The organism is Niabella terrae, assembly GCF_054783135.1.
The window spans coordinates 345763-576448 of the sequence record NZ_BAAGRD010000008.1 but is presented as its reverse complement, the minus strand read 5'-3'; the positions used below and the strand labels follow the sequence as shown (position 1 = coordinate 576448).

Sequence of the window (230686 nt, the reverse complement as noted above, 5' to 3'; positions counted from 1 at the left end):
GTGCCAAGATCAATTTCTATAATATTACCGGTCTGGTTGAAGAAGGCCTCAAGGAGATTGACCGGATTGAAGAAAAGCTGGAAGAATATGAACTCTTCCTGGATCGCCACCGGGTAATGGTGATCACCTATAAAATTGCACTGCTCTATTATCTGGCCGGGGATTACAGTACCTGTATCGATTACCTGCAAAAAATCATTAACGACGCTTCTTCGGAACTGCGTACCGACCTGCAGTGTTATTCGCGACTGATGCATTTACTGGCGCACTACGAACTGGGCAATCATGAGCTCATGGATTCCCTGACCCGTTCTGTATTCCGATATATGTCACGGATGAAGAACCTGACAGTGATCGAACAGGAGATGTTCCGGTTTTTGAGAAACTCCTTCAAATTTACCAGCAGGCAATTGCGTCCGGAATTTGAACATTTTCTGGAAAAAGTGCAGCACCTGGAAGGCAACCGATTTGAAACACGTTCGCTGGCCTATCTGGATATCATTTCCTGGCTGGAAAGTAAAGTGGCTGGCAAGCCCATGCAGGAAATTGTCCACAACAAGTACCTCCAAAGTAAGAGAAGGCTGGAAAAAAGTGATCATCTGGGCATCTAACGCCATTTACAGGCAAACAGGCTGTAATCCTCAGGCAGCCTTTAGCAGCCCGTTCCCTGCCACCCCGACAAAGTCCCCTTTTCGGTAAAGAAATTTAGAGTACAATTACTTTCTGCTCCTGGTTGCTGCGCAAAGCGGCATCGATAATGCGCATGGTCAGTACGCCCTGGGAAGCCGGCACCGGATTGGGGTCGCCATGAACCAGGGACTGGTACACGTCCTCATAGAAGTCCATATAGTTGCCCATTTCCGAGCGGGTGGTCTTTCGGACCGGCGCATCGTTAATGGTGGTATGCAGGACACCGTCATGACCTTCAGGTGTAGGAATCCAGCTTTTTATTGAAGGCAGTTCATCGGCCAGGAGCCGCGCTTCCTGTAAATCGGACCTTTGCTGCATAAAACTGCCATTCTCACCCTGGATAATAAAAGCATAATAAGGCTCGCGGGCAAATACGGTTCCTTTCAGCCGCACCCGGAAAGGCCGCGGATAATACAAAAGGACCTCGAAATAATCATTGGCGATCATATCATTGCGCATGGCAAATACATCAGCGAAGACGGCCTCCGGAAAACCAAAAAGCTGTATGGCCTGATCGATCAGGTGGGCTCCCAGATCATGCAGGTTGCCGGCCCCTGGCTTATTGCCTTCTTTATGATCCTTGCCGCTATGGCCCGGACGATAACGGTCATACCGCAGTTCCGCTTCTTTGAGGGTACCCAGCAGGTTCTCACCTACCACATCCCGGATAGCCTTGAAATCGCCGTCGTAGCGGCGGTTCTGGTATACGCATAAGAACAGTTTCTTTTCTTTGGCCAGCTCATCCAGGGCCTGGGCTTCCTGCGCATTAACAGTGAAGGGCTTTTCCACCACCACTGATTTTCCTGCCTCAAGTGCGGCCTTTGCATAGTTAAAATGTGTCTGCACCGGCGTATTCACCACGACCAGCTCAATGTCCGGATCTGCAATCAGCTCCTCAAAAGAACGATAGAGCTTCGATCCGGGATATTTTACCCGGGATTCCTCTTTATGTCTTTCGACAATCGCGGACAATTCAAAATGCGGATTGGCCTGAATGAAGGGCGCATGAAATAATTTACCACTCATGCCGTAGGAGCAGATACCTGTCTTTATTATTCGGGGTTGATTCATTGCTTAAAAATTTAAAGGTCCTGGAATTAACGTTGCTGTGCCCGGAACCAGCGTTCGGGGATTTCATTTTTTCCGGCTGTCAGGTAGTCTTTGTAGCTGCAGGGTATATATTGCCCGTCGGGTAGCTGCATCCACCACCGGCCGGTTTTCTTACTCTGAAGGAAAGCAGTCTCTATTTCTGAAAAGGCCATCTGGTACTCGTTGAAATGATCCGTGTCGGTTAACGCGGCCTCACGTGACCGACGGTACCGGCCGTCGATCACATACCAGAGCATATGACTGATCTGCCTGGCCGTCAGTTCTTCCTGATCCTTTTCCGGGCGGTAGCCATAGATACCGATGGTCTGGACATGGGTGCTGAGGCCGGCATACTGCATCAGGGTGCAGGCTTCCTCACCATTAAAGCCGTTTGGACTCAGCAGATTGGCCGGTGCATAAGCCTGAGCGATGGCATTGATGTCGAAAGCAAATAGATGGCTGTTACGGATGGCCGGTTCCATTTCCTCAATATCATCTTTCACATGACCTACCCGATAGAAATCGAACTTTAATTTGTCCAGTGTCTGCAAGATACCAGGATGTACCAGGTAGCTCTGAAAACCGATATGGTTGTAATGTCGCAGGTGATTGGGTTCCTGGGTAAACATTTCCATCAGAAAATTATCCGACCGGAAAGGCGATTCCATATTCAGGTCGATCATGGCATCCACCATGGATGCTTCAATTAACTGACCCGCATTGGCACCGGCATGGTATTGCGCCAGACTCAGGTCATGTGAACCGCCCAGGATGATGGTGGTCTTTCCCAGCGCATTTAATTCTTTAAGCACTTCCTGGAGGGCAGCCAGGCTGTCTTTATAAGTAGCCCCCTGACGGATATTCCCGATATCGGCCACCCGCACCGAGTCGTGCCAGTAATACAGGCTGTAAAACTGCCGCCGGATCAGATCCGGTGCCGGATTATCGCCGTTCAGTATACCGCTGCCCCTGAGTTCGCCGCAACCTACCAACAGGATATCTGCCAGTTCGATATCGGGGAACTGCTCATCATAAAAATCTATCGTCGCGCCTATCTGGCCCTGTTGATAGGATTCATCACCGGTAATTTCCGGCAAATTAACGGGCAAAAGAAAATCGGTTAAAGACATAGGCGCAATATAGGCCTATTTTGAAAACGCTATAAAAATTTTTAGCGGTGCGACTCAGGAGTACCGTCGGACAGGGATTTACCGCCCGGCAGTATTCAGCCATCTGTCGGGATCACTTATCTTTGCAGCCTTATGCAGGAATTGTTAGACAAGATCGCCGGCTATAAAGCTGAAATCGAAGCCTTCCGGCCGGAAAATGTGGAAGCGACGGAAGCCTTCCGGATCAAATGGCTGGGCTCCAAGGGAATTGTAAAATCCATAATGGGTGAAATGCGACATGTAGCGCCGGAAAACAAAAAGGAAGCCGGGCAGCTGCTGAATGAATTCAAACAATTTACCGAGGCCAAATATGCCGCCCTGCAATCCGGTCAGGATGAACAGGGACCGCAGACCGCCGGCATTGATATTACCCTGCCTGGCGATGAAACCCTGCTGGGCAGCCGCCATCCGATTTCACTGATGCGCAACCAGATTATCGACATTTTTAAACAACTGGGCTTCGCAGTCGCTGAAGGACCTGAGATCGAGGATGACTGGCATAATTTCACCGCCCTGAATATGCCTGCGCATCATCCGGCCCGGGACATGCAGGATACTTTCTATATTGATGCAGGCGCTAATGCCGCTGTGGACTGGCTGCTGCGTACCCATACCAGCAATACACAGATCCGGGAAATGGAAAAAGGCAAACTGCCCATCCGGGTGATCTGTCCGGGACGGGTCTACCGGAATGAAACCATCAGTGCCAGAAGCCACTGTTTTTTTCACCAGGTAGAAGGTTTGTATATCGACGAGCAGGTTTCATTTGCTGATCTGAAACAGACCCTGTATTTTTTTGTACGGGAAATGTATGGCCCGGATGTAAAAGTCCGGTTCCGTCCTTCCTATTTTCCTTTCACCGAGCCCAGTGCGGAAATGGACGTCACCTGTTTTATCTGTGGCGGCAAAGGCTGTAATATCTGTAAAAAGACCGGATGGGTAGAAATCCTGGGCTGCGGTATGGTACACCCCAATGTATTGGAGAATTGTGGTATCAATTCCGAAAAATATTCCGGCTTTGCGTTTGGCATGGGTGTGGAACGTCCGGCGATGCTTAAATACGGCATCAATGATATCCGGCTTTTCAGTGAAAACGACCTGCGCTTCCTCCGACAGTTTACCAGCGCCTGATCCAGTTAACGCTTCTTGATCAGCGCTGTCATCGGATTACGCAGGTTCTGGAACTTGGTCATATCGATCCTTACTTTCCCAACGATAATCGGACTTTCAATCCTGACCGGCATATGGTTCATATCGTCGGTTACCCATACCGTCATTTGCTCCCCACCGTCAAAAATGGTACCCTTGATCGTCAGGGGACGGAACTTGATGGTTTTAAATTTCCCGTATTTCGTGGTAATGGTTTCTTTCCCCATATAACGCACATACATTTCATGAACCTCATTGTCCAGAAAAACATTGAAGGGAACACGGTCATTGGGTTTTAATTTCCCGAAATCGATATTGCGGGCATAGAAGACGGCACTGACGACATCATGTACACAGGCAGGCACTTTATAGACGCCATCACTGATGGCTGTATTGGCACTTTTATTGAAACTGACGTTCTGGTATTTTTTATGGCCGCCTTCATTGACATTCCGTACGAATTTCAAAGGTTGCAGGGTCTGTACATCCATATAGGTTTCATAAGTATCATGTGCTTTATAAAACCATTCATAACTGGACAGGGTGCGGCCTTCGCCTACTACATGATAGACGGGTTTGCCGTTCAGTTTCTCGAGTGTCGTTGTAAAGGAACCCACCCCGGCATTGACATTGACCAGTTTTCCGGCAGTATAATAAACACTGAAACTCACTTTCTCCCCTTCCTTAAATGCCGAATTGGCAATACCACAGGAAGGTGCCTGCACTGTGCCAGGGTAATTCTCTGTTGTCCTTCCGCTTACCAGCAGCATGACCGTACCCAAAAATAATGTCAGTATTCTAATTGTTTTCATGTTTTCCCTTCAGTATGTTTTTAATACTCAATATTAGCAAACTTCCGATTAATGCCGGTATGACCAGATTCACCAGCCAGATCGTCAGCGATGTGAGTCCGATACCCAGGTGATTACTGCTGAACAGACCGATTACTTTAATACTGATTTCATTTTTCAGGCCTAAATCGGTAAACAAGGCGATCGTCGGAATGACTGCCAAAGCCAGAAACATTACACTAATCCCTGACCAGGCCTGTACAAAACCGATTTCCACGCCAAAGAACCTGAACAAGATATAGTATTGCAGTGTAAAAACCAGAAATCTTGTCACAGATAAAGACAAAAATCGAACCAGCAAAGTTGCATTCACCTGTTCCAGCGCCTCGATGGTCCAGGACAAGCGCTTCATTTGAGGCAGTTTATCGACCACTTTTACCAGCCAGGACAACTTGAAATAAAATAACAACATAATAACAAGCCCGATCGCTGTAGCAAAAAAAGCCGCCCGGACCCATACCGGGCTAATCATCCCGGAATTAACCAGTTCCGGCTTGAGGAAAAACAGTGCCAGCAGCCCCATAAATACCGTTACGATCAGCTGGCTCATACTGCCCAATATCGTCAATGCTACGGCCTTGATACGGTTACCTTCCTTCATGTACAGTACCCGGCCGAGGTATTCGCCCACCCGGTTGGGCGTACTGATGGAAAACGACAGGCCTGAGAGCACGGCTTTAAAAGCTGTCGGAAAACGAATTTTCTGAATATGCCCCACGGCGATCTTCCATTTATAGGCCTCCAGTCCCAGGTTCAGTACCATCAGTGCCACCACGGCTACGAGATAGAGACATTTGGGTGAAGAAAAGGATTGTTTGATTTCCCGCCAGGAAGCATGCAGGTCGGGCTGGTGGCGGACCTGATTATAGATCGACCAGCTAAGCCATGCAAATAACAACGGCCCTAAAAAATACTTGATGAATAATTTGATATTTTTGTTTGCAGTCATTAACCACCGTAAAAGTAAACCCTGTTTGCAACCCGCTAAAATAATATTAGGTATCGATCCAGGCACCCTGATCATGGGGTACAGTGTGATCAAAACGCAATCGGGTAAAATCCGATTACTGGAGATGCACGCATTAAAACTTCCTGCAAAGAAAGACAATTATGAACGACTATTACTGATCCATCAGAAAATTACCGAACTGATCGGTTTACACCGACCACAGGAATTTGCGATTGAAGCGCCTTTTTTTGGAAAAAATGTGCAAAGTATGCTCAAACTGGGTCGGGCTCAGGGTGTCGCCATTGCGGCTGCCATGCATGCAGGATTGGCCATAACCGAATATTCACCCCGAAAAATAAAACAGGCCATTACCGGAAATGGCAATGCAGGCAAGGAACAGGTCTGGAAAATGTTGCAGCAGATCATGCAATTAGGGGAAGCGCCCCGTTTCCTGGATGCTTCCGATGCCCTGGCAGTCGCCCTATGTCACCATTATCAGCTCAGTGATCCGCTGCCTAAAACCAATAACAGCAAGGGCTGGGAAGACTTTATACGGAAAAACCCCGACAGGGTACGATAGCCCCCATCAAAAACCACTTACAACTGATCCGTAATCATCCGCTGAACTTCCTTCATTTCAGCATCCGATAGTTGCAGTTTGGGTTGAACAAAGTTGAGGTCATTGGCTTCATTAAGTGGTATCAGGTGCAGGTGTACATGGGGGACTTCAATGCCTACAACACTGAGTCCGCATCGGTTGCAATCAAATGCCTTTTCGATGGCATGGGCAATCGGCTTGGCGAAAAGCAGGATCTTGGACAGGTATTTGTCCGGCAAATCGAATAGCTTATCTGTCTCGTCCCTGGGCACGACCAGCACATGGCCTCTGCGCAGGGGCATGATATCCAGAAACGCATAGAAATTTTCGTCTTCAGCAATTTTATAGGAAGGAATTTCTCCTGCGATAATTTTTGAAAAAATTGTCATCTGAAAAATTTATGCTAAAGTTATCGAAACCAAAAGACCCCGCCAAGCGGGGTCCTGATTCGATTATCGTCCGCCGCCTCAAATACTGATTTCTTCTACCCGAAACTGTATTAGTCCGGCAGGAGCCTGTACATCTGCCACCTGGCCCGGTTCCTTACCCAGAATACCCTGCCCGATGGGAGAACTAATGGAAATTTTACCAGCTTTTAAATCGGCTTCCTGCTCACTGACCAACTGGTAGGTTACCTGCTTGCTGGTCTTTAGATTGGTTAATTTCACCTTGGTCAGAATGGATACCTTACTGGTGTCTATCGCCGTTTCATCTACTACCCTTGCATTGGCGAGCGCACCTTCCAATGCTGCAATTTTAGCTTCCAGCAAACCCTGCGCCTCCTTGGCAGCGTCATATTCTGCATTTTCCTTTAAATCACCTTTTTCGCGGGCTTCCGCGATCGCTTTACTTGCCGCCGGGCGCTCCACGCCTTTCATGCGCTGGAGCTCTTCTTTCATTTGTTCCAGCGTCTCTTTCGTTACATACTGAATAGCGTTCATAATAAAATCGTTTTATATTGAACAGAAAAAAATAACAACGCCCTGGCTGCTACCCAGAGCGTTGCTATCTATATATACAAATATAATAAAACTAACAGGATTTTAGCTACCCTTATTTGTTAAACAATTTAACAAATATCAGGACGATTTCTCCGTGCTAAGTCCCAGTTTTTCAAGGACAACGGTGGTCATTTTCAGGAAGGCTTCATGGCTGTAACCGGCAATATGTGGCGTGATGATCACCTGGGAAAAGGCAAGCAGTTCGTCCAGTTGTGCCCTTTCTGCCGGTGTATAAGTGTCCAGCTTTTCATTCTCCAGCACATCCAGACAGGCTCCGGAAATCCGGCCGGCATGCAGCCCCCGAATCAGCGCGGCGGTATCAATGACCTTGCCACGGCAGGCACTGATGATAATGGGTTGCTGCTGCATAAGGTCTACCAGCGCATCATTGAGCATATGAAAGGTCTCCTGGGTCAGGGGCAGGTTAAAGCTGATCACTTCTGCATATTTGCAAACCTGTTCCAGCGAGGCTTCCTTGATATAACCGGAAGCAAAATCTGATTTATACTTATCATAAGCCAGCACCGTTACGCCAAAGGGTTCCAGCAATCTGGCAAAACTGCTGCCGGTATTACCGTAGCCTATGATGCCCACCGTACGGCCGTGCAGTTCATGGCCCCGGTTGGCATTACGTTCCCAAATACCTTCTTTCACCTGAGGAATGGCAATATTCATTTTGTTGAGCAACATCAGCAGCAGGCCCAGGTTATGTTCGGCGACCGCATTACGGTTGCCTTCAGGACTGCTCACACAAAGTATCCCTTTGGAAGCAGCATAGTCCAGATCTACGAGTTCCATACCGCTGCCCAGACGACCGATCCATTGCAAACGGGGCATGGCATCGATCAGCGATCGGTCCACACGGATGCGGGTGGTCAGGATGAGACCTGTGACTTCCGCACCACCGGCTTTGAGGGCTTCGTACGAAATCTGGGGTGCATAATCTACATCAAAACCCTTTTCAGTTAATTGCGCTGCCAGTGCCGGGTGTGCATTGCCCGTAATCACAACTTTGTCCATGAAATTCTTTCTCTGTTTTTATTCAGGCCTTCCCGCCGGAAATAGTAAAAAATATTAATTCATTTTAAAGGTCAGGGCGGCAAAATCTGCCACGGTCAGCCGCTCTGCCCTCAGATCAAACACGGGATCCGAAAGTTGCTCGGCGCTAAAGAGACTCCGGGTGGCATTTCGCAGGGTCTTGCGCCGTTGATTAAAAGCTGTCTTCACCAGTGTAAAAAAAGCTCTTTCGGATTTCATGTGGGGTACATCGGAACGACGGTGCATTTTGATGACCCCGCTTTTTACTTTGGGCGGTGGATTAAATGCCTGCTCCGGTACATCAAAAAGATAGCTGACCCGATAAAATGCCTGGACCAGCACACTGGTCACCCCGTATACCTTATTGCCCGATGCTGCCGCAATGCGCTGGGCTACTTCCTTTTGAAACATCCCGATGACCAGTGGTACCTGTTCGCGCCATTCCAGCAACTTAAAAAGTATCTGGGTGGAAATATTGTAAGGAAAATTACCGATAACAGTGAATGCCCCTTCAAAAGGCGGCCGGCTGTCCAGAAAACTTTCATGCAGGAGCTTGCCGGCCAGATCCGGATAATGGGTCAGGAGATAGTCCACTTTCTCGCGGTCGATCTCAATAGCCTTAAAATCCAGGTCCGGCAGTTTTCGGAGGTATTGGGTCAGGGCACCCCCGCCGGGGCCAATTTCCAGCAGTTGGGAAAAAGTCTCCGCTTCGAGGGTCTCCACGATTTTACGACAGATATTGTCATCCGTTAAAAAATGCTGACCCAGCGATTTTCGAAGCTCATACATCCGGCAAAAATATCATTTTGTTTCGAACCATCGCGCTCATCGGGCCGTAGAAAGCATTTAGCGGAGCCGTATTTTGTACACCCAGGCATAAGGACTGGGATTATTCCCCGGATTCAGCGGAGGTGTTTCAATCACGATTCCGCCGCCTTTCTGAATACGGTTGACCTTGCCGGAATAGCCCAGCATTGATATGGGGCCTGCAGTTTTTACCGGCACCGGAATCTGCGGTTGCCAACGGGTAACAATTACGTAGAGATCATCCCCCTTGCGGGTATAGTAGATTCCTTTCCCGGATGTTTTTGGTCCCTCTATCCAGGGTTTGGTACCATAGATCGCTTCTCCATTGATCTTCAGCCAGTCACCCACATCTTTCAGGCGCTGCTGCATGATCACCGGAATCCTTCCGTCTGCAGTGGGTCCGATATTAAGCAGTAAATTACCGCCCCGGGAAACGACATCGATCAAAGTGCCAATCAGCTCCCGGCTGCTGAGGTACTGCTCCAGGTTTTCATTGCGGTTATAGCCGAAAGATTCTCCTATACCACGACATTCTTCCCAGGGATGGGTCATGCTGGAATTGCCCTTACCATATTCGGTTGTCGTAAATCCACCGTTTTTGCGACCCCCACCCCAGCGGTCATTGACTACGACAGTATTTTTAACCGGCGATTCATTATAGAGCCAGCTTAGAAATTCGCGGCTCCGCCAGACTGTGTCACTGTGGTCCCATTCCCCATCCGGCCAGACGATATCCGGATGGTACCGGTTGACCAGGTCCCGCATCTGGGGTAGCATATGTTGTTCCACATATTTGGTCACATCCTGGCGGTAGAGCGGATTATACCATTCGTAAAGCGAATAGTAAAAACCCATATGGAGGCCGGCCTTTTTCACCGCCGCCGACAGATCGCCTGCCAGGTCCCGATGCGGACCCGCATCATAAGCATTCCAGTTCCAGGACTCCCGGCTGGGCCAGAGAGCAAAGCCATCATGGTGCTTGCTGGTCAGTACCACATATTTGGCCCCAGCAGCTTTGATAATCGAAGCCCAGGCCGCGGGATCAAATAATTCCGCTTTAAACATGCCCGCGAAATCCTGATATTTAAAGTTCGGACCATAGTTTTTTCTGTGAAAATCTTCGAATTCCTGATGAATCTTCAGCTTGGTATTGTTCAATCGCTCCCAGTACCATTCGGAATAATTACTGCCGAATCCGTCGGCGTTGGAATTGGTAGCCCATGCCGGTACACTGTAAAGGCCCCAATGAATAAATATGCCGAATTTGGCATCGGTATACCAGGATGGGATGGGTCTTGAGCTCAAGGATTCCCAGGTGGGCTGGTATTGTTGGGTATTGCCGCAAAAGTTCAGCATAAACAAACTCAGGGCAAGCAGGAATTTTCGCATGACGTCGTTTTTGGCCAAACCTACATAAAAAATGGGTTCAGTCAGGTCCGGTTCCGGGCCGGGACTGGATTTACTTAAAAAAAGGCCGTGAATTCCTGATTTTTTAAAAAGTGGGTAACCCGGAACAGGCTTTCTGTTACTTTTTTGCGTTTCGACACGTCCAACTATTGATACCTCAATTTGACCTATGGATCCTTCAGCGGATCCGATGGTTGATGGAATGGGATTCATTGCCATTCCTAAACGATAATTGAATACAGATGAAAAGAATGTTGATGATTATTTCGTTATTGCCCCTGCTTTACAGCTCAGAGCGGCTGAGCATTGACCATATCTTGTAACAGGTGGTGTAAATTATGCTGCTGACAACTAATTTTTGGGGATTCAGTTGAGCCAGCCGTTTGCCAGTTGCCGGCCAATCCGGCGACCTGCTTCTTTCAGATTACTGCGGGTATTTTTCATGGCTTCTGTCAGGGAAGCCCCTGGTGGGTTAATGGCTATCAGTCGGTCAAAATACGCATCCAGCCTGTCTCCCGGATCCCTGAGAATTTGACCTGCCACACCAATTACCGGCACACCGAGCCCTTTGGCTATAGCAGCCACACAGAAAGGTGCTTTGCCTTCCAGGGTTTGAACATCTATACGACCTTCTCCTGTAATAACGACAGCGGCATCTTTGATTTTATTTTTTAGATCCAGTAATTCGAGCATATAGTCTGCCCCATTCACTGCGCTGGCACCGGCATAAGCACTGAGTGCAGCCGCCACACCACCTGCCGCACCACTGAAAGGAAGCTGGTTCATATCCACCTGTCTGAACTCCCGGGTAACCGCCCGGAACCGATCCAGGCCCTGGGTCAGGACTTCCAAGGCTGCTGTATCTGCCCCTTTCTGCGGTCCGAATACCTGAATGGCGCCGGAAGGACCGCCCAGCAAAGGGTTCTTGACATCACAGAGAACGGTAATGTTTCGCTCCGGAAGCCGGTGATCCAGTCCTGTATCGTCAATACGCGCCAACTGCGTCAATTCCGCCGGAAGTCGGGTCAGCCTACGGCCAGCTCCGTCACGGAACACCATACCTAATGCCTGCAGCAGGCCGGTGCCGCCGTCAATAGTGGCGCTACCGCCGATTCCAAGCAATATACTGCGGGCCCCTTTATCCAGTGCGAAGCCGATCAGTTGGCCCAATCCCCGGGTATTTGCGATAATCGGGTTATAATCCTGTGGCGACAGATGACGGAGTCCCGAACAATCCGCCAGTTCAATAATCGCCGTTGCAGATGCCGCTACCCATCCCATGGCAGCTTTTAGCGGTTGGCCTAGGGGTCCGGCTACTTCAAAATACAAAGTCTCCGCCTGTAGAAAGCTCCGTAGCAGTTGGCCTGTACCGTCACCCCCATCGCCCACTGGTACCAGCTGTATGTCCGCCGGCAATTCCGAAGACAGTAGCCCCTCCCGTAGGGTTTCTGCAACATCGCCCGCCCAAAGGCTCCCTTTGAATGCATTGGGTGCTACTAAAATTTTCATTTGTTGATATACGGCTGTGACCTGCTGGATCAGAGATTTACCTACTCAATCATCACTACTATCCGGTGGTTTAGTAGCAACTAATAATATGCGAACATTTTTATTTACAAATTTCGCGATTTTAAAAAGATCCTGAATAGATGGCTGATTGGTATTTGTACACCAGTTGGAAACGGTGGTTTCATGCACCTTCATATATTTAGCCAGATCGGAATTTTTTTTGTCTACTTCCGCTAGCACAGTTTTAATTCTATTGTATTTTACTTTTGCCATTCAGCAATTGTTTTCTCAAATGTAAAACATCATAATTTATTGATTTTTAATCAATTATTACATTTCATTGCTAATTAATTAGTCTTTGTGAATAATTATTTTGTCTTTACTACTTATTTTCCTACCTTCATATTGAACTTGTCATATTTTTTTAACGATTGAACCGATCTGGGAAAAACTGTAGTGACGTTATTATTGCTTTTGGCGTCTCAGCTAGATTGCGGCCGACTCTTACAGTATCAGAATAATGGAATATGTTATTATCCCTAACACAAAAAATCCGGGGTTTTAACTTACCTGTGAATTCTAGACCTGCCTTTCGGGCATTGATGAATTGCAAGAGCCAGGCCACCGGTTGATCGAAAATCCAAATTTTTTGTCTTGCCACAATTAAGTTGCATACCACTTTAAAAAAGATGAGTGCCGCCACATCATATTATTTCATTCTGGCAAATGCAGTAGCATATAGGATGCTCTATGCCTGTAAGCCCAAAATGCCTGTCTAACAGCCGCAGCCGTGGTTTAAAACGGCAGCAATTTTCTCATGGTTGTTGCCGTCCCGGCTGTCGGGGCGGGTTAAAACAAATCTCACCTGCTTAAGGACTTCGTTCCCCTTTACCATCCGGGGTTTTGTCACGAGCTTATTCTAACGTGTAAATAAGGTACGGTATGAAAAAAATAATGTTGCTGGGCTTAATGGCGAGCGTATGCCTTTCCGTAACAGTTCAGGATGACACTTATATCTCTACACAAAAACCGGATAGCTGCTACCTCGTCGTTGGCGAATCTAAAATAGCCTAAACATGCTCAGGTAAAAATCAGGTAGTTTGATTTGGTTAATAAGGCGTTTGCCCGGGACAATAGTCTTTTATTTGCTTCTTGTACTATCGGCTCTATGACTAGGTAAAATTTAGCTCACGTGTTAATTTGACAAGATAATTGGCTAAAAACAAGTGTTATAGTTCGATATGTGCGGAAAACTTTCTGGTTCTTTCTCAAAAATCCTTAGGTCATCTGCTTTCACTTTTATATGTAGAATTGGCAATACCCCCCATCTGTCGTAAATTTGCGGCCCGATAAGATGGAGGCAATAAGGAATTTTTATTTGGATGATCCCCGCTGTTTACAGATAGCGAACAGAATTTCTATGCTCCAAAGTGAAGCAGCTTCCTCTTTTTCGCCTGCCGCTATCGCAGTTACCGGACTCTTTGGCAGCGCCGACAGTTTTGTCTTTGCCGCTTGTGCCGCAGCTACCAAACCGTACAACCACCTGGTGGTTTTAAACGAAGCGGAGGATGCAGCCTATTTCCACAATACCCTGGAACAGATCACGGGTGCCCTGGATCTTTTTTATTTTCCATCTTCGTTTAAGACCAGAAAGAATTACCGGCAGTTGAACGCCTCTCATGTCATGCTGCGCACTGAAGCACTGACCCGAATATCTGCCGGCGGTGAAAATGCCAAAGGCAGGGTACTGGTAACTTACCCGGAAGCCCTGTTCGAAAAGGTAGTTTTAGCGGAAACCCTTTCCAAAAATATCATACATATCAAGACCGCCGAAACCCTGGACCTGGGTAAGCTGCTCCTGCAACTGGATGCATTTGGTTTTGAGCGCAGCGATTTTGTTTATGAACCGGGCCAATACGCCCTTAGGGGTGGCATTTTTGATATTTATTCCTTCGGGAATGACAAACCCTACCGTTTTGAGCTATTTGGTGATGAAGTGGACTCTATTCGGATTATCGATCCGGAAACCCAGCTTAGTGAGCGCAAGCTGCTGTCGGTGTCCATCATTCCCAATATCGATACCCAGTTCCGCGAAGAGAGACGGGTCTCAATTTTTGAATTCCTGCCCGCCAATACCGTTATCTGGCTGCAGGACAAAGCGCTCTGTACAGAGCGGTTGAAAGACCAGGCCGAGGAACTGAACTATTTCCTGGAACTCTATCCGACGCCGGTCGCGACCCAGGAGGAAACGGGTGTTGCTATGATCAAGGATCTGTCAACGGAAGATTTTATCGATGCCGATGACTTTGAAGCGGATCTGGGCAAAAGGCAGCTGGTTCATTTTGGTGGCGAACCCTATGAGGCGACAGAAATCTTTGAATTCCAGACCCGCTCCCAGCCCGCCTTCAACCGACAATTTGAGCTCCTGATCAGGGACCTTAAGGAAAGGGAAAAAAAAGGATTCGGCATTTATATCTATTCCGAGAACAGCCGGCAACTGCAACGGCTGCAGACAATCTTCGATGACCTGAAAGCTGACCTGGTATTCAATCCGGTCAGCCGGTCAATCTATCGGGGCTTTGTAGACGAGGAACTTAAAATCGTCTGTTATACCGATCACGAGATTTTTCAGCGCTACCATAAATACCGGATCAAGCAGGCTTACAATAAGAATAAGGCCATTACCCTGCGCACCTTAAGGGAACTACAGCCGGGCGACTACGTAACCCATATCGACCATGGGGTCGGGGTTTACAGTGGCCTGCAGAAAATGGAGGTCCAGGGCAAATTACAGGAAGCGGTCCGTATTATCTACCGTGACAAGGATGTGCTCTACGTCAATATTAACTCCCTGCATAAAATAGCCAAATACACGGGTAAGGATGGTAGTGTGCCGAAGATCAACAAACTGGGAAGTGATGTCTGGAACCGGTTGAAAGAAAAAACTAAGGCAAAAGTCAAGGAAGTAGCTTTTGACCTGATCAAGCTCTATGCGAAGCGAAAAGCCCAGCAGGGCTTTGCCCACTCGGTGGACAATTATATGCAAACCGAACTGGAAGCTTCCTTTATTTATGAAGATACGCCGGATCAAAGCAGGGCGGCTGCCGATGTCAAAAAAGATATGGAATCGGCTTCTCCCATGGACCGATTGATATGCGGCGACGTAGGCTTTGGTAAGACGGAGATTGCTATCCGGGCGGCATTTAAAACCTGTATAGATGGCAAGCAGGCCGCTATACTGGTGCCGACCACGATCCTGGCCTTCCAGCATTTTAAGACCTTTAGTGACAGATTGAAGGAATTTCCGGTAACAGTGGATTTTATCAATCGCTTCAAAACATCTAAAGAGAAAAAAGAAACCCTGGAGAAACTCAAAACGGGCAAAATCGATATCCTGATTGGCACTCATGGCATTATCGGCAAGGATGTGAAGTTCAACGATCTGGGATTGCTGATCGTCGATGAGGAACAGAAATTCGGAGTGGCCCACAAAGAAAAAATCAAAACCCTGCGTACGACTGTGGACTGTCTGACCCTGACAGCGACACCGATTCCCCGCACCCTTCAATTTTCACTAATGGGGGCCCGGGACCTGAGTATTATCAATACCCCGCCACCCAACCGGCAGCCCATCCAGACAGAAGTGCAGGTCTTTAATGAAGACCGGATCCGGGAATTCATTTATTTTGAAACCGAACGGGGAGGGCAGGTCTTCTTTATCCACAACAGGGTAGCGGGTCCGGCAGAAATGGCAACAACCATCCAGGGCCTCTGCCCGGACCTCTCGATCGGCTATGCCCATGGGCAGATGGAAGGCCACCAACTGGAAGGCCGCATCCTGGATTTTGTGGACCGGAAATACGATGTGCTGGTTTGCACCAATATCGTGGAAAGCGGTGTCGATATCCCCAATGTCAACACCATCATCATCAATAATGCCCATCATTTCGGATTAAGTGATCTTCACCAATTGCGGGGCCGGGTGGGCCGGAGTAATAAAAAAGCGTTCTGCTACCTGCTGGCACCACCAATGAGTCTGTTGCCTGCAGATTCCCGGAAAAGACTCCAGACCCTGGAACAGCACAGTGAGCTGGGCAGCGGTTTTCAGATTGCGATGCGCGATCTGGATATCCGGGGGGCCGGAAACCTGCTGGGTGGCGAACAAAGTGGCTTTATGGCGGAAATCGGTTTTGAAATGTACCAGAAAATCCTGGACGAAGCGATCCGGGAACTTAAACGCACCGAATTCAAGGACCTGTTCAAAGAGGAAATCAGCAAACAGGATGATTTTGTACAGGACTGTACCATTGATACCGATCTGGAAATACTCATCCCCGACCGCTATGTTGAAAATATTGCAGAACGGCTCTCGCTCTACCAGCGGCTGGACAATTGCGAAAACGAAGCAGAACTCAAAGACATGGCCAGGGAACTGGAAGACAGGTTCGGCTCAATACCTGCAGAAGTCAGTGATTTATTTGAAACCGTCCGCTGCCGTAAACTGGCCATAGACCTGGGCTTTGAGAAAATGAGTCTGAAATCGGAGACCCTGCGTTGTTACTTTATCAACCGGCCCGATTCGCCTTATTTTGAAGCGCCGGTATTCCAGAAAATCATCGAATACCTGCAGACCCGCACCAATAAGGGCAAACTGAAGCAGACCGGAAAACTATTCTTACTGACAGCAGCACCGATTACCGGCATGCAGGAACTACGGGAATTTCTGGCCGATATGCATGCTTTCTGTGTTGGAAATTAGTCCGGCTTGTTAATTCAGGCTCACAAATGCGGCCCTCCTGTTGAAATCTTCTTACTTTTGAACCTGCCTGTTGAACCCCCGGGATGCGATCGGTCGCCATAACCGAGCGTGAAAATTACATCTCCCCGGAAAAAAATATAAACGACACGCCCCATGAAACCTGTATTTTCCCATTGGATATGCATTTTCCAGTTGTCCTTGTTGATGGCCTGCAACCGACAGGAAACCCGCACTTTTTTTATACCCACCATTCACCAGTTACACCGGCAAAATCCAAATTATAGCTATCAGGACCTGCGACAATTCATTGACGACCTTAGTCCTGATATTATTGCTGTGGAAATCCGTCAGACGGATATCAATGGCGACAGTAATTACCTTAAACAAAACTATCCCTATGAAATGTGGATGATGCGTTACTGGTTCCCTGAGACAAAAATCCTGGGTTTTGACTGGCTGGGGGAAGCCATCGAAGGCCGGCCTATCCCTGATCATTACTGGGAACAGGCCGCTCCGGTTACGCAGTATAAAAATGCCCTGGAGGAAGATACTGCCGTAGCTGCGCCTACCGAAATATGTAACCGGCTGCTGGACGATCGCATGCAGATACTGCAATCTGCATCCCTGTCAAATATATTAGCCAGTGAGGATGCCGCACTCACCCGCCAATACTACGATTGCCTGAAGGATCACCTTCAGGGTACAATACACCTGCGTATCCTGGATTTTTACGAGCAGCGAAACCAGAAAATCTACGCCAATATCCGACGCATTCAGGCCGGCCACCCGGGAAAAACGGTGGTATTGGTCACCGGGGACGATCATTATATTGAGCTCAAAGACCGGATTCCTTCTGAGCCTTTATTCTGAACAGGCCCACAGGTTCGATCCGAAAAGGGCAGGCATACTTCTTTGGATAGTCCCCTGAATAAGCGATTGAGCCGGCGGCTATAGTTTGTAACTTTAGCAGCCTCCTTTCGACAGGAAATCCCGTACCTGTCGACAGGTCCTCAAAATGCTGATGCACCAAAAACTGTTGATATGAAAGATCACCCCCTTTTCGCTGTGGCGTCGATAAAGATACTTTTGTTGGTATTGCTGGTGACCTTGCTGCATGCCTGTCGACAAAGGCAACAGCCACCTTCAGCAGCCCAGATTGCCAGTCTGGAGCTCAGGCAGGGCCCCCCGATTCTATGCGGACCGCCCCGCGCCACTTACGGAACCGTCTTTTTTCGAATTACCGGCGATAGTAGTACACAAGAAGCTTTCAATCAAGCCCTGTCCCTGCTGCATTCCTTTGAATATGAGGAAGCGGAAAAGCGCTTTGCCCGGATCATTGAAAAAACGCCCAACTGCGCCATGGCTTACTGGGGTGTGGCGATGTGCAATTTTCACGCGCTCTGGACGCCTCCCCGCCGCGAAGAACTGCTGAAAGGTAGCAGGGCGCTTCGGCTGGCGCTTTCGATTCGGGGCGTCTCAGCCAGAGAAATTGCCTATTTACATGGCCTGGAAGTCTTTTATACAAACTGGGAACACGAGGATCACCACCGACGTTGCCAGCGATTTGAAAAGGCCATGGCCGGGATTTACCAGGATTATCCCGATGATAAGGAAGCCGCCATCTTTTATGCCCTGGCGCTAAATGCGGCAGCTTTACCGGAGGACAAGACCTATAGCCGTCAGCGACAGGCGGGCAGGATCCTGGAAGGACTGTACCGGGATATGCCAGATCACCCGGGCGTGATTCATTATATCATTCATAGCTATGATTATCCTGAACTGGCATCCCGGGCCCTGAACGCTGCCCGACGTTATGCATCCGTTGCTCCCTCCTCGGCTCATGCCCTGCATATGCCGTCCCATATCTTTACCCGATTGGGGCACTGGCAGGAAGACATTGCGACCAATCTGAAATCGGTGGATGCGGCCCGATGTTATGCGCAGCAAGGAGCGCTCGCGGGACATTGGGATGAGGAATTACACGGTCTGGACTACCTGGTGTATGCTTACTTGCAGCAGGGTAATTACCAAGCGGCAGAAAATATCCGGGTCTATGTTGACAGCCTGCAAAAAATAGAACCCCTCAGTTCCAAAGCGGTCTATGCCATGGCCGCAATCCCTGCACGGGTGGTGCTTGAAGCAAAAAACTGGCCGGCGGCAGCTGTCCTGGAACCTCCATCTTTGGGATTCAACTGGCAGGATTATCCCTGGCAGGCGGCCATGACCCATCTGACCCGCCTGCTGGGCCAGGTCCATCTTCATCATAATGCGGAAGCGCAGCAGCAGCTCGCAGAACTTCGGCAACTCAAGGCAGGATTAGTCAGCGCGCGCGATGACTATGCCGCCCGACAGGTCGAAATCCAGATCCAAACGGGGCAGGCCTGGATTGACTGGGCCTTCGCGGATACTTCGGGTGCACTACAGACCATGGAGCAGGCGGCTGATCTGGAAGACCGCACCGGCAAACATCCGGTCACCCCGGGCGCCCTGCGCCCTGCAAGGGAACTACTGGCGGATATGCAGATGGAAGCGCATCGTTACCCCGAGGCTTTACAGACCTATGAAGCGAGTCTGGTACAATGTCCCAACCGGCTGAACAGCTTGCTGGGAGCAGCGCTGGCAGCGGCCCGGTCCAGGCTGCCGGGAAAGGCAAGGTATTATTACGATAAAATCCTTTCGGTCCGCCACCCGGCGTCCGCACAAAAAGAAATGATCCAGGAAATACAAAATTATCTGGCGGCACAATCCTGAAGTGGGGCCCCGGCCTGTGGTACTAAAACTCCAGCTCGCCGCTTTTGGCCCGGCCATAGCCCGGATTTCGGCCCAGGTGTTCATAGGCTTTAACGGTTACTTCGCGACCCCGCGGCGTACGTTGCAGAAACCCTTCCTGAATCAGGAAAGGTTCATAGACTTCCTCAATGGTACCGGCTTCTTCACCTACCGCCGTGGCGATGGTAGTGATGCCGACCGGGCCACCTTTGAATTTCTCAATAATCGCCAGCAGGATCCGGTTGTCCATATCATCCAGGCCGAACTCATCCACCTGCAAGGCCTTGAGTGCATGGCGGGTAATGCCCAGATCAATCTGACCATCATTGAGTACCTGCGCAAAATCACGCACCCTTCGCAGCAGACCGTTGGCAATCCGGGGAGTGGCCCTGCTGCGGACAGCAATTTCAGCGGCTGCTTCATCCGTAATCTGTACCCCGAGTATCTGGGCGGAACGCAGAACGATTTTCTGCAGGGTCGCAGCATTATAATATTCCAGCCGGGATTTGATCGCAAACCTGGACAGCAGCGGCGCCGTCAACAGGCCACTGCGGGTAGTTGCGCCAATCAGGGTAAAGGGGTTTAACGACAACTGAATGCTTCGGGCGTTGGGACCGGTATCCAGTAAGATATCCAGCCGGTAATCTTCCATAGCCGCGTAGAGGTATTCTTCCACCACCGTACTCAACCGGTGGATCTCGTCAATAAATAAAACGTCATTGGGTTCCAGCGAAGTCAGCAGTCCTGCGAGATCGCCCGGCTTTTCGATGACCGGACCACTGGTTTCCTTGATCTGCACGCCCAGTTCATTGGCTACGATCCGGGACAGGGTAGTTTTACCCAGGCCGGGCGGCCCATGGAACAGGATATGGTCCAGGGCTTCCCCCCGAATCTTGGCCGCCTTGATAAATATGGTCAGGTTTTCGATCAGCTGGGGCTGCCCGGCAAATTCCTTAATCTGCGCCGGCCGGATGGTATTTTCAAACTCCCGGTCAGCGGTATTCAACGAATCTTTGTCCTTATTCAAATTGGGATTGCTCATCAAAAAGTTCAACCGGTTTTAAAAGCTCTTTTGGCCTCTTCCATCGCCGCCTGAACTACAAATTAACAACAAAAAAAGGTCGGTTCCTAAAACTTATCCTTCGTCCCGCGGTGTTTTGTTAACCGTTCATTTGATGGCAGGGAAGCCCCTAAGGGTCCCAACGAACAACAAGATCAACCACCCCTTTCCAGCTCATCAAAAAAAATGCTTTCAAAATCTGCCCTCCGCTTTCAGTAAGCCGGGGGTGACCACGCAGCTACCTGGAATGCAGGACAAATTTTGAAAGCAAGTAAAAATCATCTGTTAAGTTGCAGCTTCCCTACTTTTTTAACAACCTTCAAAAAGCAGGTTGCCAAAACAACTAATCGTAATGCAGCTGCATATCGGTTCTGCGGTTGAGCTGTCGCCCCTTGGCAGTTCCGTTATCGGCTACCGGCTGGGTTTCGCCGAATCCGGCGGCACGCAGACGGGCGCTGTCAATTCCTTTTTCGACCAGCCAGTTGTATACCGCATTCGCCCTTCTTTCGCTCAGTCCCTGGTTGTATTCATCCTTGCCAACATTATCAGTATGTCCGGCAATATCCAGTTTCAGATCCTTATCGGCTTCCAGCTCACCAAGAATGGTATTCAGCGCGGGGAAGGAACGTTTTTCCAGTTGGTCTCCATTGGTCACAAAATAAATAGCCTTGGCAGCTTCCGCTACTTTTTTCTTTACTTCTTCTTTCACTTCCGGACAACCATTATTGCTGGCGGGTCCCGGAACGGTGGGACATCTGTCATCCTTATCGGCTACGCCATCTCCATCCTTATCCGGCCAGGGACAGCCTTTGTTTTCGACGGGACCGGCTTTATCAGGACAGTTGTCATCCTTATCCAGCACCCCATCACCATCTGTATCCGGCCAGGGACAGCCTTTGTTTTCAACGGGACCGGCAACGGTGGGACAATTGTCCTGGCTGTCCAGCAAACCGTCGTTATCGGTGTCTTTTTCCACCGGCACCGGCGGTGGTGCAACTGCTGCTTGCCGGCGTACCAGCGGCTGGGCCACACCCAGCGAAAAGAAAGTGTTTTTGTCCAGTTTATCATTATTGAAAGGCAGGCGGTAATTTCCCTGGAGATAAACATATCCCTCACTGAATAAATTCAGTTGCAGCCCCAGTCCGAGTGGTGCATAGGGCACCAGTTCTTTGCGGGCATAGTTACCGACGCCGACACCGGCCGTCAAAAATGGATTCAGCAGGTGGTCATCACTCAATGCTTTCAGGTGAAAGGCCAGTTCGGCTTCATTTTTATAATCTGTGTATCGATCCAGCGCTGTGCCGGCTTTCTGATAACTCGAAAACAGACCATTGTAACGAAGCGAATAATCCAGATGGGAGGTCAGTCCGTTCCAGAAAAAAACAGAAAATCCCGGTTCGACTTTGCCTATTTTTGGTAAGGAAGCCGAGAAATCAGTCAGGTTGCCGCTGAAGCCGATCTGAGGTGCTTTTTTCGGTCCGTCAAAATCGGATTGTGCCCAGGTGGTTGCTGTAAACAGCAACAGCAGGACGGTCAGTTGGAATGGTTTCATTATCATACATTATAATTTTATAATACGAAATTATATATACTTTTTAAAAGAATATATATTCCGCACAAATTTAGCACATTACAAATAAATGTTAAAAAAATATTAATATGGATGGCGTTGATATTCTTGGGTATGGTGCCGGTGTGCTGACCACCCTGACCTTTTTGCCTCAGGTCCTGAAAACCTGGAAAGAAAAATCGGCAAGAGATGTGTCCTTAAACATGTTCCTGATCGCCGCAGCCAATCAGGTCCTTTGGATCTTCTATGGCTTTATGCGGAACGACTGGGTGATCATCCTGACCAATATGGCGATCCTGGTGCTGTCGGTTACCATGATTGTGCTGAAACTGCGCTACGGAAAGGCAGCAAGCGCAGCTAATCAGCCCTGACAAAGGAATTGTGCTGTTTCTCGTAGCCGATACTGGTGCCAGGACCATGACCGGGATAGACTTTTACCTGATCGGGCAGGGTATAGAACTTCGTACGGATGGATCGCTCCAGGGTGTCATAATCACCACCCGGCAGGTCGGTACGGCCGATACTGCCGGCGAACAGTACATCACCGGCAATCAGGTAGCCGTCGGCCGCATTATAGCAACTGATACTGGCCGGAGAATGTCCGGGCGTCAGCAGGATATCCAATCGGTTGTCACCGATATGCAGCGCATCGCCTTCCGTTAAAAAATGCTTTTGCCCCGTATAACCATCTAAAGTCAGGCCATACATGGCGGCTGATTGTGATGCAAAAGCCAGCACAGCTTGTTCACCCTCATGCAGGTACAGGGGTAGTTGCCAGGTCTCACTGACAAAACGGTTGCCGAAAACATGATCCAGGTGACAATGTGTATTGATCAGGTAGACCGGTCGCAAGTCCTTATCAGCGATATAGGACTGCAGGGCCTGGCGCTCGGTGTCGGTATAGCAGCCGGGATCAATAATAATGCAGTCGCCATTTTCAGCATACAGCACATAGGTGTTTTCCTCAAATGGATTAAATGTAAATTTCTTAACCGATAACATATAAAAAATTTCAACCACAAAGGTACAGTCTCCATACCAAGGGAGGCTTCCTTTTGATCGTTGATCGCCCCTGTTTTTTGGCGGAAAGAAAATTAAATCCCGGCAACCCGTAGATTTGCCGAGATGAACCGTAAACCTGTCCTGCTCCTACTGGTGGGGTTGCTGATCTGCTGTACGGCAGTGCTGGCTCAGAAAACACTGACCGGACAGGTAGTGGATGCCCATAGCGAGGAGCCTGTACCCTTTGCCTCCCTGAGTTTTCAGCGGACAGGAACGGGCGTCATTGCCGATTCTGCGGGTCGGTTTCATTTTTCGGCGCCTGATTGGCCTTCAGATACTTTGATCGTTACCAATGTAGGTTATCAGCCTTTTTTTCTTACCCTGAATAATGAGCGCGACAGTTTTGCCATTACCATTCCACTGGAACGGGGACCGCTGGATGATGTAGTGGTTGTCCGATCCAGGATCGACAAGGGCTTATGGCTATGGAAAAAAATTGTCGCCCACAAACCGGAAAACAACCGGTACAAGTTCGATAATTTTTCCTACGAACTCTACAACAAGCTGGAGCTGGATATTAAGAATTTCAAGAGCCTGCAACGCATTGCCCGTCTGAAGCCTTTACGACCGATCAATGACCTGATCAATGAACATATCGACAGTTCGGAAGGCATCAAAATCCTGCCGGCCTACCTGACCGAAGCGATTACCCATTATTACTTCCAGAAAAAACCGCTGCGACGCCGGGAAGAAATCATCGCCGCCAATACCAACGGAATCAAGAATGAGAGTATGGTCAAATTCCTGGGTGGTATGGACCAGGTAATTAATGTCTACAATAATTTTATCACAGTTTTCAATAAGGAATTTGTAAGTCCGGTCAGCGACAACGGTGATTTCTATTATAAATACACCATCCCCGATACCCAGTATGTGGCAGGCGAACGCTATTTTCACCTGCTGTTTACGCCACGGCGCAAGGGTATGAACACTTTTAATGGTGACTGCTGGGTCCATGCTGAAAGTTTTGCACTGCAGAAAATGAGCCTGAGCCTGGATAAGACCGCTGATGTGAACTTTATGGAGCGCTACAGCTATATCCAGGAATTCCGGCGGCTGGCAGACAGCAACTGGTTCGTGAGCCGGGAGAAGCTGGTGGTAGACATCGCACCCGTCGGTGACAAAACACCTGGGCTGATCGGCCGTAAGACCAGCACCTATCGTAATATTATCGTTAACGACAGTACTGTGACCCGCAAGCTTCAGGAAAACAAAACCCAGGAAGAAATCATCACCCTGCCCGGTGCAGCTTCCAAGACCAGTGATTACTGGGACAGTGCCCGTCATGAAGAACTGTCTCAAACCGAAAAAGGTATTGCCCGGATGATCGATACCCTGATCAATGCCCCTACTTATAAAAAGATTACCCGGCAGGTGGCTTTTCTGGCTACCGGCTATTTTGATGTTGGCAATGTTCAGCTGGGCTCTGCATATAATTGGTTCAGCGGAAACAGCTGGGAAGGATTCAGGATGCGTTTTGATGTTGCCAGCAATAAACATTTTAATACCAAATTCCGCTACCACAGTTACCTGGCCTATGGTTTTTCCGACAGGAAACTCAAGGGACTGGGCGAACTCTTCTATCTGCCACAGAAAAATCCGAGGCGCTACTGGTACCTGGGTTACAAGAATGACCTGGATTTCGGACAGAAATACTACGGGGAGATTTCCGCGGATAATATCTTTTCTTTTGCGGTCCGCAAGCCGAATATCCCGCTCAAATTTATTAACCTGGAAGAAGGCAGTTTTGAATTCTTCAATGAGTTCCTGAATGGATTTTCCATACGGGCCACAGCAGCCAATAAAGCCTATACGCCGCTCAAAAACCTGCCATCGGCCGAAGGCTTCAGCCCGGGACTGAAGCGGCTGATTTCAACGGAATTCACCCTGCGTTTCCGGTTTGCTTTTCAGGAAAAATTCATTGAATCGGCTTTTTACCGTACCAGTCTGGGCAGCCCCTATCCCATCGCCGAAGCCGTCTTCACCCATGCCGTCCCGGGCATCCTGCGCAGCAGGTATCAGTACAGCAAGCTGCTGTTTTCGGTATCGGACTTTGTCAAGACCCCGCCTTTCGGCGTGATCAATTACCAGGTCTATGCCGGCAGCACCTTTGGTACCGTGCCATATACCTTCCTGGATGTGGCACCGGGTAATGAGTTTTACTACTATAACAAATACGCATTCAATACCATGATCCGCTACCAGTACCTGCACGACCGGTTTGCAGGGCTTACCTATGAACACAATATCGGCAATGGGATATTCAAGCTGGTGCCGCGGCTGAAATTCAGACAGTTCTATACGGTCAAAGCACTCTGGGGTTCGCTTTCCGACGCCAACAAGGCCTTGAACAATACCGACGGCTATCATTTCCATTCACTGGACGGCAAGACTTATCTGGAACTGGGTACCGGTATCGATAATATCCTTCGGGTATTAAGGGTGGATTTTATCTGGCGGGTATTACCGCAGGATATCCCTGATGGAAATAAGCGTTTTGGCATTTTTGGCAGCGTTCGGTTCAATCTCTGATTTATTCGAGACTCTCGCCCCTGTCATCCGGCGCTGAGGGCGCTGTTTCGGCTGACCGCTGTCCACCAAAATATTTGCCGACTACCGGCAGGCTGCGTAGTTCGCGGGCTTCGACCTTCATGATAAAAAGCAGGTAAAGCAATAAAAGCAGGGTACCGGTGGTATAATTGATCCAGTCCGCAGGTAGTATTTCCCGGATCCAGGCATGCAGCCAGTACACACCGACAGCAATTAGTATAAAAGCACAAAGCTTTTTCCAGGCATAAGGTATCCGGTAATTCTTCTGTCCCCAGACATAGGAGATTACCATCATGAAACCATAGCAGGAAAAGGTAGCCCAGGCACAGGCCATATAACCGTAGGTTGGAATAAACAGGTAATTCACCACAATCGTGATCACAGCACCGATCAGCGTGATATAGGCACCCGCGATCGTTTTATTACCCAGTTTGTACCAGATGCTGATATTGTAATAAATGCCCAGAAACATATTGGCCAGTAAGAGGATCGGCACGACTTTGAGCCCTACCCATAGTTCGGGATTCTGGATAAAATACTTCCAGAAATCAATATAAAGCATCACAAACAAAAACATCAGACAGATCGTGATCACAAAAAACTTCATCACTCTTGCATAAATCCGTGGTGCGTTTTCTGAAGTGGACTGATTAAAGAAAAAAGGTTCGGCCCCCATCCGGAAAGCCTGTACCGAAAGTGTGATCAGTATCGAGAGTTTGTAACAGGCGGAATAAATCCCCACCTGGGCTTCGGCAAAACCTTCGCTGTTTGTGGGCAGCCACCATTTAAGCATGAGCCGGTCCATGGTCTCATTGACCATCCCGCCAAAGCCCACAATCAGCATTGGCATACTGTAGAGGAGAAGCTCCCGCCAGAGTTTTTTATCGAAATGGAATTTAAAGCCCAGAAATTCACGGGAAAGTAACAGCAACACCACGACGTTCTGGATCAGGTTGGCCAACAAGACATAACCGACGGCCCAATCCTCTTTGTAAATCATGCTCAAAGGATGGCCCGGCTGATTTTTGCTGATATCGGGACAGATACTCAGAAAAAAGTAGACCGATCCGATATTGACCAGTACCCCTACCAGCTTAACCAGGGCGAATTTCCGGGGTTTGCTATCCTGGCGCAGTTTCGCAAAAGGAATGGTGGTAAAAGCATCCAGGGAGATGATAGCGGCTGCCAGCATAATGTATTCCGGCCGGTTGACAAAGCCCAGCAATTCTGAAAGCGGCTTATTAAAGCCGATCATCAACAGACCCAGCACAATAGTGGAAAACAGCAGTGAGATGCTCGTGGTATTGTAAACCCGTCCACGGTCTGTGCTTTGGGAAAACCGGAAAAAAGCAGTTTCCATGCCATAGGTAAACAATACATTCATGAAGGGGATAAATGCATATAGGATGCTCATTTCCCCGTATTGTTCCGCTGAAAACTTAAAGGTAAGATAGGGCGTAAGCAGGTAGTTAATAAACCTTGCTGCAATAGAGCTTACGCCATACCAAATCGTTTGTCCTGCCAGTTTCTTAATGCCGCTCAATGGATCTTAAATTCTTACAAATGTACAATAGTTCCTCTCCTGGTGATTTATTGGGGCCCCCGGATTTCGGAAAAAAGGGTTAAAATCACGTTTCTGGTCCGCCTCACAAAATAACAACAAAAAAATAAGAAGCTGCATTTTACAGGTGGTTAATATACCTTTGCCCCTAATTATTGGAACCTCAAAACGGAAATTATGTTACAAAAACTGGCGCTACTATCAACAGGCATTACACTTTCCTTATTCGCATCGGCACAGGCATTTGAGGGTAAAGTCCGGTACGGCAAGACCGACGAACCCGCCATTGTCATGGTCTATAATTATCCCCCGGAAGTGGTGGAAAGCGCTTTAAATGCTAAACTCACCGATAAAAGGCTAAAAGGCAACCGCAGCCGCGGCTTCGATGTGTATACCAATGCCGTTATTGATGATATCAGCCAAAATGCACTGGATTATTCTTTCAAGCTCGAATCCGCCGGGAACCGCAGCGCGGAAAAAACCACCCTTTATATGGTCATGCAGGCCAGTGGGCCCGTCAGTAATCCGGCCGACCTCGCGAAAAACGGCAAAGCCTTTTTGGAGGAGCTGGCACCCTGGGTGAAAAAAAGCCATAAAATCATCGAAATCAAAAAACAGGAGACCATCCTGGTGGATGAGGAAACCAAACTCCTGGAATTGCAGAAAGCAGCAAAGGAACTGGAGCAGCAACTCGAAAAAAACCGGCAACAACAGCAGACCCAACAGCGGATCATCAGTTCCCAGCAGGCCATGTTGGATGACCTGAAATCAAATTCCTGATTTTCTCAGACGGCCAGCCTTATTTCACACTGGTGACGGCGCCGTTCTGGTATTTTACAAAATAGAGCTTTTTGTTCTCGTAATAGGCCAGCTTGTTCTCGCTATAGGCCGGTTTGATATCAAAATCAAATAATGTCCGGTATTCTTTGGAATCCAGGTGCCTGACCAGGTCTTTCCCATAACGACTGAGCAGCCGGCCAAAACGGTAGGTAAAAGCATAGCCCCGGAATACCAGGTCAGAAGGCCGGGCATACATTTTCTTACTGTAATAAGTTTGTATCTGCCGGCTGGCTGCATCGCTGCGGGCATTGTAAAAAGGCGTACTGTAAACAATTTCCGGGCCTTTATAGGCTGTTTTGGACAGATTGATATTTTCCCAGGTAGGCATCCCGATAATCGTCAGTTTTGAATAATCTTTATTCACCGAAGCCAGCCGGGTCAGCACCTTATCGCCAAATTCGGTATCCAGGGAACCTACAATATAGACCGCTGTCGGGAGGGGCTGATTGGCTACCGTTACCGGCGGCGCATAGCCCAGCGCATTCAGGGCCACATCATCATTGACTTCTTTAATATTCAGGTGGAGGGCATTTTTATGGTACTTATTCAGGGTCTCAAACATGGACCGGATGTACTTTTCCGATGACTGGTTTCGGGTAATCAGGTTAATGGGCTTGCCGGTATAATATTTTACGAGGTGATCATAGAGCCCTTCTACCTGGGTCTGGAGGGTGCTGTTCAATACCACAAAATAAGGGTTGTTCTTGGCGTTGCCGTCATTGGGAACATTGGCATTGATGACCATAATTTTTTTGTCAGCTCCCAGCCGGGCCAGTTTCGCCAGTTCCGCGGCTGAACAGTTAGCGATCACCAGTTCCACCCCGTCGGCAGCACATTTACTGAACTGTTGCTCCAGGGATTCCCGGGCCGATTTGGAATCATAGATATAAATGTCCAGCGGGAGGTTCAGACTGTTGAGTGAATCGGTGGCCACAGACACACCGTGATAAAATTCCAGACCACTAATGGATTGCCGGGGAAAGTTTTTGCCGGAATAAAGGTAGTTACCACTACCGGCATCAAAAGCCTGATCCAGGTACAAAGGGGTAAATACCGCCATTTTATGCCGGTTGCCGGCGGGCAACTGCGCTATCGATATACAAGAAATAAAAGAGGTGAACAATAGGAAAAATAACTTCATACCCGTGTGTTTTTGTACTTGACCCGAGTCGAGACGCAAATATCATTCCTGATTTCACCAGGACGGCGCTAACTGTCCGACCGGATCGATCGGTGCATCTATTCCCACTCGATGGTTGCCGGAGGTTTACTGCTGATATCGTAAACAACGCGATTGATCCCGCGTACATTATTGATGATTTCGTTACTGACATCTGCCAGAAAATCATAGGGCAGATGTGCCCAGTCAGCGGTCATGCCATCCACACTGGTAACCGCCCGCAAGGCAATAGTAAACTCATACGTACGCTCATCGCCCATGACTCCAACGCTTTTTACCGGAAGTAAGATCGTTCCGGCCTGCCAAACAGTTGCATAGAGTCCCGTCTCTTTCAGCGCGTTCATATAAATATGATCGGCTTCCTGTAACATATGTACCTTTTCTTCAGTTACTTCACCCAGGATACGGATGGCAAGACCCGGCCCCGGAAAGGGATGGCGGTCAATCAGATGATCGGGAATGCCGAGCTCCCGGCCTACTTTCCGCACTTCGTCTTTAAACAGGAACCGCAGGGGTTCTACCAGGTCCATTTTCATACTGGCCGGCAGACCGCCTACATTATGGTGGGATTTAATGGTAACAGAAGGTCCGTGAACCGATACGCTTTCAATGACATCGGGATAAATGGTTCCCTGACCCAGCAGCTCGATGTTCTTAAGCTGGGCGGCTTCCTGTTGAAAGGTTTCGATAAACAGGCGGCCGATAATCTTCCTTTTTTCCTCCGGTTCCGGATGACCGCTGAGTTCGCGGTAAAAATGGGAACTGGCATCCACTCCCTTAACATTGAGTCCCAGCTGATTATAGATATCTAGTACTTCGGAAAACTCGTTTTTACGCAATACTCCGTTGTCCACAAAAATGCCGTGCAGGCGGTCGCCCACGGCTCTATGGATCAGGGTGGCCGCCACCGTACTGTCCACACCCCCGCTGAGGGCCATGATGACCTGCCGGTCACCGATCTGCTCTTTCAGGGCAGCGACGGTATCAGTGATAAAATGGGCCGGCGTCCAGTCCTGGGCGCAACCACAGACATGTACCAGAAAATTCCGCAGAATTTGTTTGCCTTCGGTACTATGATAGACTTCCGGGTGGAACTGCAGTCCGTACAGGGGATGTTCCGCTTCATATTTAAACGCCGCCACGGGAATGCTCTCTGTGGTAGCCAATACTTCAAATCCGGTGGGTAGATCCAGGATGCTGTCTCCATGACTCATCCAGACCTGGCTCTGGGGGCTGACGCCTTCCAGCAGGGTATCTTTTTTGTTCTTTACCTGCATGGAGGCCCGGCCGTATTCCCTTTTACTGCTTTTTTCGACCCGGCCGCCATAGGTTTTAGCCGTTAACTGGGCGCCATAACAGATTCCCAGCACCGGCAGGCTGTTGACAATGCCCTTAATGCCAATAACGGGGGCATTCGGGTCGTTTACCGAAAAGGGTGATCCCGAAAGAATAATTCCTTTTAAATTGCCATCGATTTCAAAAGGTTTGGAGTAAGGGACGATTTCACAGTAAACATTGGCTTCCCTTACCGCCCGGGCGATCAGCTGTGTATACTGGGATCCAAAATCGAGAATAAGTATTCTTTCGGTCATAATGCGGCGAAGGTAATATTAAATTTAAGATTTCAGACCCCGGATTTTCCAGGCAAATTTCTCGGGCAGGGACTTAAAAAACGATGCCGCTAAAAGGCTATTTATAAAGGAAATCACTTAATTTGGTCAGGCTGCACTTCAAGAGCAGCAGGACTTATTTCTAACAAGCAAAAATAATGATGATGAAAAAAGTCGGACTGGTCATGATCCTGTCAATGCTGATCGTTTTTTCCGCCTGTGAATATGTGGACCGGGAACGGATTAACGGCAATGGCAAACAGGTAACCCAAAACTATGATTTCAAACAGTTCGCGGATGTGGATATTTCGGGCGCCGTGAATGTCATCCTGCAACAGGGCCCGGGGTATGAAGTAAAGCTGGAAACGGATGAGAACCTGGTCAACTACCTCGAAGTCGCCGTGCGGGACGGTGATGAGCTCTATGTTAAAACAAAAAAAGGGGTCAACCTGCAACCTTCTTCCGGCATCGATTTGTATATCACCGCCCCCTATCTGAATAAGATCAGTGCATCCGGAGCCTCCAGTCTGAAAACGACCGGAAAATATACCCAGGACCAGAAAATAGAATTTGAACTGCACGGGGCTTCAGAGGGTGAGCTGGCCGTACGGGCACCCAGGGTGGAAATGGAAGCCACGGGCGCCAGTACATGTACCATCGAAGGCGAGAGCCGCGATATCAAAGCCGATGCGCAGGGTGCTTCTACCATCAATGCCTTTAATCTGAAAACAGAAAATGCGGAAGCTGATGCTTCTGGCGCCAGTACCATCCGGATCTTTTCCAGCGTCAATCTGCAGGCCGAAGCTTCGGGTGCAAGTACGATCAAGTACAAGGGCAATCCCACCACGAATATACAGTCCAGCGGCGCCAGCAGCGTCGGTAAGGAAAATTAATTATAGCAGTTGCTAATGCCCCTTTCAGTTAGGCTTTCCGGTCACTGTGCCCCAGGTCTTTATCGGGTGCAATCCGGTCCCGGACCTGCTGTTTTAAGTTTTTGATTTCCGGAAAACCGCCATCCGTTTTCCGGTCGAAAAGAAGGGTTTCCCCAACATAAATCCTAAAAACGCCTGCCACTGTAGCGGGCTTCAGCTTCAGGGTTTCAATCTCCTCGGTGAAACTGGTCAGGAGTTCCTGGGCCATCCAGGCTGCCCGCAGCAACCAGCCGCATTTGGGGCAGTATTCTATGGTAATATTTGCTTTCTTCATTGCCGTGTTAAAGATACTTATCCTGCTGTAATTCTCCTTTGGCCCGGTTCATCCAAAACAGTCTGGTTTCCTCTTGTCTTTGCTATCTGAATAGCCAGTATCTTTGCCGCATGGGCAAGGGGCAAAATATCAGACATTTGAGTGCTGCAGAACTGGAAGCGTATTTTTTATCCATCGGAGAAAAGAAATTCCGGGCCAAACAGGTTTATGAATGGATCTGGCAACAACCCGTGCAGGATTTTGATGATATGACCAACCTGAGCAAGGCCCTGCGGGAACGTTTGAAAACCGATTTCAGCCTGCCGGCCCTGCAGCTGGATATGGCCCAGCATTCCGAGGATGGCACCATTAAGTCCCGGTTTAAAACGATAGAAGGGCACCTGACAGAAGGGGTACTGATACCCACCGATGAAAGAAAGACCGCCTGCGTCAGCTCCCAGATCGGCTGTAGTCTGAGTTGTAAGTTCTGTGCGACCGGCTACCTGGAACGCAAGCGCAACCTGCATTTTGACGAGATATTTGATGAAGTGGCGCTGCTGAACCGCCAATCACTGGAAACCCATGGCCGCAAGCTCACCAATATCGTATTTATGGGCATGGGGGAGCCCCTGCTGAACTATAAGAATGTCCTGAAAGCCATTGAAAGGATTACGGATCCGGAAGCCCTGGCAATGAGTCCCCGGCGGATTACCGTCTCCACTGCGGGGGTGGCCAAGATGATCCGCCAGTTGGGCGATGATAAAGTACGCTTCAAGCTGGCCCTGTCCCTGCATGCTGCCAACGACAGAAAAAGGCATGAAATCATGCCCATCAATGATACCAATAATATCAAATCCCTGATCGACGCGCTGAACTATTTCTACCAGCAGACCAAGAACGAAATTACCCTGGAGTATATTCTCTTTAATAATTTTAACGACAGCCTGGAAGATGCCGAAGAACTGGTAAAGGTTTTCCGCCAGATACCGGCGGATCTGGTGAACCTGATCGAGTACAATCCCATTGAGTTTGCCAGTTTCACCAAGCCCTCTGTCGCCAAAGTGAATGCTTTTATGAATTACCTGGAAAAAAACAGGGTAAATGCCCGTCTGCGACGCAGCCGGGGTAAAGACATTGATGCCGCCTGCGGTCAACTGGCAAATAAAGGCTAGACCGCCGACCTCATAGAAGTCGCCTGGCGCTCCTAAAATACCTCATCAACTTTAATAGGCTCTGGCAAAAAGTACCCTCCTTTTGGAAGCTTTGCCGCTCAGCAGGTCCACTCCTTCTTCCTGTCCCAGCTCATCCAAAGGGATGCAACGGATGGTCGCCTTGGTTTTCTCTTTGATCGCCGCCTCAGTTTCTGCCGTGCCATCCCAATGGGCCAGTACAAATCCGCCTTTCTGGTCCAGTAGTTCGTTAAATTCTTCCCAGCTGTCGGCCTTGGTAATATGGCTGTTGCGATAGGCCAGTGCTTTCTGGTACATCTGGTGCTGGATTTCCAGCAGGAGGCCGTCAATATATTGAGAAACGCCATCTGCATGGATGGTTTCTTTGGTCTTTGTATCCCGGCGGGCAATTTCAATCTGGTTATTGGCCAGGTCACGGGCTCCCAGGGTCACCCGAACCGGCACCCCTTTGAGTTCGTACTCGGCAAATTTCCAGCCGGGGCGGCTGTTATCACTGTCGTCGTATTTGGCACGGATGCCCATCTTTTTCAGGTTGTCCAGGATATCGGTGGCTTTGGCATCGATGAGGGCCTTCTGCTCCTCGCCCTTATAAATCGGAACAATGACCACCTGCAGCGGCGCAATTTTAGGCGGCAGGATAAGGCCGTCATCATCACTATGGGCCATGACCAGGGCGCCTACCAGGCGGGTACTCACCCCCCAGCTGCTGGCCCATACATATTCCTGCTGGTTGTCCTTATTGAGGAATTGCACGTCAAAGGCCCGGGCAAAATTCTGTCCCAGGAAATGAGAGGTGCCGGCCTGCAAAGCTTTACCGTCCTGCATCAGGGCTTCAATACAATAAGTATCCACCGCGCCTGCAAATCTTTCGCTTTCTGATTTGACCCCTTTGATGACCGGGACCGCCATAAATTCTTCGAGGAAAGTGGCATAGACATCCAACATCCTGCGGGCTTCCTCTTCAGCTTCCAGGCGGGTCGCATGGGCCGTATGACCTTCCTGCCAGAGAAATTCCGCGGTGCGCAGAAACAACCGGGTGCGCATTTCCCAGCGAACGACATTGGCCCATTGGTTGACCAGGATAGGCAGGTCCCGATAGGACTGGATCCAGTCCTTATAGGTATTCCAGATAATGGTTTCACTGGTGGGCCGCACAATCAGTTCTTCCTCGAGTTTCGCCTCGGGATCAACCACCACCCCCTTACCATCGGGGTCGTTCTTGAGCCGATAATGGGTCACCACAGCACATTCCTTGGCAAAACCTTCCACATGGTCGGCTTCCCGGCTCAGAAAGCTCTTGGGAATAAACAGGGGAAAATAGGCATTCACATGACCGGTATCCTTGAACATTTTGTCCAGGGCATCCCGCATATTCTCCCAAAGTGTAAATCCGTAGGGCTTGATAACCATACAGCCACGAACCGCCGAATAATCTGCCAGTCCACCCTTCAAAACCAGGTCATTATACCATTGGGAATAATCCTCTTGCCGCGATGTGATTGCTTTGCTCATATGCTTTAGGGCTTCGCCCTATTTTAAAAATTTAACAACTGTGTCCCGCCAGTCTTCCGGATCCCGGTCGAAAAATGCCCCGAAAATGCCCGTTTAAACCGATTTTGCCGACCCCGGCCGGCCTATGGACTTTTTTTAACGAAAATCCTTGTGAATTAACGTCCTATAATGCATCCTTTTCTATGTAACTTGCGTCACAACATTTAGGGGGCATACCCGGATACGCCAATGCTGCAAAAGTATAGGGAACGCAGATGAAAAAAAATTATTTTGATCCGTTGTAAGCCAGTATCTTCCGGTTTAGTCCTGGAAAGAGAAAATGTATAAAATCGCTAAAATTGACACAGGCCGTACTGCTTCCATAAAGCTTACTGTGGCAGTCCGGGCCATTAAAACATATTAAAAGTCATCGAGATGAATATTAAAACTACAGGCTCTTTGCTGCTGCTCGCTTGCATCTTTGCCCTGGGCAGCTGTTCTACCGCCTACCGCACGGGGCAGACCCCGGATGATGTATACAGCTCTCCGGCGCCTCCGGAAGACGAGTATGCACAGACTAAGAAGACTGACGAGCGCCGTTACCGGAACTATGAGGATGAAGGAGACTACGAGGATTATGACGACCGTTATCTGCGCATGAAAGTGCGTAACCGGGGCCGCTGGAGCCAGCTTGACGACTGGTATTATTATGGTGACCGGTATAATTTCAGCTATTATAATAACTGGGCTTACTGGAATGACCCCTGGTACTGGGACAATCCCTGGTCTCCGGTCAGTTACTGGAACCGCTGGTATAATCCCTGGTATAGTGGTTGGTATGGTGGTTACGCCGGCATGTATGGCGGATGGGGCTATAATCCCTGGTACAGCAGCTGGTATGGCGGATGGGGTGGCTGGTACGATCCCTGGTATTCCGGTTGGGGCTGGGGTTCCGGCTGGGGCTGGGGTGGCTGGTACGGCTACGGACCCGGCATTATTGTGGGCCGCAATGCGGACTACGGACCCCGCAGGACAAATCTGGCCGCCTATGGCCGGACCAGCAGCAATGGCACCCGCAGCAGCGGTACTGCTTCGGCTTCGTCCAATCGTGGCAATTTCAGAAATACTTACGGGGTAAGAACCAACGCCAGCGTGAGTACCAATTCCCGGACTTCTTCGGCCAATTACCGGTCTTCAGCCAGTTCGCGCTCCTATAGTAATAACCGGAGCTATTCCGATCGGTCTACCCGCTCGTATAACAATAATGACAGTTATTCTCAGCCATCGCGTAATTATTCCACGCCTTCCAATTCTTCCGGCAGCCGTTCTTCCGCCGGCAGCAGTAGCGGTAGTAGTGGTGGAAGCCGTGGCGGTGGGGGAGGCAGCGGCCGGAGATTCTGATCCGGCGCCAGCTACCCGAGGCAGCAATGAACCGGAATAGCGGACAAGTCCTGGCCTAGTACCGCTCAACAATCAGATTGATCGGATACCTGAATAAATGGCTGCAATACAGCGGTCATCAATAAAAAAAGATGAAATGGCTTTACCCGGTGGAGGATCCTAAAGCATAAATACCATGATCAGTTCCATCACCTCAAAAATTGTAAAAACCTCCAGATGAAAAAAATTATACTGGCCGCCACCCTGGTGACGGCATACAGTCTGCTAAATGCCCAAACCCCTGAGGATGCCCTCCGTTATTCTTGGCTCCAGGCTTCGGGAACGGCGAGATCTCAGGCCATCGGTAATGCCAATGGGGCGATAGGCGGTGAGATTTCCACCATATTTTCCAACCCCGCCAATATCGGCTTCTACAAAACCGGTGATTTTGTGATTTCCGGCGGGATCAATCTCATGAACAATAAGGCCGACTATCTGGGTACCAATAGTTCCGATAAGGAGTCTGCTGGTTTTCTGGGTACGACCGGATTTGTGCTGGGTAAACCTTCTTATCGCAATGGCTCCCTGAAAAGTTCCGCTTTTGGTATTGCGATCAACCGCACCGCCGACTTTAACAACCGGATTACCTATACCAATAAAGGCGGCCAGCTGAGCCATAGTTCCATGGCCGATTATTTTATTGAAGATGTGGTCAACTCTGGCAGCTATAATGATTATGGTTCCGGACTGGCTTATGATGCGGGCTGGATCCGCGAAGGCACGCCGGATCCCGATGGAACGGTCCCTTTGGAATCCCCCGCAGTTGACCTGGCGATTGACCAGGGTCTGGAACAAAAACAGGTAATTACTACCAGTGGTGGTATTACTGAACTGGCAATTGCCGGTGCCGCGAATATTAATGAAAAAGTTTATATCGGTGGTAGCATTGGTCTGCCGATGCTTCGGTTTGGTTCCCACCGGATGTATACCGAACAGGATCCTACAACGGATGATAATGGATTTGATGCCGCCTGGTTCGATGACGACCTGGTGACCAAGGGTGTAGGTATCAATGTCAAGGCCGGTGCCGTCTTCAAGCTGACTGATAATTTCCGGCTGGGTATAGCTGCGCATTCGCCCACTTTCTATTCTATGAGTGACAGTTATTTTGCTACCGCAGGTGCCAACCTGGACGAAGGTGCCAATGATCACAGCGCTTCCAGCAATGAGCTGGTCTACGATTATAACCTGCAGACGCCTTATAAGCTCATGGGAAGCTTCTCGCTGCTATTCGGTAATGTCTACGATGTGAATTCCCAGAAAGGTTTTCTGTCCGGGGACCTGGAATATGTCAACTATATGGCTTCCACTTTTAAAACCAGTTCCGATGATGGCGGTAGCAATAACGGGTATTTCCGGGACCTGAACAATACCATCGATGATGAGTATAAAGGTGCTATTAATGCCCGTCTGGGTGCTGAACTGAAATTCAATCCGATCTCGGTAAGACTGGGTGGTGCTTATTATGGCAATCCCTACCGCAACGATGACGGGCAGCTGGTACAAGCTACCGGTGGACTGGGTTACCGCAACCGTGGTTTTTTCATTGACCTCGGCTATGTGCACAGTTTTGGCCAGGATATGATTTATCCTTACCGGACAATCGATGCACCTTACAGCGGTGCTTCCATCAAAAGCAGCAATGCCCGGATCCTGCTGACACTGGGCTTCAAGATCTAAAGAACTAAAAAATATTGTGCAAAGAAAATCCCCGCTTGGCGGGGATTTTTTAATGCATTTAACTGCGTCTTTCTTAGGCCACCAGACTGGCAGTTGAAGTAATTTTTGTATTAAGCACTTTACTGATCGGACAATTCTCTTCGGCATTTTTTACCGCCTGCTGAAAGGCCGCATCTTCAATTCCCGGTACTTTGGCACTGACTTCGAGATGACTTTCCACCAGGGCACCATCCTGAAAATCAATCGTGCAACGGGTATCAATCTGATCGGCCGTAAAACCCAGTTCATTTAACACAAAACTCAGTTTCATACTGAAACAGCCGGCATGAGCTGCGGCAATCAGTTCTTCAGGATTGGTGCCGGGATTGCCTTCTTCAAAACGGGTCTTAAAGGAATAGGGGGTATCTTTTAATACGCCGGATTGGGTGGTATTGGTACCTGTACCTTCTTTTCCGGAACCCTTCCATTGGGCACTTGCATAACGTTTCATAACTTATATTTTAAAGTGATTCAAATCCGTTTTTTACTGCCTGGCATCCGGCCATCGGGCAGTTTGTGGTAACGATCCATAATCCGCCCCGGGGCTGCGGGCAGAATGTCCGGGGCTGCTGTTAATCCCCGAAAGATGAGGGGGTCGTAATTTCAATATCCTGATCCCGGTCCTCCGGCTCAATATATTCCAGAATAAAATTATTCTTGCCTTCACCAATCATGATTTTGAGAAAATCCTGTTGCACCAGCTCCAGAATGGACAGAAACATAAATATGGCGTGTACCCGGCTTTCGGCGACTTCAAATAATTTTTCAAAAGACAGATGCTTTTCCCGACTGGCCACATCCACTACATAGATCCGGCTGGTTTCCATGGTGTAGCTGTACTGTACGACGGTGTGCACGGGCTGGTTGATCTTATCGCTGTAACGCTGCATGGCTTTTTCGAAGGCCTTCATCAGCTTGAACAGGGTGATCGCCTGGATTTCTGTGCCCTCGCCGGCTTCCTCTCCTACCATCGATAGCTCCTTCTGGATATTGCCCCGCTTGATCATCAGCATACGCAGGGCTTCCATTTCCGCCATCTCGGCAGAAGCTTCCTTAAATCTTTTATATTCCAGCAGCTTGGTGACCAGTTCTTCCCGCGGATCAATTTCATTGCCCTGCGCATCCAGTTCCTTTCGGGGGATCAGCATTTTAGCCTTGATACGCATCAGTGTGGAGATAAACAGGATGAACTCACTGGACAACTCAATATTCAGTGATTCCTGCTGGTGGATAAAATCCAGGAAATCATTGGTGATGCGCGTGATAGGAATATTGTAGATATCCAGCTCGTCCCGCTCAATAAAAAAGAGCAGCAGGTCAAAGGGTCCTTCGAACTGCGCCAGTTTTATCTGATAACTTATATTGGTCACTTACTGCGTTGATTTGATAAAAATAAAGCCCTGAACCATTACCAGGACTTTACAAATGTATTGAATTCAGTCTGCTCCCTGAAAAGGAATTGCCCTTAGGGTTTCTTTTTCAGTTCCTCCAGGATCTCTGCAAGTAATTTATCGGTGGAAGATGGTCCGGCCGGAGCTTCTTCGGCTTTTTTCATCAGGGAATTGGCACCCTTAATCAGCCAGAAAAGCACGAGCGCAATACAGAGAAAACTGATGATAGCCGAAAGGAAACTACCATATTTGACGCCATTCCAGGTGAGTTCAGCGATGTTCTCGGCACCCACGGCTTTTAGTGCCGGGTTCAGTAATAAGGGCGTAATGACATCGTCCACCAGTGACTTCACGATGGCACTGAAGGCCGCACCGATGATCACACCGACTGCCAGGTCCATTACATTACCCTTAAAGGCAAATTCTTTGAATTCTTTAATCATTCCCATATGAATAGTTTTTTAGATGTGTAACAAAAATAAAGCCATGAAATTTAAATATACTCAATTTGTCCGGGTTTTCGGATGGTACAGGCTCCTGAATTTTTGACATCCCATCCCAACAGTGTCCGGAAGCGGCCAATAAAAAAGGGACATCCGTCCCCTTATATTCTTTGCTGGTAAACAGCGGATTGTGATTTAAATCGCCATTATTTCCTTTTCCTTGGCAGCGAGGTATTTCTCTACCAGCGCAATATACTGATCGGTTAATTGCTGGACCCGGGCTTCCGCATCCTTTGCAGCATCCTCACTCAGGCCGTCTTTCTGCAGTTTTTTAATTGCTTCGATCGCATCACGGCGGCCACCGCGAACACCTACTTTGGAATTTTCACCTTCAGCCTGGCTTTTCTTTACCAGTTCCTTCCGGCGTTCTTCAGTGAGAGGTGGCAGAAACAGGCGGATATTTACACCGTCATTCTGGGGGTTGATGCCGATATTGGCAGCGATGATGGCTTTTTCGATGGGCTGCAGCATGTTCTTTTCCCAGGGCTGGATATTCAGGGTCCGGGCATCCATAACCGTAATATTACCCACCTGGTTCACCGGTACCTGGCTTCCGTAATAGTCTACCATGATACCATCCACGATCTGTGGGGTTGCTTTACCGGCTCGGATCTTGGCCAGTTCCGACTCCAGGTGACTGATGGCCCGCTTCATACTTTCTTCACTGGTATTGATAATCTTATTGATCTGATCTTCCATTTGAAAAATTTTAGGAGCAGCAAATCTAATGAAAAAGACGTAGTAAAAACAATAAGGAAGGATTAGCCTTTAGACTTATCGGCTACCTGGACCGTTTCCTTGGTATTCAGGTTGATAACTTTGGAAACATGGTTGTTTCGCTGTTGAATCGATGCCACAATCTGACGCTGAATGACTTTGCGGCGTTTGGGCAGGGTTAGGTAGAGGACACCCATAATGGAGAAGGCGGTTCCAAAAAGTACCGCAATCAAAAGGGTATTGCCCAAGCCTCTGGCCAGATAGGAAGCAACCACTACCAGTACATTGGCTGTAACACAGATCAGGGTCACCGCAGAGTGATTAAAGCCGCGGTCCAGCAGGAGGTGATGCACATGGTTGCGGTCCGGTGTAAAAGGCGAACGACCTTTCAGAATCCGGATGGTAAAAACCCTTAAAGTATCCACCAGCGGTATGATCAGCAGCGAGATGCCAATCGCCACCGCAGACTCAATATACAGCGGCGAAGCCAGGCCGGAAGCCAGGTTGATAAATTTCAATACCAGGATCGAAGCCACCAGGCCAATCATCAGCGAACCCGAGTCTCCCATGAAAATCTTGGCAGGATTATAATTAAATATCAGAAAGGCGGCCAGGCTGCCCGCCAGGGCAAAAGAAAATATTGAATATGCAGAATAGCCGGAAAGGTAAAAATAGGTACCGGAAAGTGTCGTGACCAGTAATCCCAGACTGCCCGCCAGTCCATCTACACCGTCAATCAGATTATAGGCATTGATCACCAGGATGATGGTGATATAAGAGAGCGGTACGCCATACATTGGCGAAATTTCATAGATCCCGGCGATGCCATACATGCTTTCGATACGGATATCTGCCAGATGAATGATGATCGCAGCGGCAATAATCTGGGTCACCAGCTTTTTAAACGCCGACAGGGCGATGATATCATCTTTCAGGCCGGTAAAAAATACCAGAAAGGCGGCCGCAAAAATATATTGGAATTCAGGAAATTGCTGAAAATTGATGAACAGCAAAGAAGCAAACACAAAGCCCAGGAAGATTCCCACGCCACCCAGTGACGCTATGGTGTGTGTATGAAGCTTACGTTCGTCGGGTAAATCAAACAGCTTCTTGCGTTCAGCTATTAGAATAACCACAGGAATTGCCAGAAAAGCAACTATAAATGAAATTACAGTTGTTAATGTTACTTCAAGCATTCAATAAGGTTTACGGCCACAAAAGTAGGCATTAGAATTTAAAAAACGGGGTAAAAATCATTATTTTCTAAATTATCCCGGTTTCAATTCCGGCAAATTGGTAAATAAATTGCACTTTTGTAGCTACTTAAAAAATTATCTAAATGGCAAGTTTACCCGAAATAGCTTCACAGGTTAGAAGAGATATTCTCAGAATGGTCCACGGGGCCCAGAGCGGTCACCCCGGTGGCTCGCTCGGATGTGCGGATTTTTTGACCGCATTGTACTTTAAAGAGCTGGAACACAACCCCGAATTCCAAATGGACGGCATCGGAGAAGACCTGTTTTTCCTGTCCAACGGCCATATTTCTCCGGTATTTTACTCGGTGTTGGCCCGGTCCGGCTATTTTGACGTAAAAGAACTGGCCAGCTTCCGTAAAATCAACAGCCGGCTGCAGGGTCACCCCGCCACCCATGAGCACCTGCCGGGTATCCGGATCGCCAGTGGCTCCCTGGGTCAGGGTCTGAGTGCCGCCATTGGTGCAGCGCTGGCTAAAAAGTTAAATAATGACAAGCATCTGGTATTCTCACTCCATGGTGACGGAGAACTGAATGAGGGGCAGATCTGGGAAGCGGTGATGTTTGCCGACCATCATAAAGTAGACAATCTGATCAGTACCATTGACTGGAATGGTCAGCAAATCGACGGACCCACAGAACAGGTTATGAACCTGGGCAATATCCATGATAAGTTCAAAGCTTTTGGATGGGAAGTAATGGACATGAATGGTAATGATATGGACGAAGTCCTCAGCACCCTGGACAAAGCGAAAGCCGCCACGGGTAAGGGCCAGCCGATTGCTATTATGATGCATACCATCATGGGTAAAGGCGTGGATTTTATGGAAAACGACCATAAATGGCATGGTATCGCTCCCAGCGATGAGCAACTGGCTGCCGCATTGGCCCAGCTCCCCGAAACCCTGGGTGATTATTAAGAGACAAAGCCCCTGTAATTCAGGTCCCCGGATCTGGATAAAAGGGAATAATAATAACAAAGGCCCTGGCTGATCCTTTCGATTGGTCAGGGCCATTTTCATGTCCCTGAATTTACTCCGATCTCAGGGAAAAAGACTGGCGGGAAGCCTTCATCGCCGGTATCCAGGAAGCCAGAAAGGCAATGATGGTCACCGTCCCGCCTACCAACAGAAAATCTGATAAACGAAGCGACACCGGGAAATAATTGATCAGAAAGGAGCCGCCCTGCAGGGGTATAAGATGGAAATGTAGTTGCAGCAGGGCCAGTACCAGGGCCAGCAGCATGCCGATGCCACCGCCGATCAGGGCCAGCAGGAAGCCTTCACTCAGAAAGATACGCCGTACAAAACGCTGGTCCGCCCCCAGGGCATTGAGCACACTGATATCCTTTTGCTTTTCCAGCACCAGCATGGTCAGGGCACCCACCATATTAAAGGCCGCCACGACCAGGATCAGGCTGAGAACAGCATAAAACATCCAGCGCTCCAGGTTCATGACTGCGTAGAGGCTTTCATTCTGCTGGTAACGGTTTTGTACTTTATATTCCTTACCAAACTGCTGTCGCAGTACAGCCGCCACCCGATCCGCCGCCGCAGGATCACTGACAGCAATCTGCACTGAACTGTACTGATCCTCCGGAAGCGACATGGCTTTTCTCAGAAAACTGATCGGAGTAATCGCGTATTTATTATCAAAATCCTGCTGTATCAGAAAGGAACCGGCTGCCCGTATTGTATCACTACCGATATCTTCCAGTCCATTTAATTGTTCACCGGCGGTCTTGCGGGGCATATAGATCAGCAGGGGGTCGGTCTGGGCACCACTGCGTACTCCCAGGGCTGCTTCGATCCCTGCACCCAGCACCAACCGGGGCGCCTGTGCATCGCCCAGGTCAAATTTGCCTGAGAATATCTGATGTTTGATGGTATTGACGGTGGAAAAGTTTTCATCAACGCCCATTAACTGGACCAGGGACTGATTGCCTCCATTTTGAATCAGGGCTTTTTCTTCCACGACCAGCGAAAAATTGCGGATCCCTGCCATACCGCGGAGCTGCTTTAGTTGTTCAGCTGTCAACCGCATGAACTTGCCTTGGGCGGCACTGAGTTTCAGGTCGGGATAAAAAGAGGCGTAGAGGGATTTAACCAGTCCTTCAAAGCCATTGAAGACACTGAGCACCAGGATCAGTGCAGCGGTACCGACGACTATGGCCGTGATACAGACCCACGAAATAATATTGATGACATTCGTGGATTTTTTCGCTTTAAAATACCGCCAGGCAAACAGAAAATACAAAACGCTCCGGGTTTGATTGATGGATTCGGGTTACTGTTGCTTGCGTTCTTCCTCGATCTTTTTGAAGATTTCCTCCATTTTGAAGACATGATCCAGGGTATCGTCGGCGAAAAATTTCAGCACAGGTATATTGCGCAGCTGGTGTCTGACCGCTCCGGCCAGTTCCTTCTTAATCTCGTGATGACGGTCCTCGATTTTTTTGAGGGCGAGCTCCTGGTCTTTTACCTGAAAAAAGCTGAGGTAGAACCGGGCTTCCAGCAGGTCGGGGGTCACTTTGACTGCCGAAATCGATACCATCCCGCCATCTATCATGTTTAAGCCCAATTTCTGAAATATCAGATTCAGCTCCTGATTGAGCAGACCGGCTACCTGCTTCTGTCGTTTACTCTCCTGCATAGACCTGAATTTAGTTTAAACTGTAAAATTAGCCTTTGTTATCTAAATCGGTCTGAATATCCTGAGATTCCTGCCTCAAGCAGCAGCAGCTTAGCTGGCGGCTTTGAGGCTTTTGACTTTGAATCCGGCTGCAACTGATCGCATACGTTGCAACACCGAAGAAAGCTCTGTCCGCCGGTCGGCAGAAAGAAAACGATCCAGATTAATCTCATCGGTAAAATAAAGATTGGAGTTGACAATCTCATGAGGCGTTCTGCCGGAAAAAACCCTGAGGTATAACTGTAGCAGGCTTTTCATGATATGGCTGTCGCTGTCAGCGGTAAAATACACTTTGCCGTCGATGAACTCCGCATCCAGCCAGACCTTGGTCCGGGTCAGCTGGATCAGCTTTTCATTTGTCCGTTTAAAAGCAGCCTGTGTGGGCAGCAGGGCGGCCACATTAACCAGGTGACGAAAATAACGGTACTGACTTTTTACCTGATCCACCATGAACTCAAATTCCTCAATGATTTTATCCTGTACTTTATCTAGGTGCATATTATATTATTAATATTGGTAGTTAAGAATATAGATGTTTAGTTCTGTCTGATTTGTTTAATGTTCTGTTGTTTCATTGTTTGGACCCTATTCCTGCCCCCGACTGTTCGTTCTGTTCCTATGACCGGCTTCCTGCTTTCCTTTCTTAACCGTGGGCGGCTGCTGCCTCAATAGCCCCGCTCACCTGTCAACCGTCGTCATTGCCCCCCTGTCATCCATCGTTGACCCGATCTGCTTTTCAGCACCGCACTGACAGCGCTGTTCCTTGAATTGTAGAATGAGGTTTACCTGACTTACCCAGTTACCGGTTCCGGAGATGGCAGCATGTTCAGTGGGACTTTTTCTCCAGATGCGCTTCGCGCACCGGTGGACACTGACGGTATCAATCGTTGTTAAGTAATTGACAGTGAACTACCCATTTGCTAAAGACAAATGTGCTTCGTGCTTCACAGCGATTTGCTTACTGCTCCGAGGAGTTAGAAGTCTTACTATCACTCCACACGTGTACTCGCAAGTCCCTTACGAGGTTTTTACATCTTATACTGATGTTGCAAATATACTATATTTTACAAAAAACAATCTTGTGCCTTACATCCCAAAAGCTAAAGACTTTTGGGTTTTACGGCACGGTTTATAAAAATCAAACGAAAAAACAACCGAAAAATTGTATGGCGTCCCTGAGAATTTAATGAGAGGCCGGATTGATCAGGACAAGCGCAATACCTGTATCATCGCTATAAATGCAGAGCTGGGGTCTTGGTTCCGATCTCCGCGGGAACCAAGAATTTGACTGATTAATAATTCCTGCCTGAATCGAAGCGCCACTGTGATTCAGGTCTTTCATTGGGTGATCCCTTCCAGTTTCAACAGAAAGGCATAGCGCAATGCTTCCTCTTTCAGGTAATCGAAACGACCCGAAGCACCACCATGACCAAACTCCATATTGGTGTGCAGGAGCACAACATGATCATTGGTCTTATAATCCCTTAATTTGGCCACCCATTTGGCGGGTTCAAAGTACTGGACCTGGCTGTCATGTAATCCGGTGGTGGCCAGGATATTGGGATAAGGTTTGCGCTCAATATTCTCATAGGGGCTATAGGATTTCATATAGAAATAAGCCGCTTTGCTGGTTTCCGGATTGCCCCACTGGTCGTATTCATTGGTTGTCAGCGGAATCGTCGGATCCAACATGGTATTGACCACGTCCACAAAAGGCACATCGGCTATAATGCCATTGAACAGGGTATTGGCCTGATTGGCAACCGCGCCCATGAGTAGCCCCCCGGCACTGCCCCCATTGGCATAGAGATGCTCAGGACTGGTATATTTTTGAGCGACCAGTGCTTTGGCGCAGTCCACAAAATCATTAAAAGTATTCTTCTTATGCATTAGCCTTCCGGACTCATACCATTGCCGGCCCATTTCCTGACCACCTCTAACATGTGCCACGGCCACTGCAAACCCGCGGTCGTATAAGCTGATCAGATTACTGCGGAAATTTACCGGAAAGGAATACCCATAACTACCATAACCGATCAGGTAGAGCGGGTGTTTACCGTCTTTGGGGAACCCTTTTTTACAAGCGATGGAAACCGGCACTTTACTGCCGTCCCTTACCGTGACAAAAATGCGTTCCGTCGTATAATCTTCTTTATTGTAGCCGCTGGGAATCTCCTGCTGCTTCAGTAGGGTTCGCTCTCCGGTTACCAAATCAAAATCATATATGCTGTATGGCGTTACCGGAGAATTATAGGCGTAACGGATTTTAGTGGTCGCATAATTGGTATTGGAACTGGTAGAGGCTCCGTATACAGCGTCTTCAAAGGAAATCAACCGGCCATTGGCCCCTTGCTTATTCATATACTCCAACTGATCCAGGCCATTGCGGCGTTCCTTGACTACCACGAAGTCCTTCATCAAGATGATGTCTTCAACCAGGACTTCGGCCCGATGGGGCACAAAATCCTTCCAGTGCTCCCTGGTTGTGGACGAAAACGGCGCCACCGAGATCTTAAAATTCAACGCCCCGTCATTGTTCAGGATATAAAATTGCCGATCGTCTGCGTCTACCTCATAGAGCACACTGTCCATCCGCGGCTGGAAGACCTTGAATGCCTCTTCCGGCCGGTCAGCGGGTAAATAAAGAACTTCGGCATTTGTGAAATTGGAGGAAGACAGCAGGATATAATTGTCGGCCTTGGTTTTACCAATGCTCAGATAATTAATGGTATTTTTCTCCTGGTAAACCAATGTATCGCCGGAGGTGGGCTGATCTACGACATGCCGCCATACTTTTTCTGATAAAAGTGTTTTTGGATTATTGGAAATATAAAACAGATGCCTGCTGTCAGCGGCCCAGACGTAATCGGCACTGGTATGGCCGATGCCCTGAGACCGGACTTCGCCGGTTTCCAGATCTTTCACCATCAGGTCGTACTGCCTGCGGCTGACGGTATCCTGACCAAAGGCCACCATTCGGTTGTCCGGGCTGACGACCACACCACCAATCGCATAGTAGGCATGACCCGCAGCCATAGCATCAACATCCAGCATAATTTCTTCGGGTGCTTCCAGCGAGCCTTTCTTACGGCATAATTTATAATACTGCTGGCCGTTTTCTGTCCGGGTATAATAATAATACCCATTCTTAAAATAAGGTGGTGCCTGATCCGCCTCCTTAATACGACCCTTCATTTCGGTAAACAGAGAGTCCTGCAAGGCTTTGGTGTCTGCCATCATGTGAGACTGGTAGGCATTTTCTGCTTTCAAATAGTCCACAACTTTAGTGCTGTCCGGTCCTTTTTTAAAAAAGTCGATCATCCAGTAATAGTCGTCATTGACCTTATCGCCATGGATATCCCGCAAATGCGGTTGCTTATCTGCTACCGGCGCTTTAATATCCGGCCATTCTACCTTATTCATCTGTGCATTCAGGATTTTAAAGCCCGAAACTAAAAAGAAAAAACCTAATAAATAAAAGCGTTGTCTCATCAGTTGATTTTTAGCAAATCATGCGGCTAAGTCCCCGGATATAAGTTATTATTGGCATGTCTAACTACTGAAGCGCGGCCGCCCATCACCCTGCCGACTATCGCACCTGAGTATGATTATTAAAGATATTCTATTTGATGGAATGTCCCCTTCACCTATTCAGGTGAGTTTTGACAAGACGTTGACCCGTACGACAGGCGCTTTTGACCTATTGATGAAATAGGCAGGACGGAATCAACCATCGGCCCTGTTGCCCCGGAATGCCCGGTGGGGACATCATGGTCCAGTCGATCGCCTTAGCGGGCGCTTCCTTTCAGGGCATTCTCGAACTGCCCGAGATCCCATGCCTGTTCCACACTGAATTCTCCGATCCGTGTTCTTCTGAGGCTGCTTAAGTAGGCACCGCAACCCAGTGCGGCGCCCAGATCATGGGCCAGGCTGCGAATATAAGTACCGGTGGAACACACCACCCGGAAATGTACCTGTGGCATCGCCGAAGCATCGGTTTCAAAGGCTTTGATGGTAATCGTTCTTGGATCCAGCTTCACTTCAATCCCTTTTCGGGCCAGTTCATACACCCGCTTGCCGTCTTTCTTTATCGCAGAATGAGCGGGCGGTACCTGTTGGATGGCTCCCAGAAATCTATTGGCAGCATCCTGAACGGACGCAGCGGTTAAACCTTCAATAGATCTAGGATTTTCTGGCTCACTTTCCAGGTCATAAGTAGGTGTGGTGGCGCCCAGCGTAAAAGTCCCGGTATATTCCTTTTCCTGAGCCATATACTCATTGATCTTCTTGGTAAATTTTCCGGTACAGATAATCAGCAGACCAGTCGCCAGCGGATCCAGCGTGCCTGCATGACCCACTTTCTTTATCCCGATCAGATAACGCAATTTGCGTACGGCGTCAAAGGAAGTCCAGCCGATGGGTTTATCAATCAGCAGTGTGGCGCCTGCTTCAAAATCCATTTCTTGTATTGCTGATTTGGTCATTGGTACTAAATATGAGTAGAAATCTTAAGAATTACCGGCCAAATTTTGAGGGTCTTCACTTTTTTCCGCCAATTCTGCCTGTATGGATGCGAAACGCTGATTCAATGTTTCCAGCGGCGTAAAACCTTCAGCGACCAGATAAAATTTGGTATCGCTGACCTGCAGCAGCAGTTTGGGAAAACCTGTGACCTGCAGCTGGCTGCATAAGGTGAATTCATACCTGGCTTTTTCTTCGTAAGCCGGCATTTTCAATTTCTCAAAAAACTCCTTTTCCGGCACGCCGTATTGCTCCAGCAGATGCCGATAAGCTTCAGGGTCACTCAGGTCCCGGCCTTCTTCAAACAGCGCCCGCTGAAAGTCAGCCGCGATTTGTACCTGCCGGTCCGCCGCATATTCTTTAAAAATACAAAGGGCTATCGCCGGCGTTAGGGATTCCGGAAACCAATCACTGAGATCCGGATGCTGTATATGCCAGAGATAATCCGTCCCGAACCGGGCACCACTCAGTTCTTCCACCCTCTTATAGGCTTCATTGATATACCCAGCCATGGCTTTTACCGGGCGGACATTTTCTTTCGGGATCATACCGCCGCTCAGCACTTCGAAATGATAGTCCTGCTGATGGGTTGCGGCAAAAGCCCGTATCACTTTACTGAATCCAAAACACCAGCCACAATGGGCGTCATAACAATAATAAAAGGTCATGAGGCAAAAATACTCACCGTCGAGGGATTTGCCCGATTTAATATGCCCATCCAATAGAGGATAGGACTGGAACTACCGCCTGCAATTCCGAAAATCTCTAATTTTACCGGATGAACCGGCTTTCCAATTTAAAGGATACTATTGTGGCTTTGGCGACTCCTCCCGGAGTGGGGGCGATTGGGCTAATTCGCTTGAGCGGGCCGGAAGCACTCTCTATTGCTGACAAGATCTTCAAAGGCAAAAAACTCCAGCATCAGACCAGCCATACAGTGCATTTTGGTCATATTATCTCACCGGATGAAGATCCAGGTGAACTGATAGACGAAGTAGTTGTCACGCTTTTTAAAGGGCCTAAAAGTTATACCGGTGAAGATACGGTAGAAATAAGTGCCCATGGCTCTCCCTATATTCTCCAAAAGATCCTGGAAGTTGCGGTACAGGCTGGCGCCCGCACCGCGTTACCAGGGGAGTTTACCCAGCGGGCCTTTTTGAATAGTAAACTGGACCTCGCCCAGGCGGAGGCAGTGGCAGATCTGATTGCCGCCAATACCAGGGCCGCCCAGCAAACGGCTTTAAACCAGCTTCGGGGCGGATTCTCTCAGGATCTGATGCTGCTCCGCAGTGAGCTGATCAACTTTACTGCCTTAATAGAGCTGGAACTGGATTTCAGTGATGAGGATGTGGAATTTGCTGATAAAAGCAAACTCAAAGACCTGGTCTCGGTACTCTCGGGACAGGTAAACACATTAATTGATTCATTCCGGCTCGGCAATGCTATTAAAAACGGAATTAGTGTAGCCATTATCGGAGCGCCGAATGCCGGCAAGAGTACCCTGCTCAACGCCCTGCTCAATGAGGAACGAGCTATTGTTAGTGATATCGCCGGCACTACCCGGGATACCATTGAAGAAACCTTGAATATCAATGGTGTTCTTTTCCGACTGATTGATACTGCAGGTATCCGCACCCACGCTACCGATATTATCGAAAATAAAGGCATTGAAAGAAGCCGCACTAATGCCGAAAAAGCAGATATTATTGTTCATCTCGTTGATCTACTCAATAATAACAGCCAGTCTACCGAATTGGAAAATTGGTTGCGGCCGTATCAGGAAAAGACCATAACCGTTTACAATAAATACAAAGCATGGAAAATGCTTCATTCCGGAAACGAGGAAGCTATATTTGAGCTCACAATAGATGCCAAAAATGGATATGGAATCGATGAATTAAAGAATCGGCTCTATCAAAGATCTATCGGCCCCGCCTCCAATACCGAGGGAACTATCGTGACCAACGCCCGCCATCACGCAGTTCTTCTAAAAATCAAAGAAAGTCTCGAGGCAATCAGCAGCGGGCTGGAACAACAACTCAGTGGGGATCTCCTTACCATCGATATAAGAAGGGCGCTCCATTACCTAGGCGAGATCACCGGACAGGTGGAGGTAGATCGTGACATCCTGGGAACGATATTTGGGAAATTCTGTATCGGAAAGTAACGGGATTATTTCAGTTGACGGAGCTTTACTTCATTTTACAAACTATTTGAAACTGAAATCCGGCAAGTACAGTGTGTTTATTGACTACTACCCGCCGGTCTGGAACCCAGGAAAGCATATCTACACGCGGCGCGAGTTCCTGCATTTGTATTTACATAAAGAAGCCTTTACTTCATGATTTTATTACACCTGATACCGGAATCGTAAACAAATACGTAAAGAAGGTTGATTATATTCTGGTTCATCACACACATGCTGACCATGTGCTTGATGTTCCATATATAGCATTGAAAACCGGGGCTAATGTTCTAGGTAATGAAAGTACTGCTAATTTAATGGTGGCGTCTGGATTACCAGAAAAACAAATAATTACAGTGAAGGGCGGAGAGGATTATGATTTTGGCACATTCTCAATAAAAGTCATTCCAAGTCTTCATTCTCCATTAATGGAAAAGAGATATTTTGATTCACGCATCATCCCGAAAAACACAAAAATTCCTCTAAAATTGGACGACTATGTGGAAGGAGTGAGGAAGTCTTGCTTTTTTAATTAGACTTGGAGGATACGAAATCCTTACTTCTGGATCAATGAATTATACCGAAAGAGAGCTACAAGGACTGCGCCCTGACGTCGCAATTGTAGGCGCAGCGCCTTCAAGAAAGGAAATATACGACTATGCCGGGCGATTGATGCGTGTGCTTAATGATCCCGCAATTGTAATTCCGACACATTGGGACGACTTTAATATTCCGCTTGAGGCTTCTCAGAGCGAAAGACGTCAGCAATTGCAATCCTTTGAACAGGAGATAATAAATGCGTCTCCTAAAACGGAAGTGATTATTCCCCAATATTTCAGGCCAGTCATTTTGCCTTCAAAAGAACCGGCTCATTAATTTTTTTGTAGCACTACGATAAAACTTCTTTCCATCTTTAGCACCATCCCAAACGCCAGTTACACCTTGAATTTTACATGGAGTCTCTTATCTATACGAATTAGTTTTTTACAAACTTTTCTAAAAGTTCAATTCCATCGCCTTTGTCTTGTTTTTCTGTTTGAGCTGTAGAGATTCCGAATATTCTAGTTTTTCTTTACTGATCGAGACATCGTTGATTTATAAGTATTGATTTACTCAAATGTGTGAATGCGCAGATAAGTATGCTTGACAAATATTCAAATTTCATTAAAATATTTAAATGCAAATATAATTTTTTCTGTAACAAATATTTACTAAATTTGTTACAGAATAAGGAATTTATAAATGCCGGAAATAGCTAAAAATAAGATAGAAAGCAAAATTTTAAAATCGTCTCGTGGTGAATTGTTTTTCGCTGACGACTTTAAGAATTTTGCTACACCGGAAAATATCCGGGTGACGCTTTTCCGTTTGGAGAATGATGGTCTTATTGAAAGAATGGCTCATGGTATCTATATCAAACCAAAGGAAGATCCTTTGCTGGGTACGATATATCCTAATATCGGAGAGGTTGCAAAGGAAATTGCCAAAAGAGATAAAGCTCGAATTGCTCCAACAGGTGTGATGGCATTGTATTTACTGGGGCTTACGACACAAGTGCCATTAAAGGCGGTGTACTTAACAGATGGCTCCCAACGTGAAGTGAAAATAGGAAATCGAACCATCAAATTTAAACGAACTGTTCCCAAAAGCTTTGCCATCAAGGATGAGTTATTGCAGCTTATCGTACAGGCTTTTAAGGAAAAAGGACAACAGGATATTACTGCAGAATTTTTAGAGACGATCAGGCATGCTGTGAAAAAGTTAGATGAGAAAATGATACAGAACCAAGTCATTCATGCGCCTGTATGGATTCAGAAGCAAATCAATAATCTTTACCAATCTTAACCCATGTGGATAAATCTGGCCGATGAACAAAAGCTTCAGGTATTGGAGCAAGTTGAAAATGCAATTGGAATTCCAGCGTTTGTGGTGGAAAAGGATTGGTGGGTATGTATTATCTTAAAGGCAGTTTTTCAGTCCAAATATGCAGACTCCATAACCTTTAAAGGTGGTACGTCGCTGAGTAAGGCATATAATCTGATAGATCGTTTCTCGGAAGATATAGACCTGATCATTGATCGGCATCTGCTGGGATTTGATCAATTGGAATCCAAAACTCAAATAAAAAAATTGAGGAGAGCTTCTGGTAATTTTATTAATAATGAATTTCGAATGGAGCTTGTCAATCAAATGGATCAGCTTGGTATTGATCTTAAACAATATGAAATAAGGTATAACGATTATATAGATGACACGAGTGATCCAAATACATTGGAGATACATTACCAATCCATTGTTCCAACCGACAATGCTTACATTCAGCAGCGCGTTCTATTGGAAATGGGGGCTAGATCATTAAGCGAGCCTTTTGAGACAAAATCCATAATATCATTTATTGACCATCATTATAAAGATCTTGGTTTTACCAAACCATCCTTTGATGTTCAGGTGGTTGTTCCAACGCGTACGTTTATAGAGAAGGTGCTATTACTGCATGAAGAATTTTCAAAACCAGCCGACAAGATTAGGACGGATCGATTAACCAGGCATCTATATGACCTGGATAGAATTATGAGAGCTGAATATGGTGAGATGGCAATTGTTGACGATGAATTGTTTGAAACGATTGTTCAACACCGTAAAACAGTCACACCATTACGAGGAATGGATTATTCGAATCACGCCAGAGGGAAATTGAGTATCATACCACCAGATGCTATAGTGGAAAAATGGGAAGTTGATTATAAAACGATGCAGGAAAACATGATTATGGGAAAGAGTTTGAAATGGGAAGAGCTCTTGGATAAAATAAGGGAGATTGAGGAGAGGTTTAATGGTAGGTTATGAGGGACAGCACAAAACGTCAACTCAATAAAAATTATGATCTAATTTTAGATGAATTAAAATGGCATTTAATGAAAACTCAAGAGTGAAAATTTCTGCCCAACTTCATTTATTGAACAGAAAAAGTTTTAATGCCCTGAAGAACTACTATCAGTGTATGCTCATCGGTTATATGATCAATCAGTTTTTAGAGAAAAGTCAGTGGTGGGAAGATCTCAAAACCGATCATAAAAAACTCACCATAAAGCATCTGTGGCAGCAACTACTTACCCAGCTGCGCATCCTGCCGCTTTGCCGGCCCATTCTAATACAAATCAATGAAAGCAGGCACCAGATCCGGTTGCGATCCGGCTAACCTGGACGATCTGCCGGAAGCTTCAATGCTCCGGAGGTGAGCAGCCTGCGCCTTTAAAAACAGGATATTACCAAACAATCCCCCTTAAAATCATCGCAAAACTCAAAAATCAACTTTCCTAAAAACGCTTCCTGCCGCAAAATCCTCCCTGCAGCAGTCACCGCCCCCTTGTTCCTGGCATTCTGCCTTTGGGTGCCAGATAAAAAAACCTTACTTTCGGAATCGCTGGGATCATGAGACCCAAAATCTGATTTTTTTTATTAATTTCATGATGATAATTTTTTTCATTCAGCTATGCTCAGACTGCAGCTGACAGATGAAAGGATCAGGAATATCCGCATCACTATTTTTGGTTTAAAGATATATTCCATAATGAGAAAAACCCAGCCACTTCTTATAGTTATTGGGCTCCTTTGCTGCGGTTGCTGTACCGCGCAATCTTCACTTTCCCTGGAGGACTGTATTCAAAAAGCTTTGGAGAACAATACCCTCACCAAGCTGGCGCGACAATCGCTGGAAACCCGGCAACAGCAGTACGAGGCCGCCAAACTGAATTTGTTGCCCAAAGCCGATCTGTTAGCGGGCTACAATCACCTAAGCAGGCCCCTCACCCTGGACCTGCAGGGACTGGAATCCGGCATTACAGAAGGCGCTGCGAATCAAAGTGTCAATACGGCCAATACCATTTATAACCAGATTACCGGCAATGAACTGCCTCAGGGGGTACAGGATCAGATTTACAGCACCACAGAAAGCATTATCCATGCCTTTTATCCCCGCAGCAACCCGGAAATCAGCAAGCAGGACTTTGTGACCGCGGGGATCTTTTTCCGGCAGCCCATTTATCTGGGCGGCAAACTCAAAGCCCTGCAGGAGTTGGCCCGGCAACAGGTAGCATCCGGAAAAGTGAACCTGGATGTCATTCATGATCAGCTCCGCTTCAATATTACCTCTCAATACCTTCAGATCCAGTACCTGAATTCCATGCTGCACAAACAGGCCCAACTGGTCAGTGCTTTTGATAAAACCCGGCAGTCTGCCGAAGATCTGCTGAAAGCAGAGATCATCCCGCCCTATCAGAAAAAATGGGCCGAAGTGATCCAGACCCAGGGACGGACCTCCTATGAAAACCTGAAACTGGAAAAAGAAAATGCCCTGTTGCAAATGAAACAACTGATGGGCATGGCCCTGGATGACTCACTGGTTATTGCCGACAGTTTAACCAGGGGCAGTGAACTGCCTCCGGAATTTCTGGATCCGAAGATCGAACAGAACCCGGACCTGCGGCTGCTCCACAGCAAAAGAGAAGAAGCCGGTATCGCGGTAAAAACTACGAAAACTGCCAACCTTCCCAATGTCTTTGGTATTGCCAATTACCAGTTTCTGCAAAAAAACCTGCCCGCCATCATGCCGCCCTGGATGGTAGGCATAGAAATGCAATGGAGCCTGCTGGACTGGGTGCAGAATGCCAAAAAAGTAAAGGCCGCCAAATCTTTATCCTCCGAATCTGAACTCCTCATCCAGCAGAAAAAAGAATCCCTGCAGCTGGGCATCCGGGTGGCGCAAAATAAGATCCTGTCACTACGCAATCAGATGCTCAGTTTACAAATGGCCAGCGAGGAAGCCGCCCGTACCGCCGCCATTGTACAGACAAGAATGGAGAACAGTCTGGCCTCCGTTAAAGACGTCAACGACGCCCAACAGCTCCAGTTTGAATCCGAAAAAATCTATTATACTTCCCTGCTGGCTTATAAGATGGCAATCGCTACTTATTTCTATATACTGGGATCGCCGGATGCCGCCAGGCCCTTCCTTCATTAAAAACAGGTAAACCGAACCCGATAATGGCAAATAAAAAAAAGACTCCTTCCAAAAGCCGGTCACCGGTACTCAAAAACTACTGGGCACTGCTGATCCCGGTGGTCATATTACTGATCGCCCTTTTCTTCCTGTTCAGAAAAGACAACAAAACAGAAGCTGTAAAAATCACCGGCATGGTAGATGCCGCTTCCATCGATGTCAGCGCCGGCATGCCGGGACGGCTGGAAGAACTGAACATACAGGTGGGAGATACGGTGACGGAAGGCCAGCTGCTGGGCAGGCTGAAAGGAGAAAGTTTTGATATTGTCCGGTCACAGGCCACAGACGCGGTAAATATTGCGCAGCAAAATCTGGATCTGTTACAAAGAGGTACAGCGCCGGAAGTACTGCAATCCGCGGTTAATATTCAGGAGATCGCCGAACAACAACTGGACCTGGTCACCAAAACCTACAACCGCATGGTCAAACTCTATGATCAGGGAGTGATTTCCGGACAGGAGAAAGACCTGATCAGTTTTAAATATGAAGCGGCGAAAAAAGAACTGGAAACTGCCCGGCTGAATGTACAATTACTCCGCAAAGGCAGTAACGAGCAAATGCTGGGTTCCGCCAAATCGGTACTCAGTCAGGCCAAAGGGGCGGAGCAACTGGCCCATCATTTAAAAGAAGGTACCGAGATCAAAGCACCCGCGTCGGGGATTGTGGTTTCACTGATTTCCAAACAGGGAGAAATGATCAATGCCGGTTATCCCATTATGACAATTCAGCTGGCGAATTCCTTTTTTGTCAGTTTTAATATAAGGCAGGATCAGATGTCCCAAATCACCAAAGGCGTGGTGGTGGATCTGAAAATTCCGGGATGCGAACCCGAGCAGACCAAGGGGACCGTCACCGAGCTGGCGCCGGCCCTGGGTTATGCCAACTGGGTGCCTGCCGATCAATCGGGTCAGATGGAACTCCGCAGTTTCAGCATTAAAGTAAGCCCGCAAAATCCTGCGGCCATCCGGGGCCTGCGTTCCGGCATGACCGCCCAACTGATCCTGCCCTGATGACCACATTACTGCATATCATCCTGCGGGAATGGAAACGGATCCTGTCTCTGCCGGCTCATTATGTGGTGCTGCTGGTCATACCGCCCATCGTATTCCTGTTCTTTGGATTTATCTATAACAGGAAATTTGCCGAAGACATACCGGTGATGGTCTGGGACGAAGACCATTCGGCATTAAGTACCCAGCTGACCCGGCTGCTGGATGCCACCAAAAGCATTCATATCACTGGTACGGCCACTAATGAAAGCCAGGTTCGTGCTGCCATTAAAAGCGGAGAGGTTTCCGGTGCGATACATTTTCCGCGGCGTCTGGAAGCCGACCTGAAAAGCAATCATCCGACTTCGGTAACCGTATTTACCAATGCCGCGGCCATTGTACCTGCCAAACTGATCTATAAGGATGCTGCCGGTGTAATTATCAAAGGCGGTCTGGCGGTGGTATTACAGAAATTCACCAGGCAGGGCATGCCCGCCGATCAGGCCATGGCCCTGTTACAACCCATAGAATTGCATACCGTGACCCTGTACAATCCGGATTACAATTACCAGCAGTACCTGACCCCGGGGCTGATAACGGTGGGGTTCCAGATGGCCCTGATACTGGTGGGGGTACTGCTGATCAATTATGAAGCGAAAACAAAGACCTGGGAAGCACTGCTACAAACCGCTAAAGGTTCGGCCTCCGTCATTATTATGGGAAAGACGATCGCTCATCTGAGCGTGGCCTGGGTGAATTTTCTCCTGATTGCGGGCATTATCTTTCCGGTTTACGGCCTGTCAAAACCCGGCAGTCTGGGCGCTTTCTTTGTCTTGTTTACCCTCCTATCACTGGCTTGCATCGGCATCGGCCTGCTGGTGTCCACCCTGATTGGTGACATCATCACCGCGACGGATGTGGCCCTTTTTTATACATCGCCGGCTTTTGTATTCAGCGGTTTTACTTTTCCCCGCTGGGCCATGCCCTGGTACGATCAGTTTTATGCCAACCTGATGCCCTATACCCCCTTTCTGGACGGATTCATAAAGATATATTTCATGGAATTACCCTTACGCTATGCGCTAAAGGAATCGGGCATCCTCCTGCTGTTTACCGCGCTGAGTCTGGCGGCTTCGGTCTTGTTACTGCAACGAAAAATTAATCAAACAAAAATAGCCTGGGCTTGAAATCGGTAGGCTCCATATTACTAAGAGAAATCCGGCTGGTATCTTCCCAGAAGGCCCTGGTGCTGATTTTTCTGATCGCACCGATTGCCTATGCCTTTATGTATGGCAGCATCTATGTCAATAAACTGGAAGAAAAAGTAAAAATCGCGGTCGTGGATATGGACGGCAGTGAATTATCCAGAATGATCACCACCCAGCTCAATGCCACCCAAATCGCCGAGGTGGTGTCCGCGGGCAGTCTGGATGAGGCCGAGCAGGAACTTTATTATGGCAGGGTCCAGGGGTATTTGTTTATGGAAAAAGGATTGCAGGCAACCGTTCTCAGTCTTCAAAAAACTACGATAACCCTGGCCGTCAACGCCGGTCGTTTCCTGCCTTCCAGCGATCTGACGGCGGCGCTTTCGAAAATCAGTCTGACCCTGGGTGCCGGCATTCGGATGAAATACATCAGTAAACAGGGTACCGGCAGCGAAGCCGCCCTGGCCGAGGCCAATCCCCTCAGCCTGGATTACCGGCCCCTGTACAACGAAAATTCCAGTTACGGGGCTTTCCTGTTACCGGGTCTGCTGGCCATCATCCTGCAGCAAACCCTGCTGATCGGTCTGGTCGCCAGCATGGGTATCGAAAGAGAGCAGCGGTTTCCCGGCCTGTTTCAGATGGGCAGCGGGTCCGCTATTCTTATAGGCAAGGGCAGTTTCTACCTGCTCAGCTTCCTGATGATCGGATTGTTCTTCGTGACCATCAACTTTTCGGTTTTAAGCGTTCCCATGCGGGGCAGTGGAATGAACCTGTTGCTGCTGACGGCTGTCTTTCTTGCAGCATTGATTCCGATTGGGCTGCTGATCGGCTCCTTCTTCCGATCGCCGCTGATGGGCATGCAGGTCATGGCATTTTCTTCCTACCCGTTTTTTCTGATTACCGGCTATTCAATGCCCTATCATTCCTTACCCCGGTTGGTTCAGTGGATCGCGGCCCTCTTGCCCACCACCCCCTTTTTAAAGAGCTACCAATCGATTGTTCAGGCAGGAGGCTCCTTATTCGACAACAAAGAAGCCTTCCTGCATCTCCTGCTGCTCTGGCTGCTCTTCAGCCTGCTGTTTCTGGTCCGTATTCATTATATGAGAAAAAAAGCGGCTCCTGCCGCTTAGGATTGGCAAAATACCCGATGCCAGCGGGAGGTCAAAAAACGGTGCTACAGGCACAGCCTCATTAAAATCAAATAAAGCCAAACTGGTTGTAAAGAGTCAGGAATCATTCAGGTTTGTGGCTGCAAATTGCCTTTTCTGCGCATACCAACAATATGAATATTGCAGGATTCCATCGTTAATAGTTTTTTTTCATAATCAGCCTTTTGTTTTAGTCATTAGTCAAATGTAAAATATTATACTTAATTAAACCAGGCTCCAAATGAGGGGTATTCGCAAAACCGCATCAACCAATGCTCCGCTACCCGCTATAAAATGTCTACCCTCATGAACCGGTTTCCGGCCCGTCAGAACAGATGATCCCTGCCGGCCGATTTGGTAATAGTTTTCCCATTGCAAACTAAGGTCGTAACTTTGCCCCCTTAATCCCGATCGGAATGAATAAAACAAGCTTTTTCTTTATGCGGCTGCCCCTGGCGATTTCCCTGCTGGGACACGGACTGGTGCGGCTGCCCAAACTGCAGGCATTCAGTGAATGGATGCAGACAACCATGGAAAAATCTTTTTTACCTACCTCGCTGGTGGGCATCTGGGGCTATCTGTTGCCTTTTGTGGAGCTGATGCTGGGTTTACAGCTAATCATCGGCTATCAAACGAAAAATTGTCTCTATGCCTGCCTCACCCTCATGTCTGTTTTGATCCTGGGCAGCGCCTCGATAGAAAACTGGACTGCCATAGGAGCCCAGCTGATTCACGGCATTTATCTTTTGGGGCTGTTATGGTATCTGGAAAAATATCAGGGAGCCCTCCCGGAGGATCAGAAAAAAATAGTTAATAAATGAACCGTTGTAAGATACCGCATACCCATCTGGAAATCAGCCGACTGGCCTTCGGTGGCAATGTGCTGGGCTGGACCCTGGACGAAAAAGCATCCTTTGAGATTTTGGATGCCTTTGCAGCCGGTGGAGGCAATTTCATCGATACGGCAGATACTTATGCCTGGTGGGTAAACGGGACCGGTGGTCAATCCGAGACCATTATCGGCAACTGGATGAAACTAAGGGGCAACAGAAAGGAGATGATCATCGCCACCAAAACAGGTTCCGAAACCAGGGAACATGGTTTTGACATCAGCAAAAAACATATCCTGCAATCCGTCGAAGAAAGTCTCCGGCGCCTGCAGACCGACTATATCGATTTGTATTATACCCATTTTGACGACCTTACCACCCCGGAAGCCGAAACCCTATCCGCCTATCAGGAAATGATACAGGCCGGAAAAGTCCGGTATATCGCCGCCTCCAATCTCTCGCCTGAAAGACTGGAGCAATCATTTGCCGTGGCCCAAAAACAGGGCCTGCCTGAATACGTGGCCCTGCAACCCCATTACAACCTGGTGGAAAGGGAAAAATACGAGCAGGCCTATTTACCTCTGGTGGAAAAATACCAGCTGACGGTATTTCCTTACTGGGCGCTGGCCGCCGGCTTTCTTACCGGAAAATACCGCAGTGAGGCCGATTTCAGTAAAAGTATCCGGGGAAAAAATGCTGAAAAATACCTCAATCAACAGGGTCTGGCGATTCTGGACGCCCTGGATCAGGTAGCAGAAAAACATCATACCCGGCCGGCTACGGTTTCCCTGGCCTGGCTGCTGGCCCAACCGCATATTGGCGCGCCCATCGCGAGTGCTACGAATACGCATCAGTTGGAAACATTGCTTGCCGCGCCGGCATTACAGCTGGACGCAGAAGATTTGGAATTTTTAGACCGTGTAAGTAAATAAGCAATGGACAAAAGAATTATTCCGCTGGCAATGGGCGGATTGGGTATTGGCACCACAGAGTTCGCCATCATGGGCATATTGCCTGATATCGCCCACTCGATGCAAATCAGTATACCCCAGGCAGGGCATTTTATTTCCGCCTATGCGTTGGGCGTCGTCATTGGCGCTCCACTGATTATATCCCAGGCAGCGCGGTTTCCGCCCAAGAAGGCGTTGATCTGGCTCATGGTCATTTTCACCCTGTTTAATGCTTTGTCCGCCCTGGCTCCCAACTATACGGTCATGATGGCTACCCGGTTTTTATCAGGTCTGCCCCATGGCGCTTTCTTTGGTGTCAGCACGGTAGTAGCCAAGAGACTGGCAATAAAAGGCAGGGAAGCGCGGTATATTTCCCTGGTATTTACCGGACTGACCGTCGCCAACCTGGCTGTGGTTCCGCTGGTTACCTATTTAGGCCATAATTTTCACTGGAGCTGGTGTTTTATTGTGGTAAGCAGTATCGGAATGATTACCATGCTGCTCATCAAATGGTGGGTACCCGAAATGGAAGTGAAGGGTCATACCGATTTAAAAAAACAATTGCGGTTTCTGAAAAATCCCCAAAGCTGGTATGTGCTAATGATAACTGCCATCGGCATGGGCGGTTTATTTGCCTGGCTGAGTTATATTTCTCCGCTGATGACCCGGGTATCGGGTATTGCCGAGCAAAATATATCCTATATCATGGTATTGGCGGGCGGGGGGATGGTCATCGGTAATTTACTCGGGGGCTATCTCACCGATAAAATCAGCGCCTTCAGGGCCAGCAATCTGTTGTTGTTTTCAATGATGATCCTGCTATTGGCGGTATTCTTCCTTTCCGGCAGCCCCTCCACCTCCCTGGTACTGGTATTCCTCTGCGGGACACTCTCCATGTCCATGTCCGCCCCCATTAATATCATGATGCTCAAAGCCGCTCCCCATTCAGAAATGATGTCAGCCGCTTTTATGCAATCGGCCTTTAATGTGGCCAATGCGCTGGGGGCTTTTCTGGGCGGTCTGCCCCTGACCATGGGATTATCTTATGCGTATCCCTCCCTGGTCGGTGCGGCCATGACCCTGACCGGACTGCTGATCTGTCTCCGGTATACTTTTAAATTCAGTCCCCGGCTGGCCAGATAGCAGCGTCCCTGTCCGGTTCATTCAAAAAAAACACGCCAAGTCATACGCCGGTCGCATGCATCCAGGGGGGCGGTTTTCTCATAACAGGAAGGCTTCGCTAACCCTGTTTTCCGTCCGATCCGGTAACCCCGATGCCGTATTGAATGGCTTCGATCAATACTTCACGGTTCAGATCCTGAAGAGATTTAAAGCGGATGCAATAACCGGTTACGGTGGCCTTTCCGATCCTGTCCGCGAAATTTGCCTTCAGGTATTTACGGTCGCTGAGCCCCATGAGGTAAAGGGAGATGCCCGACGCCGGCGCACTCATCCCAATCTGATACCGTTCTTCACGGGTGCCATCGGCAAAATCCTGCACATAGACCCCATAGCCGATACTGGGATGGGAAACCAGTTTTCCGGTGGCATCCCGCCCATCCAGAAACCACAACCGGCCCCGGGGAAGCAGCCGGATCAGCTCCTGATGTAGCAACAGCATGTCTGCCTTTTTGGATTCCGGCTGGCTTTGGAGGTACCGATCGATCTGTTCGACAATGGTCATCTGTTAGGCTTGTAAGGTTTTGAGCAATTGAATCAGATTTTCCAGTGAAGCGGTAAAGCCCAGCTTGAAGCCTTCCAGCAACCGTTCCATGCGTTCAAAGGATTCATTATAGACCGTAATCACGACCTGGGTAATGCCCGCCTCCTCACTGAAATTATAATCCCATTCGGATCCCGGCAGCTCCGGATTCTCATCCTTGTCAGCAAAAGCATTATGTAGCTTGAAATTGGTTTTGGGACTGATGGAGCGGTACTCCTGAATGGCCCAGCCTTCTTTTCCGTCCGGGCCCACCATGGCATAGAATCTTTTGCCCCCCACTTCAAAGTTCATATACTTGGTCCGGGCGGTAAAAGGTGCTGGCGCCACCCACTGATCCAGTAGTTCTGCCTGGGTGAAGGCATCCCAGACCAGATCCAGGGGTGCATCAAATTCACGTTCAATACGAATGGTTTTGTTGGCTTTATCAACCGTAAAGTCAAACGCTAAGTCTTGCTTCATTTTTTCTATTTTTTAATAGTGGCTAATAAATTGTCCAATTGTTGGAACCGGCTTTCCCAGATTCTGCGGAATTGTTCGAGCCAGTTATCGATCTCTTTCATTCTGTCTATTTCAAGTTGATAATAAATTTCCCGGCCTTTTTGCTCCTGCCGGACAAGATCACATTCAGTCAGAATCCGCAGGTGTTTCGAAATCGCCTGCCTGCTGCTGTCAAAATGGGCGGCTATGCTGTTCGGTGTCATGGCTTGTAAGGCTATCAATGTTAAAATGGCCCTTCTGGTTGGATCGGCGATTGCCTGAAAAATGTCTCTGCGCATGGTCTATTTTCTTCTTTTATGAAACTAATCAGTTGCAAATATAATGCGCAACCATTCGGCTTCCAAATATTTTTTTCTTTTTTTGGGAAAAAGCTGAACGGTGGCCTGATTTTACCGCCGGTTTTGTTCTCCGACAGGAAAATCCCTGCCACTGGCCGGTATAGGCCTGGACCGTCGACCGCTAACCGGTAATTTTATAAGGTACCGATTCCACCAACTCCGGAAAAAAACTTAAAAAGATGTACCGGCTCTTCGTCGCGCTATGCTCATCACTGGCCGTAACCACTATACAGGCCCAAACGGATCGGCCTCAAATTCAGGCGGCCCGGACAGCCGACAGTCTGTTCTGGCAGGCTTATAATATCTGCGACCTGACTGCGATGATGGCACTCACTGCTCATGACATCGAGTTTTTTCACGACAAAGGCGGGATTACGCGTGGGGATTCGGCATTTGAAGCCTCTATCAGAAATGGCTTATGCGGTAATCCGGGAGCTTTTCAACTGCGCCGGCAAAAAGTTTCAGGAACAGAAGGCGTCTATCCCATGCACAATGAGGGGAAGCTCTATGGAGTATTGTTTACCGGAAAGCATCTTTTTTACATCAGTCAGCAGGGTAAGGCGCCCTATGCCGATGGCCTGGCGCAATATGCCGATCTCTGGCTCATGGAAAACGGAAACTGGAAACTGGCCCGCGTATTCAGTTATGACCACGGACCGGCACCTTATGTAAACAATAGAAAAGCGATCGGTTTACCCTATCAGATATTAAAGTCCTTTGAAGGTGTTTACAAAGGTCCGGAAAATGAGATACGGGTAATCGCCAGCTCCACCTATCTGGAACTCCGATTAACCGGCGGTCGTCAGATGAAAATATATCCCTTAAACAACCACAGCTTCTTTGCCAAAGAGCGAGACCTGGTGTTCAGTTTTCCCGCTGCGCCCGGTCAGCGGCCGGTAATGATTGTCGCAGAACGGGGCAGGGAGGTGGAACAACTTTTGAAAACAAAGAAATAGTCTGCGGGCTTCGCCATGCTCCCTTCCGCTGGCATCTTCAATTTTTCTGATTATTCCAAATATGACTGTAATTTCAGCTTAGTCGTCGAAGTTAATCCCCCTTTGTGCAGTAAGACGGAGATGGCCTTCATCTTCATATAAGCTATACTAAGATACATATAACCCGCTCGGCCCGCCTGCGGGCCCCAGGAATTTTTGCATTTAAAATACAAATGACCTTCCTGATCTTTGACCAGACCTACAATATGCATCAGATGATCGTCCGTTGTCTTGAAACTTTCAAAAGCTTCCTGCCGCAGCTGCTGGGTAACCCGTTTTTCCAGCCGGTACTGGCTAAGAATAAGTCGGTTATTCAGGGTATCTGCCGGCAGCGATACAATGCCCTGCTCTGGCGAGAAAGTAGGTTCGGTACCATCTACGTCCAGGGCCAGAGAATAACCGGTATGTAAGGCATGGGTGATATTCTCCATCCATTCTTCCAATGGCAGATTCAAGTAGGACTGGTTTGCCCAATTGGCGGGAATACTAAGTATAAAGGGTTGGTAAAACGGAACATGAGAAAATGAACTCAGGGTGATATAATCATCCGGATTCAAGGTGGTATACTTCAGAAAACTTTTGGCAGTATAGGTTTTCCCCTGATACCGAAAACGATCGGGCACCGTCCCCATATACTTATCCAGTATCAGCGGCACTGTCTGTTTCCAGGCAACCCCCTTTTCGTTTTCCGGATGCGCATAGAGGTCTACGGAATCTTTCAGTTCCGCAAACATTGCAGCATGATCATGTCGGGTCTGTGCATTGATCAAACCCGTATAGGCTGATTCCGGCAGCAAACCAAACAGTCTGGCCGTGATAACAGGGTCGTGATTTAACCCGCCTTCCGTAAAACGCGCCGTAGCCTGACGGAGTATATAATTCCGGGCCTTCAACAGATAGGCGCCCCGGACAAAATACATTTCTGAAAGTTTTATTCTTTCTCCTTTAAGGCGCATGATTTCGGTTTCCAGAAACGAAGCAGTCGAAAAACTCCAGCATGTACCTGAACCACCCTGGTCTGTAACCGGCAAAGCGGGCAGCTCCACAACAGTGGTAAAGACATATTTATTTTCGGGTAATTTTTGGAAATCCGGCTGTCGCTGCTGCTGATGGCAGGCGCAAAAAACAGTCGAAACTAAGAGACAAACGAATCCTTTTTGCATTTGGCAGAGGTGGTTGGTTATCAGTACCACCGAATTCAAAGAAAGCCAAAGGCAGCGTCTTGGCAAATAGCAAATCGGCAAACAGCGGTTCGCAACAGGTAAAACCGGGATTTTGGGACTGGGCCGGGGAAAACTGCCGGACCTCGCTGCTGCAGGATTGGGAAACCCTGATCAATCAGGCAAAAACAGACTTCACCGGTATCAACGATTCACCGGCTTCAATAATTGCGCGCCCTGTCGGAATAAAACTGGTCGGATAAACTAAACGACCTGCTCTACAACAAAGTACTGATCCAGCGCTTCGACCAGTTCGGTCTTGGTAATCGGTACGCCTTTTATCTTATTATAGCCCTTGGCATCGATGAGGTATTGATCGCGGATAATTTTGATCAGCTGCCCATTGTTGATTTCCGGAATGATAACGGTGTCGAAGCTATGCAGGATGGCTTCCAGATTGGAAGGAAAGGGTCTCAGATGACGCAGGTGTGCATGGCTGATGCTTTTACCCTGTAATTGCAATTCAGCGACGGCAGATTTGATGGCGCCATAAGTGGAACCCCAGCCGAGTACCAGCACTTTGCCTTTCTCGGGTCCACTGTCGATTTTCTGCAACGGAATATGCTCGGCGATCTTATCTACTTTTTCCTGTCGGATTTTGACCATCAACTGATGGTTGTCGGGATCATAACTGATATTTCCGGTGATATTCTGTTTTTCAATACCGCCGATCCGGTGCTCCAGGTCCTTGGTGCCCGGAATGGCCCAGGGCCGTACCAGGTTCTCGTCCCGGAGGTAGGGCTGGAATTTATCTTCATGATCCCAGAGTTCGGTCTTAAATTTCACATGGATAGGGGGCAGGGTTTCTTCCGAGGGAAACCGCCAGGGTTCAGCGCCATTGGCAATATAGCCGTCACTGAGAAAAATGACCGGTGTCATATGCTGAATACTGATTTTCACCGCTTCATAGACAGCGTCAAAACAGTCCGCGGGTGAACTGGCGGCAATGACCGGCATCGGGCATTCCCCATTACGGCCATAATATGCCTGCAACAGATCACTCTGTTCGGTCTTGGTGGGCAGGCCGGTGGAAGGACCGCCTCTTTGTACATTGATAATGACCAGCGGGATTTCCAGCATCACCGCCAACCCCATGGCCTCCGTCTTCAGCGCCATACCCGGACCAGAAGTGGTGGTCACGCCCAGCGAGCCGCCATAGGATGCACCAATCGCCGCGGTAATAGCGGCAATCTCATCTTCTGCCTGGAAAGTCCGCACCCCGAAATTCTTATGCCGGCTGAGCTCATGCAGGATATCACTGGCCGGCGTGATGGGATAGCTGCCCAGGAACATCGGCAAACCGCTTTTTACAGAGGCCGCTACCAACCCCATCGACAGGGATTGATTGCCCATCACTGAACGGTAAGTACCTGGTTCAATCCGGGCTTTCTCCACTTTATAAGTGGTAGTAAAAGTCTCGGTTGTATCGCCATAATTATATCCGGCTTTGAGGGCCTTGATATTGCTTTGGAGAATATCCGGTTTCTTACCAAATTTCTCTTCCAAAAACCGGATGGTATTGTCCATACTGCGATCGTACATCCAGTACAGGAATCCCAGGATAAACATATTCTTGGCCCGGTCCTTCTCCTTGGTGCCCAGCTGAAACTCCTTCAATGCTTCCCGGGTCAGCTTGGTCACATCGATTTTGATCAGATCAAAACCGTCGAGGCTATTGTCTTCCAAAGGATTGACGCCTTCGGGGTAATTGGCGAGCCGGAGGTTCTTGGCATCAAAACCATCCGAATTCGCAATGATCCTGCCGCCTTTTTTCAGGCTGCCCAGATTGGCTTTCAAGGCCGCAGCATTCATGGCTACCAGCACATCACAGGCATCCCCGGGCGTATAAATATTATCAGAGGAAAATCGCAGCTGGAATCCACTCACACCGGGAATAGTTCCCTGCGGGGCACGGATCTCGGCGGGATAATCCGGAAAAGTAGAAAGATCAGCTCCTAAAAGTGCCGTATTATTGGTAAACTGGGTTCCCGTCAACTGCATACCGTCACCGCTGTCCCCAGCAAATTTGATAACTACATCCTGTAAAACTTCCTGAATTCTTTCCATGCCTCTGAAATTGGGGCACAAAGGTACGGAACTTACCGATTGGTTAAGAACCTCCCGGTCCCCGCCAACCGTCAGCGTATTGTAAAATTATTGATAGGGCCCGGCAGCGGTGCGTTATTAACGGACCGCAACCATGCTGATCTCCACATTGACCTGTTTGGGCAGGGCCGCCACCTGAACCGTTTCCCGGGCCGGATAATTATCGGAAAAATACTGACCATACACGGCATTAATCTCGGCAAAACGGCCCATATCGGTAATAAAAATGGTTGATTTCACCACATGTGAAAAATCCAGGCCTGCGGCTTCCAACACAGCCTGGATATTTTTCATACATTGATGGGTTTCAGCGTCCAGACTCCCGTTATTCAACGCGCCGGTACCGGGGTCGAGGGCAATCTGCCCGGAAATATACAGGGTATCACCGGCATAAACTGCCTGGTTATAGGGACCAATGGGAGCCGGCGCATTTGTCGTCTTGATGATATTTTTTTGCATAACGTTGATATTAAATATTTTAAATATATATGAGATTTGGACTTGGAACCGCTAAATTAAAAAGGAATAGGAAATATTGAGATAATTTAGTTGTTTTGTAGGATGGTCTTACTGAACATTGACACAGCTGTTGACAAAGGGTCATTTTGTTTGGTGAAGGATAATGAAATTCTGGCTTTTGAAGCATCTGAAAACCGAAACGGACTGGCGGGATGGCTCCATGATGGCATCGATCGGTTGATGCGTCAGACCGGAATACAGACCGCCGACCTGAGTGCTGTTGCTGTGAGCAATGGGCCCGGCTCATATACGGGACTCCGGGTTGGATTGGCCGCAGCAAAAGGATTATGTTATGCATTGGAAATTCCGCTGATTTGCCTGAGTACCCTTCAGGTAATGGCCGCAGCGGTTGCAGCAGAGGCCGAAGACCTGATTTGTCCGATGATCGATGCACGGCGGATGGAAGTTTTTACAGCCCTTTATGAAAAGGACCTGGGCCTGTATCGGGCACCTTTTGCAACTTTGTTGGACGCAGAAAGTTTTTCTACGGATTTGCAACGGCGTCATATTACGTTTACGGGTAACGGATCGCAGAAATTCAAGCCCCTGATTTCCGATAACCCCCGGGCTGCATTCCGGCAGGCCGAAACGGATGCGAGGGATATGACCCGGCTGGCGATGGCTGCGTTTGACCAGGGCGCATTTGCCGATGTTGCGTATGGTGAACCTTTTTACGTCAAGGAAGTATATATCAGAAAAAATCCTGTATGAAAGCAGATCCGTAAAAAATTATTAAAGATAAAAAAGCCCTGAAGGTCAAAACCCCTAAACAATTCTTAATAATGAGCAATTATTTAATTTCATTTGCACCAAAAGACGATACATCTGAAGAACTTACTATTGATATTTTAACGGTTAAGAAAGCGGCGCTGGTGCTGCGCGCTTTTAATCATAAGCTGCGCCAGCAAATCCTGAAACTGATCGATGCCCAGGAGAAAGTCACGGTAACAGAGATTTATGTGAAACTCCGTATCGAACAGTCCGTGGCCTCCCAGCACCTGTCTATTTTGAGAAAGGCCGATTTTGTCAAAACCGAACGGGAAGGAAAATATATTTACTATACCGTCAATACCGACCGGATGAAAGAATTGAAAAAATTTGTAAAAGCATTATTGAACCAAAAACAACCCGCCTAAACAATCCGCATGGTATCATTATCTATCGATGAATGTATAACACAGATCAGTCAGGGCGCCATCGTCCTGGACCTGCGCACCGGGGAACAGCAACGGGAAGGTTTTATAAAAGGCAGTCTGCTGGTAGCCCCTGCAAGGTTGGCTGACTATCTGAATATCCTGTCGACTTATATTAAATTATCCGCGCCGGTACTGCTGATTACCGGAAAGACACCAGCAGAGAGTAGCGCCCTGCTGGATCCGTTCCGGAATTCCGGCATTCGTTTGCTGGGCGATCTGGATGGGGGCTTCGCGGCCTGGAAGGCGGCGGGCCGGGAAACAGATCTGCTGATTGAGGTACTGCCGGACGAACTGATGATGGACATCCCCTTTGATGAAAACCTGGTATTGCTGGATCTCAGGCCTGCTGTAGCTTTTGCCGAAAGTCATCTGCGCGATGCCGTCAATATCCCGCTGAGCCAGATTGCCGATCCCTTGCGCATGGCTGCCATCGAGGACAAGGACAACCTTTATCTGATCGGTTCCGGGGAAGCCGATGCCTATTTTGCCGCATCGGTGTTGAAAAGAAACGATATTCACAACCTGCGGGTGGTTACCGGCAGCTGGGAAGCCGTACGCCAGGAGGAGAAGGCCGACCTGGTGAAAGATCCGGAATTGCTGAATTAACTTGTTGCGAAGTCTGTATCCGTCACAATTTTTCAGCCCCTCAACAAAATTTTAATTAAATTTGTGCCCCGCTTCCGGCGGGGTTATTTTTTATCTTTTTTCCCAAATCTTTAAAATGAATCTTTTCGACGTTTACCCTCTCAATGATGTCACTATCGCCAAGGCCAAAGGCTCTTATGTATGGGATAGTGAAGGCAACCAGTATTTAGACCTTTATGGCGGACATGCGGTCATCAGCATCGGCCATACACATCCGTACTGGGTACGACGCATTGAAGATCAACTGGAAAAAATCGCTTTTTATTCCAATTCCATTAAAAATCCCCTGCAGGAAGAACTGGCCGAAAAACTGGGGCAGGTCTGTGGAAAAGCCGATTATCAGCTGTTTTTATGCAATTCCGGGGCAGAAGCCAACGAAAATGCCCTGAAAATGGCTTCTTTTCATACGGGCAGAAAGCAGATTGTGGCTTTCAGCAAAGCATTTCATGGCCGTACCTCACTGGCGGTAGCAGTCACTGATAATAAAAATTACAGCGCCCCGGTCAACGAAACAGAAAATGTGAGTTTCCTGCCCTTCAATGATGAAAACGCCCTTCAGGAACATTTTGATAAAAACGGCGATCAGATTGCCGCCGTAATCATCGAAGGCATCCAGGGGGTGGGCGGCATCAATATTGCCAGTGAAGGGTTTTTAAAACTGATCCGCTCACTTTGCGACCAGTACGGGGCCGTCTATATCGCCGATGCGGTGCAATGCGGCTACGGCAGAACCGGAAAATTCTTCAGTCATGATTTCGCCGGTGTAAATGCGGATATCTATTCAATGGCCAAGGGTATGGGTAATGGTTTTCCGATCGGTGGCATTATCATTGCGCCCCATATCCGACCGCAACATTTCCGACTGGGTACCACATTCGGCGGCAACCACCTGGCTTGTGCCGCTGCACTGGCGGTGCTGGAAGTCATGAAAGAAGAAAAGTTGCTGGGCAATGCCACCATGATCGGCAAATACCTGCGTGAAGAGCTTTCCAGAATTCCCGAACTGGAACAGGTGCGGGGCCGTGGTCTGATGATCGGGTTCAATGTACCCGGAGAGTTGGCTGCCCTGCGAAAAAATCTCCTGCAGCACCATAAGATATTCACCGGCGAAGCCAAACCCAATGTCATCCGGCTTCTGCCATCACTGGCGCTGAAGAAAAAAGATGCCGAACAGTTTATTGAATCCATCAAGGAAGAAATTGCGGCAATGACCGTAGTGGCGGAATAAACCGGAGATGGCCAAACGGCGTCGCTGCAGCTGCCACCGACGGGATCCCTATATTCGCTGTTCCAAATCCCGATTCGGGTTCGATGTTTCCGGCCTCAAACAAACAGGAACAGCTGGAATTATTTATATTTTTGAATATTAATAGCTGAATCTTACCATGTCTTTACTTCCGAACAACCGATTTATCAGTGCCGCAGATGTTGCCGATATCAATGCCCTGGCGGATAACGCACTGGGCTATAAGGCGGCACCTTTAAAGGATCAGCAACTGGGTCGCGGAAAACGTATCGGTTGTTTATTCCTCAACCCCAGCATGCGGACCCGACTGAGCACCCAGATCGCCGCCCAGCAACTGGGTATGGATGCCATTGTCTTCAATGTGGGCAGTGAAGGCTGGCAGCTGGAATTCGAGGATGGTGCCGTCATGGATGGGAAAACCGCTGAACATGTCAAAGACGCCGCACCCATTTTCGGTAAATATTTTGATATCCTGGCCATCCGTACTTTTCCTTCCCTGCAAAGTCGGGAGGAAGATTACAGTGAACGCTATATTCATCAGTTTATCAAATACTCGGGGTTGCCGGTAGTGAGCCTGGAAAGTGCCACCCTGCACCCTTTGCAAAGCCTGACCGATGTAGTTACCATCAAAGAGACTTTTCAGCTACAGCGACGCCCCAAAGTCGTACTCAGCTGGGCGCCCCATGTAAAACCACTGCCCCAATGCGTGGCCAATAGTTTTGCACAGTGGATGACCGCCTGGGGCCAGGCAGATTTTGTGGTAACCCATCCCGAAGGATACGAACTGGACAAGCAGTTTACCGGTTCCGCACCGGTCCTCCATGATCAGGACGCGGCACTCCGGGATGCAGATTATGTCTATGTAAAAAACTGGAGCAGTTACCAGGATTATGGAAAAATATTGAGCCAGGATCAGCAGTGGATGCTGACGCCGGAAAAACTGGAGCAAACCCACCAGGCTAAAGTAATGCATTGCCTGCCGGTACGTCGCAATGTGGAGCTTAGTGATGCCATCCTGGATGGCCCCAACAGCATCATCACGCAGGAAGCCGGCAACCGGGTATGGGCAGCCCAGGCCGTACTCAGCGAACTCCTGAAAGGCTGATGACGAATCAGTCAGATCCTGGTTTCACCGGAATTGCTCCGGCAGCTATTGATCACCGCAGGGAACAAACCGTTCCGGCGCTTTAAAATATAGTCTTATTGAACAATCAGCAAACCCATAAGCCCCTCCTTTTTGTGATAAAAGTCGGTGGCAATGTGATTGACCACCCGGATGCCCTGACAGCTTTCCTGAAAGATTTTGCCGCCGTAGACGGCTATAAATTGCTGGTGCATGGCGGTGGTAAAATTGCCACCATGATCGGCGAGAAAATGGGCCTTCCCTCCCGCTATATCCATGGCCGCCGGATAACCGATGATGATACCATAGATATCGTCACCATGGTATATGGTGGATTGGTGAATAAAAGGTTGGTAGCCCGCTTGCAGGCGATCGGAACCAGGGCCATCGGTCTGACCGGAGCCGATGCCAATATCATCCCTGCCCGCAAAAGACCGCTGAAAACCATTGACGGCCAGTCCGTAGATTTTGGCTGGGTCGGCGATATCGATGCGGATGGGGTAGATACAACACCGCTCCAGGCGATGCTGCAAGCCGGCATGACCCCGGTTTTCGCCCCGCTGACCCATGATGGTGCCGGGCATATGCTGAATACAAATGCGGATACGATTGCTTCGGCACTGGCTGTGGGGCTCTCCGAAAACTACGATGTCCGGCTGATCTACTGTTTTGAAAAAAAGGGGGTGCTGGAAGATGTCAACGATAACCAATCGGTAATCCACCGTATCCATAAAGAAAAATACCGGCAACTGCTGGCCGAAAAAAAGCTTTTTGAAGGCATCCTGCCCAAGATCGATAATGCCTTTGCTGCTATCGACGCGGGCGTTCACCAGGTGCTGATCGGGGATGCAGCCGATTTGCTTGAAAATACCGGTCCGCATACCGCCGGGACCCTAATAACAGCTTCATGAATCAATCCTTATTATACAGCGCTGCCATTGATCTGCTCAAAGCACTGATTGCCACACCCAGTTTCAGTAAACAGGAAGCGCAGACTGCTGACCTGATCAAGGCACACCTGCAGGAAGCCGGTATTCCGGCTGAACAGCAGGGTAATAACATTATGGCCCGCAACCGCCATTTCGACGCCCAAAAACCCACCCTGCTGTTGAATTCGCATCATGATACCGTAAAACCCAATCCGAATTACAGCCTGGACCCCTTCACCCCCATCGAAAAAGATGGTAAACTCTACGGACTGGGCAGTAATGATGCCGGTGGCTGTCTGGTAGCCCTGATTGCTGCTTTTATTTATTTTTATAACCGCACCGACCTCGGCTATAATCTGATGCTGGTCGCCAGCGCTGAGGAAGAAATTTCCGGATATAACGGCATTGAAGCCGTTGTGAAACTGTTGCCTCCCATTGATGTCGCCATTGTGGGCGAACCCACCCTGATGCAGATGGCAGTGGCTGAAAGAGGCCTGATGGTCCTTGATGTCAAAACCCGGGGAAAAGCCGGCCATGCCGCCCGTAATGAAGGCGAAAACGCCATCTACAAAGCCCTGCAGGAAATCCGGTGGTTTGAAAGTTATCAATTTGAAAAAGTATCCGCCTTACTGGGACCTAATAAAATGTCGGTTACCGTAATCGAAACTGAAAATAAGGCCCATAACGTCGTTCCGGCCCTCTGCAGTTACGTGGTAGATATCCGGATCAATGAGTGCTACAGTTTTGAGGAAGTGCTCACCGAAATCGGTCGTCATATCTCCAGTGAATTTCAGCCCCGGTCTACCCGGCTGCGGTCCACATCGATATCGCCGGAACATCCGCTCATACAGGCGGGCCAGGCCATGGGCAAGACCCGTTACGGCTCCCCTACTACTTCAGACAAGGCCCTGATGCCTTTTGCAGCCCTGAAAATGGGTCCGGGTGACAGTGCGCGTAGTCATACCGCTGATGAATTCATCTACCTGGCCGAAATTGAGGAAGGCATCCGGGACTATATCGAAATTATCTCGCGGTTGGTTATGTAATTTATTGGCGGCTGCATCATTGTTGAAACAGATAACGAATGATGAGACAAGCCATATCCGTCCTGCTACTTTGCTGGTTGACTTTTCCTACCGCTGCCCAGCAGTCTTTTAAATTTACTATCGAAAATCTGAAAGCACCCGATTTCCTGTTACCGGAGTATACCGGTAATGAAATCTTCAACAGCCTGATGGCCATTGACGCGGGTTATACTACCCGTAAACAGCCCCCGGCAGATTTCAACCCCCTGCCAGACCTGGTAGCCCGTTCCAGTACCGACCACAGCCTGGTACATTATGGATACCACAGTTTTTTTGATGGCATGTACCATGCATATGCGGAGCACCGGCCTTTTACCCTGTCACCGGATATGATCTGGTTACTGATCCTGCAGGGGTTTTCTCAGCACGTGAACGCCCATGCGGAAACCCTGCGCCCCCGACTGGTCAGCCATAAGGGAAAAATTACGCTGGTCGTCCGTAATGATAAGATCCGTCTGGATGATCCTGCCAGTCCCTGGGAGGAAGTCTTTCCGGAATTTACCCGACAGATAAACGACAATACGGTAGGGCAACAACTGGGTCCACTGGTTGCCGATTTCTCCACCACCACACCGGCAACCCGGATGGCTGCCGAGATTACCCTGATGGATGCCATGAAAAAATATTTTGAATACCTGGTACTGATCGTGGGTTGCGGGATTCCCTCGATTACCCTGGAAGGCAGTCCGGCCGACTGGAAATCGGTACTGGCAAGGACCCAAAGCCTGAAAAAATACGATCTCGGATGGTGGACCGATGAACTGGAACCCATTCTTCAGGAATTTATTAATGCGGCTGAAAAAAAAGTCAATATCCATTTCTGGCAGCAGATGTTTAAATACCATGAAGCAGGAGGTTTCTACAAATCCAAATCTATTGATGGCTGGATTGTCAAATTCTTCCCCTATGACCGGGATGGCCGTTGCAATAACCTGGACAGCCTGTCGGGCAGCTGGAACCTGCCGCCTGAAATCTGCAAAGTGGATCTGAAACACCAAAAATTGAACCCGGATGGAAGTATTGTTACCACGCCGCTGGAACTCTGGGCCGGATTCATGGGCCTGCACCAGGACCGGAAGGATTATACCCTGCGACCCCGGATCGGATGGATCATCAGAAAAGCCGATCCGGTCAACGCCCGCGTGGTAAAGGAGCTGGCCTCAATGGATGCCATCCAGCTCCGGGTCGCTGAAGTCCCGCCGGAAATCCTGGCCCTGAAAAAAATTAAAAAACTGGTCCTGTATTTTACCGGTGAGGTCCGGATCCCGGATGGCCTGCGGGATATCCAGATCGAAGAATTACAGATCAGGGGGTCGATCAAAGACGCGGAAGCCCTCCGCATTACCCGGATGCTGCCCGATACCCAGGTGATCATCAATTTAAAAAATTACCGTAACGGGCAGACGCCGATCTCAGCAGGCTGGTAGTCAGAATATCAGGATATATTGCGCCCGATTTGCCCGTTTAAAGCTAAATTGCGCCCGGTATGGCAGGAACCACCGGTTCTGTTGCCCTCCAAGCTGCGGGAACCCGCTCCCGCAATTATAAACTACAAAATACAAACGGATGAAACTCTGGCAGAAGGATACCCAGGCCCTGAAGGAAGTTGAATTATTTACCGTCGGTAAGGACCGCGAAATGGATCAGTACCTGGCCGCTTTTGACGTGCTGGGTTCCCTGGCACATATACAGATGCTGGAATCCGTCGGCCTGCTGGACAAGGCCGACCTGGCACAGCTCCAGCAAGCCTTAAAGGAAATTTACCAAACGATTGAAGCCGGTCAATTTACCCTTCAGGACGACGTGGAAGACATTCATTCCCAGGTGGAACTACTGCTGACCCAAAAACTGGGGGATGCCGGCAAGAAAATCCATAGTGCCCGCAGCCGCAATGACCAGGTACTGGTAGACATCAAACTCTACCTCCGTCATGAAATTGAACAATTGGTAAATGCCGTTCAGCCCTTTTTCGAACTACTGCAAAGCCAGAGTGAACAATACAAGGACCATCTTTATCCCGGCTATACCCACCTGCAACTGGCCATGCCTTCTTCTTTCGGTCTCTGGTTTGGCGCATATGCCGAAAGCCTGGTGGATGACCTGACTGTTTTAAAAGCAGCCTATGAGGTGGTTAATAAAAACCCCCTGGGTTCGGCGGCAGGTTATGGCTCCTCCTTTCCGATAAACCGCCAGATGACGACCGACCTACTGGGTTTTGCCAGCCTGAACTACAATGTGGTTTACGCGCAGATGGGCAGGGGTAAGGCTGAACGGGTAGTGGCCCAGGCCATGGCGGGGATCGCCGATACCCTGAGCCGCTTAAGTATGGACATGACCCTTTACCTGAACCAGAATTTCGGTTTTGTAAGCTTCCCGGCGGAATTGACCACCGGCAGCAGCATCATGCCCCATAAAAAAAATCCGGATGTGTTTGAACTGATCCGCTCCCATGCCAACCGGATCAAGGCCCTGCCCAACGAGATCCTGATGATGACCTCCAATCTTCCCTCGGGCTATCACCGGGACCTGCAATTGCTGAAGGAACACCTGTTCCCGGCATTTCTTTCACTGCGGAATTGTCTGGAAATGGCGGGGCTGATGCTCAGCCATATTGAAGTGAAACCCGACTTACTGAAGGATGAAAAATATAAATATCTGTTTACGGTGGACCTGGTCAACCAGCGGGTGATGGAAGGCCTGCCCTTCCGGGATGCCTACCTGGAAGTAGGCCGCTCGGTGGAAGACGGCACCTATCAGGTGCCTGAATCCCGGCCGGTTCAAAATCCACATGAAGGCAGCATCCATAATCTCTGTAATGCAGCCATCCGGGAATTAATGAACGAAACGGTCGCCGGTTTTCAGTTTGAAAAAACCCATCAGGCCATCAAAAAACTTCTTCAATAACCTAGCGACCCGCATCACCTCCTTTTCACCTGATAGGTACCGACCTTTGCGCCGTCATCACGGATCATTTGCAGGTCGATCTGACGCTGATTGGCTTTGAGTTTAATCAGGGTACGGGTACCTTCTTTGGGGCCGCCGCCAATGATTATTGGAAATTCATGGTTGCCGGCTTCGGGCGGGAAAACGCCATATTTATGGGTATGGCCCGCCAGCAACAGGTCCACTTTATACTTGTTGAACAGGGGCGCAAACAATTCCCGGCAATGCAGGGTACCATGCCAGTCACCGGAATGAAAATGCGGAATATGCATCATGACCACCCGAAACGGGGCATTCCTGCATTCGGATGATTGCAACAGCTGCTCCAGCCAGCGGGCCTGCTCGCGACGGTAGCCGTCAAAATCCACGATGCCCGCATAGACCGGATGATCATCGTGCTTATCTTCGCCGGTGTCCAGCACGATATGATAGACCGGTCCCCAGCGGTAAGCATAATAATAATGACCAGAGGGAGAACTAAAGTAATCGGCAATGCCCCGGGCAAATTTACCGCGGGTTTCATGATTACCGCGCACAAATAGAAAGGGGGTCCGGCTGGCAAAAACCGCTGTGCAGGGTTGTAGCAGGTGGTCGATCAGCTGCTGTTCGCCGGTCTGGTAATCAAACATATCACCGTTCAAAAACACATAATCATAGGGATCGCTCCCATTGAGCTGCAACAGGTCACCAAATGAGTGCGGGCGGTCATGAATATCATTCAGCACCAGCCAGCGAAGTTCTGGGGCCTCCGGGTCCATGGTCTGAAAGCTATGGACCTCACTGGTGATGCGCTCCCCATAAGTGAGTTGATAGGGCTTAAATGAAATAATCTCCCGGGACACCACCCGGTAACTGTATTTTGTTCCCGGCTGCAAACCGGTGAGCTGTACCCGGTTGATCCGATTATTGGCATCCACCATCCCGTTATGAATCGTATGGGCCCGCTGGTCCAGTTTTCCGGCGATGCCGAATTCCACCCAGCTGTAGCAAAGCTGGTTGGTGATCCAGGAAATACAGATCCCGTCCGGACCGGTGGCCTGCAGGTAGGGCGGGGTCAGGAAAATATGGCCGGCTTCCGGATCGGCGCTTCCTGTCTGAATTGCTGGCAACAGGGCGGCACCGCCCGGTATGCCCAGGGCACCCGCCAGACCGGCCTTGGAAAGCCTTCCTAAAAAATCACGTCGTTTTATACTCATATTCTGGAATTAAAAGATGGGCAATCTTTCCTGCCGGCAATCGATAGCAATGGCGGCAGCATCGATAAAATGCTAACATACAAAATCACAGGGATTCAGAAAGCTTTTGCGCGCGGGAACTGCAACATTTTTTGACCGGGGCCCCTAGCCCTTACGGATCCGCTTATATATCCGGATGGCCAGCATCAAAACGATTACCAGCAGCAGGGTACCCAAAAGTCCCCAGAGCAGACTCAACCCCTGCTTGACCACCACGAGCATCACAATACAAATCAGCAATACCGTAGCGATTTCATTGAAGAGGCGTAATTGCTGGGAGCTGTAGACGAAGCGGCCCTGCAACTGTTGTTTGAAAATCCGGTGGGTGGCATAATGATAACCATAAAGAAATACCACCAGGATCAGCTTCAGCAGGAGCCAGCGGCCTTCTGGATGGCCCAGGACATTCAGCCAGCCTCCCTTGATGAGGACCGTCAGTCCGAGAATCAGGGTCAGGATGGCCGAAGGCCAGGTGATGCCAAACCAGAGTCGCTTCATCATGACAGCGAACTGCGCCTGCAGGGATTCGCGGATCGGAGCGGGTCGCTCATTGGCCTCCACATTATAGATCAGCAGCCGGGGCATATAAAATAATCCGGCAAACCAGGTCACTACAAATATGATGTGCAGGGCCTTGACATATAAATAAGCATGACTCATTCGTTATTCAGCATAATTTTCGGCCGATGGTTTACGGTAAAGTTCAGTGAATTTGCTATAAAACAATACTTATTGGCTTGCTCATGCAATTGCATGGCTTTATCTACCATGGAGGGATCGGTTACCCGAACCACCGGATAGAGGATCACTTCGGTAAATTTGCCGCTGCCCGCCGCGGTTTCCGCCATGGTGGCGTTTGCCTGATCCTCATAGTCCGTTACGACCACACCATTCACGGCACAGAAATGCAGGTACCATAACATATGACAGCTGGCAATGGCGCTCAGCAGGAGCTCTTCAGGGTTGTAACGCTGCGGATTTCCCCGGAAGGAAGGATCTGAGGAACCGGGCAGGTCAGGTTTGCCTGTAACCGCAATAGAAAAATCCCGCTGGTAGGCCTGATAACTGCGCGTGCCCTCCCCGGATTGCCAGCGGATGGTAGTTTGATAATGATGTGTCTTTTCCATATTCCTAATTATGATCCCTTCTGCCAGGATCACTGGCAGGTTTTCAGGCACCCCGGGGCTACAGCGTATGGCCGGCGGCTTCTTCCATCAACCGGATCAGGGTATACTGCCAGAGGGGATCGGTATTGAGGCATCCAATATATTCAAAGCTTTCACCTCCGTTGGCCAGAAAATCTTCCCGCCCCCGGATATCAATTTCTTCCAGCGTTTCCAGACAGTCACTGACAAAAGAAGGGCAAACTACCTTGATTTTTTTAACGCCTTCCCCCGGAAGATTCGGAAGCCTCTCCTGGGTGCTGGGCAGCAGCCAGGGATCCCGGCCCAGCCGGCTTTGAAAGGCAATGGCCCATTGATGGCGTTCCAGTCCCAGCGCTTCTGCGGTGCGCCGGGTGGCCTCAATGACCTGATGCCGGTAACAGGTTTGTTGTAACTGCGGGTCCTCGCAGCAATGATCTGGCGCCACCAGGTCATGGGCGCGACTGGGTGTCCCGGTTTTATAGATATGAGATTCCGGAATGCCATGATAGCTGAACAATAACTGATCAAAATCCCCGGCCAGGTGGGGCCGGATACTTTCTGCCAGGGCCTGAATATAGGCGGGATGGTCGTAGAAAGCAGGCATAACCGTCAATTTGAAACCATAACCCTGCTTTCGGTATACTTCCCGGGCATACTCAGCTGCCGTTTCCCAACTACTCATCGCATAATGGGGATAGAGCGGTACCAGGATCACTTCTTCCAGATCGGGTGCACGTTCAAGCAGCCGGTCGTAAGCTTCTTTGGGATGGGGATTGCCATACCGCATGGCTACTTCCACGGGAGCGTCTACCCGTGGTTCCAATACCTGTTTCAGTCGATCCGTCAATACCACCAGCGGAGAACCCTCCGGCCACCAGATCGTCTGGTAGGCTTCGGCAGATTTTGCCGCCCTAAAAGGAGTGATGATCCCTTTTACCAGCAGGAGCCGGAGCCAATATGGTTTGTCAATGACCCGTTCGTCCATCAGAAACTCATCGAGATAGACTTTTACATCTTTTCTGCTTGTTGAATCCGGCGAGCCGAGATTCATCAGTACTATACCAGTTTTACCCATTTGAGAACGATAAAGGACTCCCGCTGCCGGTTCCGGGCCTGCTTGGGATCGGAGGATCTATAAGCAACAACCCACTCCATTTCCGCTGAGGGATGGGTGGCTGATACCGGCCGGGAGCTCCCGTTAAAATTTTTGCAAAGGTAGCAATAAGCCCGCTGATAACCGACAAACGCACCATCCCAATTACGCCGTTCCGCGAGCTGCAGCCCAAAGGGTATCGATTAAAATGACAATAGTATGACGACTGCCGCCTACTTGGGTCCGTCGGCCTACAACGAACCGAAGCTTATCCGAATAATGCCCCTTATACCTCTGATAATGAAGCGGAAATACAATTGTGTTGATGTATTACCGGAAGCCTGCAAGGTTTTTAGCGGGAACGCCTGACCTCTAAAGCTCATTATTCAGCTGACTATGATCTGTTTAAGAACAGTACCGGCCCCCAATACGCATTTCCGGTGCGGTGGTTATTAACAGCGAAGCCGGGATAAAGCCTGCAAATATGTGTATAGTCCTCTGACAGAATGTGCATAAACCTGTTCACAACAAGTGCGTATCAATAGGGCAAAAAATTTGGAAAAGGGTGTTTTCAAATCGTATTTTCATGGTGCACTTCTGAAACGACAACATATTTTTCAAACGAATTTTAAGCTGAAATTCCAGAGTGTATTTACAGTAGATTCTTTGACATGACGTTCGCTGATAGCAGGAAACCTGGTGGTTTAGCAATAAACCCGGGTATAGTAATATATACAAGAATACTGCCGGACAGCGTGCCAATTAGCAATGTATGAAGCTGTATCTCGTGCTTTATTGCGGAGCCGTCCTGACAAGGCCGAAACGATTGAAATGTAGTAAAATACGTGAAAATGTTCCCGCTGAGAAATGACGTGAGCCGCAGACAATAAAGTGCATTTTAGCGGAAGTTTTGCCAAATTGTTCTGTAGGTTGATGGCATGCTGACTTTGTGTAGCAATATACAGACTCAGTACACCAAGAGCTACACCACATGACAATGCTTCAAGCTATTAAAGGCATCGGGTTTTCGTGAATGGCCAGGGCAACCTGCCGGACGCAAAAGCACGATGCTTTTTTTTTGCCTATAAGACAAGCCTTTTCTTATAATTCTTACCCGAAGCCCTAAATTCAGGAATAGCTTCCCTATTTGAAGCGTTAGACTCGCCGTAAGCGGGCGACATTACCTTGACAACCTGAAGTAAACAGACTTTGCAGATCCGGCTCCTTTTTCTGATCTTCTCGTCGAAATGCCTAAAACCTGTTTAAGTTTGCAGCATGAACGAACTTCTGTCGATTTCTTTTGAATCCAGCGAAAAAATTAAACAGCATCAGGAATTGAAGCTGGTAGCGCTGCTGGAATACCTGCACTTGCATTCTCCATTTTATCAGCAGCATTTCAGCGAGCATGGCGTCGATATCAAATCCATCAGGACCATCGAAGACCTGGTTCGGATGCCCCTGACAAATAAGGAACACCTGCAGCAAAACAATGGCATGTTTCTCTGCACGCCCGCCCATAAAATTATTGAATATACCGCCACTTCCGGCACCGTGGGCAGCCCGGTTACCATCGCCCTGACAGAAAACGATCTGCAAAGACTGGCTTACAATGAATACAGCTCTTTTGTATGTGCCGATGGCAGTGCAGCTGATATTTATCAGCTGATGCTGACCCTGGACCGTCAGTTTATGGCTGGTATGGCCTATTATATGGGCATCCGTAAGCTGGGTGCCGGGGTGGTCCGGGTCGGACCCGGTGTACCCTCCCTGCAGTGGGAAGTCATCGAAAGGCTGCAACCCACCGCCCTGGTCGCCGTTCCCTCTTTTCTGGTTAAACTGATACAGTACGCAGCGGAAAACGGTATCGATCCCAATAGCAGTTCGGTCAAAAAAGCCATCTGTATCGGCGAGAATATCCGCGATGAACAGTTGGAACTCAATATTCTGGGCAAAAAAATCCTGGATGCCTGGGATATCCGGCTTTATTCCACCTATGCCTCCACAGAAATGCAAACCGCTTTTACCGAATGTGGTTATGGCCGTGGCGGCCACCTGAACCCGGAGCTCCTGATCGTGGAGCTGCTGGATGAACAGGGTTTTCCGGTACCGGACGGCCAGCCGGGTGAAGTCACTATTACGACCCTGGGCGTGGAAGGTATGCCGCTACTACGTTACCAGACCGGCGATATCTGCCTTGGCTACCAGGAAGCCTGCGCCTGCGGCCGGCATACCCTGCGACTTTCTCCTGTAATCGGTCGTAAAAAACAGATGATCAAGTTCAAGGGCACGACACTTTTTGCCCCGGCCCTCTTTGAAATCATCCATCGGATGGATGTGATCCGGGAATATGTGGTGGAAGTCTACAGCAATGAAATCGGCACGGATGAAGTGCGATTGCACCTGCTGGCAGCCGATACACGCCCTGAAACCCAGAATCAGATCAAGGCCTATCTGCAGGCCAAACTCCGGGTTACCCCCCATATTCAGTACCTGGATCCGGCCGCCATGCAACAATTGCAGTTTCCCGAAGGAGCCAGAAAACCGGTAAAATTCGTGGATAAAAGAAAAACCACAACCGGCCCGGTGATTTCCTGATCGGGATGACCGGGACAGCTTTTTTTGGCAGCGACCCATATATTTTGTTCTTTTGCTACCTAATTTTTAATTAATATATTATAATTGAAATGATTAATATAGGCGGTAATCCACTGTCTTTAAGTGATTTTGAAGAAATTCTGCTACGCCAAAAAACAATCTCAATTGATCAGGTTGCGATTGATAAAGTAAATGCCTCTTTCGATTTTTTACAGCGTTTTTCCGATCATAAACTTATTTACGGGATCAATACGGGTTTCGGCCCAATGGCACAATACAAAATCAGTAAGGAAAACATCCTGGAACTCCAGTACAACCTGATTCGCAGTCATGCCAGCGGCGGCGGAACGGTCCTAAATCCTTTACTGGGCCGAGCGGTAATGATTGCCCGGCTGAACAATCTCCTGCAAGGCTTCTCCGGGGTGCACCAGGAACTCATTACCCTGCTGGCGGACATGATCAATGCAGATCTGGTACCCTGTATTTATGAGCACGGCGGCGTGGGGGCCAGCGGCGACCTGGTGCAACTGGCGCATCTGGCACTAGGCGTCATCGGCGAAGGCGAAGTCTGGTATAAGGGTCAGTTGATGCCTGCAGCCGCGGGTTTTCAACAGGCTGGACTGCAACCCCTGCGGGTGCATATCCGCGAAGGGATTTCCCTGATGAACGGCACTTCCGCGATGACCGGTGTGGGTTTGCTCAATATCATCCGGGCCAAAAAACTGCTGAACTGGTCGGTAATGTTATCGGCTTTCACCAATGAACTGATGGAAGTTTATGATGACCATTTTTCCAAGGAGCTGAATATCGTAAAACAACATAAGGGACAAAATGCGATCGCAGCGGCATTCCGGGATATGCTGGAAGGCAGCCGTATGGTACGCAGCCGCTCCGAACATCTTTACAATCCGGAAAATATCCAGCATGATGTTTTCGAGGACAAAGTGCAGGAATATTATTCGCTGCGTTGTGTGACCCAGGTACTTGGTCCGATCTATGACGCATTGGACAATGCGCAAACGGTACTCACCAATGAGCTCAACTCGGTCAACGACAACCCCGTCGTCGATGCAGCCCACCAGAATATTTTCCATGGTGGTAATTTCCACGGCGATTATGTTTCCTTCGAAATGGACAAGGTCAAGATCGCTATTACCAAACTTTCCATGCTGAGTGAGCGACAACTCAATTACCTGCTCAATGCCAAGCTGAACCAGAAATTCCCGCCCTTTGTCAACCTGGGCGTACTGGGATTAAATTTCGGCATGCAGGGTATCCAGTTTACGGCAACATCCACCACAGCGGAAAACCAGACCCTGTCCTTCCCGATGTATGTGCACAGCATCCCCAACAACAACGATAATCAGGATATTGTCTCGATGGGTTATAATAGCGCACAGCTGGCCAAGAAAGTAATTGATAATTCCTACGAAATTCTTTCGATTCAGGCCATGACACTCCTGCAGGCAGTGGACTATCTGGGCTGCCAGGAAAATATGGCACCGCGTACCCAGGCAGTCTATCAGGCGCTCCGTAATATATTTCCGAAATTTATTGAAGACGGTCCCCTGTACAAAAGCCTGGCTAAAGTACGCAGCTGGCTGGAAGCCAACGAACCACTGGGTCTTTAATGATACCCCCGAATTCCTGACCTTTTATCGGGCGACGGTCCGACGAAAATCGTTTGGGCTGCCGACAAGGTTCGGATCAATCACTTATCTTTAAAAAAATTTGCAAGATTTTTATGAACTATGCCCTGGTTACCGGAGGTTCCCGCGGAATTGGAAAAGCCATCTGTATCCGCTTGGCTGCCATGGGATACCCTGTCCTGATCAACTACAAATCGAACCGGCAGAAAGCCGAAGAGACCCTGGAAGCGGTAGTAGCCGCCGGTAGTCAGGGCAGCCTGCTGCCCTTTGATGTCGCGGATCGTCAGGCCACCGAACAGGCACTCCGGGAATGGTCTGAAGTCCATCCTGAGGACACCATCGAAGTACTGGTCAATAATGCGGGGATCAAGGATGATGTGCTGATGATGTGGATGAAGGATGAACAATGGGATCAGGTTCTGGGAACCAGTCTGGGTGGTTTTTTTAATGTAACCCGCATTGTGGTAGGCAGCATGTTGCGCCAGCGATATGGTCGTATCGTGAATGTCGTCTCATTAAGTGGCCTGAAAGGCATGGCCGGACAGACCAATTATTCCGCTGCCAAGGGGGGGATTATTGCCGCCACCAAGGCCCTGGCACAGGAAGTCGGTAAAAGAAATATTACGGTAAATGCCGTGGCCCCGGGTTTTATCAGTACCGATATGACGGCTGATATTGATGAATCGCAAATGAAACAACTGATTCCCGCAGGCCGGTTCGGCAGCCCGGAAGAAGTAGCCTATGCCGTCGGTACTTTTATACCCCGGGAAGCTGCTTATATAACCGGCCAGGTACTGTCCGTCAATGGCGGTCTCTATACCTGAACTACCATTGAATCAGCGCACTACCCCAGGTAAAGCCACTGCCAAAAGCTGCCAGACAGACCAGATCGCCTTTCTGGATTCTGCCCGCTTCAAATGCCTCACAAAGGGCAATGGGAACCGAAGCCGCAGTCGTATTGCCATAATGCTGGATATTATTAAAGACCTGTTGGTCACTCAGCTGTAATTTCTGTTGCATGAACTGTGATATCCGCAGGTTCGCCTGATGGGTGATCAGCAAATCAATATCCTGCTGACGGAATCCATTGGCCTGAAGCGCTTCATCAATCACTTCCGGCATTTTAATCACTGCCCTCTTGAATACGGCCTGCCCATCCATAAAAGGATAAATGGTCTGGCTCTCCAGCAATGGCTGATTGATAAATAGATTGGCATAAGGATCACCCTCATCCACCTGGGGCTTGAGTTTCGGATCATGCGCACCGGCATGAAAACCCGGATTGGGCATGCTCAGCATTTCCGCATTGGCACCATCACTATGGAGGTGGGTACTGAGAATCCCGCGGCCTTCCTCTCCGGCGGGTTGCAGCACGACGGCACCGGCTCCATCACCAAAGATCACCGATACGTTGCGGCCCCGGGTACTGAAGTCCAGGGCATAGGAATGAATTTCCGCACCAATCAACAGGATATTGCGGTACATACCGGTTTTAATGAACTGGTCGGCCACACTCAAGCCGTAAATAAAACCACTACACTGATTGCGTATGTCCAGGGCGCCCACTTCTCCCAGACCCAGCATCCGCTGTACCAGCACGCCACAGCCCGGAAAATAATAATCCGGACTTAAAGTGGCAAATATGATAAAATCGATATCCTCCTTGGCAATACCGGCCTGTTCTATGGCCCTGGTGGCTGCTTTGGCACCAATGCTCGCGGTAGTTTCTTCGAAACGCTTGGCATAGTGTCGTTCCCTGATACCGGTACGTTCCTGGATCCATTCATCGGAGGTATCCATGACCCGGGTCAGGTCCTGATTGGTAACGGTTTTTTCAGGAATGTATTTGCCCAATCCGGCAATAATCGTTTTATGCATGCTAACAACTGTTATTTACCCGAAAGATAGTAAATACCCCCAAATTGAAACCCTGGATTTTTCAACCTTAACGGTTCTCTGCATGCGGAGCGGCCGCTTCGGCCGCCTGCAGGGCCCTGGCGGCCTGTTGCAGGTGTCGTTCGTTGTGATAAATCACAACCTGAAGTGTATCACCCAATTTTAACCGGAGTAATTTACTGATGCTGATGGCGGTTTTTACCCGATTGAGATCAGTCCCTGCCGCGCGGTCCAGGAGCTGGAGCATTTGACGTAGCTGGGTTTCAAATTCATCCAGGACCTTACGGTCCAGCCCGCTGGCTGCGGGATCCATGGGCCGGAAGGTCTTCATTTTTTTGGTTTGCGGGCCAGGCAACATGGCTTTGGCAAAATAATTCCCGAGCCAGCCGCTTTTAAATTTTGCTGCGGCCGGATACGCGGCTTTAGAAAGTTGCCGGTCAATTTCCGGCAGGTAAAACCGGCCGTAACGGTTCAGGTGTTCAATACATTGCAATACATTCCAGCTGCCGGGGGCTGCGCTGTAGGCCAGGGCCGCATCAGATTGTATTTGGATTTGCGTCAGGGCCTCAAGATGGGCTTCGGTCATTTTTTGGAGGCTGTCCAGTAATGTCGCACTGTTGGTTGACATTCTTTGATACTTTTTATTGGTTCACCCAGTATTTATTCTCGAGATCGGGTTGCTGGAATGCAAAGTTCTGTAATTGCTTTTGCGTGATTCTTGACTGATCTCAAGATTTTTGCAGTCGGGACAGGGTTTCCGGGCTCATTCTCAGGTAGGAGGCGATATACTTATGCGGAATCTCCTGAAAAAGCCGCGGACTGCGTTTAAGAACCCGCTGGTAGCGCGTCAGGGGGGATTGAATCAGCAGGTCCTTCTCTCTTTCGATCTGCTGGAGCACCAGGTCTTCCAGCAGGGAAATCCAAAGCAGTTGAAATTCCGGCTCCTGCCGGAGTAAATTTTTAAACGCCGCATAGGGTACCCGGCGGATCCGGGTCTTCTTCAACGCCTGTATGGTAAAGCCGGTAGGTTGGCCACTCAGCAGACTGTCCAGGGCCACGATAATATCGCCGGGATAGCCGAATCGCAGGATGCGTGGTTCGTCCTCATCCAGTATATAAACCGAGACGGTGCCGGATTCTATATAATAGATATGGTTATCGCTACTGCCGGCCTTGAGCAAATACGCCCCTCTTGCCAGCTGCAGCTGCCGGTCGAACAGGCCGTTTTCCTGTAGCAAGCTGAGGATGTTGATGAGCGCCATATGCTTTAAAGATAGTTTTGATTTTAAATATTTGCGCCTAAAATTATAGCTGCCAGTTCCTGCTCCGTTTCAGATTTGCGGAGAATTGACTTATATTGCAGCGATCCAAAAAAAAGCATATGAATGAAAATCTGATACTGGTCTCCGAGGCCACCGAACTGGAACGCGCAACATTTTACAAAAAAACCTACCTGCATGTCGCTATTTCTATTATGGCTTTCATGGTGGTGGAAGGATTTTTATTGCGGACCGTACCCCAGGAATTTATCATGTCTATGATGGGCGGCAGAACTTTCTGGCTCCTGATACTCGGGTTGTTCTGGCTGGGTAGTTTTCTGAGTAATAAACTGGCTTTTTCAATGAGCCGCAACCAGCAATACCTGGGACTGGGACTCTTTATTCTGATCGAAGCCATTATCTTTCTTCCCATGCTCTATTTTGCATTGGTCATGACCGAAGGTGCCGCAGTAGTACAGCAGGCAGCCATCATTACCCTGTTCATGTTTGCCGGACTGACTGCCGTGGTATTTTTAACCAAAAAAGATTTTTCTTTTCTCAGAACTGCTATCATTGTCGGTGGATTTGTCGCCCTGGGCCTGATCGTCGCCGGTGCCCTTTTTGGCTTTGACCTGGGACTCTGGTTCTCGGTGGGTATGGTCGTTCTGGCTTCCGCCAGCATCCTGTATCAAACCAGTCAGATTAAAGACCAATACCTGACCACGCAATATGTGGGCGCGGCCCTGCAATTATTTGCTTCAATCATGCTCTTGTTCTGGTATGTATTGAGAATCTTAATGGGACGCAGAAGTTAGAGATAGCAAATTGATACCGAACCCCTCCTCTTCTGTTTCTAACGAAATTTATGTTTACATTTGGGATCCGATTGATTTTTTCCGGTTAATTCACAAAAAATGAGGGGACGCCTGTAACAGCGCCCCCTTCTTTATGTATGTATGACCCGAAAGTTTTTTATCGCTTACTTGGAAAGCATCAACTCGGATAGGTCGGTTATTTTACCCGGCGCTACCACAATATTGCTGACTACCGTATCCTTATATCCCACAGAATCAACCGCGTCAAAAGACAAACTATAAGTTCCGGCATTCAGATTGATAAACTTGTAATATCCTTCGCCCAGATCTGAGCCGGGTGCTTCAGGCAGGCTACTGCCAATTGTATCGGCACCTTGTAACAGATAGAGCAGGCTTCCCGCTTCGCTGGGCAATACCGTTCCCCGGATGGCACCAAAATCAACAGATTCCATTTTTGCATACAGGACGGGTTTTAAATTGTACCTGCCGCTGTTGCCCGCTTTGACAACTGATCTTGCCGCATCAAAATCCAGCCATATGGTATAAATCCCGTCGGGCTCCAAAGTCTGGTTGAATTTTATCTTCAAACCGCTCTGTTGAGCAGAAGGCGTAGAAAGGTCATGAGTTTGGCCATCAATTACGACGGTATTGCCATCACCCAGCACCAGACGGATCTGACTGATCGTACCGGCCGGTAATGCATAGGGATCGCCCATATACATAGAGGCGCCGTTTTTCAAATCCAGCAGATTTACAGGTTCGGCCAACTCAGGATTCAGGGGATAGCTCACCCAGTTTTCCGCTTCATTTTCATGGCCCATGTTCAACTGCACTTCCCTGATATTGACCATCACAGCGTCATAGGCTGCAGGTGCATCGGTTAGTACAAATTGCACATTGGCTTTTCCCTGATTGTCGGGACCCGACCGATCAGATTTGGAACAGGCACTGAGTGCCACCATAAATACCGCACTGGTAAGCAACAAATAAGATTTCATAATAATAAAGCTTTAATGATTATAACAACAGCAAAGCTATCAGTCAAAGATGAAGAGAAAATGAAGGAATCGGGCCACTTTACAACGGTATTGGAACACATCCGGTTCATTTGTCTGGATCCAGATGTTTCAACGCAAAAGTAATGCGGAATGAGCTACCCTGATCCAAAGAGGAACTCAGGCTGATTTGTAAATCATGGTATTGTGCGATGGATTTTACAATTGAAAGGCCCAGGCCATTGCTCTGATCCGACTTAACGCCGGATTTTTTGAACCGGTCAAAAATAGAGAGTTGCTGGTCGGCTGCGATACCGATGCCGGTGTCCCGAACGGTAATATAATATTGACCGCCGCTGGTTCGGCCATCTGTTATTTCGATCATACCGTTAAACCTGTTGTACCGGATCGCATTGGCGATGATATTATAGAAAAGCTGAAATAGCAGTTCCTTGTTAATCTGGGTCAGCTTCGTGGATGATTTCATCTTCATTTGTAACTGCAGATCATTCTCTTTGAGACGGTGTTCCAGTTCTTCGGTGATTTCGTTTATAAAATCAATCGAAAAAATCGTATCATTTCTAACATACTGTTCGTTCTCGACCCTTGCAATGAGTAAAAGCGAATTGACGATTTTCTTAACCCGGTACAGGGTTCTCATCAGCCCTTCCAATTCCATGGCCTGGGCAGTAGTTATGGTCTCATCGTTCAGCAGGTTTTCAATTTTACTTTGAATGATACTGAGTGGCGTTAAAAGTTCATGCGAAGCGTTGGCGGTAAATTCCCTTTCCTTTTCGAAAGCAGTACGAATCTGCTGCATTAAATCATTGATAGACCTGTCCAGGTAACGAAAATCAGTCGTTGTTGTCTTCAATGGCTGATGGCGTTGTTTAAAGGGAAACCGGGCATCCAGTAACCGGGATTTTATGATTAGGTTCAGCGGTTTTAATAAATACCGGTTGTACAACAGATGCACCAGCAATAGTAATAAGATCAGTGGCAATAAAACATAAATTGCTACCCGTTGCAGTGCCCTTCCTTCTTCGTTAATAGATGCCATCTTTTTACCGATTTCCAGCAGGTAGATCGCATTGCTTTCCTGAAAAGAATGTGTCAGTATCCGGTAAGTGATGGTATCCCGTTCGATCAATCGCTGGTCTGTAACCATCAAAGCCGCTATCGGCCGGTCGATACGTTCTAATGAGATATATTCATCTTTCAACATAGAGTAGCTGCCATAGGCGGTATCTCCGTTGAGGTAATAATCAACGCCATTGCGCCTGATTTCATCCATTACTTTTGCCTCCTGTTTGCGGAGTGCCTTATTGGTGTTATTGAAAGCAATACGTTGCATCAGTTCCGGCAGCAAGAGCACGAATAACGCAATGATGACCAGGGTGCTGGCAGAACTGAACAACGCCTGTTTGGTATAAAGTCGTGTCATTGCACCCTGATTTTATAACCGATCCCGCGGACAGTTTCCAACCAATCAGCCGGGGCCACCGCCGTTAGCTTTTTTCTTATATTCTTAATGTGCACATCGATATAATTTGAATCATAGCGATCGTCCATAAACTCACCCCAGAGATGATCACTTAATTGCACCCGGCTTACTGGCCGGTTTTTGTGTAAGATAAGATAACTCAGCAGATCAAATTCCTTTTTTGACAATTCAATATAATGTTCCTTATAACAGACGGTTCGGTTTCTGATGTCTATCTGGAACCCCTCCAGCTCGGTAATATGGTCCTCCAGCTTGAACCTGCGACGCAGCACTGCTTGCATACGGGCATGTAATTCCAATAAAGAAAATGGTTTGGCGATATAGTCGTCAGCACCCATATCCAATCCCTTGATTTTGTCTTCGACCAGTCTGCGGGCGGTAATGATAATAATGGCCATGGTCGGATAATCTTTACGGATTTCCCGCAGCAGACTTAAACCGTCTTTATCCGGCAGACCGATGTCCAGAAGAATGAAATCGTAGGACCCCTGATCCAGCTTATTAAGTGCCACTGCTGCAGAGTCGGCGATAATACTCTCAAAATGATGCTGCCTCAAAAAGACCCGAATTTCACCAGCCAGCTCCTGTTCGTCTTCAATTAAAAGTACACGCATGGGTCAGAGATTAAAACTGATAGTAAGCACTCAAAGTTATAAAGGCATTCACCTTTCCCGGATCAATCGTATTGTTGCCCAAAACTGCACAGGCCGGAGAAAGCTCCACCAGGTAAGAGGACCGGCTATAGCTGAGGGCGGCCTTAAAATTATAAGATAATAGCCCGAATGAATTAAAGGACTGGCTTACCTCCGTCGTTTTGGGTGGTGGCTGTCCCTGGCCTTGCCCCTGGTTGTTACGCTGAACTGTTTCCAGATAACTGCGGTAAAATTGCTGGGTACCGGCGATAACGGTCAGCTGGGGGACGATATTTAGCTCATAATGGCCGGCCTTTGGACTTAAGGACAGCGTCCGGCCAATGCAGCCACTGGTAAAGACGTCCCGTTGCGCTTTACCAAAAGAATAGTCCAGGCCCAGACTGGCCATCCAGACTTGAGTCCATTTGAATTCAAGACTGGCAGTATGGGGACTGGAAGCCTGCAAAAAAGGAGATTGTTCCGGAAACCGGGTATAGGTATAACTTATATCCGCTGTCAGCGCAGTGCATAAAGATCTTTCATAGCCCGCAGTCAGGCCTGTGGCGGAAACCAGCATGCTGTCTCCCCAAAGATGAAATCCGGTGAGTCCCAGGTATATTCCCGGTTTAAAAAATAGGGTACTATTGAGTGCCAGATAAGGCAACCGCTTCTCAGTAGTCTGACCATAATAGTCAATACCGCTGGCCAGGATGGTCGCCAGAATTAGTTTGGTATCGTTATTACCCGTCGTCGCGTCGGTACTGTCCGCGATAGCCAGGGTACTGTCAACTGTCTGTGCCTCCAGTGCCTGTAGGCTGACCACCGTCAGCAGCAAACAAATAAGCCAAGACCGTTTTACTGATAAATATACCATACCGGATAGAACTTATAATCGGGCTTTTACCTTGGGCTTTATAATTTTAGGACCCTTGATTTTCGGCGTTTTTACAACGACCCTGGGTTTGGGTCGGGCCTTTGCTTTCGGAACCGATTTGATGGACCTGCTTTGGGCGGTCCGGGGAGGGCGGACATCCTTCTTCTTTTCCGCCTTGGATTTCGGTCTTTTTGCCGGAATCGTATCTAAAATAGCGGGGGACGCATGCCGGTCACCGGCCAGCAAGGTACTCCCGCACCCTACTGACAAGATGAAAAAAACACATAAAAAAAATTCTCGCATCACTGAGGCAGTATTAAACGATTCAGGGATAAATACCAGTATTTGCCCGCTGAAAATATCCATTCTTGGTCTTGTGGAAAAAAGCGGTCGTTGGCGCTACTGTCAATAAACAAAATTAGCCGACTTTTATGAAAAACAGATGAAACCTGATATCGGCTTTGCAACGGCTGTGAATCAGGGACTTGTAAGAAAGCTTCGCCCCCCGGTTCCTGCAAGGGCTGAAGGCTTTATGCTCTAAATTCAGCCCGTTACAAGGGTTTATTTTGCGCTTTTGCGAGTAACTGCCGCGAATCCGCTCCTGTTTTCCATGACAGTTCCTGTAAAACCCGTACCTTTGCGCCCTTAAAAAAACATAAAGTGGAAGGTTGAATCGTCAATCCCGCTTCCTGCAATTTCAGTACAAAAACCAATTAAGGAATGAATTTACGCAATATAGCCATCATCGCACACGTAGACCATGGTAAGACCACTCTGGTGGACAAGATCCTGCATGCCACCAAGGTATTCAGGGACAATCAGGAAACCGGTGATCTGATCATGGACAGCAATGACCTGGAACGGGAACGCGGCATCACCATTTTCAGCAAGAACGCAGCGGTTACCTACAAGGATATAAAGATCAATGTGATTGATACCCCTGGTCACGCCGATTTCGGTGGCGAAGTGGAGCGGGTACTCAAAATGGCCGATGGGGTGATCCTGCTGGTAGATGCTTTTGAAGGCCCGATGCCTCAGACCCGTTTTGTTTTGCAGAAAGCATTGGCCCTGGGACTGAAACCCATTGTGGTCATCAACAAAGTTGATAAACCCAACTGCCGCCCTGAAGAAGTGCATGATGCGGTCTTCGATTTGTTCTTCCATCTGGATGCCACCGAAGAACAACTGGATTTCCCAACCTATTATGGTTCCGGTAAAAACGGCTGGTTCAATGATTCCCTGACTGAAATTGATAATATCAACCCTTTGCTGGATGGTATACTCCAGCATGTTCCGCCACCCCATGTACACCAGGGCAGTCTGCAGCTGCAGATCACTTCCCTGGATTACTCCTCCTTCCTGGGCCGTATCGCCATTGGTAAAGTCAGCCGGGGCACGATCAAGGAGAGCCAGCAGGTGGCCCTGGTACAGGCCGACGGTTCGGTCCGCAAAACCCGGGTCAAAGAACTTTATGTATTTGAAGGCATGGGTAAGAAAAAAGTATCTGAAGTCGTGGCGGGTGATCTTTGCGCCGTTGTAGGTATTGAAGATTTTAATATCGGTGATACCATTGCCGATATTGAAAATCCAGAGCCCTTACCCGTAATCAGTGTGGATGAACCCACCATGAACATGCTCTTCGGTATCAATAATTCCCCCTTCTATGGCAAGGATGGCAAATTCGTAACCAGCCGTCACCTGAGAGATCGGCTGATCAAGGAAACTGAAAAAAATCTGGCACTGCGCGTAGAAGAAAGTGATGGAGGAGAAAGTTTCCTGGTATATGGTCGCGGGATCCTGCACCTGGGTGTGCTGATTGAAACCATGCGCCGTGAAGGTTATGAACTGACAGTGGGACAACCACAGGTACTGGTAAAAGTAATTGAAGGCAAAAAATACGAACCCTATGAAACCCTGGTTGTAGACGTACCGGAAGAATTTGCCAGCAAAGTCATCGATCTGGTGACCCGCCGTAAAGGAGAAATGCTGGTAATGGAAACCAAGGGGGAAATGCAACACCTGGAATTTGATATTCCCTCCCGTGGATTGATCGGCCTGCGGACACAGATGCTGACCGCTACCACCGGGGAAGCTGTTATGGCCCACCGCTTCAATGATTATCAGCCCTGGAAAGGTGCCATTCCCGGCAGAAACAATGGGGTGTTGATTTCGAAGAATCAGGGCCGGACTACCGGTTATTCAATCGACAAATTACAGGACCGTGGTACTTTCTTTGTCGATCCGGGCGAGGAAGTTTATACCGGTCAGATCCTGGCGGAAAATATCAAACCCGGTGACCTGGTTGTCAATGCAACGGAAGAGAAAAAGCTGACCAACCACCGGGCCAGTGGCAGTGACGATGCGACCCGTATCGCACCCAAAACCCTGCTGAGTCTGGAAGAATGCATGGAATACATCCAGCAGGATGAATGCATTGAGGTTACACCGAATTTTATCCGGATGCGTAAAGTGATCCTGGACGAAATTGAAAGGAACCGTCAGGCAAAAAAACTGGCCGCTGAAATTTAATCCATCTTCCAAAAGATTTTTCATACATCCCGGGGCCTCCCCGGGATTTTTCGTGTCCGGGGCTTGAGATTAAAGTAGTACCTTTGCCGCATGTTAAAAAGAATCATCGCAATATGGCTGCTTGTTTTAACAGGCTTCAGTGCTATGGCGCAGTGTTCTATTTGCACCAAAACTGCCCAACAACTGGGTGATGACGCCGCCAAAGGCCTCAATACCGGCATTATCTACCTGGCATTCATTCCTTTATCGGCTATCGGCTATATCGGCTATCGCTGGTGGAAAAATGAGAAAAAACACAACGGCGTATAAACGTAAGCACTGTACTCCCTGATGTTACTTACTAAAGTACCGGTTCCCATCTTTCGTCCGGCTCCCCGGCTCCATACCCTGACTAAAATATGGCCCCGCTTGTCGAATTTATAACCGCAATTCATCCAAATGTTGTAATATTATCAGCTGAGTTTCTTCTTTTAACTTTTTAAAAAAACAAAAGGTAATGATTGATCAGATTTTAGACCTCGTCAAACAATTCGGGCAGCAATCGGTGGTTGCCAATAAGGAAGTACCCGATAATTACAATAATGCTGTCATGGCGGAAGCCGCCAGTACCATCACCGGTGGGTTTCAGAACATGTTGGGCGGCGGTGGCCTGGAGAGTATTATCTCCATGTTTACCGGCAGACAATCACAGAGTCAGAGTGGCCTTTTGGGCAATCCCATAGTGAGCATGATGGTCGGCCATCTTACCAATAAGCTGATTTCCAAAATGAACCTGAATCCCGCTGTTGCCAATGGCATCGCCAATAATATTATACCAGGCGTCCTGAATTCCATCGTCAGCAAAACCAATAGCAATGACCCTTCCAATGATAGCTTTGATCTGAATGATCTGGTAGCTGCTTTCACCGGTGGGAACCCCGCAGCCAATAATACCCAGACCAACGGCATTGATTTACAGGATATCCTGAGTCAGTTCACTGGCGGCGGGAATGGTCAGCAACCCGATCTCACCAATATTATCGGAAATATCACCCAGAAAGCACAACAACCTCGAACCAGCGGTGGCGGCGGCCTGACCGATATTATAGGGGGCTTTTTTAAGTAATTCGGGCGGTAGATTTTCGTCCAACCCGTCTCCTCCGGCATAATAAACTCAGTCTCAGATTATTGAACAAAATAGGAAACAAAATATCCCCGGACACAGGAAAACGGTTATAAATTCTTTTAGAAAAATATGGCTTATTTGGCCACATTTTTTTTGCTTTTAGGGCAAAATCCCCGTTTTGGCATGATTTATGGTATATATAAGATGAAGTTCTTAGAAAATAAAAATCTCACAATTTCGGTTTGAATACTTTAGAATTCTTTAACACCGATCATAAAATAAGAAGTTCGAAAAAACGTTTTTAATATAAATAACTTAAGATAGTCAATTTTCTCATAAGCAGTTAGTTTTGGTTGCGACCCTTGTTTCTACAGGGGTCTATTTTTTTACCCTATCTTCTCAAAAACTTAAACCTGCTGTAGATCAGTCCGATCAGTGCGCCCGCAGCGTCCGCAACGACATCCCATAAATCATAATCCCGGTTGGGCACCCAATATTTCTGCACCAGTTCCATCAGATAGCCAAATAAAATGGAGCAGATGCAAATCCAGAGAAATGTTTTCATAAGACGCCCGGAAGGATAACGGTTATAAATACCCCAGCACCAGGTAAGGACCAGCAGGGCAAACAGGCCCAGATGGACCAGCTTATCAAAATAAATTTTCGAAAGAAAGCTTTCTTCCTGTTGGAAAGCATCGCCCGGCAACGCCAACAGTACCAAAACAATGGCCGACCAAATGATGGCCGGCCAGTAACTCTTAATCAATCTAGACAAAATATTTGCTGTTTTAATGATAGGTATGCCTATAACAAACGGGATTATCCCACCAGCTGCTCATAGCCGGCTGCATCCAGCAGGCCTTCCACATCACCCGGGTTATTGACAGTCATTTTAATCATCCAGCCTTCGCCATAAGGATCGGTATTGACCAGTTCCGGCGCATCCGCCATGGCTGGGTTCAGTTCCGTTACAGTACCATCTACCGGCAGATAGAGATCAGATACCGTCTTCACCGCTTCCACCGTACCAAAAACTTCATTGGCCGATAGTTGCTTACCTACCGTTTCCACTTCCACAAAAACAATATCTCCCAGTTCCCTCTGGGCAAAGTCGGTAATTCCGATAGTGGCAGTATTCCCTTCCAGCCTGACCCATTCGTGGTCCTTGGTATAACGAAGCGTATCCGGATAACTCATAGCATTAAAAATTTTATTGTATTACAAATATGGGTAAAACCTGCTAATATTTTCTGAATTCCTTCCGAAAAATTTTAAGGCGCTTATCCGTCCAATTGTAACATTCGGGGTAGTTTCAGCGAATTATACATAGCAGCCCAAACCCTTTAGAAGCCGTTTCGTCAGTTTCACGGGGCATTTTATACCATTTACCGTTTCCGGGTTTCCCGGCGGGCGGTACCTGAATAATTTTGGCGGGTAATTAAAAACAAACCTTCTATGCGATTACTTCTGATACTCCCGCTACTGGCCGCCGCTCCTGTTGTCCAAGCTCAAACTGCGCCTGGCGCCATCCAGGGAACCGTAACCGATATTGCCAGAAATCCTTTAGGCAAAACCTCTGTTTCGCTCCTCAACGCCACAGATTCATCCCTGCAACAGCTAAATGCCGCAGATGAAAAAGGCTATTACCAGTTCACCCAACTGCCGGTGGGAAGCTACCTGCTAAAAGCCAGCAGTGTCGGCTATCGGGATGTTTATTCGGATATCATCCAGCTGGACCGGACAGACACCATTGTAAACCTACAGCTGGAAAAATCCAGTGCGGCCCTGGCTACTGTAACCGTAACCGCTAAAAGGCCTCCCCTGGAAATTAAAGCAGGAAAGACCGTCGTGAATGTTGACGCTTCGCCCACCAATGCCGGCCTGAACGTACTGGAGATCCTGGAAAAATCACCAGGTATTACCGTGGACACGGACGGCAATATCAGTCTGAAAGGCAAGGGCGGTGTGCTGATCCTGATCGATGGCAAGCCCACTTATCTGAGTGGTACCCAGCTGGCGGCATTTCTAAAAAGCCTGCAGGCGGCGGGCCTGGATCAGATTGAAATCATGAGCAACCCGCCAGCCAAATACGAAGCTGCGGGAACCGCCGGGGTCATCAATATCAAAACCAAAAAAGGCGCCGTTAAAGGACTCAACGGGTCAGTGAATGCCAATTACAACCAGGGCTATTATCCCAAGTATTCGGGTGGTATGAATTTTAATTACCGAACCGCCAAAACCAACCTCTTTGGCAGCTATGACGGGGGTCACTGGGAAAGCCTGGGGGTACTGTCGATCAAAAGAAATTTTTACAAAGACGGCCTGCTTTCCGGTTCCAGTGATCAGGAAACCGGCCGGCATAATAACAGCAGCTGGCATAATATGAAACTGGGATTTGACTATAATTTCTCAGAGAAGGATGTGGCCGGCATCGTAGTGACCGGTAATATCAATCCCTGGGAACAGTCCCAACACAGCAATTCCCGATTGCGGGATGCTTCTGGTAATATCAATACTTTGCTGATCTCGGAAGCCATCAATGGCAACCGGAACCGAAACTTTACCACCAATCTGAACTACAAACACAGTTTTGATTCCACCGGCCGGGAACTGAACCTGGACCTGGATCAGGGTTATTACCGCAGCGAAGGGCATAATTTTCTCAGTACCCGGGTGGAGAACGCCGACCACAGCCAGCGGGGCAACCTGGTCCTGCTGGATGGCAACTTCCCTTCTGAAATAAAGATCTATTCAGGTAAGCTGGATTATGTGCATCCTTTCTCCAAACAACTGAAGCTGGAGACCGGCCTGAAAAGCAGCCTTGTTCATACCGATAATAATGCCATGTACCAGCGGGATACCAGTACCGGCTGGTATGCAGATGAGCAGCGCAGTAATCATTTCGTTTACCAGGAACAGATCAGCGCCGCCTATGCCATTCTCACGGCCCCTGTGGGCAAATGGGAGATTTCGGCAGGTCTGAGAGCGGAAAACACCCGCTCCAAGGGACAGCAACTGAAAAACGATTCTACTTTCCGGAAAAGTTATACCAACCTCTTTCCCAATGCCAGTGTATTATACAATATCAATGAACGCCAACAACTCAGCCTCTCCTACAGCCGCCGGATCAAACGTCCCGACTACGACGACCTGAACCCTTTTATTTATTTTCTGGATTCGCTCACTTATGGTCAGGGCAATCCTTATCTCCAGCCCCAGTTTACCCATAACCTGGAACTGAGTCACAGTTTCAACCGGTTTCTTACCACGACGCTGAACTATACCCGTACCAGTGATATCATCACCCAGATACTGAAGCAGGATACCGAAAAAAAGACCACTTTTCAAACCAGTGAAAATTTCAGCAGCATGCGGCAATGGGGGCTAACCATAACGGCAAATAAACAAATCTTCAAGTGGTGGCAGTTCAATGTCTACCTGAATGGTTTCAATAATAAATTTCAAGGGCTTTACACCGATGGTAATACCAGCACACCGGTGACCGTGGAAGTCAATAGTTTCATGAGCAATATGTCACAAAGTTTCACTTTCGCCAAATTATGGACAGCAGAACTCAGTGGCTGGTACACCAGCGGCTTTTCTGAAGGCTTGCTGATCGGCAACTCCATGGGTGGGCTGAATGCGGCGCTGGCCAGACAGCTGTTCCAGAAAAAAGCCACCCTTAAGATCGGCGTTCGTGACCTACTGCGCACCAACAATTTCAGCGCCACTTCCCGCTATGCCGATGTGGATATCTGGCTGCGCAATGACCGTAAGTTAGACAGCCGCCAGTTCAATATATCCTTCACCTATAAATTTGGCAAAAACAACAATGGTCCGGCCCGCCGTCGTACCGGCAGTGCAGCGGAAGAACAGAACCGGGTGAAGAGCGGCGGCAATTAAAGGTTGTCTTTCTCCGAAGCAGCTTCGCAAACTTTTACCGGTGCCGGATACCATTTAACCGGCTTTTCCTGCCATTTATCGGCATTTCCTTTCCCGGCATCCGGAGGATTAATAGGTTTGCCGGACAAAATTTTAAATCAACAAATATATGAGAACACTCTGCTTTGGACTCGCTTTCATTTTACTTCATACCGGGCTTCATGCCCAGCAAATAACCGGATCAGTAAAGGACGAAGCGGGTCAGGTCATGCCGGCTGCTTCGGTTTCCCTGCTGCAGCAGTCTGACTCCTCTATCGTCAAATTAAACGCAACGGATCAACAGGGCCGGTACAATTTTGAAAAAATAGCCGCAGGCAATTATATCATCATGGCCACCAATGTGGGCTATAGTAAACAATATTCCGCCGCCTTTTCCTATGACGGTACCGATCACCAGGTGGAAGACCTGCAACTCCAGAAATCCGCGGTGGAACTCTCTACGGTTGTGGTTACCAGCCGTAAACCACTGGTGGAAGTAAAGGCTGATAAAATGATTGTCAATGTGGAAGGAACGATCAATGCCACCGGCAATGACGGCCTGGAACTACTGCGCCGTTCACCAGGCGTGCTCGTGGACAAGGATGACAATATCAGCATGGCCGGCAAGTCGGGTGTGGAAGTGTATATCGATGGAAGACCCAGTCCACTGAAAGGATCCGACCTGGGCAACTACCTGCGTTCCCTGCAGGCTTCCAGCATCGAAAGTATCGAACTGATCACCAACCCGTCTGCCAAGTATGAGGCTTCCGGCAATGCGGGCATCATCAATATCAAACTCAAGAAGAACAAGGCACTGGGCACCAATGGCACCATCAATGCAGGTTATAATATCGGTGTTTACAGTAAATACAATGCAGGCATTTCCCTGAACCACCGCAGTGAGAAAGCCAATTTTTACGGCAACTATAATTACAGTGATGGTTTGCATCATAATACCATTGATATCTACCGGGAGTTGCAGGACACTATTTTTGATCAGCATTCCGTTTCGAAATCCGGCAGGCGGGCCCATGGATTCAAAGCAGGCGTGGACTATTATGTCAACAGTCGTAATACCCTGGGCTTTATGGTAAGCGGCAACCTGTCCGATATGGACAACAAGACCACCGGCCCGATGACCATTACACCGCGGGGTGCCAGTCAGCCCGACCGCATTCTGGCCGCCAATCCGGAAATGAAGGCTTCCAGAAATAATTACAACGGAAACCTGAACTATAAATATGCCGATACCTCCGGAAGGGAGTTCAATATCGACCTCGATTACGGCCGGTATGAAAACAGTACCGACCAGTATGTACCCAATATTTATTATACCGGTGACGGCCAGACAGAGATTTCCAGAAATATCTATCGCATGATTGCGCCTACGGACATAGACATTTATTCTTTTAAAGCCGACTATGAACACAATTTCATGAAAGGCAAACTGAGTTATGGGACCAAGATCGGTTTTGTGAAGACCCGGAACAATTTTGACCGGTATGATGCCAATGGCAGCACCGAGATCCGGGACAGGGACAATTCCAATGTTTTCAACTATACTGAAAACGTAAATGCCGCTTACCTGAACTATAACCGTCAGTTCAACGGGTTTATGATTCAGGCCGGGCTACGGGCAGAAAATACGAACTCCAAGGGTATTTCCACCGGTGAGCAGCAACAGGGAACTGGCTATGAAAGCTATGATTCCACGGTAAAAAGAAATTATACCGATCTGTTTCCCAGCGCCGCATTTACCATCAATAAAAACCCGATGAGTCAGTGGAGCTTTACTTATAGTCGCCGTATCGACCGGCCCAATTACAGCAACCTGAATCCATTCCGGTTTGCGCTCAATGACTATACTTATCAACAGGGTAATCCCTATCTGACACCGCAGTATACCAATAGTTTCGGGGTCACGCATACCTACAAATATAAACTGAATACCACCCTCAACTATAGCCATATCAGGGACCTGTTCGCACAGATTATGGATACCACGGAAGAGAGCAAATCCTTTCAGACCACCCGCAACCTGGCCACCCAGGATATCATCAGTCTGAATATCAGTTATCCCTTCAGCTATAAGGCCTATAGCCTGTTTGCGAATTTAAACTCCAACTATTCGATATATAAGGGCAATTTTGGCGGCGGCGGCCGGGATATCGATGCCAAAAACTTCAGCCTTACCCTATATACCCAGAGCACTTATAAGTTTGGTAAAACCTGGACGGCTGAATTGAGCACATTGTATATCTCCCCTTTTATCTGGCAGGGATTGTTTAAGGGCAAAGCCATGGGATTTGTGGATGCCGGCCTGCAGAAAAGTATTTTCGGAGGCCGGGGTACCCTCAAGGGCAGTGTGAGTGATATATTCAATACCATGCATTTCGATGGCAAGGCGGATTATGTGGGCACCCTGACCCGGGTGAATGTATTCTGGGAAGCCCAGCAGTTTAAACTCAATTTTACCTACCGCCTGGGCAGCTCCCAGGTCAAGGCCGCCAGACAACGTAAAACAGGCCTGGAAGACGAAAATAAACGTATCGGCACGGGTGGCAATGCCCCTGGCCAGCAACAATAGCTTGGTTTTTTGTTGGTTTTAAAAAGTTGCTGACAACAGTTGGCAACTTTTTTGCAGTTAAAGGGGTAGTATCTGGTACCTCGTTGTTCCTCACCGGCAGGTAGTTACCGGCAGACAGGTTGAGGCAGTAGGTATTGATTAAAAACCCGTAATATGCGCCAATCTTTCATAGGGGCCGGTCTGGTATTGCTCGTATTGCTTTTCAGTTGTAACAGCACACCGCCGGCACAGAAAACGAGCCCGACGCCGGAGGGCACAACAACACAGCCGGCGGCAGATACCCTGGTCATACTTGATAGTCTGTATGCGCCAGACAGTACGGCTGCCGTTTTGCCGGAGGCGGCCATCATTAACGAAACCGTCTCGGCCCAGCTCCTACCCGTCATAAAACTGCGCAAAACGATTACCAGCCCGACCCAGGCCATTCATTTTACCATTACCGACCTGGAACCCGGCTGGATTCATATCAGCATTGAACCGACCCAGCCGCATACCAATATCCGGATCAGCCAGATCCTGATGCCTGATAACAGTACCGACGGCCCTTTTGGACAGGAACTCGATTATGAAATCCGACAGCGGGGCGACTATACTTTTATTATCAGCCGTAGCAATATGGCCTCCGGCAGTCCGGAAGGGGATTTGTATATCACTGCAGAACGTTAAAGCGAAATTGATTTGACCAGAATTTCGTAAATTGAGGTATCAAAAAGAGAAAATTATCGCATATGGAACAGGATAAAAACAAAGCCAAAAAAAGCAATCCTTCTGACGAAGAACTGAAAAAGCCGGATCCTGAAACCCTGGGTACAACGGATCCGCAGGAGGAGATGGAAGGCCCGGTTTCTTCCTTGGTTCATAAATCAGGAAAGATCATGGAAAGCAAGATCAGCAAAGAAGAAGCTGACAAAAGGCATAAAGACAACCTTTAAGGATCGCACCGAAATGGGAAAACCGGCCGAGGCCGGTTTTTTTATTTTTTTATTTTTTTCCCTCTAGAATTTATAAGCCAGGGTAGCGGAAAAATTGCGCGGCTTCTGGGGATTAATTGACCAGTAACCGATATAGTAACGGGCATCGGTAAGATTATTGCCATTCAGGCTGACCCTGAATTTATCGCCATTATAAAAAAGGGAACCGCTTAACAGGCTGTAAGCAGGCAGGTCAAACACTCCGGTTGCGCTATTGTCCACGACCCGGTAAACGCCTGCATAGTTGCCACCCAGCCCGATACCAAAATGTTTCAGGGGACCCTGGTTAAAGGTATAACTGCCCCAGAAATTCGCCAGGGTCTGTGGACCCTGTCCGCCGGGAGACCGGCCCACTTCATTGTAAAAGTCCTGCGGCGTTGCCTCGTTGCCTTCAATTACTTCTATTTTTCCGTGACTGAATCCGGCGATCAGGCTGAGTTGGGGGATCGGCCGGGCATTCAGTTCCAGTTCGAGGCCCCGGCTCCGGGTCTTGCCACCCTGAACAGCGCTGAACGGCGTATAGTATACTCGATTGGCCACTTTCGTATCATAGAAGGAAAGGGTGGCATAAAACCTGTCCCGGGCAAGGCTCAGTTTGGTACCCAGTTCGAACTGGTTGGCCCTTTCCGGTTCAAAAGCCTTGATGCCCTGACTATTGCCTTCCTCGTCAAAAATTTCTGAAGGTGCTACATTATAAAAGGTATTCATGTAGCTGGCAAAAAACGAAAGCTGATCGATGATGGGCTGATAGACGACACCCAATTTCGGAGAAAAAGTAAGTTGGTCATAATTCTGGATCTCCTCGTTGGCCTTATTCTCGAAATAATCCAACCGCAGGCCGAGCATCAGTGACAGCTTGGGTGTAAAATTGATCAAATCAGACGCGTAAGCACTATAAGCACTGCTGGTAATTTTTGAATCGGCATATTCAGTGGCCTTCAGGGCCTCTGTAATCTGACGGGCATCCAGACCGTCGCCGTCAAACCCGTCTTCGGTAATATATTCCCCCTGGGGATTCACCCTGCGGGTAGTGACCCAGCCTGAACTTCTGTCTTTTACCGTTCTGGTAAAGTAATCCAGTCCCAGTAAGACCCTGTTTCGGATATTGCCTAATTTAAAATCACCGTTGAAGTTCTGTTGTATATCGAAGGTATTGGTATTATAGCCCTGGATATTGAAATCCTGGTAATAATAACTGGGCTGATCGGCTTCATAGCCCCAGAGATAGGTATAGATCCCGTCTGATTTAATATTGGATCCCGATACCGCGGTTTGGGAATTCCAATGCTCGGATAATTTATAAAGCCCCTGCAACTGAAAATTCTTTCTGGGATTGCGGATGGTCAGGTCATTATTGGTAAAAGATAGTTCATCGTTCAGATTCAGCGCTTCTACGGTTTTGAAAGCCAGGGGTGTCTCACGATCTGTCATAAACAGGATGGGCGGTGCGGCCCGTTCTTCCTCCAGTATTTCCGCCAGCAGGCTGAGTTTGAGCCGGTCACTGACTTCGTAGGAAAGCGTGGGCGCGATATAAAAAGATTTCTTAAAGCCCGCATCCTGAAAACTATTTTCTGTATGCAAAGCCGTATTGACCCTCAGGGCCAGCTTCCGGGAACCATCCAGCGGGGCATTGATATCGGCGGTAAGACGGTGCTGGTCAAAGCTACCGATGGTATAGGAAAGTTCACCGCCAAAATCAGGGTAGGGCTTTTTGGTAATCGTATTAATAATACCCCCATAGCCGTAAAAACTGGCGCCAAACAAGGTACCTGACGGCCCCTTGATTACCTGAACTTCTTCGATACCGGCAGGATCTAGGTTCCCGCTGTCCAGGCCTGGTAAGCCATTGACCAGTCCGGGCTGTGCCTCAAAACCCCGAAGTGCAAAATAAGTACCACCGTCTCCACCCCTTCCGGTGGAACCCCAGGTCCGGGCGATGCCGGGGACATTTCTAAGCGCATCATCGAAATGGGTGATCCCCTGCTCTTTCAGCAATGCGGCAGGCACCGAACTGTAGACCTGGGGATTCTCCAGATTTTTAATCGGCATCTTGGCAACCGTGCTGGTCAGTGCATTTTTATTGCGGCGGGCGGCAATAATGACTTCCTCCAGTTGCCGGCTGTCTTCGAGAAGCACGAAATTTACAACCAGTGTCTGACCCGGTTCCAGACTGATCTGGCGGGACTGGTTCTCCAGACCGGAAAAGGAGGTTGAAAGTTGATAAGTACCTGCCGGAATATTTTTGATTTCATAGCGGCCATCAGTACCGGCAACAACGCCACGGGTACGACCCTCCAGGAATACCGACACGCCCGCCGCCGGCTGTCCGTCGGAGCTGGTCACCCGGCCGCTTACTGATGCTGTTGACTGTGCATGGGCCTGGAGACTAAAAATAAGAAAGAAACAGAAGATTGAAAATCGAATAGAGGGTTGCGTTTTTTGCATGTCCGGGAATTTATTTGGGGCACGAAATTATCCCAACCCGGAACAGTTTTGTTTACGAAATGCGGAAAACCTGAAAATTATATTCTTTTCACCAACCTGGCTTTTTTCACCCGGACATCTTTTAGCGGCCGGTCCCGGTCCTTCCCCTTACTGGTTGGGACGGCGGCGATACGGTCCAGGACTTCCAGGCCACTGACCAGTTCCCCGAAGATGGTGTACTGCTGGTCCAGATGCGGACTGCCGCCCAGCCGGATATATACTGCTCTTTGTTCTGCGGGAATTTTACGACCCTTCAACCGACCCTGCTCCAGACTGTCCAGCCCTTCGGAGGTCCATTTTCTGCCCTGTACGATATAGAACTGGCTGGCACTACTGGCTTTTTGCGGGTTCTGGTCATCGCCCTCCCGGGCAGCAGCAATAACACCTTTCTTATGAAACAGCGCTGCGCGAAATTCCGCAGGTACTGTATATGCAGGTCCCCCATCTCCCAGGGGCAACCCGGCGGCCGCATGGCGGCTGTCGGGATCTCCGGATTGAATCATGAAATGGTGAATCACCCGGTGAAACAGGAGGCCATCATAATAACCCTTTTTGACCAGCCGGAGGAAATTGTCCCGGTGCAGGGGTGTCGCATCACTCAGCCTGATACGCATATCACCCATACTGGTCTCCAGCAGGACGTCTTTTCTGCGGTCCTTCTGGTATACCCGACTGGTGGCGCAACCCATCATCATCCATAAGAGAAAGCAGAGTCCGATGCTATCGAAGCGTATTTTCATTAAAATTCATTTTCAGAAAAATACAGCAACACATGGTCTTTGAGAAAATTCTCCTGTTCGATCGGATTGAGGTCCGGCATGGGTTTAAGTTGCCGGTAATGCGGCCAGCCCTCTTCGTCCACCTGCTCCAGTTCATAAAAGCCGCTGGGACTGAGCAAACGGCAAATGGCTATATGCATCAGGTCCTGTTTCTGTTCCTTCGTAAATTTTTTGCCGATCTGCCCCAGTTCCTGAATACCGATCAGAAACAGAATCGTTTCCATATCCGGCTTTTTCCCGAATCGCTCCACCAGGCGGGCTTCCAGATCCCACCATCTCAATTGCAAATCATCCTTGTTTATCATGGCTGCAAAATTAACAGATTGGCACCAGCAGCGGATTCTCAATTTTCAGGCACCGGGCCCTACAATAATCCCACGCAGCGGTCCAAATTGCATGGAAACCTCCCAGGTTCGTAGCTATACCCTGAATTTTCATGAAATATTGATACACACCATCCTGAAAACTTTATTGAAGGGGCGGGCCTGAACCGAAAGGCCTGCCCTACGTCATCAGTTGCCGGCTGGATCCTGATCCAGTACCGGGATTTCAAAACGACTGACTTGCGGTCTTTGGTGTTCGCGGCGCATCAATGTTGTTGCCTGGCGAACAATTTCAGGATACCGGTCGGCCAGGTTCTGCTGCTCCGTGGAATCCACAGAAAGGTCATAGAGCTCTGTGCGGATCACCCCTTTCATTAACTCCCGGCGCAGCGCTTTCCATTTGCCCATGATCAGGGCCTGCTGGCCACCATACTCCGGGTATTCAAAATACAGGTAGGGATGTTCCTTTTGTTGACCGGAACGGCCCAGAAGCTCCGGTAAAATCGAGATTCCATCGATCCGTGTCGGTAGGGGCTGACCCAGCAATTCGCAGAAACTGGGCATCATATCGATGGTAGCACAGCGTAGCGCTGATACCGTTCCGGGCTGGACCCGGCCCGGCCACTGTACAATAAAAGGCGCCCGGATACCGCCTTCCCGCAAATAGCCCTTGCCCCAGCCACGGGTCCCTTTAAATGGGCCGGCACTGTTGAAAAAAGCCGGGGCAACACCCCCATTACTGGCCGGACCATTGTCACTGCAGAACATGATAATGGTCTCATCATATAAACCCGCCTGTTTCAGCTTGGCGACGATCTGGCCAACCTGCTCATCCAGCAGGCTGATCATCGCAGCATAAGTGGCCCGGGGGTAGCGGCAGGGAAAATAGGAACCGCCCAAAAAAGGGGTCTCATCACCAAATTTGCGATGATAATAATCCACCCAACGTTGGGGCGCCTGCAGCGAAACATGGGGTAGCGGGCTGGGATAATACAGGAAAAAGGTTTCCTCCTTATGCTTCTCTATAAAACCCAGGGCGGCCCGGATGAGATAATCCGGTGCATAATAGCGTTGTTGATAGCGTTCATAATTTTTAGGATCCATCCGGTCCAGGCTGTCCGGAAAACGTACATTGGGCGCCTGGATGCGGTTGTCCAATGCGACCCGGTCCTGGTTTTCCCAGAGATGGCCGTTATAGTAGGTATGATCCTGTCGCTGGCAGATATAGCCGTAGAAATAATCAAATCCCTGGCGATTGGGATGGCCCGAGCTGAACGGTGCGCCCAGGCCCCATTTACCTACCATTCCCGTAACATAGCCAGCCTGTTTCAATAATTCGGCAATGGTAAAAGTCGAATCGGGTATCGGGAACTGGCCTTCCAGAAAAGGATTCGCTTCCATCGCTTCAAAATCCCATACGGGCCCGCGTTGGCCCCATTCATGATTGCCCCGGATAAAGGCATGGCCGGAATGCCTGCCTGTCATCAGCAGGTACCTGGAAGGTGCGCAGACGGCAAAAGCATAGTGCCTGGTAAACATCTTCCCATTTCGGGCCAGGGCGTCGATATGCGGCGTTTCAATCTTCTCCTGTCCATAGCAACCCAGATCACCGTAGCCCAGATCATCGGCAAGGATATAGACAATATTCGGTGGTCGCTCAGCCGCCTGAGCGGTACCGCAGAAAGCCGGCAGCAGCGCCCAGCATAAAAGAATGCTGCTAATAAGGTGCATATCGTTGATTTAGAACCGTAAATATAACCCTTATTCATAGATGGCAGGATGCCGAAAAAACCGTACCGCCATCCACCCCTCAAGGCGCTTCGCTGGCTTCCAGGGTATACAGCCCCCCGGCCCTGGTATTCAGATCGTATTGCCGGACGGGGTATGCTACCAGCGGAGAAAGTGTCGCTCCCGCTGCAATCAATGGTTGTTTAATCTCCGGTACCTGGTAAAAAGGATTGTCATTAACGCCACTGGCTTCCCGAAGACCAGGTCCTTTTAGTGGGGTGGTACTGCGCAGACGCAGCCGGCCACCCAGCGTTGACTCCAGGGTTACTTTGACCAGGCGCCCACCCTCCCACCGGAGGTCCCGGACGATAAAACCGCCCCGGGCCCGCAATCCCTGAACCCGCCCGGCCGACCACTGGTCCGGCAGGGCCGGCAGTAGATGCAGGGCGCCATCATGAGACTGCAGCAGCATTTCGGCGATGCCGGAACTGCAACCGAAATTACCGTCGATCTGAAAAGGCGGATGTGCGTCCAGCAGGTTGGGATAAGTTCCTCCGTTCTGACCGCTGGTTTCCGGGGGCGCCGGACTCAGCTGATCGGAAATAAGTTGATAGGCCCGGTTCCCGTCCAGCAGGCGGGCCCAGAGATTGACTTTCCAGCCCATCGACCAGCCGGTGGACTTATCGCCCCGCAGGGTCAGGGACTGACGGGCTGCAGCGAAGAGTTTCGGATGCTTAAAAGGTGAAATCTGCGCCGCCGGAAACAATCCGTACAAATGCGAAACATGGCGGTGCTTATCGTCCTTTCGGTCCCAGTCCTGTAACCATTCCTGGAGTTGACCGAAACGGCCAATCTGCATTGGCGCCAGCCGCTGGCGCATAGCGGCTACCGTATCAGCGAGATCCGGGTCCCGTCCCAGGATACGGGAAGCCGCCAGTTGATTGGAAAATACATCGAATACCAGCTGGTTGTCCATTGTAGTCCCGGCAGTAATGCCCACACCTGACTGGTATTTGTTCTCGGGTGACATCGAAGGGCTGACCACCAGCCAGCCATGACGGGGGTCCGTTTGCAGGACATCGACATAAAACAAGGTAACGCCTTTGAGAATCGGGTAAACTTCAGCTAAAAATTTTCGGTCGCCGGTATACAGATAATGCTGCCATAAATGCTGGCTCAACCAGGCGCCGCCCATCGGCCACATACCGTAAAATCCGCCATCCACCGGCCCGGTGATCCGCCATAGATCGGTATTATGATGCATGGCCCAGCCCCGGGCATGGTACATGCCGGCAGCCGCTGCCTGGCCGGTCTCGGCCAGTTCGGCGAGCATCTGAAATAAGGGCTGGTGCATCTCCGGCAGCCCGGTGACTTCCGCCGGCCAGTAATTCATTTCGGTGTTGATATTGACCGTGTATTTACTGTCCCAGGGAGGTGATAATTTATTGTTCCATTTTCCCTGCAGGTTGGCAGGCTGACTTCCGGGAGGTGAACTGGAAATCAACAGGTAACGGCCAAACTGAAAGTACAGTGCCACCAGGGCGGGATCCGATACCCGGTGGAAATCCCGGACCCGTTGGTCAGTGGGTTGCCGGGCCGCCGGTGTCTGACCCAGATCCAGGGATACCCGCTCAAAATATTTTTTATACGCAGTTACATGGCGCTGGCGGAGTTGATCAAAACGCCGGGACCTGGCCGCTTCCAGCAACTGAAGGCTCCGGGTCAGGGGATCGCCGCTCAGGTCATGATAGTTCACGAAATTGCTCGCAATCGAAATATAAACCGTGAGCGCATCCGCCCCCCTGACTTCCAGCAGGCTGTCCTGACGGATCAGTTGACCGCCCTCCAAAACCGGTTGCACCCGTATCTGGTAACGGATCCGTCCGATCTTATTATCTACCGAACCACTGTTTGCTTCCAGGGTTAGCTGGTTGGCTGTGACCCCCAGTACTGAAGCCGGAAAAGCAGGCCGGAGCCGGAGCTTGCAATGGATGGCCTTTTTTTTATCTGCCGTCAGCCGCATGACAATCACTTTGTCGGAAAGGGCGGCAAAATACTGGCGCTGGTACCGCACACCCCCCTGCCGGTAACTGACGCCTGCAATCGCCTTGCTGATATCCAGATACCGTCTGTAGTCATTGACGGCACCCTGGGCCTGTATATCTACCAGCAGGTCGCCAGCCGTCTGATAAGGCATGCCGTAATTATTATCCGCAGTTGCATGACGGGGAAAACTGGCATCGGACTTATCCTGGGCCTGCCGGTACTTTCCTTCCCGCAGCAGCCGGCGGATTTCCTGAATGGAATCATACACATTCGGGATAATATTGTTACCGGGCTCGCCCGCCCAGATGGTTTCTTCATTCAATTGCAACTGCTCCCGGGCGGGGTCGCCGAAAATCATCGCCGCCAGTTTGCCATTGCCGATGGGCAGGGCTTCATTCCAATTCGCTGCCGGCTGGCGGTACCAGAGTTCAAGGGGCTGCTGCGCTCCCGCTGTCATTGCGCCACAAAACAGGATCACGGTCCATACATACTGCTTCATCAATCAATCATTAATTTTTTGAGTCCTTTTCGAATAATAATTTCGGTTCCTGGATTTCCAGGCCGTTTAGGGAGTAATTCTGAACCAATCCACATCCATAAATCCGGCGTCATTGATTTTCACGCTGCTGGTGATGAACAAGCCTACTTTGGCGCCGATCCATTTTCCCGGGGTGGCTTTGATCCGACCGGCTTCCGTAAACTTTTTGCCATCGAGACTATAACTGAAAATACAGGTTGTATCCCGGTTAAACTGCATTCGCAGAAAGAGTTCTTCCTGCCGGAGCTGCGCCAGCTCCTTTTCGGTCTCCAGGCCGCCACGATCTGCTTTTTCACAGCTGGTAAAAACGATATAATTGCCCTGGGGTTTTCTTTTCACCGCAATGCTGCCATAACTCATGGCCATTGTAGTTAGTCCGGCTTTTTCGCCGGTAAATTTTTCACTGGGCCTGAACCGGATTTTTGTCGTAGCCGTAAATGCATCATTTGGAAATTTCTGCAGCAGCACCTGTGGGGTATTCCATAATCCGGTGCCGCTATCAACAGGATGGGCAAAAAGTCGCAGGCTGCCTTCCGCGGTATTCATAAAGCTCCAGGTGGCCTGAGGGTTGGCCTGCCACTGCCACTGCAATCCAAGTGCTGTTCCATTAAATTCATCAGATTCCTGCGGGTTCTCGATGGGATAATCTTTGCCCAGATTCGGCTTCTTATGTTCCAGCACCGGATATCCAATACCATCACCATCTTTATCCAGGCCTATGACAGGCCAGTCATTGAGCCATTTCATGGGCTGCAAATGTACCACCCTGCCGATGGCTTCCTTATCCTGAAAATGAAGGAACCAGTCCTCGCCTCCCGGCGTATCCACCCAGGCACCCTGATGGGGGCCATTGACTGACGTAGTTCCCTGTTCCATCACCACCCGGCGTTCATAAGGTCCATAGATATTTTTACTGCGCAGTACCAGCTGCCATCCCGTCGCTACACCACCGGCCGGTGCAAACAGGTAATAATAGCCATGGCGCTTGTAGACCTTTGGCCCTTCTACCGTGGGATCGGTCTGATGACCGTCAAAAACCATTACCCCCTTGCTGATGGTTTTTGTACCCTCCGCATTCATTTCTTTAATCACCAGTACACTTTTGATTCCGGCACGACTGCCGGCATATGCATGGGAGAGGTATACCTTTCCATCTTCATCCCAGAAGGGACAGGGATCGATCAGACCGGCACCGCCTTCCACCAGTACCGGTTCGGACCAGGGTCCGGTAATTTGGCTGGCCTGCGTCATATAAATTCCGAAGTCGGGATCAGGATAATAGATATAAAACTGTTTATTATGGTAACGGATCGCCGGAGCCCATACGCCGTTGCCGTGCTGGTTGCGGTTAAATACTTCCAGGGGAATCTGCCTGGACAGTGCATGGCCAATCAGTCGCCAGTTAACCAGGTCCCTGGAATGCAGGATGGGCAGGCCCGGCACCTGATCGAAACTGGAAGCGACCATATAGAAATCTTCGCCTACCCGGATGGCATCGGGATCAGAATAATCGGCATTGATTACCGGATTCTTATAAGTACCGTCGCCCTGATCGGGGCTCCATACGGGAGATACATAAGGTTGCTGGGCCATCAGATAACTACTCATCACCACTAAAATCGATGTCAGTACAATTTGCTTCATGCTTGTTATTTTATTATAGATACTTTTTGTCATTCTGATGCATCAAGCCGGATCCCAGCCATGAAATATGCGGGTCAGCTGATAAGCTGCGGCTGTGGATAACTGATGCGACCAGCCCACCCTGCGGGCAGGTGCAGCTCCGGCGCCCCGGCTTTTATATTCGGCATAGAAACTGCTTTTTTCAGCTTCGGGCTTGCCCCAGTTATGCCAACCTTCGGGTTTTACAATGGCACTCATTTCACAGGAAATAAACACCGTTTTAGCAAATGGCCGCCAGGGCCGGCCCAGGTAAAAGGAGGCAGCCGGGCCATTCCCATCCAGGCGGCAATGACGGAAAACATAGCCATTCGCGGCCGAATCCGGCGTGCTGGCGGCCGTAAAATAGCCAGCCTTCTTACCGAAAATATGGCAACTGTCAAATACGGCGGTAGAAGAACCGAAGATAAAATCCACGGTTCCCTCGATATAACAGTTCTTATAGTACTGGCGGCTGCCGCCACCATAACCCCAGGTATAGAGTGTATCCTGAAAGCCCAGAAACCTGCAATTGATAAAACGTACCCGATCGGCAGCGACCCGTACCGCTACGGCCTGACCGACAGGACCCGCACTGTTTTCAAAACTGATATTCTCGGCAGTAAAGCCATCCCCATGGACAAAGAAAGAGGCACTGCCGCTGGTACCGATCTCTTCACCGAAGCGGTTCTTTCTGGAAGCAAAATCATCAAAAGTCAGCAGGACGCTGTCTTTGTTCTCGCCTATAAAATGTACATTGGTTTTCGTATCCGGCAGGACCAGTTTTTCTTTGTAAGTCCCGTTTTTGATAAAGATGACGGTGGTATTCCGGCGGAGGTCAGGTACGGCATTGATGGCCTCCTGAACCGTAATAAAATCACCGCTTCCATCGGCTGCCACCGTAAAATCCGGTACCGTTGCACGGGAAGCATTTGCCGTAAATATCCATATCATTAAAAGTATTATCCGGTTCATATTAATTATTTAAAAGGCAGGGGATTTAAAAAATTCATTTCCTTCAGCCAGGCATGCAGCAGGGGCAGCCAGAGTTCTGTACTGCCCGGATTTTCCGTCAGCCGGATTCCATGACCACCCTGGGGAAAGCTGTGCAGACTGGCAGCGACACCATGATCGATCAACGCCTGATAATATAGCAGGCTGTTATGGATATTTACCGTTTTATCATTGACTGCATGAACGATAAAGCTGGGCGCTGTGGCTGTGGTGACCTGGTTTTCCGCAGAATACATCCGGATCCGGGCGGCACTGGTGTCAGCACCCAGCAGGTTTCTTCTACTGCCGGAATGGGCCCAGGGTCCCATCGTGATCACCGGTGAAAGCAGCACGGCGAAATCGGGGCGAAAGGATTGGGATATCCCATGTCCGCCGCGTATGTCCTGTTGCATGGCAGACAACATGGCCGCCAGGTGGCCGCCGGCACTAATGCCCATCACGCCGATCTTACCGTCTTTCAGGTTCCAGTCGGCCGCATGACTGCGGATAAAGGCCATTGCCTGCTGCGCGTCCTGCAAAGGCGCTTTTGCACCGTCCACTAAATTACGCTGATGGGGCTGGCGGTAGATCAGTACATAAACATTGATGCCCAGGGTATTGAACCAGCGGGCAAAATTGAATCCATTGTAAACATAAGAAGCCCGCTGATAGCCGCCTCCGGGACAGATCATCACTGCCGTGCCGGTATTCTCCGCCCGGGTGGCTTCGAATGCATAAATACCGGGAGTGGCCACCTGCCAGATCCGCTCATTGACCACACTATCGGTGACAGCGATGCCGTTCTGGTCCGGTATCGCATTTTCCCAGATGGGATAGAAAGTCTGGGCGGTCGCCGGCTGGGTCAGGCATAGCAGAACCAGCAGGTACAACAGGCGTTGTTTGTAATCTTTTATTTCTTTACCGGCCATACAAATGGTTTTAGGGTGGTTTGTTTGTACCAGTCTTTCTCACCTGGCAGATCACTGTTACAGGAGGCAAAAATCTGCTCCAGTTCATAGTCAGCAGCCTGGCGGTCGGTCAGTTGATGGGACCAGCTGACACGGGCCTGCGCCGCCGCTCCGGGTCCGGTATTCCGGTACTCCGCATAGAAGGCCGTCTTTTCATTCTCCGGATTGCCCCAGTTATGCCAGCCTGTCGGCTGTAAGCTGGCGGGTAACTCACAACGCATAAAAACAGTGCGGGCCCGGGCGCGCCAGGGCCTTCCCAGATAGAATTTCCGGACACCGGCAGCAGCCCGGATACTGCAGTCCAGAAATACCAGTCCATAAAGCCGACCGGGTGTGGTGCTGGCCGCAGTAATATAGGAATCTGATTTTTCCTCGATAATACATCCTTTAAAGACTGCCGTCGCCGGGCCAAAAATAAAGTCTGTTGTTCCTTCGATATAACAGTTGATAAATAATTGTCGGGCGGTTTCACCCGCTACGTAAATCGTATCCTGGTTGCCCAGAAATTTACAGTCAATAAATACGGCTTTATCGGCATCCACATAGAGTGCCAGGGCCTGGCCTACCGGACCTGCATTATTGGAAAACGTGATATGCTCCGCCCGGAACCGGTTGCCAGAAATCTTTGCGGTATAGGAAGTAAAAGTGGTTAACTTACCTCTTCCGGAATAATCATTAAAGACAATGATCGTACTGTCTACATTCTCACCAATAAAAGTCACATCGGTATTGTCAGTCGGCAATTCGATTTTTTCATTATAGACACCGTTTTTGATATACAGGGTAATCGGTGCCAATGGATAGACCCGCATGGCATCTATCGCTTCCTGAATGTAGCGGTAATCCCCCGTACCATCTTTGGCTACCGTAAAAATATACTTGTATTTGTGGGGGTTGGAGGTCTGGGCCCGGAGCATGGGTGCAAGCAGGAGGAAGCATCCCCATAATAGTACGGCACCTGCAGCCAACGGGCTGAATATTTTTCTTATATACTTTTTTTGCGGCATCATTGTCGATCTTAATTTCATTTTCGGTGGATTATTTTTTCTTAAATACCCGTTGCAGGAATCGGTCCATATAATTTACCGTTGGCTCGAACCAGGGATGGTACAAACAAAAGGAATGGGGGCTGTCCGCAAATTCATGTACTTCGGTATAAATTCCCGCCTGCTGTAGTATTTTTCTGTAGTCATCCCTTCCAGCATGCATCCGGGCTACCGAACTGTTGAGAAATAGCGTCGGCACAGCCTGTTTATCCGCATAATGCAGCGGTGAAGCCCGCTCCCATAGTTCCGGGTTTTCCTTTTTGGAATAGCCGAACCAGCGGGTGGCGGCAGAGGGCCCTTTGCGGTCATCTCCTTCTCCGGATTCGGGATGGACGAAGGACAGGGTACCATCAATGTCCAGCACTGCATTCACTGTGGCCGACAGTTCCGGCAGGCAATCCCTGCCCTCAAATTCGGCGAGGTGATTGGTCACTCCAAGAAAGGCCGCTAATTCTCCGCCGGCGGAAAAGCCACCGATGGCGATACAATTGCTGTCCAGGCCATAGACCGCTGACTGACTGCGCACCCAGCGCACCATTGCTTTCAGATCTAGTACCGCTGCGGGAAACAGCGCTTCGGTGGACAGCCTGTATTCAGGCGTAAATACCGTATAGCCCCGACGGGCCAGGGCGGCCGCCAGGGCATGGTGTTGCTGCCGGTTGCCACTGCGCCAACCGCCGCCATGAACAAAGATCAGCGCCATATGATTGCCATGGGCCGCCGGATAAAAAACATCGGTTTGCAACCGGCGATTACCGCGGCTGCAATAGATCAGGTCTTTGATTGATTTGACAGCCGGACCGACTTCCAGGTTCGCGATCCGGATCTGGGGATGGTAACGGCGATCCTTCGCAAAAGCGGAAGCTGTATTGTAGGAGCTGTCCCGCTTTCCGGTGATGCCGGCCCTGGACTGGGCCTGTAGCCCGCCGCTGACAATTAAACAAATGATAATTAAAACAACCTTCATGTATTCTATCTCTTTTAACTACCCAATAACCCTTGTAGGGTTATCTGACACCGCTGTCCAGGGTTCTGGAAGCCAGTTCGGGTAACTGTTGCCGGATATCTTTCAGCACCAGCTGCGCCACGAGGCGGGCCCCCAGTTCGTTGAAATGAGTATTGTCAATTTTCCCTTTCGGGTAATGTGGATGTTCACCCGGCTGCAAGTGGACAAACAACAATTTCGAAGCTTCGGGACCCAGATGCTGGTATAACTGCTGGGCCTGCAGATCCAGGTCGAAGAGCGGCGTGTGTTCCGCTGCAGCCACTTCCCTTACAATGCGGGCATAGGCATCATGGGTACCCAGGACTTTGCCGGTAAGGGTGTCAAAACTGCGACGGGCCACCGGGGTGAGCAGGACGGGAATAGCTCCTTTACTGCGGGTTTCTTTAATATACCGACTTAGGTTGCTTCTGAATTGATCCGGTGTAGTGGCATTCTTCTTGGTGGGAACCTCATCATTGTGCCCAAACTGGATAAACACATAATCACCGGATTGGGCCTTATCCATCACCTGTTGCCAGAGCCCGTCATTACGGAAGGAAGAAGTACTGCGGCCGTTTTTCGCCAGGTTTACCACTTTAACCGTGCTGTCCCAGAAATACACAAAGGGCATGCCCCATCCATTTTCCGGATAAGCTTTTACTGATTTAATGGCACAGGTAGAGTCTCCCGCCAGAAATATTTTTATTTTCGGGGAAGGTGCGATAAAAGCCATCACCGGAATCAGACCCAAAAGGAACCAAAGATTTTTTTTCATTGTATTTATTATTTTTTTGAAACTAATACATTGTCCCGAGGCGCCCATCGACGCTGCCAGGCGGGATAACGGTCCAACACTTTTTGTGGTGCATAGGTATACCAGGCGTAACCGTCGCGGCGTTCCCGGGCTACCTCAGCGAGTGAATACACAAATTTACTGTCGCGATTACAAAACAGGGGCCGGTGGCTGCCCAGTTCATAGTAACGGGTCCACACCGGCGGTGCCTGGGGATCGTTCACCACGACCTTATCTTTGGTCGTGATCAGGTAATCCGTCACCAGGGTATCGGCGGCAATGGTTTTCACCCGGGTATGATAAATTTTTGAATCCTCAAACCAGCGCACAGCTGACTGTACCGCCTGGATCACGGCATTGTCGGGATGATCGAGTTGCATCAGAAACAACACGATGCCGGCACTTTCTCCATTGCAGATGCTGGGAGGTTCAAAGGAACGGGCCCAGGTGGGCGCTAAATCCATTTCACTATGTTGCTGGCACCAGGCAGTGCGCCTGCCATCTTCCTTAATCTGGGTCTTCAAAATACATTCAATGCCCTTTTGGTAAGCCTGGATAATTTCCTGGCGCAGGGGCGCTTCGATAAAATCATACAGTTGTTGTCGGTTGGCAATTTCTCCGAGGGCGGCAACAATGCCTTCCATGCCGCCATCGTTATAGGTGATATACCGGCTGTAATCATTTCGAAGCGGATAATACTGGGGCCAGCCCCCATTGGCATACTGTGCCTTCAGGATATAGCGCAGGCCTTCCAGGGCAGCAAGCCGGTAGCGGGGATCCCGACTATGCTGAAAGGCAATCGCCAGCGCACGGATATGGGTATAACAGGTGCCGTTATCAAAAGTCGTATTCAGCTGATCCCGGTGCTGTTGCAGGGTCCGTTTCTCCTGGGGCGTCAGCACCGCAAAGACATCATAATTCTTTGGCCAGCCACCATTGGATTTCTGGTAACACAGAATATTCTCCGCCACCGGAATGATATCCGTGGGCGCGTAGCGCTGGCGGTTCCTGCCGGGTAAAATCATTTTGTCCTTATCACCGATCATATACCAGTGATGAGCATTGTCAGCGAAAGGTCCCGGATCAATCCTTGACGGCACGGCTTGCTGTGCCTGCAGGCGGCCGGAAACCGGGAGCAGACAGCACAAGCAGATCAGCTGTAATATTATTTTCATACTCATCGGGTTGAGGCGGAACCAAACTGGGCCACCAGACTGTTGATATAAATTTCAATATTGGTATAATTCCGGTCCAGCGTATAAAGCGTGACATCCTTGTCACTGTGGGGATCCAGCCCCCGGGTCTTTTCCCAGTCGTCGGGCATGCCATCCTGATCGCTGTCCGGAGCGGGCGCAGCGCTTGCCAGCCGGGGCCAGGCATTCACCGTCTGCGCATAAGGCGTGCCATGGGGATGGCCTCCCTGAACATCAATAAAACGACCTTTTCGCTGCTGTACTTCCCCGATGATACGTTCATCGAGACTGTCTCTTTGGGGCAGAACGGCGCCGGCATAACGAAGTACCAGGCTGTAAGCTTCCTGGGCAGTTTGTTCGGGAATTGCTTCCGCCGCAAAAGGCTGCGCGCTAACTGCCAGCGCCAGGTCTGTGCCGGGTCGGCTTTTATCCAGCTGAATGCCCAGCCGATTATTGCGGCTTACATCCGGTGCGCCATCCACATAATTACCCTGGACATAAAACCTGCCATATGGGTGGTCCGGGTTTTTGGTATAAGTAGGATTGACGATACGGTTCCGTACTGATTTTTTTGTTTCGGGCCCGTATTTATAATAGTTGTTTACCAGATTATACGAGCCGCCTTCGCCACCGTAGACATTATTATGCCCCCAGTTATAAATCACATTATTGCGAAAATCTGCCCGCTCTGTATCTGCCCCCAGCCGGACACCATTAAAACGGGGCGTGCGACTATTGCAATGTGCCAGCAGATTATGGTGGGCCGAAAAATGCCGGCCGCCCCAGATTCCGCCATAGCCATGATGTTCAAAATCCTGATCCCCCGATTCAAAATGATAGGAATAATTAAGTGGCTCACTGATCAGGTTCCATTGCAGGGTAGTACTATCGCCTTTGTATACTGAACAGACCTCGTCAGTACTCCAGCTGATCGAACAGTGATCGATTATTATATGTTTTTTTCCGGAGGCGCCGAAAGCGTCATCACCTCCGCCACCATCCGTTTTCCCCTGGTTCTGAAAGCGGTCGCCCATTCGGAATCGCAGGTAGCGGATGATAATATTATCTCCGGAAAGGCTGACCGGATAATCGGCGAGGCAGATACCGCCACCCGGGGCGGTCTGTCCGGCGATGGTGACATCCCCTTTGATATAGAGCCTGGACTTCAGATGGATGGTGCCGGAAACCTTAAAAACGATGGTTCGCTTATAACGGGCGACTGCCGCTTTCCGCAGACTGCCGGGACCATCATCATTCAGGTTGGTAACCAGGAGTACCTGGCCTTCCCGCCCGCCTGTAGTATAGCGGCCAAAGCCTTCTGCGCCTGGAAAAGCCAGCGGCCGCTGCGCCCCAGACAAGGTTGCCTGTGGAGGAGGACTGCAGCCCAGCAGTAGTTGGCCTGCCACAAATAATCGGATCCAGTGCTTCATGATCTGCATGCTATAATTTTTGATTTTCAGTTATCAGACTGACCAGGCTGTTAATATACACTTCAATATTATCATAGCCCGTACTCAGTTGTCTGCCATTGGCATTCGCCTTCAGGGGGTCCAGCAATCGTGCCTGCTCCCAGTTATCCGGCATGCCGTCACCGTCACTGTCCCGGGGTGCAGGTTTTGACTGCAGTTCCGGCCAGCCGCCCACATCGGCCTGGCTATCAATGATGCCATGATTACTTCCATTGGACCCGGCGGCAGTATAGCTACCTTTCTTCACATTGTCGATAATACGCAGGTCTACCGCATCGCGCACCAGGCAGGCACCCGCGTATCGGAGCACCTGTTCATATGCTTTCTCTGCAGTAAAAGTCTGCAGGTTTCCACCGATATCCAGGGGCTCGGACAAACGCATAGCGGATTTATCGGCTTCAGAAACTGTTCCATAACTGCCATGGAACTGATTATACACCCCGTAGGTCCAGTTATCCGAACTGGCGTCAGCATGCCCTTCCACCAGGTTGCCATCCACATAAAAGTGGCCCCAGAGTCCGTAAACTTCCGTACCTGCAATTTTATTTTTGTCGATCGAAAGTATCCGGCCCTGCTTGGTGTAACTATTACCCGCCAAGGTCGCAGGACCGGGTTTAAAATAGTTATTGATCATATTGACATTCATCGCTTCACCGCCATAGAAACTATTACTGCCCCAATTGTAAATGACATTATTGCGCACATCGGTCAGATCAGTCAGGGCAAAAGCTTTCCCGGCCTCTTCTCCCAGCCGGGCGTTCCGACTGTCGTGATGGGCCATCAGGTTGTGGTGAAAACTGGCCCGGCGTCCTCCCCAGATCCCACCGTAGCCGTGGGCACCTTTATCGTGTACGGAATTACGGAGGCTCTCGGCAATCAGGGACCATTGAAGGGTGGTATTCTCATTGGCATAAAAAGAGACACATTCATCGGTGCTCCAACTCATCGAACAGTGATCTACCATGATGTCCTTGTGAAAACGTCCGCCCAGGGCATCGTCTTCCTGCGCAGCAGCGTCACCCATTCGAAAACGTAGAAACCGCAGGATGATATTATCAGCGGCCACATAGACCGGAAAATCCCTGAGGGTAATGCCATCACCCGGAGCGGTTTGACCCGCCACCGTCAGATCACCATGCTGAATGTTGAGTCTGGACTTGAGGGTAATCGTCCCTGAAACCTCAAAGACGACAATCCGTTTTCCGCTGGCTTCGACCGCAGCCCGAAAGCTTCCGGTTCCTGCATCATTCAGGTTCGTAACTTTTATCAGTTTGCCGCCGCGACCACCAGTAATGGCAGCAGCAAAGCCTTCCGCTCCCGGAAAAGCCAGGGCTTCCTCCTGTACAGGTACGGGTTGCTCCGGTTGGTTGCCGGTTTCCGGATGGGGATCGGTAGCCGGATCTGCCGTCCCGCTTTGTTTGGAACAGGCCAGTAGCAGCCAAAATGCGAACAATAAGGTTCCGGCACAGATAAGCTGCTTCATAAAATAAAGGCTTTAGTATGGTGAAAGTAATGTCTTAGGGTGCCCGGCAAATAGCAGGAAGCGTTGCGGGGTGCAGTCGCCCTGACACAGGATCCCCGAACCGGAGCCGCCAGTCGGCGGACTACCGGGAAGCCGGTTATTGTTTGCCGCTGAAGCGACAAGTATGTCAGATACACATCATTCATATCACTGCTATACTTAACAGCAGCAGTAAGGTTTATTTGACCTGGTTCTCCGTAATTTCCCTGACCAGACTATTGATATAGACTTCAATATTATCGTATACATCACTCAGATTCCGACCGCCGGCGTTGGCAACGGCAGGATCCAGCCCCTGTGCAGATTCCCATTCATCCGGCATGCCGTCACCATCACTGTCCTTTGGCGGCGTAGCAGCTTGAAGCAGCGGCCAGCCACCCACATCTTTCTGGGTATCTATAATTCCCGGCAGGCCGGAGACTGAACCTGTATAGGTCGCCTTGCCCTCGCGGACTTCCCCGGCGATCCGGCTGTCCACGGCATCCCTTTTATAGGAAGCGCCACTATAAGTCAGTACCGCATCGTAGGCCTGCTGCGCTGTATGGGGACTGAGGGCCTCGGCGGCAAAAGGCGTTGTCTGGCGTACCAGAGATTCGGAAAGCCCATTATCATAAACGACACCGCCATTCCAGTTACTGGCCGTCACCGTCGCATTGCCCGCTACATAATTGCCATCAATATAAAAGCGGCCATAGCCCACCCCGTATACAGAAGGATCACTGGCACCGCTGGCATTGTCCTTTGACACCTGCATGATGCGGCTACTCCGGTTCGAAGGTGTTGCCGGCCCGGCCTTATAATAATTGTTGACCAGATTATAAGATCCATTTTCGCCCCCATAAGCACTGTTTCCGCTCCAGTTATAGATTACATTATTGCGGTAGTCTACCTGATCCGGACCGAATTTACCAACTCCGGTACCACTGCCATTACTGTACCGCAGGCCGCCATCAAATCTTGGGTTACGGTTGGTATGATGGGCAATCAGGTTGTGATGGAAACTGGCGGGACTGCCGCCCCAGATACCTCCGTAGCCATGTGCACCTTTGGAATGACCGGATTGATTCATGCTCTCTGTAATCATGCACCATTGCATGGTAAAATTCTTATTGTGGTAGAAAGAAGCCGTCTCATCAATCGCCCAACTCATCGAGCAATGGTCCAGGATGATATTCTCCAGGTCCCGGCCCCAGAAAGCATCACTTTCTATACTGCTCACATACGTATCGCCGAGGCGGAACCGAAGGTAGCGGACGATGACATTATTAGACGCAATATTCACTTCCTGATCCTGAATACATATCCCGTCACCGGGGGCGGTCTGACCGGCTATGGTGAGATCGCCGTTCTTGATCTGTAAACGGGATTTCAGCGCGATATTACCGGCTACTTCAAAAACTATAATTCGTTTTCCGGAGGCCTCGATGGCGGCCCGCAGACTGCCGGTACCTGCATCATTGAGATTGGTGACTTTAATGACTTTTCCGCCCCGGCCACCCGTGGTCCGCTTGCCCGCTCCTTCGGCTCCGGGGAAAGCCAGTTCCTCTTCAACGATGTCGGCTTCCTCCGTGGTAAAGCTGCCGACGAGCCCCTTGGAAGCATAGGCCGGATTGACCCGGCTGATCGCCCTGAGACGTAAACTGTATGCGGTGCGGGCAGTCAGGCCGGTGATCTCTGTTTCTGTGACCTGCAGGGTATCGCTTTGATAAAACGGCTTACTGAAATCCGATCCGGTAGCCAGCTCCAGCAGGTAGCCGTCAGCGCCAGGCACTGCTGACCAGCGAACCAATACCGAATGAGGAGCCGTGCTGATATTCAAATCACCAGGTTGCGTCAGTTCATACCCCTGGTCACCGGACACAGGTCCATTTTTTTTACAGCCCGCGGATAATATGATCGTAAAGAGCAGGATCCCTGCCAGCCATCCCGGGCTATCCAATCTTCTGTACTGTAATTTCAATTCCTTTATACTGTTTCAAAGAGGATGACGCGCAGGTTTACCCGCTACGCCATCCCTTGTTATGCTATAATTTAGTTCTCCAGATCGGTGCTCCTGCATCATATTTACCTGCGAATCCCGGATCCAGGAAAGCAAAATTTCCATTATAGGGATCACCCCATAATTTATCGGCCGTATTATTATAGATCAAACCGGGCAATCCGGCGATTTCGGAACCAGCAGCTACGGTCAGATCTGCAGTACCCCAGACATTGCTGATGGTAAAGGAAGTATTGGGCATCCCGTCACGCATGGTAAAGGAGGTATTGCCGGTGGCGCCCTCATCCCAGCCATGACCAAAGACAGAATTGGTTATGGTGAATCCGCCCGTTACATTATTTTTTCCGTCTCCACCGCGGAACCGGAAAGCTCTTTGACCGGTCTGTGTAAATTCACTGAATGTACAGGCATCAATTTTAAAGGTCTTCAGGTTCTGACGGGTCTGTACAATCGAGTGCACCCTGTAGAAAGTGGAATTTAAAAAATTCACATTATCAAAAGCCGCTTTGTTGTCTCCATCGGTATCGGCGCAGAACAAACTGTAGCCGCCGATATCGTGTACGATGGAATTGGAAATGGTATAATTGCGGATAAAGACCGAATTACGGATCCGGATAATACCGCGCATATCATGCAGTTCACAATTTTCAAAGAGCAACTGCTGTATCTGCGTCTCAGTACCATTGGTCGGATTTAAAACATAAGCCCCGGAAATATCGCCTCCATCGATTTCAAGATCATCAAAGGCCAGCAGGGCTATATTGGCATTGTCAGCCAGACTCATATTGCCGGAACTATTCACCAGCGCAGCCTTATTGGGCTCAAAACCGTAAGCGCCTTTAAAGGTTACCGATTTATTCAGGGGGGTTGTGGGTAGGTTGAAACGGAAGCCTTTTTTCAACAGAATAATGCCGCCATCGGGTACTGTGGCCAATGCGGCCGTTACTGCATCCGGGTCTTCAGACTCACTCAGATCCACGACTTTGGGATCCGTTACGTCCACACCCGGTTCGAGGGTTGTATAGTCAACCCAACCCCTTAAAGTCTCGCCGCTATAAATAGCCACTTGGTACTTGGTAGAGGGGGTCAACCCACTGATAATGGTCTCACCGGCAGTCTGATCTGCGCCTGACACATTAAAAGAGCTCAGCGGATCTTCCAGTCGCAGGTCATCGGGACTGAATATTTTCACACCGGTGACTGCAGCACCAGCCACAACCCAGGTAACTTTGGCCCTGGTATCGGTCACGTGATAATTCAGCGGATCATTCAAAATGGAAGGGAAGCGCATGGTCCTGATGGCACCCAGGTCAGATACCTTACTGCTGTATTGCGGATCGGCGGCATTCGCCGTCGCCCGGATCTGATACAGGGTATTGTACAGCAACTCTTCACCGAGTAATGCTTTATCGAGTACCACATAGTTGGTGTCCACCACCACGGTATAGTCTACCACCTGAAAGGAATCGCGGCTGATCTCGATGGTATAATTCTGCGCCTCCTTCAGTTTGCCCATATTAATCATTATCACATTATCCAGTACCGTGATGCCTTCCCCGTTCAGTACCGGTCGGAACAGTCGGGTCTGACTGTAACTGTCATCATTTTTTTTGCAGGCCGTAAATGCCAGCGATACAGCAAGTATGGTCAATAGCAGATGGAAGACCGAAAGTTTTGTTGTTATCTGTTTCATCTGTCTGTTTTTTATTTTTTAATACGCGGAGAAAATATCTTCTTTCTGTTCAAATTCTTAGCGCGTGTTTTAATTTCCGAACATGTATCCATCGTTGGTGATCTTGCCTTTACTGGCGGCGACCGCCTCTTCCGGTATTGGGAATATATAACGGGCTACCCCTGGTTTGGGCCCGTTATAATAGTTTGCCCAGTCTTTTGTCACCCATTCTTTGTAGGTATTCTTGGTGCCATCCCATAAATCTCTCAGAAAATTGACCCGGGTCCAGCTTTCATCCGGAGGCGCCACAACTCTCAGGTTGGGGTTCAGGATCTCCAGATGTCCGGATTCATCCAGCTTCCAGTACATATAATCGGGCAAATTGGCGTATTTACCCAGTCCTGTCTGGGCCGAATTGGCCATATCCTGCAGGGTTTCTACCATCTCTTCCATTTTCGATGCGTAGAGGTTCCAGCGAATCAGTTCATATTTACGGATCATTTCGCCGCCAAATTCCCAGGCCCTTTCATTGACGATGGCCTCAAAGAATTTCTGCTTGCTGGCAGAAGCGGCTGCAATATAGGCATCTACTTTGGAAGCCCAGATGCTTTCAGGAAAAGCCCTTCTTCTTACCCGGGCCAGCGATTCCTGCGCAGCAGCGGTAGGGCCACTCAGTTCGTTCACGGCTTCTGCGTGCATCAACAGCACATCGGCATACCGCATCATCGGCCAGTTGATACCCGTGCCTTTGGCAGAATTCTGTCCGGGTGGATCCGGCAACAACCAACGGCTCCATTTACCCTGGGAAATATTGGTAGCCCCGCTGATAAATTCTTCCTTACCTTCTGTATTGATCTTAAAAAATCCACAGGTCACATCCCGACGAATATCTGTGGTATCAAAAGAAAAATAATAACTCGGCGGCATGGCCATATAGTTACTGCCTGATCCGAAGGGATGCTGCGCGTTAGCGCCGCCATCTACCCTAATACCAATATTCCAGGCCACATCGCCGTTGCCCAGCGCAAAAGGCACTTCAAAGAGAATTTCACTGTTTACAGTAGTAATAAATTTGTTCTGATTCAGGAATATCTGATTAAAATCAGTAGGTAGTTCCCGGTCTTTGAGTGTGATTAATTTTTCTGTATATGTTTTGGCCAACTGATAATAATCCTGGTAATCCGGCGCCCGCTCCATATTCATCTCAGGTGTCAGGTAATAGCCGCCTCTTTGCAGAGCCAGCCGGGCAATCATGCCCAGGGTGTATTCCCGGTTCACCTGCTCGGTTCCGTATAGACATTGATCCGCCCACATCATTTTTTCTTCAATATTGATCATGTCATCGATGACCTGGGTCAGAATAAGATTGCGGTCTTCCCGGGGCAGGAAGAAATCAGCACCGGCTTTGGGATATTCCCGGACATTGGGCACATCCCCGAAATAATAAATCAGCATGCTGTACCAATAGGCCCTCAGGGTATAGGCTTCGCCGAGCATATGGTTCATCCGGTTGCGGGTGGCCCCATCTGAAGATTGCAGCGCAGGGCTGGCTTCAATCCCTTCGATTGAGATATTGGCATTCCGGATAGCAGTGTAGGCCGCATTCCAGAACTGACGCAGGTCTCCGTTGGTGGACAGTGCATTCAGGTCCCAAATCTGGTAGCGATCGGAGGCACTCCCCCAACCGCTGCTATGTTCGATATCGGTATTGCCGGTCATATTATTGGAAAGACGGGAGCGGAAACCATCCGTTCCGAAGGGCTGATAGACCGCATTGACTCCTTTTCGGGTATCGTCCACATTCGAGTACACATAATCGATATCAAAAGTCGACAGCGAATCCGGCTCCAGAAATTTCTTGCAGGAACTAATGATGATCGGAAGCGCCAGGAGTATAATATATTTAAGTTTCATCTGTATGGCATTTTAGTTTTATCAAATCAGAGGCACAATCTGTTATCGGGTTATTGCAGTTTCTTACAAACTCACATTCACGCCGAATGTAAAGGAACGGCTACGTGGAAATCCTGAATAATCGACGCCAGTGGTCAGTCCTGTTCCCCTGGTAGAGACTTCAGGATCGTAACCGGAGTATTTGGTCCACAGTTTCAGGTTATTTCCGGTGACATAAACCCGTAACTGACTGATGCCGGCCCGTGACGTCAGTTTTTTGGGTAATGTATAACCGATATTCAGGTTGTTCAACCGGATAAAGGAGCCGTCCTCGATGGCCCAGGAATGAATCACCGCCTGTGCCACACCATAGCTGGCATGCGACCAGATATTCTTACCGGCATTGAGTTGAGCCAGCTGATCCAGATCAGTAACTATGCCGCCGGGTGTGCCGGTGATACTACCATCCACATCCAGATAACTATACCGGTTTTCCATGCTCATCGCACTCAGCAGGTTACCGTATGTCACCCGCCGGAACTGGCTGTACTGGATTTTGCCGGCGTTATATACATCATTGCCGACGGTCCAGTCAAAGAAAACCGCCAGGTCGAAATTTTTATAAGTTACATCAAATCCAAATCCGCCCTGCGCATCCGGTGTGGTATTGCCGATTACCTGACGGTCTTCAGAATCTATCACCCCATTTCCGTCCAGGTCTTTGAGTTTCAGGAATCCCGGCCGGATATTCGTATTACCTACGGTACCGCCTGAATTAGGAACCCCCTCCTTGAGAATGTATTTTCCGGTCACCTCGTCGTAACTTTCAAAATCGGTGGTCTGGTAATACCCGTCGGTCACATAACCGTAGATATCACCTACCCGGCCGCCGACTTTATAAAAGAAATCATCCCGGTCTCTCAGGTCGGTACTGGCCCAGTTGGATTGCACAAAACGGGAATCCGTACCGTCCAGGGCTTCAATCTTGGCAATATTACGACCCAGGTTTACCGTAGCCCGGATGTTCAGGTCTTTTCTTTCGAGCAAGACGGCCGTTAATCCTAATTCCACTCCCTGATTGGACGTACTACCGATATTGGCCCATTGTGCCGAAAATCCGGTATTGGAAGGTATGGCTGTCTGGAACAGCAGATCTTTTATGGTATTCTTGTAAAAATCCAGTGAACCGACGATGCCTGATTTAAACAGTGTAAAGTCCAGTCCCAGGTTCCGGTTGATCGTGGTTTCCCATTTCAGATCCGGATTAAACAGCACGGATCCTTCAGGTGTATAATATACATTGTCCACATTGCCGAAGCCCGGTCCCCGGCTGGTAGATCCTTCAAACAAAAACTGGCTCGCAGTAGCCGGAATCCGGTCGTTCCCGGTCGCACCATAGCTAGCCCTTAATTTCAGTTCCTTTATCCAGGAAACTTCTGAAAGAAATTTTTCATTGGATATTTTCCAGCCCAAAGCCAGGGCAGGGAAAAATGCCAGTTGATTTTCCCGTGAGAACCTGCTGGAAGCATCGCCGCGGAAGGTAAATGTAGCCAGATAGCGATCCATTAATTGATAGTCCACTCTACCAAATCCCGACAAACTGTTCACATTCGTTGCCTCACTTGTAAACATTCTGTCGGTACGACCGAAGGTCATATTGGCAAAAAGTTCTTCAGGCGTGATCGACAACCTGAAATCCTCTGCACGGATAAAAGTCGTTTTTCCTCCGCTGGAACTCATTTCCTGACCCAGAAGGATACTCAGACGCTGGTTCTTCAGGTTCCGGAAATTATAATTCAGGGTATTGAACCAACGATACCGAAAATCTTCATCATTGGTTTTCTCACCCAATGGCATATTGCCGCCGTTATTGAAAGATTCACCGGTCAACGGACCATAGAAGCGCAGATTCTCTTGAAATGTCTTCTCGTAAGAGTAATTGGTTTTAAACGTCAGGTTGGGCAGGATCTTATACTCCAGTATGGGATTAAAGGTATACTGATTTCTGGTCCGCTTTCTCCAGTCCTGTTTCACCAGTTCTTTTGGATTGACCATACTTTGTATAAACTGGGCAAAATCATCATTGGGGTCATCAACACTCAGGTCCAGGTCCATTTCATCCGCCAGTCCATTGGTAGGCCTTGTCTGTACTGCATCCTTAATCGATAATTGGGCGCCCGAGGTACCGGCGCCATCGACGATTGTTCGGTTGACCCTTGTAGCCAGAGTTACGGTGATTTTATCCGTGAGTTTATGCTCCAGTTTAAAGTTCAGCGCATTGCGGCGATAACCGTTATTGATCAGGAGCCCCGCATCCTTGTTATTGGTAAGACTCAGCATGATCCGGGTTTTATCGGTACCCCCCATCATAGAAATATTATGGTATTGGGAAGGCCGGGGGTCGCCAAACAGGATATCCTGCCAGTCATTGCCTGCTTTTTCCTTGTACAATTCCAGGTCATCGTAGGAGCCAAAGAAACGTTCAAATCCCCGTGTAGCGGCGTCGGACTGCAGCCGGTAATATTCATAATTGGCGAGCACGAATTCGTAAGGACTCAGCACCTGGAGCTTCCGGTCTTCGGGAAGTTTTTTCACCTGATAGAAACCGTTATAAGAAACGGAAATCCTTCCAGCCTTGGGACGTTTGGTTGTAACCACAATAATACCATTGGCTGCCTGTGCCCCATAGATGGCCGCAGCAGATGCGTCTTTAAGCACATTCACGCTTTCGATATCGGTGATGGGTATATCCCGGATACTGTTAACGATTAGCCCGTCTACCACATAGACCGGAGAATTGTCCTGGGTAATAGAACCCCCTCCACGGACCCGGATACTGACTTCTGCATCCGGCGCTCCATCAGTTGTCTGGACGCGAACGCCAGGCAGTCTTCCGGTAAGGGCAGAAGATGCATTGGCCGATGGAATATTGGCCAGTTCCTTACCAGAAATCGATGCGACCGAACCGGTCAGGTCTGATTTCTTAATGGACCCATAACCATAATCAACCACCACTACTACATCATCCTCTGAAGTAATATTTCTTTCCATGGTGACGGTCATGCCGGTTTTGGCTTCCAGCCTTACTGGCGCAAAGCCCGTAAATGTAAATTCAAGTTCTGCACCCACACCATCCACGTCGACTATAAATCGACCTTCGGGACCGGTCTGGGTTACCTGTTTGCTGTTTAGAACCGTGACGGTTACACCGGCCAGCGGTTCTCCTGTATCGTCATAGACAATCCCTGAAACTTTTAGATTCTGTGCGCTCGCAGTAATACATAAAAGGATCATCAGTGACATCATCAGAAATCTGTACATATGGCGTCTGTTTTAGTTTTCCGTTAATTAAGTGTACAAAGCATTGTAATCGGTTGCAATCTAGAAACCTCAGCTGTGCAATCTGAGGGCAAGTCTAATCATTTTTTCCAGCAGACAGGACGGTACAGGACGGATTTATTTACGCAAACGTTGCCGGTATCGTGTGCATAATTAAGCTATCTTCGTAGCCAAAGGTCAATTGCTACATGAAGTTTGAAGCTGCAACTATAAAGGATATTGCCAAAGCGTTGGGATTGTCGACATCTACGGTCTCCAGAGCATTGAGAGACAGTTATGAAATCAGTGATGCCACCAAGAAAAAAATCAAGGATTACGCAGCAAAGGTCAATTACCGACCCAATCCTGTAGCGCTTAGTTTAAAGGAGAAAAGAACCCTTTCTATCGGTGTCCTGGTAACAGAAATCGCGAATCCCTTTTTCGGCCAGGTTATCAACGGTATTGAATCAATTGCTTACGATAAAGGCTATAATGTGATCATTACCCAGAGCAAGGAGACGGAAGAAAGGCAGGATATGATCCTGGAATACCTGGCATCCCGCTCCATTGACGGCCTGATTATATCCGTAGCCGCTGAATCTAAACAGTTTACACTACTGAAACAATTGCACGAAAAGGGCCTGCCTATCGTTTTTTTTGACCGGATTGTGGAAGAAATCAATACCCATAAAGTCATTACCGACAATTACAAGGGGGTCTATGACGCCACGGCGCATCTTTTGGAAAGCGGCTACCGGAAAATCGCCATGATCACCAATAATGCCAATCTTTCCATTACCAAGGACCGGCTGACAGGCTATCAGCAGGCATTGCTGGACAACCAATTACCGGCTGATGACGCTTTGATTAAATACTGTGAGCACGGCGGCCTCCTGCCCAAGGAAGTTGAAAAAGCCCTTTCAGAACTCCTGGCACTCCCTGAACCTCCGGACGCCCTGGTTTTGGCCTCGGATAAAATCATGACCGAGACTTTCCGGATTCTGAAATTAAAGCAAATCCGGATTCCCGAAGATATGGGCCTGATCGGCTTCAATAATTCCAATTATACACCGCTGGTTAGCCCTTCCCTTTCAGTAATCTGCCAACGGGCCTTCGAAATGGGTGAAAAAGCCGCTACAATGGTACTTAACCTGATTGAGAGCAAAAAGAACGTAACCGATTTTGAAACCGTATTTATTCAACCGGATATTATGATCCGCGAGAGCAGTCAACGGTCCCATTCCTGAGATTTCTTACTATATTTGCACCCCTTTTCGAGCCAATCGAAAATAGGCCCCGTAGTTCAATGGATAGAATAGAAGTTTCCTAAACTTTAGATCCAAGTTCGATTCTTGGCGGGGCTACAAAACAGGACAGATGAAATTGATTTTCGTTTGTCCTGTTCTTTTTTAGTGGTAATCAGTTGTTTATCAGAAAGATATGATTGGCGATTACGTTCATTCGGGTGGTTCGATATGATTTTCCGTCAAATTCCAGTTTTTCGGGGAATATCGAACCAATCACTGATCAACAGAACACAACTTGTCCTTGCACGGGGCTTAAAAACCCCTCCTGGCGTCGGTGTTTGTAGAATTGAAGATTGATTGATAACGATTGACAAGTAAGAAATGCCAGAACGCTTAAAGAACGATCTTGTTCTAGAAAATTGACGCATAATGAATAGGCTTCTGTTTTATTTCGAACATATCACAATAAAGTATTCTATACAGGAGTTTAGATTGCCTTACTTATTACATATTTGAAGACGGATTAATTATATTAGATAAGTCACAGAATAACAAGACACTAAAGAATGAAAAAGTCAATCTGCGCGGTACTTATTTACAAATTAAAATGTATTTTTATCCCTAAAGTAAACCAAACGTTTACAATCCTTAAGACCAAAAATGACTATCTATGAGTAAGGTATTTTTTATAGCCTTCGTAATGGAAGACATACGACAAAGACATTTTTTCAACGGACAAACATACATCCAAGTGCGCCGTACGAATTTGTTAAACCCGGTTAATTCAGGCCATATGTGGAATGTAGCAATGGATAGTAAATCGGGTAAATTGACACCGTTAGGGGAACATTGCAGAAAGCTTATTGCAAGTGAGAGAATATCATCCCTCTTGATATTTTAGGTTTAACTTCTGTAAATCAACAGACCTCTAAAAACTTAACGACGGGAATGCTATTACTGGATCATCTCTATTTTAAATCCGTAGTTTGGAAATATAAAATTGGACTAGTCGAGTGCTAACAACCAGCATAAGTAAAAAAGAAAACCATTTGAATAAGAATTCAAATACATACAAGCAATATTTCTTACAAACGTTGAATAAGGCGACAATTATTGCTATTCCTCAAATGCGTTGGCAGGGCATTAGGGCAACAAAACGCATTTTTTATGTATTTTGAACCACTATAATTTCAAGAACAATAAATGAAAAACGAGAAGCTGACAAGGAAAGAAATCATTGACAACCGCTTAAAACAAGCGGGTTGGACTGTGACTGATCGAACTCAGGTAATTGAGGAATTCGATATCCACTTGACCGTTGTAGAAGAACCGACAACGCCCTACGCTGGACATCAATACAGCGACTATGTTTTATTGGGCAGGGACGGCAAACCGCTTGCAGTTGTGGAAGCCAAAAAGACTTCGGTGGACGCTGCACTTGGACGTGAACAAGCCAAACAATATTGCTACAATATTAAACAAACACAAGGCGTTGACTTGCCATTCTGCTTTTACACAAACGGACACGATATTTACTTTTGGGACTTGGACAATTATCCTCCAAAGAAAGTATATGGTTTTCCTTCACGGGACGACCTTGAACGCTACGCTTATATACGCAAAGTAAGAAAGCAATTAGCAGGAGAACTTATCAATACCAAAATTGCAGGACGGAATTATCAAATTGCTTCAATCCGTGCCGTAATGGAAGCCGTTGAAAAAAGGAAACGCAAATTCTTATTGGTGATGGCGACAGGCACGGGCAAGACAAGAACTTGCATTGCCTTGGTTGACGCATTAATGAGAGCAGGCTGGGCAGAAAGGGTTTTATTCCTTGTTGACAGAATTGCATTGCGTGACCAAACACTGGAAGCATTTAAAGAGCATTTGCCCAACGAACTACGCTGGCCAAAACAAGGCGAAAAAGAAATTGCAACCGACAGACGGATATATGTTTCAACATATCCTACCATGTTGAATATCATTCGCAATGAGGAGAAAAATTTGAGTCCACATTTCTTTGACTTGATTGTGGTGGACGAAAGCCACCGAAGTATATACAATACCTATCAGGAAATTCTTGATTACTTCAATACCATTACACTGGGCTTAACAGCCACGCCAACAGATGTAATTGACCACAACACGTTTCAATTATTTGAATGTGAAGATGGCGTTCCAACTTTTGCTTATTCCTACGAAGAGGCAGTAAATCATATTCCGCCATTCCTGAGCAATTTTCAGGTAATGAAAATCAAAACTAAGTTTCAGGATGAAGGAATAAACAAGCGGACAATTTCTTTGGAAGACCAACAAAAACTGATGTTGGAAGGAAAGGAAATTGAAGAAATCCAGTACGAAGGAACAGAGATCGAAAAGAAAGTAATCAACCGTGGCACAAACGCTTTGATTGTCCGTGAATTTATGGAAGAAAGCATCAAAGATGCCAATGGAGTTTTACCGGGCAAAACGATTTTCTTTTGCATCAGCAAAGCCCATGCGAGACGGGTAGAAGAAATTTTTGATTCGCTTTATCCCGAATACAAAGGCGAATTGGCCAAAGTATTGGTAAGCGAAGACCCAAGAGTTTATGGCAAAGGCGGTTTGCTCGACCAGTTTGTGAGTAGCGACATGCCACGTATAGCCATTAGTGTGGATATGCTCGATACTGGTATTGATGTTCGGGAATTGGTGAATTTGGTTTTCGCAAAACCAGTTTACAGTTACACCAAGTTTTGGCAAATGATAGGCAGGGGAACCCGTTTGCTCGAACCTGAAAAAATTAAACCTTGGTGCACACAAAAAGACAATTTCCTGATTCTGGATTGTTGGGACAATTTTGAGTATTTCAAACTGAATCCTAAAGGCAAAGAACCCAAAGCGCAAATTCCTTTGCCTGTTCGCTTGTTTGGTGTTCGATTGGAAAAAATTAGAGAAGCCCAAACACAAAGCAAAGTTGAAATTGTAAACAAAGAAGTTCAGAAAATCAGAAAGCAGATTGAATCGCTTCCGAAAAACTCGGTAGTGATTATGGAAGCCAAACACGAGTTGCAGCGCCTGGCAGATGAAAACTTTTGGGGCAACCTAACTTCCGACAAAATGGAATTTTTAGATGCCGTTGTAAAACCATTGCTTCGTACGGTTTCAAATGTTGATTTCAAAGCCATGCGATTTGAAAAGGACATCGTAGAAGTTTCTTTGGCTCATTTGGCAGGTGAAACAGAAAAGTTTGAGACACTGAAAGCAAGCATCATTGAAGAGATTGGCGAACTTCCTTTGAGCGTCAACATTGTAGCAAGAGAGCAGGAATTAATTCGCCAGGCACAAAGTAACCATTATTGGGCAACCATCAATGAAGACAAGTTTGAAGAACTGATTCAGAAACTTTCACCCTTAATGAAATTCCGTGAAGCGGTAATTCCTTTAGCTCCTGCAAAATTCAACCTCAAAGACGTTGTTGCTGAGAAAGAATTTGTTGAGTTTGGGCCTCAACACGAAGCATTGAGTGTAGCCAAATACCGAGAACTGGTCGAGAAAAAAATTAACGAACTGGTTTCAAGCAGTCCCATTTTACAAAAACTGAAACAAGGACAGGAAATCACAACAGAAGAAGCCGAGCAATTAGCAGATGAACTGCACAACGAGCATCCGCATATTACCATTGATTTGCTTCGCAAGGTTTACAACCACCGTAAAGCGGCATTGGTGGAATTCATCAAACACATTTTAGGCATTGAACAATTAGAAACATTTGCTGGAACCGTTACCAAAGCATTTGATGATTTTGTCTCCAAACACAGTTACCTCACCAGCCGACAACTGCAATTTCTAGACTTGCTCAAGAATTTTGTGTTGGAAAAAGGTGATGTGAGTAAACGCAACCTGATTGAATCACCTTTTACCATGCTTCACCCCGAAGGCATCAGAGGAATTTTCAATAAAAAAGAAATTGACGAAATTATAAGTTTAACCGAACAAGTAATGGCGGCATAAAATGGCTAAGATGAAAATATTTATAAGTAGTGTGCAAGCTGAGTTTTCTGAAGAAAGGAAAGCTTTGCATGAATACATTTACGCGGATCCGCTTTTGGGGAAATTTTTTGAACCTTTTCTTTTTGAATTTTTGCCGGCGATTGATCAAAGAGCTGATGAGATTTATTTAAAAGAAGTTGAGCAATGCGATATTTATTTAGGGATTTTCGGTAAAACGTATGGCTCCGAAAATAACAAAGGGATCTCTCCGACAGAATTGGAGTTTGATCACGCCTCACAATTACACAAAACTCGTTTTATTTTTATTTCTAACCATTCCGGAAATCAAAGAGAATCAAAGGAAAGTGCATTGATTGAAAAGGCACAAGCCGTGGTTGTTCGCAGAAAATTTACCGGCCCCGATGACCTTAAGGCAATGGTTTATGCCTCTTTGATTCGCTATCTGGAAGACAAGGAAATCATTCGCTCCGTTCCTTTTGATGCTACTTTGCAACCAACTATGGATTTAAATGAAATTGATGATGAAAAGGTAAAATCCTTTGTCCGTTTGGCACAATCACGAAGAGGTTTCCCAATAGCGGAAACAGAACCGAAAGAAAAAATTCTCATCCATCTGAATCTGTTGCAGAATGAAAGGCTGACCAATGCCGCGCTACTTTTATTTGGGAAAAACCCGCAGCGGCTTTTTATTAATTCGGAAGTTCGTTGTGCTTCCTTTGCCGGAAATATCGTAGAGAAACCTATTCCATCTTACAAAGTTTTTAAGGGAACTGCATTTGAGTTGGTGGATCAGGCATTGGAGTTTGTGTTAAATAAGTTGGACTACCGCATTGAAACCCGTGCCGAACAGGTGGCTATTCCCGGCAGCTATGAAATTCCGAAAGAGGTCATTTCCGAAGCGATTGTAAATGCCATAGCCCATAGAGACTATACTAGCAATGCCAGCGTACAGATAATGGTTTTCAGAGACCGAGTGGAGGTTTGGAACCCCGGCTCTTTGCCTTTGGGATGGACTACGGAAAAGCTGAAAGAACTTCACACCTCTGTTCCGGCAAATCCTTTACTGGCAGAGCCTTTGTATTTAACAGGATACATAGAACGAATGGGGACGGGAACCACTGATATGGTACAGAAATCGTTGAATGCCGGTTTGGAGGAGCCCCGGTTTATTCAGTCGGAAGATTTCAAAACGATCATTTATCGGCTCAATTCCGAACGTGTAAGGGAACAAGTAAGGGAACAAGTAAGGGAACAAGTAAGGGAACAAGTAAGAACCTTGATTATAATGATTGAGAATGAGATGTCTGTGATTGAGCTGATGTCTGCTCTTGCATTAAAAGGCAGAAGAAATTTTTTACAAAACTATTTGCAACCCGCCCTTGAAGCTGATTTTATCGAAATGACGCAGCCGGATGCTCCCAACAGCCCCACGCAAAAATACCGCCTCACCCCCCAGGGCAAGGAGTTGAAAGAACAATTGATAAAGAGAAACTAATGTTACAAAATAACGCACAATTAAAATCACTTATAGACAAGCTCTGGCAAAACTTTTGGGAAGGTGGCATTGCCAACCCTTTAACCGCCATTGAGCAAATTACCTACCTCATTTTTATGAAGCGTTTGGACGATTTGGAAGCCAAGCGTGAACGGGATGCTGAGTTTACAGGCGAAAAATACACGAGCCGTTTCAAAGGCAAGTTTCAAATTCCGGGCAGCAACGAAAGCATTGACAAAAACGAACTGCGTTGGAGTGTTTTTAAACACAAGCCCGCAGACGAAATGCTGATGCATGTGCAAATGAAAGTGTTTCCGTTTTTGAAAGAACTAAACGGAGAAACTTCACCTTTTACCAAACACATGGCAAACGCTGTGTTCATTATGCCCAAAGCCAGTTTGTTGGTTTCTGCCATCAATATTGTAGAAGATATTTTCAAAGAAATTGAAAAAGATGCCACTGAGGGTGGTCATGCTTTTCAGGACATACAGGGCGATGTGTATGAAATGCTGTTGAGCGAAATTGCCACAGCAGGAAAAAACGGACAGTTCCGCACACCAAGGCACATTATTAAGCTGATGGCTGAATTGGTTGCTCCTCAATTGGGACAACGTATTGCCGACCCGGCCTGCGGAACAGGCGGTTTTTTGTTGGGTGCTTATCAATACATTCTTACCGATTTGGTGAGAAAGAAAGACCCTGCCAAGTTGCAAAAAGATGAAGACGGTTTTGAACGGGCTGCCATTAGTGCTGTGTTGACGCAGGAGATAAAAAGCATTTTAGATAAAAGCTTTGTAGGTTATGACATTGACACTACAATGGTGCGTTTGGGTTTGATGAACATGATGATGCACGGCATTGACGAACCTAAAATTGATTACAAAGACACCCTCAGCAAAAGCTACAATGAAGACAGCCAGTTTGATATTGTATTAGCCAATCCGCCCTTTACAGGTAACATTGACAAAGGAGATATTAACGAAGGGCTGAAACTGCCCACCACCAAAACCGAACTGCTATTTGTAGAACGCATTTTTAATATGCTGAAAATGGGCGGAACGGCTGCCGTAATTGTGCCTAGTGGTGTAATACAAAACAGCGGTAAAGCCTTTGAAGCGGTGCGAAAACTGATTATTGAAAAAGCCGAACTGAAAGCCGTGATTGCCGTGCCCAGCGGGGTATTTAAACCCTATGCAGGCGTAAGCACCGCCATATTAATTTTTACCAAAGGTGGCGAAACCAACCATGTGTGGTTTTACGACATGCAAGCAGACGGCTACACTTTAGACGATAAGCGAAATAAAATTGCAGAAAGCGATTTGCCCGACATTGTGCAACACTACAAAACACGAGATGCGAAGAAAGACAGCGACCGCAAACTGAAATACTTTATGGTGCCGAAACAAGAAATTGTAGAGAACAAATACGATTTGAACCTAAGCACCTACAAAGAAGAAGTGTATGAGGAAGTGGTGTATGAAAAACCTGAGGTGATTTTCGGAAAATTAGAAAGCATGGAAGTGGATATTCAAAAAGGGATAAACGAATTAAAACAACTGATGTAATATGAGGGAACTAAAAATTTCTGAGTTTGCAGATGTTGTAACAGGTGGAACTCCTTCCACATCTGTCAAAGAATATTGGGATAATGGAAATATCCCATGGTTAAATTCAGGCGAATTAAATAAGGGATATATCTACAATGCTGAAAACTTCATAACTGAAACTGGACTAAAAAATAGTTCAACGAAAATGATGCCTCCTGATACTGTCTTAATTGCTTTGACAGGGGCAACTTGCGGCTTGAGCGCAATTTCAAAAATTGAGGCATGCGCCAACCAATCAGTTACCGGAATATTGCCATCTAAAAATCATGTTTCCGAATATTTGTTTCACTTTTTAAGAACACAGCGCCAAATAATTTTAAATAAAGCTTGGGGAAATGCACAACCTCACATCAGTCAGGCATTTGTTAAGGATTTCAAAGTTCCACTTCCCTCCCTTCGCGACCAACTCCACATAGCCAACCTCTTAAGCAAAGCCGAAAACCTGATATCCCAACGCAAAGAAAGTATCCGACTGCTGGATGAATTTTTGAAAAGCACTTTTTTGGAGATGTTTGGAGACCCTGGCATAAACCCCAAAAAATGGCCAGTTAAAAAACTGGATGAATTCATTGAATATATGGGTGACATTGGTTCAAATGGTAGCAATGAGATGGTTGCAAAAAATTTAGAAATGCTTGATGAAGAAGATTACGCAATAATGATAAGGACGACCAATCTTACCAGAAATGACTTTATTAATAACATTAAATATGTAACACAAAAGACTTATGAGTTCTTCAAAAAGTCAAAAATATATGGTGGCGAAATTATTATGAACAAGATTGGTAGTGCTGGTGATTTTTGGTTAATGCCAAATCTAAATCGTCCTGTAACACTTGGATTGAATCAATTAGTTATTCGAACCAAAAATCTACCTACTCTCTATTTATTTCATTATCTCTCTACAGATTACGCCAGAATGGTAGTTAAAGCTCAGGCAAAAGGGGCAACTACTAAATCAATCACGAAAACAGCTGTTAAGGTTCTTCCGCTTATGTATCCACCAGTTGCATTGCAAAATAAGTTTGTATCAATCGTAGAAAAAACTGATGCCCTCAAAACCCAATACCAACAAAGCTTGCAAGAGTTGGAGCATTTATATGGCAGTTTAAGCCAAAAGGCGTTTAGGGGAGAATTGAAACTGGATGAAAATGAAGAAAGCTTGTTAAGGGCTGCCGAGCCAATAATAGCTTATCAACCCAGACGACAATCAGCAATTTCTAAAAACAGGAAAGGGTTTGCCAAACAGGTTTTGGGCGGGAAAATTGTTTCCCTGTTTAAGGATGACCCCAATTTCACACACATCAAATTCCAAAAACTGCAATATCTGGCCGAACACATTGCAGAAGAAGATTTGCTTTGGAACTATTACCGCCAAGCAGCAGGGCCACACGATAACAAATTCAGGTTCAGCGTAATTGCAAAACTGAATGAGAACAAATGGTTTGAAGAACGGAATTACAAGTTCTATCCTTTGCCAAAAGTGTATGATATTGAACGCTACTATCAGAATTACTTCAGTGGGCAGCAGGATAAACTGAACGAATTATTCCAACTGCTAAAAAATGCTTCCGAAAAACTTTGTGAAGCTATTGCCACCATATATGCCGTTTGGAACAACCATATTATTCTGAATAAACAGTTCGACAGAGCCAACATCAAATCCGACTTTTTCGATTGGAGTAGCCGTAAGGAAGAAAAATTCACGGATGATGAGTTTGAGAAGGCATTAGCTTGGATGCAAAAACACAATATTGTGCCGACCGGGTTCGGGCAGTTGATTAAGGAGAAAAGTAAAAAGTGATTTTATTATACTTTGAAAATGGATTTTAAACCGAGCATAAACGAAAAATTCTTAAACCTCTTTTACAAAGAGATTGAATGTGATGTGCCTGATACCAATTCAAAGCTTAATCTGCATATTCTAAAAATTGAAAACAACGAGTTTTGTTATGATGAGTTAATAAAGCAGTTAGGAAATCACATGATTCCATTTGCCTTGTCGAAAAAGGAAATCAACGATTTTGTTAAAGACCAACGCTATCATGAACTTGTAGAAAAAGCCGCATCAAAATTCAGAGATGCAAAAGTGAATGACGGTGAAGCAGGTGAATTACTGTTATTCTGTTTTTTAGAATCGCACCTAAAAGCCCCCAAAATTCTGACGAAATTAGAAATCAAACTTTCGTCAAACGATTATGCAAAAGGTTCGGACGGTATTCATTTACTCGAATTGGCTCCTAAAAATTATCAACTCATTTTTGGAGAATCGAAACTCGAACAAAGCCTGACAACTTCAATTTCTCATGCCTTTAAGTCAATTCATGATTTTCTGACAAGAAAGAAGAACAACATCCATGATGAAATTGGTTTAATCAATTCGCAATTATGCAAAGAGGCATTTGATGAAGACCTTTATCAGTTCTTAAAATCGGTAATCGTGCCAAAGGCAAGCGATACCGACCCAATTGTAAAGAATAATGCCTTTGCCATTTTCGCAGGTTTTGAGATTGACCCAACGGATGAGGAAAAGCGGTTGAGCAACGATAAATTTCTGGCTTTGATTAAATCCAAAATAAAAGCCGAAGTAGAGGGAAAAATGAGCCACATCAAAAAGAAGATTGAAGAATACGGGCTATATAGCTATACTTTTTACGTTTATGTTTTTCCGTTCATGAAATTGGATGAAACAAGAAAAGAAATCATCAAGAAAATAACACGAACAGAAGAATGATAGAACGTTTGGCCAATGATGTGTTGCAAGATGAATACTTTATTAAACTCAATAATAAAGCGGCTAAACTATTGGCTAATAATTTGTTTTCTGAAAATGGCAGAAGTATAAAACTGACCGAAAAGGAATTGAATGACACACTTCGCTTTGCCGACATCCTTTCAAATTCCAAAAATCCGAAAGCACGAAACAAAGCCTACCAACTCATCACCTTGCTCAATGAAGATTATAAAGCCAATCCTTACTATCAGACATTCTCGCATTCTGTTTTGGCTAAATTGGGCAACTTCCCCGGAATTGAGTTTTTGAAGAATGAAAACAACAGTTCTGAATTGCCTTTTGACAGAGAACTTGAAAAGAAAGTCAAAGAGTTTATTCAAGCCGTTCCCGATACCGAAGATTTAATTTTTACCGATTCGCAATTTGAGCTTTACAAGAAGATAAGCGGCTCGAAGCATTTTAGCTTTTCAGGCCCTACATCAATGGGCAAATCGTTTATCATTAAATCCTTTATCAGAAAAGTAGTAGGCAACAAACCGCCTGAGAATATTGTCATAATGGTTCCGACAAGGGCTTTGATTAATCAGTTTTCCATAGACCTGAACAAAGAACTCAAAGATGTTTTGGAGCATTACAATTACATGGTAATAACCAACTCCAATGTTTCTGAATTGCCATCAACAGAGCAGCATTACATTTTTGTGCTCACTCCTGAAAGACTTTTGAGTTATTTGTCACAAAAGAAAAATCCAAACATTGCTTATCTGTTCATAGATGAAGCCCATAAACTGGCAGCAGAAAAAGACAGTCGGGCAGTAACTGCGTATTCAGCTATTTCAAAGGCACTAAGAAGAAATCCAAACATGAATTTATATTTCTCTTCTCCGAATGTTTCAAATCCTGAAGTATTTCTGAAACTGTTCAAAAAAGATGAGAAGCAATTTTTCAGAACTATAGAAACGCCCGTTTCTCAGAATCTGTTTTTTGTTGATTTGGTTGAGAAAAAAGTAACGCACTATCTGGACAATGGGAATTATGAATTTGAACCGAAAATTGTAACAAAAGCAGAGACGATTTTTGATTTGCTTTCAGCAATTGGTGGCGAAGAAAGCAATATCGTGTATTGCAGTTCAAGATTTGATTCAGTTGATAAAGCAGCAAAATTATTTAAACTCAATCAGAACAAGCAGGTTGAAGTATCTAGAAATGTAAAAAGAGTTATTCGCCAAATCAAAGGCTACATTCATAAGGATTATTATTTAGGTGAGTTTCTAAATAGAGGAATTGGGTATCACTTTGGAAATTTGCCCCAAATCATTCGGAACAAAGTAGAAGGACTCTTTAAGGAAAGAGAAATCAATTATGTTTTTTGTACATCAACCCTTTTGGAAGGCGTGAATTTGCCAGCAAAGAATGTCTTCATTCTGAATAATAAGATTTACGGAAATTCATTTTTCAAACCCATCGACTTTTGGAATCTTGCAGGACGAGCAGGACGGCTTAAACATGAACTTTCAGGAAATATCATTTGCCTAAAGGAAACAGATAAGGACTGGAAAAAACATGAAGCCTTATTGGAAGGTAATGCAGAAATAAAACTCAATCCTACCGTTGAAAACTACATAAACAAAAAGCTTAAGAAGATTGAGCAAATACTGAGCGAAAAACCTGATGTAAAGTTTGATACAGGCATTATGAAAGAGATATTGGAATACATTGCCAATATCATCAGCATTGACACTCTTGAAATTGAACGAGCCAATTACAACAGTGAGATTATAAAAAAGCTAATTGCCGACAACAAGGAAGCAATAATTGAACTGGCAAAAACTAAAAACGGGAAGATTGATGTTCCTTCAAGCGTTCTGAATACCAACAATTCAATCAAACTCAAAATTCAGAATGAGATTTTCATTGCTTTGAAAAAGCAAGCTAAAAATCCAACAGCTATCAAGTTGCCAAGTCGGGTAACTTATGAAATATGCCAAGAGTGGTTGCATAAATTCTATACCATGTTCCATTGGGCGACAGAGGAAAAGAAGTTTAAATCTGAAAGTCAACTTGACTATTATGCTGTTCTAATGAACCAATGGATAAATGGAGTTTCATTGAGCCAAATCATCAATGAATCTATTGCTTATTACAATCGCAAAGGAAGCACACTAATGGTCGGTTACAAAAACGGAAAACCATCCTATGAAGTGTTTGACAATAGCAAACACCACATCAATGTTCTCATTGGAAATATCATTGATGATATTGAAAGTGTTCTTCGATTCTTATTTGAAAAATACTTCAATAACTATTACGCCATGTTGGTTGAAATATTAGGCGAGGACAATGCAGGTGTAAACTGGGCGACATTTTTAGAATATGGAACACAAAACACAATTGTGATTGCTTTACAGAATTTCGGACTATCAAGACACTCCGCAGACTACATTTTTAAGAAATTCAAGGATTGCCTAAAAATCGAAGGAGATAAACTTATTGAAATCAACATTAAGAAGCTAAAAAGCAGACTAAGTAAAGAAGAAATAGAGTATGATGAAATCAGTTCAATATTATTTTAACGTGACAAAAAGCCTGCCCAAAGGTGTAAGCACATTTGCAAGCCGCACAAGCCCAAGCACAGACCAAAGCTTGCAAAAGAGCTTCTATCTAGCAAACGGCGGCCTAATTTAACTTAAGTTTAAGAAGTCCATTTTCCTTTTGGAAATTGGCATATGCATTGTATAGCATTTGCGGGATGATCATTGATAATTGAAACCCTTATAAGAGCCATTGTTACCGGAAAATCCCAAATAGTACATCTGAGATATCCTTTAAAACATTCAATCAAGGTAATTGACACAACCGCCCCAAATCCCCCAAAAAATGTTTCGAGATTTGTTCGGGCGGGGCTACAAAACAGGACAGATGAAATTGATTTTCGTTTGTCCTGTTCTTTTTTAGGGGTAATCAGTTGTTTCTCTGAAAGATACGGTTGGTGATGACGTTCATTCGGGCGGTTCGATACATTTTCCCGTCAAAATCCAATTTTTTTGGAAATATCGAACCAATCAATGCCCGGTTGGTAGTGATTCCACCTTCCATGTACAATTTCGGGATATTGACGATACTCTGTAAAGCCCTGTCCAACGACTTTTCGATATTGACTTTCTTGATATTCAAACTGTCCTTACTTATCTGTTCTTCCAACTGTTCGATTTTCTCCTTGCAGTCTTTCTTGATTTCAAGGTATTCCTCGTCATCAAAAAAGAGGCTTGGGGCAGTAAGGTGCTGGTGCAAATTGCTACCGAATTGCAAAATGAATTGCCCGGTTTGGGTGGGTTTTTGAATGGAAACCTCAAAAAAATGCGTGTGTTTGCTGAGTTTTGGACAAAACACTTAAAAGTAGGTTCGGCAGTGCCGAACCAATTACCCGACAACTTCGCTAATGTGTTTTTTTCCATAGGCTTCACCCATCATTTCAGCATAGCATCCAAATGCGAGACACTTGATGAGGCGTGGTTTTACTTGCAAAAAACGTTTACGGAGCGTTGGGACTACCGTCTCCTCGAAAAACAATTAAAGCCAATCTTTTCAAAAAACAAGGTACATTACCTAACAACTTCGACGCTACCTTACCCGAAAGCCACAGGGAAAAGCTTTACAAGCCTTCAAAGATGAATACCTGCTTGATTTCATCAATATAGAAGACCCAGACGAGGAAGATGAGCGGGTAATCGAAAACGAAATTGTCCGCAACATCAAGAAGTTCAAGTTTACAATACTATATTCGTCGATTACTATATAAAAATTAGAACTTGTGGCCAAACACAATTACAGCATTCGACCAGGACAACCTCATTTAATTTTGGAAATATCAATCACCGTTCAATTGAACCAGGACTGCATCAAATGCGGGGCCTTTGATAAATGCGTATGTTTTTTTATTGATATGATAATGCTGCAGTAGCTGTTGGTCGGTGAGCTGGTTTAGATCTGTGCGGGCGGTCTCTTTGGACACGCCATATACAGAACGCAGTTCCCGGATGGTCACGACTTTCTGGCTGTCCTCTCGTATCCATTGCAGTACCGCAGTTTGTCTTTCATTAAAGCCCGAAATTTTCTGTGGCTTAGCCGAACCACCCTGACCGCTTACCTTTTTGACAGCATCGGAAAGCGAGCGCGTTGTCATATGTAAGGACTGCAGATAAAAATGCAGAAAATAACCAATATTATTGCTGTCACTCTGGGATTGTGCAATGGATTTCTGATAGGGCCCTTTCAATTTAAAGATGGTCTGTGAAGGCGCAAAAAACGCGGCGACCCAGTACCCGTGTTTTAACAAATAGGTCTGCGACAGCAAACGGGCCATACGCCCGTTCCCGTCCCGGAAAGGCCGGATATAGGTCACCAGATAATGAAGCAGACCGGCTTTAATTAAGGGATGAATGAAATAAGGCTGTTTATCCTCATTGTACAGTTTAAAGACACCCTGCATAAGACCGGGCAGCCCTATTGCCTCAATGATCCGGTAATGACCGGCATCTTCAATAGCGGTTTCATCTATTTTATTGTTGGTACGATAATGTCCAATTCCTTTTAGCTTAATCGTATCCCGGGTCAGTTCCCGGTGGATATCCAGAAAACGGGCTTCATCCATCGGCGCCTGAAAATCCGAATAAGCCTGTTCCAGCCCCCGGAACAGGTTCAGGCAGATTTGCTCGGCCTTGCCTTCGGGTATCCTTTTCTTCAACAACATCTCCCTGGCCGCTTTTCTGGTAACGGAAGCTCCCGCCAGTTGTGCAGAAGCGATGCTCTCATCCAGCAAAGCATTTATTTTGTATCGGTGAGTCCGCTTAGGTTCCAACAGGGGCGCCCAGCCAATTCCGGCCAGTTCCATATCCAGCCGGTGCAGAAGGGCCTCCATATGGTTGCTGATCCACCAGTCAAGCTCCAGACTGCCCAGTCGCAACTGTCGGGTATACCCCTGGTTTCTTTCCGCCGTAATGGATTCCCAGAGATCGGCATGCCGTCCGGTTACCGGTAACTGCATATCCTTAAACTTATCCCAGTGCACATAATTATTGTTCAGGTTACGGGCAAACTGAATCCACTCGTCCTGATTACGGGGTAATGCTGCATCTTCTATCGACATAAAACCGGCCAATTTTGGTAAAATTAGTTAAATAAAGGGCGATTTAAAAACCGCGGCCTGCAGGTGTCTCTTTTCAGGATCCATCTTCGCCTTAACCTATAGCTTGAGACAGGTCATCAATCAGGTCCTGCGCATCTTCTATGCCGACGCTCAAGCGAATCAGCGAATCGCTGAGTCCGTTTTTAATTCTTTCCTCCCGGGGTACGGAAGCATGGGTCATAGTGGCGGGATGATTGATCAGGGATTCGACACCCCCCAGGCTTTCGGCCAGCGCAATCAGTTTTGTACCTTTTAAAACCTTCAGGGCGGCTTCCATAGAATCGTCCTTTAATTCGAAGCTCATCATGCCTCCGAAATCTCGCATCTGCTTTTTAGCCGTCTCATAGCCCCGGCTGTCGGTGAAACCACACCAGTAAACTTTCTTTACCGCCGGATGTTCGGCCAGATAATTCGCCAGTTTGCGACCATTTTCGCAATGCCGCTGCATCCGAACATGCAGGGTTTTAATGCCCCGGAGCACAAGGAAACAATCAAAGGGGCCGGGTACCGCTCCACTGCTTTTCTGAATAAAATAGAGCCGCTCCCGCAGTTCGTCGTCCCGGGTCATGATAGCACCCATCACCACATCGCTATGACCACCCAGGTATTTGGTCGCCGAATGCATGACCAAATCGGCTCCCAGTTCCAGCGGTTGTTGTAAATAGGGAGAGGCGAAAGTATTGTCCACAACCAGCAATGCCCCTGCCTGATGCGCCAGCGTAGCCATGACCTGAATATCCGTAATATTCATCAGCGGGTTGGTGGGGGTTTCGACCCAGATCATTTTTGTTTTATCAGTAATCGCCTGTTCAACCGCAGCCGGATCGGTGGTATCAACAAATACAAACCGGATCCCGAACGGCGCCCATAGTTGAGAAAACAACCTATAGGTTCCCCCGTACATATCGTTGGCCGCAATCACTTCATCTCCCGGACTGAGCAGGCGCATGATGGCGTCGGTGGCTGCCACTCCACTGGAGAAAGCCAATCCGTGACGGGCATTTTCCAATACCGCAAAAGCGTTTTCCAGCGCAGTGCGGGTTGGATTCCCCGCCCTGGAATAATCATAACCCTGATGTTCATTTGGTGCCGACTGGACAAAAGTCGAAGTCTGAAAAATCGGCGTCATAATGGCTCCCGTGGAGGGATCGGGCTCGGTGCCCGCATGTATAATCCTGCTGTCTGTTCTCATACTTATCTATATTAATAAGGCGAAAGGTACGGCAAATTCACCTATCCCTCCAGTGGGGTCAAAACAAAAAAATTCCAAAAACTATCATGACTGCTGTAACAAATTCATCACTATTGCGAATATTATTTAGAACGACCGCTGAGACAGTTTTTTTATCAAGCTGCATTGTCTGAAACAGAATACCGGTTACCGTCTGTCCATGTACTTTGATAATCCGGAACCTGAATCATTGACCGGTCTGCCGTTCATAGCTCTTTTAAACCTTTCATAACGTGAACGCAATACCCTTGCTCAAGTTAAAATGATTTAACATTCTGTAGGCTGCCGTTGATCCGGATTTTACTTGCTTCAGGCATAGACGGGAACTTATTTTTATATGGGTATCCGGCAAATGGACAGGTGCAGGAGGCTTTTTAAAAAAGGTTGCATCGCATCGATAAGTTCACGGTTTGAAATCCGCCATTCACCGGTAAAATACCTGCTGTTTACCCATAAGGGGTTGGAACAGGCTCCCTTGCCGATGTATGTTTGTGAAACAAATAACGAAACAAAAAAAAACTCATACTTAAAATTTTAAAAAAATGAAAACGTTCATCCTCGCCGCCGCCATTCTGTTCACTGTTAACGCCAGTGCTGCCGACATCGCCAGTATTCCTGAAAACAAAAAAGTAGTCGAAACTTTCAAAGAACTCTACAAAGATGTCAGCAATGTCACCTGGACAGAAACCAAAAACTATTTCGAAGCTTACTTTACCGATGGCAATATTAAGACCCGCGTGTTGTTCGATACCAAAGGCCATGTCGTACAAACCATCCGCTACTACAAAGAATCTAATCTGCCCACTAAAGTACGCTACCATATCAACAAGACTTATAAAGGAAAAGAAATCTGGGGCGTAACTGAAGTAACCAATAATAAGGGCACTAATTTCAGAATCGTACTTAAGGACGCACAGAACTGGTACCATGTCAATGCCGACAGTTATTCAAATTCAGAAACTGTTAAAAAATATAAAAGGGGCGACAAATAACCAGTAGGTTCCTTGCAAATTTTTCTCATGTAAAACAAACGGAGGGGGTATTCTTATCTTCTCCCTTTTTTTTATGATACCCCAACCGGACCCATTCGATCAAAGACAGGACAATTACCGGATGCGCTTATGAACACCACCCGGCTACGCTTCTAAAAAATTAAATGAAAACGAAGGCGGTTTTTACACCCGCTCATCTTTTCAGACCACAGATCAGTGGTTGCGTGAAGCATCGAAAGAAGCCTTAGGTTCCGTGACAGCGAGGGCTGGAAAAAACAATTACACTGCCTGTTGATACATAAATCGGATCGCCCGGATTTGACGCATTTGTATTACCGGCATCTTGCAGTACAGCGGATCTTTTAAAGTGAATCCGGGGTTTAAGTAAGGCCGGTCCCGACCGTTCTTCAGCAAAAACAAACGCTATTAAATCCTCCGTTAAGGCTGAGACAATTCAGTAACTTTTATTTGATGAAGTATTGAAGGGTAAGAAATCTCCTGTCCGGCAGCAGCTGCTATCTGGCGCTTTCAGGAATAAGGATGGGTAAGCGGGCTACCACATCATCCCAGCCCATTACCAGATTGGCGCCCGTATCGGTGGCCTCAAAGACCATGGTGAAATACTCCAGATATGCATTGTAATAAGTGACCGGCACTTTCACGCGCATGACATCCTGGGTAGAGTCGGGTTTCAGTCCCCAGGTATCCAGGTCCTTATTGAAGGCGATCGTCCAATAGCCGGCCCGTGGAATTGCATACAGGGTATAACGACCCTCAGGCAAACTTTTGCCATCCACGGAAACCGTTTGGTATACATCCAGTTCGGTAGCTTCATTGGCGCCCAGCCGCCAGGGTTCGCCGTATTTGAGCACTTCTTCAAAAAGTTTACGTCCCTGCAAATGTGGACGGCTGTAAATCACCCGCAGCACCGGCGGTTGTAGCCGGGGATCGGTCATTTTAAGCAACGGATATTTCAACGGAAAATAACTCATGTCCATGGGAGAGATATCTACGTCGGCGTAGACCGCAGATTTTACGGCGCCGGAATCCTGAGACATTAGTGTTGGCAATTCGATGCTGTCTTTGCCCTCCTCAAAATCCGGCGGCCTTCCTTGTTCATTACAGGCGGGCAACCACACCAGACCTACTATAATCCCCACAAATTGCAATATCTCTCTCATAATTTAAAATCTGATCGGCAAGGTAGCTGAAACGGTATCCCACCCGGCTACCAGATCCACCCCATCTTTAGTTTTCTCAAAATCAAAAGTAAAAGACTCCAAAGGTTGCTCCAGTTCCAGCACCGGTACGCTTACCCTCACAACATCTTTTGAGGGGTCATAAGTAAATGCACCCCATACATCCGTTTCCTTGTTCAGTATAAAAGTCCATTGCGATGGTTCTACCAGCGCGTACAGGGTATATCTTCCCTCGGAAAGGCGCTTCCCCCCAATCTTCACATCGGTAAAGAAATCCAGCTCGGTAGCTTCGTTGGCGCCCAGCCGCCATACTTTGCCATAAGGAACGATAGCTGATCCGAATATTTTCCTTCCTTTCTTCTGTGGCCGGCTGTAGATCACCCGCATCCGGCAGGGCTCCTTGGTTCCCTTTACTTTCAAAGAAGGATAGGCGACCGGATAGTACATGAGGTCCAGCGGCGACTGATCCACAGGGGCCCAATGCTGTGCTGATAACATATAGGATCCGGTCAATAATAATAATATCAAGGCTATGCGTTTCATATACCTGTTATTTTTTCGATGGTGGTTATTATTTTTCGCCAGCCGGCAGACATTAATTAATTGACCGGTGGCCATCAGGCATGACACCTGGCAATTTCATTTATTCTTATCCTTCGCCCTCACCTGCCGGACCTGACTCAGTTTCACTGGCGGTTAATTCTTCAAATCGCCGTTCAATCAGGGGCCGGGCGGATGTCCAGAATTGCCGAAAACAGCTTTCCAGCAAAGTATAATGTGCTTCAAAAACGGCAATTGCCGGGAGGCTGTCCTGCAAATATGCGGCTCTTTTCACCAATCCGCCAAAACTTTGATAAATCCCCTGCTTTGACGCATAGCCATATAACCAGTTCTGCTGCTGCATATAATAAAACATATGGCGAAACCGGGCTGGCATCAGGTGCTGTTGTGCGCCCAATAGCGCATAGGTCTGCTGCGCAAATTCATACAGATCGCCGGTGCCGAAGGTATCGGAATCGTTGGCCAGAAAATAATCATACACGACATCTATAAAAGCGCCACTATAAAGCCGGTAAGCGGGCCGGAACACTTCTTTTGCCCGATGGGTGGCTTCATGGTTATCCGTAATCGTATCGATAAAGCGGTGGAGTACAATACCTTTATGAACCGCATCGGGATACAGATACTGTTGTTTTCCCTTTACAAAATCACTGATCATATTACCCAGCAATATCTCCCTATTGCCAAAGCTTAAATACGCATGTGCCAGGTAATTCATGGGCGTAAAAATACAGTTAAATCAGACACTGCCTCCCTGGATCATTCCGCTTCCCCTAACCCGGCAACCCCATCGAAACCACTCTCCCCACCGTTACGCTGGGAATCCATGGTCAGAACGCGTAAATCTGTACCTTTGTGGGCTTTACAATAATACCCCCTAAGTTGAAAAAATTTAGAAGAATATTCCGATATATCGGATTGTATAAAGGCAAAATTGCGCTTTATATGACTTTTACCATCCTGGCTTCTGCGCTTTCGGTTTTTTCGATCGGCATGCTGGCGCCGCTTATGTCCATTATTTTCAAAGTAGAAGGCATCGGTGGTCAGGACCTGCTCAACAAGATTCCGGGTGGTCATTTGCTGGGTAGTGAACTCAGCCGGATGGTCAACAGCGGTGCTCAGATGAAAGCGGTACTCGTCTGTTGTGCATTTATCGTTTTTTTTATTTTTCTGAAAAACCTCCTGCTTTATATTTCCTCTCTGATTTCGGTACCCGTCCGCAGTTCCATTATAATCCACCTGAAAAATGATATGTACGCCAAAATACTCACCCTTCCGGTGGGGTATTTTTCGGAGCAGAAAAAAGGGGATATCATGAGCCGGATGACGAATGATGTGGGTCAGGTAGAAGGTTCCATTGTTAAAACCATGGAGGGACTGATCAAGGATCCGGTTATGGTCCTCAGTTACCTGGCTGCCATGATCGCCATCAGCCCCAGCCTCTCTGTTTTCCTACTGGTACTGCTGCCCGCCACCGCTTTTATCATCGGAAGGATCAGCCGTACCTTAAAGAAGCAAAGTAATGCCGCTGCCCTTAGGGTAGGCGATACCCTTTCGATTCTGGACGAAACCCTGGGGGGCATCCGGATCATCAAAGCTTTCGTTGCCGAGAAGATCCTTGGCCAACGCTTTTTCAGTCTCAATAATACCCTGCTGAACATCAACAAGAAAATGGCCGCCCGCCGTGATCTGGCTTCGCCTTTAACCGAACTTTTAGGCGTTACGGTGCTCTGCATCATTATCTATTTCGGTGCCAGCCTGATTCTGAAAGGCGGATCGCTCGGGCCGGGCGACCTGATCGCCTTTATCGCCATGTTTGCGATGATGATCAATCCCGCCAAATCCTTGTCCAGTTCCTTTTTCAATGTGCAATCCGGCGCTGCTGCAGTCGAAAGAATCGAGGAATTGCTCAATACCCAGATTACCGTGGCCGATGAGGGCACCCGTCAACTGGATGATTTCCTGGAATCCATTGAGCTTCGTAATGTATCCTTCTCCTATAATCAAACCCCCATCCTTAAAAATATCAACCTGGTTATACCCAAGGGCAAAACAGTGGCATTGGTGGGCAGCAGTGGTGCGGGCAAAAGCACCCTTGCAGATCTGGTGCCACGATTTCATGATGTAACAGCGGGAGAAATTCTCTTTGATGGCATTAATATCAAAGAATACAGTATCGAATCCATCCGGCGGCAGATCGGTATCGTCAGCCAGGAACCCATTCTTTTCAATGATACCATCCGCAATAATATAGCCCTGGCCGATCCCGATACCCCACTGGAAGCCATTGAGAGCGCCGCTAAAATCGCCAATGCCTATCAGTTCATTACCCAAAAACCCGAAGGTTTTGAAAGCAATATCGGTGACCGTGGCACCAAACTCAGTGGCGGTGAGAAACAAAGGCTGACAATCGCCCGGGCTGTCGTAAAAAACCCACCCATACTCATACTGGATGAAGCAACTTCTTCGCTGGATACCGAAAGCGAGCGTCTGGTACAGGACGCCATCAATAACATGATGCAGAACCGTACTTCCCTGGTAATTGCCCATCGCCTGAGTACGGTACGCAATGCCGATGAGATCATCGTGCTCAATAAAGGGGAAATTGCCGAAAGAGGCCGGCATCAGGAGCTGATGCAAATCCCCGATGGCATCTACCGAAAACTGGTGGAAATGCAGGAAATGTATTAACCAATTTCCGGCAGGACTTAAAAACGATGATTAGCAGCGGCGGCTTCATCCAGCAGCCAGAGTGCGGAACCGGACTTTTTAAGGTTCACCTCCTGTATCGGATAACGGACTGCGGCTTTTGGTTTGAAAATATGCCGGATCACGGGTGCCTTGGCAGTGCCGGCTACCATGAACATAAGCTCCCGGCTGTTATTAATCAGCCGGTAAGTAAAACTAAGCCGGTAGGTATTTTTGGCAGCAACCCATACTTCACTGATCCATCTTTTCTGTTCCTTAAGTATGTCGGTTCCCGGAAAAAGCGAGGCCGTATGGCCATCATCGCCCATGCCTAATAGCGTAAGATCGATCTGCATGGAGGGGCCGAGCAGGGTTTTCAGCTGCCGGGCATATACCGCCGCACAATCTGCCGGCTCGCCTTTCGTGGGCATGGCATAAATATTCTTACGGGGAATTTTTATATGATCGAGCAGATTTTCCTTCACCATCCGGAAATTACTATCTGCATGATTATGCGGTACAAAACGCTCATCCCCCCAGCAGAGATAGACCTTTTTCCAGTCGATATTGCGGCTGAAGGCGGGAGTCGCCAGCAGCTGGTACAACCGTTTGGGGGTACTGCCTCCCGACAAGGCGACAACAAAACGATTACTGGTCGCAATGCGTTCTTTACACTTTTCTACAAAATAATGGGCGGCTGCCAGGCTGAGGGCTTCAGCATCCGGCCAGACCAGTTCAATACGGTTCATTCCTGCAATTTTTTGTTTTTAAACTAGTATTTTAAATATCATCGGCGTACTGCGGATTTTTCCGACTTCAGGGGCGGGCAGACCAGTTCTTCGGGCAATTGTTCCCAGTCGCCATGATAGCCTTTCAGCAGTTCTCCGGCTTCCGCCGGCCCCTGGCTTCCGGCCTTGTATTTTTTCATCCCTTTGGACGAAGCTTTCCAGGCATCCAATATAGGCATCACAGCTTCCCAGGCGGCTTCCACCTGATCGGCGCGCATAAACAGGGTAGGGTCACCTTCCAGAGCGTCCAGTAGCAGCGCTTCATAAGCCTCGGGGGCCTGGTGCCGGAAAGTACCCCGGTAACTAAAGTCCATCTCCAGGGGTTTAAGGGTCATTTCCAGCCCCGGCACTTTGCCTTCGAACAGGAGGGTGATTTTCTGTTCCGGCTGAATACTGATGATCAATCGGTTGGGCGTTCTGTCATCTTTAAAGATCTTATGGTTGGCATCCCGGAATTTTACCACAATAATCGAGGATTTCCGATCCATGGATTTTCCGGTACGCAGGAAAAAAGGCACCCCTTTCCAGCGGGTATTATCAATAAAAAACTTCACCGCCACATAGGTTTCTGTGGATGAATTCCGGGCCACATTGGTCTCTTCGGTATAGGCTTTCTGTTTTTTACCTTCCACCGTACCCGCCTGATACTGTGCCCTTATCACATCGGTGGCAACCGTAGCCGGTGTCAGCCGGCGGATCTGTCGGATGACTTTTACCTTTTGCTGCCGGATGGCTTCTGCCTGGTATTTTGCCGGACAGTTCATGGCGATCAGGGACAGCAATTGCATCAGGTGGTTCTGCACCATATCCCGCAGGGCGCCACTCTGGTCATAATAAGCACCCCTGGTGCCAACACCCACTGTTTCAGCAACCGAGATCTGAATCTGCTCCACATGCTTTTTATTCCACAGGGGTTCAAATATCGCGTTGGCAAAACGGAAGGCCAGGATATTCTGTACCACTTCCTTGCCCAGATAATGATCTATGCGATAAATCTGTTTTTCATTGAAATGCCGGCCCAGCAACTTGTTCAGCTTTTTGGCAGTGGACAGATCGGTACCAAAAGGCTTTTCCACGACGATCCTGTCTTTTTTCTTATCCGGCGCAATGCCATAATTATACAGACTCTGAGAAATTATTTCTATAAATCCGGGTGCTACGGAATAATAGAAAAGACGAGTGGCCCGATTCTTCCAGGTTTTATCATTCTGATCCAGCTGGGACTTCAGCCGTTCATAAGTCTCTCCAATGGTAAAATCTCCCTGAAAGAAAAACAGATGACGGGTAAACTTTTTCCATTGCGCAGCCTTGGGTGCACCGGTCCGCGAAAACAGTTTCACCCCCTCAAGCATATGTTTCTCGTAAGCCGCTTCCGGCATGCCCTGATAATGCACTGCATAGATGGCAAAGGTTTCGGGCATATAACCTGCAATATATAAATTGTAAAAAGCCGGAATCAGTTTCCGCCAGGAAAGATCTCCGAATCCGCCAAAAATCACAATATTGGCCGGTGTATCCTTATAACTCATAGTATGATTTATTATCCTGAAGTATCCGCATTGCCATTACAGTCCTGGTTATGCATCGGGATTCCAGTCCGTGTGAAATGATCCCTCACGGTCTGTCCGCTCATAAGTATGCGCACCGAAATAATCTCTTTGTGCCTGAATCAGGTTGGCAGGCAGCTTTTCCCGGATATAGGCATTAAAGTAATTCAGGGTACTGGCGAGGGCAGGTACCGGTACCGCCACCGCCATACTCCGGTTGATAAATGCCGCCGTACCCGCTTTTTTCTCATTTAAGACCGAAACAAAAACGTCGGCACCGATAATATTTTTCAGGCCGGGCTGGGCAGTAAATGCCTCGTAGAGGTCCCCGAGTAATTCCGAGCGTATAATACAACCTGCCCGCCAGATTTTGATGACGGAAGGAATATCAATCCCATAATGGAAAGCTTCGGAAGCAGCTTCCAGCAGTTCCAGGCCCTGACCATATGCCATTAAAAACCCGAAATACAAAGCATCTCGGCATTGGTCCTTTAAGGCGGACGAATCAGGGTGGGTTGGTACCGTTGTCGGCGGGTACAATGCCGCAAGCTGGACCCGTTCCTGTTTCAGGGCGGACAGATAGCGCATGGTCACCGAAATATCAATGGTGGGTGTCGGTACGCTCAATTCCAGGGCACTCTGGGTCGTCCAGAGTCCGGTTCCCTTCTGCTGGGCCTTATCCAGAATCTTATCCAGCAGGTAGGCCCCTGTTTCCAGGTCTTTCTCCAGGAATATATCCGCCGTGATTTCCAATAGAAATGAAGCCAGGGGGCCCTGATTCCACTCCCTGAAAAGCTGGTGTAACTGTTCATTGTCCAGGCCTTCGGCCCGAAGCAGCCCATACACTTCACTGATCATCTGCATGACGGCATACTCAATTCCATTATGCACCATTTTCACATAATGACCGGCCGCTCCCTGACCCATATAAGCTACGCAGGGCGCATCATCCGCCCGGGCAGCTACGGCTTCCATGATTTCACGAATCAGTTCATAGCTCTCGAGGTTGCCTCCCGGCATCATACTGGCACCATAACGGGCGCCTTCCTCGCCGCCGGAAACCCCCATCCCGATAAAATGGATGCCGGAATCCTGCAAGGCCTTGTAACGGCGCTCCGTGTCCGTATAGTGTGAATTCCCCCCGTCAATAACAATGTCTCCCCGGCCCAGCAAGGGGACCAGCTCATCCAGCACCAGATCAACCACTTTTCCGGCAGGTACCAGCAACATAATAATCCGGGGTGTCGCGAGTTGGGCTACCAGTTCGCTGCTCGAAGCCACCGTAAGGACCGGCCGGTTTTCTGCAGCTGTCTGCATCGTTTTACGTTGATTTTCATCACGATCATAGCCACAAACCTTAAAACCGTGGTCGGCCACATTCAGCACAAAATTGCGTCCCATAGTTCCCAGACCGACCATTCCAAATCTCGCATCCATAATTCAGATATTTTTTTTAAAGATAATAAGGGTTCGACGAAATCTTAAATTATTATATTTTATCATACATTTTTGATTCCGGTTGCCTGTTTTTCTGATAAGTTTCTTTAACTTCACGCGCAGGAACGGATATATATTACGATTAATTTTTGGAAATTTAAAGATCAGCATTAGATGTTTACTAAAAAAGCATTGCCCGCTTTGGCCTTTCTGGCTATTATATTGTTCTCCTGCGGAGACAGTATAGCTCCCAAAAAAACAAATGTTTTAAACAGCCGCCCCGTTAGCAAGGCGCCGGCAAAGACCAAGCCCTCGTCTTCGGAACCTAAAGAACAGACGGTATTTTCCCACCCTGAACAAATTACCAAGGGCAATCGGGACAATACGGAAACCAGGCATCCCAAACCCAAGCCCAGGATTCAGACAGAAGATACCTACGTAGCCGCTGATCCCGAAGTCAACTCTTCTAAACTGGCTTACCGGTCACCGCAATATTACCGGTTCATTACAGATAGCATCCAGCGGTATGCAAAGCCGACTTACGAACAAAATATTGAAACCATCCGCAAACAACTGGAGGAGCGTCCTTCATCTGCCAAGAACCCGGCGGTGAACAGCCAGTGGTATGCTTCGGTAAACTTTAATATCCGCAAACCCAATTTTATCGTACTGCATCATACCGCGCAGAATTCGGCCGATCAGACCCTGTTTACTTTTTCAATTTCCAGGACCCAGACCAGTGCGCATTATGTCGTGGGCCGGGATGGTATCGTATTTCAGATGCTCAATGATTATGTGCGCGCCTGGCATGCCGGCAACGGAAAATGGGGCAATGTGACGGATATGAATTCCTGCAGTCTGGGAATTGAAATTGACAATAACGGAAGCGAACCTTTCAGCGATGCCCAGATCACCGCCCTGATCAAATTACTGGATTTCCTGAAAGACAAATATGGCATTCCACAGGCGAATTTCATCGCCCATTCTGATCTGGCTCCGGCCCGTAAAAGTGATCCCAGCAAAGAATTCCCCTGGAAACGACTGGCGGACGCAGGATTTGGTTACTGGTACGATGCCTATAATATGACCACCCCTCCCGCCGATTTCAATGCATTGCTGGCATTACGGGTAATCGGTTATGATATCAGCAACCAGGCCGCCGCGATCAAGGCTTTTAAGCTGCATTATATCCAAAATGATATTTCCTCTACCCTGAGTGATTACGATAAAAAAGTACTGTACAACCTGTACCGGAAATTTTAATCGCCCATATCAAGCGTATTCATAACTGAAATTCCGACCTCGTACCTGTTTTTGGACGGTGGTCCCGCCCTGCAGGTTATTGTTCCATTTCCTATCGGGATGAATCGGTAAAATTCGGCTGGCTTTTTTGACCAGACTATATTGCACATTTTTTCGATCTTCGGGGTCCAATTAAAAAATCATGAACCATCCACCGGGCAATCCCGGAACTGGAGGGTAATGAACCGGCGACATCAATAAAAAATTTAAGGAACGAGGATGACACAGGAACATAACAGATTAAAAACCAATGCTAAAAAAGCGGTCCCGTTGGAGCCCTGGGGGCCCTATATCAGTGAACGTCAATGGGGTACCGTTAGAGAAGATTACAGCCAACATGCGGATACCTGGGGCTACCTGCCTTTTGATCAGGCCCATTACCGGGCCTATCTCTGGGGAGAAGACGGATTGGCGGGCATCTCTGATTATTTTCAAAACCTTTGTTTTGCACCGGCGTTCTGGAATGGTCAGGACGCCATCCTGAAAGAACGGCTTTTCGGGCTGGGCAATTATGATGGCAACCACGGCGAGGATGTGAAAGAACTGTATTTCTATCAGGACAATATCCCCTCCCACTATTATATGGAATACCTGTATAAATATCCCCAACAGGCTTTCCCTTACGAACAGCTGAAAGCCGAAAATGCCAAACGGAACAAGCTGGAACCTGAATATGAGATACTGGATACCGGCATATTCGATGCCGACCGGTATTTTGATATCCGGATCAGTTATGCCAAATATAATAGTACCGATATCGCGATCAGGATCAGTATGACCAACCGCTACCATGAGACAGCGCCCATCACCCTGCTGCCTCAACTCTGGTTCTATAACCGTTGGCAATACGGCGGCTTAAAAACGATGCCCCGGATGGAACCTGTTGCGGAACATACCATACTGGCTTCCCACCCCCGGCTGGGTAATTATTATTTTTATTACCAGCCGTCGGATGATGTATTGTACACGGACAATGAAACCAATATGGAAAAGGTCAATGGCAGTGCCAACAAAAGCATTTTCACCAAGGACGCATTCCATGACGCCATCCTTCACGACAAAAATACCAGCGCGCTTCGCGACCGGAAAACCGGAACCAAGTTTGCGCCTGTTTACCGTCGCGAGGTTCCGGCGGGCGAGACCGTCCATATTTACTGCCGGATCAATCAGGAAGCCACCACGGCGCCCTTCGCGGACATCGAAAAAATATTTGAGCAGGGTAAAGCAGAAACCAACGCATTTTACGAGGCATTGCTTCAGGGCAGTACCGATCCGGAAATGAAATCCCTGCAAAGACAGGCGCTCTCCGGACTGCTCTGGAGTAAACAATATTATCACTATGATGTGGAACGCTGGCTGACCAGGTCCGATGGCATTACCCCCATCGATTCCGCAAGGGCACATGGACGCAACAGCGACTGGAAACACCTGAAAAACCAGGACATTATTTCCATGCCTGACAAATGGGAATACCCCTGGTATGCCGCCTGGGATCAGTCTTTTCAATGTATTTCCATGGCAGTGGTGGATCCTTCTTTCGCCAAGAACCAGCTCCTGCTGCTGATGCGGGAATGGTTCATGAAACCCGACGGGCAGCTGCCTTCTTATGAATGGAACTTCAGCGACGTCAATCCTCCGGTACAGGCCTGGGCAGCCATGGAAATTTATGAAATTGAGAAGCGCAGTACAGGAAAGGGCGATATCAGTTTTCTGAAAAAAGTCTTCCATAAACTCCTGCTGAATTTTACCTGGTGGATCAACCGGAAAGATATCAGCGGCGACAGCATTTTCGAAGGAGGGTTTCTGGGCCTGGATAATATTGGTGTCTTTAACCGGAGTATACATGATACCGGAGACCTCCAGCTGGAACAGGCTGACGGCACCAGCTGGATGGGCATCTATGCCCTGGACATGATGGATATTGCCCTGGAAATTGCTCTGGCAGACCCTTCCTACGAGGATATGGTGACCAAGTTTTTCGAACATTTTGTGTTGATCGCCGAGGCGCTCAATCAGCATATTCTCTGGAATGATGAAGATCAGTTCTTCTATGATGTGCTTTGTCGTTCTGATGCCGCACCGCAGCCCCTGCGCATCCGGTCGATTGTCGGCCTCACGTCCCTGTATGCCGTAAGTATTATAGATCATACGGTATTTGAACGGTTGCCCGATTTCAAAAAACGGTATGACTGGTTCAAAAAATACAGGCTGAAGAACGATATGTTCTGGCCCAATGAAGCCCATGTGGAAAGCGGCAATACCCTTTTATCCCTGGTCCGCACGGACCGGCTCTGCGCCCTGCTAAAGCGCTTATTGGATGAAAATGAATTCCTTTCGGACGGAGGTATCCGGGGGCTTTCCAAATACCATCAGGAACATCCTTATTCCGTTACCCTGAATGGTGAAGTCCACACCATTCAATACGATCCGGGAGATTCTACTTCCGATATGTTTGGCGGTAATTCGAATTGGCGGGGACCGGTCTGGATGCCCATCAACTTTCTGATCATCCAGGCGATCCGCAGGCTGGGACGTTTCCATGGGGACAGCCTGAAAGTAGAATACCCCTCCGGCAGTGGTCAGGAACTGAACCTGACAGATGTCTCGCGGGAACTGACCAAAAGGGTCGTCAGCCTTTTCCGACGCGACCCCCAGGGCAACCGGCCGGTCTATGGCCCCTATAATGATTTTTTCAAAAGGCCGGGGAACGAGGACCTGATCCTGTTTTACGAATATTTTCATGGCGATACCGGTCGCGGCCTGGGCGCCAGTCATCAGACTGGCTGGACCTCGCTGGTAGCGGAACTGATCCGGGAACTAGAACGTTAATCCTGATGCGGAGATACTTTTTGTTGCCGGCGCAGGGCCAGCCGGACCGCCCCGGCGGCATTGACAATTTTACCGGTACGACAAAGTGTAGAAAAGGCAACTTTTTCATCGCTTGTACCAGGTCGGATCACCGTTTCGTTCACCTTCGTTCCGGATGCTTTAATAATCTCCGCCACCTCGGTCGCGGTCAGCTCAGGGAAATAAGACCGGAGCAGGGCTGCAATACCCGCGACGATGGGACTGGCAAGACTGGTGCCGCTGGCCAGCTGGGTACCCGAGCCTGCGATATCGGCCTCAATAGACATCCCCGGCGCGAAAACGTCCACTGAACCTGCACCATAATTACTGAAAGGAGCGACCACCGCTCCCAGACTTTCATCACCGGAGGCACCCACCTGGAGCAGATGGGGCAACTGTTTACCTTCCAGGGTAACTGAAGCCGGGTAATTATCAATACGGTCATTATCCGAAGCATCATTGCCGGCGGCATGCACCAGGAGTACATCTTTCGAAAGCGCATATGCCAGGGCTTCGTCCACCCATTGCTTATCGGGTGAAATATATTTCCCGAAGCTCATATTGATCACTTTGGCACCATGATCCACTGCGTAACGGATCGAGAGGGCGACATCCTTATCGAACTCATCCTTGCCCAGAATGCCGCGGATCATCATGATGCGGACATGGTCGGCGATACCATCTATACCGAGCCCGTTGCCGCGTACTGCTCCAATCACACTGCTTACGCTGGTTCCGTGGTACCCGCTGTGGGTGCTCAGATTATGGTTTCCGTAATGGATCTGACGGATATCATATCCGTCATCCTTCAGCAGCCGGTCGCGGACCGGATCGGGAGGCTGTTCCAATTTCACCAGATCGGATTGCAGTCCCTTGCAATAGTCATCATAGGTTTTTACAATCGAGACATTGCTGCCGCCGCCCCGTTCCGTAAATCGCCTCCGCCACCAATCGATCAGGGGCTGATTTTCGAGCGTTCTGCGGACGGAATCCAGGTCCGCCACCGTATACAACACCTTGTCCAACCATCCCTGCATCGCCTGATCGGCCGACCGGATCGCTGCCAGATTCTGTTCGGCCCGGCCTATCGCCGATCTGGCCTGATCACGGGCTGTTTCCAGACGTTGCTTGGCCCGGGACCATTCCCGGAACTGCCATTGCCGGGCCGGCACCGTCGTATCAACCGTTCGTCCCTCAAACTGCGCTTTGAACCGGTGATAGGTCCGGTATTCCTCGCTGATGCTCATGGCCAGGTTCTCGCCGTCCGGGGCACCCAGATAGTTCCAGCCATGGTAGTCATCCACCAGCCCATTACCATCATCATCCCGGCCATTACCGGGCCTTTCTTTCGGATTGGACCAGAGTACCGGCTGCAGGTCCGGCTGCAGGGTATCGATGCCACTGTCAATGACGGCTACAATCACTTCGGTAGCAGGGCGCCCCTGCAACAACTGATAGGCCTGGTTCAGACTGATCCCCCGATAGCCGTCTGTCAGGGGATCCAGATAATGCCAACCGGGCCTAACTGTGGCCGGCGCCGGCTGTGCACAGAGCATCCCCGGCGGTAGCAGCAAAAAACATCCTAAAATTAATGGCAGGTACAAGGTCTCCTTCATTACGACGCCTGTTTCAAGCAGAAAGCCGCTCCGGTTAAGGGAAGCGGCCTGCCTGCTGGTTGAAAGTGTTTACTGGGTCAAAGGAATATCTCTTTTCAACAGTGCATCCCTGTTGGCGATATCCCAGGCAGTATAAAATATCATCTGCGCTCTCTTGGTGAGCAGCGGGAAATTGATCTTATCTACGGTATCCGTGGGTTTGTGATAATCTGCCTGCAGCATGCCATCATAGAAAAACAGGATGGGCACGCCTTTGCGGGCAAAATTATAATGGTCACTCCGGTAATAAATCCGGTTCGGATCGTTGGGGTCATCGAATTTATAATCCAGGGTCAGTCGGGTATATTTGTTATTAGCCCCTTCATTGATGGGCTGCAGATCGGAACTCAGTTTATTGTGTCCGATCACATAGACATAATTGAGGGTGTCGGCCAGCATCCTTTCGGTATCGATCCGACCGATCATATCGATATTCAGATCTGCCGTGGTTTTGTCCAGGGGAAATACCGGATGCTCGGAATAATACTCAGAGCCCCAAAGCCCCTTCTCTTCACCGCAGACCAGCATGAATACAATCGTCCTCCTGGGACCTTTGCCGGCTTTCTTGGCCTGGGCAAAAGCAGCCGCCATATTCATTACCGCGACCGTACCGGAACCATCATCATCAGCTCCATAATAGATATTGCCTTTGGCATCGGTTCCCACATGATCATAATGGGCGGTCACAAACAGGTACTCGTCTTTCTTATCAGTACCCTCTATCATACCCAGCACATTGGAGACCCGGGCGGTTTTTCTGCCCGACTGGTATTTGATCGCAGCCGTACCCGGCATGACGGCCGGTTCGGTAATTTGGGTACCGGTCATTTTTTTCAGGTCACTGATCGAATGATTGCCGGTTTCCTGTACAATTTTATCACTGATATAGAAAGCAGGGATCGCCTTTGTCGCCTCGGCCTCAGCTTCGTCCGGCACCGGCCGGTAACGATCACTGACCGAAGCCGCATCGGGCAGGACTTCAGAAATGATAAGGACTGCAGCCGCGCCTTTTTTTCGGGCGTTCTCGATTTTATTTCCGGTAAAAGCCGGTGATTGCCGGCGGCTCTTCTTCGTGGTAAAACCCTGCGGCTGGCCGGCCAGCAGCACCACCAGTTTACCGGTGACATCCACGGATTTATAATCATCAATGCCTTCATCCACCAGTCCGTAACCTACATAGACATAGTCGGAAAACTGCAATTCGGCCTGCTCCGGCATCGAAATCCAGGGCGCATAATCCGTAAAAGCCGTATAGCGGGTACCGCCCAGGGTCAGTTCCATCTGCGAAGCGCTGCTGGATTCCAGTTCAAAATACTGGCGGTAGCTGCCCTTATTGGCGGGTTTCACGCCAAAGGACTTGAACTGGCTTTCAATATATTCCGCTGCTTTCTCCAAACCAGGAGAAGGCGTGTCCCGGCCGCCCATTTCCGCGCTGGCAATCACCGACAGGTGTTGCTGGATCCATGAAGGCTGGATGACTTTGGCAAAATCCGCTGCATCAGCGGCTTTTTGTGCCCCGGCGGTCAGGGTACTGCAGGCCGCCACTGCAAACAAAATGTTCTTTATCATACCTAAATCTATTAAGTGGAATGTAAATGTAGTTAAATACGGCAGAATCGATCCACCGTTCATCATTTATTGTCCCGCATCAGGTTTCGGGGCTCAGTAGGCCTCGCAAGCGCCGGGACCAGCAGGTCGCAAAAATCCCAAGATTAACTGATAGATTCGGTCGCGGGTATTATCTTTGCAGCCTTATGAAAGCGGGTAAGTTAAGTACGGCAATATTGATTATAGTACTGGTGCTGATTGCAGATCAGCTGGTCAAGATTTATATCAAAACCCACTATCCGATCGGTGAGGTCACCCGGATTTTTGGGCTGGATTGGGCCCGGTTGCATTTTATTGAAAACAGCGGGATGGCCTGGGGCTGGAAATTCGGTAATGAAGGCGGCAAAGTCGCCCTGACCCTGTTCCGACTGGTCGCTGTTATCTTTGGTAGCTGGCTGTTGGTTAAATTTGCCCGGGAAAAATATTCCAGGGGATTTATGATCTGTGTGGCCCTGATATACGCAGGCGCCCTGGGCAACCTGATTGACAGTATGTTCTACGGTATGCTGTTTGATAAAGGTTTGCATTATGACCCGGCGATCGGCGATTATATCGGTTATGCGGGCGTAGCCGGCATGAGTAGTCCGGGTTATGCCTCTTTTCTGCACGGCAGCGTTGTGGATATGCTGTATTTTCCCATGATTAAAACCACCTATCCCTCCTGGATGCCCTGGGTGGGTGGCCAGCCTTTCGAGTTTTTCAGTCCCATTTTTAATATTGCAGACGCCGCCATTTCCACCGGCGTTATTACCCTGTTGGTCTTTCAGAAAAGATTCTATAAAAAAGTGTCGGATAACGAAACCGCAACGGCCTCCCTTGATCAAAACGCAACAACCCTGATTACCGGTACCGATCCGGGTCCCGCAGCAAGGTAAGGGACAAAAAAAATCCGCTTAAAGCGACATGGAGGGGCTTTTGGCGGACTTTGGGTGTTTTTCTCAATACAATTTACAGTTATTGGTAGCCTAAAGATAAGGGGCTTTTGGCCCGCCACAAAATTTTGGACATCCCTAATTCAGGGGATACCCAGTATCCGGATTCCCCCACCTATATGCCGGCTGACGCCTGTACCTGCCCCCTGCTACCCGGGCAGCAGGGGATCAGGTACAGCACCACTTATTTGATTTTACCCACCATCTGAGCCGGCACCACCCACTCATCAAACTGTTTGGGTTTTACATAGCCCAGTTTTACAGCCATTTCCTTGAGCGTTGTACCTTCCTTATGGGCTTTTTGCGCAATTTCAGCGGCTTTATAGTAGCCGATTTTCGTATTCAGCGCGGTGACCAGCATCAGCGAATTTTCCACATGCTTCTGAATATTTTCTTCAATGGGTTCAATCCCGGTAGCGCATTTATCATTGAAGGAAATGCAGCCCTCACCGATCAGACGGGCACTGTGCAGGAAATTGGCGATCATGACGGGTTTGAACACATTCAGTTCAAAATGCCCTGTGGCACCACCGACATTTATCGCGACATCATTGCCCAGGATCTGGGCGGCGATCATGGTTAATGCTTCACATTGCGTCGGATTGACTTTTCCTGGCATAATAGAAGATCCCGGTTCATTGTCGGGAATACGGATTTCGCCAATACCACTACGCGGTCCCGAAGAAAGCATCCGGATATCATTGGCAATCTTCATCAGGCTGACGGCGACGGTTTTCAGGGCACCATGTGCTTCCACAATGGCATCGTGTGCTGCCAGGGCTTCAAATTTATTGGGCGCCGTTTTAAAGGGCAGTCCGGTCAGTCGGGCGATTTCGGCAGCCACTTTCCTGTCATACCCGGCAGGTGTATTGATCCCGGTACCGACAGCGGTACCGCCCAGTGCCAGTTCAGACAGATGTTCCAGGCTGTTGCGGATGGCCCGCAGTCCATGATCCAGCTGGGCGACATAGCCGCTGATCTCCTGACCCAGGGTGAGCGGGGTGGCATCCATAAAATGGGTCCGGCCGATCTTAACCACCTTCATGAACTGACGGCTTTTCTTTTTCAGCGTATTACGTAGTTTTTCAATACCCGGCAGGGTGCACTCCACCAGCAATTTATAGGCCGCGATATGCATTGCCGTAGGAAAGGTATCATTACTGCTCTGACTTTTATTGACATCATCGTTGGGATGCAGAAACTTTTCTTTATCGGTCAGCTGACCGCCCTGCAGCAAATGGCCCCGGTAAGCCACCACTTCATTCACATTCATATTGCTCTGGGTGCCGCTACCCGTCTGCCAGACCACCAGCGGAAAAGCTTCGCGGCCAATGGTGCCATCCAGGATTTCATCACAGGCGGCACAGATCAGGTCCGCTTTCTTCTTGTCCAGCACACCGGCTTTCTGGTTGGTGATGGCCGCTGCCTTTTTTAAGTATCCGAAAGCCTCAATAATCTCCCTGGGCATCTTATCGGTGTCCCTGGCGATTTTAAAATTCTCGATGGAGCGGGCCGTCTGGGCTCCATATAACGCGTCAACAGGCACTTTTACTTCGCCCATTGTATCCTTTTCGATTCTGTATTCCATATGTATAAAAAAATTTAACCGCGGTAGCGGGGGACAAACCTACAGAAATTTTCTGTTCGTATTCCGCTATTATTATTTAAAAACCGATAATTTACAGTCTCAATAATCCAAAAACGATCATGCCTTTAATCCAGTTAGAAATTATCGTGAACGCCCCAATGGAAAGATGCTTTGACCTGAGTCGCAGCATTACCCTGCATCAGCTTTCCACTGCGGCGACCCGGGAAAAAGCCGTAGCTGGTGTTACCGCTGGCCTGATCGGTGCCGGCCAGACTGTCACCTGGCAGGCAACCCATCTGGGTGTTCGACAGCATTTAACCTCCCAAATCACCGCCTTCGACCGGCCCTATTATTTCCGGGATGAACAGCTGCGGGGGGCCTTCAAAAAGATGGAACATGACCATTATTTTTTGCAAAGAAAAAATGATGTCCTGATGGCCGATTATTTCTATTTTGAATCGCCACTGGGCTGGCTGGGACGGCTCTTCAACACGGTTTACCTGACCTCCTATATGCAACATTTCCTGCAGACCCGCAATCAGATCATTAAGGACTATGCCGAAACCCACCGGTGGAAGGAAATCTTGGAACCTGCGGCAACCGATGGTCCCGTTATTGCAACGGGATAACAATAATATCCGGGTTTTCTGCAACCATGTTTTAATAATAAGCCCCTGGTGGGTTTCCATTCTTTCCGGCATTGAATACCTTTGTATTTCTTGAATCACCGTGTATGGAACACAAAGAAAAAATACAATGGAATGTGTCGGGAATGGATTGTGCTACCTGCGCCCTGACCATCAATAAATACCTCAACCGCGAGGGAGCCCGGTCCGTCCGGGTGAATTTTGCAACCGGGGCGGTAAGTTTCGAACTACCGGAAAACAGCAGCAGTGAACAGCTGTCAAAAGGACTGGAATCGCTGGGTTATAAGGTCGCGGATCCCGCTGCTTCCGGTGCGCATACAGATGATCATGATCACGGAGCTTCAGGGGGCTGGCTGAAAAACAATGCCCGGCGTTTCTGGTTTTGCCTGCCTTTTACCCTGGTCCTGATGTTGCACATGATCCCGGCGATGCACCATAGCTGGATCACGCAGCCCTGGGTCCAGCTGGTACTCTGCCTGCCGGTATATATAACCGGCATGGCCTATTTTGGCGCAAGTGCCCTTAGCAGTATCCGCAACCGGATGCCTAATATGAATGTGCTGATCGCCATCGGCGCCACGGCAGCATTTGTCTACAGTTTATACGGCGCTATTACCGGCCAACCGGATTATGTTTTTTTTGAAACGGCCGCCACCGTTATCACGCTGGTATTCCTGGGCAATTTTATAGAGGAAAGAACCGTAGCGGCTACCCAGCGTCAACTTGATCAGCTTTCCCGGTCCCAGGTTGTCATGGCCCATATGATCGCTTACGACAAGGACTATAATGAAAATATTTTCCCGGTAGAAAGTACCGCATTGCGAAGCGGCGACCTGATCCTGCTGCGCACCGGTGACCAGGTCCCGGCAGACGCAAAAATACTTTCGGGCACTGTGGAGGTCAATGAAGCCGTACTTACCGGCGAAAGCCTCCCGGTAAGCCGTCAATCCAGGGATCGGGTGATCGGCGGCAGCATCGTTACCGATGGCAATGCTAAGGCCCAGGTGACAGCTGTGGGCACGGATACCGTCATGGCGGGAATCGTCAGTATGGTCCGGGAGGCCCAGGGGGAAAAACCACCAGTGCAACTGCTGGCGGATAAAATCAGTGCCCTATTTATTCCGGTGGTGCTGGGCATTGCCGCCTGTACTTTGCTCATCAACTGGCTGGCACTTTCCGCATTCACACCTGCGCTGATGCGCGCCATTGCCGTGCTGGTGATCGCCTGCCCCTGTGCCATGGGACTGGCCACACCGGCGGCTATTGCGGTAGGCCTGGGTCGGGGTGCCCGCAACGGCATTTTGTTCCGGAATGCCACCAGCCTGGAGCATTTCAAGGACATCCAACAGGTGGTCTTCGATAAAACCGGCACCCTGACAACGGGTGATTTCTCGATCACCGGTTATCAGATCCTGGACCCGGCGCTCGATGATGCCGGATTCAGGCAACTGGTCTATTCCCTGGAAAAATATTCCAACCATCCGATGGCCCGGGCCATTACAAAGCAGTGGAAAACGGCCCGGCCGATCGTATGGAAACAGGTGGACGAAATCAAGGGAGCGGGCATGCAGGCGCGTGATCGTGCAGGTCATCAGTATGGCGCCGGATCTTACGCAACAGTAGCCGGACTGACCTCTGACGACAGCCATGCCATCTATATTACCCGGGACGGGGCACTAATCGGCTATCTGGATCTGGCCGATGAGCTGCGGCCCGAAGCCGCCTCGGTTATTCGCTATTTCCGCAGTAAAAATATCCGAACCATCCTGCTCACAGGCGATAAGCAACAAAAAGCAACGGCCATCGGTAAGCAACTGGGCATTGATGAAGTGATCGCCGAAAAATCTCCGGAGGAAAAGCAGGCGATCATCGCTGACCGGAATGCAGCCAGCCCCACGGCCATGGTGGGCGACGGGATCAATGATGCACCGGCGCTGGCAAAAGCCACTGTCGGCATCAGCATGAGTGATGCCACCCAGCTGGCCCTGCAGACTGCCCAGGTGGTATTGGTAGGGCATGGCCTGAAAACCCTGCCAACAGCGCTGGGTCTGGGCAGACATACCTATCAAACCATCAAAAGCAATTTGTTCTGGGCATTTTCTTACAATATTGTGGCCATTCCTGTAGCGGCTTTCGGCCTGCTGACCCCCCAGCTGGGCGCCCTGGTGATGGCGTTTAGTGATCTGGTGCTGGGTCTGAACAGCAGTCGCCTGTTGGTGAAAAAACTGGATTAAGGCGCCGACGGCTTCAGGGCCAGGTGGTAGCAGTCCAGCCGCCAAAGGCGAATCGAATAAATTTTATAATTTAGGAGCGACTTAACGCCCGATATGAGCGCAATCGCAAGGGAAATTCTCAGAGAATATTTTGGCTTTGATGGTTTCAGGCCGCTGCAGCAGGAAATCATCGATGCGGTTTTGCAGGGTCATGATACCCTGGCTTTATTACCCACCGGGGGTGGAAAATCTCTTTGCTATCAGATACCAGGGCTGGCCCGGGAAGGCCTCTGCCTGGTAGTTTCTCCCCTGATTGCGCTGATGCAGGATCAGGTAAGACAGCTGCGACAGAAAAACATTACAGCCCTGATGATCAGCACCGGTATGAGCCGGGCTGAAATTACCAGTGTGCTGGAAACCGCTTGCCGGAGCAATTGCAAATTCCTGTATGTTTCCCCTGAAAGACTGGACACCGCCTTGTTCAGATCTTACCTGGAGGCCCTGGATATCCGGTTGATCGCTGTGGATGAAGCGCATTGCATTTCCCAGTGGGGCTATGATTTCCGGCCGGCTTACCTGCGTATTGCGGCTTTAAGAACGGAACTTCCGGGTATTCCGCTGATTGCCCTGACGGCATCTGCCACGCCGGTGGTACAGCAGGATATCTGCGATAAACTGCAACCGCCCGATTCCCCGGTACCGACACCCACCGAAGAAGCTTCCGCCTGGCGCATCTTTAAAACCAGTTTTGAAAGACCGGAACTCTCCTACCGGGTGCTGAAAATCGGCTGGTCAACAGAAGAACGGATGGATGCCATTCACCGGATCCTGGAAAAAACGCCCGGACCCGCTATAGTTTTCTGCAGTACCCGCAAACGCACCCGTGAAATTGCAGAAGCATTGAGTCGGTCGGGCATTACTGCCCAATACTACAATGCCGGGCTCAGCACCGAGGAACGGAGCAAGCGGCAGCAGCAATGGATCAGTAATCAATTGCGGGTCATGGTCTGCACCAACGCTTTCGGTATGGGCATTGACAAACCCGATGTCCGACTGGTGGTGCATGCGGATCCGCCCGACAGTCTGGAAAATTATTACCAGGAAGCGGGGCGGGCCGGCCGGGATGGCGCTCCGGCGGTAGCCGTACTGCTGTATAATCAGGGTGCTATCGAATTTCTCAACCGACTGCCCGAGCTCCGTTATCCGCCGCTGAATACAATCCGGCAAGTCTACCGCAGTGCTGTGCATTACTTGCAACTGCCTGAGGGCGAAGCGCCGGGTACCAGCTATGATTTTAACCTGAAGGATTTTATACAGAAATTCGGACTGGACATTCAAACCACAGTCTATGGGCTCAAGGCCCTGGAACAGGATGGCTGGCTCAGTTTCTCCGAACAGGTATTTAAACCACCCCAGCTGCGGTTTAATATGTACAAGGAAGTGTTGTATGAGTATGAAAGCAGCCACCCGACCCTGGAACCGCTGATCAAAAGCCTGCTGCGTAGTTATGAAGGAATTTATGACAACCTGGTAACGGTTTCAGAATCCTACCTGGCGCGGCAGCTGCGCATCGACTCCGCCCAACTGTTGCAGCAGTTACAGCTGCTGGCCCGGGACCGGGTCATTGTCTTTGAGCCGCGCAAAACCGAAGCCCAACTGATGCTGATGCGGCCCCGCATCAAAACTGCACTGCTGGAGATCAACCTCGTGCAGCACCGGGAACGGAAGGCTTGGTTCCAGCAACGGCTCCAGGCCATGATCGACTATTTGCAGGAAACCGACAGTTGCCGCAATAAGATCATCTGTAGCTATTTTGGTCAGACCGGTCTGGAAGACTGTGGCCGTTGTGACAATTGTCGTAAAGTCCGTCAGGCAACTGAATAATCCTCCTGCTCACCGGATGTCGCCGCCTGCTGTCCGAGGTATTGTTCCCGGGCAATTTTAGCCGTTTTGTGTTTGCCGTCATGGGACCAGCCCGGCGGCATGAAAATATATAAAAGTTTATTCCTGATACCAGGCGCTCTGGCCACATCTTTCGCCAGGCAGATTATCTCACCAAAATAGGCATCCCATAGGCTGTTGGGATTCATCTGGCGGGTAATACCGTACTCGATCTTGATTGCCCTGTCCTCATCCTGATAGGTTTTAAAGAGCCGGTCCCAGATATTGAGCAGGTTGCAGAAATTCGTATCCATGTACAGGGGGTTACGCGCATGATGCACCCGGTGGTGCGAGGGCGTCAGCAGGATTTTCTGCAGGAATCCCAGCCGACCATCTTTCAGGATATGCTCACCTGCGTGGATAAAGGAGCCCCAGATGCCATCGATAAACATGATGACAAACAAGAGCGGCGGACTCACACCCATCAGGATACAGATCGAAGTGCGGATCACATCCGCATAAGGCGCTTCGAGGAAAAAATGGGCGAAGTTCACAAAAAGGTTCATTTCTGTCGGCGCATGATGGGTGGAATGCAGGCACCATAGAATCCGAACCTTATGTGCCAGGTAATGATAGATAAAATGTGCGAATTCCCAAATCACATATCCGTACAGGAGCCAATACCAGGTGATGGTACTGTGAAACAGGGCATGTTTTTCAAATAAACCGATACAAAAACCAACTGCTGCAATCGAAATAAATCGCGAGATAAATCGATTTAGCACAAATACCAGAAACGGCATTTTATAATCTTCGATCTTAAATTTCTTATAGAAAAGCGCCCGCAGGATTTCAAAAACCAGCAACAGCGGTATTACCGGTCCCATCAAAATACGAATCCCGTCAAAAGTGGTGAGCACTTCGTAATTACTGTTTTTGATCATTTCAATGAGAGCACCTAATCCAAAAAAACCGGTTACCTCATTGTATAGTTCCTGAAAAATATCAAACATGGCTTAATAATTTAATAGCAATCTGCCGCCGTTCATCTTTTGCTGCTGTACCGCAGCACCGAATAAGAGGGTTCCTGGCAATCGGCGAACAAAACTGGATTAAAAATACAAAAAATCATGCATCTGGGTCCAGGCAGGCAGCGTCCACCGCTCGTGCTCCTATATTTCCTCTGGTAATCTTAGATCCACTGGAAGGCTGCAATGCTCTCGGCTATTGAATTTGAGGCCATCCGGCCCACCGGAACAGGGTTTAAAATCCATGACATTTTATGCGGGAAATACCACCTGATTTACTTATTTTTAGCCCCATTGCAAACAAAGTTTTCTTCATGCTATTTAGTGTTTTAACAGGTTTATTTACAGCAGTGATGCTTATCGTTCTGGGACGGTTTTTCCGGTCCCGGTGGAGTCTGCTCCTGCCGCTGGTCCCCCTGTGTTTGTTTGCCTATTTCCTAAGCTATGCGCCCGATATCACAGCTGGTGCGGTTATGCTTCAGTCAACTGACTGGGTGCCGGGTCTCGGGGTTAATTTCGATCTCCGGCTGGATGGCCTTTCCTGGCTATTTGCGCTTTTAATTACCGGCATCGGAACGGCGATATTTTTCTACGCCAGAACCTACCTGAAAGGTCAGGCTTTTTACGATCGTTTTTTCGGCTATCTCTGCCTTTTTATGACGGCCATGCTGGGCATCGTTATGGCAGACAATATCCTGCTGCTTTTTATATTCTGGGAACTGACCAGTATCAGCTCTTTTTTCCTGATCGGTTTTAATAATAACGACCATGCGTCCCGCAAAAGTGCCGTAACAGCCCTGACTGTTACCGGTATGGGCGGTTTTTTCCTGCTGGCGGGACTGATTCTGATCGGCCAGGTGGCGGGTACTTATCAGATTTCAGAACTCATGGCCCATCGGGAACTCCTGACCAGCCACCGGCTCTATCCGCTGATGCTGGGTTTGCTCTGTATGGGCGCTTTTACTAAATCTGCACAGTTTCCCTTTCACTTCTGGCTGCCGGCTGCGATGAAAGCCCCTACGCCGGTATCAGCGTACCTGCATTCGGCTACCATGGTTAAAGCGGGTATTTACCTGCTGGCCCGGTTCAATCCGATACTGGGCGGCACCAGTGCCTGGTCCTATACCCTGATGATTGCAGGAGGTATTACCATGGTTCTGGCTGCCTTTCGCAGCCTTTCCCGTACCGACCTGAAAGGGATATTGGCCTATTCCACGATCGCAGCCCTTGGTGTCCTGGTCTTTCTGATCGGCATGGGAAGCCGGGAGGCCATTATCGCTGCCAGTGTCTTTATCCTGGTACACGCCCTGTATAAAGCGGCATTATTTCTGGTGGCAGGTATTATTGACCATGAAACCGGTACCCGCGATATCCGGTTGCTGGCGGGATTGAGAAAAGTATTATTACCGGTAGCCATTGCCGGGCTGCTGGCTGCCTTATCCAGCGCGGGGCTACCCCTGACCTGGGGTTTCATCGGAAAGGACCTGATCTATGAAGCGAGTCTGAGCGCAGGAAACAGCGCCCTATTGCTGACAGGACTGGCGTTTTTGACAAATACGGGACTGGTGGCAGCGGGCTTTCTGGCGGGAATAAGACCCTTTACCGGGCCCTTGCCGGAACGGTACAGCCAGGTGCACTTGCCAGCCATCTCCATGTGGGTTACACCGCTGATCCTGGGTCTGATCGGGGTACTCTTCGGCTTTTTGCCGGGTTTGACCGGCCAGTGGTTTAGCCAGCCCGCCGCGGATGTTATGTTTGGCAATACGACCGGTATGGAGCTCAGGCTATGGCATGGTTTTACCCTGGTGCTGCTCCTGAGCCTGCTGACCCTGGCAGCGGGTACACTGGTATACCTGATGATCCGTCCGGAAAAGGCACCAAGGGGGGTGATGGCCGTGATCAACGGCTGGTCGGCAGAAGCGGTATTTCAAAAGCTGGCCGATGGCATCATGAAACTGGCCACTGCTTTTACGGAATTCTTCCATAACGGCTATCTGAGATCCTATCACCTCAAAATCATCGTTTTTACCGAGATCCTGCTGGCCTACAAACTCTGGCTGGGGGGCCCCATAGAAATCGATTATTACAGTCTGGCCATGCTCACCATCTATGAAGTAGCGGTGGTATTGATACTGGTGGGTGCACTGTTCATCATGATCCTTACGCGCGCCCGGCTGACGGCCGTGGTCAGCATGAGCGTGATTGGCTACTGTATCTGTCTGATGTTTGTATTTTACAGCGCCCCGGATCTGGCCATGACCCAGTTCACGATCGATACCCTGACCACCGTACTTTTTGTATTGGTGCTCTATAAACTGCCACCCTTCCTTAAGCTGGGTACCAGCAGGGAGCGTTATCGGGATATTATTGTATCACTGGGTTTTGGTGCCATACTTTGTCTGGTGGCCCTGCGGGTCCACCATGAACCCATCAATACGGCAACCAGTGATTTCTATGACCAGGCGGCTTATTCCCTGGCCAAGGGCAAAAACGTGGTAAATGTGATCCTGGTTGATTTTCGGGGCATTGATACCATGTTTGAGACGGTAGTGCTCAGTATTGCCGCCATCGGCGTATATAATTTATTAAGACTGAGGTTAAAACCCTCCGAAAAAGAATAATATGCGAAGTATCATTCTGCAGACGGCGACCCGGTATTTACTGCCGATCCTGCTGCTCTTCTCGATCTTTATCCTGCTCCGGGGGCATTATTTCCCCGGAGGCGGGTTCGTGGGCGGACTGGTAGCATCGATTGCATTCGTGTTGCACAGTTTTGCCAATGGCACGGAAGCCACCATGAAATTGCTGCGCAGGAAACCCCTGTCACTGATTCCGATTGGCCTGGGCATAGCGGTGTTCAGTGTGAGCCTACCCATGTTTTTCGGGCTGCCGCCGATGACGGGCCTCTGGCTGGATTCACCCCTTCCGTTTCTGGGAGCAGTGGGTACTTCCCTGTTCTTTGATACCGGGGTCTACCTGGTGGTAGTGGGAGTGGTACTCACCATGTTATTCACGATTTCCTTAACTGAAGACTAGGTATGGAATTGTTATTAATAGCGGTTATGGGCCTGCTTTATGCCGGCGGTATCTACCTGATCCTGAAAAGAAGTCTGGTAAAACTGCTACTGGGTATCATGTTGCTGGGTAGTGCCACCAATACCCTGATTTTTGTACTGGGATCGATCGTAAAAGGTAAACCGCCTGTAATTGGCGCCAATGAAATGGTGTTGAGCCCGGATTATGCCGATCCGGTTCCCCAGGCGCTGATTCTTACAGCCATCGTGATCAGCTTCGCCCTTACTGCTTTTGCAATTGTATTGCTCAAAAGGGTCTATGCCCAGTTGGGAACAGATGATTTAGACAATTTAAACACCCCGGAAGAAGACGATATATGACAGGCAATCTGATATTTGCGCCCATATTTATTCATTTGTTTATTGCCATCGCGCAGTTGATTGCATGGCGGAAGACAGTGACCCAGCGGATTTTTTCTGTGGTGGGCGCGATGTTGGTCCTGATGACCGCCATCATGCTCTTTATCCAGGTATACAACAATGGACCTTTTGCCGTGAACTCCGCTAACTGGCAGGCGCCTTTCGGTATTGTATTTGTCGCCGATCTGCTGGGCTGTACGATGGTGCTTTTGACTTCCATTGCGGGTTTTGCCGTGTCCCTGTTCTCCGCAGCGGGACTCAGCCGTCAGCGGATGCTTTACGGCTATTTTCCCATTTTTCATTTCCTCCTGATGGGTCTCAACGGGGCTTTTCTGACCGGCGATATCTTCAATTTATATGTTTGGTTTGAAGTCATCATCATTTCTTCCTTTGTCCTGATGACCCTGGGAGGCCGCAAAACCCAACTCGAAGGCGCCTTGAAATACATGTCCATGAATATCCTGGCCTCGATGTTTTTTCTCACAGGTATCGGTATTCTTTATGGGATTACGGGTTCGCTGAACATGGCCGATCTCTCACTGAAAGTCCATGACGTGGAAAACCGTTCCCTGATTGGCATCACTTCTATCTTTTTTATACTGGGATTTGGCATCAAGTCGGCGGTTTTCCCGCTGTATTACTGGCTGCCATCTTCCTATCACACGCCTCCTTCGGCAGTGGCGGCGACTTTCGGAGGATTGTTGACCAAAGTAGGTATCTATGCCATGCTCCGGGTCAGCAGCCTGATTTTCTCTCCTGACAGCTTTACCAGGAACCTGCTAATGGTTATGGCCGTTTTTACAATTCTAACCGGTGTTTTCGGTGCGCTGAATAAAACGAATATCCGTCGGCTGTTTTCTTATCTAATTGTATGTCATATCGGCTTTATGATGGGAGGGATCTCGATGTTTACCACCATTGCGCTGACCGGAACGATATTTTATCTGATTCATGATATCATGGTTAAGACCAATATGTTCCTGATTGCTGGTTTGATTCGTCAGTTGCGGGGTTCCATGAGTATGCTTAAGCTGGGTGGTCTGTATCGGGATTATCCTAAAATTTCACTGCTGATCGCGATTGTGCTTTTTTCGCTGGTCGGCATACCACCCCTCTCGGGATTCTGGCCCAAAATTGATTTGTTCAAGGCGGCCTTTATCGAAAAGCAGTATTTTTTTGTAGCGGCACTGATTGTCGGCAGTCTCGCCACTTTATACGTAATCGCCCGCCTCTGGGCAGAAGTATTCTGGAAAAACCCGCCCCAGGACGGGGAACTTGAAGATAAATTTGAACCTTTGCCAGTATACCGGAAATGGTTGCTGGTCCTGCCGATTGGCCTGCTGGGAGCCGTGTCGCTGTATATTGGTCTCAATGCGGAAACCATCCTGAAGGTCGCCGGCCGGATAGCGACAGAGCTCACCGATCCGGGAATTTATATCCGGGCGGTGTTGTCGAAATAAAAACAGAAAGACATGACAAAGAATTTCTTAATGAACTTATTGCTCTCCTTTATATGGGTGGCATTGACAGGTTCCCTGACATATACGGGGTTTCTGTTCGGGTTCATACTTGGTTTTATTGTCCTGTGGATCATGAACCGCGCAGAAGAAGACCGCAGGTACTTTTATCGGTTGCCGAAGATTTTCACCTTTGTCCTGTATTTTTTATATGAGATTATCAAAGCCAATATACAGGTGGCTTATGATGTGATAACGCCGCGGTATTTTTTCAAACCAGGCATCGTTCGTTATCCCATGAATGCCCGGACGGATTTTGAGATCAATGTATTGTCGACACTGATTTCCCTCACGCCCGGTACCCTGATTATCGATGTGAGTAAGGACAAGAAAGTCGTATATATCCACGTGATGTATCTGACAAACGCGAAAAGCTTTGTCAATAATTTAAAAACAGGTTTGGAACGCAGACTATTGGAAATATTAAGATGACACTCGCAAATTATTTTGATTTTGTAATTCTGCCGATTCTTACCATCTCGGTAATACTGGTATTCATTCGCCTCTGGCGGGGACCTACCATTATGGACCGGGTAATCGCCCTGGACCTGATTATTACCATTGGAATCGGTATCATTACCGTTTACAGCATCCGGCAGAATCAGAAAGTACTACTGGATGTCGCGATAATATTGGCGCTGATTGCCTTTCTGGGTACCATTGCCTTTTCTTATTATATTGAAAAACAAAAAGATGATTGATCTTATTTTAGCCATCATCAGCACCATTGGCGCACTGGCTATTTTATTCGCATCCATCGGTATTCTGAGAATGCCGGACTTTTACCTGCGCCTGTCTGTGACCGTGAAAGCTTCCAGTCTGGGTGTGGGGCTGTTATTACTTTGTGCAGCAATCATGTTCCCGGATGATGTCTCGGTACTCACGAAATCGGCGGCCATTATTTTTTTTCTGTTCATTACCGCTCCCATTGCGGCCCATATGATCGCCCGCACCGCTTATTTTTCCGGCACGCCGCTGTGGAAGGGCACGATCGTAGATGAACTGGATGGCATGTATGATAAAGAGAGTCATGAGTTGCTGAGCAATCCGGCCCAGGCCATTGACAAATCCTCCGGCCCTGAAGACGATCAGATTGCAGACTCCGTAAAAGAAACCAGCTAAATCGGTCGCAACAAAAAAATATGGAGCTAAAAGGGTGAACGGATTTAATTTTGGATCAAATCTATTCAATCTGCCAAATCTGTAACCATGAATGCAATCATAAAAAATATGTATCAGCATCCCATGCTGACCCTGGAAAACCTCGAAGAAATCGCAGGGGCGCACCATAGGATCGAAATGGAAAAGGGTACGGTCTTTCTGAAAGAACAGCGGACGGCTAATGAATATTACCTGCTGGAATCAGGCCTGGTACGGGCATTTGCCTTGGATTACGATGGCAATGAAAGTACCACCGAATTTTTCATACCGGGAGATATCGTCATTGTACCCACTTCGCTATTTCAGCGCATTCCCTCCCAGGAAAGTCTGCAGGCACTTACCGATCTGGTCTTGTGGAAAATTGCTTTTGAGGATTTTCAACAGCTGTATCATCAAATCCGCGGCTTTTCTGAATGGGGCCGACTTTGGTTCACCAGTCAGTTATTTGCCCTGAAACAACGTTCACTTGATATGGTACGAGAGACCGCCACCCATCGTTATCTGAAACTGCTGGAATCCAAACCCCTGATTGTACAGCAGGCCCCACTCAAGCAGATCGCTTCTTACCTGGGTGTTACAGACAGTTCACTTAGCCGGATCCGAAAGGAAATTTCTGTCTGACCATAAAACCACACAGCAAATTCCTTATGAAAAAAATCCTGGCCATTATCGGTAGTGCCCAATACGGCTCCTCCAATCTAAAACTGGTGCAGTTTCTGGCGGACGCCCTGAAGGACCGGGTCAGCCTGGAGTATTTTGAGCAGCTCAGAACGCTGCCCCATTTTGACCCCGCCGCTTCATTGCAGGAGCCGCCTCCATCCATTCTGGCCATCCGGGACAAAATAGCGGCAGCAGACGGGATCCTGATCTCCAGCCCGGAGTATATTTTCTCCATACCGGCCGGTTTGAAAAATCTGCTGGAATGGATGGTCGCAACGACGCTGTTCACCGATAAGCCGCTGGCACTGATCCTGGCTTCGGCTGATGGTCGGAAAGCTTTTGCGGAAATCCGGGAAATCCTCCAGACCCTGGGCAGCCGCCTGCCTGAAAACTGCTGTCTGCTGATTCCTGGCATCCGGGGTCGTATCAATGGTTCCGGTCTGCCCGATGCCGATCTGCAAAACCGGTTGCTCGTTCTGGGCGAAACATTCCTGCAGGAACTGTCCGTATGACCCCCCGGTTTACCAGCCGCTATAACTTGTCATTTGACAAGCCATCTGCAGCCGACTGCGTATTATTTTTGTTGCCGCAACGATTTTTGTTCTTTAAACCCACAGCATCCCTTCGGCCCTTCCGGCGGGTTGGTCTGTAACTATCAAATAAAAACTTTTAAATATGCAGGTAAGTCAAATCTATGTCAATCTGCCCGTCCGGGATGTCGCTGCCACCCGTCAGTTCTGGACCCGGCTGGGTTTTACAATCAATGAACAGTTCTCCGATGAGAAAGCCATATGTGTGATCATCGACGAGGGGCATATTTACGCGATGTTTCTGGACGACAGTTATTTCAAAACCTTTACCAATCGTCCGCTGGCAGACAGCGATCGTACCCAGGTACTGCTATGTCTGGCACTGGAAAGCCGCGAAGCGGTGGATGCCATCGTCCGGACCGCGTTGGAAAATGGTGGCAGCACTTATAGTGATGCCCAGGACCATGGCTGGATGTATCAGCACAGTTTTGCGGACCTGAACGGCCACCAATGGGAAGTCATGTTCGCCGATGCCAGTAAAATGGAACACCCCGCTGACTAAGACTTAACAGGATTTTTCAACCCTAAAATTCAACAATGAAAAAAAATAAAATTATTTTCTGGACCACTACCCTGATTATTTTCGCATTTGAAGGTCTGATGCCGCTGTTTTCCCTGCTCTTTGCGCCGGATCAGGTCACCATCGGTACTCGCCCATTGGGCTATCCTGACTATTTTGCCTACGCCCTGGCTATATCCAAGGTACTGGGCGCAACCGCCATTACCCTGCCCCGGGTGCCTGCCACTTTAAAGGAGTGGGCATATGCGGGACTGAGTTTTGATCTTGTTTTCGCATCGATCAGTCATGCGGCAGTGGATGGCAAGATCGGCTTCATCTTGATGCCGGTGGTGATCGGGGTGATTCTGGCCCTTTCCTATTGCTATGGTAAAAAACTGCAAAAGCACTGATCCATCCGTATGATTAATCATCTAAAAAAATAATGTTATGAGTACGCCAACAATCAAACACGCTGTCTGGTTCGAAATCTATGTCGATGATCTGGATCGCGCCACCGCATTTTATGAAAAAGTACTGGACACCCAACTTGAATCGATGTCCGACCCTACCGATACATCGCAAATGAAATCATTCAGTGGTGATATGGAAAAATACGGCACCAATGGCGCCCTGGTAAAGATGGAAGGAATGAAGGCTGGCGGCAGCAATGTCATTATCTATTTCCATTGCGAGGACTGTGCGATAGAAGAGGCCCGGGTACAGTCGGCTGGTGGAAAAGTACACACCGCTAAAATGTCATTGGGACCTCATGGCTTTTGCAGTCTGGTAGAAGATACGGAAGGCAATATGTTTGGACTGCATTCAATGAAATAAGAACTTTAAAGAAGTTAATATGGAACAGGAATATCTGGTAGCCACAGTGCTGATCAGTCGCCCGGCTGCAACGGTCTGGGATCACTGGACCCGGCCCGAAGCGATTCAGCGCTGGAATATTCCATTCGAAAACTGGCATTGCCCCTATGTGGAAAATAATATGGAAGAAGGCGGGCGTTTCTTTTTTCGTATGGAATTTCTGAACGGCAGTGACGGCTTTGACCATAAAGGACGTTATACCCGGATCATCCCGGGTGAGTATATCGAATACGTACAGGATAATGGCAAGCATACGATAATTGAGTTTCAGCAGATTGATGGGAATACCATCCTGCGGGAACAATTTGAACCGGAGGCCAATACGCCACTGGAAATGCAGCAGTCCTTTTGCCAGTCGGTGCTGGAACGGTTTAAAAATTATGTGGAATCAACCGTTCCCCTGCCTGTTAATATGTAATAGCTTTGTTATGGGGAAACGTTTACATATATGCCCCCAGGGGCACCGGTACTACAAAAGCAGCGATTGTGAGGTTTGCCCCCGCTGTGCATCTGAAAAAAACAAGTCCTTCTTTGTCGCCGTACCGGCACCTGCACGAAGGGCGCTCGAATCAGCCGGCATTCGGGAACCAGCAGCCTTAGCACAGTTCAGCGAAGCCGAACTGCTGTCCCTGCACGGATTGGGGAAGCACAGTCTTCCGATTCTGAAAAAAGCACTCGAACAGGTAGGCTTGCAGTTAAAAAAGTAAAAAGCGCTGCGTAATCCGTGCCGCATTTGCTGCCCGGGCATCCCAGGGACTCAACGGTAAGAATTAAAGGGTCATGGAACTGAAAAAAAAGGAACAATTGCCGGTAAACGGCATCCACCTACATTATCAGATTTACGGCGAAGGGCCTGATCTCGTCTGCCTGCACGGCGGCGGCAGCGATGCCTTTTTCGATTTTGAACAAATGACCAGCAGGCTGTTGGATCGATTCCGAATGATTCTGGTGGACCTGCAGAACCACGGGTACTCGGAACACCGTGATATCCCACAGACTTTTGAACAAGACGGTATTGACACGATAAGTTTGCTGGACGCTCTGGGGATAGGGAAAGCATCTTTTTTTGGTTTCAGTAATGGCGCCACTACGGTTCTCGGGATCACCTGCCGCTATCCACATCGCGTAGAAAAATCTATCGCCGCATCACCGGTCGTCAGCGCGGCTGCCCTGCCGGCGGGTTTCCATCAAATGATGCAAACGGCCCGTTTATCCGATATGCCGGTCCACCTGCGCACCCGCTTCCTTAGCATTCAGCCTGATGAAGCGTTGCTGCAACATATGTTCGAGCAAGACCGCCAGCGCATGTTGGCATTCCCGGATATGGAACCCGGAGGTCTCCAGGGCATTACCAGACCGGTGCTGATCATTGGCGGGGACCAGGATGTTGTCGCAGCCAGTCATTTTGGTCTCCTGAAGGACTGGATACCACTTTCGCGGTTACTGGTCTTACCTTCAGGACACGGACATTATATGATGGCCGATGAATCGGGCAATCTGGACACCGTCCTGATCGATTTTACAGCAGATCAGATTGCGCGCTTCCTGCGGATGGGAGCATAACTTACTAAAAGGAACAATTAATAATCATGAATAAAATTAACACTTACCTCAATTTTGACGGCCATGCAGAAGCGGCATTTCGTTTTTACCAGTCCATATTTGGTGGAGAATTTCCGGGCGGCATCCGGCGAATGAAAGATATGCCCGGCGGAGAAAAGCTGGGACCGGAGGAACAGGATCGGGTGATCCATATCGCCCTTCCTATCGGCAATGATTTACTGATGGGCGCTGACATTCTACCTTCCATGGGACACCAATTGACCCAGGGCAATCACAGTTATATTTCAGTTTTTCCGGACAGCCAGCAGGAAGCCGACCGGCTATTTAATGGCCTGTCTGAAGGCGGCAGTATTGAACTGCCCATAAAGGAACAGTTCTGGGGCGATTATTTCGGAAGTTTCACTGATCGCTTCGGCGTTAGATGGATGATTAATTTCGTTAAATCGAGGGTATCTTAAAATAGCATAATTATGGAAGAAAAACTTATCGCCCGGGCCAGTATAGGCATCCAGAAGCCGGCAGCAATCATATTCGAAGCAGTAGTAAATCCGGCAGAAATGCGGCAGTATTTTATCGCCTCGGGATCCGCGCGCATGGAGACGGGCGGCGAGGTTCAATGGACTTTTCCCGAATTCGAAGACCGGTTTCCGGTGCAGGTGCTGGAATTAACAGCGCCGACACAGATCAGGTTCCGCTGGGATCCGCAGTCCGAAGTCAGCATTATACTGGAATCCCTTGCAGCAGCAGATACCGTCGTCCGGGTCACAGAAACCGGATACCGCAGCGACGCAGCCGGCATACAATGGGCCATCAGGCAAACCGAGGGCTGGGCCAATTTTCTGGCCTGCATGAAAGCCTACCTGGAATATGGTATCGGATTGCGCAAGGGCGCTTTTACCTTTATGCAGGGATCAAAAGGCTGAACGGATTCGATGGGTCAGTCGAATATAGCAGGTAGTTTTTGCCCCTTAACTTTGAAGCGTTAAAACTGCGCAGGTTCCGGATTTTTTATTCCGGTGACTGGTCGCAATTTTGCTGGTAAAACAAGGGGTATGGAAGCACAAAATGAGATGAATTACCGACGCATCGCCGAGGCGATAGGCTATATCAGTGAAAACTTCAGGCAACAACCCAGCCTGGATGAACTGGCAGCCCGGCTGCACCTGAGTCCGGCTCATTTTCAAAGGCTGTTCACCGAATGGGCCGGCACCAGTCCGAAAAAATTCCTGCAATACATCAGTCTATCCTATGCCAAGTCGCTTTTGAACAGGCAGCAGGCCAGCCTTTTTGATACGGCCTTTGAGACCGGGCTTTCCAGCACCAGCCGGTTGCATGAACTCTTTATTCAAATTGAAGGCATGACACCGGCAGAATATAAGCATGGCGGTAAGAACCTGCAGATCCGCTACAGCTACAAGTCCAGTCCCTTCGGTCCCATCCTTATTGCATCCACAGCAAAAGGAATATGTTATCTGGCTTTTGAAGCGGAAGGGAAGGCCGGGTTTTCGCAGCTCCGGCAGCGATTTCCACAAGCGGATTTTCAGCAACAAACCGATGCGTTACAGGAACGCGCATTACAGATTTTCAGGAAAGAACCGGAATCCCTGGATCAAATCAAATTGCATCTGAAAGGTTCTCCTTTTCAATTGAAAGTCTGGGAGAGTCTCCTGCAGATACCCCTGGGTCAGGTAGCCACTTATGGCAGGATCGCTTCGGACATGGGCCAGCCCGGCGCTTCCAGGGCCGTGGGAACAGCGATCGGCAGTAACCCGGTGGGTTATCTGATTCCCTGTCACCGGGTGATCCAGGCGACAGGACATATCGGGGGCTATCGGTGGGGGCCCACCCGCAAGTCAGCCATCCTTGGATGGGAAGCGGCCCATTCTATTGGAACATCCCCACTTAGGTCGGCGGTCGGGTCCTGAATATCCTCTTTTTAATTTTTTATAACGCCTGCAATATACTATGCCTCTTTTTGAAGATACAAGCCTGATTGACCCCCGGAAGAACCTCCTGCCTTACGACGGTATCGTCCATTATTTTGGCCCGCTCATGGATCAGCAGCAGGCCGACCATTATCTGCAAGAATTACTGGAGACCATTGCCTGGAAAAATGACGAAGCCATGATGTTTGGTAAAAAAATCATCACCCGGCGTAAAGTCGCCTGGTACGGTCAACAGGCTTTTTCCTATACCTATTCCAAGGTCACCAAATACGCACTTCCCTTTACGCCATTGCTGGAAAGCCTGAAGGCGCTGGTCGAAAAATCCAGTGGCGCCGCTTATAATTCCTGTCTGCTCAACCTCTACCATGATGGTACAGAAGCCATGGCCTGGCATAGCGACGGTGAAAAAGACCTCCAGAAAGATGGCGCCATCGGATCCCTGAGCTTTGGGGCAGAACGCCGGTTCGGTTTTAAACACAAACAAAGCGGCGAAAAGCGTATGTTGCAACTTGAACATGGCAGCCTGCTGGTCATGAAAGGGACCACGCAAACACATTGGTTGCATCGGCTGCCACCCGTCAAGGGCATTAATGCTCCGAGAGTCAACCTGACATTCCGTACCATAATTAGTTCCTGAAAATAGGAACCACAACCCACCAAAAATGCCAGCCTTAGCAGACCCGGAGGAAGGCACTGATTTTTCTGCTGGCACTTTAAAGTAAATAAGGTGGCCAGTGCGACTGCCTAAGCAGCTTTTTAGTATTTTAGATGCAGCAGTCTTATGGAGTATTATACCATTGTCCTGATTATCCTGGCCGTTATGATCGGTTCTTCCGGTCTGGCAGAACGTTTAAAACTGCCGGCACCGGTGTTTTTGATCCTGGTGGGTATTGCCATGGGGTTTTTGCCACAGTTACCGCAGATGGAACTCGATCCCGAAATTGTCATGTTGCTCTTCCTGCCACCGCTGCTGTATGATGCCGCTTTCAATATTTCCTTTAAGGATTTTAAAACCAATATCAATACCATCAGCACCCTGGCCGTAGGGCTGGTTTTTATTACCACGGTCGGCATTGCTGTGATCGGACATTATCTGATCCCTGGCTTCAGTTGGCCGCAATCCTTTGTACTGGGCGCCATACTTTCGGCAACCGATGCCGTAGCCGCTATCGGTATAACCAAGGGGCTGAAACTGTCGCATAAGACCCTGGCTATATTGGAAGGAGAAAGCCTGGTAAATGACGCTTCCGCCTTGATTGCCTACCGGTTCGCTATTGCTGCGGTTACCGGGATAGCCTTTGTATGGTGGAAGGCTTCGCTGAACTTTTTAATGGTACTCGGCGGCGGGCTGCTCACAGGGATGGTGATGGTATGGCTGCTGGGACTGTTATTACGACTCTTCCGGAAAAATGATATGGTGGTAATCGGCTTCACCTTACTGATGCCTTTTATAACCTACCTGGTTGCGGAACATTTTGAAGTTTCCGGCGTGATCGCCGTTGTTATATTGGGTCTGGGCATGTCACGTTTGAGCCGACAGCATTTTCCGGAGAAGCTAAAAACCCAGTCCCGTAATTTCTGGTCGGTAAATATTTTTCTACTCAACGGACTCATCTTCGTTTTGATTGGACAACAATTTCCATACCTGCTCAAAAAAATTGATAGCGCCTATCTCTGGCAATATATTGGCTATGCCGGTGTTATCACCGTTGTTGTTTTTCTGATCCGGCTTATTCGGGTCTACTGGCAACAGTTCAGTTTACAGAAAGCGGTACGCCATAACAAACGGGTCAGTAAGGAAGCTTTATTTGATTCCAAAACCAGCCTTGTGATTGCCTGGTCCGGGATGCGGGGAATAGTTTCACTGGCCATTGCACTGGGTATTCCCAACCGGCTGGACAATGGAATGATTTTTCCAATGCGTAACGAAATCATATTCATCTCCATCTGCGTGGTCCTGTTTTCCCTGCTTGGTCAGGGTTTGACCCTGCCCTGGCTGGTCAGGTACCTGCACCGAAATGAACCGGCGGAGGAAAGAAAAGCGTCTTCATCCGAGCTGGGTTAACCGAACAAGGCAAGCGCCATTTATACCCGGTCTTCTCCTTATTTTTCGTAGGTTTACCCGGTAATATTCCGGCAATCAGACCGGCCGGGCCAGACACCACATTCAATGATCATCAAAGAATACAAACCATCGCCGTCCTTACAACCTTTCATTGCATCATACAAGATAATTGAAAGCGCAGGTGATTTGACGAATAGGGTGGTCCCGGACACATCCATGGCAATGGTCATTCGCCTAAAAGGGCAAATCGCTTACGGTAATGACGCAGCACCTACTATTTTGCCGGCAACCCTTTTCACCGGCCTGCAGCCATCAGTTCGACTGATACAGTATGCCGCGCAATCAGCAGCCTTGATTGTACTATTCACAGAAACGGGGATTCCAGCCTTCTTCAAACAACCCGTCTATGAATTATTTGGCTCGAGTGTCCCTCTGGACGCCCTCTTACCAGCTTCGGAAATTGCACGCCTGGAAGCACAGGTCGTTGCATCAATTGGCAATACAGGCAGGATCCAGGCCATCGAACAGTTCCTGTATTCCAGACTCCTTGATCATCAATCGGATGCACTTATCAGCGACGCCGTCAACAGCATCCACTTACACAAGGGAAGGCTTAAGATTAAAGGATTGGCTGATCGTTTGTATATCAGTCAGGATGCCTTTGAAAAAAGGTTCAGAAATACAATAGGCGCCTCTCCCAAGCAGTTTTGTTTTACGGTTAAAATGAGAAACATTATTCGCCAAAACAAACCCGCCACCCGCCTGCTGGACCTGGCGCTGGAACATGGGTTTTATGACCAGGCCCATTTCAATAAGGATTTCAAGCGCTTCACAGGATTAACGCCCACCGATTTTTTCAAATCCACTTCCTACTGGTAAATCAATGATTTTTTACAATGATCGAGGTAAAAATAAACTGAGATTTGCGCTAAATTATCCACCATGAAATCCGGTTTACTGGCAGTATTTACAACCCTTTTTCTAAGCGCCGTTACACTGGCCCAAACAGGCAGTGAGGTATTGCCACCTATTAAAATCAAAAAAATGAAACAATTCAGTTTACTGGTCCGCGTCCCCGATACCTATCGTCCGGAACAGGCAAAAGCAGTAACCCCGCTATGGGACAAGTTGTTGGCGAGCTGGAAAGCATCAGGCGTCTATGTTATCAGTTTTGCTTTCCCGGGAGCGGGTTACACCGTCACTGGAAATAAGAAAACAGTAAAGAAAGAGACGGTGTTTTCCGGTCATTTAAGGGTAGTGAGTAATATTGTGCTTCAGACGCCCACGATGGAGCAGGCGCTGGAACTTTCCAAAGCCTGTCCTGTCCTTCCTTATGGAGGCTCCGTGGAAGTACGGGAGATCCCCAGCCCGATTCAATTGCCCAGCGCCCACTAAATTTTCAGGAGGTTAGGTCATCCCAGGATTACAGAAAGCCATCGATAAGCGAAATCCACAGACGGCAATTGTTGCCATAAGTACCTGGAATGGCCAGCGTCAATTGCGGTGCATTACACCCTTCCGCCATTCGACTTATCTTTGCAACATGGAATTATTTGCGGAATCGCTTACCGGTTATAAACGACTGTTAACCAAAGAAGTGAAGATTGGTGATCTGTTACTGGGCAATGGTCATCCCATACGGGTACAGACCATGACCACCACCGATACCATGGATACAGCGGCCACTGTCGCACAAACCATCCGCTGTATCGAAGCCGGAGCGGAATTGGTTCGTATTACTGCTCCTTCCAGGAAAGATGCTGAAAATCTGCTGGAAATCAAGACCGCCCTGCATAAAAAAGGCTTTAAAACGCCGCTGGTTGCCGATATCCATTTTACACCGAATGCCGCCGAGATTGCAGCCCGGATCGTAGAAAAAGTAAGGGTGAATCCGGGCAATTATGTCGATAAAAAGAAATTTGAACAACTGGAGTATACCGACCAGGAATATGCTGAGGAGATTGATCGGATCCGCGAGCGGTTCACCCCCCTGGTACATATTTGTAAAGAATACGGAACAGCCATGCGTATCGGTACCAACCATGGTAGCCTGAGTGACCGCATCATGAGCCGTTACGGTGATACCCCGATCGGTATGGTAGAGAGCGCGATGGAGTTTCTGCGTATTTGCCGGCATGAAAATTACCATCAGATCCTGTTGAGCATGAAAGCCAGCAACCCCCAGGTAATGGTTCAGGCCTACCGGCTGCTGATCAAGCAGATGGATGAGGAGTTTGGCGAAATCTACCCACTGCACCTTGGCGTTACCGAAGCCGGTGACGGAGAAGAAGGCCGTATCAAATCTGCCGTTGGCATCGGTACGCTGATGGAAGATGGTATCGGTGACACCATCCGGGTTTCCCTGACAGAAGACCCTGAACTGGAAATACCGGTTTGCCGCGATATCGTAAAACGCTACGAGTCTCCTGCATTGGAACCGATCGATACCCACAAAGAATTGGGCAACTTTTACCGGCCATTTCAGTACAGCCGTCGTGTTACGGATTCGGTGGGCAATATGGGTGGCGGCCAGGTACCGGTGGTTGTCGCCGATCTGAGCCGGATGGAAAAAATCACACCGGCGCAATTGCAGCATATCGGCTATACCTATAATGCCACTGATGATAAATGGCATATCGCTGATGCCGCCGCAGATTATATCTTCTGGAACGGCGGCGATCTGGGCTTCGCCCTTCCTGGGACCCTGAAAGTAATTACGCCCTATGAACAATGGCAGTCGGTGCCGGACAGGACGAAATACTTTCCCCTGTATGATGCGGCAGACTATGCCAGCCTGACCGATCCCGAAAGCGCCATCAATTTTGTCCTGGTGAACAGTCCGAACGACGACACCTTGCTGGAATCTATAGCCGCCCGGCCGGGAACGGTCCTCTGTGTCAGCAGCGACAAGAAAAACGCCATGCAACAACTTCGGGCTTTTGCAGTAAAACTGCAACAGCAAAATAGGACTACCCCCTTGGTATGGAAAAGCAGCTCGGACTGGCAGACAGCCGACGAGCACCTGATCCATTTCGCCACGGAAACCGGCGGACTTTTTCTGGATGGATTTGGCGACGGCATCTGGCTGAACATGAACGAACAGGCGCATCTCAGCGCCCACCGGATGAACGCTTCAGGGAGAAATTACCTGAACAATCAATCCACCGAGCAGTTTATCAATAATACGGCTTTCAGCATCCTGCAGGCTACCCGGATGCGGATCTCAAAAACAGAATATATTTCCTGCCCATCCTGTGGCCGGACGCTTTTTGATCTCCAGGAAACTACCACCAGAATCCGTTCGGTGACCCATCACCTCAAAGGTGTGAAGATTGCCATTATGGGCTGTATTGTCAATGGTCCCGGTGAAATGGCGGACGCCGATTTTGGCTACGTGGGCAGCGGTCCGGGTAAAATCACCCTCTATAAGGGCAAGGAAGTCGTCAAACGCAATGTCAATAGTGAAGTGGCGGTAGAAGAATTGATCAACCTGTTGAAAGAAAGCGAAGTCTGGACGGAACCTGTTTGAGAACATAAAAGCGGTCCTATTCATTTTTAACTATCAATATTTGAAACCCCGGTACTGGATTTATCTCTTCCTGATTGTTGTGGTGGGCTATTTTACCGCTATGTTGCTGGAGCTACGTGTCCTGCTGCTGGTAAGCAAGCCATTGATCCTGCTCAGCCTGCTCGGCTATTTTCTGAGTTCCACCAAGAAGTATACCGGCTCCCTCAGCGTCCTGATGGCACTGGCGTTACTTTTTTCAGCGGTGGGCGACAGCCTCCTGCTATTTGATCAGACGGATCCCCGTTTTTTTATACTGGGGCTGCTGGCATTTTTAACAGCCCATATCTTTTATATCATTAGTTTTCACCGGATCATTAAAAAAGAAGCGCTGACCGTCAGATGGCCGGCGGCCGTATTGGTAGCCATTTACTATGGCTGGCTGATCGCAATCCTGTTACCCCATTTAGGCCCTTTAAAACTTCCGGTGGTGGTCTATGGCATCATCATTTCATTTATGCTTTTTCTGGCGATGCAACTGTATTTGTTGCGTGATCACCGTATCGGTCAGTTTCTGCTGACCGGTGCTGTTCTATTTGTGGCTTCGGATTCGATACTGGCCTATACCAGGTTCTGCCGCCCTATAGTCCTGGGCGGCTGGCTGGTGATGAGCAGCTATATACTGGCCCAATGGCTCCTGGTAAAGGGCTGCTGTCTTTACCTTATAAATGCTGTCCCCCCGGCGACTAATCCTGATGAATGATCCATCCATGATATTTCCGCCTGTAACACAAACTTTTGATATCGGTGAAAGCACCCATCGGCTCTGGGTACCTGATCCGGATGCCATTGCGCATCATTACCGGGACAACAAACAGGCGGCCTACTGGGCCCGGGTCTGGCCGGCGGCCATCGGACTCAGCCGGTTCCTGAAAGACCATCCCGATTATATAACAGGCAGGAATGTGCTGGAACTGGGCGCCGGCATGGGGCTGCCGGGGATCAGTATCGCAGACCAGGTCCGCGAAATCAGAATTACTGATATTGAACCGCTGGCCATTCCGTACATCCGTCTTTCAGCAGCAGGCAAGGCCCATGTACACGCGCAGACTATGGACTGGAGGCAGGCCAGGGAAACAGCGCTGCCGGAGACTTTGCTATTCAGCGATGTCAACTATGACCCTGCCGTATTTGACGAGCTGGAGTCGCTATTACGCCATTATATCGAACGGGGAATCCAGGTCCTGCTCAGTACACCACAGCGGCTCGTTGCCCGTGATTTTGTCAATCGCCTGAGCACCTTTTACGCTCCTACCGTCACTTACCCGATTGATCATTGTGACCAGCAGACCCAGGTCAGCGTATTTGCATTTGGTGAACGGCCAATATAAGGGGGAGATTTAACGCCGGCAGAAAGATCATGAGAAATTTACTGTAAGTTTGATGCCGGAGAAAGGTATGCCGGCACCCTGCAACAGGCGGGGCCGCCGTTCGCCGTTAAAATCAATATCGACAGATGCAAAGGGTAGATTTTTTAGTAATTGGCACAGGGATCGCCGGATTGACTTATGCGTATAAAATGGCATCACGGTTTCCGGAAAAACAAATACTGGTACTGACCAAGGCCGCTGCGGATGAGACCAATACCAAATATGCCCAGGGAGGCGTGGCGGTGGTCAATGACCCGGAACATGATAGTTTCGAAAAGCATATAGAAGATACCCTGATAGCCGGAGACGGTCTTTGTAATCCGCAGACCGTAGAGATCGTTGTAAAAGAAGGCCCAGACCGGATCAATGAAATGGTGGCCCTGGGGACGAACTTTGACAAGGAAGCCGACGGAGATTTCAAACGCGGCAAGGAAGGCGGCCATAGTGAGTTCCGGATCCTGCACCATAAGGATGTAACGGGGATGGAAATGGAAAGGGCCCTGCTGGAAGCCGTACATAAATGTCCCAATATCCGGATCAGCAAACATTATTTTGTCATCGACATCATTACACAGCACCATTTGGGTTACCTGGTCACCAAGGCCACGCCGGATATTGTTTGTTATGGCGTCTATGTGCTTAACCTGGAGACCAACCAGATAGAAACCATCGCCGCCAAAACCACTTATCTGGCCACCGGTGGTAATGGACAGGTCTACCGGGTGACTACCAATCCCTATATTGCTACCGGGGATGGCATCGGCATGGTCTTCCGGGCCAAGGGCAGAATCGAGAATATGGAATTTATACAATTCCATCCTACGGCCCTGTATGAACCGGGCCTGGTAGGACAGGCCTTCTTAATAACTGAAGCGGTGCGGGGCGATGGCGGTATCCTGCGTAATAAGGAGGGCGTGGCTTTTATGGAAAACTATGATTCCAGAAAAGACCTTGCACCCCGGGATATCGTTGCCCGTGCCATTGACAGTGAGATGAAAAGAACCGGTACCGAGTTCGTTTATCTCGACTGCCGTCATTTTGCTATTGATAAATTCACGGAGCATTTCCCCAATATTTACGAAAAATGTAAAAGCATTGGTATTGATATTGCCAAAGACATGATACCGGTATCACCGGCGGCACATTACAGTTGCGGAGGCATTAAGGTGGATGAATGGGGTCAGACTTCAATTCGAAACCTCTATGCTGTTGGCGAATGCAGCAGTACCGGCCTGCACGGTGCCAACCGGCTGGCTTCCAATTCCCTGCTGGAAGCGATGGTATTTGCCCACCGTTGTTATGAACATATTTCCGGAAGAATTACCGCAATCGAAGCGGAACAGGTGCCTGAACTGCCGGAATGGAATGCAAAGGGCACGTCCAATCCCAAGGAAATGATCCTGATCACCCAGAGCCTCAAAGAACTACGGCTGCTGATGAGTGATTATGTAGGCATTGTACGCAATAATATCCGTTTGAAGCGGGCTTCGAGACGCCTGGATCTGCTCTTTGAAGAAACAGAAGAGCTTTACAGAACCAGTAGTGTGTCGCCCTATCTGCTGGAACTCCGGAATCTGATAACTGTGGGTTATCTGATTGTAAAAGGTGCCATGTTCCGAAAGGAAAGCCGGGGACTGAACTACAATACCGACTATCCCGACCAAAGTCCCCTGGTACAGAACATTGTGCTGTAAAACCCTGTTGTACGGTGTATATCCGGAAGTTCCAGTTGGTTCCGGCTCCGAATATCCAGAAAAATGTATTACGTCATTTATTATACCCTGTATCTTTTCTCGCTGTTGCCGTTGCGGGTACTCTATTTTATATCCGACAGCCTTTACGGGATGCTCTATCATGTATTCCAATACCGTCGCAAAGTCGTAATGGGCAACCTTAAAATCGCCTTCCCGGAAAAAACCGATGCCGAACTGATCACTATAGAAAAAGGGTTCTATCACAATTTTATTGATTCTATGATCGAAACGGTCAAGCTGCTCAGCGCAACGGATGATTTTTTCGAAAAACATTTCACCGGCAATTTCGAGCTGTTGGAACATTACTATCGCCAGGGCCGGTCGGTACAGCTGCACCTGGGTCATAATTTTAACTGGGAATGGGGCACCATGATGGTCGCTCATCAAAGTTCCTATCAGTTTTTGGGTGTTTATATGCCGCTCAGTAATAAGGCCATCGAAAAATTATTCAGGAAAATCCGGAGCCGCAGCGGCACCCGCCTGATTAATGCTACGCGCATGAGCAGGGAATTCTTGCCTTATCGTCGCAGTCTGTATTGTCTGGGACTGATTGCCGACCAGAGCCCCGGCCTGATGCACAAGGCCCACTGGTTTGACTTTTTCAACAGAAAAACAGCTTTCACCATCGGGCCTGCCAAAAGCGCAATCGCCAATGATGCCGTTATTATTTTTGTCTATCTGAATAAAATAAAAAGGGGGTATTATCAGGCACATTTCTCAGTGAACACAGAGACGCCCCGCGCTTTTAAAGAAGATGAACTGACCGATCAGTTTGTCCAATTCCTGGAGAATAATATCCGCCAGTATCCGCAAATGTGGCTTTGGAGTCATCGAAGGTGGAAACACAGCTGGCAAAACGGCGATCCTTATTTTGAGTCACCGGCAGTAATTGACCGGCAATCATAGCAGCAACGGTATTGTTAGCTGCTATGAAAAATTCTTTGGTTAACGCAACGGCCCTGATATCTATTCTCTTTTTAGCAGTGAGCAGGTGGTTGCTGGTAGGTGTTTTTCAACTTACAAAGATAGACAAGCGTCGGATTATTATAGTTAACAAAAGCTAACTATTTCAACAGCTTTGTTCACCCGTGTTAATTCCCTCTACTTTTGAATCCTTTTTCGGATACGACTCAGGCTGCCTGGTTCGATACCGAGCATCGAAGCAATATACTTTAAAGGCACTCTTGCCAGGAGTTCGGGATCCCGATGTTCCAGTTCTATATACCTTAGTTCCGGCGACTTCCGGGCGGCGTCTGTTGTGCGTTGCACCAGATCGGTGAACAGGGTTTCTGCCATACGTCGCCCAAACCTTTCAAAGACTTTAAACTTGTCATAGGCTTTCTGGACCTTTTCATAGGAAACCTGCAACAGGTCAGTATCTTCCAGCGCTTCCAAAAAATAGGCAGATGGCGTTCGATCCAGGAACGAAACATAGTTACCGACCCACTCATTCTCTTTAAAGAATCGGTGGGTATATTCCTTACCATCGGACTCATGGGCGTAGCGAATCAGGCCTTTGCTGATATAACATACATGCTGGCATACTTCCCCGTACCGGACCAGCTTATCAAATTTTTTCAGTGATCGGTATTCCATCAGACTGATGAAATATGCCGTTTCCTCTTCGGTAAGAGGCACCAATCTCCTCATGTTTTGTATCAGGGGACTAAACATAGTTAGTGTTGTCGTTTTGAATCCTAAAACAGCAGTCCCGGTTGAGCAACTGGGTAACAACATATTTCATAGTACTAGCCAGGTTCAACATCGGGTTAAATGTTAATTAAAATTAAAAATTTATTGCAAATGCCGCTAATAAATTTCATTATTTTTAAAAGTTCCTGATCGGACCCGCCCCTGAGGAAGGGAACGGAATTCCGGATTTTTTTGCATAATCCATTTTATATGCTACCTTCGCATTTGCAGGTCTCATACGGCCAGCTCCTGTTGAATCTCCCCAGGGCCGGAAGGCAGCAAGGATAAACGGTTGTAGCGGCGCGATATGAGTAGCCTGCTTTTTTTTGTGCCAATATTTGAGAAAAATCCATTGAATGCTGCTATGCTTTTATAAATCCATGCCGCAAAACACAAAAGTGTTTTAGCTTTTGGAACCTAAGGGAGGAACCGTTTTTTGCAGTATATTTACAACATCAGTATAAGATGTAAAAACCTCGTAAGGGACTTGCGAGTAGACGTGGAACCATAGTAAGACTTATAGCTTTTCGGAGCAGTAAGTAAATTGCGGTGAAGCACGAAGCCCATGGGTCTTTAGCCAATGGGTAGTTCATAAACATTGAGGATATGAGCGTCAGTGAGCTGCAGCAAGATGTTGATAACGCCCTTCCGGAGATCCGGATTTTTTATCCGCCAAATTTTCGATCAGTAAGGTGAACTACAACAGCCATAGGCGACCCACTTCGCAACAACGTCCTATTTTTTATCATTAAATAATCAAACGATCATGAAATTTTTTATCGATACCGCCAACCTGGATCAGATCAAGGAAGCCAATGATATGGGCATCCTGGATGGTGTGACTACCAATCCTTCCTTAATGGCCAAAGAAGGCATTAAAGGAGCGGAGGCAGTCACCAATCATTATAAAACAATTTGTGAGATCGTCGACGGCGACATCAGTGCCGAAGTGGTCAGCACGGATTTCAAAAGCATTGTTGAGGAAGGTAAGAAGCTGGCGGCCATCCATCCGAATATTGTGGTGAAAGTGCCCATGATCAAAGACGGCGTAAAAGCCATCAAATGGTTTACCGAGAATGGCATAAGAACCAACTGTACACTGGTCTTCAGTGCCGGCCAGGCCATCCTGGCGGCCAAGGCAGGTGCCAAATACGTATCTCCCTTCATCGGCCGTATCGATGATTCCGGATGGGATGGCGTGCAACTCGTAGAACAAATTGTACAGATTTATTCTATACAGGGATTTAAAACGGAAGTATTGGCGGCCTCTATCCGCAGCTCCCTGCATATTATCAAATGTGCGGAAGCGGGCGCTGATGTGTGCACCTGTCCGCTGGAGCCCATTTTGGGTCTGTTGAAACATCCGCTCACCGATATCGGATTGGCCAAATTCCTGGAAGACGCAAAAAAATTCCAATAGATTATCAAGTTGTCCCCGGGACCGCTGGCATTCACCCGGCAGTCCCGGGGCTATAAATTCCGCAGACTATCAATACGGCCGCCTACATAGCGCATCGCATCGCTTTTAATCAAACCCGTTCTTTTTCCAGGTTCATCATCCGGCTTTCAATTCTGGCTACGGCTATCAGCGTGGCGGCCATGATTGTTACACTAGCTTTCGCCAATGGGTTCCAACAGAAAGTCAGTGAAAAAGTATTCAGCTTCTGGGGGCATATCCGGCTGCAGGAATTCACACCTTTTCAATCCGTTATCGCCGAAGAAACGCCGATTCGAGCGGACACAGCGGCCGTTCAGGGCATCGAAAACCTGCCCGGCGTTAAAAGCATTCATCCTTTTGCTACCCGCTATGCCATCCTAAAGACCAGTGAAGACCTGCAGGGGGTACTGGTCAAGGGATTGGACAGCAATTATGACTTTCACCACCTCAGCGATTTTATCGTAAAAGGCCGGCCCCTGTCCTTCAATGACAGCAGTTACAGCCGCGAATTAATGATTTCCCAGAAAACAGCCAATGCCCTGCGCCTGGATACGGGTAGCCGGGTGCTGATTTATTTTATCCGTCCGGATCACAGCATCCGTCCTGACAGGCTGACCATTACGGGCATTTACAAAACAGGCATCGGTGAATACGATAATACTTTTGCTATTGGCGACATAAAGCTGATCCGGCGGCTTAATGACTGGCGGCAGGATGAAGTAGGTGGTTACGAGATTTTTTTGAATGATTATCACCGCATCGATACCGTTGTCAGTCAAATAACTGCCTTACCGGTACTGCCTGAAGACTGGAATGCCCGGAACATCCGGGATATCACCCCCAATATCTTTGACTGGCTCAATATGCAGGATGTGACCCGCAATGTACTGATCGGTATTATGATTGTGGTCGCTGCCATCAACCTGATTACCTGTCTGATCATTCTGGTACTGGAAAGAATGCGGATGGTGGGGGTCCTGAAAGCCCTGGGCGCTTCAGACTGGATGGTTCAGAAAATATTCCTGCGACACAGCCTGATCATTACCCTTACCGGTATCCTTGCAGGTGCCGCCCTGGGCCTGGGTTTGCTGTGGTTGCAGGTAAAAACCGGCTTTATCCGACTGGATGAAGACGCCTATTATCTCAGCCAGGCGGCTGTAAAGATTTCGATTCCTGAAGTATTACTGATCTGCGGTCTGACCTTTTTGATCTGCCTGCTGGTACTTATGATTCCCTCCTATATTGTAAAGAAGTTACAGCCGGTCAAAGCCATTCATTTCAGGTAGCCGCGCCTGTAAGGCGGTACAGGACTATGGCGGTGGCCACCGCCGCATTCAGCGACTCCGCCTGTCCGAACTTTTCGATGGTAATCCGTTCGCTTAACAGCGGCAGCAGGTTGTCACGAATACCTTTGGATTCGTTGCCAATGACCAGAATCCCTTCGCGAACCGGCTTAAAACCGCCAAGGGGCCGGCCCTGCAAGGCTGCGCCGTATACGGGCAGTTCCTGTGCAGCAATCCAGGTACGCAGCTCCGTATAATAAACCGATATCCTGAAAATACTGCCCATGGAAGCCTGCACCACTTTTGACGCCCAGGCATCTGCTGTATCAGGGCTACAAACAATCTGGCGCAATCCGAACCAATCGGCCATTCTTATGATGGTACCCAGATTGCCGGGATCCTGCACCCCGTCCAATACCAGGGTCAAACTACCTTCGACTGGCAAAATCTCCTGTTGGGGTAAGTTCAGGACAGCCAGTACCTGATGGGGTGTTTTGAGCTGTGAGATCCGTTCCAGTTCACTTTCGGAAACTTCTGTAATTGTTAAATTACGTGCAGCCAAGGGTTGCGAACTGATCCAGTCGCGGGTGGCATATATTTTTTCAATAGGCAGATTTTCAGCTTCCAGTGCCTCAGCGACTAATTTCGGACCCTCGATCACAAAGCATCCGGCTTGCATCCTGAATTTTTTTTGGGATAAACTTTGAATATATTTGGCCTCTGATTTGTTCAGCATCTTGTATTATTAATATTTTTTCCTTGCGCAGGTACCTATATTCATACAAAAATATACCAGTTCTTCTTTTACCGGTCCTCTTGGCCCTTAGTTTTTCCTCCTGCGCACTGTTTACCGTCGTAAAAAACGAACCTGCGGCTGGGCCTTATATTTTTCAGACCGATGTCAGTATTGAAGATAAATCGCTTTCCAAAGAAACCCGTAGCAAACTGGAAGCCGGCCTTACCGATCAGATAGACGACAGCGTATCTGCAAGAAAACTGGATAAGGTTTTCTGGGAAGTTCTGAAGAATCCCCAGTCAATGGATACCAGCATGATCAGCCGCTCCATGGAGTTTATGCATTATTACCTGAATGGTGAAGGATATTTTAAGGACTCGATTCATTTTACGACAGATTTTAAAGGCGAACAGCAGCGCCGTGCCTATATCACCTATCATGTCTGGCCCGGGCCGGTGACCCGTATTGACTCCTTATCCTATAGTTTTGAAAAAGAAGCACTGCAAGCACTCGCTGACAGCAACCGCGGGGATGCCATTATCAAAAAAGGAGACCCATTTGCCCAGGGACCTATTTCCGGTGAACTGGACCGACTGGTAGAAATGTACCGCAATAATGGTTACCTGTTATTCTCCCGCAATAACCTGTACGGACTTTGGGATACGCTTGATTTCAACTTTTTACAGCCGGTCCTGGATCCTATGGAACAGGCCCGCCAGCTCAATGCCCTGCGCAATCGTCAGCTTAACCCGACGGCCGATCTCGATATACGACTGAGAGATGCAACGGATACCACTACGCTTAAAAAGTATTATGTAGGCCATGTCACGCTTTATCCCGATGCCCGGCAATCCGGCAGCACCCGCAACGCTACTGAGACGACAATTGACAACCTGACGATCCTACAACGGTCCAATAAATACCGGCCCAAAATATTCCCGCACTATGTGTACCTGAAAAGGGGGGACCTGTACAAGCAGGGCCGGTACCTGCGTACCATGAACCGGTTCAACAATCTGGGCACCTGGCGCCTGGTGGATATTGCGCAGTTGCCCCGGGAAAATCAGGATACTGTAGATTTTGAGATCCGGCTCACCCCGGCTCCTAAATACAATTTCACGACCAACCTCGAAGGCAGTTTCAGTCAGAGCGTTATCAGCGGGAACTTTATTGGCCTGGGGATTAATTTTGGATTGCAAAACCGAAATTTTCTGCGAAGCGCCAACCAGTTTAGTTCCAATCTCCGTTATGGTGTAGAACTAGGCGGACTGCGTTCGGAACAGCTGATTCAGACCCAGCAGGTCAGTCTGAGTAATTCGGTCATTTTTCCCCGCTATGTATTTCCGGGCATGAAAAATTTCAAAGAAAACTTCAGAGGCAATGCCCAGTCGGTGCTCAGCTTTAATGTGGCAAATACGGAAAGGCGGTTCCTGTTTAACCTGACCAGTTTCAATACTTCCTGGGGCTACGAATTTACCTGGCGTACCGACCCGGAAAAATATCAATTGAACCACAAGACCTACAATCTGGGCATCAAACTGCCCAATATCGAATACTCCCTGCTGAAAAGAAGGGACAGCCTGAACCGCTTAATTGACCAGAATCCATCCATCCGCAATCTTTTTTCGGATGGACTGATCTCTTCGATGATTGCCAATTTTTCGATGCCCTGGAACAGCGCTAATAACAGAACCCTCAATGTCCTGAGACTGAACCTGGAAGAATCCGGATTGCTGACCGGTATGATCCGGAATGATTTTATCGACGATCAACTCTATCGCTTTATCAAGCTGGATGCGGAATTTGCCAAATTGTTCAAACTTTCGGAGAAATCAGCCCTGGTCCTGCGGGCATTCGGCGGTATTGGCTATGAACTTGAAAGTACCGCCAACCCGGAAAAACGTAGCCAGCTGCCCTTCTTCAAACAGTATTACAGTGGCGGGCCCAATAGTATGCGGGCCTGGCAGTTGCGCAGATTGGGGCCGGGTTCAACAGTGAAAAACTTTTTGGGCGCCGGTGGTTATCCTGACCGTTTCGGAGACGTCCAGCTGGAGGGCAATATTGAATACCGGCTCCCGCTGTTCTCTGTCGCCGGTGTGCCGGTCAATGGCGCTTTATTTACCGATGTCGGCAATATCTGGTTTCTGAAAGCCCATGCCGGTGCCGACTCGGAAACCTTTAACCTATCCCGGTTGGGGACCGATCTGGCGATTGGCTCTGGTGCCGGCATTCGGGTAGACTTCAACTTTTTCGTCATCCGGCTGGACTACGCTTATAAAGTAAAAGACCCCAGTCCTGACCTAAAGGATGCGGCTTATCAAAACAAATTTTTCGCGTATCCCTTCTTTAAAGGCAGCCAGTTACAAGTGGGTATTGGCTATCCGTTTATCTTCTAAATGGTTTAGAATCAGCAACCGGTCCGGTTGTTAGTTCTTTTCGAACAACCAGGGCATCTTGCGACGACGTTTTTTGATTTCGTAATTGGATGTAATGTATTTGCGGACATGATTCATGGCTTCATCCACGTCATCGGTCAGCAGGACCAGCTTGGTGTCTTCGGCAGCAATCGTTCCTTTTTCTGCCATATCATCCAGTGCCACCATCAGGTCCTCGTAAAAACTTTTTCCGAAAATAACTATGGGAAACTGCGTAACGGTATTGGTCTGCACCAATGTGAGAATTTCAAAAAATTCATCCATGGTACCAAAACCGCCCGGCATAATTATAAAAGCATAGCTGTATTTAATTAACAGTGTTTTTCTGATAAAAAAATGCTCAAATGTAACTGCCTTGGTCAGGTAGCGGTTATAATGTTGCTCAAAGGGCAGTTTAATATTACAACCTACGGATTTCCCACCCGCCTCAAAAGCGCCACGATTGGCTGCTTCCATGATACCCGGACCACCGCCTGTCATGGTGGTCAGCCCCATTTGGGCAATCCTTTGCCCGAACTCTATGGCTTTCAGATAGTAGGGATTGTCTTCTTTAAAACGGGCCGATCCGAACACCGTGATACAGGGACCCACAAAATGCAGGGACCGCAATCCCTTGAAAAATTCCAGGACCACTTTGAACAAAAAAATAAGCTCATAGCCCCGGCTCTTGGGACCTTCCAGGTATACGGCTTCCTTGGCGGGTATAATTGGCGCCGCAATTTTTTTTGCTTTTTTTACTTTATCCATCTTACTTATTCGTGTGTGATAGTTAACAGCAGAAATGCCGGTACATTACAATTTTTCAATATACAAGTTTGCAAGCGAATTTAAATTTAAATGTCCATAAAAAATCAACTGCTTAATTTTGCCTCCTATCAAACCCTCAGAAAATATGCGGATTATCAGTTATAATGTAAACGGGATCCGGGCCGCCATTAAAAAAGGATTGCTGGAATGGCTGCTGACCGATCCTGCTGATATCATTTGTTTACAGGAAACAAAAGCAGAAAAAGACAATGTGGACCTGGAACCCTTTACCCGGCTGGGCTACCATGACTATTGGTTTTCGGCACAGAAAAAAGGCTATAGCGGTGTGGCCGTCTTTACGAAAATCAAGCCGGACCAGGTGCATTATGGCACGGGGCATCAGGTCAGTGATGACGAAGGTCGCGTCATTCAGCTGGACTTTGGTAATATCCGGCTGATCAATGCCTATTTTCCTTCCGGTACCAGTGGCGATCTGCGTCAGGCCTTTAAATACAGTTGGTTGGATGAATTCCATACCTATCTAAATGAGCTGAAAAAAAGCCATCCCCGGCTCATCGTTTGCGGGGATTACAATATCGCCCATAAGGAAATAGACATACACGACCCCAAGGGCAATAAAAAATCCTCCGGCTTTCTGCCCGAAGAACGGGCCTGGATGGATGAGTTCCTGCAGGACGGTTTCAATGACAGTTTCCGCATCATTCACCCGGATGAACCCCATCGCTATAGTTGGTGGAGTCAGCGTTTTCCTTCCGTGAGACTCAATAATAAAGGCTGGCGGATCGATTATATTACGGTTACCGATCCCTTAAAGAACCAGGTGGAAGATGCAGATATCTTCCCGGATGTCAAACAGAGTGATCATTGTCCCATCTACTTAAAACTCAGGAGCTGATGAACAGCCGGGCTCCCATTGTATATAATGTAACCGCTAAACTGGCGCATGAGATCCAGGCCCCCTGGCTGGAATGGATGCAGCAGGAACATATTCCGGCCATGCTGGCTACCGGCTGCTTTTTTGATGCGGTTCTATGGCGGTTGAAAGACATGGATGAGACGGATGGACCGACCTTTACGGTGCAGTATTTTGCCCGCTCCCGGGCCGAATACGAGCGTTACCTCAGCGAACATTCCCCGAGGCTGCGGCAGGCCGGTTTTGACAAATGGGGCCACCGATTTATAGCTTTCAGGACCGTTATGGAACTTGTGAATTGAATGTGAATAAGATTTTTTTTGACAGGATAAAATTCCAAAAAAAATGTATATTCCTTTGAAAGGCTCTCCTGTAGCGTATTTCAGCGGGTTTCCTCTGAAACCCGCGCCAGTAAAGGATTTTAGCATATTATATTCGGTAAGCGCTTCCCGGTTGGTCGGTGCACTGTTTGCGCAAATCCTTGCCCCTATTGACTTACAACGGTTTTAAAAACCCTGGGGCTTTAAATAATTTTGCCCGAATGCGGGAAAACCTTATAATTTTGTTGTTCTTAAAAATCTATAAAAAATTTAATTATGAACAAATCAGAATTGGTCGACAAGCTTGCTAACGACGCTGGTATTACTAAAACACAGGCAAACGCAACTTTAGATTCTTTTGTTGAAGCGGTAACAAAAACTTTGAAAAAAGGCGATAAAGTTACTTTAGTTGGTTTTGGTACTTTTTCTGTAACTAAAAGAGCTGCGCGTAACGGACGCAACCCTCAGACAGGCGCTGTTATCAAAATAAAAGCTAAAAAAGTGGCTCGCTTCAAACCAGGTAAAGAGCTGTCTTCTAAGATCTAACAGACCAACCCATTTCATTGTAATGCCCTGAACTTTTTCAGGGCATTTTTCATGCGAAAATATGCGGCTGGCCCTTGGTTGCTGCTATTCTCCCGAATGAATCGGTTCCATGGCGGCCGGCGTCCCCGCCACGGGGCCTTCGCCAGGGTTTGTTTTGAAGGCAAAAGCACCCGCTAACTCATATTTTTTACGTAGTTTTGCGGAAATTCTAAAAATTTCAATATGGGAAGAGGTGATAAAAAAACGGCGAAAGGCAAACGCTTTAAAGCATCTTTTGGCAAAAGCAGACCGGCTATTTCTCCGGATACCAAAAAGAAAAAAGCAGCCAAGGAAGCCGCCGCTAAATAAAAGCAGTGCGCAACCGGCTTTAACGTTATTGACAGGAACTTTGTTCCTGTTTTTTGTTTGATAAAAAGCTAAGGCTAACCTAAGGGGTTCGGAACAAACAGAGCAGGGCCTGCGCTTTTGACTCATTGTCTGCAGCTTCCAACATTTCTTCCAGTGCTTTAAATTCTCCCGGCGTCAATACCAGATGTACGCCCTGTGTTGGCGTAGCCACCATGATGATTTTGGCGTCCTGATTCAACCGGGTCAGGGAGTGACGGGATTTATATTTGACATGCCTGCAAAAAGCCTCAAAATCAGCTTCTTCCAAGGTGAGCATTGTGGAAATAAAGGCTATCTGATAATGACCGCATTGCCGGCAGCGGACCACATATCCTTCCGAGCCGTAATAGAGCGATTGAAAATCACAGGACATAAAATGACGTTTTGGGCAAAAATCAGGAATACCGCTTGACCGGAGCGGCCGTATCGGGAAAAAAAGATTACGAATTCGGGAAAAATTAAAAACCGTGTAAGTCGGCTTCGGTTCAGGGAGCAAGGCGGGAGATTTTCCAACCTCCTTCGGGTCGCAGGGTATACAACAAACGGTCATGTAACCGATTGGGTCTGCCCTGCCAGAATTCAACCGATGTAGGACTCAGACGGAAACCGCCCCAGAATGCGGGTCTTTCAAGGGCTTTACCCGAGGCAACGGCGGCTTGTAAGCCTTTCACCTGGTCTTCGAGTTGCTGCCGGCTCTCAATGATCCGGCTCTGCGGCGACACGATAGCGCCCACCTGACTGCCTTCAGGCCGGGAATAAAAATAGGCTGCGCTTTCGGCATCGGGAACTTTTGTCACCGCACCGCGTACCCGTACCTGCCGTTCCAGTTCTTTCCAGAAGAACACCAGACAAGCTTGCGGATGTTGCGCCAACTGGCGCCCTTTGCTGCTTTCAAAATTGGTAAAAAAAGTAAATCCTTCCGGTGATAATCCTTTGAGCAATACGATCCTGGCGTCTGGTAAGCCTTCGGCGTTAACCGTGGCCAGCGTCATGGCATTGACTTCGGTAATAGCTGCCTCCAGCGCTTCCTTCCACCATTGTTCAAACTGTTGAATGGCATCCGGCAGCACGGCGTCTTCGACTAATACTTTTTGAGAATATTGGGTTCTTATATCTGCAATGGACGACATGCTGAGTGACGGTTTAAGAATGAATTAAGGTCCCGACATCTTCACCTTGTACGAGGCGGGCCAGATTACCTTCCTTGTTCATGTCAAACACAATAATGGGCAACTGATTCTCCATACAGAGGGTAAAGGCAGTCATGTCCATGATCCGCAGGTTCTGGCTCAGACATTCCTGATAGGTAACGGTCTGGTAGCGGGTAGCCGTGGGATCCTTTTCGGGATCGGCGGTATAGACACCATCTACCCGGGTACCTTTCAGGATCACATCAGCGTTGATTTCAATGGCCCTGAGGGAACCAGCAGTATCAGTGGTAAAATAAGGATTTCCGGTACCGGCCCCAAATATGACCACCCGGTTTTTCTCCAGATGCCGGATGGCACGACGGCGGATATAGGGCTCAGCGATCTGATCCATATTGATCGCACTCTGTAGCCTTGTAAATATCCCGGCCTTTTCCAGCCCTGCCTGCAGGGCCATCCCGTTAATGACCGTTGCCAGCATGCCCATATAATCACCATGGGCCCTTTCAATACCGGTCTGGGCCTCATTCATGCCGCGGTAAATATTGCCGCCTCCTATAACGATGGCGATTTCAACGCCCATGTCCACAGCGGATTTCACTTCCTGTGCATACCGGGTAATTACATCGGGATCCATCCCGTAATTGTTTTTTCCCATTAATGCTTCTCCGGAAAGTTTCAAAAGTACCCGCTTGTATTTAGGCTGCATGCAAAATATTTTATAGTTAAATTGTTCAGAATTGCATGGCGAAGATAACGAACGCATTTTGAAGTGGAAAGGGTAAAAATTAATACCTTTCATGCGGAATGCGCTCCGTCAATCCCCGCCTAACCAGTAAGACTGGTCTGTTGTGTGAATTCGGCTTTCTGCAACCGACTGCCGCTCCGGATCGGCAACTTGATCGCTGGGGATGCGTAAAATTATACTTAAAAAGACATAATATGAAAAGACAAATTGGCAACAGCGATGTAACCATTACCCCGATAACAATGGGCGCCTGGGCCATCGGTGGATTTATGTGGGGCGGCAATGAAGAAAAGGATTCCATCGAAGCCATTCAGGCCTATATCGATCATGGAGTTACTTCTATTGATACGGCACCGATTTACGGCTTTGGCTACAGCGAGGAATTGGTGGGTAAGGCCATCCGGAATTATGACCGGAGTAAGATTCAGTTACTGACCAAATTCGGTATGGTCTGGGACCGGGAGCAGGGCGATTTTGCCTTTGAAGGTCAGGATCGCTTTGGCAATACACGCAAAGTTTACCGCTACGGAGGTTTTAATAAAGCAATCGAGGACATTGAAATCAGCCTCAAAAATCTGAAGACTGATTATATTGACCTGATCCAGCTCCACTGGCCTGATACGACAACGCCGATCGAAGAAACCATGCGGGCCATGGAAAAAATGCTGCAGGATGGTAAGGTTCGGGCGATCGGCGTCTGCAATTACAATGCTGCGCAACTGGCAGAAGCCGAACAGACGGTAAAACTTCAAAGCGACCAGGTGCCCTACAGCATGCTGCGCCGCCAGTACGAACAGGATGCCATCCCATATGCATTGGAACATCAACTCTCCATCATTGCCTACAGCCCGATGGAACGGGGTTTACTCACCGGAAAATACCGGAGTATGCGGGACCTGCCGGAAGCGGATCACCGCAATCAATATTTCGGGCGTTTTGATCTGGAAAAAGTTAATACACTTACAGATGCACTGGAAGAACTTGCAAAAAAATACCAGGCTACACCGGCACAACTGGTACTGGCCTGGACCTTTCATCAGCCTGCGGTGGTCACCGCCCTGGCCGGTGCCCGCAACGCCCGGCAGGCAATTGAAAACGCCAAAGCGATGGAAATACAAATCAGTGAGGAAGATCTTGCACTGATCCGTAGCTGGCTGGCCGAAAAGTATTTTACCTGATGGACTCAGGTTTAAAGGGTTGTACATTTGCAACCTTCCCTGCGGCTACAATATTTAAATTCAGGAGTTTGGAATTCCATAACAAAAAGAAATACATCAGTTTTCTGAAATTCAAAAGGGATTTTCAGAAATACAGCCTCAAACGGGTGCGCAGCTACCAATTGGTGCTCTACTGGTTGCAAAACCGGTTGAACCGCAACCAGTTTCTGATACTCTCGGGCATCTTGGTAGGCTGTACCGCAGGACTGGCCGGTGTTCTTTTAAAAGCAGTTGTCCATTATATCCATGAATGGATCGTCACAAAAGTACATTTCGAATATCAGGTCATGTTCTATATTGTATTCCCGTTTTTGGGTATTGTGCTGACTACCCTGACGGTGCTGACGATCTTTAAGGGACAGGATCGAAAAGGAATCGGTGCGGTACTCCACGAAATTGCACAAAACTCCAGTATTATCGCCAGGGTCAAGACCTATTCCCAGATGGTACAGAGTGCCATCACCGTTGGTCTTGGCGGCTCGGCAGGTTTGGAGAGCCCGATGGCTGTCACAGGGGCGGCTATTGGTTCCAATTATGCCCAGACTTATAAACTGGGATATAAAGAGCGTACCCTGTTACTGGCCGCCGGTGCCAGCGCCGGTATTGCCGCCGCCTTTAATGCACCCATTGCCGGCATTATGTTCGCTTTTGAAATTCTCCTGACCGGTGTGGTATTTTCTGATTTTATTCCGCTGGTAGTGGCGGCAGTATGTGGTAGTTTGCTTTCAAGACTGCTGCTACAGGATGATGTATTGTTCCGCTTTTATGCCCGGGAATCTTTTGATTATCGTAATATCCTGTATTACCTGATCCTGGGGCTGATTTCCGGTTTGTATGCCCGGTACTTTGTGGTTATCTCGCAGTTTATCGAACATTTTATCAAAAAAATCGGCTATTCCCGAATGCGGATTGCGATGTTCGGTGGCCTGGCACTTTCTTTACTTTGTGTCGCCTTCCCGCCATTATTTGGCGAAGGTTATTCAACGATAAAGGAATTTGCCAACGGCGACGCCCAGCAGGTACTGCACAACAGTTTCTTCCGGTACCTGCAACCCGGTAACTGGACGCTTATAATTTTCCTGGTACTCATCTGTCTGCTTAAAGCTTTCGCTACGTCCATTACTATTCATAGCGGAGGCAACGGCGGTAATTTTGCCCCTTCACTTTTCGCCGGCGGCACGCTGGGATTTCTGTTTGCGATGGTATGTACACAACTGGGCTTCCGGGAGGTCCCGGTTTCCAATCTGGTACTCGCCGGGATGGCAGGCGTAATGAGTGGCGCGCTTTATGCTCCTTTGACAGCGATTTTTCTGATTGCGGAATCAAGCCTGGGATATGACCTGTTCATCCCCCTGATGATCGTTTCCGTCATATCCTACCTCATGGCCCGCTGGTTCTCCGTGCTGCCGCCCGATTATAAATCACTCGCTAAGGAAGGCAAAATATTTACACATGAGCATGATAAGAACCTGCTTTCGGTGCTGCATACGGCTGATTTAATCGATCGTCAGTCAGAAACCCTGCATCCGGAAGCCCGTTTAAGAGATGTCCAACAGGTTATAAAAAACGGCAACAAAAATATTTTTGCCGTACTGGACGATCAGCAGCATCTAAAAGGCATATTTACACTGGACGATATCCGACCCATCCTTTTCAATAAAGAATTGGATGCGGATCATTCCGTCCAACAACTGATGAAAGCGCCAGCGGCAATTATTTTTCCCTGGCAACCGCTTCCCGAAGTCGTTAAAGTCTTTGATGCGACAGACAGCTGGTATCTCCCTGTAACAGACGAGGAGAACATCTTCATAGGATTTATCTCAAAATCTGCCATACTGGCCAGCTACCGCCAGTTGCTAAAAGACTATTCCGTTGAATGACGGGCGTTGCTATCCCACCTTTACCTCAAACCGCAGTTCCTTAATCGCATCTTCACCCGATTCCCAGGGTCTTTTAAGTGCCAGTATGACTTCAGAGCTGCCCTTTGCTTTGCCCTTGATATGGATGGTCTGTGTGGATGCTGCGCCGATTGCCTGATGCTTGCCGGGCGCATCGGTATGCAGGCTGGTATCGGTCACATTCGCCTTCTCTGAAACCAGGGCCCATAGATAGCCGCCGCCGGCCATATTCTCCACAGAAGTGTTGAAAGTTTCACCAACCTGAAGATGTATCGTTTTAGCCATATGAAGAATTTATGCCATCAACAAAATTGCTTCTACCATTGCGTAAAGCAACAGTAAAAGCAATTTAGATCTGTTTCTCGGGATAAAGATACCTGATTACCAGGCGTAAATTTCGTAAATCATATTATCGGACTCAGTCCGGACATTTACGACACTGCCTTTATCACGGGCATGGGCACCGATCATCAGCATCGCCAGCAGGGACTGGGCATTGCTGTTTTTAATTTTCCGGAATCCCAGACCGCTGACATTCAGCCAGGCATTTTTATCCTGTGCTTTTCCCCAGGTACTGACAATTTTGGTATTATTCTTCCAAACCGCAATGCCATCTATTGCCTCTGCGGGCAGCAGGCTGGGTTCGTTAGATTTGACGGTGCTGATTGCTGCCAGAACACTGTCCTGATCTACCGGAGCACTGAATTTGCTTGTATTGGATTTAGCCATGATATTGTATTTAATACTTTTAAAAATGGTTTAGTTATAAATCTCGTCAATAATGCCATTGGTCAGATGGATATTGACTGCCTGATTTCTGTTTTTGGCAGAAATACATTGAATCAGCAGGTTCATATGGATATTGTCACTGGTCGAGGAAATTTTTCTCCAGCCGAAACTATCAATATAAGCCCAGGAATTATTGGCGGCATTATTGGACCAGAGACCTCTTATTTTATGCGCACCGGTCCACTGGGTTTCAATAATACCATTGATGCCATACATTTCGGCATCGATACCACATTGGCCGTAACCAATCCTGAAATAACCTGACTCACCGAAGGTGGCACCCCAGCTGTTCTTACAGATCCAGCATTTATTTACATCGTCATAACCCACCACAGCAATACAATGGCCACCGATATAATTATTACTGGTCCTGCGGTATACACCGGACCGGTAACTGTAAAAATCCTGATAGACCGAAAAACATCCCACAAGGGGGCCCTTGGTGCTGATCCAGTTTTTCATGGTGGTCGCCGTAGTTAGTTTGGTGTAGCCGGATATCTTGGTTGTCCGGCTGGCCGCATCACTACAGGTCTTACAGGCCTGATCACCGCCGGTATAGGGAAAACAGGCTTCATCGACGACGCCTTTACTCTTCAGCGCATTCAGTGCTTTGTCCGGCCACCAGCCGTTGCCGCAATTACGGCCTTCGCTTTTGGCGTGGCAATAGAACAGCTGCGCCTCTGAGTAATCAATAGGCAGGGTATGGTTGCCGCGCTGGATCCGAAATACAGCTTCTGCAACAGCCAGCGAGCCGAATGCCACGCAAGAGCCACAGGCGGCCTGATTACGAATGGCTGTAATATAGTTGCGGCCGGCGTTGTTGCGCCAGTCAAAGGAAGCCGGGGCACCGAAAGCCTTCCTTTTCTTAATGCCCTTGCCCGCTGCTGAAGCATTGAAGGATGCCAGTGACCGGACTGAACGGGCCTCCCGCTCTTCAATAGAAATATCTTTTGGGCCCGGAGTAAATCCCAAAAAGTACTTGAGTTCTTTTTCACTCATGGCAGTGAACTCATTGTCTGCCGCCTGCCAGGTTAAGTTCTGTTCCTGAATGGCATCTTTGATTTTAGCTACGTTAATCGCCATTTTTTTTGATTTTATGGTGATGAATAGAGGGCGGCCAAGACATCGGCCTTAACTGAGGGTTGCCATTGTCATTTTTAAAAATTGGTGTTTTTTCAAATCTGATTCGGGGCGGTCAGTTCGGGTCAGTGCTTTTCAATCAGCCGCAATTACAGGTGCAATATACAACGACAACCACCGCATTGTCAATACCTAATAGAAGCGATAACCCGATTGGGGGATGGATTATCTTCCCCGGAACCGGTCCCATCATCCGCTGTATATCATGCTGAAGGCAGAAAACCAGGATGGTTTAATTATGCTGCATTCCGCAGTTATCGGGCGCACCAAATGAAAAAACGCCCCCCTTAGGAGACGTTTTTTTCATCACAAAAAACACCAACTTATGCCATTAGGTTAATGCATCTTTTTCATTATTATTCAGGCTGCCGGATTCAGTATCCAGCTCAATGACGAAAGCTTCATTAAAAATTTTCCGGGACGGCAGGCTGATAAAATAGTCCATGCCATCGAGTTTAAAGACTTCCAGTCGCTGACCGTCCACATACAATTTCGCACCTTTCAGCAAGGCGCCCTTGGGCAGGGTGACCCGGAGTTTACCAGACACCGGAACATTGAATACGGTCATGTAAATTTTGCCATTGCTGTTATTACGGGTATAATAGCCCCAGTCTTTTTTGTTCCATCCCCTGGCATAGTCGCTGTGATAAACCACCACATGGTTTTTGTCCATCCAGCGGCCAATACTATCGGCAATAGCCAGTTCTTCAGGTCGGATTTTTCCATTTCCCATCGGACCAAAATTGATCATGGCATTCCCATCCAGCGAAACAGACTTTACGATCATCTCAATAAGTTCGGGAACTGTTTTCAAATGACCCAGATAATGCTTTTGATAGCCCCAGCCGTTCTCACCCAGCGTCGTAATAAACTCCCAGTCATAGCCCCGTGTCGCCGCGTAATCCTTCGGGAGCTTTCTTTCCCAGGTCTGATGATAATCGCCCATCAATTTACCATTACCATCTATATGGCGGTTGCCGTATTCATCGGCGCGCAGTCGGCTTCCAATGATCAGATTCGGATTAAGCCCTTTCAGGTACTGTTCCAGGGAATCTGAAAAAGCGCCGCTTTTCTTCCAGAAATCATCCCAGGTGCCGTCGAACCAAAGGCCCTTGATGGTTGGATAATTCCGGACCAGTTCGGTCAGCTGGTTTTTGACAAAGACCTTGAAACGTTCATTGGCGGCTGAATCAGCAGCGGTTTTTAAAACGTTCTTATTATCCGGATGGGTCCAATCCAGAATGGAGTAATAGAGATGTACGTCAATGCCCTGTTTATTAAAAGCATCCACAACCTGTTTGACAATATCTTTCTTATACGGCGTTTGCGCAATCGTATAATTGGAATACTTACTGGGCCACATGCAAAAACCATCATGGTGTTTGGTCGTAAAATATACCAGCTTCACGCCCATTTTTCTGGCGGTGGCAGCCCACTCATCTGGATTAAACGCTTTCGGATTAAACTCCTTATAGACTTTATCATAAACGGCCGTTGGCACAAAGCCCCTGATAAATTCCGCCGCGTATTTGTAGTCTTTTCCATTGTACTGGCCTCCGTATAAGGAGTACAGCCCCCAGTGGATGAACATCCCCAGCCCATAATCGCGCCATTCCTGCATCGCGGCATCCTGTCTCTTCCCTTCCCGGTGGGCGCCGTGCAAAATTGACTTGGTCGTCTGTTGTGCCATTCCGGTCCCTACCCAGCCAGCCAGTATGACCATCAGTAAACAGTTTTTTATCACTTCTGCTTATATTTTTGATTGTTCCAAAAAGCTCCGACAGCGGCCCGCTGATGCCCGTAAATGAAAAACACGATCGTGGTCCCTTCCATATATAGGTACAGAAATCAAGCTTTTACGGTACTAAGTTGCCGTAATCTATGGCATCTCTGCAAGCATTTTACCGTCGCTGCTTCAAATGTAGGGCATCTCCTGAGGAATATTCTGCGCAAAGGTTTGCACAAAAAAGCGCCCCCGAGGGAGCGCTTTAAAGCTATTTTATAAACGATCGATGTTTAACCCAGTGCAACACGTACGAACTCTAACACTTTCACATCACCACTTTGTTTCAGGTAATCACCCACAGTGATACCGGCATCTTTCACAAAGGCCTGAGCAGTCAGGGTGTTTTCTTTAAAGAAAGCGCCCAATTTGCCTTCGGCAATTTTCGCCAGCATTTCTTCGGGTTTGCCCGCCATTTTCGGATCTTCTTTCATGGTATCAATGATCACCGCTTTTTCGCGAGCAATAATATCAGCCGGCACATTGGCCGCATCTACCGCTACCGGATTCAGCGCAGCTATTTGCATGGCCACATCTTTTCCGGCTTCCGCAGCTTCTTTATCCAGACCGACCAGTACGCCGATACGGTTGGCTCCGTGAATATAGGAAGCCACAAAAGGTGCATTTATGCGGGTGAATTTGGTGATTTCTATTTTCTCACCAATCGAAGCGAGTTTATCGTTGACCAGATCCACCACTTTTACGCCATTAACATCCGCTGCTTTCAGTTCGTCGATGCTGTTGGCACCGGAAGCGATCGCGGCATCTGCAATGCTTTTAACAAAAGCTATAAAATCTTCATTCTTCGCCACAAAATCAGTTTCACTGCTCACACATACTACAATACCTGATGCATTGTCAGCAGTAGTCTGGGCAATAACAACGCCCTCTTTCGCTTCACGGTCACTGCGTTTAGCGGCCACTTTTTGTCCCTGCTTGCGCAGCCAGTCAATAGCGGCTTCAAAATCACCATTGGTTTCCGTCAGTGCTTTACGGCAATCCATCATTCCGGCACCAGTAGCCTGACGTAATTTATTGATATCCTGTGCGGTTATAGTTACTGTACTCATTTGTATTCAAATTTCAGGTTAAAGGTCCGGCAGGATGACTGCTTCGCAGCTTCACCTGCCGAACCCGTCGATAGGTTCTTATTTAAACGGTCCTGTTCCATTCCCTACTACCTGCCATCCTGCGGAAAGGCATGTCGGGTCAGGAGCCAGATTATTTCCGGGGTGCACCACTTCTGGCACCACCACCACCGGTAGTTCTTCTGCGCTGACCACCCTGGCCGGCACTGCGACCGCGACCGGCACGGCCACCTTCGGCTTCAGCTTCCGCCTGCAGTTTTGCAGCCTGTTTTTCATTTTCATCAGAAACCGAATCGTCCACATCTTCATCTTTAGCTGCCTGACGCTCTGCCAGACCTTCCTCGATGGCTGCAGTGATATAGTTTACCAGAATGGCGATGGACTTGGTCGCATCATCATTGGCAGGAACAGCGAAGTCCACTTTATTGGGATCACAATTGGTATCCACGATACCGAAAGTAGTTACACCAAGACGTCTTGATTCTGCCAGGGCAATATGCTCATGGCCGATATCAATAATAAAAAGCGCAGCAGGTACCCGTCCCAACTGAGCGATACCACCCAGAACCTTCTCCATCTTATCTTTATCACGGGTCAAAGTCAGCCTTTCTTTTTTAGTAATGCTGTCAAAGGAACCATCGGTCAGCATTTTCTCAATGCTCTGCATTTTCTTAACGCTTTTACGCACGGTGTTGAAATTGGTCAGCATACCACCCAGCCAACGCTCGGTTACATAAGGCATGCCTACTTTCTGTGCGCATTCGGTAACGATATCCTTCGCCTGCTTTTTAGTACCGACAAAAAGGATTTTTTTACCGCTGCGTGCGATCTGCTTCAGGGCCGCTGCAGTTTCCTGTAAAGCTTCCACTGTTTTATTCAGATCGATAATGTGAATGCCTTTTTTCTCAGCGAAGATATAAGGCAGCATTTTGGGGTTCCATTTCTTTTTCAGGTGTCCGAAATGTACACCGGCCTCCAGAAGTTGCTGCTGTAATGATGTATTGTTTTCCATTGAAATATTTTGAAAATTATAATTTGAAATCTAGCGTTTACTGAACTGATAGCTTTTTCTTGCTTTCTTATGACCGAATTTCTTACGCTCCACAGAACGGGGATCCCGTTTCAGTAAGCCGGCAGCTTTTAAAGCAGGACGGAACTCCGGGTTCAGGTCCACCAGTGCACGGGCAATACCCAGCATGGCTGCTTCTGCCTGACCTTTTAATCCACCGCCTGAAGCATTGATTTTGATATCAAATTTATCAGCAACTTCAGTAGCTTTCAAAGGGCGGTCCACCTGGTTTTGCAGGTATACCAGCGGAAAATAAACCTTGTAATCTTTATCATTTACAGTGATGGCGCCAGTACCCTTACTGATAAAGATGCGGGTAACGGCTTCTTTACGGCGACCAACTGCGTTTTTTTGTTTTTCCATTTATTGAAGATTTTTGTAAGCAGAACCGGCTGTTCGGCAGGCTCAGCTACTAAGTAGAAATTTAGAATTTAAGCTCTTTAGGTTGTTGGGCGGTGTGCGGATGCGCAGGACCGGCATATACAAATAATTTCTTGTACATTTTGCGACCCAGTCTGTTTTTGGGCAGCATCCCTTTGACGGCTCTTTCGATGATCACTTCGGGACGTCTTTTCTGCAGATCTGACGCCAGTTCTTCCTTACGGCCACCGGGATAGCCACTGTAAGTATCATAGACCTTCTGATCCATTTTCTTACCGCTTAATTTAACTTTCTCACAGTTGGTAACGATGATATAATCACCTGTATCAACATGGGGCGTATAATACGCTTTGTTTTTACCGCGCAGAATGGCGGCGATTTTGGAACACATGCGTCCTACGGTTTGATTAGTACCGTCTACAACGTACCAGTTACGCTGTACGGTAGCCTCGTTCGCATGCTTCGTAGTGAAGTGTTGCTTGCTCATTGTAAAAATTATTTTGTTACTTATTAATAATCCCGGGCTATCCCCCGGTTTCCCTCCCTTTTCGGATTCGGGCTGCAAAGGTAATGCAGCCTTGGGCAAAAACAATAAAATTTAGCCCGGTTTTTTTAGAGCACCTCCATAAGGTATTGATTTTCAGTAATAATTTTGCCCGTTATTTTTGATCTTATTCGATTCCAGGGATGAAAAAATCCAGTTTTCAGGTTCTCCGGCAGGGCCTTGGGGTCCAGAACCGGAAAATTACCGGTACTATTCGCCCGCCGCCAGGCCCTTACCGAAAACTTTGACAAAGATTGAAGCGGGTCGTATCCAATGGCTGCCTGGCGAAACCAACCCCACCTTGCCGGAACCGGTGATGGGGTTAATCTGATTCCTGAAGTTGCCCGGCTACAACCCGCATACGGATAAAATGAACGAACCGGTCAGAAAAAAGATAAAATCCAGATAAAGATCCATGCATAAACGGGGTTAAAATATAACTTTACGCTACAAAATATTGCCATCATGACAAGGATACCGGATTCTTTACTTCAGGAACTGACCCAGCCCTATGAACTGCCGGCAGCTGCCATCGCTTTTTATCAGGAAAACCGATATATCAAATTAAAAGAAGTTTTATCAGCGGCCGTCCTGGACTACTTTAATCAGGCCATTACCGATCAGGTAGCCCGGATGAACACGATTACAAGTGACTTGGGGCAGCGCGATACTTATGGCAAAGCTTTTCTGCAACTGTTCAATCTCTGGCGGGTGAATGAGGATGCCAAGGCCCTGGTTTTCAGCGAAAGACTGGGCCGGATTGCCACCCAACTAATGCAAGTGGAGGGTGTACGGATCTATCACGACCAGGCACTGTTCAAAGAAAGCGGCGGCGGCATTACCCCTTGGCATGCAGACCAGTATTACTGGCCGCTGTCGACCGACAAAACGATTACGGCCTGGATACCCCTGCAGGCAACGCCGCTGGAAATGGGGCCACTGGAATTCAGTGCAGCCAGTCATCAGATTGTGGAAGGCCGCGAACTGGCGATTGGTGACGAGAGTGAGCACCTGATTCGCCAACGCCTGAAAGTCACTGATTTTAATCATGTCATTGAAGCTTTTGATCCGGGAGAAATCAGCTTTCATTCCGGCTGGATCTTTCATCGGGCCGGTGCCAACAGTACCGGATCAGTGCGAAAAGTGATGACCGTTATTTATATGGACCGCGACATGAAACTCAAGGCTCCGGAAAATGAAAACCAACAGAATGATTGGGATACCTGGTGTCCGGGCGCCGAAGTAGATCAGATCATTGCCTCTCCTCTCAATCCGGTCATCTATGAAAATCCCCGTTCGTGAAACTCCGGTTTGTAGGTCCGCATTGGAGGCAGGAGGATCTGCCTCCGAAGCGTCTGCTCCTTAAGATCCGACAAGCCTGCTGTGCGGGTTTGGAGATGAATACCGGTGCTCTTCAGGATGCCCCAAGCTGGCTAAGGGCGCTGGACAGATGGCGTTGTGATCATCCGGCCAATACGCGAATGCTGGATTATCTTAAAAACCGGTTTGCCTCCCCTGAGTCAACCCTAAAAAATCGCTCATGAAATTACAACCGTTTGGGCGGCGGGCGCTATGCAGTCTGCAGCTTTGTTTTTTTCTTCTCAATGGCTTCTGTCAGGCCCCGCAGGTCAGTTCAGGCAAACTGATAGCTTATCCTCATTTTAATTCCCGGTATATCGGCGAAAGAATGGTGAGGGTATGGCTGCCGGACGATTATCAGCCGACTGGAAAATACCAGGTGCTGTATGCCCAGGACGGTCAGAACCTTTGGGATGCAGCCTTTAACTGGACGCGACAGGAATGGATTATGGACGAAGTGATGGGCCGGTTGCAGCAGCAAAAAAAAATCCATCCCACAATTGTGGTTGCCATCGATAATGCGGGCGTAAAGCGACATGCAGAATATTTTCCGCAAAAGCCTTTTGAAACACTGGCACCTGCTGTCCAGGACAGCCTGCTAAAAACTAAATGGGGCGAGAACCCCCTCTTTGCGACCCCTATTTACTCCGATCGGTACCTGAAGTTTCTCGTGGAAGAATTAAAACCCTTTATCGACAGCGCCTACAGTACTCTGCCAGACCGGGAACATAATTTTATGATCGGTAGCAGTATGGGTGGTCTGATCAGCCTGTATGCCGTTTGTGAATATCCTGATGTTTTCGGCGGCGCCATTTGTATGTCTACCCACTGGCCGGGCATTTTTGAAGTCGCCGGTAATCCGATTCCCCCAGCATTCTATGCTTACCTCCAAAAACAGCTGCCCGATCCTCAAACCCACCGCTTTTATTTTGATTACGGCACACAGACCCTGGATGCGGATTACGGTCCCTATCAGCATGCGGTTGATAATATTCTCAGACAGCGGGGCTATGGACCGAAAAACTGGGAGACGCTTCGTTTCGAAGGCGCCGCCCATGTGGAAAGCTCCTGGGCGCAGCGGCTGCATATCCCCATCCGGTTTATGCTAAAGTAAACTCAGGGACTTATATCCTGGGACTACGGTGCGTCAGGGAAACTGGTCTGTCGCAAAATTGTCTGGCCGATAGGCACCAGTTTCAGGGGTTCCGGTTGTCCGGTAGCCTTATTGATCAGTCGAAGCAGGATGCTTCCTTCCTGATAGCGGGCGTCGTTGTCGGCCTGGTAGCAGTAGCGGCTATGACCTTTTTCCTGGTAAAAATAATCTGTGAATCCGGGTGCATAGCTCCTCCCTGCAGTTTCTATGCTTTCCAGCGGGTGGGTATAGACCAGGGCTCCATAACTAAAATAGATATCCCCGTTTTGGGTGCTGTGTTCCTGTACTTCGGTTTCGAAAACCAAATCAATTCCGGTACTGTCCACAAAATCACCGCGTATATAAACAAATCCGTCGAGCTCCTGACAGGGCATACTGCATTGGATAGCACGGACCCAATTCGGCTTTCTGATTTTCAAAGTAGCAGTGACCGGCCGGCGCACCGTCACCGTGAAATGCAGGCGATTTTCATAGGGGTAGCGGGTCTGTACCCGGATTTGTAGCGTTTTGTCCCCAACACGGCTCTTCAGTACCGAAGGACCCAGCAATGCAGCTACCAGGGTATCGGGGCCCTGTCGCATCCACATATATTGTACAAAATAAGGGCTGAGTCTGCCAGCGTTGGGTACACAGCAGACCGCCGCATCCTGGTGGGCAGGTGAGTATTTGTACCGGGTTTGATTTTTCTCGGACCCGCCGTTTCGGGTCCCCGTCATTGCATAGGAATTATCCGTTTTCAGATAGGCAATGGCGGGCCGATCCGGATGCCGCGCGCCCTGCGCAGCGTTGTAAAATATTCTTTCGATCAGATCCCCGTAGCGGGCGTCTCCTGTTTTTTGCATCAGGAGTCCGTAACTGTCCATGAGTTCCTGAATCGAGCAATATTCATATCCCGTTTGGGTTGCGTCAGCCGTCCTGCCTCCGATCCATTCATCTCCGATAGGTCCTCCTGACGGCGTCAGCAAGGTCGCTATCCGTTTTAGATAGACCTGCAGGGCCGCCCGGTAAACCGTGTCCTTACTGCTGAAAGCCGCCAGGGTCAATGCCCTCAGGTGTTCATAACTGTGCACGCCATGACCCGAGAGCCGGTAATCAGGATTCAGGATGCTGGGCAATTGTATGTCTTTTTCGAAAGAAAAATTCGATGAAAAATTTTCGTAGAGGAAAAGACCGTAACGGCGGTACTCCGGCCATCCCGTAATCCGGAAAAGGGTTTCGCAGACATCGGTAAACATCAAGCCGTGGGCAACGCCCCCTGAAAATTCCCGGCCGGCAAAAAAAGGATTCGACCGGTAAACGGGATAATGCTGCATTACATCCCCCACGGCGCTTTTCACCGCCCGAAGCAGGGTGGTATCCCCCGTAGCTTCATAAGCTGCCAGCAATCCTCTTAATAAGGTGGCTTTGGCCCAGAGTTCCCCATTTTCGGATGTAAACCGGTAACGCAGATCCGTTCCATAAATGCCCAGATAGCCATCCTGGTCCTGATGCTGCAGGATACCACTGAGATACTGATCCAGCGATGGGAAGAAACTGGTGTCCTGCAGTAGAAGCACATGCCTGATAAATCCGTCACGCCAGTTGGACTGTGTTTCTGAATTCCACCATTTGTACTGATCGTCACCACCGATATCACCCTGTTTCAGATTCCCGAGATCACGGGCGCGGCTGTGTGCATGTAACCGGTTCTGATAAATCGAATCTCCGATCAGATCCGGAACGATGCGATCCAGATGACCCACAAAACCGCGGAGATCTCCCTGCATCTGGTGCCTGATCCATCCGGCCGGACTGACGGTTCCGAAGGGCAGTTGCTGCAGCCGTTCCGGCTGCAACTGAAACGAGGAGGGTTGCGCTGCAACTGATGTCGCCCAGATCACCGGGAGCCCGGTCCTGAGTATACTGATTATGGCTTTTACCATCATTTGCGAAGGGGTGTTCAGCTATCTCTTTTAAAAACTGTCAGATAAAATTCAAAAACGATCAACCAAAATCCGCCTAAATATAAAATATCTGAGGCTGCCTTCAAAGTAAAAAGCAGCCTCAGTCCTCAAGCAGGATAAAAGAGCGCAAAATCCTGTAATCTATTCCACTGTTACCTTATAACGGGGTGGATTGCTCATATCCACTTTAACGGTATGCGTACCCGCCGTAATGGGCACATTTTCACCACCGCCGATCACCAGGTTGCCGGCTCCGTCGCCTCCGGACCAATTACCGTCAATGACAATCTTGAAGCCGCCGGCAGCAAAATCAGTCGAAAAAGTATAAATATTATCGAGGCTGTAAGTCAGTTCATCCGTGCTGTTGTTCCAGCCGTTAAAATCTCCAGCAATCATGAATTTTACCGGTTTGATCGCATAGGCCAGGGTGGATTTCACTGCGGTAATATAGAAAACACCAGGACTGGCGGGCATGGGTGCCGGCCATTCAATATCGCCACCACTGGTACTCAGGGTACCGTTGCCACCATCACCGTAAGCCAGGTTCCAGTCCGGGTTGGCGGTAATCTTGAATTTCGGGTATCCGGAGGGAATGGCATATACATAGCCGGCATAATTTTCCAGATCGGTGGAACCGAGTCGGGGTGCAGCTGCCGGATTCCAACCCTGATAGTCGCCCGGAACATACCAGAATACAATCTCATCGTAAGTCGTATAATCCAGCGTCAGCGCATTGGAATACTTTACCAGCGCAGGAGTTGTGCCTCCGATACTGGTTCTTACCCGAAATTCCACTGAAGCGGACTGACCTGCCGTTACACCGCTTTGAACCGCATAGGCATTCAGCATGGCCTGGGTTACGTCCATGGAAAGGTTGTTGGTCAGGGCTACTTCCCGGGCATTGGCAAAATCATTTCCTGCCAGGTCGTACTCCAGCGTATAGGAAACAGCCGTAGGTACGCCGTAATCTACAGCTTCCCAGCTGAAGGCAGTTACTTTTTCTGCTTTATCAGCCAGTTGAAGGACAACCGTACTTAAAGGAGCCGCAGTCAGGTTGCCACCGGATTCAGGAGATGAAGCATGCGCCAGAACCCCTTCTTTTTCGCAGGAACTGAGTCCGGCAAGACCGACGATCGCAAACAGCAGGATGGTAAAATATCTCATGAGTAACGATTTACATTTTATAAGTTTCGATGCTTCCGGCCTTTTACTTTTCTCGGGAACCGGATTCGAAGGCGCCTGGCATCATTTGAAAATTTTCTTTTTAGTATTCCGGACTGTTCTGGTCAAGATTGGGATTCGCATTGATATCAGCCGCAGGAATGGGATATAGATTTCTGAAATCTTCTACGGCCTTTCCTGCCGCTGCACCGCCTTTCCAGGGCCATAAATAACTACTGGTGGTAAAGCGGCCGTAGCGGATCAGATCGGTACGTCGAAACCCTTCCCAATACAATTCACGGCCCCTTTCATCCAGCAGGAAATCCAGGGTCATTTCCGAAGCCGTAATCTGGCCTGCATGGGCGCGTCCTCTCAAAGCATTGATATAACCCAGTGCCAGGCTGGCATCGCCCGCCGCTCCTCTTTTCAGGGCTTCTGCATAGATCAGGTATTGCTCAGCCAGCCGGAAAATGGGAAAATCCACATCTGCGTAATCCAGGCTCTGCCCGGAGCTGCCATTGGCGTTCAGGTTTCTGAATTTGGTGATTGCATAGCCCTGTTCAAATTTAGTTTGGTCTTCGATATCCAGCGACTGACCGTTGGTATAGAACTGCGCCCGCTGGTCTGCAGCACCCGTTAGGTCCGGAAACAGATCTACCAGACTTTTAGTGGTGCGGACACCACCCCAGCCGCCACCTATGCCAAAGCTGGAAGCAGGCATGCTTCCTCCTACAGGTGCATGGGTCAAAAATGTAGTACCACCAAAGCTTTGGGTTTTCAGGCCATCATAATTGATGGTCAGGATGAACTCGCGGTGATCTACATTGTTATTCGCCAACATTAGCTGACGGTAATCCCCCAACAAGCTGTAGCCGGCATCAATAACTTTCTTGGCATAACCGAGTGCGTCATCGTATCGGGGTGTACCCGTATAGACTTCTGCATTCAGATAGAGCCTGGCCAACAAAGCCCATGCAGCACCCTTATCCGCTCTTCCGTATTCATGGCTGCGGGCTTCGGGCAACAGATTTTCGATGTCCTTGAGTTCTGATTCAATGTAGGCGAACAGCGCTTCCCTGCCAATCTGCTGCGGCAGGGTGCCGGATCCGATCACGTCTTTTTCCGTCACAAATGGCGGATTGCCGAACAGGTCCATCAGTACCCAGTACTGGTAAGCACGAAGAAACCGGGCTTCATTTCTGAAGTTCACGATATTGGAAGCGTCCGCGCCACTGATGCCTTTGGCGGCCAGCTGGTCATTTGAAGACTGATTGATGTATTCGTTGGCCAGTGTTATCTGGTACATACAACGATAATAAAGGCCAGTCAAAAAAGGATTACTGCTGGACCAGTTCATATTATGAAAGTCCTGAATACCCGCATCCCCCCAGGAAATTACCGCTTCGTCCGTACTCAGCTCCTGTGCTTTCCAGTACAGGCGTAAAAAATCGGAGAACCCTTCATCAATGCCCTTAATATCACCATTGCCCGCGGGGCCCTGGTTTCCGGTGAGGGCAAATGCACCATATACTTTTACGCCGCCCTGTACATAGCCGTTGACGGAACTGTATACGATATCACCCGTCACATCATTATAGGGATAACGATCCAGTTTTTTACTACAGGAAACCCAGACGGTGGCAAGGGCAATAACAATCAATAAATGCTTTTTCATCTGAATGTTTTCTATTGTTTTTTAATCTTCAGAGGATATCTGGCAGCTCCTCTGTATGTTTTCTTTCGTCTTTCTTCTCCGATTCCCGAAATTGCAGAAAGCATTCGGCCGGAAGGTTGCTGACTGTTCTAAAAATCAAGATTCAGACCCAACCCGAATACCCTGGGTCGGGGATAAAAATTATTATCAATGCCGCTGGCCACTTCCGGATCGAGCCCTTTGTATTTAGTAATTACAAAGACATTTTGCAGGTTGGCATTCAACCGCAGGTTGCCGGTACCTCCGAATACTTTACCGAAATCATAACCGATATAGGCGTTGTCCATACGCAGGAAAGAAGCATTCTCAACAAAATAATCCGAGAAAACAAATTTGTCGCCGGTGCCTGCGAAGCCGGTGGAAAGCACATCGGCTGACCCGTTATTCAGGTATCCAAGTGGATTGATAATATTGGAACGGGTGCCCGTCGCCGAAATCACGTTATTGTATACGTAGTTACCGATATTGGCCCGCATGCCAAATCCAGCTGAAAACCGTTTATAAATAATACCGGTATTCATGCCCAGGAATACATCCGGATCAGGGTTTTTATACCGGTAAAAATCCTTCTCATTAATCAGGTTGTCGTTGTTCTGATCCACGAAGACGCCTTCAAGGGGCTGATGCTGGTCATCGTACACTTGCTGTAATACATAAAAAGCAGACCGGGGAAATCCTACTGAATGAATCTGGATCAGATTGCCCACACCGCCACTGATACCACCGGTAGCCGCACCCGGGTAAGAAGGGTCGTCCACAATGGTCAGGTTCGTTATGGTATTCTGGTTATAAGTGGCATTGACATTCAGGTTCCAGGTAAAATCCGTGGTCTGCACCGGTATGGTATTGAGGGCAAACTCTACGCCCTTATTTTCCATGCTGCCGATATTGGCAACGATCTTATTGGTAAAATTAGTTCCCCCAGGCTGGTTCACTTCATTGAGCAGGTCCCTGGTCTTCTTATAATAGAAATCGATACTACCATTGATGCGGTTGCTGAAAAAGCCATAATCCAGTCCGGCGTTATAAGTCGTTGTCTGTTCCCAGGTCCGGTTATAATAATATCCATCCGGACGGTACATCTGATAGAAACCGTCACCGAGCTGGTACTGGGCCGTCTCCGAGCTGAGGGTATAATAGGGCAGGTAATCGTAATAGTCAATGCCGTCCTGCTGACCGGTAATACCATAACCCAGACGCAGTTTCAGATCGGAAACCACGGCGCTGTTTTTCAGGAAAGCTTCCTGGCTGATCCGCCATGCAAAGGCAGCTGAAGGAAACAGCCCCCAGCGGTTGTCCGGATTGAATTTGGAAGACCCGTCGGTACGTAGTGCTGCTGTCAGGAGGTATTTCTCATTAAAGGAATAATTCACCCGGCCGTAATAGGAAATCAGGGTATACCTGGGTTTATCAAAGCCGTAAGTAGGGGTGGAAACCATGGTACCATCGCGGGTATAGTCCGGATAATTGATCAGCCGCGTTACGAAATCGTAATAACCGTAACCCGCAGTCACATCCAGCCGATGCAGACCGAGTTCCTTCTGGTAGTTCAGGTAAAACTCAACCAGCCCGTTATCGCGGTAGTAGCCATATTCATTATTAATACCGCTTTTTCCCTGGAAACGCTGGTAAGACTGCGCAGCACTGTCATCGACCACTATATGACCATGGGAATGGGCATAATCATAACCCAGATTCAGGTTGGCCCTTAAATCGGGTAAAAAATGAAATTTATAATCAAACTGAATATTGCCGATACTGCGGAAGGTTCTGGCGTTATCATGACGGTCCATCAGCAGGGCCAGCGGATTTCTGGGTGCCAGTTGTTTGAGACCGTTGACAGAACCGGCATCCAGCCATTCATAATAACCGTTGTAACGACTCGATCCGGAATATACCGGTTGGGTTGGATCAAAATTTACTGCAGCGGCGATTGCACTTTCATTGGCGAAACGGGTATCTGCCTGACTGGCTTTCAGGTTCAGGTCTATTTTCAGGTGATTGTCCAGAAAACTGGGGCTCAGGTTAATACCGGCAGAATAACGATCCAGATCACTGGTTTTGAGCACACCCTGTTGTTTCAGATAGCCCAGCGACACCCGGTATGGCAGGGCGCCCTTGGCGGCCGCTCCCGAGACACTCAGGTTATTATCGCTGGAAATTCCGGTGCGGAAAATTTCCTCCTGCCAGTTGGTTGAGGCATCTCCTAACAGGGCTGTTGCATCCGCGTCACCGTTTTCCTGCACAAAAGTCCGGAAGGCATCCGCCCCGAGCACGTCCGCGTATTTCGGGAGCCGGGAGACCAAAAACTGCGTATTGAAATTGACCACCGGTTTGCCGCGTTTACCCTTCTTGGTCGTGATAATGATGACACCGTTCGAGGCCCGCGAACCGTATATTGCGGTAGCAGATGCGTCTTTCAGGATATTGAAAGTCTCGATATCGTTGGGATTAATCGTGGCCAGAGGATTGCTGATCCCCGAAATCGTCCCGTTGTCGATTGGTACACCGTCGATGACGATCAGGGGGTCGTTGCTGGCATTCAGCGAAGCCCCACCCCGGATGCGTATGGTGCTTCCTGCACCCGGGGCACCACTGTTGGACGTAATCTGTACGCCGGGTACTTTACCTGCGATCAGTTGTTCAGGCGTCGTGCTTTGCCCCTTGTTAAAATCCTTGGAACTTACGACAGCCACCGAGCCGGTCAGGTCCTTTTTACGTACCGTTCCATAACCGATGACTACGATATTCTCCAGGGCCGCGACGGCCGCAGTCAGGCTCACATCCAGGACCGGACCGTCAATTGTCCGGGTCTGGGTGGTATAACCCACATAGCTGAACTCCAGTACCTGGTAGGTATCGGGAACCTGGATGCTGTAATTTCCTTCGGCATCAGTAGAAGCCGCTGTCTGGCTGCCCTGAACAGTTACCGTGACCGCAGACAGAGGCGCGCCATCGCTGGCATCGGTGACCCGGCCCTTGACCATTCGCGATTGTCCAAAAGCCAGACTACTAATCAGTAACAGAAAAATCATGCAATAAGCAGATAGCAATCTTGTAAATAACATAGACAAACAATTAATAAAGCAATTAATAGGATGAATAAAAACGTGTACTAAACACACAATAATTATTCGGCGCTACAAAGATAAGTAGTAATTTGTGTACAAAGTACACAAAGGTTAAAAAAATTGTTTTTTTTGCAGCCTGCAGGCTTACCGCGCTATGGTCTTGAATTTATGCAGTTTGCCCGGCCGGTGGTTGACATCGTCCTCCAGTTCATCCAATTCCATCAGCCAGTTTTTTAATGCGATTTTCTTTCTGAAATTTCTCCGGTCCAGGGGCGTATCCAGGATGGCCTCATAGACTTCCTGTAAGGCCCGCAGGGAGAATTTCTCCGGCAGCAGGTTCTTTACCACCGGATACTCCATCGCCTGCTCCTGAAGCTGCGCCAGGCAGGTATCCAGGATTTTCTTATGGTCAAAAGCGAGTTGCCGGATATGCTTTACCGAATGCCAGTGCAGATCGTTGGTATCGATATTGAGTTTATGACTATTGATATTAACCAGGGAATAATACGCCGTGCTCACTACCCTGCCGGAGGGATGGCGGTCGACGGCACCGAAGGTATGTACCTGTTGCAGGAACACGTCATCCAGATGGGTTCTTTCCTTCAGTATCCGGTAAGAGGCGCCGTCGAGATCCTCATCGGGACGCACCAGGTCCCCCAGCAGGGAGTACAGCCCGGAGAATTCCTTTAAATCGGACTGAATCAGCAATACTTTCAGCTCTTTTTCTTCATAACCGAAAATCACGCAGTCTACGGAGACCGCTATCTTAAAGTACTCAAGATGACTGATTTTCTCGGTTTCAGCCGTTTTTAGTGGATTATTCAACATTGCAATTCGTCGTGTTTGAACTACACAAATGTAAGGTGCAAGGGGCAGGTGCGCAAAATTTTTTAAAAGCCGGTACCCAAATCTATCAAAGGCCCATTGGCAGCACCCGGGATCATTAGCTCCGCTCTGCCGGTTCGGTATATTTTCAGTCCCTGGTGGTTGAGCACATATAGGCGGTCACCCCGGTATAATAACTGCCGGCTCCCGGCCACTGTCTCCGGAAGCGGTAACCGTTCATACCGACGTGTGTCAAGATGGTAGCGGCAGTACTGATTCTGATACACTCCGGAAATTACCTGATCATTGATCCGCAGGTGCTGCCAGCCTTGGATGGGTATCCGGTTTTTAAAGGATCCGTAATAATCGAATACATAAATTCCTGCTGTACTGTCATAGAGGTAGACCTGCCGGTGCTGGTCAAATATGCCTACCGGATTCAAAGACTGGTCAAAAAGTTGCCGGAAATCGGCCGTTTCCATTATGGTCCGGCCCTCTTCGTCAATTTTCTTTAAATTGTTTCCCTGGTTGTCATAGAGCCAGATTTTACCATCGTAGGACAGCCCGACAGCCGGCACATTAAATAGCTGGTGCCGCCGCAGGTCAATGGTCTGGCGAACCTGTAACATGCCATCCAGAACAACGATAGTGGCAAATCCCTGCGAATACAACAGGATTTTCACCGGATTGGATACATCCAGCTGGCTGGCTTCGCCAAATCTTCTGATCTCATTGAATACCGCCAGAGAATCTCCAGAGGCCGACAGTTTTTTCAGTTGACTGCCCGCGTTCAGTAAATAAATCTGATCCAGATTGCCCACTGCCACCTGAATATAGTCACCAGGCACCGTAACCAGCAGGGTCTGGGACCGGACACCGGTAAAGATTCCCAAAAACAGCCCTATGATCCACAGGTTTTTCATGGATGTCTGATAATTTTTGACTCCGTGTCGGTATAGGATTGAAGCGATACATCCCTGCCATCAAAAACGGCATACGTAAAAAAGCTGATCCAGTCGCCGAGGTTGATATATCGGCTGCTGTCTGTCAGCCGGTAATCGATGGGCAGGTGACGATGTCCGAAAATAAAATAGTTATAGTGTTTTTCCTCCAGTTGCTCGAGGCAGTACCGGATCAGCCACTCGCGGTCGGCGCCGAGAAAAACTTCTTCAGCGCTACCGGTTTTGGCCCGGCTGCGCCGGCTCATATAATTGGCCAGTCCAATGCCGGCACGCGGTGGCAGGATACCGAACAGCCATTGACAAAAAGGA

The 230686-nt window shown here is 48.4% G+C and carries 205 protein-coding genes, 1 tRNA gene and 1 other RNA gene (2 of these 207 running past the window's edge); 105 read left to right on the top strand and 102 right to left on the bottom strand.

Features of this window, described 5'->3' with window-relative positions:
* On the top strand, positions 1-611 hold the end of the coding sequence (locus ACYVI9_RS10685; protein ID WP_460764386.1) for a hypothetical protein. 967 nt of this gene lie to the left of the window's left edge; the window shows 611 of its 1578 coding nt (coding positions 968-1578); its start codon lies beyond the left edge, outside the window; its stop codon occupies positions 609-611.
* A gap of 94 nt (positions 612-705) precedes the next feature.
* Here the strand turns inward: ACYVI9_RS10685 and ACYVI9_RS10680 are convergent, their stop codons facing one another.
* Together ACYVI9_RS10680 and ACYVI9_RS10675 are read right to left on the bottom strand one after the other, a co-directional pair.
* Entirely contained in the window at positions 706-1761 is a 1056-nt protein-coding gene (locus tag ACYVI9_RS10680; protein ID WP_460764384.1) for a Gfo/Idh/MocA family oxidoreductase, read from the bottom strand.
* Positions 1762-1787: 26 nt separating this feature from the next.
* Positions 1788-2909: an arginase family protein gene (locus tag ACYVI9_RS10675; RefSeq protein ID WP_460764382.1), complete on the bottom strand. Its 1122-nt coding sequence runs from the start codon at positions 2907-2909 to the stop codon at positions 1788-1790.
* 132 nt (positions 2910-3041) lie between these two features.
* Between ACYVI9_RS10675 and pheS the strand changes: the two genes are divergently transcribed.
* The gene (gene pheS, locus ACYVI9_RS10670; RefSeq protein WP_460764380.1) at positions 3042-4079 is read left to right on the top strand and encodes a phenylalanine--tRNA ligase subunit alpha; all 1038 of its coding nucleotides are present in this window, start codon (positions 3042-3044) and stop codon (positions 4077-4079) included.
* 5 nt (positions 4080-4084) lie between these two features.
* Here pheS and ACYVI9_RS10665 read toward each other — a convergent pair whose 3' ends face one another.
* Positions 4085-4909: a DUF3108 domain-containing protein gene (locus ACYVI9_RS10665; RefSeq protein ID WP_460764378.1), complete on the bottom strand. Its 825-nt coding sequence runs from the start codon at positions 4907-4909 to the stop codon at positions 4085-4087.
* Positions 4896-5846 (bottom strand): lysylphosphatidylglycerol synthase domain-containing protein, encoded by a 951-nt coding sequence (locus tag ACYVI9_RS10660; protein ID WP_460764376.1) that lies wholly within the window; start codon positions 5844-5846, stop codon positions 4896-4898. The genes ACYVI9_RS10665 and ACYVI9_RS10660 overlap by 14 nt, the downstream gene beginning before the upstream one ends.
* A 19-nt stretch (positions 5847-5865) precedes the next feature.
* Here ACYVI9_RS10660 and ruvC point away from each other — a divergent pair, with 19 nt between their 5' ends.
* Positions 5866-6477, top strand: coding sequence for a crossover junction endodeoxyribonuclease RuvC (gene ruvC / locus ACYVI9_RS10655; RefSeq protein WP_460764374.1), 612 nt, complete (start codon positions 5866-5868; stop codon positions 6475-6477).
* Between the two features lie 17 nt (positions 6478-6494).
* Here the strand turns inward: ruvC and ACYVI9_RS10650 are convergent, their stop codons facing one another.
* The 7 genes from ACYVI9_RS10650 to ACYVI9_RS10620 all read right to left on the bottom strand — a co-directional run bounded on the left by ACYVI9_RS10650 (position 6495) and on the right by ACYVI9_RS10620 (position 12530).
* On the bottom strand, positions 6495-6884 hold the full coding sequence (locus ACYVI9_RS10650; RefSeq protein WP_460764372.1) for an HIT family protein: 390 nt from the start codon (positions 6882-6884) through the stop codon (positions 6495-6497).
* A 78-nt stretch (positions 6885-6962) separates the two neighbouring features.
* Positions 6963-7436, bottom strand: a complete 474-nt coding sequence (greA, locus tag ACYVI9_RS10645) for a transcription elongation factor GreA (RefSeq protein ID WP_460764370.1) — start codon at positions 7434-7436, stop codon at positions 6963-6965.
* Positions 7437-7574: 138 nt separating this feature from the next.
* Positions 7575-8516, bottom strand: coding sequence for an NAD(P)-dependent oxidoreductase (locus ACYVI9_RS10640; protein WP_460764368.1), 942 nt, complete (start codon positions 8514-8516; stop codon positions 7575-7577).
* Between the two features lie 54 nt (positions 8517-8570).
* On the bottom strand, positions 8571-9323 hold the full coding sequence (gene rsmA / locus ACYVI9_RS10635) for a 16S rRNA (adenine(1518)-N(6)/adenine(1519)-N(6))-dimethyltransferase RsmA (protein WP_460764366.1): 753 nt from the start codon (positions 9321-9323) through the stop codon (positions 8571-8573).
* Positions 9324-9380: 57 nt separating this feature from the next.
* Positions 9381-10730, bottom strand: a complete 1350-nt coding sequence (locus tag ACYVI9_RS10630) for an alpha-L-fucosidase (RefSeq protein WP_460764364.1) — start codon at positions 10728-10730, stop codon at positions 9381-9383.
* A 384-nt stretch (positions 10731-11114) separates the two neighbouring features.
* Positions 11115-12257, bottom strand: a complete 1143-nt coding sequence (locus ACYVI9_RS10625) for a glycerate kinase (RefSeq protein ID WP_460764362.1) — start codon at positions 12255-12257, stop codon at positions 11115-11117.
* A 45-nt stretch (positions 12258-12302) separates the two neighbouring features.
* Positions 12303-12530, bottom strand: a complete 228-nt coding sequence (locus ACYVI9_RS10620) for a helix-turn-helix transcriptional regulator (protein WP_460764360.1) — start codon at positions 12528-12530, stop codon at positions 12303-12305.
* A gap of 1081 nt (positions 12531-13611) precedes the next feature.
* On the opposite strand from ACYVI9_RS10620, the gene mfd reads away from it, so the two are divergent.
* From mfd to ACYVI9_RS10605, 3 genes are all read left to right on the top strand, one after another.
* Entirely contained in the window at positions 13612-17016 is a 3405-nt protein-coding gene (gene mfd, locus ACYVI9_RS10615) for a transcription-repair coupling factor (protein ID WP_460764358.1), read from the top strand.
* A 153-nt stretch (positions 17017-17169) separates the two neighbouring features.
* Positions 17170-17886 carry a hypothetical protein gene (locus ACYVI9_RS10610; protein ID WP_460764356.1) on the top strand — a complete coding sequence of 239 codons (717 nt, stop codon included), beginning with the start codon at positions 17170-17172 and terminating at the stop codon, positions 17884-17886.
* Positions 17887-18057: 171 nt separating this feature from the next.
* A complete protein-coding gene (locus ACYVI9_RS10605) occupies positions 18058-19767 on the top strand; it encodes a hypothetical protein (protein WP_460764354.1) in 1710 nt (569 codons plus the stop codon).
* Between the two features lie 22 nt (positions 19768-19789).
* Here the strand turns inward: ACYVI9_RS10605 and ruvB are convergent, their stop codons facing one another.
* Together ruvB and ACYVI9_RS10595 are read right to left on the bottom strand one after the other, a co-directional pair.
* Positions 19790-20827 (bottom strand): Holliday junction branch migration DNA helicase RuvB, encoded by a 1038-nt coding sequence (ruvB, locus tag ACYVI9_RS10600; RefSeq protein WP_460764352.1) that lies wholly within the window; start codon positions 20825-20827, stop codon positions 19790-19792.
* A 361-nt stretch (positions 20828-21188) separates the two neighbouring features.
* Entirely contained in the window at positions 21189-22397 is a 1209-nt protein-coding gene (locus ACYVI9_RS10595) for an OmpA family protein (RefSeq protein WP_460764350.1), read from the bottom strand.
* Between the two features lie 107 nt (positions 22398-22504).
* Here ACYVI9_RS10595 and ACYVI9_RS10590 point away from each other — a divergent pair, with 107 nt between their 5' ends.
* The gene (locus tag ACYVI9_RS10590; RefSeq protein ID WP_460764348.1) at positions 22505-22786 is read left to right on the top strand and encodes a SemiSWEET family sugar transporter; all 282 of its coding nucleotides are present in this window, start codon (positions 22505-22507) and stop codon (positions 22784-22786) included.
* On the opposite strand, the gene ACYVI9_RS10585 is transcribed toward ACYVI9_RS10590, so the two are convergent.
* Positions 22773-23417: an MBL fold metallo-hydrolase gene (locus tag ACYVI9_RS10585; protein WP_460764346.1), complete on the bottom strand. Its 645-nt coding sequence runs from the start codon at positions 23415-23417 to the stop codon at positions 22773-22775. The two genes, ACYVI9_RS10590 and ACYVI9_RS10585, sit on opposite strands and share 14 nt — an antisense overlap.
* 123 nt (positions 23418-23540) lie before the next feature.
* Between ACYVI9_RS10585 and ACYVI9_RS10580 the strand changes: the two genes are divergently transcribed.
* The gene (locus ACYVI9_RS10580) at positions 23541-26009 is read left to right on the top strand and encodes a DUF5686 family protein (RefSeq protein ID WP_460764344.1); all 2469 of its coding nucleotides are present in this window, start codon (positions 23541-23543) and stop codon (positions 26007-26009) included.
* 1 nt (position 26010) lies between these two features.
* Here ACYVI9_RS10580 and ACYVI9_RS10575 read toward each other — a convergent pair whose 3' ends face one another.
* Positions 26011-27570, bottom strand: a complete 1560-nt coding sequence (locus ACYVI9_RS10575) for a lipopolysaccharide biosynthesis protein (RefSeq protein WP_460764342.1) — start codon at positions 27568-27570, stop codon at positions 26011-26013.
* Between the two features lie 195 nt (positions 27571-27765).
* Here ACYVI9_RS10575 and ACYVI9_RS10570 point away from each other — a divergent pair, with 195 nt between their 5' ends.
* Complete coding sequence (locus ACYVI9_RS10570) at positions 27766-28368, top strand: hypothetical protein (RefSeq protein WP_460764340.1); 603 nt, start codon at positions 27766-27768, stop codon at positions 28366-28368.
* A 19-nt stretch (positions 28369-28387) separates the two neighbouring features.
* Here the strand turns inward: ACYVI9_RS10570 and ACYVI9_RS10565 are convergent, their stop codons facing one another.
* Together ACYVI9_RS10565 and guaA are read right to left on the bottom strand one after the other, a co-directional pair.
* On the bottom strand, positions 28388-29569 hold the full coding sequence (locus tag ACYVI9_RS10565) for an ABC transporter substrate-binding protein (RefSeq protein WP_460764338.1): 1182 nt from the start codon (positions 29567-29569) through the stop codon (positions 28388-28390).
* A 98-nt stretch (positions 29570-29667) separates the two neighbouring features.
* Positions 29668-31200: a glutamine-hydrolyzing GMP synthase gene (gene guaA / locus ACYVI9_RS10560; RefSeq protein ID WP_460764336.1), complete on the bottom strand. Its 1533-nt coding sequence runs from the start codon at positions 31198-31200 to the stop codon at positions 29668-29670.
* Positions 31201-31382: 182 nt separating this feature from the next.
* Here guaA and ACYVI9_RS10555 point away from each other — a divergent pair, with 182 nt between their 5' ends.
* Positions 31383-32111 carry a head GIN domain-containing protein gene (locus ACYVI9_RS10555; RefSeq protein WP_460764334.1) on the top strand — a complete coding sequence of 243 codons (729 nt, stop codon included), beginning with the start codon at positions 31383-31385 and terminating at the stop codon, positions 32109-32111.
* A 28-nt stretch (positions 32112-32139) separates the two neighbouring features.
* Here ACYVI9_RS10555 and ACYVI9_RS10550 read toward each other — a convergent pair whose 3' ends face one another.
* Positions 32140-32424 carry an Rdx family protein gene (locus ACYVI9_RS10550; protein ID WP_460764332.1) on the bottom strand — a complete coding sequence of 95 codons (285 nt, stop codon included), beginning with the start codon at positions 32422-32424 and terminating at the stop codon, positions 32140-32142.
* Positions 32425-32534: 110 nt separating this feature from the next.
* Here ACYVI9_RS10550 and rlmN point away from each other — a divergent pair, with 110 nt between their 5' ends.
* A complete protein-coding gene (gene rlmN, locus ACYVI9_RS10545; protein WP_460764330.1) occupies positions 32535-33575 on the top strand; it encodes a dual-specificity RNA methyltransferase RlmN in 1041 nt (346 codons plus the stop codon).
* 51 nt (positions 33576-33626) lie between these two features.
* On the opposite strand, the gene proS is transcribed toward rlmN, so the two are convergent.
* Positions 33627-35105, bottom strand: a complete 1479-nt coding sequence (gene proS, locus ACYVI9_RS10540) for a proline--tRNA ligase (protein ID WP_460764328.1) — start codon at positions 35103-35105, stop codon at positions 33627-33629.
* 414 nt (positions 35106-35519) lie between these two features.
* Here proS and ACYVI9_RS10535 point away from each other — a divergent pair, with 414 nt between their 5' ends.
* Together ACYVI9_RS10535 and ACYVI9_RS10530 are read left to right on the top strand one after the other, a co-directional pair.
* On the top strand, positions 35520-36485 hold the full coding sequence (locus tag ACYVI9_RS10535) for a hypothetical protein (protein WP_460764326.1): 966 nt from the start codon (positions 35520-35522) through the stop codon (positions 36483-36485).
* Positions 36486-36701: 216 nt separating this feature from the next.
* Positions 36702-38204 carry an OmpP1/FadL family transporter gene (locus ACYVI9_RS10530; protein ID WP_460764324.1) on the top strand — a complete coding sequence of 501 codons (1503 nt, stop codon included), beginning with the start codon at positions 36702-36704 and terminating at the stop codon, positions 38202-38204.
* 73 nt (positions 38205-38277) lie between these two features.
* Here the strand turns inward: ACYVI9_RS10530 and ACYVI9_RS10525 are convergent, their stop codons facing one another.
* From ACYVI9_RS10525 to ACYVI9_RS10505, 5 genes are all read right to left on the bottom strand, one after another.
* Entirely contained in the window at positions 38278-38694 is a 417-nt protein-coding gene (locus ACYVI9_RS10525) for an OsmC family protein (protein WP_460764322.1), read from the bottom strand.
* Positions 38695-38815: 121 nt separating this feature from the next.
* Positions 38816-39613: a segregation and condensation protein A gene (locus tag ACYVI9_RS10520; protein ID WP_460764320.1), complete on the bottom strand. Its 798-nt coding sequence runs from the start codon at positions 39611-39613 to the stop codon at positions 38816-38818.
* A 95-nt stretch (positions 39614-39708) separates the two neighbouring features.
* On the bottom strand, positions 39709-40083 hold the full coding sequence (mscL, locus tag ACYVI9_RS10515; RefSeq protein WP_460764318.1) for a large conductance mechanosensitive channel protein MscL: 375 nt from the start codon (positions 40081-40083) through the stop codon (positions 39709-39711).
* A gap of 189 nt (positions 40084-40272) precedes the next feature.
* Positions 40273-40836: a ribosome recycling factor gene (gene frr / locus ACYVI9_RS10510; RefSeq protein WP_460764316.1), complete on the bottom strand. Its 564-nt coding sequence runs from the start codon at positions 40834-40836 to the stop codon at positions 40273-40275.
* A 62-nt stretch (positions 40837-40898) separates the two neighbouring features.
* On the bottom strand, positions 40899-42050 hold the full coding sequence (locus ACYVI9_RS10505; protein WP_460764314.1) for a glycosyltransferase family 4 protein: 1152 nt from the start codon (positions 42048-42050) through the stop codon (positions 40899-40901).
* Positions 42051-42193: 143 nt separating this feature from the next.
* Here ACYVI9_RS10505 and ACYVI9_RS10500 point away from each other — a divergent pair, with 143 nt between their 5' ends.
* Positions 42194-43027 carry a transketolase gene (locus ACYVI9_RS10500; protein WP_460764312.1) on the top strand — a complete coding sequence of 278 codons (834 nt, stop codon included), beginning with the start codon at positions 42194-42196 and terminating at the stop codon, positions 43025-43027.
* A gap of 112 nt (positions 43028-43139) precedes the next feature.
* Here ACYVI9_RS10500 and ACYVI9_RS10495 read toward each other — a convergent pair whose 3' ends face one another.
* The 6 genes from ACYVI9_RS10495 to ACYVI9_RS10470 all read right to left on the bottom strand — a co-directional run bounded on the left by ACYVI9_RS10495 (position 43140) and on the right by ACYVI9_RS10470 (position 49987).
* Complete coding sequence (locus ACYVI9_RS10495) at positions 43140-44363, bottom strand: FtsX-like permease family protein (RefSeq protein WP_460764310.1); 1224 nt, start codon at positions 44361-44363, stop codon at positions 43140-43142.
* A 30-nt stretch (positions 44364-44393) separates the two neighbouring features.
* Positions 44394-44759 (bottom strand): 30S ribosome-binding factor RbfA, encoded by a 366-nt coding sequence (gene rbfA, locus ACYVI9_RS10490; protein WP_460764308.1) that lies wholly within the window; start codon positions 44757-44759, stop codon positions 44394-44396.
* Positions 44760-44849: 90 nt separating this feature from the next.
* Positions 44850-45296 carry a SufE family protein gene (locus ACYVI9_RS10485; RefSeq protein ID WP_460764306.1) on the bottom strand — a complete coding sequence of 149 codons (447 nt, stop codon included), beginning with the start codon at positions 45294-45296 and terminating at the stop codon, positions 44850-44852.
* An 840-nt stretch (positions 45297-46136) separates the two neighbouring features.
* A complete protein-coding gene (locus ACYVI9_RS10480) occupies positions 46137-48290 on the bottom strand; it encodes a S9 family peptidase (protein ID WP_460764304.1) in 2154 nt (717 codons plus the stop codon).
* 296 nt (positions 48291-48586) lie between these two features.
* Positions 48587-49282 (bottom strand): tRNA pseudouridine(55) synthase TruB, encoded by a 696-nt coding sequence (truB, locus tag ACYVI9_RS10475; RefSeq protein ID WP_460764302.1) that lies wholly within the window; start codon positions 49280-49282, stop codon positions 48587-48589.
* A gap of 24 nt (positions 49283-49306) precedes the next feature.
* Entirely contained in the window at positions 49307-49987 is a 681-nt protein-coding gene (locus ACYVI9_RS10470) for a DsbA family protein (protein ID WP_460764300.1), read from the bottom strand.
* Positions 49988-50097: 110 nt separating this feature from the next.
* Between ACYVI9_RS10470 and mnmE the strand changes: the two genes are divergently transcribed.
* The 13 genes from mnmE to ACYVI9_RS10405 all read left to right on the top strand — a co-directional run bounded on the left by mnmE (position 50098) and on the right by ACYVI9_RS10405 (position 62828).
* Complete coding sequence (gene mnmE / locus ACYVI9_RS10465) at positions 50098-51486, top strand: tRNA uridine-5-carboxymethylaminomethyl(34) synthesis GTPase MnmE (protein ID WP_460764298.1); 1389 nt, start codon at positions 50098-50100, stop codon at positions 51484-51486.
* Positions 51487-51566: 80 nt separating this feature from the next.
* A complete protein-coding gene (locus tag ACYVI9_RS10460; RefSeq protein ID WP_460764296.1) occupies positions 51567-52040 on the top strand; it encodes an MBL fold metallo-hydrolase in 474 nt (157 codons plus the stop codon).
* A gap of 34 nt (positions 52041-52074) precedes the next feature.
* On the top strand, positions 52075-52380 hold the full coding sequence (locus ACYVI9_RS10455; protein ID WP_460764294.1) for a hypothetical protein: 306 nt from the start codon (positions 52075-52077) through the stop codon (positions 52378-52380).
* 366 nt (positions 52381-52746) lie between these two features.
* A complete protein-coding gene (locus ACYVI9_RS10450; RefSeq protein ID WP_460764292.1) occupies positions 52747-53349 on the top strand; it encodes a DUF6088 family protein in 603 nt (200 codons plus the stop codon).
* A 3-nt stretch (positions 53350-53352) separates the two neighbouring features.
* Positions 53353-54351, top strand: coding sequence for a nucleotidyl transferase AbiEii/AbiGii toxin family protein (locus tag ACYVI9_RS10445; protein ID WP_460764290.1), 999 nt, complete (start codon positions 53353-53355; stop codon positions 54349-54351).
* Positions 54352-54409: 58 nt separating this feature from the next.
* The gene (locus tag ACYVI9_RS10440) at positions 54410-54703 is read left to right on the top strand and encodes a hypothetical protein (protein ID WP_460764288.1); all 294 of its coding nucleotides are present in this window, start codon (positions 54410-54412) and stop codon (positions 54701-54703) included.
* 372 nt (positions 54704-55075) lie between these two features.
* Complete coding sequence (locus ACYVI9_RS10435; protein WP_460764286.1) at positions 55076-56524, top strand: TolC family protein; 1449 nt, start codon at positions 55076-55078, stop codon at positions 56522-56524.
* A gap of 23 nt (positions 56525-56547) precedes the next feature.
* Positions 56548-57573 carry an HlyD family secretion protein gene (locus tag ACYVI9_RS10430; RefSeq protein WP_460764284.1) on the top strand — a complete coding sequence of 342 codons (1026 nt, stop codon included), beginning with the start codon at positions 56548-56550 and terminating at the stop codon, positions 57571-57573.
* The gene (locus tag ACYVI9_RS10425) at positions 57573-58739 is read left to right on the top strand and encodes an ABC transporter permease (RefSeq protein WP_460764282.1); all 1167 of its coding nucleotides are present in this window, start codon (positions 57573-57575) and stop codon (positions 58737-58739) included. Before ACYVI9_RS10430 ends, ACYVI9_RS10425 begins: the two co-directional genes overlap by 1 nt.
* Positions 58736-59887, top strand: coding sequence for an ABC transporter permease (locus tag ACYVI9_RS10420; protein WP_460764280.1), 1152 nt, complete (start codon positions 58736-58738; stop codon positions 59885-59887). The genes ACYVI9_RS10425 and ACYVI9_RS10420 overlap by 4 nt, the downstream gene beginning before the upstream one ends.
* A gap of 434 nt (positions 59888-60321) precedes the next feature.
* Positions 60322-60726 (top strand): DoxX family membrane protein, encoded by a 405-nt coding sequence (locus tag ACYVI9_RS10415; RefSeq protein WP_460764278.1) that lies wholly within the window; start codon positions 60322-60324, stop codon positions 60724-60726.
* Positions 60723-61667 carry an aldo/keto reductase gene (locus ACYVI9_RS10410; protein ID WP_460764276.1) on the top strand — a complete coding sequence of 315 codons (945 nt, stop codon included), beginning with the start codon at positions 60723-60725 and terminating at the stop codon, positions 61665-61667. Before ACYVI9_RS10415 ends, ACYVI9_RS10410 begins: the two co-directional genes overlap by 4 nt.
* Positions 61668-61670: 3 nt before the next feature.
* Positions 61671-62828 (top strand): MFS transporter, encoded by a 1158-nt coding sequence (locus ACYVI9_RS10405; RefSeq protein WP_460764274.1) that lies wholly within the window; start codon positions 61671-61673, stop codon positions 62826-62828.
* A 97-nt stretch (positions 62829-62925) separates the two neighbouring features.
* On the opposite strand, the gene ACYVI9_RS10400 is transcribed toward ACYVI9_RS10405, so the two are convergent.
* Genes ACYVI9_RS10400 through ACYVI9_RS10390 form a run of 3 tightly spaced genes read right to left on the bottom strand, consistent with a single transcriptional unit; the run spans position 62926 to position 64184 of the window.
* Positions 62926-63369 (bottom strand): DUF1801 domain-containing protein, encoded by a 444-nt coding sequence (locus ACYVI9_RS10400; RefSeq protein WP_460764272.1) that lies wholly within the window; start codon positions 63367-63369, stop codon positions 62926-62928.
* A gap of 3 nt (positions 63370-63372) precedes the next feature.
* Positions 63373-63867 (bottom strand): SRPBCC family protein, encoded by a 495-nt coding sequence (locus ACYVI9_RS10395; protein ID WP_460764270.1) that lies wholly within the window; start codon positions 63865-63867, stop codon positions 63373-63375.
* 5 nt (positions 63868-63872) lie between these two features.
* Positions 63873-64184: an ArsR/SmtB family transcription factor gene (locus ACYVI9_RS10390; protein ID WP_460764268.1), complete on the bottom strand. Its 312-nt coding sequence runs from the start codon at positions 64182-64184 to the stop codon at positions 63873-63875.
* A gap of 239 nt (positions 64185-64423) precedes the next feature.
* Here ACYVI9_RS10390 and ACYVI9_RS10385 point away from each other — a divergent pair, with 239 nt between their 5' ends.
* A complete protein-coding gene (locus ACYVI9_RS10385) occupies positions 64424-65200 on the top strand; it encodes a nuclear transport factor 2 family protein (protein ID WP_460764266.1) in 777 nt (258 codons plus the stop codon).
* Between the two features lie 50 nt (positions 65201-65250).
* On the opposite strand, the gene ACYVI9_RS10380 is transcribed toward ACYVI9_RS10385, so the two are convergent.
* The 3 genes from ACYVI9_RS10380 to ACYVI9_RS10370 all read right to left on the bottom strand — a co-directional run bounded on the left by ACYVI9_RS10380 (position 65251) and on the right by ACYVI9_RS10370 (position 69024).
* On the bottom strand, positions 65251-66402 hold the full coding sequence (locus tag ACYVI9_RS10380) for a C1 family peptidase (protein ID WP_460764264.1): 1152 nt from the start codon (positions 66400-66402) through the stop codon (positions 65251-65253).
* A gap of 261 nt (positions 66403-66663) precedes the next feature.
* Positions 66664-68526, bottom strand: a complete 1863-nt coding sequence (locus tag ACYVI9_RS10375; protein WP_460764262.1) for a 2-oxoacid:acceptor oxidoreductase subunit alpha — start codon at positions 68524-68526, stop codon at positions 66664-66666.
* A gap of 117 nt (positions 68527-68643) precedes the next feature.
* Positions 68644-69024 carry a RidA family protein gene (locus ACYVI9_RS10370; protein ID WP_460764260.1) on the bottom strand — a complete coding sequence of 127 codons (381 nt, stop codon included), beginning with the start codon at positions 69022-69024 and terminating at the stop codon, positions 68644-68646.
* Positions 69025-69126: 102 nt separating this feature from the next.
* Here ACYVI9_RS10370 and tsaB point away from each other — a divergent pair, with 102 nt between their 5' ends.
* The 9 genes from tsaB (at position 69127) to argH (ending at position 78212) form a co-directional block, all read left to right on the top strand.
* A complete protein-coding gene (tsaB, locus tag ACYVI9_RS10365; protein ID WP_460764258.1) occupies positions 69127-69795 on the top strand; it encodes a tRNA (adenosine(37)-N6)-threonylcarbamoyltransferase complex dimerization subunit type 1 TsaB in 669 nt (222 codons plus the stop codon).
* A 71-nt stretch (positions 69796-69866) separates the two neighbouring features.
* On the top strand, positions 69867-70220 hold the full coding sequence (locus tag ACYVI9_RS10360; protein ID WP_460764256.1) for an ArsR/SmtB family transcription factor: 354 nt from the start codon (positions 69867-69869) through the stop codon (positions 70218-70220).
* 9 nt (positions 70221-70229) lie between these two features.
* Positions 70230-70886, top strand: a complete 657-nt coding sequence (locus ACYVI9_RS10355) for a rhodanese-like domain-containing protein (RefSeq protein WP_460764255.1) — start codon at positions 70230-70232, stop codon at positions 70884-70886.
* Between the two features lie 115 nt (positions 70887-71001).
* Positions 71002-72153 carry an aspartate aminotransferase family protein gene (locus tag ACYVI9_RS10350; RefSeq protein WP_460764254.1) on the top strand — a complete coding sequence of 384 codons (1152 nt, stop codon included), beginning with the start codon at positions 71002-71004 and terminating at the stop codon, positions 72151-72153.
* A 157-nt stretch (positions 72154-72310) separates the two neighbouring features.
* Positions 72311-73276, top strand: coding sequence for an N-acetylornithine carbamoyltransferase (locus ACYVI9_RS10345; RefSeq protein ID WP_460764253.1), 966 nt, complete (start codon positions 72311-72313; stop codon positions 73274-73276).
* A gap of 98 nt (positions 73277-73374) precedes the next feature.
* The gene (gene argB / locus ACYVI9_RS10340; protein WP_460764251.1) at positions 73375-74205 is read left to right on the top strand and encodes an acetylglutamate kinase; all 831 of its coding nucleotides are present in this window, start codon (positions 73375-73377) and stop codon (positions 74203-74205) included.
* Positions 74202-75269, top strand: coding sequence for a M20 family metallo-hydrolase (locus tag ACYVI9_RS10335; protein ID WP_460764249.1), 1068 nt, complete (start codon positions 74202-74204; stop codon positions 75267-75269). Before argB ends, ACYVI9_RS10335 begins: the two co-directional genes overlap by 4 nt.
* A 38-nt stretch (positions 75270-75307) precedes the next feature.
* Positions 75308-76735 carry a DUF4419 domain-containing protein gene (locus ACYVI9_RS10330; protein ID WP_460764247.1) on the top strand — a complete coding sequence of 476 codons (1428 nt, stop codon included), beginning with the start codon at positions 75308-75310 and terminating at the stop codon, positions 76733-76735.
* Positions 76736-76874: 139 nt separating this feature from the next.
* Complete coding sequence (gene argH, locus ACYVI9_RS10325) at positions 76875-78212, top strand: argininosuccinate lyase (protein ID WP_460764245.1); 1338 nt, start codon at positions 76875-76877, stop codon at positions 78210-78212.
* Between the two features lie 14 nt (positions 78213-78226).
* Here the strand turns inward: argH and ACYVI9_RS10320 are convergent, their stop codons facing one another.
* The 4 genes from ACYVI9_RS10320 to hemH all read right to left on the bottom strand — a co-directional run bounded on the left by ACYVI9_RS10320 (position 78227) and on the right by hemH (position 81706).
* Positions 78227-79447: a purple acid phosphatase family protein gene (locus ACYVI9_RS10320; RefSeq protein ID WP_460764243.1), complete on the bottom strand. Its 1221-nt coding sequence runs from the start codon at positions 79445-79447 to the stop codon at positions 78227-78229.
* Between the two features lie 144 nt (positions 79448-79591).
* Positions 79592-80146, bottom strand: a complete 555-nt coding sequence (locus ACYVI9_RS10315) for a CopD family protein (RefSeq protein WP_460764241.1) — start codon at positions 80144-80146, stop codon at positions 79592-79594.
* Positions 80143-80613: an OsmC family protein gene (locus tag ACYVI9_RS10310; protein WP_460764239.1), complete on the bottom strand. Its 471-nt coding sequence runs from the start codon at positions 80611-80613 to the stop codon at positions 80143-80145. The genes ACYVI9_RS10315 and ACYVI9_RS10310 overlap by 4 nt, the downstream gene beginning before the upstream one ends.
* Before the next feature lie 58 nt (positions 80614-80671).
* Entirely contained in the window at positions 80672-81706 is a 1035-nt protein-coding gene (hemH, locus tag ACYVI9_RS10305) for a ferrochelatase (protein WP_460764237.1), read from the bottom strand.
* 1293 nt (positions 81707-82999) lie between these two features.
* On the opposite strand from hemH, the gene ACYVI9_RS10300 reads away from it, so the two are divergent.
* The 3 genes from ACYVI9_RS10300 to fabG all read left to right on the top strand — a co-directional run bounded on the left by ACYVI9_RS10300 (position 83000) and on the right by fabG (position 86792).
* Positions 83000-84319, top strand: coding sequence for a phenylacetate--CoA ligase family protein (locus ACYVI9_RS10300; protein WP_460764235.1), 1320 nt, complete (start codon positions 83000-83002; stop codon positions 84317-84319).
* A gap of 89 nt (positions 84320-84408) precedes the next feature.
* Positions 84409-85950, top strand: coding sequence for an HAL/PAL/TAL family ammonia-lyase (locus tag ACYVI9_RS10295; protein ID WP_460764233.1), 1542 nt, complete (start codon positions 84409-84411; stop codon positions 85948-85950).
* A gap of 113 nt (positions 85951-86063) precedes the next feature.
* Entirely contained in the window at positions 86064-86792 is a 729-nt protein-coding gene (gene fabG / locus ACYVI9_RS10290) for a 3-oxoacyl-ACP reductase FabG (protein WP_460764231.1), read from the top strand.
* Position 86793: 1 nt separating this feature from the next.
* Here the strand turns inward: fabG and ACYVI9_RS10285 are convergent, their stop codons facing one another.
* The 3 genes from ACYVI9_RS10285 to ACYVI9_RS10275 all read right to left on the bottom strand — a co-directional run bounded on the left by ACYVI9_RS10285 (position 86794) and on the right by ACYVI9_RS10275 (position 89126).
* Positions 86794-87846 (bottom strand): 3-oxoacyl-ACP synthase III family protein, encoded by a 1053-nt coding sequence (locus tag ACYVI9_RS10285; protein WP_460764229.1) that lies wholly within the window; start codon positions 87844-87846, stop codon positions 86794-86796.
* Between the two features lie 67 nt (positions 87847-87913).
* Positions 87914-88492, bottom strand: a complete 579-nt coding sequence (locus ACYVI9_RS10280; RefSeq protein WP_460764227.1) for a DinB family protein — start codon at positions 88490-88492, stop codon at positions 87914-87916.
* 100 nt (positions 88493-88592) lie between these two features.
* Positions 88593-89126, bottom strand: coding sequence for a Crp/Fnr family transcriptional regulator (locus ACYVI9_RS10275; RefSeq protein WP_460764226.1), 534 nt, complete (start codon positions 89124-89126; stop codon positions 88593-88595).
* Between the two features lie 119 nt (positions 89127-89245).
* Between ACYVI9_RS10275 and ACYVI9_RS10270 the strand changes: the two genes are divergently transcribed.
* Positions 89246-89938: a Bax inhibitor-1/YccA family protein gene (locus tag ACYVI9_RS10270; protein WP_460764224.1), complete on the top strand. Its 693-nt coding sequence runs from the start codon at positions 89246-89248 to the stop codon at positions 89936-89938.
* A gap of 164 nt (positions 89939-90102) precedes the next feature.
* Here ACYVI9_RS10270 and ACYVI9_RS10265 read toward each other — a convergent pair whose 3' ends face one another.
* The 4 genes from ACYVI9_RS10265 to ACYVI9_RS10250 form a co-directional block, all read right to left on the bottom strand.
* Positions 90103-90936, bottom strand: a complete 834-nt coding sequence (locus ACYVI9_RS10265) for a DUF4382 domain-containing protein (protein ID WP_460764222.1) — start codon at positions 90934-90936, stop codon at positions 90103-90105.
* Between the two features lie 106 nt (positions 90937-91042).
* Positions 91043-92377 carry a sensor histidine kinase gene (locus tag ACYVI9_RS10260; RefSeq protein ID WP_460764220.1) on the bottom strand — a complete coding sequence of 445 codons (1335 nt, stop codon included), beginning with the start codon at positions 92375-92377 and terminating at the stop codon, positions 91043-91045.
* Positions 92374-93051, bottom strand: a complete 678-nt coding sequence (locus tag ACYVI9_RS10255) for a response regulator transcription factor (protein WP_460764217.1) — start codon at positions 93049-93051, stop codon at positions 92374-92376. The genes ACYVI9_RS10260 and ACYVI9_RS10255 overlap by 4 nt, the downstream gene beginning before the upstream one ends.
* Before the next feature lie 10 nt (positions 93052-93061).
* Positions 93062-93943 carry a hypothetical protein gene (locus ACYVI9_RS10250; protein ID WP_460764215.1) on the bottom strand — a complete coding sequence of 294 codons (882 nt, stop codon included), beginning with the start codon at positions 93941-93943 and terminating at the stop codon, positions 93062-93064.
* 55 nt (positions 93944-93998) lie between these two features.
* Between ACYVI9_RS10250 and ACYVI9_RS10245 the strand changes: the two genes are divergently transcribed.
* From ACYVI9_RS10245 to ACYVI9_RS10230, 4 genes are all read left to right on the top strand, one after another.
* Entirely contained in the window at positions 93999-94355 is a 357-nt protein-coding gene (locus tag ACYVI9_RS10245; RefSeq protein WP_460764212.1) for a hypothetical protein, read from the top strand.
* A 308-nt stretch (positions 94356-94663) separates the two neighbouring features.
* Complete coding sequence (gene typA / locus ACYVI9_RS10240) at positions 94664-96472, top strand: translational GTPase TypA (protein ID WP_460764209.1); 1809 nt, start codon at positions 94664-94666, stop codon at positions 96470-96472.
* Between the two features lie 90 nt (positions 96473-96562).
* Complete coding sequence (locus tag ACYVI9_RS10235; protein ID WP_460764206.1) at positions 96563-96781, top strand: hypothetical protein; 219 nt, start codon at positions 96563-96565, stop codon at positions 96779-96781.
* A gap of 187 nt (positions 96782-96968) precedes the next feature.
* Positions 96969-97577 carry a hypothetical protein gene (locus tag ACYVI9_RS10230; protein WP_460764203.1) on the top strand — a complete coding sequence of 203 codons (609 nt, stop codon included), beginning with the start codon at positions 96969-96971 and terminating at the stop codon, positions 97575-97577.
* A gap of 391 nt (positions 97578-97968) precedes the next feature.
* Here the strand turns inward: ACYVI9_RS10230 and ACYVI9_RS10225 are convergent, their stop codons facing one another.
* Complete coding sequence (locus ACYVI9_RS10225) at positions 97969-98352, bottom strand: VanZ family protein (protein WP_460764200.1); 384 nt, start codon at positions 98350-98352, stop codon at positions 97969-97971.
* Between the two features lie 44 nt (positions 98353-98396).
* Positions 98397-98774 (bottom strand): glycine cleavage system protein GcvH, encoded by a 378-nt coding sequence (gcvH, locus tag ACYVI9_RS10220; RefSeq protein WP_460764197.1) that lies wholly within the window; start codon positions 98772-98774, stop codon positions 98397-98399.
* A 258-nt stretch (positions 98775-99032) separates the two neighbouring features.
* On the opposite strand from gcvH, the gene ACYVI9_RS10215 reads away from it, so the two are divergent.
* Positions 99033-101480, top strand: a complete 2448-nt coding sequence (locus ACYVI9_RS10215) for a TonB-dependent receptor domain-containing protein (RefSeq protein ID WP_460764195.1) — start codon at positions 99033-99035, stop codon at positions 101478-101480.
* Here ACYVI9_RS10215 and ACYVI9_RS10210 read toward each other — a convergent pair.
* Entirely contained in the window at positions 101477-101608 is a 132-nt protein-coding gene (locus ACYVI9_RS10210) for a hypothetical protein (RefSeq protein ID WP_460764193.1), read from the bottom strand. The genes ACYVI9_RS10215 and ACYVI9_RS10210 overlap by 4 nt on opposite strands.
* 20 nt (positions 101609-101628) lie before the next feature.
* Between ACYVI9_RS10210 and ACYVI9_RS10205 the strand changes: the two genes are divergently transcribed.
* The 3 genes from ACYVI9_RS10205 to ACYVI9_RS10195 all read left to right on the top strand — a co-directional run bounded on the left by ACYVI9_RS10205 (position 101629) and on the right by ACYVI9_RS10195 (position 105017).
* Positions 101629-104085 carry an outer membrane beta-barrel protein gene (locus tag ACYVI9_RS10205; RefSeq protein WP_460764190.1) on the top strand — a complete coding sequence of 819 codons (2457 nt, stop codon included), beginning with the start codon at positions 101629-101631 and terminating at the stop codon, positions 104083-104085.
* Between the two features lie 153 nt (positions 104086-104238).
* Positions 104239-104751 (top strand): hypothetical protein, encoded by a 513-nt coding sequence (locus tag ACYVI9_RS10200; RefSeq protein ID WP_460764187.1) that lies wholly within the window; start codon positions 104239-104241, stop codon positions 104749-104751.
* Positions 104752-104813: 62 nt separating this feature from the next.
* Positions 104814-105017, top strand: coding sequence for a hypothetical protein (locus tag ACYVI9_RS10195; protein WP_460764185.1), 204 nt, complete (start codon positions 104814-104816; stop codon positions 105015-105017).
* Positions 105018-105080: 63 nt separating this feature from the next.
* On the opposite strand, the gene ACYVI9_RS10190 is transcribed toward ACYVI9_RS10195, so the two are convergent.
* The 18 genes from ACYVI9_RS10190 to ACYVI9_RS10105 form a co-directional block, all read right to left on the bottom strand.
* Positions 105081-107501, bottom strand: coding sequence for a TonB-dependent siderophore receptor (locus ACYVI9_RS10190; RefSeq protein ID WP_460764182.1), 2421 nt, complete (start codon positions 107499-107501; stop codon positions 105081-105083).
* A 77-nt stretch (positions 107502-107578) separates the two neighbouring features.
* Positions 107579-108280 (bottom strand): peptidylprolyl isomerase, encoded by a 702-nt coding sequence (locus ACYVI9_RS10185; protein WP_460764180.1) that lies wholly within the window; start codon positions 108278-108280, stop codon positions 107579-107581.
* A complete protein-coding gene (locus ACYVI9_RS10180; protein ID WP_460764178.1) occupies positions 108280-108624 on the bottom strand; it encodes a hypothetical protein in 345 nt (114 codons plus the stop codon). The genes ACYVI9_RS10185 and ACYVI9_RS10180 overlap by 1 nt, the downstream gene beginning before the upstream one ends.
* Before the next feature lie 207 nt (positions 108625-108831).
* Positions 108832-110373: an arylsulfatase gene (locus ACYVI9_RS10175; RefSeq protein WP_460764175.1), complete on the bottom strand. Its 1542-nt coding sequence runs from the start codon at positions 110371-110373 to the stop codon at positions 108832-108834.
* A gap of 79 nt (positions 110374-110452) precedes the next feature.
* Positions 110453-112915, bottom strand: coding sequence for a glycoside hydrolase family 95 protein (locus tag ACYVI9_RS10170; protein WP_460764173.1), 2463 nt, complete (start codon positions 112913-112915; stop codon positions 110453-110455).
* 66 nt (positions 112916-112981) lie between these two features.
* A complete protein-coding gene (locus ACYVI9_RS10165; protein ID WP_460764170.1) occupies positions 112982-114598 on the bottom strand; it encodes a glycoside hydrolase family 43 protein in 1617 nt (538 codons plus the stop codon).
* Between the two features lie 42 nt (positions 114599-114640).
* The gene (locus ACYVI9_RS10160; protein ID WP_460764168.1) at positions 114641-115588 is read right to left on the bottom strand and encodes a pectinesterase family protein; all 948 of its coding nucleotides are present in this window, start codon (positions 115586-115588) and stop codon (positions 114641-114643) included.
* A 5-nt stretch (positions 115589-115593) separates the two neighbouring features.
* Positions 115594-116535: an alpha/beta hydrolase gene (locus ACYVI9_RS10155; RefSeq protein ID WP_460764165.1), complete on the bottom strand. Its 942-nt coding sequence runs from the start codon at positions 116533-116535 to the stop codon at positions 115594-115596.
* Positions 116517-117602, bottom strand: a complete 1086-nt coding sequence (locus ACYVI9_RS10150; protein WP_460764162.1) for a pectinesterase family protein — start codon at positions 117600-117602, stop codon at positions 116517-116519. The genes ACYVI9_RS10155 and ACYVI9_RS10150 overlap by 19 nt, the downstream gene beginning before the upstream one ends.
* Positions 117603-117612: 10 nt before the next feature.
* Positions 117613-118587, bottom strand: a complete 975-nt coding sequence (locus tag ACYVI9_RS10145) for an alpha/beta hydrolase fold domain-containing protein (protein WP_460764160.1) — start codon at positions 118585-118587, stop codon at positions 117613-117615.
* Positions 118588-118627: 40 nt separating this feature from the next.
* The gene (locus tag ACYVI9_RS10140; protein WP_460764157.1) at positions 118628-119380 is read right to left on the bottom strand and encodes a rhamnogalacturonan acetylesterase; all 753 of its coding nucleotides are present in this window, start codon (positions 119378-119380) and stop codon (positions 118628-118630) included.
* Between the two features lie 8 nt (positions 119381-119388).
* Complete coding sequence (pelA, locus tag ACYVI9_RS10135; protein WP_460764155.1) at positions 119389-120573, bottom strand: pectate lyase; 1185 nt, start codon at positions 120571-120573, stop codon at positions 119389-119391.
* Between the two features lie 2 nt (positions 120574-120575).
* Positions 120576-122030 carry a pectate lyase family protein gene (locus tag ACYVI9_RS10130; RefSeq protein WP_460764152.1) on the bottom strand — a complete coding sequence of 485 codons (1455 nt, stop codon included), beginning with the start codon at positions 122028-122030 and terminating at the stop codon, positions 120576-120578.
* A gap of 1 nt (position 122031) precedes the next feature.
* Complete coding sequence (locus ACYVI9_RS10125) at positions 122032-123543, bottom strand: pectate lyase family protein (RefSeq protein ID WP_460764150.1); 1512 nt, start codon at positions 123541-123543, stop codon at positions 122032-122034.
* 217 nt (positions 123544-123760) lie between these two features.
* Entirely contained in the window at positions 123761-125542 is a 1782-nt protein-coding gene (locus ACYVI9_RS10120; protein WP_460764147.1) for a pectate lyase, read from the bottom strand.
* Positions 125543-125606: 64 nt separating this feature from the next.
* Positions 125607-127274: a DUF4957 domain-containing protein gene (locus tag ACYVI9_RS10115; RefSeq protein WP_460764145.1), complete on the bottom strand. Its 1668-nt coding sequence runs from the start codon at positions 127272-127274 to the stop codon at positions 125607-125609.
* A 69-nt stretch (positions 127275-127343) separates the two neighbouring features.
* Positions 127344-129167, bottom strand: coding sequence for a RagB/SusD family nutrient uptake outer membrane protein (locus ACYVI9_RS10110; RefSeq protein WP_460764142.1), 1824 nt, complete (start codon positions 129165-129167; stop codon positions 127344-127346).
* A 63-nt stretch (positions 129168-129230) separates the two neighbouring features.
* Positions 129231-132467, bottom strand: a complete 3237-nt coding sequence (locus tag ACYVI9_RS10105; RefSeq protein WP_460764139.1) for a SusC/RagA family TonB-linked outer membrane protein — start codon at positions 132465-132467, stop codon at positions 129231-129233.
* 206 nt (positions 132468-132673) lie between these two features.
* On the opposite strand from ACYVI9_RS10105, the gene ACYVI9_RS10100 reads away from it, so the two are divergent.
* The 8 genes from ACYVI9_RS10100 to ACYVI9_RS10065 all read left to right on the top strand — a co-directional run bounded on the left by ACYVI9_RS10100 (position 132674) and on the right by ACYVI9_RS10065 (position 146113).
* The gene (locus ACYVI9_RS10100; protein ID WP_460764136.1) at positions 132674-133711 is read left to right on the top strand and encodes a LacI family DNA-binding transcriptional regulator; all 1038 of its coding nucleotides are present in this window, start codon (positions 132674-132676) and stop codon (positions 133709-133711) included.
* 45 nt (positions 133712-133756) lie between these two features.
* Positions 133757-133828, top strand: a tRNA-Arg gene (locus ACYVI9_RS10095).
* 1086 nt (positions 133829-134914) lie between these two features.
* On the top strand, positions 134915-137704 hold the full coding sequence (locus ACYVI9_RS10090; protein ID WP_460764133.1) for a type I restriction endonuclease subunit R: 2790 nt from the start codon (positions 134915-134917) through the stop codon (positions 137702-137704).
* 10 nt (positions 137705-137714) lie between these two features.
* Positions 137715-139199 carry a Fic family protein gene (locus ACYVI9_RS10085; protein WP_460764130.1) on the top strand — a complete coding sequence of 495 codons (1485 nt, stop codon included), beginning with the start codon at positions 137715-137717 and terminating at the stop codon, positions 139197-139199.
* Positions 139199-140764, top strand: coding sequence for a type I restriction-modification system subunit M (locus tag ACYVI9_RS10080; protein WP_460764127.1), 1566 nt, complete (start codon positions 139199-139201; stop codon positions 140762-140764). The genes ACYVI9_RS10085 and ACYVI9_RS10080 overlap by 1 nt, the downstream gene beginning before the upstream one ends.
* A 1-nt stretch (position 140765) precedes the next feature.
* The gene (locus tag ACYVI9_RS10075) at positions 140766-142610 is read left to right on the top strand and encodes a restriction endonuclease subunit S (RefSeq protein WP_460764125.1); all 1845 of its coding nucleotides are present in this window, start codon (positions 140766-140768) and stop codon (positions 142608-142610) included.
* An 18-nt stretch (positions 142611-142628) separates the two neighbouring features.
* Positions 142629-143540 (top strand): HamA C-terminal domain-containing protein, encoded by a 912-nt coding sequence (locus tag ACYVI9_RS10070; protein WP_460764122.1) that lies wholly within the window; start codon positions 142629-142631, stop codon positions 143538-143540.
* Entirely contained in the window at positions 143537-146113 is a 2577-nt protein-coding gene (locus tag ACYVI9_RS10065; protein ID WP_460764120.1) for a DEAD/DEAH box helicase, read from the top strand. The genes ACYVI9_RS10070 and ACYVI9_RS10065 overlap by 4 nt, the downstream gene beginning before the upstream one ends.
* Positions 146114-146501: 388 nt before the next feature.
* Here ACYVI9_RS10065 and ACYVI9_RS10060 read toward each other — a convergent pair whose 3' ends face one another.
* Complete coding sequence (locus tag ACYVI9_RS10060; RefSeq protein WP_460764118.1) at positions 146502-146831, bottom strand: hypothetical protein; 330 nt, start codon at positions 146829-146831, stop codon at positions 146502-146504.
* Between the two features lie 12 nt (positions 146832-146843).
* Between ACYVI9_RS10060 and ACYVI9_RS10055 the strand changes: the two genes are divergently transcribed.
* Positions 146844-147212: a DUF1016 N-terminal domain-containing protein gene (locus ACYVI9_RS10055; RefSeq protein WP_460764115.1), complete on the top strand. Its 369-nt coding sequence runs from the start codon at positions 146844-146846 to the stop codon at positions 147210-147212.
* Between the two features lie 196 nt (positions 147213-147408).
* Here the strand turns inward: ACYVI9_RS10055 and ACYVI9_RS10050 are convergent, their stop codons facing one another.
* Both ACYVI9_RS10050 and ACYVI9_RS10045 read right to left on the bottom strand, forming a co-directional pair.
* The gene (locus ACYVI9_RS10050) at positions 147409-148686 is read right to left on the bottom strand and encodes a Fic family protein (RefSeq protein ID WP_460764112.1); all 1278 of its coding nucleotides are present in this window, start codon (positions 148684-148686) and stop codon (positions 147409-147411) included.
* Between the two features lie 91 nt (positions 148687-148777).
* Entirely contained in the window at positions 148778-149917 is a 1140-nt protein-coding gene (locus ACYVI9_RS10045; RefSeq protein WP_460764110.1) for a cystathionine gamma-synthase, read from the bottom strand.
* Between the two features lie 581 nt (positions 149918-150498).
* Between ACYVI9_RS10045 and ACYVI9_RS10040 the strand changes: the two genes are divergently transcribed.
* A complete protein-coding gene (locus tag ACYVI9_RS10040) occupies positions 150499-150948 on the top strand; it encodes a hypothetical protein (protein WP_460764107.1) in 450 nt (149 codons plus the stop codon).
* Positions 150949-151463: 515 nt separating this feature from the next.
* On the opposite strand, the gene ACYVI9_RS10035 is transcribed toward ACYVI9_RS10040, so the two are convergent.
* The 3 genes from ACYVI9_RS10035 to ACYVI9_RS10025 form a co-directional block, all read right to left on the bottom strand.
* Entirely contained in the window at positions 151464-152129 is a 666-nt protein-coding gene (locus tag ACYVI9_RS10035) for a DUF2911 domain-containing protein (RefSeq protein ID WP_460764105.1), read from the bottom strand.
* A 3-nt stretch (positions 152130-152132) separates the two neighbouring features.
* On the bottom strand, positions 152133-152690 hold the full coding sequence (locus ACYVI9_RS10030; protein ID WP_460764102.1) for a DUF2911 domain-containing protein: 558 nt from the start codon (positions 152688-152690) through the stop codon (positions 152133-152135).
* A 106-nt stretch (positions 152691-152796) separates the two neighbouring features.
* A complete protein-coding gene (locus tag ACYVI9_RS10025; RefSeq protein ID WP_460764100.1) occupies positions 152797-153426 on the bottom strand; it encodes an acyl carrier protein phosphodiesterase in 630 nt (209 codons plus the stop codon).
* Positions 153427-153653: 227 nt separating this feature from the next.
* Between ACYVI9_RS10025 and ACYVI9_RS10020 the strand changes: the two genes are divergently transcribed.
* Positions 153654-155399 carry an ABC transporter ATP-binding protein gene (locus tag ACYVI9_RS10020; RefSeq protein ID WP_460764098.1) on the top strand — a complete coding sequence of 582 codons (1746 nt, stop codon included), beginning with the start codon at positions 153654-153656 and terminating at the stop codon, positions 155397-155399.
* Between the two features lie 17 nt (positions 155400-155416).
* Here the strand turns inward: ACYVI9_RS10020 and pgl are convergent, their stop codons facing one another.
* The 3 genes from pgl to gndA are packed head-to-tail and all read right to left on the bottom strand — an operon-like array spanning position 155417 to position 159168.
* On the bottom strand, positions 155417-156145 hold the full coding sequence (gene pgl, locus ACYVI9_RS10015) for a 6-phosphogluconolactonase (protein ID WP_460764095.1): 729 nt from the start codon (positions 156143-156145) through the stop codon (positions 155417-155419).
* Between the two features lie 38 nt (positions 156146-156183).
* Positions 156184-157713, bottom strand: coding sequence for a glucose-6-phosphate dehydrogenase (gene zwf / locus ACYVI9_RS10010; protein ID WP_460764093.1), 1530 nt, complete (start codon positions 157711-157713; stop codon positions 156184-156186).
* 48 nt (positions 157714-157761) lie between these two features.
* A complete protein-coding gene (gndA, locus tag ACYVI9_RS10005; protein ID WP_460764090.1) occupies positions 157762-159168 on the bottom strand; it encodes an NADP-dependent phosphogluconate dehydrogenase in 1407 nt (468 codons plus the stop codon).
* Between the two features lie 174 nt (positions 159169-159342).
* Between gndA and ACYVI9_RS10000 the strand changes: the two genes are divergently transcribed.
* Positions 159343-160431: an N-acetylmuramoyl-L-alanine amidase gene (locus tag ACYVI9_RS10000; protein WP_460764088.1), complete on the top strand. Its 1089-nt coding sequence runs from the start codon at positions 159343-159345 to the stop codon at positions 160429-160431.
* Between the two features lie 258 nt (positions 160432-160689).
* Complete coding sequence (locus tag ACYVI9_RS09995; protein WP_460764085.1) at positions 160690-163299, top strand: MGH1-like glycoside hydrolase domain-containing protein; 2610 nt, start codon at positions 160690-160692, stop codon at positions 163297-163299.
* Here ACYVI9_RS09995 and ACYVI9_RS09990 read toward each other — a convergent pair.
* Positions 163296-164933, bottom strand: coding sequence for a S8 family serine peptidase (locus tag ACYVI9_RS09990; RefSeq protein WP_460764083.1), 1638 nt, complete (start codon positions 164931-164933; stop codon positions 163296-163298). The genes ACYVI9_RS09995 and ACYVI9_RS09990 overlap by 4 nt on opposite strands.
* A 69-nt stretch (positions 164934-165002) precedes the next feature.
* The gene (locus tag ACYVI9_RS09985; protein ID WP_460764081.1) at positions 165003-166541 is read right to left on the bottom strand and encodes a M28 family peptidase; all 1539 of its coding nucleotides are present in this window, start codon (positions 166539-166541) and stop codon (positions 165003-165005) included.
* Positions 166542-166726: 185 nt separating this feature from the next.
* Between ACYVI9_RS09985 and ACYVI9_RS09980 the strand changes: the two genes are divergently transcribed.
* Positions 166727-167455: a lipoprotein signal peptidase gene (locus tag ACYVI9_RS09980; RefSeq protein ID WP_460764079.1), complete on the top strand. Its 729-nt coding sequence runs from the start codon at positions 166727-166729 to the stop codon at positions 167453-167455.
* 241 nt (positions 167456-167696) lie between these two features.
* On the opposite strand, the gene fumC is transcribed toward ACYVI9_RS09980, so the two are convergent.
* Entirely contained in the window at positions 167697-169100 is a 1404-nt protein-coding gene (fumC, locus tag ACYVI9_RS09975) for a class II fumarate hydratase (protein ID WP_460764076.1), read from the bottom strand.
* A 158-nt stretch (positions 169101-169258) separates the two neighbouring features.
* Here fumC and ACYVI9_RS09970 point away from each other — a divergent pair, with 158 nt between their 5' ends.
* From ACYVI9_RS09970 to ACYVI9_RS09960, 3 genes are all read left to right on the top strand, one after another.
* Positions 169259-169729 (top strand): SRPBCC family protein, encoded by a 471-nt coding sequence (locus tag ACYVI9_RS09970; RefSeq protein ID WP_460764074.1) that lies wholly within the window; start codon positions 169259-169261, stop codon positions 169727-169729.
* Between the two features lie 104 nt (positions 169730-169833).
* Positions 169834-171981, top strand: a complete 2148-nt coding sequence (locus ACYVI9_RS09965) for a heavy metal translocating P-type ATPase (protein WP_460764071.1) — start codon at positions 169834-169836, stop codon at positions 171979-171981.
* Positions 171982-172074: 93 nt separating this feature from the next.
* Entirely contained in the window at positions 172075-173844 is a 1770-nt protein-coding gene (locus ACYVI9_RS09960) for a RecQ family ATP-dependent DNA helicase (protein WP_460764069.1), read from the top strand.
* Here ACYVI9_RS09960 and ACYVI9_RS09955 read toward each other — a convergent pair.
* A complete protein-coding gene (locus tag ACYVI9_RS09955; protein ID WP_460764066.1) occupies positions 173829-174854 on the bottom strand; it encodes a sterol desaturase family protein in 1026 nt (341 codons plus the stop codon). The genes ACYVI9_RS09960 and ACYVI9_RS09955 overlap by 16 nt on opposite strands.
* 269 nt (positions 174855-175123) lie before the next feature.
* On the opposite strand from ACYVI9_RS09955, the gene ACYVI9_RS09950 reads away from it, so the two are divergent.
* The 27 genes from ACYVI9_RS09950 to ACYVI9_RS09820 all read left to right on the top strand — a co-directional run bounded on the left by ACYVI9_RS09950 (position 175124) and on the right by ACYVI9_RS09820 (position 196772).
* Positions 175124-177490, top strand: a complete 2367-nt coding sequence (locus tag ACYVI9_RS09950; RefSeq protein ID WP_460764063.1) for a putative monovalent cation/H+ antiporter subunit A — start codon at positions 175124-175126, stop codon at positions 177488-177490.
* Between the two features lies 1 nt (position 177491).
* Positions 177492-177905, top strand: a complete 414-nt coding sequence (locus ACYVI9_RS09945; RefSeq protein WP_460764060.1) for a Na+/H+ antiporter subunit B — start codon at positions 177492-177494, stop codon at positions 177903-177905.
* Between the two features lie 2 nt (positions 177906-177907).
* A complete protein-coding gene (locus tag ACYVI9_RS09940) occupies positions 177908-178264 on the top strand; it encodes a Na+/H+ antiporter subunit C (protein ID WP_460764058.1) in 357 nt (118 codons plus the stop codon).
* A complete protein-coding gene (locus ACYVI9_RS09935) occupies positions 178261-179763 on the top strand; it encodes a proton-conducting transporter transmembrane domain-containing protein (RefSeq protein ID WP_460764055.1) in 1503 nt (500 codons plus the stop codon). Before ACYVI9_RS09940 ends, ACYVI9_RS09935 begins: the two co-directional genes overlap by 4 nt.
* A 12-nt stretch (positions 179764-179775) precedes the next feature.
* Positions 179776-180252: a Na+/H+ antiporter subunit E gene (locus ACYVI9_RS09930; protein ID WP_460764053.1), complete on the top strand. Its 477-nt coding sequence runs from the start codon at positions 179776-179778 to the stop codon at positions 180250-180252.
* The gene (locus ACYVI9_RS09925; RefSeq protein WP_460764051.1) at positions 180249-180521 is read left to right on the top strand and encodes a cation:proton antiporter; all 273 of its coding nucleotides are present in this window, start codon (positions 180249-180251) and stop codon (positions 180519-180521) included. The genes ACYVI9_RS09930 and ACYVI9_RS09925 overlap by 4 nt, the downstream gene beginning before the upstream one ends.
* Complete coding sequence (gene mnhG / locus ACYVI9_RS09920) at positions 180514-180942, top strand: monovalent cation/H(+) antiporter subunit G (protein WP_460764048.1); 429 nt, start codon at positions 180514-180516, stop codon at positions 180940-180942. The genes ACYVI9_RS09925 and mnhG overlap by 8 nt, the downstream gene beginning before the upstream one ends.
* An 87-nt stretch (positions 180943-181029) precedes the next feature.
* Positions 181030-181602, top strand: a complete 573-nt coding sequence (locus ACYVI9_RS09915; protein WP_460764046.1) for a Crp/Fnr family transcriptional regulator — start codon at positions 181030-181032, stop codon at positions 181600-181602.
* A 26-nt stretch (positions 181603-181628) separates the two neighbouring features.
* Positions 181629-182153, top strand: coding sequence for an NADPH-dependent FMN reductase (locus ACYVI9_RS09910; RefSeq protein ID WP_460764044.1), 525 nt, complete (start codon positions 181629-181631; stop codon positions 182151-182153).
* Positions 182154-182316: 163 nt separating this feature from the next.
* Entirely contained in the window at positions 182317-182733 is a 417-nt protein-coding gene (locus ACYVI9_RS09905) for a VOC family protein (protein ID WP_460764042.1), read from the top strand.
* Between the two features lie 35 nt (positions 182734-182768).
* Complete coding sequence (locus tag ACYVI9_RS09900) at positions 182769-183140, top strand: DoxX family protein (RefSeq protein ID WP_460764039.1); 372 nt, start codon at positions 182769-182771, stop codon at positions 183138-183140.
* Positions 183141-183177: 37 nt separating this feature from the next.
* Positions 183178-183564, top strand: a complete 387-nt coding sequence (locus ACYVI9_RS09895) for a VOC family protein (protein WP_460764037.1) — start codon at positions 183178-183180, stop codon at positions 183562-183564.
* Positions 183565-183583: 19 nt separating this feature from the next.
* Complete coding sequence (locus ACYVI9_RS09890; RefSeq protein WP_460764034.1) at positions 183584-184021, top strand: SRPBCC domain-containing protein; 438 nt, start codon at positions 183584-183586, stop codon at positions 184019-184021.
* A 10-nt stretch (positions 184022-184031) separates the two neighbouring features.
* Positions 184032-184310: a helix-hairpin-helix domain-containing protein gene (locus tag ACYVI9_RS09885; RefSeq protein WP_460764031.1), complete on the top strand. Its 279-nt coding sequence runs from the start codon at positions 184032-184034 to the stop codon at positions 184308-184310.
* Between the two features lie 73 nt (positions 184311-184383).
* Positions 184384-185166 (top strand): alpha/beta fold hydrolase, encoded by a 783-nt coding sequence (locus ACYVI9_RS09880; RefSeq protein ID WP_460764028.1) that lies wholly within the window; start codon positions 184384-184386, stop codon positions 185164-185166.
* A gap of 26 nt (positions 185167-185192) precedes the next feature.
* A complete protein-coding gene (locus tag ACYVI9_RS09875) occupies positions 185193-185624 on the top strand; it encodes a VOC family protein (protein WP_460764025.1) in 432 nt (143 codons plus the stop codon).
* A gap of 12 nt (positions 185625-185636) precedes the next feature.
* Positions 185637-186089 carry an SRPBCC domain-containing protein gene (locus ACYVI9_RS09870; protein ID WP_460764022.1) on the top strand — a complete coding sequence of 151 codons (453 nt, stop codon included), beginning with the start codon at positions 185637-185639 and terminating at the stop codon, positions 186087-186089.
* A 129-nt stretch (positions 186090-186218) separates the two neighbouring features.
* Positions 186219-187091 (top strand): methylated-DNA--[protein]-cysteine S-methyltransferase, encoded by an 873-nt coding sequence (locus tag ACYVI9_RS09865; RefSeq protein ID WP_460764019.1) that lies wholly within the window; start codon positions 186219-186221, stop codon positions 187089-187091.
* A 40-nt stretch (positions 187092-187131) separates the two neighbouring features.
* Positions 187132-187749, top strand: a complete 618-nt coding sequence (locus ACYVI9_RS09860; protein WP_460764017.1) for an alpha-ketoglutarate-dependent dioxygenase AlkB family protein — start codon at positions 187132-187134, stop codon at positions 187747-187749.
* A 144-nt stretch (positions 187750-187893) separates the two neighbouring features.
* Positions 187894-189177, top strand: coding sequence for a Na+/H+ antiporter (locus ACYVI9_RS09855; RefSeq protein WP_460764014.1), 1284 nt, complete (start codon positions 187894-187896; stop codon positions 189175-189177).
* A 105-nt stretch (positions 189178-189282) separates the two neighbouring features.
* Positions 189283-190056, top strand: a complete 774-nt coding sequence (locus ACYVI9_RS09850) for a helix-turn-helix domain-containing protein (protein ID WP_460764011.1) — start codon at positions 189283-189285, stop codon at positions 190054-190056.
* Positions 190057-190119: 63 nt separating this feature from the next.
* On the top strand, positions 190120-190572 hold the full coding sequence (locus ACYVI9_RS09845) for a YciI family protein (RefSeq protein ID WP_460764008.1): 453 nt from the start codon (positions 190120-190122) through the stop codon (positions 190570-190572).
* Between the two features lie 148 nt (positions 190573-190720).
* Entirely contained in the window at positions 190721-192706 is a 1986-nt protein-coding gene (gene ispG / locus ACYVI9_RS09840; protein ID WP_460764005.1) for a (E)-4-hydroxy-3-methylbut-2-enyl-diphosphate synthase, read from the top strand.
* Positions 192707-192746: 40 nt separating this feature from the next.
* A complete protein-coding gene (locus ACYVI9_RS09835; protein ID WP_460764003.1) occupies positions 192747-193445 on the top strand; it encodes a lysoplasmalogenase in 699 nt (232 codons plus the stop codon).
* A 7-nt stretch (positions 193446-193452) separates the two neighbouring features.
* A complete protein-coding gene (locus tag ACYVI9_RS09830; protein ID WP_460764000.1) occupies positions 193453-194073 on the top strand; it encodes a class I SAM-dependent methyltransferase in 621 nt (206 codons plus the stop codon).
* A gap of 125 nt (positions 194074-194198) precedes the next feature.
* Entirely contained in the window at positions 194199-195806 is a 1608-nt protein-coding gene (gene nadB, locus ACYVI9_RS09825; protein WP_460763998.1) for an L-aspartate oxidase, read from the top strand.
* A gap of 63 nt (positions 195807-195869) precedes the next feature.
* Complete coding sequence (locus ACYVI9_RS09820; RefSeq protein ID WP_460763996.1) at positions 195870-196772, top strand: lysophospholipid acyltransferase family protein; 903 nt, start codon at positions 195870-195872, stop codon at positions 196770-196772.
* A gap of 195 nt (positions 196773-196967) precedes the next feature.
* On the opposite strand, the gene ACYVI9_RS09815 is transcribed toward ACYVI9_RS09820, so the two are convergent.
* Positions 196968-197516: a Crp/Fnr family transcriptional regulator gene (locus tag ACYVI9_RS09815; RefSeq protein WP_460763993.1), complete on the bottom strand. Its 549-nt coding sequence runs from the start codon at positions 197514-197516 to the stop codon at positions 196968-196970.
* A gap of 267 nt (positions 197517-197783) precedes the next feature.
* Here ACYVI9_RS09815 and ffs point away from each other — a divergent pair.
* From ffs to ACYVI9_RS09800, 3 genes are all read left to right on the top strand, one after another.
* Positions 197784-197883, top strand: an RNA gene (gene ffs / locus ACYVI9_RS09810) — signal recognition particle sRNA small type.
* 441 nt (positions 197884-198324) lie between these two features.
* Positions 198325-198978, top strand: a complete 654-nt coding sequence (fsa, locus tag ACYVI9_RS09805; protein ID WP_460763991.1) for a fructose-6-phosphate aldolase — start codon at positions 198325-198327, stop codon at positions 198976-198978.
* Between the two features lie 56 nt (positions 198979-199034).
* A complete protein-coding gene (locus ACYVI9_RS09800; protein ID WP_460764923.1) occupies positions 199035-200282 on the top strand; it encodes an ABC transporter permease in 1248 nt (415 codons plus the stop codon).
* On the opposite strand, the gene ACYVI9_RS09795 is transcribed toward ACYVI9_RS09800, so the two are convergent.
* Entirely contained in the window at positions 200275-201015 is a 741-nt protein-coding gene (locus ACYVI9_RS09795; RefSeq protein ID WP_460763988.1) for a TrmH family RNA methyltransferase, read from the bottom strand. The genes ACYVI9_RS09800 and ACYVI9_RS09795 overlap by 8 nt on opposite strands.
* 80 nt (positions 201016-201095) lie before the next feature.
* Here ACYVI9_RS09795 and tamL point away from each other — a divergent pair, with 80 nt between their 5' ends.
* The gene (gene tamL / locus ACYVI9_RS09790; RefSeq protein ID WP_460763986.1) at positions 201096-203411 is read left to right on the top strand and encodes a translocation and assembly module lipoprotein TamL; all 2316 of its coding nucleotides are present in this window, start codon (positions 201096-201098) and stop codon (positions 203409-203411) included.
* 30 nt (positions 203412-203441) lie between these two features.
* Here the strand turns inward: tamL and ACYVI9_RS09785 are convergent, their stop codons facing one another.
* Positions 203442-204197, bottom strand: coding sequence for an LOG family protein (locus ACYVI9_RS09785; protein WP_460763983.1), 756 nt, complete (start codon positions 204195-204197; stop codon positions 203442-203444).
* A gap of 118 nt (positions 204198-204315) precedes the next feature.
* Here ACYVI9_RS09785 and ACYVI9_RS09780 point away from each other — a divergent pair, with 118 nt between their 5' ends.
* From ACYVI9_RS09780 to ACYVI9_RS09765, 4 genes are all read left to right on the top strand, one after another.
* On the top strand, positions 204316-205113 hold the full coding sequence (locus tag ACYVI9_RS09780) for an exodeoxyribonuclease III (RefSeq protein WP_460763981.1): 798 nt from the start codon (positions 204316-204318) through the stop codon (positions 205111-205113).
* Entirely contained in the window at positions 205113-205433 is a 321-nt protein-coding gene (locus ACYVI9_RS09775; protein ID WP_460763978.1) for a DUF4286 family protein, read from the top strand. The genes ACYVI9_RS09780 and ACYVI9_RS09775 overlap by 1 nt, the downstream gene beginning before the upstream one ends.
* 294 nt (positions 205434-205727) lie before the next feature.
* Positions 205728-205997 (top strand): HU family DNA-binding protein, encoded by a 270-nt coding sequence (locus ACYVI9_RS09770; protein ID WP_460763975.1) that lies wholly within the window; start codon positions 205728-205730, stop codon positions 205995-205997.
* Positions 205998-206219: 222 nt separating this feature from the next.
* Positions 206220-206345, top strand: coding sequence for a 30S ribosomal protein THX (locus tag ACYVI9_RS09765; protein WP_460763972.1), 126 nt, complete (start codon positions 206220-206222; stop codon positions 206343-206345).
* Between the two features lie 79 nt (positions 206346-206424).
* Here ACYVI9_RS09765 and ACYVI9_RS09760 read toward each other — a convergent pair whose 3' ends face one another.
* From ACYVI9_RS09760 to pyrH, 3 genes are all read right to left on the bottom strand, one after another.
* Positions 206425-206757, bottom strand: a complete 333-nt coding sequence (locus tag ACYVI9_RS09760; RefSeq protein WP_460763970.1) for a DUF6686 family protein — start codon at positions 206755-206757, stop codon at positions 206425-206427.
* 112 nt (positions 206758-206869) lie between these two features.
* Positions 206870-207514 carry a pyridoxamine 5'-phosphate oxidase gene (pdxH, locus tag ACYVI9_RS09755; protein WP_460763967.1) on the bottom strand — a complete coding sequence of 215 codons (645 nt, stop codon included), beginning with the start codon at positions 207512-207514 and terminating at the stop codon, positions 206870-206872.
* Between the two features lie 13 nt (positions 207515-207527).
* Positions 207528-208241: a UMP kinase gene (gene pyrH / locus ACYVI9_RS09750; RefSeq protein ID WP_460763965.1), complete on the bottom strand. Its 714-nt coding sequence runs from the start codon at positions 208239-208241 to the stop codon at positions 207528-207530.
* 233 nt (positions 208242-208474) lie between these two features.
* On the opposite strand from pyrH, the gene ACYVI9_RS09745 reads away from it, so the two are divergent.
* Both ACYVI9_RS09745 and ACYVI9_RS09740 read left to right on the top strand, forming a co-directional pair.
* Positions 208475-209458, top strand: a complete 984-nt coding sequence (locus ACYVI9_RS09745; RefSeq protein WP_460763962.1) for an aldo/keto reductase — start codon at positions 208475-208477, stop codon at positions 209456-209458.
* Positions 209459-209526: 68 nt separating this feature from the next.
* Positions 209527-211377 carry a chloride channel protein gene (locus ACYVI9_RS09740; RefSeq protein WP_460763959.1) on the top strand — a complete coding sequence of 617 codons (1851 nt, stop codon included), beginning with the start codon at positions 209527-209529 and terminating at the stop codon, positions 211375-211377.
* Positions 211378-211386: 9 nt separating this feature from the next.
* On the opposite strand, the gene ACYVI9_RS09735 is transcribed toward ACYVI9_RS09740, so the two are convergent.
* From ACYVI9_RS09735 to rplM, 8 genes are all read right to left on the bottom strand, one after another.
* Positions 211387-211680 (bottom strand): protease inhibitor I42 family protein, encoded by a 294-nt coding sequence (locus tag ACYVI9_RS09735; protein WP_460763956.1) that lies wholly within the window; start codon positions 211678-211680, stop codon positions 211387-211389.
* Between the two features lie 96 nt (positions 211681-211776).
* The gene (locus ACYVI9_RS09730; RefSeq protein WP_460763953.1) at positions 211777-212124 is read right to left on the bottom strand and encodes a hypothetical protein; all 348 of its coding nucleotides are present in this window, start codon (positions 212122-212124) and stop codon (positions 211777-211779) included.
* A 30-nt stretch (positions 212125-212154) separates the two neighbouring features.
* Complete coding sequence (locus tag ACYVI9_RS09725; RefSeq protein ID WP_460763951.1) at positions 212155-213267, bottom strand: C1 family peptidase; 1113 nt, start codon at positions 213265-213267, stop codon at positions 212155-212157.
* A 388-nt stretch (positions 213268-213655) separates the two neighbouring features.
* Complete coding sequence (locus ACYVI9_RS09720) at positions 213656-215047, bottom strand: alpha-L-fucosidase (protein ID WP_460763949.1); 1392 nt, start codon at positions 215045-215047, stop codon at positions 213656-213658.
* Positions 215048-215340: 293 nt separating this feature from the next.
* Positions 215341-216177: a translation elongation factor Ts gene (tsf, locus tag ACYVI9_RS09715; RefSeq protein WP_460763947.1), complete on the bottom strand. Its 837-nt coding sequence runs from the start codon at positions 216175-216177 to the stop codon at positions 215341-215343.
* Positions 216178-216328: 151 nt separating this feature from the next.
* The gene (gene rpsB, locus ACYVI9_RS09710) at positions 216329-217207 is read right to left on the bottom strand and encodes a 30S ribosomal protein S2 (protein WP_460763944.1); all 879 of its coding nucleotides are present in this window, start codon (positions 217205-217207) and stop codon (positions 216329-216331) included.
* A 30-nt stretch (positions 217208-217237) separates the two neighbouring features.
* Positions 217238-217627, bottom strand: coding sequence for a 30S ribosomal protein S9 (rpsI, locus tag ACYVI9_RS09705; RefSeq protein ID WP_460763942.1), 390 nt, complete (start codon positions 217625-217627; stop codon positions 217238-217240).
* Between the two features lie 61 nt (positions 217628-217688).
* Positions 217689-218132: a 50S ribosomal protein L13 gene (rplM, locus tag ACYVI9_RS09700; RefSeq protein ID WP_460763939.1), complete on the bottom strand. Its 444-nt coding sequence runs from the start codon at positions 218130-218132 to the stop codon at positions 217689-217691.
* Between the two features lie 522 nt (positions 218133-218654).
* Here rplM and ACYVI9_RS09695 point away from each other — a divergent pair.
* Both ACYVI9_RS09695 and ACYVI9_RS09690 read left to right on the top strand, forming a co-directional pair.
* Positions 218655-219491 (top strand): phytanoyl-CoA dioxygenase family protein, encoded by an 837-nt coding sequence (locus ACYVI9_RS09695; protein ID WP_460763937.1) that lies wholly within the window; start codon positions 218655-218657, stop codon positions 219489-219491.
* Positions 219492-219729: 238 nt separating this feature from the next.
* Positions 219730-220662 carry an alpha/beta hydrolase gene (locus ACYVI9_RS09690; RefSeq protein ID WP_460763934.1) on the top strand — a complete coding sequence of 311 codons (933 nt, stop codon included), beginning with the start codon at positions 219730-219732 and terminating at the stop codon, positions 220660-220662.
* 23 nt (positions 220663-220685) lie between these two features.
* On the opposite strand, the gene ACYVI9_RS09685 is transcribed toward ACYVI9_RS09690, so the two are convergent.
* From ACYVI9_RS09685 to ACYVI9_RS09655, 7 genes are all read right to left on the bottom strand, one after another.
* Positions 220686-222623: a beta-L-arabinofuranosidase domain-containing protein gene (locus tag ACYVI9_RS09685; RefSeq protein ID WP_460763931.1), complete on the bottom strand. Its 1938-nt coding sequence runs from the start codon at positions 222621-222623 to the stop codon at positions 220686-220688.
* A 162-nt stretch (positions 222624-222785) separates the two neighbouring features.
* Entirely contained in the window at positions 222786-223808 is a 1023-nt protein-coding gene (locus tag ACYVI9_RS09680) for a SusE domain-containing protein (protein WP_460763929.1), read from the bottom strand.
* A gap of 100 nt (positions 223809-223908) precedes the next feature.
* Positions 223909-225480: a RagB/SusD family nutrient uptake outer membrane protein gene (locus tag ACYVI9_RS09675; protein WP_460763926.1), complete on the bottom strand. Its 1572-nt coding sequence runs from the start codon at positions 225478-225480 to the stop codon at positions 223909-223911.
* 128 nt (positions 225481-225608) lie between these two features.
* A complete protein-coding gene (locus tag ACYVI9_RS09670) occupies positions 225609-228587 on the bottom strand; it encodes a SusC/RagA family TonB-linked outer membrane protein (protein WP_460763924.1) in 2979 nt (992 codons plus the stop codon).
* 147 nt (positions 228588-228734) lie between these two features.
* Positions 228735-229418 carry an NUDIX hydrolase gene (locus ACYVI9_RS09665; protein ID WP_460763922.1) on the bottom strand — a complete coding sequence of 228 codons (684 nt, stop codon included), beginning with the start codon at positions 229416-229418 and terminating at the stop codon, positions 228735-228737.
* A 62-nt stretch (positions 229419-229480) separates the two neighbouring features.
* Positions 229481-230338, bottom strand: coding sequence for a hypothetical protein (locus ACYVI9_RS09660; protein WP_460763919.1), 858 nt, complete (start codon positions 230336-230338; stop codon positions 229481-229483).
* A protein-coding gene (locus tag ACYVI9_RS09655) for a UDP-2,3-diacylglucosamine diphosphatase (protein ID WP_460763917.1) crosses the window boundary here: on the bottom strand, positions 230335-230686 show its final stretch. Its footprint extends 434 nt past the window's final position; the window shows 352 of its 786 coding nt (coding positions 435-786); the start codon falls outside the window, past its right edge; it ends in the stop codon at positions 230335-230337. The genes ACYVI9_RS09660 and ACYVI9_RS09655 overlap by 4 nt, the downstream gene beginning before the upstream one ends.

Coding starts and splice junctions, on each gene's coding strand:
- ACYVI9_RS10680 (WP_460764384.1), bottom strand. CDS start 1,761: ATGAATCAACCCCGAATAATAAAGACAGGTATCTGCTCCTACGGCATG.
- ACYVI9_RS10675 (WP_460764382.1), bottom strand. CDS start 2,909: ATGTCTTTAACCGATTTTCTTTTGCCCGTTAATTTGCCGGAAATTACC.
- pheS (WP_460764380.1), top strand. CDS start 3,042: ATGCAGGAATTGTTAGACAAGATCGCCGGCTATAAAGCTGAAATCGAA.
- ACYVI9_RS10665 (WP_460764378.1), bottom strand. CDS start 4,909: ATGAAAACAATTAGAATACTGACATTATTTTTGGGTACGGTCATGCTG.
- ruvC (WP_460764374.1), top strand. CDS start 5,866: ATGAATAATTTGATATTTTTGTTTGCAGTCATTAACCACCGTAAAAGT.
- ACYVI9_RS10650 (WP_460764372.1), bottom strand. CDS start 6,884: ATGACAATTTTTTCAAAAATTATCGCAGGAGAAATTCCTTCCTATAAA.
- greA (WP_460764370.1), bottom strand. CDS start 7,436: ATGAACGCTATTCAGTATGTAACGAAAGAGACGCTGGAACAAATGAAA.
- ACYVI9_RS10640 (WP_460764368.1), bottom strand. CDS start 8,516: ATGGACAAAGTTGTGATTACGGGCAATGCACACCCGGCACTGGCAGCG.
- rsmA (WP_460764366.1), bottom strand. CDS start 9,323: ATGTATGAGCTTCGAAAATCGCTGGGTCAGCATTTTTTAACGGATGAC.
- ACYVI9_RS10630 (WP_460764364.1), bottom strand. CDS start 10,730: ATGCGAAAATTCCTGCTTGCCCTGAGTTTGTTTATGCTGAACTTTTGC.
- ACYVI9_RS10625 (WP_460764362.1), bottom strand. CDS start 12,257: ATGAAAATTTTAGTAGCACCCAATGCATTCAAAGGGAGCCTTTGGGCG.
- ACYVI9_RS10620 (WP_460764360.1), bottom strand. CDS start 12,530: ATGGCAAAAGTAAAATACAATAGAATTAAAACTGTGCTAGCGGAAGTA.
- mfd (WP_460764358.1), top strand. CDS start 13,612: ATGGAGGCAATAAGGAATTTTTATTTGGATGATCCCCGCTGTTTACAG.
- ACYVI9_RS10610 (WP_460764356.1), top strand. CDS start 17,170: ATGAAACCTGTATTTTCCCATTGGATATGCATTTTCCAGTTGTCCTTG.
- ACYVI9_RS10605 (WP_460764354.1), top strand. CDS start 18,058: ATGAAAGATCACCCCCTTTTCGCTGTGGCGTCGATAAAGATACTTTTG.
- ruvB (WP_460764352.1), bottom strand. CDS start 20,827: ATGAGCAATCCCAATTTGAATAAGGACAAAGATTCGTTGAATACCGCT.
- ACYVI9_RS10595 (WP_460764350.1), bottom strand. CDS start 22,397: ATGAAACCATTCCAACTGACCGTCCTGCTGTTGCTGTTTACAGCAACC.
- ACYVI9_RS10590 (WP_460764348.1), top strand. CDS start 22,505: ATGGATGGCGTTGATATTCTTGGGTATGGTGCCGGTGTGCTGACCACC.
- ACYVI9_RS10585 (WP_460764346.1), bottom strand. CDS start 23,417: ATGTTATCGGTTAAGAAATTTACATTTAATCCATTTGAGGAAAACACC.
- ACYVI9_RS10580 (WP_460764344.1), top strand. CDS start 23,541: ATGAACCGTAAACCTGTCCTGCTCCTACTGGTGGGGTTGCTGATCTGC.
- ACYVI9_RS10570 (WP_460764340.1), top strand. CDS start 27,766: ATGTTACAAAAACTGGCGCTACTATCAACAGGCATTACACTTTCCTTA.
- ACYVI9_RS10565 (WP_460764338.1), bottom strand. CDS start 29,569: ATGAAGTTATTTTTCCTATTGTTCACCTCTTTTATTTCTTGTATATCG.
- guaA (WP_460764336.1), bottom strand. CDS start 31,200: ATGACCGAAAGAATACTTATTCTCGATTTTGGATCCCAGTATACACAG.
- ACYVI9_RS10555 (WP_460764334.1), top strand. CDS start 31,383: ATGAAAAAAGTCGGACTGGTCATGATCCTGTCAATGCTGATCGTTTTT.
- ACYVI9_RS10550 (WP_460764332.1), bottom strand. CDS start 32,424: ATGAAGAAAGCAAATATTACCATAGAATACTGCCCCAAATGCGGCTGG.
- rlmN (WP_460764330.1), top strand. CDS start 32,535: ATGGGCAAGGGGCAAAATATCAGACATTTGAGTGCTGCAGAACTGGAA.
- proS (WP_460764328.1), bottom strand. CDS start 35,105: ATGAGCAAAGCAATCACATCGCGGCAAGAGGATTATTCCCAATGGTAT.
- ACYVI9_RS10535 (WP_460764326.1), top strand. CDS start 35,520: ATGAATATTAAAACTACAGGCTCTTTGCTGCTGCTCGCTTGCATCTTT.
- ACYVI9_RS10530 (WP_460764324.1), top strand. CDS start 36,702: ATGAAAAAAATTATACTGGCCGCCACCCTGGTGACGGCATACAGTCTG.
- ACYVI9_RS10525 (WP_460764322.1), bottom strand. CDS start 38,694: ATGAAACGTTATGCAAGTGCCCAATGGAAGGGTTCCGGAAAAGAAGGT.
- mscL (WP_460764318.1), bottom strand. CDS start 40,083: ATGGGAATGATTAAAGAATTCAAAGAATTTGCCTTTAAGGGTAATGTA.
- frr (WP_460764316.1), bottom strand. CDS start 40,836: ATGGAAGATCAGATCAATAAGATTATCAATACCAGTGAAGAAAGTATG.
- ACYVI9_RS10505 (WP_460764314.1), bottom strand. CDS start 42,050: ATGCTTGAAGTAACATTAACAACTGTAATTTCATTTATAGTTGCTTTT.
- ACYVI9_RS10500 (WP_460764312.1), top strand. CDS start 42,194: ATGGCAAGTTTACCCGAAATAGCTTCACAGGTTAGAAGAGATATTCTC.
- rbfA (WP_460764308.1), bottom strand. CDS start 44,759: ATGCAGGAGAGTAAACGACAGAAGCAGGTAGCCGGTCTGCTCAATCAG.
- ACYVI9_RS10485 (WP_460764306.1), bottom strand. CDS start 45,296: ATGCACCTAGATAAAGTACAGGATAAAATCATTGAGGAATTTGAGTTC.
- ACYVI9_RS10480 (WP_460764304.1), bottom strand. CDS start 48,290: ATGAGACAACGCTTTTATTTATTAGGTTTTTTCTTTTTAGTTTCGGGC.
- truB (WP_460764302.1), bottom strand. CDS start 49,282: ATGACCAAATCAGCAATACAAGAAATGGATTTTGAAGCAGGCGCCACA.
- ACYVI9_RS10470 (WP_460764300.1), bottom strand. CDS start 49,987: ATGACCTTTTATTATTGTTATGACGCCCATTGTGGCTGGTGTTTTGGA.
- mnmE (WP_460764298.1), top strand. CDS start 50,098: ATGAACCGGCTTTCCAATTTAAAGGATACTATTGTGGCTTTGGCGACT.
- ACYVI9_RS10455 (WP_460764294.1), top strand. CDS start 52,075: ATGAATTATACCGAAAGAGAGCTACAAGGACTGCGCCCTGACGTCGCA.
- ACYVI9_RS10450 (WP_460764292.1), top strand. CDS start 52,747: ATGCCGGAAATAGCTAAAAATAAGATAGAAAGCAAAATTTTAAAATCG.
- ACYVI9_RS10445 (WP_460764290.1), top strand. CDS start 53,353: ATGTGGATAAATCTGGCCGATGAACAAAAGCTTCAGGTATTGGAGCAA.
- ACYVI9_RS10440 (WP_460764288.1), top strand. CDS start 54,410: ATGGCATTTAATGAAAACTCAAGAGTGAAAATTTCTGCCCAACTTCAT.
- ACYVI9_RS10435 (WP_460764286.1), top strand. CDS start 55,076: ATGAGAAAAACCCAGCCACTTCTTATAGTTATTGGGCTCCTTTGCTGC.
- ACYVI9_RS10430 (WP_460764284.1), top strand. CDS start 56,548: ATGGCAAATAAAAAAAAGACTCCTTCCAAAAGCCGGTCACCGGTACTC.
- ACYVI9_RS10425 (WP_460764282.1), top strand. CDS start 57,573: ATGACCACATTACTGCATATCATCCTGCGGGAATGGAAACGGATCCTG.
- ACYVI9_RS10415 (WP_460764278.1), top strand. CDS start 60,322: ATGAATAAAACAAGCTTTTTCTTTATGCGGCTGCCCCTGGCGATTTCC.
- ACYVI9_RS10410 (WP_460764276.1), top strand. CDS start 60,723: ATGAACCGTTGTAAGATACCGCATACCCATCTGGAAATCAGCCGACTG.
- ACYVI9_RS10405 (WP_460764274.1), top strand. CDS start 61,671: ATGGACAAAAGAATTATTCCGCTGGCAATGGGCGGATTGGGTATTGGC.
- ACYVI9_RS10400 (WP_460764272.1), bottom strand. CDS start 63,369: ATGACCATTGTCGAACAGATCGATCGGTACCTCCAAAGCCAGCCGGAA.
- ACYVI9_RS10395 (WP_460764270.1), bottom strand. CDS start 63,867: ATGAAGCAAGACTTAGCGTTTGACTTTACGGTTGATAAAGCCAACAAA.
- ACYVI9_RS10390 (WP_460764268.1), bottom strand. CDS start 64,184: ATGCGCAGAGACATTTTTCAGGCAATCGCCGATCCAACCAGAAGGGCC.
- ACYVI9_RS10385 (WP_460764266.1), top strand. CDS start 64,424: ATGTACCGGCTCTTCGTCGCGCTATGCTCATCACTGGCCGTAACCACT.
- ACYVI9_RS10380 (WP_460764264.1), bottom strand. CDS start 66,402: ATGCAAAAAGGATTCGTTTGTCTCTTAGTTTCGACTGTTTTTTGCGCC.
- ACYVI9_RS10375 (WP_460764262.1), bottom strand. CDS start 68,526: ATGGAAAGAATTCAGGAAGTTTTACAGGATGTAGTTATCAAATTTGCT.
- ACYVI9_RS10370 (WP_460764260.1), bottom strand. CDS start 69,024: ATGCAAAAAAATATCATCAAGACGACAAATGCGCCGGCTCCCATTGGT.
- tsaB (WP_460764258.1), top strand. CDS start 69,127: ATGGTCTTACTGAACATTGACACAGCTGTTGACAAAGGGTCATTTTGT.
- ACYVI9_RS10360 (WP_460764256.1), top strand. CDS start 69,867: ATGAGCAATTATTTAATTTCATTTGCACCAAAAGACGATACATCTGAA.
- ACYVI9_RS10355 (WP_460764255.1), top strand. CDS start 70,230: ATGGTATCATTATCTATCGATGAATGTATAACACAGATCAGTCAGGGC.
- ACYVI9_RS10350 (WP_460764254.1), top strand. CDS start 71,002: ATGAATCTTTTCGACGTTTACCCTCTCAATGATGTCACTATCGCCAAG.
- ACYVI9_RS10345 (WP_460764253.1), top strand. CDS start 72,311: ATGTCTTTACTTCCGAACAACCGATTTATCAGTGCCGCAGATGTTGCC.
- ACYVI9_RS10335 (WP_460764249.1), top strand. CDS start 74,202: ATGAATCAATCCTTATTATACAGCGCTGCCATTGATCTGCTCAAAGCA.
- ACYVI9_RS10330 (WP_460764247.1), top strand. CDS start 75,308: ATGATGAGACAAGCCATATCCGTCCTGCTACTTTGCTGGTTGACTTTT.
- argH (WP_460764245.1), top strand. CDS start 76,875: ATGAAACTCTGGCAGAAGGATACCCAGGCCCTGAAGGAAGTTGAATTA.
- ACYVI9_RS10320 (WP_460764243.1), bottom strand. CDS start 79,447: ATGAGTATAAAACGACGTGATTTTTTAGGAAGGCTTTCCAAGGCCGGT.
- ACYVI9_RS10315 (WP_460764241.1), bottom strand. CDS start 80,146: ATGAGTCATGCTTATTTATATGTCAAGGCCCTGCACATCATATTTGTA.
- ACYVI9_RS10310 (WP_460764239.1), bottom strand. CDS start 80,613: ATGGAAAAGACACATCATTATCAAACTACCATCCGCTGGCAATCCGGG.
- hemH (WP_460764237.1), bottom strand. CDS start 81,706: ATGGGTAAAACTGGTATAGTACTGATGAATCTCGGCTCGCCGGATTCA.
- ACYVI9_RS10300 (WP_460764235.1), top strand. CDS start 83,000: ATGAACGAACTTCTGTCGATTTCTTTTGAATCCAGCGAAAAAATTAAA.
- ACYVI9_RS10295 (WP_460764233.1), top strand. CDS start 84,409: ATGATTAATATAGGCGGTAATCCACTGTCTTTAAGTGATTTTGAAGAA.
- fabG (WP_460764231.1), top strand. CDS start 86,064: ATGAACTATGCCCTGGTTACCGGAGGTTCCCGCGGAATTGGAAAAGCC.
- ACYVI9_RS10285 (WP_460764229.1), bottom strand. CDS start 87,846: ATGCATAAAACGATTATTGCCGGATTGGGCAAATACATTCCTGAAAAA.
- ACYVI9_RS10280 (WP_460764227.1), bottom strand. CDS start 88,492: ATGTCAACCAACAGTGCGACATTACTGGACAGCCTCCAAAAAATGACC.
- ACYVI9_RS10275 (WP_460764226.1), bottom strand. CDS start 89,126: ATGGCGCTCATCAACATCCTCAGCTTGCTACAGGAAAACGGCCTGTTC.
- ACYVI9_RS10270 (WP_460764224.1), top strand. CDS start 89,246: ATGAATGAAAATCTGATACTGGTCTCCGAGGCCACCGAACTGGAACGC.
- ACYVI9_RS10265 (WP_460764222.1), bottom strand. CDS start 90,936: ATGAAATCTTATTTGTTGCTTACCAGTGCGGTATTTATGGTGGCACTC.
- ACYVI9_RS10260 (WP_460764220.1), bottom strand. CDS start 92,377: ATGACACGACTTTATACCAAACAGGCGTTGTTCAGTTCTGCCAGCACC.
- ACYVI9_RS10255 (WP_460764217.1), bottom strand. CDS start 93,051: ATGCGTGTACTTTTAATTGAAGACGAACAGGAGCTGGCTGGTGAAATT.
- ACYVI9_RS10250 (WP_460764215.1), bottom strand. CDS start 93,943: ATGGTATATTTATCAGTAAAACGGTCTTGGCTTATTTGTTTGCTGCTG.
- typA (WP_460764209.1), top strand. CDS start 94,664: ATGAATTTACGCAATATAGCCATCATCGCACACGTAGACCATGGTAAG.
- ACYVI9_RS10235 (WP_460764206.1), top strand. CDS start 96,563: ATGTTAAAAAGAATCATCGCAATATGGCTGCTTGTTTTAACAGGCTTC.
- ACYVI9_RS10230 (WP_460764203.1), top strand. CDS start 96,969: ATGATTGATCAGATTTTAGACCTCGTCAAACAATTCGGGCAGCAATCG.
- gcvH (WP_460764197.1), bottom strand. CDS start 98,774: ATGAGTTATCCGGATACGCTTCGTTATACCAAGGACCACGAATGGGTC.
- ACYVI9_RS10215 (WP_460764195.1), top strand. CDS start 99,033: ATGCGATTACTTCTGATACTCCCGCTACTGGCCGCCGCTCCTGTTGTC.
- ACYVI9_RS10205 (WP_460764190.1), top strand. CDS start 101,629: ATGAGAACACTCTGCTTTGGACTCGCTTTCATTTTACTTCATACCGGG.
- ACYVI9_RS10200 (WP_460764187.1), top strand. CDS start 104,239: ATGCGCCAATCTTTCATAGGGGCCGGTCTGGTATTGCTCGTATTGCTT.
- ACYVI9_RS10195 (WP_460764185.1), top strand. CDS start 104,814: ATGGAACAGGATAAAAACAAAGCCAAAAAAAGCAATCCTTCTGACGAA.
- ACYVI9_RS10190 (WP_460764182.1), bottom strand. CDS start 107,501: ATGCAAAAAACGCAACCCTCTATTCGATTTTCAATCTTCTGTTTCTTT.
- ACYVI9_RS10185 (WP_460764180.1), bottom strand. CDS start 108,280: ATGAAAATACGCTTCGATAGCATCGGACTCTGCTTTCTCTTATGGATG.
- ACYVI9_RS10180 (WP_460764178.1), bottom strand. CDS start 108,624: ATGATAAACAAGGATGATTTGCAATTGAGATGGTGGGATCTGGAAGCC.
- ACYVI9_RS10175 (WP_460764175.1), bottom strand. CDS start 110,373: ATGCACCTTATTAGCAGCATTCTTTTATGCTGGGCGCTGCTGCCGGCT.
- ACYVI9_RS10170 (WP_460764173.1), bottom strand. CDS start 112,915: ATGAAGCAGTATGTATGGACCGTGATCCTGTTTTGTGGCGCAATGACA.
- ACYVI9_RS10165 (WP_460764170.1), bottom strand. CDS start 114,598: ATGAAGCAAATTGTACTGACATCGATTTTAGTGGTGATGAGTAGTTAT.
- ACYVI9_RS10160 (WP_460764168.1), bottom strand. CDS start 115,588: ATGAACCGGATAATACTTTTAATGATATGGATATTTACGGCAAATGCT.
- ACYVI9_RS10155 (WP_460764165.1), bottom strand. CDS start 116,535: ATGGCCGGTAAAGAAATAAAAGATTACAAACAACGCCTGTTGTACCTG.
- ACYVI9_RS10150 (WP_460764162.1), bottom strand. CDS start 117,602: ATGAAATTAAGATCGACAATGATGCCGCAAAAAAAGTATATAAGAAAA.
- ACYVI9_RS10145 (WP_460764160.1), bottom strand. CDS start 118,587: ATGAAGGTTGTTTTAATTATCATTTGTTTAATTGTCAGCGGCGGGCTA.
- ACYVI9_RS10140 (WP_460764157.1), bottom strand. CDS start 119,380: ATGAAAAAAAATCTTTGGTTCCTTTTGGGTCTGATTCCGGTGATGGCT.
- pelA (WP_460764155.1), bottom strand. CDS start 120,573: ATGAAAATAATATTACAGCTGATCTGCTTGTGCTGTCTGCTCCCGGTT.
- ACYVI9_RS10130 (WP_460764152.1), bottom strand. CDS start 122,030: ATGCAGATCATGAAGCACTGGATCCGATTATTTGTGGCAGGCCAACTA.
- ACYVI9_RS10125 (WP_460764150.1), bottom strand. CDS start 123,543: ATGAAGCAGCTTATCTGTGCCGGAACCTTATTGTTCGCATTTTGGCTG.
- ACYVI9_RS10115 (WP_460764145.1), bottom strand. CDS start 127,274: ATGAAACAGATAACAACAAAACTTTCGGTCTTCCATCTGCTATTGACC.
- ACYVI9_RS10110 (WP_460764142.1), bottom strand. CDS start 129,167: ATGAAACTTAAATATATTATACTCCTGGCGCTTCCGATCATCATTAGT.
- ACYVI9_RS10105 (WP_460764139.1), bottom strand. CDS start 132,467: ATGTACAGATTTCTGATGATGTCACTGATGATCCTTTTATGTATTACT.
- ACYVI9_RS10100 (WP_460764136.1), top strand. CDS start 132,674: ATGAAGTTTGAAGCTGCAACTATAAAGGATATTGCCAAAGCGTTGGGA.
- ACYVI9_RS10090 (WP_460764133.1), top strand. CDS start 134,915: ATGAAAAACGAGAAGCTGACAAGGAAAGAAATCATTGACAACCGCTTA.
- ACYVI9_RS10085 (WP_460764130.1), top strand. CDS start 137,715: ATGAAAATATTTATAAGTAGTGTGCAAGCTGAGTTTTCTGAAGAAAGG.
- ACYVI9_RS10080 (WP_460764127.1), top strand. CDS start 139,199: ATGTTACAAAATAACGCACAATTAAAATCACTTATAGACAAGCTCTGG.
- ACYVI9_RS10075 (WP_460764125.1), top strand. CDS start 140,766: ATGAGGGAACTAAAAATTTCTGAGTTTGCAGATGTTGTAACAGGTGGA.
- ACYVI9_RS10070 (WP_460764122.1), top strand. CDS start 142,629: ATGGATTTTAAACCGAGCATAAACGAAAAATTCTTAAACCTCTTTTAC.
- ACYVI9_RS10065 (WP_460764120.1), top strand. CDS start 143,537: ATGATAGAACGTTTGGCCAATGATGTGTTGCAAGATGAATACTTTATT.
- ACYVI9_RS10050 (WP_460764112.1), bottom strand. CDS start 148,686: ATGTCGATAGAAGATGCAGCATTACCCCGTAATCAGGACGAGTGGATT.
- ACYVI9_RS10045 (WP_460764110.1), bottom strand. CDS start 149,917: ATGAGAACAGACAGCAGGATTATACATGCGGGCACCGAGCCCGATCCC.
- ACYVI9_RS10040 (WP_460764107.1), top strand. CDS start 150,499: ATGAAAACGTTCATCCTCGCCGCCGCCATTCTGTTCACTGTTAACGCC.
- ACYVI9_RS10035 (WP_460764105.1), bottom strand. CDS start 152,129: ATGAGAGAGATATTGCAATTTGTGGGGATTATAGTAGGTCTGGTGTGG.
- ACYVI9_RS10030 (WP_460764102.1), bottom strand. CDS start 152,690: ATGAAACGCATAGCCTTGATATTATTATTATTGACCGGATCCTATATG.
- ACYVI9_RS10025 (WP_460764100.1), bottom strand. CDS start 153,426: ATGAATTACCTGGCACATGCGTATTTAAGCTTTGGCAATAGGGAGATA.
- ACYVI9_RS10020 (WP_460764098.1), top strand. CDS start 153,654: ATGACTTTTACCATCCTGGCTTCTGCGCTTTCGGTTTTTTCGATCGGC.
- pgl (WP_460764095.1), bottom strand. CDS start 156,145: ATGAACCGTATTGAACTGGTCTGGCCGGATGCTGAAGCCCTCAGCCTG.
- zwf (WP_460764093.1), bottom strand. CDS start 157,713: ATGAGTTATAAGGATACACCGGCCAATATTGTGATTTTTGGCGGATTC.
- gndA (WP_460764090.1), bottom strand. CDS start 159,168: ATGGATGCGAGATTTGGAATGGTCGGTCTGGGAACTATGGGACGCAAT.
- ACYVI9_RS10000 (WP_460764088.1), top strand. CDS start 159,343: ATGTTTACTAAAAAAGCATTGCCCGCTTTGGCCTTTCTGGCTATTATA.
- ACYVI9_RS09995 (WP_460764085.1), top strand. CDS start 160,690: ATGACACAGGAACATAACAGATTAAAAACCAATGCTAAAAAAGCGGTC.
- ACYVI9_RS09990 (WP_460764083.1), bottom strand. CDS start 164,933: ATGAAGGAGACCTTGTACCTGCCATTAATTTTAGGATGTTTTTTGCTG.
- ACYVI9_RS09985 (WP_460764081.1), bottom strand. CDS start 166,541: ATGATAAAGAACATTTTGTTTGCAGTGGCGGCCTGCAGTACCCTGACC.
- ACYVI9_RS09980 (WP_460764079.1), top strand. CDS start 166,727: ATGAAAGCGGGTAAGTTAAGTACGGCAATATTGATTATAGTACTGGTG.
- fumC (WP_460764076.1), bottom strand. CDS start 169,100: ATGGAATACAGAATCGAAAAGGATACAATGGGCGAAGTAAAAGTGCCT.
- ACYVI9_RS09970 (WP_460764074.1), top strand. CDS start 169,259: ATGGAAAGATGCTTTGACCTGAGTCGCAGCATTACCCTGCATCAGCTT.
- ACYVI9_RS09965 (WP_460764071.1), top strand. CDS start 169,834: ATGGAACACAAAGAAAAAATACAATGGAATGTGTCGGGAATGGATTGT.
- ACYVI9_RS09960 (WP_460764069.1), top strand. CDS start 172,075: ATGAGCGCAATCGCAAGGGAAATTCTCAGAGAATATTTTGGCTTTGAT.
- ACYVI9_RS09955 (WP_460764066.1), bottom strand. CDS start 174,854: ATGTTTGATATTTTTCAGGAACTATACAATGAGGTAACCGGTTTTTTT.
- ACYVI9_RS09950 (WP_460764063.1), top strand. CDS start 175,124: ATGCGGGAAATACCACCTGATTTACTTATTTTTAGCCCCATTGCAAAC.
- ACYVI9_RS09945 (WP_460764060.1), top strand. CDS start 177,492: ATGCGAAGTATCATTCTGCAGACGGCGACCCGGTATTTACTGCCGATC.
- ACYVI9_RS09940 (WP_460764058.1), top strand. CDS start 177,908: ATGGAATTGTTATTAATAGCGGTTATGGGCCTGCTTTATGCCGGCGGT.
- ACYVI9_RS09935 (WP_460764055.1), top strand. CDS start 178,261: ATGACAGGCAATCTGATATTTGCGCCCATATTTATTCATTTGTTTATT.
- ACYVI9_RS09930 (WP_460764053.1), top strand. CDS start 179,776: ATGACAAAGAATTTCTTAATGAACTTATTGCTCTCCTTTATATGGGTG.
- ACYVI9_RS09925 (WP_460764051.1), top strand. CDS start 180,249: ATGACACTCGCAAATTATTTTGATTTTGTAATTCTGCCGATTCTTACC.
- mnhG (WP_460764048.1), top strand. CDS start 180,514: ATGATTGATCTTATTTTAGCCATCATCAGCACCATTGGCGCACTGGCT.
- ACYVI9_RS09915 (WP_460764046.1), top strand. CDS start 181,030: ATGAATGCAATCATAAAAAATATGTATCAGCATCCCATGCTGACCCTG.
- ACYVI9_RS09910 (WP_460764044.1), top strand. CDS start 181,629: ATGAAAAAAATCCTGGCCATTATCGGTAGTGCCCAATACGGCTCCTCC.
- ACYVI9_RS09905 (WP_460764042.1), top strand. CDS start 182,317: ATGCAGGTAAGTCAAATCTATGTCAATCTGCCCGTCCGGGATGTCGCT.
- ACYVI9_RS09900 (WP_460764039.1), top strand. CDS start 182,769: ATGAAAAAAAATAAAATTATTTTCTGGACCACTACCCTGATTATTTTC.
- ACYVI9_RS09895 (WP_460764037.1), top strand. CDS start 183,178: ATGAGTACGCCAACAATCAAACACGCTGTCTGGTTCGAAATCTATGTC.
- ACYVI9_RS09890 (WP_460764034.1), top strand. CDS start 183,584: ATGGAACAGGAATATCTGGTAGCCACAGTGCTGATCAGTCGCCCGGCT.
- ACYVI9_RS09885 (WP_460764031.1), top strand. CDS start 184,032: ATGGGGAAACGTTTACATATATGCCCCCAGGGGCACCGGTACTACAAA.
- ACYVI9_RS09880 (WP_460764028.1), top strand. CDS start 184,384: ATGGAACTGAAAAAAAAGGAACAATTGCCGGTAAACGGCATCCACCTA.
- ACYVI9_RS09875 (WP_460764025.1), top strand. CDS start 185,193: ATGAATAAAATTAACACTTACCTCAATTTTGACGGCCATGCAGAAGCG.
- ACYVI9_RS09870 (WP_460764022.1), top strand. CDS start 185,637: ATGGAAGAAAAACTTATCGCCCGGGCCAGTATAGGCATCCAGAAGCCG.
- ACYVI9_RS09865 (WP_460764019.1), top strand. CDS start 186,219: ATGGAAGCACAAAATGAGATGAATTACCGACGCATCGCCGAGGCGATA.
- ACYVI9_RS09860 (WP_460764017.1), top strand. CDS start 187,132: ATGCCTCTTTTTGAAGATACAAGCCTGATTGACCCCCGGAAGAACCTC.
- ACYVI9_RS09855 (WP_460764014.1), top strand. CDS start 187,894: ATGGAGTATTATACCATTGTCCTGATTATCCTGGCCGTTATGATCGGT.
- ACYVI9_RS09850 (WP_460764011.1), top strand. CDS start 189,283: ATGATCATCAAAGAATACAAACCATCGCCGTCCTTACAACCTTTCATT.
- ACYVI9_RS09845 (WP_460764008.1), top strand. CDS start 190,120: ATGAAATCCGGTTTACTGGCAGTATTTACAACCCTTTTTCTAAGCGCC.
- ispG (WP_460764005.1), top strand. CDS start 190,721: ATGGAATTATTTGCGGAATCGCTTACCGGTTATAAACGACTGTTAACC.
- ACYVI9_RS09830 (WP_460764000.1), top strand. CDS start 193,453: ATGATATTTCCGCCTGTAACACAAACTTTTGATATCGGTGAAAGCACC.
- nadB (WP_460763998.1), top strand. CDS start 194,199: ATGCAAAGGGTAGATTTTTTAGTAATTGGCACAGGGATCGCCGGATTG.
- ACYVI9_RS09820 (WP_460763996.1), top strand. CDS start 195,870: ATGTATTACGTCATTTATTATACCCTGTATCTTTTCTCGCTGTTGCCG.
- ACYVI9_RS09815 (WP_460763993.1), bottom strand. CDS start 197,516: ATGAGGAGATTGGTGCCTCTTACCGAAGAGGAAACGGCATATTTCATC.
- fsa (WP_460763991.1), top strand. CDS start 198,325: ATGAAATTTTTTATCGATACCGCCAACCTGGATCAGATCAAGGAAGCC.
- ACYVI9_RS09795 (WP_460763988.1), bottom strand. CDS start 201,015: ATGCTGAACAAATCAGAGGCCAAATATATTCAAAGTTTATCCCAAAAA.
- ACYVI9_RS09785 (WP_460763983.1), bottom strand. CDS start 204,197: ATGGATAAAGTAAAAAAAGCAAAAAAAATTGCGGCGCCAATTATACCC.
- ACYVI9_RS09775 (WP_460763978.1), top strand. CDS start 205,113: ATGAACAGCCGGGCTCCCATTGTATATAATGTAACCGCTAAACTGGCG.
- ACYVI9_RS09770 (WP_460763975.1), top strand. CDS start 205,728: ATGAACAAATCAGAATTGGTCGACAAGCTTGCTAACGACGCTGGTATT.
- ACYVI9_RS09765 (WP_460763972.1), top strand. CDS start 206,220: ATGGGAAGAGGTGATAAAAAAACGGCGAAAGGCAAACGCTTTAAAGCA.
- ACYVI9_RS09760 (WP_460763970.1), bottom strand. CDS start 206,757: ATGTCCTGTGATTTTCAATCGCTCTATTACGGCTCGGAAGGATATGTG.
- pdxH (WP_460763967.1), bottom strand. CDS start 207,514: ATGTCGTCCATTGCAGATATAAGAACCCAATATTCTCAAAAAGTATTA.
- pyrH (WP_460763965.1), bottom strand. CDS start 208,241: ATGCAGCCTAAATACAAGCGGGTACTTTTGAAACTTTCCGGAGAAGCA.
- ACYVI9_RS09745 (WP_460763962.1), top strand. CDS start 208,475: ATGAAAAGACAAATTGGCAACAGCGATGTAACCATTACCCCGATAACA.
- ACYVI9_RS09735 (WP_460763956.1), bottom strand. CDS start 211,680: ATGGCTAAAACGATACATCTTCAGGTTGGTGAAACTTTCAACACTTCT.
- ACYVI9_RS09730 (WP_460763953.1), bottom strand. CDS start 212,124: ATGGCTAAATCCAATACAAGCAAATTCAGTGCTCCGGTAGATCAGGAC.
- ACYVI9_RS09725 (WP_460763951.1), bottom strand. CDS start 213,267: ATGGCGATTAACGTAGCTAAAATCAAAGATGCCATTCAGGAACAGAAC.
- ACYVI9_RS09720 (WP_460763949.1), bottom strand. CDS start 215,047: ATGGTCATACTGGCTGGCTGGGTAGGGACCGGAATGGCACAACAGACG.
- tsf (WP_460763947.1), bottom strand. CDS start 216,177: ATGAGTACAGTAACTATAACCGCACAGGATATCAATAAATTACGTCAG.
- rpsB (WP_460763944.1), bottom strand. CDS start 217,207: ATGGAAAACAATACATCATTACAGCAGCAACTTCTGGAGGCCGGTGTA.
- rpsI (WP_460763942.1), bottom strand. CDS start 217,627: ATGGAAAAACAAAAAAACGCAGTTGGTCGCCGTAAAGAAGCCGTTACC.
- rplM (WP_460763939.1), bottom strand. CDS start 218,132: ATGAGCAAGCAACACTTCACTACGAAGCATGCGAACGAGGCTACCGTA.
- ACYVI9_RS09695 (WP_460763937.1), top strand. CDS start 218,655: ATGACAAGGATACCGGATTCTTTACTTCAGGAACTGACCCAGCCCTAT.
- ACYVI9_RS09690 (WP_460763934.1), top strand. CDS start 219,730: ATGAAATTACAACCGTTTGGGCGGCGGGCGCTATGCAGTCTGCAGCTT.
- ACYVI9_RS09685 (WP_460763931.1), bottom strand. CDS start 222,623: ATGGTAAAAGCCATAATCAGTATACTCAGGACCGGGCTCCCGGTGATC.
- ACYVI9_RS09680 (WP_460763929.1), bottom strand. CDS start 223,808: ATGAGATATTTTACCATCCTGCTGTTTGCGATCGTCGGTCTTGCCGGA.
- ACYVI9_RS09675 (WP_460763926.1), bottom strand. CDS start 225,480: ATGAAAAAGCATTTATTGATTGTTATTGCCCTTGCCACCGTCTGGGTT.
- ACYVI9_RS09670 (WP_460763924.1), bottom strand. CDS start 228,587: ATGTTATTTACAAGATTGCTATCTGCTTATTGCATGATTTTTCTGTTA.
- ACYVI9_RS09665 (WP_460763922.1), bottom strand. CDS start 229,418: ATGTTGAATAATCCACTAAAAACGGCTGAAACCGAGAAAATCAGTCAT.
- ACYVI9_RS09660 (WP_460763919.1), bottom strand. CDS start 230,338: ATGAAAAACCTGTGGATCATAGGGCTGTTTTTGGGAATCTTTACCGGT.